Genomic DNA, 207,554 nt, shown 5'->3' on the forward strand with positions numbered 1-207,554 from the left:
CGGCGTTCGCCAACATGTTCCTGCTGCTGGGGCTGAACATGCTGGCGGTGAAGGCGTTTGGCGAGGTGGAGTTCTGGTTCGGCCTTATCAAGATTGTGGCCATCGTGCTGCTGGTTGTGGCCGGCCTGGTCATGGTCGCCACGTCCTACACTTCGCCGACCGGGGTCACCGCCTCGTTCAGCCATCTGGTGGCGCCGGGCGTGGTCATGCCGCATGGCATTCTCGGCTTCCTCGCCGGGTTCCAGATCGCGATCTTCTCCTTCGTCGGCACTGAACTGATCGGCACTGCAGCGGCAGAGGCGAAAGACCCGGAAAAGACCTTGCCCAAGGCCATCAACACCATCCCTGTGCGCATCCTGCTGTTCTATATCTGTTCGCTGGTGTGCATCATCAGTGTCATTTCCTGGGCCAATGTTCCGGCCAACCGCAGCCCGTTCGTTGAGTTGTTCCTGCTGGGCGGGCTGCCCGCTGCTGCTGGCATCATCAACTTCGTGGTACTGACCTCTGCAGCCTCGTCGGCCAACAGTGGTGTGTATTCCGGGTCGCGCATGCTCTACGGCCTGTCGCATCAGCAGCAGGCGCCCGTGGCGTTCGGGCGCTTGTCCGGCTCGGGCACACCGGTGCGTGCGTTGGTGTTTTCGGGGGTGTGCATGGCGATTGCACTGACGCTGCTGTTCGTCATTCCGGAAGTGATGACGGTGTTTACCCTGGTGTCGACCATTTCTGCGGTGATGATCATCGTTACCTGGTCGCTGATCCTGCTGTCCTACTTCGCCTACCGTCGGCAAAACCCGCAGGCGCATGCGCAATCGACGTTCAAGCTGCCGGGTGGCAAGGTCACCGCCGCGCTGTCCCAGCTATTCCTGATCTTCGTGTTGTGCCTGCTGGCACTGGAGCCGGACACCCGTACCGCCCTGTACATCATGCCGCTGTGGTACGCGGGCCTGTTGCTGGCTTACCGGCGCAGGGCCAAGGCCTGTGCTGCACCACAGGCCGTTAGCGCCACTTAGCGTTTCGGGGGCACTTGTTCAGGTGGCTGGCGGATTGTCACGCAGCCAGTCCACCAGCCCCAGGATGGTCGGGGTCGTGGTGCGCCCATGAGGCACGACCAGGTAATAGGCCTCGCGCGGCCGCACCACCAGGTCGGTCAGGCGCACCAGCTCGCCGGAGGCCAGCAGGTGGTCGAGCATCCGCCCCCAGCCCAATGCCACCCCATGCCCGTGCAAGGCCCCCTGGATGGTGTCGGTGTACAGTTGGCAGCGCAGGTTGTAATGCAGCTTCGGTGGGTTGCCACCCAGCGCGCGGAACCACGTGGGCCAGGTCATCCAGCCTTCGGTGGTGGCATCGGCATCCAGCAGGTCGGCACGGTACAACGCTTCCAGCGACTCCGGTTGCGGGTTGCGCGCCAGCCAGGCCGGGGCGCACACCGGGAAAATCTCTTCATCGAACAGGTGCAGGGCGCTGCCGTCTTCCCAGCGGCCATTGCCAAAACGCACCAGCAGGTCGACATCGTGGTTGCGCAGATCGCCGGTAAACATCTGCGTGGCCAGGCGCAGGCGCACCTGGGGCAGGGCGCTGCGCAAGCTGCCCAGGCGCGGCATCACGCGTAACTGGGAGAAGGTTGCGGTGGAGCTGAGCACCAGCTCCTGCTCGCTGTCGCCTTCGCTGAGGCGGTCGAACACCGAAGCGATCTTTTGCATGGAATCGGAAATCACCGCATACAGCGCCTGGCCTTCACTGGTCAGGCGGATGCCGCGGTGCAGGCGCTGGAACAGTTGGCTACCGAGGTTTTCTTCCAGTTGCCTGACCTGCTTGCTGACCGCTGCCTGGGTGACCCCCAGTTCCTGGGCGGCCAGGGTGAAACTGTTGTGGCGGGCTACCGCCTCGAATTCGAGCAGCGCTGTCATTGACGCAATGATGCGCCGATAGCCTTTGTGCGTGTTGCCGTTTTCTTGTGTGTTCATGCGACGTCCTGGCAAGCGCGACGCGCTGGTCCGCACCGCGCGGGCACAGTGGCAGAAATTGACTCAGGGCGATAGGGCCTGCACGCGATCAATCAGCGCTCGACGGCACTGTCTGCTGCAATGATGTTTCCCACGCGGCAACAGTGGGCTTCCCAGTGATCTGGAGGCAATTGCCTAAAGCCCGATGGGTTGGGTGGCGCATAGGATCTTTCGGGCAAGTCCCTTAATGTTGTTACAGGAAACCAAAATGAAAAAAATTGCATTCATTACACTGCTGGCCGCCGCAGGCCTGGTTCAGGTTGCCCATGCCAACGATGCCGTCTTCAGCGAGCAGCCTCAAGCTGACCGTGGGGGTGTCAACAGTATAGGCGTGCCAGAAATACCGTGCCCTGAGGGTACTTTCTTGACCCCGATCGGCACTTGCGAGCCAGGTTTCGATTTTGACTGATACCCAGGCGATCTGGTGGATAGCCCTCAAGGCTGACGCTCGGCGACAGCCCTCAGGGTTCTGAGGGTTACCACCGGCGCATCCACCACGAACCGATTGGCAAGCCAGCCCGGCACATCTCCGGCCGGGTCGGCTTGCAACTGGTACGTCACTTCGGTCAACCGCTCACCCAACGGTTTCATTCGCCACTCACCACTCAGGTGCTGCACCCGGATCAACCCGTCAACCTGGGGAATCCTGTCGGGCTCAGCGCTCAGGTGCCGCAGCAGCGTGCCGTCATCCAGGCGTTCGCTGCTCACCTTCAACACAATGTCCCGTGGCATGGTCGGCCAGGGCAGGTTGGTGGTCAGGTACACCCAGGTATTGGCACCGTCCACGTCCAGCAGGCGCATCTGGTCACAGGCATACAGCCACTTGCAGGCCACCCGCAGGTTCTCCTGCAGGTCGGTGAGCGTGCGCACGCTGGCTTTCATGGTGCTCACACCACGAAACTGCTGGTAGGGCGAGTCGGGTACGCCACTGAGGTACACGCGGATGCCTTCGCGGTCGTAGGCGAGGTTCCAGGCATCGGCGGCCAGGGCAGGGGTGCACAGCAGCAGGAGGGTAAGCAGCAGGCAGCGGGGCATGGCCGGTACCGTGCGGGGGATGGGTGTTTCAGTATGCGCGGCAAATGGAAAGCCCGCCAGATTGGCGGGCTTAGGGCATCAGCCTGAGCTTAGCGCTTAGGATTCAGCGTCAAATGCACATGGCGGTTCACGTCCTTGTACAGCAGGTAGCTGAACTTGCCTGGGCCGCCGGCGTAGCAGGCTTGCGGGCAGAAGGCGCGCAGCCACATGAAGTCGCCGGCTTCCACTTCGACCCAGTCCTGGTTCAGGCGGTACACCGCCTTGCCTTCAAGCACGTACAGGCCGTGTTCCATCACGTGGGTTTCCGCGAACGGGATCACGCCGCCCGGCTGGAAGGTGACGATGTTCACGTGCATGTCGTGGCGCATGTCGGCCATGTCGACGAAGCGGGTGGTGACCCAGCGGCCTTCGGTGCCCGGCATTTCGATGACGGTGGCGTTGTCGCGGTGGGTAACGAACGACTCGGGTACGTCCAGGCCTTCAACTTTCTGGTAGTGCTTGCGCAGCCAGTGGAAGGTGACATTGGACTTGCTGTTGTTGCGCAGGCTCCACTCGGCGCCCGGGGCCAGGAAGGCGTAGCCGCCCGGTACCAGGGTGTGATGCTTGCCTTCGACGGTGATGTCCAGCTCGCCTTCGACGATGAACACCACGGCTTCGGCGTTCGGGTCCAGCTCTGGGCGCTCGCTGCCGCCTTCCGGGGCCACTTCGACGATGTACTGGGAGAAGGTTTCGGCAAAACCGGTCAGTGGGCGGGCAATGACCCACATGCGCATCTTGTCCCAGAACGGCAGGTGGCTGGTGACGATGTCACGCATCACGCCTTTAGGGATAACGGCATAGGCTTCGGTGAACATGGCACGGTCAGTCAGCAGCTCGGTTTGAGCCGGGTGCCCACCGTGGGGGGCGAAGTACGAATGGTTCGACATGGACGATCTCGACTTGTTGTTCTCTCCCCATGCCGTGAACCGCACCGGCCGGTGCGGCGCAGGGGATGTGGCGACAGAATAGGGTCGAGCGCGTGGCATCCACAAATTAAATGTTGGAATACCCGGTATTTGATCGCTGAATGTCAACCTGACGCCCAATGTGCTGTGCCGGCAGCTGGTCGCCTTGGCCGAACAGCTTGTGGCGCAAGGTGCCCTCGGTGTAGCGCGAAGGGTAGCGGCCACGGCGTTGCAGTTCGGGCACCAGCAAATCGACGACATGGGTCAGGTCGTCCGGCTGCACGGCATAGGTCAGGTTGAAGCCATCGATGCCGGTCTGGTCCAGCCAGTTTTCCAACTGGTCGGCGACCTCGCTGGCTGAGCCGACCAGCACCGGCCCGCGACCACCCAGGCCAACGAATTCGGCGGCCTCGCGCACGGTCCAGCGGCGCTTGGGGTCGGCGGCGGTGAACGCGGCCAGGGCGGCGCGACCGGCATCGTTTTCGACATATTCGATCGGCGCGTCGGGGTCGAGGCCGGCAAAGTCGATGCCGGTCCAGCCCGACAGCAGTGCCAGGGCAGCGTCCAGGTCGACGTAGCGACGGTATTCGGCGAAGCGGGCCTCGGCTTCTTCCCGGGTGGGGGCGACGATCAGCAACGCCTGCGCATAGATCAGCACCTCGTCACGCCCCCGCCCGGCGGCCTCGCTGGCCTGGCGGATGCCGTCGGCGTAGCGGCGCAACACCGTGGGCGTCGGGCCGCTGATGAACACACATTCAGCATGCTGCGCGGCAAATTGCTGGCCACGTGCTGAAGCACCGGCCTGGAACAGCACCGGCGTGCGTTGTGGCGACGGCTGGCACAAGTGCATGCCGGGCACCTGGAAGTGCTCGCCCACATGGTTGATAGCGTGCACCCGCGAAGGTTCGATATAGCGCCCACTGTCACGCTCCAGCAGCACGGCATCGTCGTCCCAGCTTTTCTCCCATAGCTTGTACAGCACCTGCAGGTACTCTTCGGCAAGGTCGTAGCGCTGGTCGTGGCCCAGCTGGCGCGCCAGGCCGAGGTTGCGTGCGGCGCTGTCGAGGTAGCCGGTGACGATGTTCCAGCCAACCCGGCCATTGCTCAAGTGGTCGAGCGTGGACATACGCCGGGCGAAGGGGTAGGGGTGTTCGTAGGTCAGCGAAAAGGTAACGCCGAAACCGAGGTGCTCGGTGACCCCGGCCATGGCCGGTACCAGCAGCAGCGGGTCGTTGACCGGCACCTGCACACCGCCGCGCAAGGCGGCTTCGGGCCCGCCTTGGTAGACATCGTAGATGCCCAGCACATCGGCGATGAACACGGCGTCGAACAGGCCGCGCTCCAGCAGGCGAGCCAGGTCGGTCCAGTAGCTCAGGCGGTTGAATGCCACGCTGGTGTTGCGCGGGTGGCGCCACAGGCCGGGGGACTGGTGGCTGGCGGCGTTCATGCTGAAGGCGTTGAAGCGGATCGGGCGGGGCATGGTGGCTGCGCTCCGCTCAAGGCAACACGGAAGCCGGGTAGACCGCGTCGGCCACCTGCAGCTTGCGTGGAATCAGGCCCAGGCCCTGGAAGGTATCGGCCAGTTTCTGTTGTTCGGCAACGATTTGCGGGGTGATGGCCACGGCATTGTAGTTACGCCGTTCGCTGGCCACTTCCAGCACGTTGGCGCTGATGCCCAGTTGCGGCGCCAATAGCGCGGCAACCTCGGCAGGCTTGGCGTTGGCCCACTGGCTGACCTTGCCCAGTTCGCTGAAGAAGGTTTTCAGCAGCGCACGGTGCTGGTCGGCATAGCTGGCGGTGGACAGGTAGAACGTCCGGTTGTTGGACAGGCCGCTGCCGTCACGCAGGTTCTTCAGGCCAGGCTGGCTTTCTGCTGCGGCGAGGAACGGGTCCCACAGGGTGACGGCCTGGACACTGCCGGACTGCAGGGCAGCCACGGCATCGGCGGCGTTGTTGACGTAGGCGGGGGTGATGTCCTTGTAGGTAAGGCCAGCTTGCTCCAGCGCTACGGCCAGCAGGTACTGGGCGTTCCAGCCGCGGCCGGTGGCCACGCGCTTGCCTTTCAGGTCTTGCACGCTGGCCAGGTGGTCCTGCTCGCGCACCACCAGGCCGATGCCGCGTGGGTAGGGTTGTTCGGCGGCCAGGTACACCACCGGTTTACCGGCGGCCTGGGCGAACACGGACGGCGCATCGGCGGCATGACCCAGGTCGATGGCACCCGTGCTCAAGGCTTCGAGCAACTGCGGGCCGGCGGCAAATTCGTGCCAGCTTACGGTTACACCTTGTGGTGCCAGCGCTTTTTCCAGGGCGCCGCTGCCTTTGAGGATGTTGATGCTGTTGAACTTCTGGTAGCCGATGCGCAGGGTCTTGGCGTCGTCGGCCAGGGCTTCGGACCAAGGCAGCAGGGCGCTGGCGACACTGGCCAGCAGGCCGCCGATCAACAGCCGGCGCAGGGGAGAGAAAGCACGGGTTGGCATGGGTTTGCTCCTTGAAACCGAGTGGGAAACGATGTGCCCAGCCTAAGGAGATGGCGTTTGGCTTTCAATTTTTATATTCCTGTTTGTTAGAATGTTTAGTTATTTTTATATCCTTTTGTTTTTTGTAATGTTCTGCATTTTTCGACATTTTTTTCACATTCGCTTGCTAGCATCGCGGCAATCCCGAGGAGCCCCTACATGCCGCACATCCTGCGCAAGCGCAGCACCCGCATCGCCCTGACTGCCACTACCGGCCTGCTTGCCGCCACCTTGGGTTTTTTCGCCTGGCAGAGCTTCTACCCGGTTCAGGCTGCCTCCGGCTGGGATGTCGAGGTACTGCACCGCGATGTGACCAAAGCCGCCTCGCTGCTGCCGCAAGCCGATGGCAGCCTGCTGGTCAGCCGCGAGCTGGATGATGGCCGTGGCAGCATCCTCAAGATCACCGCGACCGGCGACCGGGTCGTGGTCATCGACAACCTGTCCAAGCCCGACGGCATGGTGGCGGCTCAAGGGGGGTGGGTGTTCAGTCAGGAAGGCGGCCGGGCACCTGTCAGCCTGGCCCGCGATGGCCAGGTGACCCCCCTGTTCGACGGCGATAGCGTGCAAGGCCTGTGGAATGACGGCGACCACCTGTATGCCATCGAAGACCGCAAAGGCAATGGTCGCTTGATGCGTTACGACTGGAATAGCCGCCAGCTCGATGTGCTGCGTTCCGGCCTGACCGAAACCGAAGGGCTCACCCGCTGCGAGGGCCGTTTGCTGTACACCGAAAAGGCCAATGGCAAGGTCCGCGCCTTGTCCGACGATGGCAGCGACCCGGTGGTGGTCGAAGGCCTGCGCAACCCGACGTTCCTGTACTGTGACCAGCGCGGCCTGTGGATCAGCGAAGACAACACCCACCGTGCCCGGCTGCTGCGTGTTGACGCCGATGGCGTTCAGCACACGGTGCTGACCTTCCTCAAGGCGCCACAGTCGATCGTGGCGGATGGCAAAGGTGGTTACTTGCTGGCCGAAGGCGGGCGTAACCGCGTGCTCCACCTGACTCCGCCGCTGGAGCGCAACACTGCCCAGCGGGAGTGATGCCCGCGGCGTGCCGTGAATGATTTCACGGCCAGCCACCCGTGAGGCTTTATGGCTACCCGACCAACAGCGCGCTTCCCTGCATGGCCGCGCTCACGGATAATCCCCCTCATTCCAATAAATAGCCTGTGAGTGGGTATGAGTGATTCCGTAGTTGGCCTCGGCCAGCCTGAAACCGAAGGGGGGCGCAGAACGCGCAAGAACAACCCCGAGAAAACGCGCGAGGATATCCTCCAGGCGGCCATCAACGAGTTCGTCCAGCAAGGGCTGGCCGGCGCCCGCGTCGACGCTATCGCCGAACGCACTGCCACCTCCAAGCGCATGATCTACTACTACTTCGGCAGCAAGGAGCAGTTGTACTGCGAGTGCCTGATCAAGCTGTATGGCGACATCCGCAAGACCGAGCAAAGCCTGGACCTGGAGTCGCTGCCGGCCGAGCAGGCGATTCGTCGTCTGGTGGAATTCACCTTCGATCACCACGACCGCAACGTCGATTTCGTGCGCATCATCTGCACTGAAAACATCCACTATGGCGAGTACGTCAAGCAGTCGCCGGCCATTCGTGAAATGAGCAGCCTGGTGCTCGAAGCGTTGGGTAACACCCTGCGCCGTGGTGTGCAGGAAGGGGTTTTCCGTGGCGGCATCGAAGTGATCGACCTGCACATGCTGATGAGCTCGTTCTGCTTCTACCGGGTGTCGAACCGCCATACCTTTGGCGAGATCTTCCAGATCGACCTGTTGGATGACGAGATCAAGCTGCGCCACAAAGCCATGATCTGCGACGCCGTGCTGCGTTACATACGCGCCTGAACGGCGCTCACTCGCCCAGCCGCTGCTCCCGCGACGGCGGGTAGCCGAAGTAGGCCGCATAGCACTTGCTGAAATGCGACACCGAAACAAACCCGCAGGCCACTGCCACTTCCATCACCGACAGGTCGGAATACTGCAGCAGGCGGCGGCTTTTGGTGATGCGCAGCTCCATGTAGTAGCGCCGCGGCGACGTGCCCAGCTGGGCCTGGAACAGCCGGTCGATCTGCCGTCGCGAGCGCCCGCTGTAGGCGGCCAGCTGGTCGAGGCTGAGGGTTTCCTCCAGGTTGTTTTCCATCAGTTCGACGATGGTGCGCAGGTGCAGGCTCATCGACTTCTTCGCCCCCGGCCCAACCTGACGGTAACGCGCTCCGGAGAATGACAGGATTTCTTCCACGCCTTCGGCCAGGCCATCACCATACAGCCGGCGCACCAGGCCCAGCATCAGCTCCATGGCACCGTTGGGGCTGGCGGCGCTGAGGCGGTCGCGGTCGAGGGTAAAGCTGGCCGGGGTGATGCGTGTTTGCGGGCTGCGTTCGGACAGGCTGGCGCGCTGTTCGGGGTGGATGCTGCAACCGTAGTCGTCCAGCACCCCGGCGCGGCCAAGGAACCAGGCGCCGTTCCACAGGCCACCCAGGGCCATGCCGTGGGCCGCGCAGTCGTCCAGCAGGCGGTCGAGTTCCGGGTATTTCAGGGGCGTGCGCAGGCCGCCGCAGATCACCAGCAAGTCCAGCTCCTTCAGCGCCTCGGCGGACAGCTCGGTGGCTACCAGCTCGAGCCCCAGGTCGCTGAGCACCCGGTCGCCATCCATCGACAGCGGGGTGAACCGGAAGCTGTCCGCACGCAGCAGGTTGGCGGTGACCAGCACATCCATGGCGACGGTAAAGCTGGCCATCGAGAAATGTTCGAGCAAGACGAAGTCGACCCTGTACGGGGCCTGGGCATTGGCGCTGGTGGATTTCAGCCGCAGCATGTTGCTGGTACTGGTCTTCTTGCTGAACTGACGTGGCGTGGGCACTCTGGTCTCCGCTTCCTGGTTGGCCCGCAGAGTGTGGCGGCTGGCTGGGGGAAAGACAATCACCCGGGTGGGCGTGTCGTATTTCAGGTCGTGTTCAGGCAACCTGCCTGGCTTGGCCCTTCGCCGCCATGCCGCCCCCTGTTACCGAGGACACCCTTCATGAAGTACGCCATTGCCCTGCTGTGCAGCCTGTTGCCGTTGCTGGCCAATGCCTTGGAGCCGGGCGACAAGCTGGCACCGTTCACGCTGCTTGACCAGTATGACCAGGCCTACAGCCTTGATGCTGGCACGCAGATCCTGCTGGTGGCGCGCGACATGGACGGAGCAAAGATGGTAAAGGCTGCGCTGGCCGAGCAGCCCAAGGGCTACCTTGAGGCGCGTCATGCCGTGTTTGTTGCCGACATCCAGCGCATGCCGGCGATCATCCGCAAGCTGTTCGCCATCCCCGCCATGCGCGCATACAACTACCGTGTGCTGCTTGACCGTGAAGGGCGCGTGGCCAGCCGCTATTCCGGGCAGAATGGCCAGGTACAGTGGTTGCAACTGGAGCAGGGGGCGCTGGTGGGCCAGCGGGCGTTTACCGATGCGGCGGCGCTGAAGTCGGCGCTGGAACAAGCACCGCACTGAATGGGCTGCCCTGGCGCCAGACAAAACAATCTGAACCCTCGGCGCTTGCTGAAACCCAACCCATTACATGCCAAATGGGAGAGCGCTCATGGAAATCGGAACGATCTGGATCATCATCGCGGCCTTCGTCATCCTGCTGGAGGTCTGGGCGATCTGGCACATCATTGGCAGTGATCGGCGCGCCGAACGCAAGATGCTGTGGGTCGTCTTCGTGGTGTATGCGCCATTCCCCGGGTTGTTGTTCTGGGCATGGCGCGGGCCCAGGGCGGTGAAGGGCAGGGCGGTACTGCAGGAAAAGTGACGGTGTCCGGCATCAGGCGCGGGGGCGCCTGATGCCTGTGAGGCTCACTTGGGCAGGATGTCGAAGCGTATGGCGGGGCCTAGCCCGTTCACCATCAGGCAGCCGTAGAATTTCACGGTAGACAGCACACGCAGCTGCTTGAGCGCATTATGAATATATTCGTGAATCAGTTTCTCAGCCTCGCGCTTGCGCTCTGCAAGAGTGGAGCCCTTGAGTTCGACCGTCCCAAGCAAGGTGGTTTCAATGTGCTCAACGGTGCCCAGGCCGAGATTTTCCCGTAGATGCACCCGTGCCTGGGCGGCATCGGCGTCATCGCGTGCGGTGTGCGGCTTGATGGTATAGGCCAGCTGGAAATCAAAATTACTCATGCGCTTTTCCTTGTTGGATTCAGGCCTCCGTGCCGGGTCTGGCAATCTAGCGCGTGATGGTCGCCGCGCAAACAGACGCGTGGTTCACATCAGTTCGCCTTCTGTGCGAAACGTCCTACGCTGCGCTTGACCTCGAGTTAACTTAAGGTCCGATACTCCGCCACTCTTCCATCCGATCGAGGGCATGTCGTGACCCATCCAGCCGTATTCCAGCTGAGCAACCCTGAGGGCCTTTACGATCCCAGTGGCAATGCCTATTCCCACGTCGCCGAGGTACGCGCCGGCAGCCGGCTGTTGTTCATCGCCGGCCAAGGCGGGGAGGACAGCGATGGCCAGCTGTCGCCCCTGTTTGCCGAACAGGCCCGCCAGGCGCTGGCCAACCTGGAGCTGGCGTTGGCATCCAAAGGCGCCAGCCTGGCCCAGGTGTTCAGGCTGACCTTGCTGATTGTCGAGCATTCCGAAGCGCGCCTGCGCCAATGGGTAACGGAGGCGGACAGGGCGTGGGGGCCGCATATGAAACCGACCTGCACCCTGATCCCGGTGCCACGGCTGGCGCTGGACGGCATGCTGGTGGAAATCGAGGCTGTGGCAGCACTGCAATGACGCGTTAACAGTCGCTGAGCGAACCTTGGCGTGGCCGGTGCCAGTCAATGCCTGGGGAAGTATCTTGTCTATCGGCACTGGTCGTGACTACATTGCCGCTATAACAACAAGCTTCCCTCAGAGGTGACCACACCATGAGCACCGGCAGCACTGCGCTTACCGACCGCAAGGCTCGCGCCTGGGTCTGGCCTGCCCTCTTCAGCCTGGTGGCCTTCGCCGCCAATTCGGTGTTCTGCCGGCTGGCGTTGAAGGATGGGGCTATCGACCCGGCTTCTTTCACCGTGGTGCGTCTGGCCAGTGGTGCATTGTTCCTGCTGCTGCTCATCCGCCTGCGCAGACCTGCGTTGGCCATGGGCGGCAGCTGGCGTGGCGGCCTGGCGCTGTTCCTGTACGCGTTCCTGTTCTCTGCCGCCTACCTGCAACTGGGTGCAGGAGCCGGTGCGCTGCTGCTGTTCGGTGCCGTGCAAATCACCATGTTCGGCTTTGCCTGGTACAAGGGCGAACACATCACGGCGCGTATGCTGCTGGGCATGCTGATCGCGTTTGCCGGCCTGCTGGTGCTGCTGTTGCCCGGCGCCGCTGCGCCGCCGTTGGCCAGTGCCTTGCTGATGGCGTTGTCTGGCGTGGCCTGGGGTGTTTACACGCTGCTGGGCAAAGGCTCCCCCAGGCCGCTGGCCGATACCGCCGGCAATTTTACCCGCAGCCTGCCTTGCCTGGTGCTGCTGTTACCGATGCTGTTGCTGGGGGCCGGCCCGCATCTCACACCGCTTGGCTTGTGGTATGCGCTGGGTTCAGGGGTGCTGGCTTCTGGCGCGGGTTACGCCGTGTGGTATGGCGTGGTCAGGCAAGTCAGTGCGCAACAGGCTGCAACCCTGCAACTCAGTGTGCCAGTGATTGCCGCTCTGGGCGGTGTTGCTCTGATTGGTGAGCCGCTATCGCTGCGCTTGCTGATTGCGTGCGTGGTGGTGCTGGGTGGCATTGCGCTTGCTCTGGCACCGCGACGTTAGCGTGCGAGATGAAGAGCAGGTGGGTAAGGGCCGCTTAGCCTTTGGTCGAACGGTCTGCGTCGGTCGCTTCCGTTACTACAGGCAGGTTGCCAGCGCGCTGGATGACCCGCCGTTGCTGCTCGTAGTCGTCGAGGGAAAGACCGCGACGCTGTAGCGCTTCCAATTGCAACTGGCGGGTTTCTTCGGCTGTGTACGGGCGCAGTTCCGGGTGGCTGGCACAGCCGCTCATGATGGCGATGGCAAAAACGGCGAAGGTGGCGAAAAGCAGGCGGGCCAGGGTGTTCATCGGGGTAGCTCCAAGGGCCGGGGTCGTGGGCGGCGAGTCGATGGAGCAAGGTTATTAGGCCAAGGCGCCCGGTAGAAATTGCCCTGCTCGATAGTGACTATCGATGAACCGGGCGGGCTTTCGACACCTGGCCAAAACCGCCAGCATGGCTACGCTTAACCCACGCGGTCAGACCTCATGGGGAAAAGCGATGCGCATGCCATTGTTTGCTTTCCTGTCGGCGCTCCTGTGCCTGCACGCCGCGCCCGGCCTGGCGTTGGCGCAAGACGTACCGGCGCCTGATCCGGCCCCGCAAAGCGAAACGGTCGTGACCAAAGACCCGGTCTTCACCCAGGAGCAACTGGACCAGATGCTGGCGCCGGTTGCCTTGTACCCCGATGCGCTGCTGGCCCAGGTACTGATGGCGGCCACTTACCCGGGGCAGGTGAGTGAAGCCGTGACCTGGTCCAAGGCCAACCCCAAAGCCTCGGGTGACGACGCGGTCAAACAAGTGGCGAAGCAGCCCTGGGACCCAAGCGTGCAAGCGCTGGTGGCTTTCCCGCAGCTGCTGGCGACCCTCGGCCAGGACCCGGTGTGGGTGCAGCGCCTCGGTGATGCCTTCCTGGCGCAACCCGACGATGTCATGGGCGCCGTGCAGCGCTTGCGCCATCAGGCACAGGCTGCCGGCAACCTGCAAAGCAACCAGTACCAGAACGTGACTGTGCAGGCTGCCCCGTCGACACAGGCGGCCAGCAGCGCGCCGTCCACCATCGTCATCCAGCCGGCCGACCCGCAGGTGGTGTACGTGCCCAGCTACAACCCGACCACGGTGTATGGCACCTGGGCCTATCCGGCCTCGCCGCCGGTATACTACCCGCCACCGCCGATGTACTACCCCGGCTCCGCGCTGGTGGCCGGCCTGGCCTTCGGGACCGGCGTGGCGATTGTGGCTTCGCTCTGGGGCGACTGTGACTGGGGCAACAACGACATCGATATCGACGTCAACCGTTACAACAACATCAACGCCAACAACCGCATCACCAACAACCAGAACAAATGGCAGCACAACGCAGCCAACCGCGATGGCGTGCCTTACCGTGATGCCCGCAGCCGCCAGCAGTATGGCCGCCAGCTGGACGGTGCCACCCAGCGCACGGCCTTCCGTGGCGACGACGTACAGCGCGCCCAGGCACGGGACAAGGCCAGGGCCTCGATGGACCGGGCCGGTATTGAACGGCACGCCACCAGCAACCGCCAGGCGCGTCAGCAAATGCGTGAGGCGCAGACGGGCAACGCGGTGGGTAACCGTATGCAATCGCGTGCCGACAACCCGAGGGTCGCCGAGCGTCGGCAGGAACCCCGCACAGCCCAAGGCCGGCAAGTGGCCCAGAACCGACCCGCCAATACCGCCGGCCGGGCACGTAACAATGCGTTTGACGGCGTACGCTCGCCTTCGCGTACCAACCTGCAGGCTAACCGTGGTCGCACCAGCCAGTCCTTCGCTCAGCGCCCGAACACCTCACGTGCCGCCGGACACCCGATCTCCCGACCCAGTGCGCCTATGCGTCGCGGCGGAGGTGGCCGTCGATGAACCGTCCAGCATTTGCAGGGTTGCTGTTCATTGCGAGCCTGGCCTGGTCCTGCCTGGCGGCTGCTCAAGAAACCTTTCCAACGCCGGAGAAGGCTGTGGAGTCCTTCGTTGCGGCACTGGGCACGGAAAAACCGGATGAAGCCCGCCTGGCGCAATTGCTGGGCGATGACTGGCGTACCTACATACCGCGTGGTGGTGTGCAACGCAGCGACGTGGACACCTTCCTCGCGCAGTACGGTGCGCAGCACACCATCGACAGGACGGGCGAGGGCAAGGCCATTCTGGCGGTGGGCAGTGATCACTGGACCTTGCCTATTCCTTTGACCAAAAGCAGCCAGGGTTGGCGGTTCGACCTCAAGGCCGGCAGTGCCGAAATCCGCGCCCGGCGCATCGGTCGCAACGAACTGGGGGTGTTGCAGTCGCTGCTGGCTTATCACGATGCGCAAATGGACTACGCCACCGAGGACCACAACGGCAACGGTGCGCTGGAGTACGCGCAGAAAATCTTCAGCGAGCCCGGCAAACATGACGGGCTGTACTGGGACGAGGATGGCGACGGCGAGGTAAGCCCGTTGGGCCCGCTGTTCGGCCAGGATGTGGTTGGTGATGACTGGTACGGCTACCACTTCCGCATCCTCGATGCACAAGGCCCCTCTGCCCCTGGCGGCGCCTACAGCTACCTGATAGGCAACCAGATGAGCCGTGGTTTCGCCATGGTCGCCTGGCCGGCCAGGTACGACGATACCGGGGTGATGAGCTTCATGATCAGCCATGACGGCCAGGTATTCGAGAAAGACCTGGGGCCGCAGGGGGACAGGCAGGCCAAGGCGATGAAGCGCTTTGACCCCGATGACAGCTGGAAGGTGGTGGATGTGGCGGCGGGTGACTAACGCCTCCTTGTCACTGCACCGCACCCGCGAGTAATGCCATCAGGGCATCAGCATCCAGCTTCGCGCTCACTTCCCCCCCTTCAAGCAGGCTTTCGGCCAAATCTCGCTTGCGCGAGTGCAAGCCGACGATCTGCTCTTCGATGCTGTTTTCGGCGACCAGTCGGTAAATGGTCACCGGACGCTGCTGACCCATGCGGTAGGCCCGGTCACTGGCCTGGTCCTCCACCGCCGGGTTCCACCAAGGGTCGAGGTGGATTACATAGTCGGCAGCGGTAAGGTTGAGGCCAGTGCCGCCAGCTTTCAGGCTGATGAGGAAAATCTCACCCGTGCCAGCCTGGAAGGCGTTCACGCGGCGCTCCCGCTCTTTGGCGGGTACGCTGCCGTCGAGGTACTGGTAGGCGATGTGCTTTTCATCGAGCAACCGGCGGACGATGCTCAACTGGTCGACGTACTGGCTGAACACCAAGGCCTTGTGGCCGTTTTCCAAAAGCTCCTCGACCAAGGCCGTGAAGGCCTGGAGTTTGCTCCCTGGCAGAACCGAGTCCGGCACCACTAGGCTTGGGTGGCAGCAAAAGCGCCGCAGGCGGGTGATTTCTGTCAATATCTGAAAAGACCGGCCTGCGCCGGGAGCCGAATCAGAGACGTTGACGAGTGCCTGCTGACGAAGGGCTTCGTAGAGGTGAGCCTCCTCATCGGACAGCGGTACTTTGTAAGTAATCTCTGTGCGTGCGGGCAACTCGTCGAGTACCTGGCTTTTGAGGCGGCGCAGGATAAAGGGTTGAATAAGGGCTTTCAAAGCCCGTCGGGCGGCTGCATCGCCCTGTTCGATTGGGGTAGCGAAGCGGCTGCTGAAGCTCTCCTGGCTGCCGAGCAAAGAGGGGTTGATGAACCGGAACAGGCTCCACAGCTCGCCCAGATGGTTTTCCATGGGAGTGCCAGTGGCGACCACGCGGAAGTTTGCCTGCAAACCCATGACGGCCTGGGAGCGCTTGGTCTGGGCATTCTTGATGGCTTGGGCTTCGTCCAGCACCACGCTGTTCCAGCTGCAAGCGGCAAAGGCTGCACTGTCCTGTTGCAGCAGGCCATAGCTGGTGATGACCAGATCGCCGGGGCCGAGGTCGGCCAGGCTCCGCTCTTGCTGATACAGATGCAGCTTCAGCTGCGGGGTGAACCGCCTGCTCTCCGCCAGCCAGTTGAGTGTTACAGAGGTCGGGGCCACAACCAGTTGCGGGCCGTCGGCAGCGCGCTGAAGCAGGAGGGCCAGAATCTGTACCGTCTTGCCCAGGCCCATGTCGTCCGCCAGGCAAGCACCGACGCCCCATTCAGCCAAGCGTGCCAACCAGATGAAACCCTCATGCTGGTAGGCGCGCAGATCAGCCTGCAAGGTGCGCGGTAGCTGAGGCTGGTAGTCGCGCAGCGACTGCAGTTTTTGCAGGTGTGCCTGCCAGCTGTTATCGGCAGTGAACTCGCCAACCTCACCGGACAACCCGGCCAGTATCGGTGTGGTCAACGGGGTAAGGCGAAGGCCTTGGTCCGTGACCCGATTGGCTAGGTGCGTCAGCTCATCCAGACGTTTGCGCAACGTATCGTCCAGGGCCAGCCAGTCGCGTTCGTCGAGCTTGATAAAACGTCCGGGGTTGGTCTTCATGATCTCCAGAAGCTGGCGCAGGCGCAGTACCTTGCCGTCATCGAATGCAATCTCGCCTTGCAACAGGAACCAGTCCCCCTGTTTGCGCAGGCCCAGCTTGAGTTCGTTCAGCTTCAGGCGGCCTTTCAGGCGCATGCGTTCGCCTTCTGGCCATACGCACTGCACTTGCTTGCCGTCCAGCGCGTGCAGTTCGCTGAGTACCTGCAAGGCATCCTGAGGTTGGTCCAGTTGCCATTCCTGGCCATCGCTGGTGGCGTTGGCCAGGCCGGGGCAGGCCTGCAGTACCTGTTGCAGTACCTGGCGTTCACCTGCCAGGTCACGGCTGACCTGCAGCGGTTTGCCATCGCGTTCGCCCAGCACGTTCTGTGCTCCTTGGCCGGGGCGGAACCAGCTGCTCTCGGCCAGGGGGCGCACCAGCAGTTGCAGGCGCAATCCCTCGGCAAGTGGCAGTAAATGTGCGTACAGGCACGTATCTGCCCGAGCGTGGTCGATCTGTGCAGCGAGCTCGGGAAGGTCCGAATGGATCGGTAGCAGCGGGGTGATGGCACTGATTGCGTCGATCAGTTGCGCCTTGCCGGATTGCGGTACGCTGAGGCCATCACCGATGATCTTGCCGATCTGGCGCAGGTCGCTACTGAGCGAATAAACCTGCAGGCGGGTAGGTGTTTGCCGATGCAGGTAATAGGTGTCGTCGGTGACGATACCCTCCGGCTCGAGGCGCAGATGAATCTGCCCCTCGCCAGTCGCCTGCAGGCGCAGACTGGCATGGCCTGCCTCCAGCTCGACCCGCACGTCCGGGGCGTCGTACCAGAACAGTGCCGGATGGCCGACCAACCTGGGCAGGGCTACGCCGAGCGGCAGTTCGTACTCGACGTGGGAGTAGTAGGGCTGGCTGGCCTGGATCACGCTGATCGCCTGGCGATCCTGCTCGCAAAGAAAGTCCATGCGATCTGCTTCATCCATAAGGCGTTTAAGCGCCACTGGACGGCCTTTGCTCCACTGTCCCTTGCTGCCAAGCTTCTGCTCGCGCGGTTCAAGCTGGCTGGAGTATCGACCGGAGTTGATCAACCACGCCAGGCGAGTGGTTTTCTTGGCTGCGGCACTAGCAGGAGCGTTGGTGGGTTTGAGCTGACTCAGTGCACTGAGTGCGTGCTGCCAGGCTTCCTGGCGTTGGAGCAGCGATGCCAGTGGCTTCAGCGCTGCCTCGTGATGCAGGTCGCGAAGCGTGCGTGGAACGCCGAATTGCAGTGCGATCAACGCGTCGAATTCTGCCGCCAGCCAGGCGTAACCCCATTGATCGAGCTCATCTCGGTAAGCTTGCAGCGTTGTGCACCAACCCTGCTCGCGCGCGCTTGGCGCATCCAGCCAGTACAGGGCAAGTGCGAGCATCAGGCCATCCAGGCCATTGAGCGTACTTAAGCGCAGGTACGACAGGTCTGGCTTGTCACCTTGCAATTGCTCAAGCAGCTTACGGAGCACTGGGTAAGCCCGGCCGTAATTCTCCTTTTCGCCTAGCGCCAGTGCCTGCTTGAGCGCGGCGTGGTGCTGGCTGTCGTTCTCCGCGATAAGCGCCAGGCAATACAGGGCGTTAAGCAGCGGCGGCAGGTCAATCTTGCGTTTTTTCGTCTGCCTGCGCTGATCGGTGAGCCAGGCCCGCAACAGTAGCAAGGCTTCGCTGACCTGGCCGCGCAGCATTAAATTCAGGCTCTGGTATGTCAGCGGGAAGTCCTGCCCGCCACATTGCTGCAGGGTTTCCCAGTCACCTCGCCATACGGCTTGCTGAATCAACTGCAGCCCTAGCGCTCGGGACGGGTGGAGTGCCATTTCGTGCCGGGCCAAGGCATAGCTCTCACTGACGGGCCCTGGCAGGATGTTGTTCAGGCAAAGATGATCCTGCAGCAGCACCTCGCGCACGACCTGGTCCAGCTGGCCAAATACTTCCCGGCCGGCCGGATCGGCCTGCAGAAGCTGCATAGGGTGCTGGGCAGCCCATTCAGCCATGTTGAACAGCCGGTCCGACAGATACAGTGACTGCTGCAACAACTTGCCGTTACCACTTAGCAGGTTCAGCCAGAGCTCTTGCAATGCCCGGGGCTTGCCAGGGACTTGCCACTGCCCAAGTGCAGGCAAGCTGGCGCTGATCTGTTGCAACCGCAGCGTACCGTCGGCGGCGCCCAGCAGGCTGAGCAGTACACTGTTTCGCCGCTGTGCAGGCACGACAAAATACTGCCCCTCGTTACGCTGCTCCACTTCGACCCAGCCTTGGTCCTGAAGCCATTGCAGCAGGCCGGGGAACGACGTGGCATCAAGCAGCTTGCCGTCCGGATCAGCGATACCCATGGTGCGCAACAATTTGAGTAGCGAGGTTTTCCCTTTGCCAGGAAACGCGGTCGCCAGGGCATAGAGCAGGGCCCTGCAGTTGTCGGGCAGCGTGTCGGGGCTGAGCGGTTTGGAGTGCATCCTGGGCCTCACTGGAGCGGTTGTACAAAGAGCCTGCGCACTATACAGCGACGCTTGCTCCGCAGGGTGTGAAGCGGCCCCGGAATCGTGAAGGTGTAAAGTGGGCTACCGCCCCAGCATCTGCCGCACCAGCCACTGCCCCGCCGGCCCCAACGCCCGCCGGCTGGACCAGGCCACATCCATATCCACCCGGCGCGGGTAACCCGCTAGCTGCAACTCCACCAACCCAGTGCCAAACCTTGCCACCAAGGCCCTGGGCAGCTCGGCCCAGCCAAACCCGCGCACGGCGAACTCCAGCAACGTGAGGTAATCCGGTGCCGACCAAGCCTGACCACGGCCGTGATGCAGGCTGGGGGCGTAGGTCTTGATGTACAGCTGCCGCGCGTTTTCGAGGTGGTGCGTTTGCACCTGCCCAAGGCCCGCCAGCGGGTGCCCGCTGGCCACGTACACACCAAACTCCGCCTGTTCGGGCAAGCGGGCAACGGCAACGTCGGCGGGGTAGCCGGGTTGCGTGGCAAGGATGCCGACATGCGCCAGGCCCTGCTGGATCATGTCGATCACATCAGCGTCCTCCGCCGGGCCGCAGCGCAATTCGGTATGCGGGTAGTGCTCGGCGAAACGGGCCATTACCGCGCCCTGGAAGGTGACGCTGTAGCTGTCCGACATCACCACCGACACCAGCGGCTCCACGTTTTCCGCCAGCCGCACCGCCAAGGCATCGAGCTGGGCGCTGGCATCAAGAATGGCCTCCACATGGCTCAGCACCTGTCGGCCTGCCTCATTCAGCGTGGGGTGGCGGCCACCCCGGTCGAACAGCGGGCAACCGACATCCGCCTCGAAATTGGCAATGGCAATGCTGACGGTGGACTGGCTTTTGCGCAGTTTGCGCGCCGCAGCGGAGAACGAACCGAGCGATGCGGCTTCGACAAAGGCAACCAGAGCTTCGGGTGAGTAGCGCATGGTATTGATAAAACCGATGGTAGCTATGTCGCGAGTATCAGTTTTACCAAAGAAAATGGAAAGCACGACTTACGCAATGGATGGATTTTGCAATGAAAAACGTGTCTTTCACCGAACGCGTGGTTCACGCCGTGGGTTACGAAGTGTTCGCGGTGTTGTTGTGTGCGCCGTTGTTGTCCTGGGTAATGGGCAAATCGCTGGCGACGGCGGGGGCCTTGGCGGTCACCCTGTCGGTGATCGCCATGCTGTGGAACATGGTCTACAACGCGCTGGTCGATCGCTGGGTACAAACCGAGCGTATCCACTGGAAGGCCAGTGCGCGTTTTGTGCACGGTCTGGGCTTCGAGGCCGGGCTGGTGGTGTGGTGCTTGCCGGTGGCGGCGTGGATGCTGGATATCTCGCTGCTGCAGGCGTTCATGGTGGAACTGGGCTTCTTCGTGATCATCCTGCCCTACACCGTGCTGTACAACTGGGCCTTTGACAAAGCCCGGCATTTGCTGATGCAGCGGCGCCTTGCATAAGCCCTTCCCTGTGGGAGATTCCCAGCCCTTTTGGCTGCGCTGTCGCACAGGGCACAATGTCGAAATCAGTCACATTCCCTTGTTGTGCGGGCGTGCCCGCGAAGCAGGCGACGCGGTGTATGGCACCGGCTTCGCCAGTGTTCGCGGCGGTTCGACGCCTCGACACGCACGCTCCCATAGGGTACGCATGCGGCCTGCGATCTCAGTTGCGTGGCGCTCGTGCGGCGAAATTGGACTTGTGCGGTTCAGTGGTACCCGCCCCCTGTCATTTCTGACAGTTGCTTGATCTGATTCAACGCGGGAGCATAGCTACCTCGTCCACGGGAGCCAGATATGACCTCCTCAATGAAGTACACGCGCTTTTTCATGCAGCACGATAGGGTTTATAACGCTTTGTTAGAAAACTCAGCCGTGGTTTACATGAGAGCCCAGTCAGGCATTCTGGCAGAAACCAGACTAGAGCAAGAAACAACCAATCCAGTATTATTGGCTGCAGATAGCGGCGATTCAGTGATAGGCGTCAAGTCGCAGGCACAGCCGGAGTCGGTTGCCTACAATGCCTATGGCTATCACAACCCCAATGATATTCCCTTGCAGCGACCAGCATTCAATGGTCACCTGCTGCTGTGCCATCTATATTTACTCGGTAATGGTTATCGTGGATACAACTCTGTCTTGATGCGTTCTCAAAGTCCGGACAGCCTCAGCCCCTTTGATGCAGGTGGTTTGAACTGTTATGCCTACTGTGCAGGTGATCCGGTCAATTTCAGTGACCCCAGTGGGCATTCCCCAAGACCGAGGTCGGTGAGCCTATCCGGACGTATGTCGGAATCGCAGATGAAACGCATCGTATCGGGAGTATTCAAAAACCCATCAAAGCGGCCGAGACGTTACAGCGAAGGTGGAACCATGTCGTCATTGCTTTTGGATCACACAGTGCAGGATGTATTGAATGCTCAGCGGGGCTGGAATACCTCTGGCGCACTTGTACAAAGTGGCCCGCAGCGCAGTTTGGCATCAAGCTCTGTTCAAGCACAAGGGGACTTTGTTGCGGGTTCTGCTGCTACCCGGTTAGCACACCCATCTGCATCGTCAGGAACAGGGTTGCAACGAGGTCGACCCATTAGACGGATGGGTGAACCAGACGCTGCCATTCTTGTAGCATTAAATAAAAAAATGGATTCGGTGATTTGGGGGATGGATGTAGTACGGTCCAGAGAAGCACGTGAAATAATTATCATGGCCCTTAAGGATGGGGTTAGTCCGCGACTCGCTATTGAGTCTGCGGGGTATAGAGTTAGACCAAAGCAGGTCTATGACGTCACCAGTAATCTGAAAGTCGCTTTAAAAATCAGGAAGGGTGGGTAATCGCTGTCTGATGTTCTAGATGTTTGCTCGTAAGTATCTATGGCTATTGTTATTTGCGTGCGCCCGATTAAGGTGAAAATTGGTACGTGGCCTTGCGGTTCGTTAAACTCGAGTCTGAGCTTTCTTTCATATTCCCCGACCTCTTCTGTTTTGGCTTTGCACAAACGCCAGTAATCTTCGTTTTAGCCTGGGGGGAGAGCCACTGCGGTCAAACAGCGGGTAGGCGCTGCATCTGTGGGGCATGCCCGCGAACACCGGCGGAGCCGGTGCCACCCACCGAGTTGCCTGATTCGCGGGCGTGCCCACACAGGGACATGCTTTCGAGCATAAAAGGTAAAAAACGGGGCATGCCATTGCTGGCATGCCCCGCTTTTCATACCGCTCAAGCGCCTCAGGCGACTTTGACGATCCAGCCTGCCGGTGCTTCAACATCACCGCTCTGGATACCGGTCAGCTCGTTGTAGAGCTTTTGGGTAACCGGGCCAACCTTTTCCAGGTCGTGGAACACGTGCAGCTTGCCGTTGTACTCGATACCGCCGATCGGGGTGATCACCGCCGCAGTGCCGCAAGCGCCGGCTTCAATGAAGCGGTCCAGCTTGTTGATTTCGACATCACCTTCGATCACGGTCAGGCCCAGGCGCGATTGCGCCAGTTCCATCAGCGACAGGCGGGTGATGCCTGGCAGCACCGAGGCCGATTTCGGGGTCACGAACTCGTTGTTGGCGGTGATGCCGAAGAAGTTGGCCGAACCGACTTCTTCGATCTTGGTGTGGGTCAGCGGGTCGAGGTAGATGGCGTCGGCGAAGTTGGCCTTCTTGGCTTCAGCGCCTGGCTGCAGGCTGGCGGCGTAGTTGCCACCGACCTTGGCCGCACCGGTGCCTTGTGGGGCGGCGCGGTCGAAGCTGGAGATCTGGAAGTTGTGCGGCTTCATGCCGCCCTTGAAGTACGAGCCAACCGGGATGGCGAATACCGAGAAGATGAACTCGGGGGCGGTGCGCACGCCAATGTTGTCGCCGGTGCCGATCACGAACGGGCGCAGGTAGAGGGCGCCTTTGCCGTGCGGTGGCACGAACTTCTCGTTGGCCTTGACCACTTGCTTGCACGCTTCGATGAACACATCGGTGGGCACGTGCGGCATCAGCAGGCGGGCGCAGCTGCGCTGCATGCGGGCGGCGTTCTGGTCCGGGCGGAACAGGTTGATCGAGCCGTCTTTGCAACGGTAGGCCTTCAGGCCCTCGAAGCACTGCTGGCCGTAGTGCAGGGCAGTGGAGCCCTCACTGATGTGCAGTACGTTGTCTTCGGTCAGGGTGCCTTTGTCCCACTCGCCATTGCGCCATACGGACAGGTAGCGTTTGTCGGTCTTGATGTAGTCGAAACCCAGCTTGTCCCAATTAATGCTTTCGTTGCTCATGACACCCTCATTGTCTTGCAAGTGCCCGATCGCTCGGGCTGCTGTTATATGCGCACCACGCCACCATAATACATCCGTGGCGGATCGGGAACGGCCAGTCACGAATTGATAGCCTGCGATGCATTTTTTTCGGTATCTACAACTGCAGGTACTCATCCAGCGCCAGGTTTTGCAGCAGTACCGCATCATGGGATGCCACCATGAGCGCCCCGCCAAACTGCCCCAGCATGCGCTCCAGTGCGGCCAATGACGGCAGGTCCAGGTGGTTGCCGGGTTCGTCCAGCAGTAACAGGTCGAGCGGCCGTTCGCGATACAGCACGGCGGCCAGTGCCGCCTTCATCCGTTCTCCGCCGCTGAGCAGGCTGCTGGGTAGTTCGATACGGGCCGCATCCAGCCCGAGCTGCGCCAGGCGGCTGCGTAATTCGCCTTGGGCCATTGCCGGGTTGGCCTTGCCCAGGTGGTCGAGCACACTGCTGTGGCCGCATAGCGTGCTGCAATGCTGGTCGAGCAGGGCCGTCTCGCCCGTGAGGCGCACGTTGTCAGGCGATGCCGGTAATTCCCCGTTCAGCAGCCTGAGCAGGGTGGACTTGCCGCTGCCATTGGCCCCGACCAAACCCACCCGCTGGCCCAGGCATACGCGCAGGTCGAGCGGTTTGCGGGTGCCACGGGGCAGGCGAAGCGCCTGGAGGGCCAGCACTTCGCGGCCTGCATGGCGCTGAGGTGTGGGGGCATGCAAGGTAATGGCGGTGTCCTGCTCGACCTTGCGGGCGGCATCGCGCACTTGGTCATGCAGGGCCTGCCGGGCTTCGCCGTGGTCGCGGCGCTGCTTGCCCGCCGTGGCCTGGCTGCGCTCGTGCTGGCGATCGACCAGAATTTTGGCCTGATTGGCGTGCCTGGCCTGGCGCCCGGCCCGGGCCTGATGGCGCTCCAGGTCTTCGCGCTGGCATTGCAGTTCACGGGCCTGGCGTTGCTGCGCCTGCTTCAACCGGGCGAGTTGCTGCTGGGCCTGGGTTGTCTGGCTGGCCTTTTGTTCTGTATAGAAGCTGTAATTGCCGCCATAGGCCTGCAACCCCAGGCTGGACAGCTCGACGATACGCACCATGTGCCCCAGCAGGCTGCGGTCGTGGCTGATCACCAGCAGGCCCCGGTCCCAGGCTTCGATCATGCCCAGCAGCCGGGCGCGGGCTTCGCTGTCCAGGTGATTGCTGGGTTCGTCGAGAATCAGGTAGTCGGCATTGCTCAGCCATGCGCCAATCAGCGCCACGCGCATGGCCTGGCCGCCGCTCAGGCTCCTGGCGGGCTGGCGCCAGTCCAGGTGCCCCAGGCCGTGGCGTTGCAGGTGTATCTGCAATTGTTCGCGGATATCCCAGCGCTCGCCTACGGTGTCAAAATCCTGGGGCTCGATGCTGCCTTGCTCGATACGCGTCAGCGCTGCGATCAGCGTGCCGGCCTGGGCCAGGTCGGCAACCGTGGCGCTCTGCTCGATTACCTGCTGGTTCAGCAAGTGAATACGGCCAAGGCGTCGACAATGGCCGCCGCTCGGTTCGCGCTGGCCGGCCAGAATCTGCCCGAGCAAGCTCTTGCCCACACCATTGCGCCCGACCAGGCCAGTGCGGCGGTGGTCAAAGGTTTCGTTAAGGTCGGTAAACAGCTGCCTGCCATCCGGCAAGGTCAGGGAGACGCTGTCCAGCGTCAGGATTGACGTGTTTGTCATGCACAACTCCACAAATGCCGCGACATCTCCGGAGCGAACCGGAGGCTGAAGACTGGCCGTCGAAGGGGACGGCGGCATCAGTGGCGCATTGGACGAACACCTCGTAGTAGGGGAACGTGAAGCCTAACGGACCTATGAGGACGGGTAAAGCACCGCCCGACGTATATGTGTTGCCTGCACTGGCCTCATCGCCGGCAAGCCAGCTCCCACAGGTATGGCACCAGGCTTGAGAATGGTTTCAGGCCTGCGCGGTCGAGGTGGGAGCTGGCTTGCCGGCGATGCGCCGCGCGAGCGGCGCCAGATCTTGCCGGCGCTAGTTTCAGCGTCTGTTCAATCGCTTGATCCAGTCGCCTGCGTGGCTCTGCTTGCAGGCCTCTTCGCTGTCAAATCGCACATGCCAGGCCGGATGGTCTAACTGAATGCCAGCCTGCTCCAGCGCCAAGCGGGTCAGCGTCAGCATGCGCGCCTTCGCCTCGCCTGCTACGGCAGCCGCTTTCTCGGCCTCTTGCTCGAACACCCAGGTAACGCGCAGGCTGCCCGGAAAATCCTCGGGGTCGAGCCGGTGGGTAAGCCAGCTGAAACCGACGATTTCCGCCTTGGCGGTTTCGCAGGCTTCGGTCAGGCACGCCACCAGCTCCCGCTCCAGTCGGGCCATTTCCCGTTTGCCCAATACCTTCACGGGTTGGCCTCGTCATCGATCTGCTGGCAAAAGCGCAGGCGGTTGCCAAACGGGTCATACACCTGCATCTGCAGGCCCCAGTCCAGGCGTTCGGCTTCGGGGCGCGCGTAGCCGTATTGTTTATCCTGCAGCTCACGCTCCAGCGCGCGCAGGTCGTCGATGCGGGCGAACACGGTGGAGCCTGGGCAGGCGTCACCGTGGTGCTCGGAAAGGTGCAAAACCAGCCCGTCGCGGTGAATTTGCACATACAGGGGCAGGTCCGGGCTGAAGCGGTGCTCCCAGTCCACGCTGAAACCGAGGAAATCAAGGTAGAACTCCTTGGCCTTGTCGACCGAGAAGATGCGCAGTACCGGTATGGCGGGGGCGAGGTGCATGGGGCGTCCTTGACCGTAGTTGAAGGCGCCACTGTAACGCAGTTGGGTGCCTTGTGGTCAGCCAGCGCTGCGCAACGGTTGACCACCCGCCAGCCACTGCGTAGCCTTGCCACTTCGAGGTTCTTCGGCCAGGCCGAAGCTAAGACGGGAACGCGGTACAAGCCGCGGCTGCCCCCGCAACTGTAAGCACCGATAACGGATCGACACAGCCACTGCGCCCGCGCGCGGGAAGGCGTCATCCCGCCACAGCCTGCTTTATACAAGGCAAATGGAACGGTGCAAGCCAGGAGACCTGCCTCGTCACGTTTTCGACTTTAAACCGGGCGGGGTGATCCGGTGGCGAACAAGCCCGGCCGGCCTGGCCCGTGGCTGTCGTCCTGCATGCCCGCGCCACACTGCCAAGGGCACTGCGACATGAAAACACTGGCCAAGCTCCCCGTCACCATCGTCACCGGCTTCCTCGGCTCGGGCAAGACCACCTTGCTGCGCCATATGCTCGACAACGCCCAGGGCCGTCGCATTGCGGTCATCGTCAACGAATTCGGCGAACTGGGCATCGACGGCGAAATCCTCAAGCAGTGCAGCATCGGCTGCACCGAAGAAGAAGCCAGTGGCCGCGTCTACGAGCTGGCCAACGGCTGCCTGTGCTGCACCGTGCAGGAAGAGTTCTTCCCGGTGATGCGTGAGCTGGTGGCACGCCGTGGTGACCTGGACCATATCCTGATCGAAACCAGCGGCCTGGCCCTGCCCAAGCCGCTGGTGCAAGCCTTCCAGTGGCCAGAAATCCGCAATGCCTGCACCGTCGATGCGGTCATCACCGTAGTCGACAGCCCGGCCGTGGCCGCCGGCACGTTCGCTGCCTACCCGGACCAGGTCGATGCCCAGCGCAAGCTCGACCCTAACCTGGACCACGAATCGCCCCTGCACGAACTGTTCGCCGACCAGCTGGCCAGCGCCGACCTGGTGGTACTGAACAAGGCTGACCTGATCGACGCCGAAGGCCTGGCCAAGGTCCGTGCCGAAGTGGCCGAAGAGCTGCCGCCAGCCGTCAAGGTGATCGAAGCCAGCAGCGGCAAGCTGCCGCTGGACGTGCTACTGGGCGTGGGCGCCGAGTCCGAGGCGCACATCGATGGCCGCCGTACCCACCATGACTCGCACCACGACGGTGACGACCATGATGATCATGACCACGATGCCTTCGACTCCATCTCCATCGACCTGCCAGAAGCCGACGAAAGCCTGCTGCTCGACGCCCTGACCCAGCTGGTGGTGGAGTTCGGCATCCTGCGCGCCAAAGGCTTCGCCGCCATCCCGGGCAAGCCGATGCGCCTGCTGGTGCAAGGTGTGGGTACCCGTTTCGACAAACACTTCGACCGCGCCTGGCGTGCTGACGAGCCGCGCATCACCCGCCTGGTGCTGATTGGCCAGGACCTTGACGCAGCCCAGCTGGAAGCGCGCCTGCGCCAGGCCCTGGGCGCCTGACCCATGCACCTGCTGCGGACCCAGCCCGGCGGCTTCGTGCCGGATGACAGCATTGCCGACCTCGGCCAGACACCCGCCGAGCTGGTGATTCTCTGCAGCGGCGATTCACACCTGGCATTGCTCGCCGATACCGCCGAGCAATTGCCAGACGATTTCCCCAGCCTGCGTCTGGCTAACCCGATGCAGGTGCAAAACCACGCTTCGGTCGACCTGTATATCGACCAGGTGCTGCGCCATGCCAAAGTCATCCTGGTGTCGCTGCACGGTGGTGTCGGTTACTGGCGCTATGGCGTCGAGCAACTGGTCGAGCTGGCCGCCCGTGGCGTGCAGCTGATTCTGGTGCCGGGCGATGACCGCCCGGACCCGGAGCTGACCTCCCTGGGCACTGTCGCTGGCGAGCAGGCCGAGCGCCTCTGGCACTACTTGCGCCAGGGCGGCAAGGCCAACGCCATCAACCTGTTCAACTGCCTGGCCAGCCAGTGGCTGGGCCGTGACTATGCCTGGGAGGAGCCGCAGCCCTTGCCGCGCACGGCGGTGTATCACCCGGCCAAGGGCAGCACCACGCTGGAAGACTGGTACCCGCATTGGCACCCCGAGCACCCGGTAGCGCCGCTGCTGTTTTATCGCTCGCACCTGCAGGCCGCCAACACCGCATTTGTCGACGTGTTCTGCCAGCGCCTGCAGGCTGCCGGGCTGAACCCGTTGCCGATCGCGGTGGCCAGCCTCAAGGAAAGCGCCTGCCTGGAGCAGGTCGAAGCCTGGCTGGACGAGGTCGGCGCCGAAGTGCTGGTCAATACCACAGGCTTTGCCCTGTCCAGCCCCGAACGCCCCAACCTGCGCCCGTTCCGCCGCGACATCCCGGTATTGCAGGCCATCTGCGCACAGGACAACCAGCCCGGCTGGGAAGCCAGCGAACAGGGGCTGGGCGCGCGCGATCTGGCCATGCACATTGCCTTGCCTGAGCTGGACGGGCGCATTATCACCCGGCCGGTCAGTTTCAAGGACATGGCCTGGCGCAGCGAGCGCAGCCAGTCCGATGTGGTGTGCTACCGCGCCCACCCCGAACGCATGGACTTCGTTGCCGAGCTGGCCCGCCGCTGGGTTGAGCTGGCGCGCCTGCCCAATGCGCAGAAGCGCGTGGCCCTGGTGCTGGCCAACTACCCAACCCGCGATGGCCGCATTGGCAATGGCGTCGGCCTGGACACACCTGCCGCCGCCTTGAACATTCTCAAGGCACTGCAGGCCGAGGGCTATCCGCTGGCCGAATTGCCGGGCAGCGGCACACAACTGATCCACCAACTGCTTGGCGGCGTAACCAACGACCTCGACCACCTGGACCTGCGCCCCTGCGCCCAAAGCCTGAGCCTGGCCGACTACCAGGCCGCCTTCGAGCGCCTGCCCGAGGCCAACCGCCAGGCTGTGTTGGAGCGCTGGGGGCCGCCCGAGCAGGACCCGATGTACCGCAGTGGGCGGCTGATGGTGGCCGGCCTGCGTTATGGCCTGACCTTTGTCGGCATTCAGCCGGCCCGGGGCTACCAGGTAGACCCGAGCGCGGTCTACCACGACCCCGACCTGGTGCCGCCGCATGGCTACCTGGCGTTTCACTTCTGGCTACGCCATGCCTTCGCCGCCGATGCAGTGATCCACGTCGGCAAGCACGGCAACCTCGAATGGCTGCCCGGCAAGGGCGTCGGTTTGTCGGCGCAGTGCTGGCCAGACGCCTTGCTCGGCCCGTTGCCGAACATCTACCCGTTCATCGTCAACGACCCCGGCGAGGGCGCCCAGGCCAAGCGCCGTACCCAGGCGGTGATCATCGACCACCTGATGCCGCCGCTGACCCGCGCCGAAACCTATGGCCCGTTGCGCCACCTGGAGCAGCTGGCCGACGAGTTCTATGAAGCGCAGATGCTCGACCCACGACGTGCCCGCGAGTTGCAGCGCGACATCCTGGAGTTGGTCAAGGCCAACCACATCGACCGCGAGCTGCAGCTGGAAGGGCAGCTGGACGATGCCGCCATATGGCTGCCGCGCCTGGACACCTACCTGTGCGACCTGAAGGAATCGCAGATTCGCGACGGCCTGCACGTGTTCGGCCAGTCGCCCGAGGGCCGCTTGCGGCTGGATACCTTGCTGGCGCTGTTGCGGGTTGAGCGGGGCGACGGGCGCGGCGGCAATGCCAGCCTGTTGCGTGCCCTGGCCAAAGCCCTGGTGCCGGGCTTCGATCCGCTCGATTGCGAGCTTGGGCAGCCGTGGCAGGGCGCACGCCCGGCGCACTTGCAGGCCATGAGCAGCGAACCGTGGCGCACCTGCGGAGATACCCGCGAGCGCCTTGAGCTGTTGGCACTTCAGGTGATCGGTCAGGCCTTGGCCGGCACGGTACCGCTACCCGAGCAGAACGAATGGCAGCCTGTGCACGACGTGGTGCAGGCCTTGCGCGAAGCGGTAGCCCCCAGCCTGGACGCTTGCGGCGCAGCCGAAATGAATGGTCTGCTGGCAGCGCTGGCCGGGCGCTTCGTGCCCGCCGGCCCTAGCGGTGCGCCGAGCCGTGGGCGCCTCGACGTGCTGCCCACCGGCCGCAACTTCTACACCGTGGACGTGCGCAACCTGCCCACCACCACAGCCTGGCGCCTGGGCTTCGCCTCGGCCAACCTGATCCTTGAGCGGCACTTGCAGGACCACGGCGACCACCTGCGCCAGCTCGGCCTGTCGGTGTGGGGCACGGCGACCATGCGTACAGGCGGCGACGACATCGCCCAGGCCATGGCATTGATGGGCGTGCGGCCGGTGTGGGCCACTGGCAGCCAGCGTGTCGACGACTTCGAAATCCTGCCGTTGAGCCTGCTCGACCGCCCACGGGTGGATGTGACTCTGCGCGTTTCGGGCTTTTTCCGCGATGCCTTCGGTAACCTTATCCGCCTGTTCGATGCGGCGGTGCAGGCCGTCGCTGCGCTGGATGAACCCGACGACCTCAACCCTTTGGCCGCCCGTGTACGCAGCGAGCGTGCCGCGCTGCAAGGGCAAGGCGTGGATGCCGAGCAGGCCGCGCGCCAGGCCGGCTGGCGGGTGTTCGGGGCCAAACCTGGGGCCTATGGCGCTGGCGTACAGAACGCCATCGACGGGCGCTTGTGGCACAGCCGCGACGACCTGGCCGAGGTCTACCTCAACCACGGCGGCTACGCCTATGGTGGGAGCGACGACGGTACCCCGGCCCGCGCCCAGTTTGCCCAGCGCCTGGCCAAGGTACAGGCGGTGCTGCAGAACCAGGACAACCACGAGCACGACCTGCTCGATTCCAACGACTACTACCAGTTTCAGGGCGGCATGCTGGCCGCATCGGAAACCCTGTCCGGTGCTACCGTGGCCAGCTACCACGGCGACCACAGCCAGGCCGACCGGCCGCGCATCCGTACCCTCAAGGAAGAGTTGAACCGGGTTATCCGCGCCCGTGCGCTGAACCCCAAGTGGATCGACGGGGTGAAGCGCCACGGTTACAAAGGCGCCTTCGAGATGGCGGCGACGGTCGACAACCTGTTCGCCTTCGACGCCACCACGCACCTGATCGACGACCATCATTACCAGGGGCTCGCCGATGCCTACGTGCTCGACCCGGCGACCCGCGACTTCATGCGCGAGCACAACCCCGATGCCCTGCGCGACCTGACCGAGCGCCTGCTGGAGGCCCAGCAGCGCGGGCTGTGGCAGGCGCCAGGCGACTACCGCGAGGCCCTTGAGGCGCAATTGCTCGACGGCGAGGAACAGGCTTGAAATGAGTGAACCCGTACAATTCCCGCTGGCCGCGGTGGTCGGTGCCGACGACCTGAAGCTGGCGCTGTGCCTGACGGCCATCGACCCGAAAATCGGCGGTGTGCTGATCGAAGGGCCGCGCGGCATGGCCAAGAGTACGCTGGCCCGTGGCCTGGCCGACCTGCTGGGCGAGGGGCCATTCGTCACCCTGCCGCTGGGTGCCAGCGAGGAACGGCTGGTCGGCACCCTGGACCTGGGCGCCGCGCTGGGGCAGGGCAAGGCGCAGTTCTCCCCGGGCGTGCTGGCCCAGGCTGACGGTGGCGTGCTGTATGTCGATGAAGTCAACCTGCTGCCCGACACCCTGGTCGACCTGTTGCTCGACGTGGCGGCCAGCGGCACCAACCGCATCGAGCGTGATGGCATCTCGCACCGGCACAGTGCCCGTTTCGTACTGATCGGCACCATGAACCCGGAGGAGGGCGAGCTGCGCCCGCAGCTGCTCGACCGTTTTGGCCTGAACGTGGCCCTGGAAGGCTCGCCTGAGCCTGAGGCGCGTCAGCAGATCATTCGGCGTCGTCTGGCCTTCGACAGCGATCCGCACGCCTTCTGTGCCCACTGGGCTGAGGCCCAGGCGCAGTTGCGCGAACGCTGCCAGGCGGCGCGCCGGGCCTTGACCGGCATAGCGCTGGATGACCAGGCGCTTTCGTGGATCACCGAGCGCTGCTATGCCGCTGGCGTCGACGGCCTGCGCGCCGACCTGGTGTGGCTGCGCGCTGCGCGCGCCCACTGCGCCTGGCGCGGGGGGGCGGCTATTGAAGAAGCGGATGTCGACGCGGTGGCCGAGTTTGCCTTGCGCCATCGTCGCCAAGTGGCGCCCCAGGCCCCTTCGCCGTCGGCGCCGTCGCAGCCCGATCAGCAGGGTGCCAGTCACCCTGGCGAACAGGGCGGGCAGGGTGACTGGGGGGCGTTGCCGACGCAGCCGGTGGCCAGCGGTGCCCGCCGCGAGGTGCCGAACTGGGCAAAAAAGCCCTGAGCATTCGCCAGCCACCTGCCAAAGGGGCGGATGCCAGACCTGGCGTGGGCAAGCAGGGTGGGGCCAGCCGTGGCCGGGCACGCAGTGCGGCGACCGGTCGGGTGGCCTGGCTGCCGACCTTGCTCAAGGGGCGGCCACGGTTACCCCGGGACCTGTGCTGGCAACAGCGCCAGGCCAGGCCCGCAGAACTGTGGTTGGTGATTGTCGATGCCTCGGCCTCCACCCGTCGCCATCAGGCGCTGGCGCAAACCAAAGGGCTGTTGGCAGCCCTGTTCGACCAGGCTTACCGCCAGCGCGCCCGGTTGGCCCTGCTCACCGCCAGCGGGCAAACGCCACAATGGCAACGCCACGGCCTGAAGGCTTCGGCGGCCTTGCAGCCCTGGCTGCAGGCCTTGGGTGCCGGTGGCGGTACGCCGCTGATCGCCGCGTTGGAACAGGCTCGGCACTGGCTTCTGGCGCGTCAGCGCGCCCATCCGGCTGAAGCCATGCGCTGCCTGGTGTTTACCGACGGTCGCCTGCAACATTGGAATGCCGTGCAGCCCATGCCCTGTGCAACATTGTTGGTGGATATGGAACTTGCCCCCGTTCGTCTCGGGCGCGCACAGCGTCTGGCTGAGCAATTGCAGGCCGATTACCAGCACTTGCAGCACTTCAAAGTCTTGGACTGAACCGTATTGGCGCGACACTATGTCGCAATAGAAAAGTTGCCAGAACAGCAACTTTGCATGCAAACAAGTGCGTGACGTTGCACGCACTTGAATTGCCGGGCGTTATTACTTCGGCATCGACCACGGTTGCAGGTCGTACCCTTTTTCGCACAGTTCGGCGCGCACTTCCTCGATCAGGCTGGCCCACTGGGCCGGGTCTGAATAGATACGCGAAGACACTTGTTTGCTGCCGATGCGGGTGCTGGTCCGGTCGATCACTGCCAGGCTCAGTTCACCAGTACCGTTGGGTGCATCCCAGGCTACGCACTGGAAAGGTTCGAAGGCGTGGTCGGCAATCAGCAGTGCTTCGTTGACACGGAGCGGGGCATTCATGGTTCGGTCTCTCTATGGTCCCAAACAGCGAAGTTAAGTCCGCGTTGCTTCAAAGTCGCCTCAATCATCGCGAAGTGCAGCGCGGGGTTATGTGTACTGATGCTCGTTGTCCGGGGGCAAGTCACACAATGGATGTAAAATTTTTTGTCAGGGTCGAATCCGTTCTCGCCTGCGCCGCCATGTGATGTCGATAAAACGCGAAAATTCCCGTGACGCTTTGTAAAAAAATGCGTCGGCAGACAGACGGTACTGGGAACCGTCAACTTCGTTGCTACTGTTAAACGGGCGCCACAACTTGCTGTTTTACTTCATAAAACCAAAAACTGGCGCCAAGGATCGGTCATGCAACAGCTTGCCGCTCAACGCCGTTTGCTTATCGTCGACCCCTGCGACGACTGCCACCGATTGTTACCTGGCCTGCGCAGCGCAGGCTGGGATGTGGACAGCTGCGTGCTCGGCGGGGCGCTGGACCATCCTTGTGATGTAGGCCTGTTGCGCTTGCAGGCTTCGCACCTCAGGCACCCTGATGCGGTCAAGGACATGATCAAACGCAGCAATACCGAATGGATTGCCGTGCTCAGTGCCGAACAACTGCGCATGCCGGCCGTCGGCGATTTTGTCTGCGAATGGTTCTTTGACTTCCACACCCTGCCATTCGACGTCTCCCGCGTGCAGGTCACCCTTGGCCGGGCGTTCGGCATGGCACGCCTGCGTGGCAAAGGGGCGGTGAAGGTGGATGAAGCCACCCACGAACTGCTCGGCGAAAGCCGGCCGATCCGCGAGCTACGCAAATTGCTGGGCAAACTGGCGCCCACCGAGTCGCCGGTGCTGATCCGAGGTGAAAGCGGTACCGGCAAGGAACTGGTGGCGCGCACCCTGCACCGCCAGTCGCAACGCAGCGAGCAGCCCTTCGTTGCCATCAACTGCGGGGCTATTCCCGAGCACCTGATCCAGTCTGAACTGTTCGGCCATGAGAAGGGCGCCTTCACCGGTGCGCACCAGCGCAAGGCCGGGCGCATCGAAGCGGCCCATGGGGGCACGTTGTTTCTTGATGAAATCGGTGACTTACCGCTGGAGTTGCAGGCCAACCTGCTGCGCTTTCTGCAGGAAAAGCACATCGAGCGGGTGGGGGGTAGCCAGCCGATTCCGGTGGATGTGCGCGTGCTGGCCGCCACCCATGTGGACCTGGAACGGGCCATCGAGCAAGGGCGCTTTCGCGAAGACCTGTATTACCGCCTGAACGTGTTGCAGGTGGTGACCGCGCCGTTGCGCGACCGGCATGGCGACCTCTCGATGCTGGCCAGCCACTTTGCTCATTTCTACAGCCTGGAAACCGGGCGCCGGCCGCGCTCGTTCAGCGACCACGCCCTGGCGGCGATGGGCCGGCATGACTGGCCGGGCAATGTGCGCGAGCTGGCCAACCGCGTGCGCCGTGGCTTGGTGCTGGCCGAAGGGCGGCAGATCGAGGCGCAAGACCTGGGGCTGCAGCTGCTCGACCAGGAGCAACAGCCGCTGGGTACGTTGGAAGAGTACAAGCACCGGGCCGAACGCCAGGCACTGTGCGATGTGCTGAACCGGCACAGTGACAACCTGAGTGTGGCGGCCAAGGTGCTGGGGATTTCACGGCCGACGTTTTACCGGCTGCTGCACAAGCATCAGATTCGCTGACTGAAGCCAGGATCTTCAGCGCCTTGCGTGGATTCCAAGCTTCACAATTATTAACAAAGTATCAAATGAGACAAAATTGACTCATTTGATTATCCCTCCTATCATCCGGGCCGTTTTTCCATCTCAAGCTCGGGTGAATCATGAGCAACTTGCGTGCAATAGGAATGGCCAGCTGCCTGGCGGCGGCAGTCGTCCTGGCCGGCTGCGGCGATGCAGAAGCGCCGCCGTCTGCGGCCCAAACGGCCTTTCCGGTGCAGACCGTTACGGTCGCCAGCGAACCACTGACCCTGGCGGCAACCCTGCCGGGCCGGGTCGAACCCATGCGGGTGGCCGAGGTGCGCGCCCGGGTAGCCGGCATCGTTCTGCACAAGCGCTTCGAGGAGGGCACCGACGTCAAGGCTGGCGACGTGCTGTTCCAGATCGATCCGGCGCCATTCAAGGCCGCACTGGCCCGCGCCGAAGCTGATCTGGCACGGGCCCGGTCGGTGATGCTCGAAGCCCAGGCACGGGTGCGCCGCTATGAGCCGCTGGTAAAGATCGAGGCCGTCAGCCAGCAGGACTTCGACACCGCCAGTGCCGACCTGCGCAGTGGCCAGGCCGCCGTGCGTTCGGCCCAGGCCGATGTCGAGACTGCGCGCCTGAACCTGGGCTACGCCACGGTCAAGGCGCCGATCTCTGGCCGTATCGGCCGGGCGCTGGTCACCGAAGGGGCACTGGTCGGGCAGGGCGACGCCACGCTGATGGCGCGCGTACAGCAACTGCACCCGATCTACGTCGATTTCACCCAGTCCGCTGCCGATGCCCTGCGCCTGCGCCAGGCGCTGAAGGACGGTGCGCTGGCCGCCGGTGACCGGCAGGCCCTGACGGCCCGGGTGGAAGGCACCGACTACGAGCGCCAGGGCGCGCTGATGTTCACCGACATCGCCGTGGACCGCGGCACTGGCCAGGTCACCCTGCGCGGTCGCTTCGACAATGCCGACGGCATCCTGCTGCCGGGCATGTATGTGCGCGTGCGCACCCCCCAAGGCACCGACAACCAGGCCATTCTGGTGCCGCAGCGCGCCATCCAGCGCGGTAACGACGGCGAGGCGCGGGTAATGCTGGTGGGCATTGGTGGGGTTGCCGAAGCACGCAGTGTGCGCACCGGCGCCATGCACGGCGCCCGCTGGCAGGTTACCGAGGGCCTGCGCCCAGGTGACCAGGTGATCGTAGGCAGCCCTGCCGGCCTGGCCCCGGGCATGCCGGTAACACCGGCCCCGGCGCAACAAGCCGCAGTGCGTTGAGGCGAGGGTAACGCGATGTCCAAGTTCTTCATCAAACGGCCGAACTTCGCCTGGGTCGTGGCGCTGTTCATTTCGCTGGCCGGGCTGTTGGTTATCCCAACGCTGCCGGTGGCCCAGTACCCCAACGTGGCGCCGCCACAAATCACCATTACCGCCACCTACCCGGGGGCCTCGGCCAAGGTGCTGGTGGATTCGGTCACCAGCATCATCGAAGAGTCGCTGAACGGCGCCAGGAACCTGCTGTATTTCGAGTCCACCAACAACTCCAACGGCATGGCCGAAGTGGTGGTCACTTTTGAGCCGGGTACCGACCCGGAGCTGGCTCAGGTCGATGTGCAGAACCGTCTAAAAAAGGCCGAAGCGCGCATGCCGCAGGCGGTGATCACCCAAGGCATCCAGGTGGAGCAGACCAGCGCCGGCTTTTTGCTGATCTATGCCCTCAGCTACAAGGATGGCGCAGGCCAGGCCGACACCACGGCGCTGGGTGACTACGCTGCGCGCAATATCAACAACGAGCTGCGCCGGGTACCGGGCGTGGGCAAGTTGCAGTTCTTCTCGTCAGAAGCGGCCATGCGCGTGTGGGTCGACCCACAGAAACTGGTGGGCTACGGGCTGTCTATCGACGACGTGAGCAATGCCATCCGCGGCCAGAACGTGCAGGTGCCGGCCGGCAGCTTTGGCAGCGCGCCGGGCAGCAGCCAGCAGGAACTGACCGCCACCCTGGCGGTGCAAGGCACGCTGGACGACCCGCAGGCATTCGGCCGCGTGGTGCTGCGCGCCAACCCGGACGGTTCGCTGGTGCGCCTGGCCGATGTCGCCCGCCTGGAAGTGGGCATGGAAAGCTACAACTTTTCCTCGCGCCTGAATGGCAAACCGGCGGTGGCTGGCGCCGTGCAGCTGGCACCGGGTGCCAATGCCCTGAAAACCGCCGAGCGGGTCAAGGAGCGCCTGGCCGAGCTAAGCGCGTTCTTCCCCGAAGGTGTCGAGTATTCGGTGCCCTATGACACCTCGCGGTTTGTCGACGTGGCGATCGAGAAGGTCATCCACACCTTGCTCGAAGCCATGGTGCTGGTGTTCCTGGTGATGTTCCTGTTCCTGCAGAACATCCGTTACACGCTGATCCCGTCGATCGTGGTGCCGGTGTGCCTGCTGGGTACGCTGATGGTGATGAAGCTGCTGGGCTTCTCGGTGAACATGATGACCATGTTCGGCATGGTGCTGGCCATTGGCATCCTGGTCGATGACGCCATCGTGGTGGTGGAAAACGTTGAGCGGATCATGGCCGAGGAGGGGCTGTCGCCGGCCGACGCCACCGTCAAGGCCATGGGGCAGGTGTCTGGCGCGATCATCGGCATCACCCTGGTGCTGTCGGCGGTGTTCATGCCGCTGGCGTTCATGTCCGGCTCGGTGGGGGTGATCTACCAGCAGTTTTCTCTGTCGCTGGCGGTGTCGATCCTGTTCTCGGGCTTTCTCGCGCTTACCTTCACACCTGCCTTGTGCGCTACGTTGCTCAAGCCGGTGGCACCCGGGCACCATGAAAAGGGTGGCTTCTTCGGTGCCTTCAACCGTGGCTTTGCGCGGCTGACCGAGCGCTACTCGGTGATGAACAATGCGCTGGTGCGCCGTGCCGGCCGCTACATGCTGGTGTACGCCGGCCTATTGGCAGTGCTCGGTTACTTCTACCTGCGCCTGCCGGAATCCTTCGTGCCGGTGGAAGACCAGGGCTATGCGATTGTTGACGTGCAATTGCCGCCGGGGGCCAGCCGTGTGCGCACCGACGCGACCGGGCAAGCCCTGGAGCAGTTCCTGATGTCGCGTGAGGCGCTGGCGTCGGCGTTCATGGTCAGTGGTTTCAGTTTCTCGGGCATGGGTGAAAATGCCGCGCTGGCGTTCCCTACCTACAAGGACTGGTCTGTGCGCAGCGCCGCGCAATCGGTGGATGCCGAAACCCAGGCGATCAATGCGCAGTTCGCCGGTTACGGTGATGGCGCGATCATGGCGGTCAACCCGCCACCCATCGATGGCCTGGGTAACGCGGGTGGTTTTGCCTTGCGCCTGCTCGACCGAGGCGGCCTGGGCCGTGACGCCTTGCTGGCGGCACGTGACAAAGTGCTTGGTGAGGCCAACGACAACCCGGTCATCCTCTACGCGATGATGGAAGGCCTGGCCGAGGCCCCGCAGCTGCGGGTTGACATCGATCGGGAAAAGGCCCGCGCCTTGGGCGTCACCTTCGAAACCATCAACAACACCCTGGCCACTGCCTTTGGCTCGGCGGTGATCAACGACTTCACCAACGCCGGCCGGCAACAGCGGGTGGTGGTGCAGGCCGAGCAGGGCGAGCGCATGACGCCAGAAAGCGTGCTGCGGCTGTACGCCCCCAACACCGATGGCCAGCAGGTGCCGTTCAGCAGCTTTGTCAGCACCCACTGGGAAGAAGGGCCGGTACAGATCGTGCGGTACAACGGCTACCCGTCCATCCGTATTTCCGGCGATGCCGCACTGGGCTACAGCACCGGCCAGGCCATGGCCGAGATGGAGCGCCTGGTCAGCGAGCTGCCGCCGGGGATCGGCTACGCCTGGACGGGCCTGTCGTACCAGGAAAAGGTTTCCAGTGGCCAGGCCAGCAGCCTGTTCGCCTTGGCCATCCTGGTGGTGTTTCTGCTGCTGGTGGCACTGTACGAAAGCTGGGCGATCCCGCTGACGGTGATGCTCATCGTGCCGATCGGTGCGCTGGGGGCGGTGCTGGCAGTGATGGTCACCGGCATGCCCAACGACGTGTATTTCAAGGTCGGCTTGATCACCATCATCGGCCTTGCAGCGAAGAACGCCATCCTGATCGTCGAGTTCGCCAAAGAGCTTTGGGAGAAGGGCTACAGCCTGCGTGACGCTGCCATCGAGGCTGCACGCCTGCGTTTCCGGCCAATCGTGATGACGTCGATGGCGTTCATTCTCGGCGTGGTGCCCCTGGCCATCGCCAGTGGTGCCGGTGCCGCCAGCCAGCGGGCGATTGGCACCGGGGTGATCGGCGGCATGCTTAGCGCGACGTTGCTGGGGGTGGTGTTCGTGCCGATCTGTTTTGTCTGGGTGCTGTCGCGGCTCAAGCGCAAACCGGCGCAGCAGGCCCAACCTGCCGAGGTGCTGGAATGATGACCCTGCGTAATCTGTTAGTACCCTTCACCTTGGCGGTGCTGGCCAGCGGCTGTTCCCTGGCCCCCACCTACCAGCGGCCCGAAGCGCCGGTGGCCAACCAGTGGCGCGATGAGGCCCACTTTCCGGGGCAGCAGGTGGGCCAGCTGGACTGGCAGGCGTTTATCGTTGACCCGACGTTGCGCCAACTGGTGAGCGCGGCGCTGGACAACAACCGCTCGCTGCGCCAGTCCCTGCTGGACATTGACCAGGCGCGGGCGCAATACCGCATCCAGCGTGCTGAGCGCATGCCGGGGTTGAGCGGCGTGGCGTCAGGTAACCGCCAGCACCAGCCTGCCGCGCTGGCCAGCGAGGGCCGCGAAGGGGTTGCCAGTACGTATCAGGTCGGCCTGTCGCTGCCCGAATACGAAGTAGACCTGTTTGGCCGGGTGAAGAGCCTGAGTGATGCGGCGCTGGCGCAATACCTGGCTACCGAAGAAGCGGGCCGTGCGGCGCGCATCGCCTTGATTGCCGAGGTAAGTCAGGCCTACCTGAGCCTCGACGGCAGCGAGCGGCGCCTGGCGCTGACCCGGCAGACCCTGGCCAGCCGCGAAGACTCGCTGGCGCTGATTGGCCAGCGTCGTACCGCAGGCACCGCCACGGCCCTGGACCATCAGGAGGCGCTTGGCCTGGTCGAGCAATCCCGCGCCGAGCAGGAGAGCAATCTGCGCCAGCAACGCCAGGCCTATAACGCGCTCGTGCTGCTGGTGGGCAACAGTGAGGTGACCAAGGCTTTGCCGACCGAGCGCCAAACCGCGCCGAGCGTGCTGCAGGACATCGTCCCCGGTGCGCCCTCGGCGCTGCTTGAGCGGCGTCCGGACATTCTCGCCGCCGAGCACCGCCTGCGGGCGCGCAATGCCGACATTGGCGCGGCGCGGGCGGCGTTCTTCCCGCGTATCAGTCTTACCGGCAGCCTGGGTACGTCGAGTACCCAGGTGTCTGGGCTGTTTGACGGCGGTTCGCGCAGTTGGAGCTTCATGCCCCAGGTGTCGCTGCCCATCTTCGATGCCGGGCGCAACCGGGCGGGGTTGAGCCTGGCCGAAGCGCGCAAGGATTCAGCGGTAGCCGCGTACGAAGGGACAATTCAGCAGGCGTTTCGTGAAGTGGCAGATGCCCTGGCGGCCACCGATACCCTGCGCCGCGAGGAAGTGGCGCGGCGAACCCTGGCCGACACCAGCCGTGCCACCCTGGCCCTGGCCAAGGCGCGTTACGAGGGCGGGATCGATAGCCACCTGCGCTACCTGGATGCGCAGCGGAGTGATTTTGTGAACGAGGCGGCGTTTATCGAGGTAAGTACGCAGCGGCAGCTGGCGCTGGTGGACCTGTTCCGTGCCCTGGGCGGCGGGTGGCCTGAACGCGGCTGACAACGGCTCCTTTGGTTGGATGATCCAACCGCTTTGGCCCCTGGGACTTGTGCTCAGGGGCCTTTTTTTTTGCTTGAGGCCACTCAGGGCCCTTGCCACCTTGGCTTTCAGGGCCTGGCCAGCGCGCCTTGCAGAAACAGCTGCTCCAACGCCTGTGCCGAATTGGCACTGGCGGCGCGCCCACGCCGCTCGGCATCGACCATGCCGTAGATCTGGGTGATAAACATCTCGGTAAACACGGCCGCGCTGATGTCGATACGCAACACGCCCATCTGCTGCGCGCGCAGGAAAAACGCATCCATCGCCTGGGTGTAGGCCAGCCAGCGGCGGTCTTCGCTGTCGCCCAGCAAGGTGTCGGGGCGGTACTGGAACATCAGGAACACCAGCATTTCGCGGTGCTTGAGGTGTTCGGCAATCAGGTGCCGCACGGCAGCCAAGGGCTCGGCGGTGTGCAGGGCGGCATTGTCGATCACCTGGTTGAGCACCTGTTCGCCGTGGTTTTCGAGCATGGTCACCAGGTTGTCGCGGGTGCCGCAGAAGCGGTGCAGGGTGGCTTTACTGACACCGGCGGTTTCGGCCAGCTCCTTCAGGGTGGCGCGGGGGTGAACCACGATGGCGTGGGCGAGGGCCTTGAGCAGGCGCTCGTCGTGGGGTGTGGGATGCATCGCTATGCCTCGCGTGGGTCGCATGGCAATTATTGTGCAGAAATCAGGTGGGGGATCAAGTGGAAAGGTCTCATATGAGACCTTTTTGTATCTTTCCGGGCCCTTTCGCGGCTAAAGCCGCTCCTACAGGGATTTTCACCGCTTCGAATGCTGTGATTTCCCTGTGGGAGCGGCTTTAGCCGCGAAGAGGCCCGTACAGATCGAAGATCAATGCGGCCCGCGCGGGATGGTTTTCAGCAGGTCTTCCGGGCTGATGTGCCCCACCACCTGGGCCACCGCGCTGCCTGGGGTAGGCAGGTCGATGATGTGGCTCTTCATCTTGCCGATCACATGCATTTCGCACGGTTTGCAGTCGAACTTCAGGGTCAGCACTTCGTCACCCTGGATCAGCTGCATCGGTGCCACCTTGGTGCGCACGCCGGTCACGCCCTTGGCCTGCTTGGGGCACAGGTTGAAGGAGAAGCGCAGGCAATGCTTGGTGATCATCACCGGCACTTCGCCGTGCTCTTCATGGGCCTCGTAGGCCGCGTCGATCAGTTGCACGCCGTGGCGGTGGTAGAAGTCGCGGGCCTTCTGGTTGTACACATTGGCCAGGAACGACAGGTGCGACTCGGGGTATACCGGTGGCGGCGTGGTCTCGGCCTTGCGCCCACCACGTGGGTGCGCCTTGATACGCGCTTCGGTCAGTGCCTCGATGGCTTCACGGCGCAGGGCCTTGAGCTGCGAGTTGGGGATGAAGTACGCCTGCGGGGCGTCCAGCTGGATGCTGTCGGCGTGGTACATCGTGGTACCCAGCTGGCCCAGCAGGTCATGCAACTGGTCCAGCGCCTGCTGCGGTTTGTTGGCCGCGCCAAACGGGCCATCCAGGGCCACCTGCACGCTCACGCCTTCTTCGCTGCTCAGGGTCAGCATCAGGCGCTGCTCGCGCAGTACTGCGTGCCACTCCACGCTGACCCGGCGCTCGGACGAGGTGCGTTGCAGGGCCTGCTGCCAGTTGTGGTCGAGGTTGCGCGACAGCGGGTGGTTGGGCCGCAGCTTGTAGAGGCCCTCGGGCATTTCGTTGGGCTCGACACGGTAGCGGTAGCGCGTGTGGCCGTCTTCCACGAATTCGCCGCGCGGCTCGGCGATGTTGGCACGAAAGCCCACCACTTCGCGCTTGACCAGCACGTTGAGGCCGTCGCCGTTGGTCAGCGGTACGTCGGTAACCACTTGCATGTCACGCTTGCCCACCTTTTCCACCACGCCCACCGGCAGGCCGGTGAAGGTTGGCGAGTCGAAGGCGCCGATATCGACTTTGCGGTCGGTGACGAAGTAGTCGGTACTGCCGCGGTGGAAGGTCTTGTCCGGGTCGGGCAGGAAGAAGTGCTCGGTGCGGCCGCTGGATGCACGGGCATAAGCCGGGCGGCCTTCGAGGATGGCGTCGAGCTCTTTGCGGTAGTGGGCCGTGATGTTCTTCACATAGCCCATGTCCTTGTAGCGGCCCTCGATCTTGAACGAGCGCACGCCGGCATCGACCAGGTCGGCCAGGTTGGCGGTCTGGTTGTTGTCCTTCATCGACAGCAGGTGCTTCTCGAACGCCACCACGCGGCCTTGGTCATCTTTCAGGGTGTAGGGCAGGCGGCAGGCCTGCGAGCAATCGCCACGGTTGGCACTGCGGCCGGTTTGCGCGTGGGAAATGTTGCACTGGCCGGAGAAGGCCACACACAGCGCACCGTGGATGAAGAATTCGATGGCGGCGTCGGTTTCGGCGGCAATGGCGCGGATTTGCTGCAGGTTCAGCTCACGGGCCAGTACCAGTTGCGAGAAACCGGCCTGGTCGAGGAACTTGGCCCGTTCCAGGGTACGGATGTCGGTCTGCGTACTGGCGTGCAGCTCGATCGGCGGGATGTCCAGCTCCATCACCCCCAGGTCCTGCACGATCAGTGCGTCGACACCGGCGTCGTACAGCTGGTGGATCAGCTTGCGCGCCGGCTCCAGCTCGTTGTCGTGGAGGATGGTGTTGATGGTGGTGAACACGCGTGCGTGGTAGCGACGGGCGAACTCGACCAGTTCGGCGATATCGCTGACTTCGTTGCAGGCGTTATGGCGCGCGCCAAAGCTCGGGCCGCCAATGTAGATGGCATCAGCGCCGTGCAGGATCGCTTCACGGGCGATGGCCACGTCACGGGCAGGGCTGAGCAGTTCCAGGTGATTCTTTGGAAGGGACATGTCGTTATATTTTCGGGCTGTCACGGTAGGCGGGCATTGTAGCGGCGAAACGGGCTGGCGGCATCATCGGGGTGCCGGGAGGTGCAAGGTGGGAGCGCAGGCGGCTCCCACAAAGAGCAGGTCAGCGCTTGGCGGCCATTGCGGTCACTTCAACGCGCATACCTTCGAACGCCAGGGAGGCGACACCCACGGCGGCACGCACCGGCCAGGGCTTGCTGAAGAAACGCTGATACACCTCGTTGAACGCGGCACGGTCGGCCATGTCGGTCAGGTAGATGGTCAGGTGCAGCACGCGGTCCATGCCGCTGCCGGCTTTCTCCAGCGCCACTTTCAGCGCCTGCAGGGTGCATTCGCTTTGTTCGACGATGCCGCCCAGTTCCAGGCTGCCATCGGCGTGGGTCGGGATCTGGGTGGTGACCAGCACGCCGTTGTATTCGGCGACGTCGGACGAAATCGACTCGGCGTCCGGGTCCGGGGTGTAGATGATGTCTGCGTTTGCCATGGTGTGTCTTGCCTTGCAACGGAAGGAAAGCGGCAAGCCTACGCGAGCGGGGCGGGCGGGTCGAGGGTGCCCCGGTGTTTGAAATGCGCGGCGTTCACCGTCAGAATCGCGCCCCATTGCAAAACCGGGGGTTTACGGTGAACGAACAGACTTTGTCCAGGCGCCTGGAGCGCGTGGCCGCCCATGTACCACAGGGCGCGCGCCTGGCCGACATTGGCTCGGACCACGGCTACCTGCCGGTGGCCTTGATGCTGCGGGGTGTGATCGAGGCCGGGGTAGCGGGGGAGGTGGCGCAGACGCCATTCGCCTCGGCCCAGCGTAATGTCCGCAGGAATGGCCTGGAAGGCCGTATCACCGTGCGCCTGGCCGATGGCCTGGCTGCAGTGGAGGCAGACGACCGCATTTCGGTGATCAGCATCTGCGGCATGGGGGGCGACACCATGTGCGACATTCTGCAGGCCGGCAAGCAGCGCCTTGCTGGCGTCATGCGCCTGGTGTTGCAGCCCAATGGCGCTGAGCGCGAGCTGCGCGAGTGGCTGGCGGGTAACGGTTACCGCATCGTCAACGAAGAACTGCTGCGGGAAAACCGCTTCGACTACGAAATCATCGTTGCCGAGCCCGGCGAGGCTGCGTACACCGCTGAACAGCTGTACTTCGGCCCGGTGCTGTTGCAGGAAAAAAGCGAGGCGTTTCGGGTGAAATGGCGGCGCATGCTGAAACAGAAGCAGCAAACCCTGGCCAACTTCGAACGTGCCCGTGATGCGGTGCCTCAGGTAAAGATTGACGACTTCAATCGGCAGGTGGGCTGGATCACCCAGGTGCTGGCCTGACTTACTGCTGTGAGCAGTTGCCCATTTCGCGGTAGTCCACTTCGCGTTTCTGGCCTTGATGGTCGACGTACACCATGTGCGCCGTGCCAACCTGGCAGTCGGCGGCATTGCTGGCCGGGGTAATGGAGATCACTTTGGCCACATCCAGCGGCATGCCGTACTCGTAATTGCTGCTCACAGGCTGGTTTTTGGCGGTATCGGCGAAGGCACCGAACGTGCTGAGGGCAGCGGCAACGGCAATTACAGCGATCGAACGTTTCATGGCAGGCTCCTTGTGTTCAATGTATGGCTAATGATGTATTCATTGGTGATCCACAATAAATGGGCTAAGCCGTGATAGATTCCTGCCTGTAACGCAAGAATAAGACTGAACAAGGAGCACACTGTCATGGACATGCTGCATGCCATGCGTACCTTCGCCCGTGTGGTGGAATGCGGCAGCTTCGCTGCAGCCGCCAATGCCCTGGACATCTCTGCAGCGCAGGTTTCGCGCATTGTCGCCGAGCTGGAAAACCAGCTGCAGACCCGCCTGCTGCACCGCACCACCCGGCGCCTGCGCATGAGCGAGGCCGGTGAGCGGTTTCTGGAGCGGGCGCGGCAGATCATGCTGTTGACCGAAGAAGCGGTGGGTGAGGCGCGTGGCGCGCACCTCACGCCTCGCGGCCACCTGCGTTTGCATTGCCCGCACGGGCTGGGCCTGCTGTTGATGCCGCTGGTGGCGGGCTACAACGCGTTGTGCCCGGAAGTGGTAATCGAGCTGACGCTGTCCCAGCGCAACCCCGACCCGTTGGCCGAAGGTCATGACGTGGTGATCACCGTGGACGGTGCGCTGCCGGACTCACAGCTGATCGCTGTGCCGCTTGGCGATATTTTCAGTATCCCCTGCGCAGCACCCAGCTATCTGGAGCGGCATGGCGTGCCTGAACGCCCCGAGGACCTGCATGCGCATCGTTGCCTGCGCATGGCTTATCCCATGTATGAAGGCGACTGGGTATTCCCCCAGGGTGTGGATCAGTGCGTGATCGCACCGCGTGACAATTTTTCCACCAACGTGGCCGATGCCATGCTGGTGGCCAGTGAGCTGGGCATGGGGATCGGCCTGCTGCCGTTCTATACCGCCAGCCAGGCCATCGAGCAGGGGCGCTTGTGCCGGCTGCTGGCGCCGTACCGCCTGCGCGAAAGTGCGCTGTACGCGATGTACCCGTCACGGCATTACCTGGATGCCAAGGTGCGGACCTGGATCGACTACCTCAAGGAGCAACTGCCGGCGCTGTTCGAGGGGCATGCGAAGGTGGTGGATGATGCGCGGTATTGGCGTTGAAACACTGATTTGCTGGTCTGAGTCGATTTCTTGTACCGCCTGCACTGGCCCTATCGCCGGCAAGCCAGCTCCCACAAGGTCTCCACTGGTCTTAAAGGAAGTGCAATTCCTGTGGGAGCTGGCTTGCCGGCGATGGGCCGCGCAGCGGCCCCAGTGTTCCAGCTAATTACAGGGGATAGTGCTTCAACTCCCGCGCAATCAGCATGCGCTGGATCTCGCTCGACCCTTCATAAATCTGCGTAATCCGCGCATCCCGGTAGTACCGCTCCACAGGGTAGTCCTCCAGGTAGCCATACCCGCCATGCACCTGGATCGCCATCGAGCAGACCCGCTCAGCCATTTCCGAAGCGAACAGCTTGGCCTGTGACGCCTCCGACAGGCACGGCTTGCCGGCGCTGCGCAGGCGGGCGGCATGCAGGATCAGCAACCGTGCGGCATTCACCTGCACCTGCATGTCGGCCAGCAGGTTGGCGATGCTCTGGTGCTCGTTGATCGGCTTGCCGAACTGCACGCGGTCACGTGAGTACACCAGTGCCGCCTCGAACGCGGCGCGGGCGATGCCCAAGGCCTGGGCGGCGATACCGATACGGCCACCTTCCAGGTTGGACAGGGCGATGGCCAGGCCCTTGCCACGCTCGCCGAGGATATTGGCGGCAGGAATGCGGCAGTTGTCGAAGGTAACTGCGCAGGTATCCGAGGCACGGATGCCCATCTTGTGCTCGCTGCGGTCAACCTTGAACCCCGGGTTGTCGGTGGGCACCAGGAATGCCGACAAACCCTTCTTGCCCAGCTCCGGGTCGGTGACCGCGAAAACGATGGCCAGGCCGGCGCGGCGGGCATTGCTGACGAACTGTTTGGCGCCATTGATGACCCACTCGCCATCGACCCGTTCGGCACGGGTGCGCAGGTTGTGCGCTTCGGAGCCGGCCTGCGGCTCGGTCAGGCAGAAGCAGCCGATCACTTCACCACTGGCCAGGCGCGGCAGCCATTGCTGTTGCTGGTCGGCAGTACCGTAAGCCAGCAACGGGCCGCAGCCTACCGAGTTGTGAATGCTCATCATCGCCCCGGTGGCGCCGCAGCCCGCGGCAATTTCTTCCACGGCCAGGGCGTAGGCCACGTAGTCGGTGTAACTGCCGCCGAAGTCCTCTGGCACCACCATGCCCAGCAGGCCCAGTTCGCCCATTTTGCGCACCACGCCATCATCGATCCAGCCGGCCTTTTCCCAGGCCTGGGCATGCGGGGCGATCTCGCCACGGGCAAAGTCCCGGGCCATGTCGCGGATCATGATTTGTTCTTCGCTCAGTTCCAGGTCTTGCATCTGTGTACTCCCGGGCTCACAGGCCTTCGAAGAATTGGTCGACCCGCTGTTGCTGCAGCGCGGCCAGGGTCGGCGGGTTCCAGCGGGGCTGCTTGTCTTTGTCGATGATCAGCGCGCGCACGCCTTCGATGATGTCGCCGTGCCGGAACCACTGGCGGTCCAGGTGCAGTTCCATGGCGAAGCAGTCGTCCAGGCCCAGGTGGCGGCCACGGCGCAACATCTCCAGCGTAACCGCCATGGCCAGCGGCGAGCGGCTTTCCAGCTGGTCGGCAGTGGCGACGGCCCAGGCATGGCTGTCGCCGATGCTCACCGCACGCAGCTGCTCGACGATGGCCTGCACGGTCGGCAGGGCGAAGAAGTGGTCGATGGCCGGGCGCAGTTTTTCCAGTGGCGCATCGCCCAGCGCCTGCGTGCCCAGCCTGGCCAGCAGGTTCTGCAGGTCTTTGAGCGGGTTGTCGCCAAAGCTCAACTGGTCCAGGCCTTGGTCAAGGGCGGCGAGTTGGTCGCTGGCCAGGTACCAGTCGGCCAGGCCGCAGTACAACGCGTCGGCCGCCTGGATTTGTGCGCCGCTGACGCCCAGGTAGGTGCCCAGCTCGCCAGGGATACGCGACAGGAAGTAGCTGCCACCCACATCCGGGAAATAACCGATGCCGACTTCGGGCATGCCGAGGCGGCTGCGCTCTGTAACCACGCGCAGGTCGCAGCCCTGGGCCAGGCCCATGCCGCCACCCAGGGTAAAGCCGTCCATCAGCACCAGCACCGGCTTGCGGTAGCGGTGGATGAGCAGGTCGAGGGCGTATTCTTCGACGAAGAAGGTTTCATGCAGCGTGTCGCCAGCTTTGAAGCTGTCGTGCAGCGAGCGGATGTCACCACCGGCACAGAAGCCCTTTGGGCCTTCGCCGCGCAGCACCACCGCGCGCACGTGCGGGTCTTCGGCCCACTGGTCCAGATGCTGGCGCAGGCTACGGACCATATCCAGGGTCAGGGCATTGAGGCCGGCGGGGCGGTTCAGGGTCAGGTGGCCGATCTGGTTGCGGACCTCGGCCAGTACATGCTCGGTTACCGAGGCTTGAGCGTGCGCAGTCATTGCGTTCTCCCTGCTTTGTTATTGATTTTCCAAGTGAAGTCTGGAGTTCGCTGGAGGATCGCAGGATCCTGTCATGCGAATTTGCCTTGCACAATCGACAATTATGCAGGGGCATCGTGCATTTTTGCTGTTGGCCAGTCGCCCAGCCCGGCAAATCATTAATCTGAGCGTAACGAACCCACCGGTAGCTTGATTGATCCGTCAGGCAACACAGCCCTAAGGTGACCCCACGACAGCGAACCCGTGGAGTCACCATGACAATAACGCAGAATCCACCGCCGCAATGGTCGCGGCGGCGTGCCGAAAAGCAGCGCCGCCTTGATCGGGTACGCCACCTCGCCGACGGCGTGGTGCTGCCCACCGAACGTATGGTCGAAGCCCTGGAGCTGTTGCTGGCCCCCGGCGACCGGGTGGTGCTGGAAGGCAACAACCAGAAGCAGGCAGACTTCCTCTCACGCTCGCTGGCCAAGGTCGACCCCGGGCGCCTGCACGACCTGCACATGATCATGCCCAGCGTTAGCCGCGCCGAGCACCTGGACCTGTTCGAACGCGGTATCGCCCGCAAGCTCGACTTTTCCTTTGCCGGCCCGCAGAGCCTGCGCATCGGCCAACTGCTGGAAGATGGCCTGCTCGAAGTCGGCGCCATCCACACCTACATCGAGCTTTACTCGCGGCTGCTGGTCGACCTGATTCCCAACGTCACCCTGGTGGCCGGCTTCATGGCCGACCGCGACGGTAACCTGTACACCGGCCCCAGCACCGAAGACACGCCGGCACTGGTAGAGCCGGCCGCCTTCAGCGACGGCATCGTCATTGCCCAGGTCAACCAGCTGGTGGACCGCGTGGACGACCTGCCACGGGTGGATATCCCGGCCTCCTGGGTCGATTTCGTGGTGGTCGCCGACCAGCCCTTCTACATAGAACCGCTGTTCACCCGCGACCCGCGCCATATCAAACCGGTGCATGTGCTGATGGCGATGATGGCCATTCGTGGCATCTACGAAAAACACCAGGTGCAGTCGCTGAACCATGGCATTGGCTTCAACACCGCCGCCATCGAACTGATCCTGCCCACCTACGGCGAGTCGCTGGGCCTGAAGGGCAAGATCTGCCGCAACTGGACGCTCAACCCGCACCCAACCTTGATTCCGGCTATCGAGACCGGCTGGGTGCAAAGCGTGCATTGCTTCGGCACCGAGCTGGGCATGGAGGACTACATCGCCCAGCGCCCGGATGTGTTCTTCACCGGGCGGGATGGCTCGATGCGCTCCAACCGCATGATGTGCCAGCTGGCGGGGCAGTACGCGGTCGACCTGTTCATCGGCGCCACGTTGCAGGTGGATGGCGATGGCCATTCCTCCACCGTCACCCGCGGCCGCCTGGCCGGTTTTGGCGGTGCACCGAACATGGGCCACGACCCGCGCGGCCGACGCCACGCCACCCCGGCCTGGCTCGACATGACGGTGCCGGACACAATGCTCGAACGCGGCCGCAAGCTGGTGGTGCAAATGGTCGAGACCTATCAGGAAGGCGGCAAGCCCACCTTCGTGGAAACCCTCGATGCCGTGGAAGTGGCCAAGAAGGCCGGGATGCCGTTGGCACCGGTAATGATCTATGGCGACGACGTCACCCACTTGCTGACCGAGGAGGGCATTGCCTACCTGTACAAGGCCCACAGCCTGGAAGAACGCCAGCAGATGATTGCCGCCGTGGCCGGGGTCACCGCCATCGGCCTGCGGCATGACCCGAAAGACACCTTGCGCATGCGCCAACAGGGCCTGATCGCCTTGCCCGAAGACCTCGGCATCCGCCGCACCGACGCCAACCGCGAACTGCTGGCCGCGCGCAGCATTGCCGACCTGGTCGAGTGGTCCGGCGGCCTCTACAACCCGCCTGCACGGTTCAGGAGCTGGTGATGAACGCACACGACTTGCAACCGCATGTGCAGCTTCGCGAGCACGCTCGCTCCCACAGGGTCACTGCTGAGCTTGATACTGGTGCGATCCCTGTGGGAGCGGGCATGCCCGCGAAGAGGCCAGCCCAGGCAACCCAAATCCCGCTGCATGACCACCTGGCCGACCTTGCCGTAGAAGCCCTGATCGACGAAGCCGACCTGTCCCCCAAACCCGGCCTGGTCGACCGCCGCAGCAACGGCACCCACCCCGACATGTCGCTGCCCCTGATGCACGCCTCGGCGCTGTCACTGTGGCCCTGCCTGCGGCAAATGGCCGAAGCTGCCCAAACCTTCGGCGAAATCAGCCAACCTCTGCGCGCCTCGCTCGGTCAGCTCGGCCGCGAAGGCGAGGCCGCCATGCTCGCCACCACTGGCGGGGTAAACACCCACCGCGGCGCCATCTGGGCACTGGGCCTGCTGGTAGCGGCCACAGCCCTTGATACCCAGGCCGACGCCAGCACCCTGGCCGCCCGCGCCGGGCGCATCGCTTTGCTGGACGACCCGGCCTTGGTCCCGCAAGACAGCCACGGCCAGCAGGTCCGCCGCCGCTACGGCACCGGCGGCGCCCGCGAGCAGGCGCAACAAGGCTTCCCCGCCGTCATCGGCCACGGCCTGCCACAACTGCAACGCAGCCGCGCCGCCGGTGCCAGCGAGCAACATGCCCGGCTTGACGCGCTGCTGGCGATCATGGCCGTGCTCAGCGACACCTGCGTGCTCTGGCGCAGCGGCCCAGCCGGCCTGGCCACCGTGCAGCAAGGCGCGCTGGCCGTACTGGCCGAAGGCGGCAGCGTCACCCTGGCCGGGCGCCGGCAACTGCGCCAGCTGGACCAGCACCTGCTGCACCTGAACGCCTCACCGGGCGGCGCCGCCGACTTGCTGGCCGCCTGCCTGTTCCTCGACAAAGCCGGGAGCCTGTGACATGGAAACCCTGAATTTTCAATTTCCCGCCGCCGAACCGGGGCGTGGTCGCACGCTGGTGGGCTGCGTCAGCTCTGGCGACCTGGAAGTACTGATCGAGCCTGGCACTGCCGGCAGCCTGAACATCCAGGTAGTCACCTCGGTCAACGGCAGCGCTGCCCGCTGGGCGCAACTGTTCCAGCGCCTGTTCGAGGGCCGCGCCTGGCCGGCCGTGAACATCGATATCCATGACTTCGGCGCTACCCCTGGCGTGGTGCGCCTGCGCCTTGAGCAAGGCTTCGAGGAGATTGCCCATGACTGACACTGAACGCTTGCTGCAAAGCCGTAGCTTTGTCGAACTGGGTGCCCGTCAACGGGCGCGTGCCGTGCTCGACCCGGGCAGCTTCCGTGAATTGCTGGGGCCGTTCGATCGGCTGATGTCACCCTGGTTGCCGCGCCAGGGCATCGTGCCCCAGGCCGATGATGGCGTGGTGATCGCCAAGGGCCGGCTGAACGGGCGCCAAACGGTGGTAGCCGCCATCGAAGGCGGCTTCCAGGGCGGCAGCATGGGTGAGGTGGGCGGTGCCAAGATCGCCGGCGCATTGGAGCTGGCCATCGAAGACAACCGCAACGGCATCCCCACGTGCGCCGTGCTGCTGCTGGAAACGGGCGGGGTGCGCCTGCAAGAGGCCAACCTGGGCCTGGCAGCCATTGCCGAGATTCAGGCCGCCATTGTCGAACTGCGGGCCTGGCAACCTGTGATCGGCTTGATCGCAGGTTCGGTCGGCTGCTTTGGCGGCATGTCCATCGCGGCAGGCCTGTGCAGCCATTTGCTGGTCACCCGCGAAGCCCGCCTGGGCCTCAACGGCCCGCAAGTGATCGAGCAGGAAGCCGGCATTGGCGAGTACGACGCCAAGGACCGCCCCTTCATCTGGAGCCTGACCGGTGGCGAGCAGCGCCATGCCAGCGGATTGGTGGACGGCTATGTGGCCGACGACATCGATGCACTGCGCGAACGCTTGCTGCAATTGCTGGACGCACCTTCCAGAGATCGCGCCCGCCAGCATGTCTGGTTCCTGGACAGGCTGGCCCGGCTGGGCGATGACTGCCCGCAACTGGATGCCGCTGCCGTACGCGCCCTTTATCAAGGAGAAGCCCAATGAACCGTGCCCTGAACTGGCTGCCGGGCCTGGCCGGCGGGCAAGCGTTGCCCGGTTACCCCGCATCGTTGCGGGTGATCGATGGCGAACTGGACAACCGCCTGGCGCGCTTCATCGCCGTGGTGCCTGATGCTGAAAACCCGTTCCCCCGCGCACGCTCGGGCGAGGTCGGCCTGCTGGAAGGCTGGGGCCTGGCCAAGGCCGTGAGCGAGGCGGTGGCGGCTGACCGCAACGGGCAGAAGCGGGCCATTGTCGCGGTGATCGATGTACCCAGCCAGGCCTATGGCCGCCGTGAGGAGGCCTTGGGTATCCATCAGGCCTTGGCCGGTGCCGTGCAGGCCTATGCCCAGGCGCGGCTGGCCGGGCATCCGGTGATCGGCTTGCTGGTTGGCAAGGCCATGTCGGGTGCCTTCCTGGCCCACGGCTATCAGGCCCAGCGCCTGATCGCCCTGGACGATGAAGGCGTGATGGTGCATGCAATGGGCAAGGCGGCTGCGGCGCGGATTACCCTGCGCAGCGTCGAGCAACTGGAGGCCCTGGCCGCCGAAGTGCCGCCCATGGCCTACGACCTGGATAGTTACGCCTCGCTGGGCCTGCTGTGGCGCCGCCTGACCGTGGACAACGCCGAGGCACCGAGCAGCGCCGACATTGTGCAGGTGCGTGCCTGCCTGGCCGAAGCGGTACGCGATATTGGTAGCTCGACTGACCTGTCGTCGCGGCTGGCGGGGGAAAACCGCAGTGCCTCGCGCCAGGTGCGCGAACAGCTGCGCCGCCAGTGGCAGGGCGCTTGAGATGAACGCGCCAAGGCCGCACGACCTGCTGTGGGGGATGCCCGTGTCGGGCTTGCCCACGGACGCGCCGCAGTGGGCGCTGGAGGTGTTGGCAAGCGGTCAGCCGGTGGTGGTGCGCCGTGCCACCTGTGAAGCGGGCTGGGTGGCGGTGGGGCTTCGCGGTCACGGCCGGGCGCAGCGGTTGGGTGCCTTGATGCGCCTGACCGATATCCAGCGTCAGCAAGGCCCTGAAGCGCTGCGCGTGCATGAGCAAAGCCCATGGCCTGCATTGCAGGCACTGGCTTCGGTCACACCGGTATTGCAGGCCCGTGGCTTGGCCTGGGGGCCGACGGGTGGGGTGGGGTACCAGCTTGCGACCGGCATTGAAGTGGTACACGCCGACAGTGACCTGGACCTGCTGTTGCGCACGCCACGACCGCTGGCCCGCGCCCAGGCGCGGGAGCTGCTGGATATCCTCGACTGCGCGCCGTGCAGTATCGATGTGCAACTGGAAACCCCGGCGGGTGCGGTCGCCCTGCGCGAGTGGGCCAGCTTTGCCCCCCGCGTGCTGCTCAAGTCGCCCCATGGCCCGCGCCTGGTCAGCGACCCTTGGGCCTTGATGGAGCATGTCGCATGAGCAGCCTGTTCGCCTTCCCCGGCCAGGGTGCCCAGCAGGTGGGCATGCTGCAACGCCTGCCTGAAGGTTGTGGGCAACTGCTGGAAGAGGCCAGCGATGTCCTCGGCCAGCAGGTGCTGGGCATGGATAGCCAGCAAGCCTTGCACAATACCCGCGCCGTGCAGCTGTGCCTGCTGCTGAGCGGCGTGGCCTGGGCGCGTTGGCTGATACAACGCAGCCCGGCACCGGATTATGTGGCGGGCTTGTCGATTGGTGCTTATCCGGCAGCGGTCGTGGCGGGTGCCTTGGGCTTTGCCGATGCCGTGCGCCTGGTCGCCTTGCGTGGCGAGCTGATGCAAGGTGCCTATCCGCAAGGTTACGGCATGACCGCGCTCAGTGGCCTGGACCTGGCCAGTGTCGAGCGCCTGCTGATTGAGGTGGGCGGTGAGGTATACGTCGCCAACCTCAACAGTGATAACCAGATTGTGATTGCCGGTAGCGATACGGCGATGGCTGAGGTGGCGACCAGGGCTCGTCGCCTGGGCCAAGGTGTGGCAAGGCGCTTGGCGGTCAGCGTGCCGTCGCATTGCCGGTTGCTCGACGGCCCGGCTGCGGAATTGGCCCGTGCATTCGCGACGGTCGAGCTCCAGCGGCCACGCATTACCTACCTCAGCGGCAGCAGCGCACGGCCGGTGTCCGACCCACAGCGCCTGCGCGACGACCTGGCCTGCAACATGGCGCGGGTGGTCGACTGGCGTGCTACGTTGCGCAACGCCTATGAACGCGGCGTGCGCCTGCACCTTGAAATACCGCCTGGCAGCGTACTCAGCGGGCTTGCCCGGCCCGTGTTTGAGCAGGGCAGGGTGGTGGCGGTGGAAGGTACCCGTTGGGACACCCTGGATGCGCTGCTGCGCCAGGAGGTGGCCGGCGACCGATGATGGCGGGTTTGCGGATGGCGAAGAACAACAACAAGCAACTTCGACACTACCTGAGGACAACAACAATGATCATCTATGGTGTGGCACTGCTGGCGGTCTGCACGCTGGCCGGCGTTATCGTCGGCGATTTCCTGGGCGTGCTGCTGGGCGTCAAATCCAATGTGGGCGGGGTCGGCATTGCCATGATCCTGCTGATCTGTGCACGGCTGTACATGCACCGCAACGGCGGCATGAGCAAGGAATGTGAATTCGGGGTGGGCTTCTGGGGAGCCATGTACATCCCGGTCGTGGTCGCCATGGCGGCCCAGCAGAACGTGGTCACCGCCCTGCACGGCGGGCCTGTGGCACTGCTGGCAGCGGTAGGTGCGGTGCTGGTGTGCGGCGCGACCATTGCCCTGATCAGCCGCAGCCACCGGGGTGAGCCATTGCCCGCGCTTGAACCCAGCCCCGAAACCCACGCGCAGGTTGCCCCTGCAGGAGGTCGTTGAAGATGTGGCCGATCATTGACAATGCCTTGGAACACAACGGCCTGATCACCGCTTTTGCCGTGGTGGGCGCCATCATGTGGCTGTCGGTCGTGCTGTCGAAGTACCTCACCTTCGGCCGGGTGCATGGCTCGGCCATCGCCATCGTCATCGGCCTGGTGCTGGCCTGGGTAGGCGGCACCGTCACCGGGGGGCAGAAGGGCCTGGCCGACATGGCGCTGTTCTCCGGTATCGGCCTGATGGGCGGAGCCATGCTGCGCGACTTCGCCATCGTTGCCACGGCCTTCGAAGTGCAGGCCACCGAAGCGCGCAAAGCCGGCATGATTGGCGCAGTCGCGCTGCTGTTGGGCACAGTGCTGCCGTTCATTGTCGGTGCGGCGGTGGCCTATGCCTTCGGCTACCGCGATGCCGTGAGCATGACCACCATCGGCGCGGGCGCGGTGACCTACATCGTCGGGCCGGTGACCGGGGCGGCGCTGGGGGCGAGCTCGGATGTGATGGCGCTTTCGATTGCTACCGGGCTGATCAAGGCGATCCTGGTGATGGTGTTCACACCGGTGTCGGCGCGCCTGTTGGCGCTGGATAACCCGCGTTCGGCGATGGTGTTTGGTGGTTTGGCGGGGACCGTGTCGGGGGTGACGGCGGGGCTGGCGGCGACGGACCGGCGGTTGGTGCCGTATGGGGCGTTGACGGCTACCTTCCATACCGGGTTGGGGTGCTTGATGGGGCCGTCGATTCTGTACTTCTGCGTACGCGGTCTGGTCGGCTGAAGGGAAGCTGGCGCGATCGCTGTGGAAGCGGGTACGACCCTCCCACAGCGATCGCGCCAGCTTTCAGGTTTTGTGCAATACAGTTGCTCTCAAAGGGGATGTAACTTGCTGACGACCACTGCATGAGGCCAGCATTTATCAAGATGTTGCCCAGGAAATGTCTGGTAATTTTTCGAAGAGACAGATCCTACAGCTGTTTAGGAAGCCCCAGACTCCTTGAAGAATTGATTCCCCGATAGTGTTCGTGTCTTCAGCCCGCTGGAAGACAAGGACCCCTTCATGCCCGGCCCAACTGATACCCCTCTGTTGCTTGCTCGCTATTTCGAAGCGCACTGGTGCTGCCTGATCGATTCCCTTCGAAAAATCGGGAGGCGCTTATGACCCTCAGTCAACGTATCGCCATTGCGACAGCCGAAGCCGGGCTCCCTTCTGACCAGTGCATGGCCTGCGAACGGCAAGGCCTGCCGATCCTGCCCCTGCGCCGTGCTCTGGTGCCGGACACACGCCCGCAGGGCCTCACCACCGTGGCCGGCAGCCTGCATGTCTCGGCGAAGCTGGGCGTGCGCACCTTGCGCATGGGCTACCTGTACGTGCTGCTCGACCAGCAGGTCTGGCATGCCTACGAAGTGAGCGAGCAGGGCCATCTGCGCCGCTTCAACCCCTACGAGCCGTCAGAGGGCCTGCCTGCATCGCTGCCCGAGAAGTGCGTGAATGAAAACCACGACATTCCCTCGTCCTTCCTGAACATCGACACCGACCGCTATGGCAGCGCCTGGCTGGCCTTCTCCAGCGACCCTTGGCCGGTGAGTGTGCTGAATGCCTACAAGAAGGGCCAGGCGCCTGCCCATCGCTTCGAGGGGGTAGACCTGACCCAGGCGCGTCACAACCCCGAGTTGCTGGGCATCGCCATGACGCCGGACAACCTGCGGGTCGACAAGGACGTGTTCGAGTACGCGCAGCATGGGTGTTCGCCATTCGACAGTGCGCATGGCTTTCACACGCGCTGGCTGCGAAGGTTTGCCCTGAAGGGGTATCTGGTCAACGCGATGAACCGGCACACGCTGGAGAAGGGCGTGCTGGCGGTGGTGCTGGACGATACCGTGGGTTTGATTCAGGAGTTCAACCATCAGCGGCTGAGCTGGGTGGTGAAGCGTCAGGTCTGGCGCGAGGACCCCATGCGGGCCTACCAGTTGCAGACCTCGCAAATCCTGCAAGTCATTCGCGCCACGCACCGGGAGTGGGCGGCGCAGAAGGTGCCGTCGCTGGAGCCCGTGACCGGCGACGGACCACCGGTGTTCACCGACCCGACGGTGGAGCGCCAACGGTTGGTGGAGCGGGCACAGTTGGAGAGTGACGAGCGGCTTGAGGAACGCTACGACGAAGCGAAACGGGCAGCGTTCCAGGCCGAGTATGACCAGCAGGAAATCGAGTTTCAGGGTTACATCGACAAGAACGCGCGTGCTTATGTTGCGCTGTTCGACATGCCCATGTTCAAGGTGGCCGAGCAGTACGACTACGATGGCGATCATCGTGAGTCTGGCGTGGCGTATGCCAAGACCATGGCGCTGTGCCTGGGCGGTGGTATTACCGAAGCCGTGGCACCCGATGCGTCTCCCGCAGCCGGCACCAGCGAAACGCTCTGGCTGAAATGGCTGCAGGACCCTGACAGTCCCCCTTACCGCGCGTTGCTGATGCGCGACCGTGCGTTGTTGGCCGGGCTGCTGCCCAGCTTTTCCGCCAACAACGTGATCAACTGGAATGACAGCGACAAATTCTACGGCATGCTGAGCAAGGTCATCGGCAGCGATGACGCCGGTCTGCGCATGCGCAACACCCTCAAGCAGGCCATTGCCGAAACCCAGGGTGCCCTTAACGCCGCCAGCCAACGCCTGGCACCCTGCATGTCGCCCGGTATTCAGAACGCTGTGCGGCACCTGAACAGCGCGACGCAGTATCTCTACAACGGCGTGCACCTGATCGAGCTGGAAGTGAAGATGAAGCTGGGCGAGTACTACGCCCTGCAGAGTGCCCACTTGCGCGAGTTGCAGCACAAGGCCAATGCCTCGATTGCCGAGGCCAGGGACCGGATGCATCGCAATATCGATGACTTCGACCTCCATTCAACCAAGGCCTGGAACAAGGTGCGGCCGATCATGCAGCACGGGCTGATGAGCCTGGCCGTGCTCGACCCACGGTTTACCCACACCATGATCAGCGTAACGGTATGGGTGGAGGGTACGGCTGAAGAAGTGCGTGGTCGGTTGCTTGAGGAAGCCAACATGAAGGTGACCCAGGCGAGCAGTGCGGCACAGATTGCCTTGGTGGATATCTCGGTGGCGGCGGGGACGCTGGAGGCGAATGCGCGCAAGGTGTTGAAGGACTTGCGCATTACTTCGCAGCAAGCGGCGCAGTTGGTACGGACTGGCTTTAGCGGCTTGCGGGGTGTGGCAGGCAGTTGGGAAGTATTGCTCGCGATAGGCGGATTGTATTTGCAACACGACAGCTTGAGCAGAAACCAGGAAAAGGTGGAGGTAGAGATTGGGCCAAAGGCGCATGAGGCCAAGCTGGCGTTGCAAGGTTCGCTGCTGGGGATATTGGGCGGGCAGATTGAGTTGATTGGGCTCGTAATGCGCTCCAGCACCAGCAACATAAACAGGCCATGGGCTCGGGGGGCTGCTGTCACTGGAAAAGCCATCATAAAAATAGGCGCTGTATTGAGTGCAGTTGCAGGTGTTTTTGACACGGTACAAGCGATTTTGGCGAGAAAACGCACTTTGGCCACTGGTGATACTACAGCTGCTCAGCAATATAAATATGCATATATTGTGTCTGGGGCGAGTGCGGTGGCGTTTGTGGTTGCAGTTTTCAGACCTTTCGTGTTTGGCCCTCTGGGCGTTGCAATCACACTGTCTCTAGTCGCCTATGAGTTGAGCAAGCGAGCGGAAAATAATGACTCAACGGCTCTCGAACGCTGGGCACGTCGATGCTATTTCGGGCTCGCCAACGAAACACCCTCCATACACTGGAATGCTCCGGAGTTTTCAGACATTGCATTCGCCGAGCTTAATGCAGCGACGTTGGGTGTTCAGGTGAAGCTACACTTTGAGTCGAGTTTGGCTACGGACCCTACACTCCCCAAGGTAGGAGGCTTGGTCAGCTTGAACACGGTGCAACAGCTCAAGTTTCTCGTCACATTACCCAGGTTTAGTAAGGCGAAATCCGCCTATCGCTGGAAACTGATAGCGCATCGTTTCGGTGACGGAACGTTTCCGGATTTCGTAGGTGGAGAGACTATTGCCTCGGGCGATTACCTGGCACACGCAACGAAATCACTTTCTCCTTCATCTTCATTTTCTAAATTTTCGCCCCCGCGCCACCCGGACTATGCAAGTGTTTTTCCCATTGATGAAAACCAGAGACCCTATGCTGTCGAAGATGGCAGTGTTCAGCTTGAGATTTCTGGGGTTGTACCTCTGGTTCCTATGATTGGGACCCACAGCTTGCTCGCCGCCACCCTGCTGATTATGTATTGGCCCGACCGCAATTTACCGGACGCCTATATTGAAGTTTGCTCTCGGGAGATGAATGAATGACGCTTAAGCCCAAGGTTTTGTGGGAGCGTGCTATAGGTTGGAGCTATGATCTGCCTTCAACGGGAGAGGAGCCAGATGGCCGCTGCTGGGTAGAGGCTGTAGATCCCTCGCCTAATTATTTTGATGATGTCTACCTTGAGCTGCCGAGGAAAACAATAAGCCTTCGAGGGGTTTCAGCATTAATCGGTATTCCTGGTTTGCTTTTTTGCGCTGGTTCGATACTTTCTTTGTACTGGGATTTATTCGTGTACGGATTGCAGCGTGACTGGTTAGTGAATGTATTATTTCTGATTGGCTCGCCAATCATTCTATGGGCACTCATCCCTTACGCGATAGAGGACCTCGTCTTGCCCAGAGACGAACCCATCCGCTTCAATCGCCGGCGTCGAAAAATCTACATCTACGAGTACAAGATCGACCGCATTTTCATTTTCAGCCGCAAACGTCGCGGTGTCCGACCCGTCGCCCATAACTGGGACGACGTCACCGCCGAGGTCTACCGCATTTACGCCCCCGGCCACGGGGGCCTGATCGAAAACGTCATGCTGTCAGTCCGTAACCCCGAAACCAATGAAGTCATTGACCGTGTCTTCTTCACGCATACCTTGGATCAAGGCAAGGCCTACTGGGCTATCGCCCGGCTCTTCATGCAACAAGGCCCTGAAGCCCTGCCCAAGTTCGTGCATCCCCCCCGCGACTGGAATGATGACGATGGCTTGAGCCATATGCATTGCCTGGCACCAAAGGTTCAGTGGCCAGCGGACATCGACCGTGAATCCCGTACTGCACCGTCTGACGCAGAGGCCCAATGAGCGGGGACAACCTGTGGCGCAGAGATAGAGAGCGGGTTAAGCATTTCCTGGTCGAAGGTGCGGCGGTTTGGGAACTCGGGCATGCCCGTTCCCACAGTGATCACGTCGTCTTCAAGAAATTCAGCGAGGTACCCCCACTTCGGGGGAATGCTGCCGGGTGATCCTCCCCAATCTGTTTCGGTTACCACCATAACTAACTGAAAAAAATAGAAATATTCTTCTGGCACACACCTTGCTCCACACCTCCGCAGAGTCCCCGTGCCCCGGAGGTGCAGCATGTCTACGCCACGCAAAGGCCCCCTTCTGTCATCACTCGTTCTGGCCCTGCTCGGCTGGGAAACGACCAGCGAGGCGGCCGTGCAATGCCAGCGCACCTTGGTCGCCAACGTGGTGGCGCTGGACCAGCCCCTGATGTTCAACCGCCTTGGCGCGCAAAACGCCAACGGCATGATGTTCGCCCTTCGTGAAGATGTGGTGGACGACAAGCAGGTCCCCCTCAGCAAGGGTGGGGCCGCTGTCCCGGGCAAGGTCACCTTGCGCCCGGACAAGCGCCCACGGCCGATCGTGCTGCGGGTGGCCGCCGGTGACTGCCTCACGGTCAACCTGACCAACCTGCTGGCGTACCAGGCCAACCCCAACAAGCACGGTATCGACCCCGAAGAAAACGAGGTCGAAGGTGAAGAGGAAGGCCCGGAAACCGAGGTCGAAAACGAAGGTGGTGAACATTTCGTTGCCGACGAGCAAGTCAATGACCGACATGTCGGCTTCCAGGTAAACGGCATGCAGGCGGTCAACAGCATTGGCGACATCGCCGCCAACACTGGCCGCAATGGCAACTTCCTGGTGTCGCCCGGCAACACCCGCAGCTACACCCTGTACGCCGAGCGCGAGGGGGCCTTTGCGGCCACCAGCCAGGGCGCGACCTTTGGTGGCCAGGGCGGGGCGGGTAACGTTGCCAACGGCCTGTTCGGCCAGGTGGTGGTTGTACCCAAAGGTGGGCGAACCTACCGCAATACCCTGACCGAAGAAGAAATGCGCCTGGCCACCACCGGCCGTACCGCCACCGGCCAGCCGGTGATCGATTACCAGGCCCGCTACCCGCAGGCCGAACCGTGGCTCACCGAGGGCAAGGCCGGCAAGCCGATCATTGCCATGGTCGACGGCAATGAAATTCTCAACAGCGAAACCGACGCCATCGTCATGGGGCCGAACCCCGATGGCAGCTTCCCGCGTTCGACCTACCCGCTGGAAAGCGTCAACAAGCGCAACCCGGCACTGCCCAACCGGCTGGAAGCGTTCCGCGACTTCGCCTCGCAGTTTGCCGATGAGGTGGCCGCCACCCAAGCCTTCCCGGGCTACTGGGCGGACCCGGTGATGGGCCATGTGCTGGAGCCGACCCGCGATTCGTTCATGATCAACTACGGTTCTGGCGGCATGGGCGCTGAAGTGGTCGCCAACCGCCTGGGCGTGGGGCCGATGCACGACTGCCTGTCGTGCGCGTACGAGGAGTTCTTCCTCAGTGCCCACACCGTAGGCGATATCGGCACCCTCGTGGACGTGCCAGCCAACGTCGGCCTGGAAAACATTCGCCCAGGCGAAACGCCGCCGGCCAGCGCCGTGGGCGTCAAGGCCAACATGGCCCTGTACCCGGCAGAACCCGCCAACGTGCACCACAGCTACATTGGCGACTTCACCAAGTTCCGCAACACCCACAATGGCCACGAACAGCACATCTTCCACCTGCATGGCCACCAGTGGCTGTTCAACCCCAACGACGACAACTCCGACTACATCGACGCCCAAGGCATCGGCCCGGGCATTGGTTACACCTACGAAATCGCCAACGGCGGTTCGGGTAACCGCAACCGGGTGGCGGGCGACGCGATTTACCACTGCCACTTCTACCCGCACTTCGCCCAGGGCATGTGGGCCATGTGGCGGGTACATGACGTGTTCGAGGAAGGCACCCGGCTGGAAGTGAGCGGGCAGGGCGAAAATGGATTCCACAGCACGCCGTTCGCCCTGCGCAGCGGCAAACCGGCCGTTGGCGCCCGGGCGTTGCCTGATGGCGAGATCGTTGCCGGTACGCCGATTCCTGCCATCGTGCCGCTGCCTGGCAAGGCCATGGCGCCGATGCCGGGCAAGGTGGTGGTGGTGCCCAAGCTGTCCGAAGAACTGGTCGCTGCCAATGACGATGACGATGAAGAAGAGGGCGACGACGATCACGCCAACGAAACACCAGCGCGCAAGGCCGTGGGTTCGCTGGCACTGGTCGACCGCACCGATGCCAACCGCAACGCCGATGGCACGCTGAAAAACCCAGGCTACCCGTTCTGGATCGGCGGCATGGAAAGCAGCGTGGGCAATCGCCCGCCAACCCCGCCACTGGACATGCTCGACCCGGCCCTGGCCCGGCAGCTGAAAGACAGCGGCAAAGCCCTGTGGGCAAACCTGGACCCCAACCAGGTCGATGGCTGGGATGGCGGCCTGGGCCGGCACGCGCTAGACGGCGTGTCTGCAGGCGGCGAAGCGGTGACCACCACTACCAAGCTGGACTTCTCCAAGGTGGTGCACAAGGCCAAGCCCATCTACCTGCCGGAAGAAGGCACCGATGTCGAACAGGCCGCCATGCAGTTCCACGCCAAGGCCGAGCACCCAAGCTTTGCCCTGGTGCCCGGCAGCCAACCCGTTGCCAAGGCGTTCCGCACCAACGGCGCCTTGCCCACGGCCGGCGCGCCGTTCTACGAACCGTGCATGGATGACCGTGGCAAACGCCTGACCCAAACCTCGGGGGTAGGCGAGTACGTCAGTGGTGAGAGCCTTACCGGCATGAACTTCCGGGGTTCGTCCACCTTCACCGCCGACCGCCCGCGTATCTACAAGGGCGCCAACATCCAGTTCGACGCGGTGTACAACAAGGTCGGCTACCACTTCCCGCAGGCGCGCATCCTGGCGCTGTGGGAAGACGCCTGGCCAGTCATCACCAAGCAGCGCCCGCCAGAGCCGCTGGTGATGCGCATGAACACCTTCGACTGCACCATGTACACCCACACCAACCTGATCCCGTCGTACTACGAAATGGACGACTACCAGGTGCGTACCCCCACCGACGTGATCGGCCAGCACATCCACCTGCCCAAGTGGGACCTGACCGCCGCTGACGGCTCGGCCAACGGCTGGAACTATGAAGACGGCATTCTCTCGCCCGGCAGCGTGGTAGAACGTGTGCATGCCATTCGTGCCTACAACGGCTGCACCGAAGGCGACAGCCGCGACGGCACTGCTGCCTGCCCGAAAGCCAAGCAGCACCCATACTTCGGCCGCTTTGGCCGGGCTGACTGGCTGGGCGCACGCACGGCCATGCAGCGCTGGTTTGCCGACCCGCTGGTAAACGTGAACAACGTCGACCGTGGCCTGGGCACCATCTTTACCCACGACCACCTCGGCCCATCGACCCACCAGCAGCTCGGGCTGTATGCCACCGTGCTGGCCGAGCCTGCCGGCTCCACCTGGTACCATGCCGAAACGGGCGAGCAACTGTACAACCCGGCCACGCGCCAGGACGGCGGGCCGACTTCGTGGCAGGCGGTGATCAAGACCGGTGACCACGATGGCGACGGCAAGAACGACAGCTACCGTGAGTTCTTCCTGGAGTACAGCGACTTCCAGCATGCCTATGAAGCCGGTGTGTATGTGGGTGCAGGCCCGGACGGCATCCCCAATGGCCAGTCCTACCCGGCCACGGCCGACAGCTTCCGCTATGCCATCAACCCGCCAGTCCGGCAGAAGGCATCCAACCTGCTGGAATCGGTGGTCGAGTCGCGCGGTGGCCTGGCCCCTGGTTGCCCAAGCCGGCCTTGCCCACAGGCGATTTCGGTGGATGACCCGGGCATGTTCGTCGTCAACTACCGCAACGAGCCGCTGGCCCTGCGCGTGTTCGACCCGAACAAGGTCGGCCCCGACGGCAAACGTGGCATGCAGGCGGACGGCCTGGCCGGCGACCTGAGCTACGCCTTGCAAAGCCGCACCGACCGTGCGATCCCGGCCATGAACATGGCGCCGTCGGCGATCACCTCGGCGGTTGGCCCTACCGGTGGCACCACGCTGTTCCCACCGCACATCAACAAGGCCGGCAGCGAGCCGGGCGACCCGTTCACGCCCATGCTGCGCACCTACTCTGGCGACAACGTGCGCCTGCGCCTGCATGCCGGTGGCCACGAAGAGGAACACAACGTCACTCTGCACGGTGTGAAGTGGCTGCAGAATGGCTCGGGCTTCGGCAACAGTTCCAACTCGGGCTGGAAGGCCTCGCAGATGATCGGTATTTCCGAGCAGATGGGCTTCATGGCACCGGTGTCGATGATTTCCAGCTCCGCCGCTACCAACGGTGATTACCTGTACTCCATGGACGCGGCGCTGGAAGGCTACTGGAACGGTATCTGGGGGGTGATGCGCAACTACACCGCTCAACGCGCCGACCTGTTCCCGCTGCCGAACAACACCCAGCCGGTGGCCATGCGCAACACCGTGAACTTTGACGGCATCTGCCCGAAAACCACCGCCAACCCCAACGGCATCGGTACCCGTACCACGGTCAAGCGCAGCTACGAGATTGTCGCGGCGCTGGCCAACGACATTCTCGAAAACCGCAACGTTGTCAGCATCAACGACCCGGCCGGAGCGGGCCAGCATGTCGGCGGCCCCCTGAAGGCCAATGGCGGCACGCTGGTGTTCAACAGCCGCAAGACCAGCATCCCGCAGGTTACGGTGGTGGACGAAGAAGACGGCACCACCTTCACCGTGGGTGGCCACAGCGCGCCACTGCATGACCCGACCGCCGTGCTGTACGTGCGCAAGGCCGACCTGGACACCACCACCGGCAAGCTCAAGGCCGGTGTACCGGTGGAGCCGCTGGTGCTGCGCGCCAACGCCGGGGACTGCATCAGCATCACCCTGGAAAACCGCCTGCCACAGGTCATGCCAGACCTGCCAAGCACCGCCGTGATGCAGAACGTGGTCAAGCGTGACCGCTTCGACAGCGAAGGCTCCACCGCCTTCAACAACAACCTGATGCGGCCTTCCAGCCATGTGGGCCTGCATGCCCAGTTGCTGGCCTACGACATCACCAAGTCCGACGGTGCCAACGTGGGCGCCAACCCGGTGCAAACCGTGCCACCCCGGGCGGGCAACAGTGGGGCCTATCCAAGCCGGGTGTACCAGTACTACGCCGGGCACCTGGAGCGCGAAGGCAAGCCGGTGCTGCAACTGGGCCGCACGGTGGACAACATCAACACCACCGCCATCGAGTTCGGTGGCCTGAACCTGGCGCCGTCGGACTTCATCAAGCAGCCGCAGAAAGGCCTGGTGGGTGCCATGAGCATCCTGCCGCAAACCGCGACCTGGACCGAAGACACCGCCAGCCGGGCCCAGGCCACGGTCAAGGTCACCGGCCAGCCCGACTACCGCGACCTGGTCACGGTGTGGCAACGCTCGATGAACATGCGCTGGGCTGATGGCCGCCCGGTCGAAGGCATCGCCACCGAAGGCAATGGCGTGCCGGGCGACCCGAAAGACAACGGCAACATGGCCATGAACTACAAGACCGAACCGCTGTGGCTGCGCTTTGGCCTGGCACCGGATGCCCCCTTCGGCCATGCCGATGGCTTCGGCTTCGCCGATGTGCCGAACGCGCACATGGCCTACAGCAACGCCCTGGTCGGCGGTGACCCGCAAACCCCGGTGCTGTATGCCAAGCCCGGCCAGCCTGTGCGCAGCCATGTGCTGATGCCCAGTGGTGGCAGCCGCGGTATCACCTACCAGCTCGATGGGCACCTGTGGCCGTTGCACAACTACCAGGCCGAGAAGAGCGACGCGGATGGCTACCCGATGAGCCTGCCCGGCATCGGCTCGGTGCGCTTCGGCTACAACCCGATGGCCATGTACATCGGCGCCCAGGAAAGCGTACTGCCAGCGGCACACTTCAGCTTCATGCTGCCCAGTGCCGGCGGTGCCAACGCGGTGGCGGGTGACTACCTGTTCCGCGACTACGCCGCCTACGGCAACCTTTCGGGGCTGTGGGGGATTTTGCGGGTGACCAACGAAGCGCCGCCGGCAACGGCCCCGGCGCAGTGACGGAAGGGGAGCGCGAGCATGAACAAGAAGACTCGCCCTGCTTACTTGGGGGTAGTACTGGGAGTGGCACTGATCGGCCTGGGCGTGGCGTATGAAAAGCTCTGGTGCGATCCCCGCGAGCTGTTGCAGGAAACGGCCGAACCGCAGGCCCCGCACCGGCTCATCCGGGATGGCGTAACCGTGGAGTTCGAGGCCCGGCCGCTGGCCGGGGGCGAGCTGAAGGAAGGCGGTTTCGCCAACATCCGCTTCAAACTCAGCGACCAGACCAGTGGCCAGCCGCTATCGGGTATGGCGCCGGGGGCGTGGATCGACCCGGCGCAGTCGGCCCCGGTGGGCGACCGTGACCAGAGCTGCAAGGCGCGGGTTGCGCTGTTTCTCAAGAGCAGCATCGGTGCCCGACCGCTGCTCGACCTGAACAGCTACTTCCTGTTGATGCTGAACAACGACGCCAGCCTGACGGTGATCGACCCCACCGTCTCGGTGGGCGGCGTGACCAGCACCATGGCGCGCATCGACCTGCCCGGGCGGCCCATGGACTGGGCGGCCACCAGCGACGACAAGCAGGTATTCGTGTCGATCCCCGAGCGCGGCAAGGTGGCGGTGATCGATACCGAGACCTTTACCCGCGTGGCTGACCTGGACGCTGGCGACCAGCCGTTGCGTGTGGCCCTGCAACCCGATCAGCACCGGCTGTGGGTGGGCAACAACAGCCGTGACCCGGCCAAGGGTGGGGTCACGGTGATCGACGTGCCGGGGCGCACCACCCTGAAAAGCTTCAACACCGGCACCGGGCACCACGAAATCGCCTTCAGCGCCGACTCGCGCTTTGCCTACGTCAGCAACCGTGACAGTGGCACCCTGAGCGTGATCGACATCCCGGAAATGCGCCTGGCCAAAACCATCAAGGTGGGCCCGCACCCGCTGTCGGTCAGCTATTCGGCGCTGTCCCAGGCGGTGTATGTGGTCGATGGCGAGGAAGGCAGCGTGCGGGTGTTCGATGCCCGCAGCCACCAGCTGCGCCATACGGTCAAGGCCGAGCAGGGCCTGGGGCCCATGCGCTTCAGCAGTGACGGCCGTTACGGCATCGTGCTCAACACCCTGGAAAACCAGGCGCTGGTGATCGACGCCAGTACCGACAAGCTGATCCACCACATCCCGGTGGCGGCCGAACCGTACCAGCTCACCTTCACCAAGGGCTATGCCTACGTGCGTGGCCTGGCTTCGCCGAAGGTGACCATGATCAACCTGTCCAGCCTCGGTGAGGGGCGCTCGCCCATTGTCCAGGGCTTCGAGGCCGGCCCGGCGGCGCCGCGCCAGGCCGGTGACCTGCCGCTGGCCCAGGGGTTGTCGGTATCGCGTGACGACAATTCGGTGTTCGTGGTCAACCCGGTGGACAACACCACCTACTTCTACGCCGAAGGCATGAACGCGCCGATGTCCGGTTACAACAACCGTGGCCACCAGGCCCGCGCCGCCCTCGTCGTCGACCGCAGCCTGCGCGAGGTGGCGCCTGGGGTGTACGGCTCGACAGTGAAGCTGCCCGCCGCCGGCAAGTTCGACGTGGCCTTCCTGCTCAACCAGCCGCAAATCATCCACTGCTTCAGCACCGACGTGGCCGAAGCCCCCAATACCGGCAAGCGCAAGGGCGCGCATGCCGAGTTCATTGGCCTGGACCAGCCGATGTCGCAGCACAGCGCCATCAACGCGCGCGTGCGCATCGTCGGCGACGACGGCCAGCCACGCCTGGGCCTGAACGACCTGAGCTTGCGCTACTTCCTGGCGCCGTCGTCGATGCCACGCAACCTGCAACTGCAGGAGGTGGGCGAGGGCGTGTACCAGGCGGCCCTGACCCTGCCCGAGGCTGGCGCTTGGTACCTGCATGTGCAGTCGCCTTCGCTGGGGCGCAAGTTTGCCGAAGAGAACTACACCAGCCTGCGCGTCCTGCCGGCTGCAGCGACCAACGCTTCCCAGACTGACGTGAGGAATGTGCGATGAACTCCCAGCATGCTTTCACACTGTTGGCCCTGAGCCTGGCACTGGCCAGCAACCTGGCCCTGGCCCACGCCGGACACGATCACAAAGGCCACGCCGAGCAGCCTCCGGCGGCGAGCCAGGAAAAGACCAGCGTGCGCTTTGCCGACGTTTCGCTGCTGAACCAGGACGGCATGCCGGTGCGGCTGGAGAGAGACCTGGTAGGTGATCATCTGGTCGTCATGGGTTTTATCTACACCAGCTGCACCACGGTGTGCCCGGTGGTGTCGTCGATCATGGGCAAGGTCCAGCAACAACTGGGTGGCCGGGTAGGCGAGGAAATCCACATGGTGTCGATCAGCGTGGACCCGCAGCGTGACGACGCCAAGCGCCTGCAAGATTACGCCAAGGCCTTCCAGAAGGGGCCAGGCTGGAGCTGGCTGACCGGCACCCCGTACGCCATCACCGAAACCCTCAAGGGCCTGGGCAGTTTCAGCGCCGACCTCAGTCAGCACCCGCCGCTGATTCTGGTCGGTGACGGGCGCAGCGGGCACTGGACGCGTTATTACGGCTTCACCGACCCGGCGGTACTGATCGAAGAAATCAACCGCCTCAGCGCCCGCCGGGTGCATGCCAAGAGCACAGCCATCGCCGACCATCACGAGGTGCAACCATGAGCATTGTCACTTCCCGCCGCGCTGGCATGCGCGCGTTCGACTGGCTGGTACTGGGCGGCTGCCTGTGGATCCTCGCCTCGGTGGCGTTCGCCCACGAAGGCCATGCGCCGCAGGCGCCAGCGCCACAGCCGGCGCCCCAGGCGATGACCAGCGGCGGCGGCACCCGCGATGCCCAGACCTGGTTCACCGACACCGTGCTGAAGGACCAGAACGGCCGCGAACTGCGCTTTTACAGCGATGTGCTCAAGGACAAGGTGGTGATGCTCAACGTGATCTTCACCCACTGCACCGACGCCTGCCCGCTAATCACCCGCAAACTGCGTGAAGTGCGCGAAGCCATGGGGCCGCAGCTGGCCAGCCAGGTGACCTTCGTCTCGATCAGCAGCGACCCGCTCAACGATACCCCGCAGGCGCTCAAGGCGTTTGCCGAGAAACAGGGGGTGGATGGGCCGAACTGGTTGTTCCTGACCGGGGACAAGGCCAATGTCGACCTGGTGCTTGGGCGTATCGGCCAGTTTCTGCCAAGCCCCGAGCAGCATTCGACGCAGTTGATTGCCGGTGATGTGGCGGGCAAACGCTGGAGCAAGATCCGCCCGGATGCGCCAGCCATGGCCATTGCCCAGCGCATGCAGCTGCTGACCCAGCCTTTGGCTGGCCGGTGATTGCCATGACACGGATCCTGTGGGATCAGCCACTGTGGGCGCGGCTTTTGTGGGAGCGGCCTTGTGTCGCGAAAGGGCTGCGCAGCAGCCCCGGCAACAGCAGCCTTAGCCCAAAAAGCGGGGAGCGCTGCGCGCTCCTTTCGCGACGCAAGGCCGCTCCCACAGTGATCCGAGCAGGGCTTTCGATCTGTTTTGCATATTTGCTGGGTATGGCATCTTTGGCCTCAGCCATGGACCTCACCGACCACGAAAAAGCCGGCAAACGCCTCTACCGCGAGGGCGTCTCCAGCAGTGACGCCCAACTGCAAGCCCGGGTTGGTGCCAGCGACATGACGGTGCCCGCCAGCGTGTTGCCCTGTGCCAGCTGCCACGGTAACGACGGCCGTGGCCGTGCCGAAGGTGGTGTACGCCCGCCCAGCCTCGACTGGCAACGCCTGGCACTTGGCCAAGGCACGCGCGAGGCCAACGGCCGCAGCTACCCGGCTTATACCGACAGCAGCCTGGCCCGGGCCATTCAGCATGGCGTGGACCCGGCCGGCAACCGCCTGGACCCAGCCATGCCACGCTTCGAGCTGACCCTGGCCGACCAGCGCAACCTCACCGCCTACCTCAAGCGCCTGGCCGAGGAACGAGACCCCGGTGTAGAGGAGGGCGTGCTGCGCCTGGGCACCTTGTTACCCGCGAACGGCCCGCTGGCGGAAGCTGGGCAGGTGGTACGTGCGGTGCTGGAAGACGGCGTGGCACAACTCAATCAGCAAGGTGGCATACACGGGCGGCGCCTGGAGCTGGTCGTGCTTGATCCGGGCTTCGACCCTGCCAGCGCCGAGCAAGCCTTGCAGCGGTTGCTGGAGCAGGAGCGCGTGTTCGCTTTGATCTCGCCCTTGGCACCCATGCTTGACCAACGCCTGGCAACCTTGCTGGCGCCACAGAATGTGCCCCTGATCGGCAGCACGCCACGTAGCGGCGGCAGCCCACAGATCTTCGACCCGCTGCCCGGCCTGCCCGTGCAGTTGCTTAGCCTGGCCGCCCATGCCCGTGCTGCGCTGGGCCTGGCCCCCGGTGAGCTACGTGTGGTGTATGCCGGCAACGAGCAGGCCGCATTGGCTGAACAGGTTCGCGAGCGCCTGCAGCAGCAAGGCTGGGCGCCCGCCATCCAGGCCTTCGACGGCCAGGCCGTGGACGGGCAGGGCATCGTCTTCCTTGGCCGTGCCCAGGCCTTTGCCGAATTGGCGGCCGCGTTGCAGGCGGCAGGCCGTCAGCCCTACCTGTTCGCTGCCTCCAGCCAGGTGGCCGGTGCGGTGGCACGCTTGCCCGAGCAGTGGTCGCAACGCGTGTTCCTGGCCTATCCCTATGTGCCGGAAGACTGGACCGAGCAGGGGCTGGCGACCTTGGCCGGTCTGCAGCAGCGCCAGGGCCTCGACCCACGCCAGGCATCGTTGCAGGTCAACACCCTGTGCGCGCTACGGTTGCTGAGCGAAGCGCTGAAGCAGATAGGCCGTGACGCCAGTCGCGAGCAACTGATTGCCGCGTTGGAGGGCCTGCACGATGTGGCCACCGGCCTGACCCCGGCCTTGGGCTTTGGCCCAGGTCGCCGCCAGGGCATGGCGGGCGCCCATGTGGTGGCAGTGGCGCTACCTGGGCCGCGTTTCACCTCGGTTACCCCGTACCGGCCAGTGCCGGATACCCCTTGAGCGGAGGCTGCCATGCGTATCGTGTTGCTGTGCCTGCTGTTGGTGCTGGCCAAGGCGAGTTGGGCCGATGTGCCTGCGGCGCGGGTCAATGGCGTGGAAATCGGCGTGACGCGCCTGGAGCGTTATTTCAGCGAATACCTGAGCGCCCAGGGCCGCGCGTTGACCAGCATTCGCAACCCAGGCCTGTACAAGCGCCTGCGCGATCAAGCGCTGGACGAGCTGATCGACAAGGAGCTGCTATGGCAGGAAGCCCGGCGCCAAGGCATCGCCATCAGTGACGCGCAGGTGTCGGCGCATGTGGGCGAGGTCGAAGCGGCGTTCGGCAGCCCGGCAATTTTCGAGCGGCGTCTGGCGGAGGCGGGTTTCGATAGGGCACAGTACACTGAGTACACCCGGCAAGACATGGCGGCCCAGCAGGTGTATGCCCAGCTCAGTGCAGTCGACGCGCCGAGCCAGGCCGAAGTGGAGGCTTTCTATGCTGCCAACCGGGAAACACTGCAAGGAGCGCAGAACCAAAGTGATAACCCTTCGGTCATACGTGAGCAGGGCCTGGTCTTGGCCAGGGCGGCGCTTATCGGCAAGCGAGAGGCCGATGCGCGCAGGTCCGTACGCCAACGTTTGCGCGACGCCGCTAACGTGGAGGTGGCAGACTGAGGCCCCTGATGGCGTTTCCCCCAATGCTGGGGAATTAAGGTTTGGCAATGTGCCATCAGTTTCCCCGCTTGTGGGGAACCGGGCGGGTGCGCCTGCCCGGTGCGTTTCGGGTGTTGGCCGGCACCCTTGGCAAATCAGACACTTACAGCGGTGCAACATGACTATTCACGCCTGGCACGAAGCCTGCTCAAGCCTGTACAAGGGCGCACTTCGCAGACCGGGTAACCGGGCAGTACTTGGGAGTCGACCTTGGTGAACAGAGTATTGGTAGTCGATGACGAACAGACCCTTGCGCAAAACCTGCAAGCGTACCTGCAGGCGCAAGGCCTGGAAGTTCATGTTGCCCACGACGGTGCCAGTGGTATCGAACAGGCTGCAAGCCTGGCACCGCAAGTGATCGTGCTGGATTACCGCTTGCCCGATATGGAGGGTTTTCAGGTTCTGGAGGCCGTACGCAAGAACAGGCAGTGCCACTTCGTGCTGATCACCGCCCACCCCACTGTCGAAGTGCGTGAGCGGGCCGCCGAACTCGGTGTGAGCCATGTCCTGTTCAAGCCGTTCCCGTTGGTGGAACTGGCACGTGCGATCTTCGACCTGATGGGCATCGAGCGCCGGCGCAGGGCCACGGACAACCCGGCTGAAGGGTTCGTCGAACGACGCCAGAACAGGAACGAATCGTTCCCCCTGCAGTTGTACGATGGAAGCTGGGTGTTGGCCGACCGCCGCCGTAATGGCGCCAAGCCCCCAGGGCCCGACGACGATCAACTGCTCACAGGGGAATAGCGGCGCCCGCACTCCTGGCCGAGCCAGCCTGCGACGCGCCCCTGAGCGGAGTCGCAGGCCATGCCGCAAGCACTTGATGCAACAGTCTCAGCCTACTCCCGCGACCTGCTGGCCCAGGCCCGCCTGCAAGCCAGCGACGAGCGCCTGCTCAATTGCCTGGAACGCCTGGCCTGCGACAGCCCGGACACCTTCACCCGCCGCCTCGGCCTGACCCTGCACTACCCGGTGCTGGACAGCCACAGCCTGCTGGCCAGCACCCCGCGCTTCGACAAGGTGGCCCTGGCCCAGTGCCTGAAACGCGAATTTGTGCTGATCGAGCAGGGCGGCCAACTGCTGGGCGTGTTCGCCGACCCCTTCGACCCCGCCCGCCTGGCCTGGATCGACGATGTGCTGCAAGGCGCGCCACTTTACCTGGCCCACGCCGCCGAGCTGGCCACCTTCCTGGCCCGCCACGAAGAAAGCTTCCACGCCGTCGATGCCCTTGACCATGACGCCGAGGCCAGCAGCGAAGGTGACCCGCTGCAACGCCTGTCGCTGGCCAGTATCAGCGAAGACCAGAGCCGCGTGGTCAAGCTGGTCAACTCCACCCTGTACGACGCCCTCAAGCTGCACGCCAGTGACATCCACCTGGGCATGACCGGCCAGGGCCTGACCATCAAGTACCGCATCGACGGTGTGCTCAACGGTGCTGGCAAGGCCAGTGGCAGCGCGTTTGCCGACCAGGTGATCTCGCGCATCAAGGTCATGGCCGAACTGGACATCGGTGAAAAGCGCGTCCCCCAGGACGGCCGCTTCAAGGTCGCCGTGGGTGACCGGCAAATCGACTTCCGCGTATCGATCATGCCCAGCATCTTTGGCGAAGACGCCGTGCTGCGGGTGCTCGACAAGCAGGACTTGTCTGACCGGGTCAGCGGCGTGCAGTTGCAGGCCCTGGGTTTTGCCGACGAAACCCTGCGCGCCCTGCGCCGACTGGCCGCCGAACCCTACGGCATGATCCTGGTTACCGGCCCCACCGGCAGCGGCAAGACCACCACCCTGTACGCCATGATCAGCGAGATCAACCACGGCGTGGACAAGATCATCACCATCGAAGACCCGGTCGAGTACCAGTTGCCCGGCGTGCTGCAGATTCCGGTGAACGAGAAGAAGGGCCTGACCTTCGCCCGTGGCCTGCGCTCGATCCTGCGCCACGACCCGGACAAGATCCTGGTGGGTGAAATCCGCGACCCGGACACCGCGCAAATCGCCGTGCAGTCGGCACTCACCGGCCACCTGGTGTTCACCACCATCCACGCCAACAACGTATTCGATGTGATCGGCCGCTTCAGCCAGATGCAGGTCGACCCCTACAGCTTCGTTTCCGCACTCAACGCGGTGCTGGCCCAGCGCCTGATCCGCCTGGCCTGCCCGCACTGCGCCACGCCCTGCGAACACGATGACGACACCCTGTATGGCTCGGGCCTGACCCGCGAGGGCGTGGCCGGCTGGAAGTTCGTCCGCGTGCAGGGCTGCGGCCAGTGCCGTGGCAGTGGCTATCGCGGCCGCAGCGCCATCGCCGAACTGCTGCACCTGGACGACGACCTGCGCCAGATGATCGTCGAGCGCCGCCCCCTGTCGCAAATCAAGACACTCGCCTGCCAGCGCGGCCTGCGCCTGCTGCGCGCCTCGGCCCTGGACCTGGTCCGTGATGGCCGCACCACCCTTGAGGAGATCAACCGTGTCACATTCATCTGATCGTTTCTGCGCCGTGCTCGGCGCCGAGGGTGTCGGCTTGGGTTGCTGGCACAAACACCAACACCAGTGGCTGGGCAGCCGCGAGTTCAGCTGCGACGCCGCCCAACCGGCCTGGGAAGCTGCCGTCGACGCACTGGCCGCGCTGCTGGCCGAGCATGCTGTACGTGGCGCCCAGTTGCGGGTGCTGCTGTCGGCCCGCTACAGCCGCTTCTGCCTGGTGCCCTGGAGTGATGCCATTGGCCACCCACGCGAGCTGGACGCTTATGCCCGGGCCTGCTTCGAAAACCTCTACGGGCAGCCGCTGGACGACTGGCGCATCGTGCTGTCGCCCGAGCCTGCCGGTGTCGCCCGTATCGCCACGGCACTGCCCGAAGCCCTGTTGCAACGCTTGCAGGGGCTGGGCCGGGAAAGCCGCCTGAGCCTGCGCTCGGTGCAGCCGTACCTGATGGCCGCCTACAACCGCTGCTCGTCACAGCTGGCGCAGGGTGACTTCCTGTTCGTGCTGGCCGAGCCGCGCCGTAGCGTGCTGCTGCTGGCTGCGGGTGGCGCCTGGCAGCAAGTGCTGGCGCAAGGTTGCGCCGACAGTGACCAGGCCCTGCAAGCGCTGATCGAGCGCACCTGCGAACTGTATGGCGAGCACCTGCCCCGGGTGTACCTGCATGCCCCAGGCCGGGGCGACGTGCCGCAACTGGCGGCGGTGCAGCTGTGCCAGCCGGCCAGCGAAGCCGACCCGTTGTGCGCCATGTGGCGGGCGGTGGCCTGACATGCGCCGCCTCGAACTGGAATTCCAACCCCGGCGCAGCGGCCCGTTGGCCTGGTCGCTGCTGGCCTTGGGCAGTGCCCTGGTCGCAGGCCTGGTATTGCTTCAGTACACCTTGCAGAACGAGCAGGTGGAGCTGGAAGACAGCGTGCACAGCCTGGAGCTGCAACTGGGCCGCCGTCCGGCCACTGCCGCCCCGCAAAGCACGGTCGCCAGCCGTGAGCAGGCCGAGCGCCTGGCGCAGATGCGCAGTGTGTCGCAGCAACTGCAACGCCCATGGCAGCAGTTGTTCAGCATGCTCGAAGCCATGCCGCAGGACGACGTGGCGTTGCTTGGCCTGACCCCGGACGCGCGCAAGGGCCAGGTACGCATCGCCGCCGAGGCACGCAACCTGGAAGCGATGCTGCAGTACCACCAGCGCCTGGAAGCCAGCGACGAGCTCAGCGATGTGTCGCTGCTCAACCACGAGGTGTTGGCCGCGCAGCCTGAGCACCCGGTGCGCTTCACCCTCACCGCCACCTGGGAGACCGGCCATGCGCGCCCTTGAGCTGAACAGCCTGATCCTCCAGGAGCGCCTGCGCCGCGTTGGCCCGGTTGGTCTGGCGGCGGTGGCGGTAGGCCTGCTGGCCGTGGGCGTGGTGTGCGCCGGGGTGCTGCCGCAGTGGCAGAGCGTGCGCGAGCTGCGTGCCACCGAGGCGGATGCCAGCGTACAGGTGGAGCGGGTCAAGCGTGGCGAGCTGAAAATCGCCGTCAAACCCGAGCAGCAGGCGCTCGACAGCCTGCGCCAGCAGCTGCCGGGCCAGCCCCAGGCCAGCGAACTGATCGAGCGCCTTTACCACCTGGCCAGTGCCGAGCACATCAGCCTGGCCCGTGGCGAGTATGCCCTGGGCGTCGACCCCAAGACCCAGCTGGCGCGCTACCAGATCGTGCTGCCGGTGCGTGGTAGCTACCCGCAGATTCGCGGCTTCCTCAAGGGCCTGCTCAAGCAACTGCCGACCCTGGTGCTGGAAGACCTCGAGCTGCAACGCAAACGCATCGGCGATAGCGAGCTGAATGCTCGCCTGCGCATGACCCTTTACCTGTCGAGGTCGTGATGAACACACAACGTGCAGTCATCTGGGCCGGCTTCCTCGGGGTGAGCGCGGCGTTGGCCTGGGCACCGGGGCACTGGTTTGGCCAGGACGACGGCGTCGCGGCCTTCGCGGGTAAACCCACTCCCACAGGGACTGTGGGCGCCGCCGAACCTGTGGGAGCGGCTTTAGCCGCGAAAGGGCCGGAACAGGCCTCCAGAGACCTGTTCCCCAAGCAGCAGTGGACCAGACCCCAGGCCCTGGCCACCGTCACCGAACAACCCGTCGTCGCCGCGCCAGTCGTAGCCGCTGCACCGACCGCCCCTGAGCTTCCGTTCCAGTTCATCGGCCGCATGGGTACCAACGACGACCTGCAAATCTTTTTGCAGAGCGGCGAAAAACTCTACGTCGTGCGCCAGGGCGACGTGATCGAAGACACCTACCGCCTCGATCGGGTATCGGCCGAAGAGCTGAGCCTGGTCTACCTGCCTTTGCATCAGTCGCAGACTTTGTCTGTAGGGAGCGCACCATGAAGTCGTCAAAGCTGTGCAAACCTGCCCCGTTCCTGCTGGTGGCGCTGTGCGTGGCCATTGCCGGCTGCGGCTCCAGTGCGGTTCGCAAGGACAGTGACCAGCTGATGAAAGAGGGCCAGTACGAAGCCGGGATCGCCCGGCTGGAAGAGGCCTTGCGCGACGACCCGCGCGATACCGAGCTGAACATCGCCCTGGCCCATAGCCGTCAGGCCGCTGTCGAGGCGCTGATCACCCAGGCCGATGCCGACCGTATCCGCCATGACTTCGCCAATGCCCGCATGGGCTACGGTCGGGTGCTGACCCTGGAGCCGAACAACCGCCGTGCCCAGGAAGGCATCCGCCAACTGGAGCTGATTCGCACCCTCGACGAGCGTGTAGCGCTGGGCCAGGCCGCGCTGCGCCAGGGCGACCTGTTCGGCGCCGAGCGCTATATGCGCGAAGTGCTGCGCCTGGACCCGCAGAACCAGAAAGGCATGGCGCTGCGCAGCGACATCGAAAACGTCCAGGCGCGCACCGCGCAGCCCTACCCACAGCTGCGCAGCAAGCTGGAGCGGCCGGTCACCCTGGAGTTTCGCGATGCCAACCTGAAGACCATCTTCGAAGTGCTGTCCCAGGTTGCCGGCATCAACTTCATCTTCGACAAGGACATGCGCCCGGACATGAAGGCCACCATCTTCGTGCGCGAGGTGCGCATCGAGGACGCCGTGGCGCTGCTGCTGGAGCAGAACCAGCTGCGCCAGAAGATCGTCAACGATAACACCGTGATGGTGTACCCCGACTCGCCGCAGAAGACCAAGGACTATCAGGAACTGGTCATGCGCACCTTCTACCTCACCAGCATCGATGCCAACACCGCGCTGAACATGGTCAAGACCATGCTCAAGACCCGCGACGTGTTCGTTGACGAGCGCCTCAACACCCTGACCATGCGCGACACCCCGGACGCCGTGCGCATGGCCGAGAAGCTGCTGCAGTCGCAGGACCAGTCCAACCCCGAGGTGGTGCTGGAAGTGGAGGTGATGGAAGTGGCCACCTCGCGCATCCTCGACCTTGGCCTGCAATGGCCCAACACTTTCGGCGTGTTGAGCAACGACGGCAAGCCGGTAAGCGTGCTCGACCAGTTGCGTGGCATCGATTCCAGCCGCATCAGCATTGCGCCAGCACCGCAGGCCAAGATCAACGCCCAGGACAAGGACATCAACACCCTGGCCAGCCCGGTGATCCGCGTCAGCAACCGCGAGCAGGCACGCATTCACATCGGTCAGCGGGTACCGATCATCAGCGCCACCTCGGTGCCGTCCACTCAGGGCCCGGTGATCACCGAAAGCGTCACCTACCTGGACGTCGGTTTGAAGCTTGAAGTGCAGCCTACCGTGCACCTGAACAACGAGGTGGCGATCAAGGTGGCGCTGGAAGTGAGTAACGCCACCCCGCTGGAGGCCACCCGCCAGGGCACCATTCCGGTCCAGGTCGACACCCGCAACGCGCAGACCAGCCTGCGCCTGCACGATGGCGAAACCCAGGTGCTGGCCGGGCTTGTGCGCAACGACCACAACGCCAGCGGCAACAAGATTCCGGGGCTCGGCGATATTCCTGGCCTGGGCCGGCTGTTCGGCAGCAACAAGGACGACATGAGCAAAAGCGAACTGGTGCTGGCGATTACCCCGCGCATCGTGCGCAACCTGCCGTACCAGAGCCCGTCGGACATGGAGTTTTCCACCGGTACCGAGTCGGCCATGCAGGTACGCCAGATGGCACCGCTGCCACCCATGGACGTACCCGGCAATGCGCCGACCACCGACGCGCCGGTGGTGGACAGCCAGATGGCAGTCGCCCCGGTCAACGGGAGCCCTCGGCCATGAAAGCGCAGCGCCGCATGCAGGGCTTCAGCCTGATCGAGGTGGTGCTGACCCTGGCACTGCTCGGGCTGCTGGCCAGCATGGCCGCGCCGCTGACCGAAACCGTGGTGCGCCGCGGCAAGGAGCAGCAACTGCGTGAGGCGCTGTACCAGATTCGCGACGCCATCGACGCCTACAAGCGGGCTTTCGATGCCGGCTACATCGAGAAGCGCCTGGACGCCAGCGGTTACCCGCCAAACCTGCAGGTGCTGGTGGAGGGCGTGCGCGACGTGCGCAGTGCCAAGGGCGCGAAGTTCTACTTCCTGCGGCGCATCCCGCATGACCCGCTGGTGGCGGCCAAGGACAGGGACGAAGGCGGCTGGGGCCTGCGCGCTTACGACAGCAGCCCCGACAACCCGCGCGAAGGCGAAGACGTGTTCGACGTGTACTCCAAGGCCCGCGGCAAAGGCCTCAACAACATCCCTTACGGGCAATGGTGACAGCCATGAAACGCAGCAAAGGCTTCACCCTGATCGAGCTGCTGGTGGTGATGGCGATCATCGCCACGCTGCTGACCATCGCCATGCCGCGCTATTTCAACAGCCTGGAAAGCTCCCGCGAGGCCACCCTGCGCCAGAGCCTGGCGGTGCTGCGCGAGGCGCTGGACCACTACTACGGCGACACCGGCCATTACCCGGATTCGCTGGAGCAGTTGGTAGAACAGCGCTACCTGCGCAACACACCGGTCGACCCGATCACCGAGCGCAGCGACGCCTGGCAGCTGGTGCCACCGCCTGAAGGCGTGGCTGGCGGCGTGGCCGATATCAAGAGCGGTGCCACAGGGAGGGCGCGTGATGGCAGCCTCTTCGCTGAATGGTAAGGCCAACGGCGGCTTCACCTACCTGGGCGTGCTCTTGCTGATTGCTGTCAGCAGCGTGGCCTTGGCCGCCACCGGCACGATCTGGGCCAGTGCCGCCCAGCGCGACCGCGAACGCCAACTGCTGTGGGTGGGCAGCCAGTACGCCCAGGCCTTGCGCAGCTACTACCGTGCCTCGCCGGGCCTGGCCCAGTACCCGCAAGACCTGGCCGACCTGCTGCAGGACAACCGCTTTCCGCAGGCCAAACGGCACATTCGCAGGCTCTACCCCGACCCCATTACCAACAGCGACGAGTGGGGCCTGCTGCGCTCGATCGACGGCCGCATCACAGGTGTGCACAGCCGCTCGGACGCCACCCCGTTCAAGCGCAGTGGCTTCAGCGCCGAGTGGACCGGTTTCGAAGGGCTGGAACACTACAGCGACTGGCAGTTCGTCGCCGAGCAGGCCTTCAACGAAGGCGCCGATGGTGTGCAAACCCACAGCGGCCCGGGAGACACGCCATGAATACCCTGGCCGCACTCTGCCTGAGCATGCTGCTGGTGTTGGCCACGTCGGCCAAGGCCTCGAGCGAGGACGAGATGCAGGGCTTCATCGTCGACAACACCATCTCGCACATCGGCCACGACTTTTACTACTACTTCGCCGACCGCCTGCGGGCCACCAGCCGCCTGGATTTCAACCTGGTGGTACGCGAACGCCCGGATGCGCGCTGGGGCAGCCTGGTTACCGTGGAGTTCGAACGTGAGGTCATGTACCGCCGCTTCCTGCCCCCGAACACCACCGAGCTCAAAGACGAGGCCGTTGCAGCCGCCGACCTGGTCAAGCAGCAGATCATTCAACGCAAGCTGCAACGCCTGCTACAGGACACCACCGACTTGGAGAGGGACGAGCTATGAACCACCGCATACCCCGTTGCATTGCCGCCTGCCTGCTGGTCAGCGCCTGTGCTGCCCAGGCCACCGAGCTGGTGTACACCCCGGTCAACCCGGCCTTTGGCGGCAACCCGCTCAACGGCACCTGGCTGCTGAACAACGCCCAGGCGCAGAACGACTACGACGACCCCGACCTCAAGGACCGTGCCTCGGCCTTTACCGGCACCACGGCCCTGGAGCGCTTCAGCAACCAGCTGGAGTCGCGGATGTTGTCGCAGTTGCTGGACAACATCAGTAATGGCAGCACCGGCAGCATGGCGACCGATGCGTTTCTCATCGACGTCATCGACGATTCCGGGGCCTTGAGCATCAAGGTCACCGATCGCGCCACAGGAGAAATTTCGATCATTGAGGTCAGCGGCCTGAACCCCTGAGAGGGAAGGGCTTTTCTGTTGGGGAGAGAACACCATGAAACGTCTGCTGAGCACGCTGCTGATCCTCACCGCCCTGGGCCTGCAAAGTGGTTGCAGCCTGCGCGAACCCATGTCGGCCGAACAGGACTCGGAAACCCCGACCCTGACCCCGCGCGCCTCGACCTACTACGACCTGATCAACATGCCACGGCCCAAAGGCCGGTTGATGGCGGTGGTGTACGGCTTCCGCGACCAGACCGGCCAGTACAAGCCCACCCCGGCCAGCTCGTTCTCCACCAGCGTCACCCAGGGCGCAGCCAGCATGCTGATGGACGCCCTGAGCGCCAGCGGCTGGTTCGTGGTGCTGGAGCGTGAAGGCCTGCAGAACCTGCTGACCGAGCGCAAGATCATCCGTGCTTCGCAGAAAAAACCGGATGTACCGGAAAACATCATGGGCGAGCTGCCACCGTTGCAGGCCGCCAACCTGATGCTGGAGGGCGGCATCATTGCCTACGACACCAACGTGCGCAGCGGCGGGGAGGGGGCGCGTTACCTGGGGATAGACATCTCCCGCGAGTACCGGGTGGACCAGGTGACCGTGAACCTGCGTGCGGTGGACGTGCGTACCGGGCAGGTGCTGGCCAACGTGATGACCAGCAAGACCATCTACTCGGTCGGGCGCAGTGCCGGGGTGTTCAAGTTCATCGAGTTCAAGAAGCTGCTGGAAGCTGAAGTGGGCTACACCACCAACGAACCGGCGCAGCTGTGCGTGCTGTCGGCGATTGAAGCGGCGGTGGGGCATTTGCTGGCGCAGGGGATCGAGCGGCGGTTGTGGCAGGTGGCGGGGGATCCAGCGGATGGCAAGGCGACCGTGGACAAGTACCTGAGTCAGAATCAGCAGCCGTGAAGCAGATTAACGGCACCTGCGCGGTCGATGTGGGAGCGGCCTTGTGTCGCGAAAGGGCTGCAAAGCAGCCCCGGCGATATGTGCATCTTGGTTGGTATCCTGGGGCCGCTTTGCGGCCCTTTCGCGACACAAGGCCGCTCCCACATCGACCGCGCAGTTAGCCAGGAGTACGAGTCGGCAGCAGAAGTGTTACGGCAAATGCCCTCAGCTCGAATCCCTTCCCTGACCTCGGTAGTCTTTGCCCGCTGCTGTCAATCCAGCAGCCGGGTTTGGTCACCCGCAATCATCAAGGCGCACAAGCGCCCGCTCTGCGATACAGTTGGCGCTTTTTTGTGCCCGGCTGTTTCGTTTTATGGCGGCTGTGCGTGGGGCGCCTCCGTGCGCGCCGGTTTCCTTGATTCCCGGTTGACCAACCCGCGTACAGTCGCCACCCATTCGTTTGGTCACGTTGTGTGGCGGCTCCAGTGAATCAAGGAGCGACACAATGACAAAAGGCTTACCTGATCCTCCCGCACGCGCCACCACGGCGGCCTCCAGTTTCTCGACTTGTGAATGCAGCCATCCACCGTTGTTTGCCGTGCGTTCGGGGGTGGACTACGAAGATGCGCTGGTGCACCTGTCCACGCTGCTCAAGGGGGCGTTTGCAACCAACCTCAAGGCGTTGGAGCTGGCCAAGGGGACTTGCCGCGATCTGCTGTTGAGCAATGACCATGGGCTGGATTCGGCCAAAGCGGTGGTGGAAGCGTTGCTGGATGGGGTGGAGAGGCAGCAACTGGCCCGGCAGAAGGGCGTGGCCGCAAGCTGAGTGATAGCCGACGGCAGTTGTGATTTGCCTTGAGGGCCTCTTCGCGGGCACGCCCGCTCCCACAGGTACTGCGTAGCCTTTGGGATCACGCTATCCCTGTGGGAGCGGGCTTGCCCGCGAAGGGGCCGGTATAGGCTACGCCGCTGCCCACGGCGGCACTGTCCCTTTACGTTAACGTCACCATATGCCACCTTCTACCCCAGCCTGATGACGGCCAGGGATTTCTCCCGCACACTGCGGAAAATTCCCAAGCCCGTTCCCCGCCACCTTCGCGGGGTACAGCCGGAGTAGAAAATGGCGCGACAACTAATAACAAACGCCCAAGACCCGCTGCACGAATCCCGCCAGGCCCGCCTGAAGCTGGCCAGCGAGGGCGAGCTGCCGTTGGGCATGCTGCGCGACGAAATCGACGCCTCCTGGCGGCGCAGCCTGGGCCATGGCCTGGATTGCCTGCAAGGCGAGCAGGTCGGCCTGGGCCTGGAGCAGGGTCATGACCTGCGCATGTTGCTGGAACGCAACCGCCTGCTGGTCGACGCCGTTACCCCCGAACTGGACTACCTGGTCGCTCGTCAGGGCAAGTCGGGCATCGTCATCCTTGGCGATGCCAAGGCCAATGTGCTGGCCATCGAAGGCCAGACCCACGTGCTCGGCCGCGAGGGCCTGCGCGACCTGCACCCGGGCAGTTGCTGGAGCGAGTCGCTGCGCGGCACCAATGCCATCGGCACGGCCGTGGTTGAAGGCCGGCCGACGTTGATCAACTGCGGTGAACACTACCTCGACCGCCTCAGCCCGTTCTCCTGCACCTCTGTGCCCCTGCGCGACCCGCGTGGCGAGGTGATCGGTGTGCTCGATATCACCCGTGAAGGGGTGATGGCGCAGCCACAGGACAGCCTCTCGACGCTGATGCTGGCCGCCGGCAACATCGAAAGCCGAATGTTCGGCCTGTGCCACCCAGAGCAACTGGTGCTGGCCTTCCACAGCCGACCGCAATACCTCAACAGCGCCTGGCACGGCTTGCTGGCGCTGAGCCTGGATGGTGAAGTGCTGGCCGCCAACGACAGTGCCTGCCAACTGCTTCAGGTGCCGCGCCATGAGCTGATTGGCCGGCGCAGCACAGACCTGCTCGGCGAACGTTCACCTGCGTTTATTGCACGCCTGTGGCAGGGCGGGGTGAGCAGCGTTCAAACGGCCAAGGGCGAGTTCTACTTCCGCGCTTTGCAGTTGCCGCGCCATGGCCGGGTAAATGGTGGTACGCCAGCCAGCAAACCGACGCTCGGCAAGCAGTCTCCCGCGCTCGATGCATTGGCCGGCGGCGATCCACGCCTGGCGCGCAACCTGCGCATGGCCCGTCAAGGGCTGGGCAATGGCCTGCCAGTGCTGCTGCTGGGTGAGACCGGTACCGGCAAGGAAGTGGTCGCCCGGGCCTTGCACCAGGCCAGCCCGCGTGCCGACAAAGCGTTCGTGGCCGTCAACTGCGCAGCCATACCTGAAGGTTTGATCGAGTCCGAACTGTTTGGCTACCGCGAGGGCGCCTTCACCGGTTCCCGCCGGGGCGGCATGGTCGGGCGGTTGATGCAGGCCCATGGTGGCACACTGTTCCTGGACGAAATCGGCGACATGCCGCTGGCCTTGCAAGCGCGCCTGCTGCGGGTATTGCAGGAGCGCCGCGTGGCACCGCTGGGTGCGGGTGACGAGCAGGACATCGATGTGGCGCTGATCTGCGCCACTCACCGTGACCTTAAACGCCTGGTGCAGGAGCAGCACTTTCGCGAAGACCTGTACTACCGGGTCAACGGCGTGTCGCTGCGCTTGCCGGCGCTGCGCGAGCGTGATGACCTGGCCGCGATCATTCAGGGGTTGCTGGACAAGTCCGATGCCCGCGGCGTTACGCTAGACCCGGCATTGGCCGCCTTGCTGGAAGGCTTCGACTGGCCGGGCAACATCCGCCAGCTGGAGATGGTGGTACGCACGGCGCTGGCCATGCGCGAGGACGGTGAGCAGGTGCTGACACTCGACCACCTGACGGATTGCCTGCTGGACGAACTGGCCAGCGGCACGGCGCCCTCTGGCAGCCTCAAGGACAACGAACTGGAATTGATTCGCGGTGCGCTGGCGCGCCATCAGGGTAACGTGTCGGCCGCCGCCGAGGCCCTGGGCATCAGCCGGGCAACGTTGTACCGCAAGCTCAAACAGTTGCGCGGCTGAACCATGGGCCCATTGTTCGCAAGGCTGGTGGAGTCCAGCGACCCTGTACTCATGCGCCAGGCATTGGCCTGGCTGTATGGTTTCGTGCGCCCGCACCGGCGCGCCATCGGCCTGTTGCTGGGCCTGTCGCTGGGCGCCTCGCTGCTGGCGTTGGCGCAGCCCTGGCTGGTCAAGACGCTGATCGACGAGGGGCTGCTGGCCAAGAATTACCAGACCCTCTGGCACATGGCGGCGATCATGATCGGCGCAGGCCTGCTGGGTACGGTGCTGGCCGGGGTCAACCGCTACCTGCACACGCGCCTGTCGGGGCGCATCCTGTTTGCCCTGCGCGATGACCTCTACCGCCACCTGCAGCAGTTGTCGCCAACGTTCTATGGGCGGCGGCGCATGGGCGACATTCTTTCGCGGCTGGACGGCGACGTGGCGGAGATCCAGCGCTTTGCCGTGGACTCACTGTTCTCGGCGGTGTCGGCGGTGATCGGCCTGGTGGGGGCGGTGGCGCTGATGCTGATGCTGTCGTGGCAACTGTCGTTGCTGTTGGCGCTGTTGGTACCGATCGAAGTGCTGTGGCTGCGCTGGATGCGGCGCAAGGTGGAGCGCGAAGTGCGCAACCTGCGCGAACGTTCGGCGGATGTGTCGTCGTTCCTGGTTGAGACTTTGCCGGCGATGAAGTTCATTCAGGCGTCCGGGCAGCAAGGCCGCGAGGCTGGGCGCCTGGACCAGCTTGGGCAAGGCTACATGCGCCAGTTGCTTAAAGTGCAGGTGACCGAGTTCTTCACCCAGGCCATCCCCGGCACGCTCACCTCCTGGTGCCGCGCTTGCGCGTTTCTGGTCGGCGGCTGGTGGGTGATCCAGGGCACTTGGCAGTTGGGCGCGCTGATCGCTTTTTCCACCTACATGGGCATGGCAGTAGGCCCGGTGCAGAGCCTGCTGGGCCTGTATGTAGCGGTACAGCGCATGGCCGTGAGCCTGGGACGGGTGATGGAGCTGAAGCAGGAGGCTGTGGCCGTGCGCCCGGCGAACAACCCGAAGCCGATACCCGATGGCCCCGGTGAGCTGCGCCTTGAAGGCCTGGGTTTTGCCCATGAAGGGCGCCAAGGTGCCGTACTGAACAACGTGCAGGTGTGTGTGCCGGGTGGCCTGAAGGTGGCCATCAACGGTGCCTCGGGGGTGGGCAAGTCGACCCTGATCGACCTGTTGCAGCGCTTCTACGACCCGGACGCCGGGCGCATCCTGCTGGATGGCACCGACCTGCGTGACCTGGACCTGGCCGCGTTGCGCCGGCGTATTGCGGTGGTCAGCCAGGACATCGTGCTGTTCCGTGGCACCCTGGCGCAGAACCTTGCCTATGGTGTGCCTGAAGCCAGCCGTGCAGAGCTGGAACGGGTAGTGCGCCTGGCGCGGCTGGACAGCCTGGTCGAAAGCCTGCCATTGGGCCTGGATGGCTTGCTGGGCGAACGTGGCCAGCAGTTGTCCGGCGGGCAGAAACAACGCATCGCCATCGCCCGTGCAGTGTTGCAGGCCCCGGCGATATTGGTACTGGACGAAGCAACGTCCGCAGTGGACGAAGCCACCGAGCGCGAAGTGATCGCGGCCATCGACCAGCTTTTCGCTGGCCGCACACGCATCCTGATCAGCCACCGAGCTTCGACACTGGCCGATGCCGACCTGCACTTGCAACTGCATGATGGCCAGTTGCAGGTGCTGCCGCAGGAGGCAATCAAACATGGGCACTGACGTGCGTGTTGGCATCATCGACAGCGGCTGCTCGCCGGAGCAGGCCAACGGTTTGCTGGCTGCCCGCCGTTTCTGGCTGGAAGACGGCCAGTTGCGTGAAGGAGGGCTGCAGCCCGACCAGCTGGGGCATGGCGGCGCGGTGCTTGCCGGCGTGCAGCGTGAGGCTGGGCCGGTGCCGCTGCTGGTGGCCCAGGTGTTCAGCGCCCAGGCCAGCACCAGCGCTTTGCAGGTGGCTGCCGCGCTGCTGTGGCTGGTGGAGGCGGGGGCTACCTTGGTCAACCTTAGCCTTGGCCTGCAGCAGGACCGCCCTGTGCTGCACCAGGCTTGCGCCGAAGCGTTGGCAGCGGGTGTGCTGTTGTGCGCATCCAGCCCGGCGCAAGGCGGGGCGGTGTACCCGGCCAGCTACAGCGGGGTGATCCGGGTGACCGGCGATGCCCGCTGCGCCCCGGGCGAGTGGTCGTGGCTGGGTACGCGGCAGGCGGACTTTGGCGGCTACGTGGGCACGGGCGGCAGGGCGGGCGCGAGCCTGGGCTGCGCGGCCTTGAGCGGAAGGATTGCAGCGTTGTTGCGCGACGAGCCGGGCATGGATCGCCAGCAGGTTTACGACTGGCTGCGCAGCAATGCGGCGTATGCCGGCCCCGAGCGACGAGGTGTTGGCCATGCCTGAACCGCGCATTGTGGTGCTGGGTGCTGGCCCTGCGGGTGCTGCCACGGCCATCGGCCTGCGCCGGCTGGGCTACTCGGTGACGGTGGTGTCGGAGTGGCGCCGTTTCGCGGCAGTCGAAGGGGTTTCGCAGCGGGTGCTGGAGGGCTTGCGACATGCAGGCCTTGGCGGGGCCTTGAGCCAGGCGGCCATGCCGGCTACCCGACAGGTGCACTGGAATGGCCAGCACTTGCAAATGAACCAGGAGTTCTTGCTGGATCGACAGCGTTTTGACCGGGCGCTGCGCGACGATCTTCAGCGTGCCGGCGTGAGTGTGGTCGAGGGGCGGGTGCGCGAGGTTGTGCACGAGGGCGGTCATCATGTTCGCCTGGACGATGGGCAGGTGTTGATCGCTGATTTCCTCGTCGAGGCCAGAGGCCGTCAGGCACCGCTGGCCCCGGATCGCCTGCGTGGGCCGGAAACGGTTAGCCTGCTTAACGTGTGGCAGGGTAGCCCGGGGGCGCCTGCGTCGGCGGTGGAAAGCCTGGAGGATGGCTGGGCGTGGATGGCGCGGTTGGAGGATGGCCGCTGTTACTGGCAAGTCACCCTTGACGCAGCCGGGCTGCCGGGTAAGGCCGGGTTGGCGGATTACTGCGTGGTGCGGCGAGCCTGCAGCGCGCTGGTTGCCGAGTTGTTTGATGCCCAGGCGCTGGTTCCGGCACAGGTGCATGCACGCAGCAGCACTGCAATTCTGGCCGGCGAGTGTGTAGGGCAGGACTGGATACGGGTCGGCGATGCGGCGATGGCCGTTGATCCGCTGTCGGGCAACGGGATTTTCCAGTCACTGTCTTCGGCGTTGCAGGCGCCGGTGGTGATCAATACGTTGTTGCGCAAACCCGAGCGCGCGGGGCTGGCGCGGCAGTTTCACCAGCAGCGGGTCGAACAACTGTTCTTGCGCTTTGCCCGGATCGGGCGGGATTTCTATGGACAGGAGCAGGGGCGCGCAGGGCAGCCGTTCTGGGGGCGGCGGCAAAGCTGGCCGGATGCGCAGCCGCTGCATATGGCTGCGGATTGGAACGCGGTGCGGGTCGAGCGGCGGCCTGTACTGCGTGATGGGTGGGTGGATGAGGCTGAGGTGGTGGTGACGGCGGATCAGCCGTTGGGGGTTTGGCATTTGCAGGGGGTGGAGTTGGCGCCTGTGGTGCAGAGGCTACAGGGCGGGCAAGCACTTGAGGTCGTGCTGCCAGGTCTTCTGGATGAACAGCAAGTGATGGTGCGGCGCTGGCTGCGAGAGCAAGGTTTTGCTTGAAATCGCCGGGGCTGCGTAACAGCCCCAGGATTTTGAATCAGAAGAAGGTCCCGACAATCAACTGCATGTAGGCCCCGGTATCCCGCCCGCCCAGTTGTGTGCCGCCATTATCCGCACTACGCTCCGGCTTGTAGAACCCCACCAGCGGGCTGATCAGCAAGTGGTCGTTGACCATCCATTCCACATACAGGTCCAGCTCCCGTCCGCCGAGGTTGCCCTGGTCCGTGTCCAGCGTGTCGAAGTCGAAGTACAGTGCGCCCACGGTCAGGTTGTCCCGTGGCTTGCCCTTCAGCGCTACGTGGTGTACCTGGCTGTTCTTGTTGAACGGCCCGGCATAGTTGGCCGCCACCTCACCCTGGAACCAGGTGCCATAACCCCGGCTCAGGCCATAGAACAGGGGGTCGAAACCTTCGGAAAAGCGGCTGTAGCGGTAGGTCGCGGTGGGCGACCAGGGTAGCTCGGAGAACGTCCAGTTGCCCTCCAGATACCAGGCATTCTCACGCCCACCGGTCTTGTCCTGGGTCACGTATTCGGCGGCCAGCTCCAGGTCTTTCACGCCCAGGTTACCGCGCCCGCGCAGGCTGGCGGTGTCCATGCCGTCGCGGTGTTCCAGGCCCATGATCTGCGCATAGCGCTGGTCAAGGTCCAGCCCGCGTATCCAGCTGACGCCCACGGTGCCGGCGTCGGCGACGTGTTCCAGGTTGGCTACTGCCAGCGACGTGTCGGCCTGGTAGTGGTTGTCGGACTTCAGCCACATCAGGTCACCGCGCCAGCCTTGTTTGCCGCCCAGGCGCAGGACTGCGGTGCGGTCGAAGGCCTTCCGGGCGGCCAGGTAGTAGGCGCCGCCACGGTCGAAGTTGGCGCCCAGGTCGACCTTGCCCAGGTTCACCGGGTCGCCCTGAATGAGGAAGCCGTCACCCAGTGTCACCACCTGGCGGCCGCCAGAAATGTCCACGCCGTCTTCGCCCAAAGCCGGGAACAGGTTGGCCGAGCGCCAGCCCAGGTAGAGGTCTTCGATGGCGGTGCGGCGTTCGTCGCCCAGGGTCAGGCCGGCGGCATCGCCGTCGCCCCAGGTGGCGGAGCTGAGCAGGTTGAACGCGCCGTAGAGTGCGCCGGCATCGGGCAGGGCCTGGCTGCCGCTGAGGCCGTATTTGATGTAGCCCTCCTGCCAGGCGGTGCTGCCGGGCTGGCGGTTGCCGGCCTGGTTGAAGCTTTCGTCGCTGTGGAAGACGCCAAACAGGGCTTCAAGGTCGGCGTTGAGGATGGTGCCGTTCTGGTTGTACAGCTCGTAGGCTTGGCTGGCGGGTGCGGTTAACAGCAGGGCCAATGTGCAGGCAAGTGTGTGCCTCATGGTTTTGCTCCATGGTTTTTATTGTTGTTTTTGTATTGCCTGTACCGGCCCTATCGCCGGCAAGCCAGCTCCCACAAGTACGGCACAGGACCTGAGGGCAGTGGATACCTGTGGGAGCTGGCTTGCCGGCGATAGGGCCGGTACAGGAAACAAGATCAGAGCTTGATCAACACCGATTTGAGCTCGGTGTAATGTTCGATGGCAGCTGCGCCCATCTCACGGCCAACGCCAGACATCTTGTAGCCACCAAATGGCAATGCCGGGTCCAGCGCGCTGTGGCAGTTGACCCAGACCGACCCCGACTTGATACGCGGGATCATCCGGTGCACCGCTGCCAGGTCGTTGGACCAGATGCTCGCGCCCAGGCCGTAGGGGTTGTCGTTGGCCATGCCGATCACTTCGTCGATATCATCGAACGGCATCGCCACCAGTACCGGCCCGAAGATTTCTTCCTGCACCAAGCGGTGGCGCTGGTCGACATCGACAATCACTGTCGGCTTGACGAAGTAGCCTGGGCCAAAGCTTTCGCCACCGCAGGCGATGGTCGCGCCCAATTCGCGACCCAGCTCGATGTAGCCGGTGACGCGGTCCTGCTGTTTGGCTGAAATCAGCGGCCCCATTTGCACGGCCGGGTCCAGGCCGCTGCCCAGTTTCATGCCATTGGCGATGCCCGCGATGTCGGCCACCACGTTGTCGAAGTGCTTGCGGTGTACATACAGGCGCGAGCCGGCGCAGCACACCTGGCCCTGGTTGAAGAAGATCGCCGTGGCGGCGCCGGCAGCCGCTTCCTGCAGGTTGGCGTCGGGCATGACGATGGTTGGCGATTTGCCGCCGAGCTCCAGGGTGACGCGGGTCATGTTGTCCATGGCCGCCTTGCCGATCAGCTTGCCGACTTCGGTAGAGCCGGTGAAGGTCAGCTTGTCCACGCCGGGGTGCCGGCTGAGCGCGGCACCGGCATTAAGGCCGGTACCGGTGATCACGTTGAACACGCCCGCCGGGTAACCGGCTTCGTCGACCAGTTCGGCCAGTTTGAGCACGCTCAACGGGGTTTCATCGGCGGGCTTGAGCACCACGGTGCAGCCGGTGGCCAAGGCCGGGCCGAGCTTCCAGCAGGCCAGCAGTAGCGGGAAGTTCCAGGCGACGATGGCGCCGACCACGCCGACGGCCTCACGGCGCACGAAGCCGTGGAACTGGTCGTTGGGCATCAACGGCATGGAGGCTTCGACGGTGCTACCCTCGATCTTGGTGGCCCAGCCGGCCATGTAACGCAAAAAGTCGATGGCCAACTGCACGTCCATCACCTGGGCCACGGCGGCGCTCTTGCCGTTGTTCAGGCATTCCAGCTCGGCCAGCTGGCGGGCGTCGCGCTCCATCAGGTCGGCCAGGCGCCACAGCAGGTTTTGCCGTTCACGCGGGCGCAGGCGGCTCCACGGCGAATCGTCGAAGGCCTGGCGCGCAGCGCGTACGGCGCGGTCGACGTCTTCGGCCTCGGCGGCGGGCACTTCACCCAGTACCTCGCCAGTGGCCGGATTACGGAACGACAGGGTGCGACCGCTGGCGGCGTCCTGCCAGTCGGCGCCGATGCGCATCTTCAGCTTGCGTTCGAGAAAGGCGCGGGTGGCGGGCAGGATGGGCAGTTCGGAAAGCATGGGGCTGTGCCTCTTGTCATTGGATGTGACGGGCACAGGCGCAATGGCCGTGCCAAGGTGGGCAAGTGGCCGCAAGGTGTTGAAGGCATTGGGTTTTGCCTGGATGCAAGGTTGTGATTGCCGGTGTGCGCTGTTGCACATTGAGACGGTGTGAGACGGTGATGAAACAGTGGCTGTGCTGGCCTCTTCGCGGGCTTGCCCGCTCCCACAGGTACAGCGTTGGGCTCAGGCATTTCGCAATTCCTGTGGGAGCGGGCGAGCCCGCGAAGGCCTGCACAGCAGGCCCTGTCTCAGGATGAAACACCTTGTCGCGAAATGGCACGCTGCAATTGGCCATCTTTGCTTCCGGTTACGCCCGGAAAACGGCCTAAAAGCCTGAAAGAAAACGCTTTTACAGCAACTGGCACAGTTCCTGTATCACAACTGTCACATGCACACCTGCTGTACCAAAGCGTGCGAAAAACGATAAGAACAACAACCGTGGAGGTCTGACCTTGAAGACGACTCGACTCCGGCGGCATGCGGGCAAACTGGCGCTGGTCGCCGCCGCGCTGCTGAGCACCCAGGCCATGGCGGCCGAGCAGGGCCCGAGCCTGTTGCAGAACAAGTGCATGGGGTGCCATATCCCCGAAGGCAACGATACCTACAGCCGTATCAGCCACCAGCGAAAAACGCCGGAAGGCTGGCTGATGAGCATCGCCCGCATGCAGGTGATGCACGGCCTGCAGATCAGCGACGACGACCGTCGCACGCTGGTCAAGTACCTGGCCGACAAGCAGGGCCTGGCGCCCAGCGAAACCGATGGTGTGCGCTACGCCATGGAACGCCGGCTGAACACCGTCGAGCACTTCGATACCCAGCTCAGCGAAACCTGTGGCCGTTGCCACTCCGGTGCCCGCGTTGCCTTGCAGCGCCGCCCGGCCAAGGAATGGGAGCACCTGGTCAACTTCCACCTCGGCCAATGGCCGTCCCTCGAATACCAGGCCCAGGCGCGTGACCGCGACTGGCTGCCGATTGCCCTGCAACAGGTGGTGCCGGAACTTGCCAAGCGTTACCCGCTGGACAACCCGGCCTGGGCCGAGTGGCAGAAGGCCAAACCGAACGCCGATGTGCTGCCGGGGCAATGGGCCTTCAGCGGGCACATGCTGGCCAAGGGCGATGTGCGCGGGGTGATGAGCGTTACGGCTGACCAGGGCGATGCCTTCAAGGTGGAGGTCAAGGGCGCTTATGCCGATGGCACGCCGTTCAACGGCAGTGGCACGGCAATCCTGTACAACGGCTATGAGTGGCGCGGTAACGTCAAGGTGGGCGATGCCAACCTGCGTCAGGTGTTCGCGGCACTGGATGGCGAAATGAAAGGCCGCATGTTCGAGGCCGAGCACGATGAACGTGGCCTGGACTTCACTGCGGTGAAGGAAGGCAAGGCACGCCTGCTGGCGGTACAGCCGGCATTCATCAAGGCAGGCGGCGAAAGCGAGATCACCTTGGTAGGCAGCGGCCTGGACGGCAAGCCCGACCTGGGCGCCGGGGTGGAAGTGACCGAAGTGTTGGAGCAAACCCCCACTCTGGTGCGGGTCAAGGCCCGCGCAGCCGCCAATGCCAAGCCTGGCCAGCGCGAGGTTGCAGTGGGCGCGCTCAAAGGTGCAAACCTGGCGGTATACGACAAGGTCGAGGAAGTGAAGGTCGTGCCGGCATTCTCCATTGCCCGCATTGGCGAGAACGGTGCTTCGGTACCGAAAGTGCAGGGCCGTTTCGAAGCCGAGGCCTGGGGTAAAGACGCCAGCGGCCAACCGCTGCGCATCGGTTACCTGCCGGCCACCTGGAAAGTCGAGCCGTTCAACGAACGTGCGGTCGAGGATGAGGACGTCAAGTTTGCCGGCAAGATGCAGGCCGATGGCGTGTTCGTGCCAGGCGGTGCCGGCCCCAACCCTGAGCGCAAGATGATGACCAACAACGCCGGTAACCTGAAGGTCATCGCCACCCTGGCCGACGGTGGCCAGACTGGCGAAGGGCACATGATCGTCACCGTTCAGCGCTGGAACAACCCGCCGCTGCCGTAACGGCAGGGCGCAACGGTTTTCCAACGGATCGATTATCGGGAGGTCGCCATGGGCGCACTACTGAACCTGGTCGAACGCAACCTGCATGAAGTGCAGGTCGATGCCGACCGCATGCTGTTCCATATACCCAGCAGTTCGCTGTTTGCCACAGATGCCGTGACCGGCAGCATCATCGACGCCTTGCGCCAGCAAGGTTGTTCGGCCGAGGAGCTGATGCAGCGCCTGGGCCAACAGTTTGCCGGCGACGATATCCAGGACACCCTGCGCGAGCTGATCGCGCTGGAACTGGTCAGCGACGGCTCGCCGCTGACCCCGGAAATCGCCCTCAGGCAGGTCGAGCGCACCGCGCTGAATACCGTGGTGCTCAACGTCAACACCGGCTGCAACCTCAGCTGCACCTATTGCTACAAGGAAGACCTGGACAAGCCGTCCGCCGGCAAGAAGATGAGCACCGCCACCGCCGAAGCCTCGGTGGAGATGCTGCTCAAGGAATCGCCCAACGAGGAGCGCTACAGCGTGGTGTTCTTCGGTGGCGAACCGCTGTCCAACCGGCCGTTGATCGAGCATATGGTGGCTTACTGCGAGCGGCGTTTCGCCGAGGCGGGCAAGGCGGTGGAGTTCATCATGACCACCAACGCCACGTTGCTGACCGAAGAAATCATCGACTGGCTCAATGCCCACCGCTTCGGCTTGTCGATCAGCATCGATGGCCCCAAGACCGTGCACGACCGCAACCGTATCACCGTGGGCGGGCAGGGCACCTATGACGTGGTGCGGCGCAAGGCCGACCTGCTGCTGTCGCGCTACACCAGCCGCCCGGTAGGGGCGCGGGTGACCTTGACCCGCGGCATTACCGATGTCGAAACCATCTGGAACCACCTGTTCAACGAAATGGGTTTTGCCGAGGTTGGCTTTGCCCCGGTCACCTCCGGCGACATGGCCGACTTCAACCTCACCGGCGACGAACTGATCGAGGTGTTCGCCAACATGAAGGCGCTGGGCCGCCGTTACCTGGAAGCCGCGCTGGAACACCGCAACATCGGGTTCTCCAACCTGCACCAGCTGATTACCGACATCCACGAAGGCCACAAGAAGGCGCTGCCGTGCGGTGCCGGGCTGAAGATGCTGGCGGTGGATCATGAAGGCGAACTGAACCTGTGCCACCGCTTCACCGGCTCCAGCCTGCCGACCTTCGGCAACGTGCACCAGGGCGTGAAGCAGGCGCAGCTCAACGACTTCCTGTCGCAGCGCCTGGACCGGAGCAACACCGGCTGCGAGAGCTGCCGTATCCGCAACCTGTGCTCTGGCGGCTGCTACCACGAAAGCTATGCGCGCTACGGCGACCCGCAGCACCCGACGTATCACTACTGCGAACTGATGCGCGACTGGGTCGACTTCGGCATCGAAGTCTACAGCCGCATCATGGCCGCCAACCCGGCCTTCATCGATCGCTACATCACCCCGCGGAAGGCGCACTGACATGAAGCACTTGAAGCCCCTGAACAACAAGGCGCGCATCCTCGAACAGGCCGCTGCCGAAGACCGCGTCGAAGAAGTCATGGCCATGAGTGCAGTGGCCGGCTGTACGGCCACCACCGACCCGGGTTGGGAAGTGGACGCCTTTGGTGGCGTGAGCTCGCTGTGCCAGCCGATGGAAGCCGACCTGTATGGCTGCTCCGACCCTTGCTGGTGGCCGGCCCAGGTGCCGGACATGATGAGCACCTATCAGGACTGGAACGCCCAGGCCACCAACTCGGCGGATGACTGGCGCAACCTCGGCACTGTGTTCCCGAAAGACAAGTGACCGGCCCAACAAGAATGACAAGGGGAAACCGCATGAAAGCTGGACGCTGCGCGCCACTCGCGCTCACCATCGCCGCCATGGCGTGTACCGGCCTGGCACAGGCCGACGATACCGGGCCGGCACTGAAGGCTGGCCACGAATACATGATCGTGACCAACTACCCGAACAACCTGCATGTAGTCGATGTGGCCACTGATACGGTGTACAAGAGCTGCGTCATGCCCGACAAGTTCGGCCCCGGCACCGCAATGATGGCGCCGGACAACCGCACCGCCTACGTGTTGAACAACCACTACGGCGACATCTACGGCATCGACCTGGACACCTGCAAGAACACCTTCCACGCCAACCTGTCCAGTGTGGCGGGTGAAGTGGGCCGGTCGATGTACTCGTTCGCCATCAGCCCCGACGGCAAGGAAGTGTACGCCACGGTCAACCCGACCCAGATGCTGAACGACCACTACGTGGTCAAGCCGCCACGGCTTGAGGTGTTCAGTACCGGCGATGGCCTGCAGGCCAAGCCGATACGTACCTTCCCGATGCCGCGCCAGGTATACCTGATGCGCGCCGCCGACGATGGCACCTTGTATTTTGCCGGGCCGGATATTTACAAGATGGACGTGAAGACCGGCAAGCATTCGGTGGCCTTGCCGCTGCGCAACTGGAACCGCAAAGGCTACAGCGCCCCGGACGTGCTGTACTTCTGGCCGCACCAGAACCCGCGCCACGAGTTCTCGATGTTGTACACCATTGCCAAGTTCAAGGATGCCAAGCAGGACCCGAACGAGGCCGAGCTGTTGTATGGCTACCTGAGCGTCGACCTGAAGACCGGCAAGACCCACACCCAGGAGTTTGCCGACCTGACCGAGTTGTATTTCACCGGCTTGCGTTCGCCCAAGGACCCGAACCAGATCTACGGCGTGCTCAACCGCCTGGCCAAGTACGACATCAAGCAGCGCAAGCTGATCAAGGCGGCTAATCTGGAGCACACCTATTACTGCGTCACGTTCGACAAGAAGGGCGACAAGCTGTACCTGGGCGGCACCTTCAACGACCTGGCGGTGTTCAACCCCGAGACGCTGGAGAAGGTGAAGAACATTAAGTTGCCGGGTGGTGACATGTCGACCACGACGCCGCAGGTGTTCATCCGTTAAACCAGTGTTGGCTTCATCGCCGGCAAGCCAGCTCCCACAAGGTCACCACAGTCAGTGAGACTTGCGCAGTACCTGTGGGAGCTGGCTTGCCGGCGATAGGGCCGGCCCAGACAATACAAAAACAACAAGAGAACGCCCATGCCCCAGCCAAGCTACTCCCAGGGCAACCAGGACAAAGCCCTGCTCAGCCAATGCATCGGTGATGCCTTCGACACCACCGTCGCCCGCTTCCCCGACCGCGAAGCCCTTGTGGTCCGCCACCAGGCCCTGCGCTACACCTGGCAGCAACTGGCTGAGGCCGTCGACCAGCACGCCCGAGCCCTGATGGCCTTGGGCGTGCAACCCGGCGACCGCCTGGGCATCTGGGCACCCAACTGCGCCGAGTGGTGCATCACCCAGTTCGCCAGTGCCAAGGTCGGCGCGATCCTGGTCAATATCAACCCGGCCTACCGCTCCAGCGAGCTGGATTACGCCCTCGGCCAGTCCGGCTGCCGCTGGGTGATCTGCGCCGACGCGTTCAAGACCTCCGACTACCACGCCATGCTGCTGGGCCTGGTGCCTGGCCTGAGCACAGGCCAGCCGGGGGCGCTGATCTGCGAGCGCTTCCCGGAGCTGCGCGGCGTGGTCAGCCTGGCGGCCGCACCACCACCAGGCTTTCTGGCCTGGCATGAATTGCAGGCCCGTGCCGATGCAATCAGCCGTGAGGCCCTGGCCGAGCGCCAGGCGCAACTGCACTGCGACGACCCGATCAACATCCAGTACACCTCGGGTACCACCGGTTTCCCCAAGGGCGCGACCCTCAGCCACAGCAACATCCTCAACAACGGGTACATGGTCGGCGAAAGCCTGGGCCTGACCGAACACGACCGGCTGGTGGTGCCGGTGCCGCTTTACCACTGTTTCGGCATGGTCATGGCCAACCTTGGCTGCATGACCCACGGCAGCACCCTGATCTACCCCAACGATGCCTTCGACCCACTGGCCACGCTACGCGCTGTGGCAGAGGAAAAGGCGACCGCGCTGTATGGCGTGCCGACCATGTTCATCGCCGAACTGGACCACCCGCAACGCGCGGAATTCGACCTGTCGAGCCTGCGCACCGGGATCATGGCCGGTGCCACCTGCCCGATCGAGGTGATGCGCCGGGTGATCGGCGAAATGCACATGGCCGAGGTGCAGATTGCCTACGGCATGACCGAGACCAGCCCGGTGTCATTGCAGACCGGGCCGGACGATGACCTGGAGCGCCGTGTGACCAGTGTCGGCCGCACCCAGCCACGGCTGGAGAACAAGGTGGTCGACGTTGACGGCAACACCGTGCCGCGTGGCGAGATAGGCGAGCTGTGTACCCGTGGCTACAGCGTGATGCTCGGTTACTGGAACAACCCCAAGGCCACCGCAGAAAGCATTGATGGTGAAGGCTGGATGCACACCGGCGACCTGGCGGTGATGGACGAGCAGGGCTATGTGCGCATTGTCGGGCGCAGCAAGGACATGATCATTCGTGGCGGCGAAAACATCTACCCGCGTGAGCTGGAAGAGTTCTTCTTTACCCACCCGGCGGTGGCCGATGTGCAGGTGATTGGCGTGCCGTGCAGCAAGTATGGTGAGGAGATCGTGGCTTGGGTGCGGCTGCACCCGGAGCATACCGCCAGTGAGGATGAGCTGCGTGAGTGGGCGAGGGCGCGGATTGCGCACTTCAAGGTGCCCCGGTATTTCCGCTTTGTCGACGAGTTTCCGATGACGGTGACGGGCAAGGTGCAGAAGTTCAGGATGCGAGAGATCAGTGTCGAGGAGTTGTCCTCCCGATAACCGTTGCCCCTCAGCTACGCGGACCCTTGTAGGAGCGGCCTTGTGTCGCGAAAGGGCTGCAAAGCAGCCCCGGCAATTTATGCATCGATTCTGAAATCCTGGGGCCGCTCTGCGGCCCTTTCGCGACACAAGGCCGCTCCTACAATGACCGCGCCATGTGCTTAGTTTTGCAACAGTTCCGGGTTGTTGAAGTTGCTTAGCCGGGGATCATTTTCGGCACATTCCAGCCCCTGAACCGCCTCGCGCAGCAGTGCCTTTTGCAAACTCCGCTCACCCGTCATCCAGGCCTGCTCCAGCACTGGCAGCACCCGCCGTGGCAGCACGCTGAACATCGGCTGCCAATACCCGCCTTGGCGCACCATCGCCGCGCTGTCATTCGCCACCGCCAACCGCAGCAGATCCTCGATCAACGCACGGTCAACCTTCGGCGCATCGCATGCCAGCACCACCACCCACTCATGCCGCGCCACCTTGAGCCCGGTAATCACCCCCGCCAGCGGCCCGGGGAAGTCCGCCTCGGCATCGCCCACCAACTGGTCGGCATACGCCCGGTAGGCCTCCTGGTTGCGGTTGCAGGAAATCACCAGGTCGTCGCTCAATGGCCGCACCACCCGCTGCACATGCGCCACCAACGGCTCGCCCTTCCAGTCGATCAGCCCCTTGTCACGGCCGCCCATGCGCTGGCCACGGCCGCCGGCAAGGATGAGGGTGGAGCAGGGGGGGAGTGAGCGATAGCCACGATACAACGCTTGTACCTCTGGGTCGTCCAGGCTTTCATACCTGATGTTCTCTTTATCCAGTCCATCCAGCCCTTTGATAGCGCCCAGGACGTCTGGCCATTGCTTTCTGTCAGAGAGCTTCACCAAAAACGGTTTCAGATACTGATCAAGATGGCCCTTCGAAGGCTGATTGATTTCAGCACTCAGGGCTGCGAGGTAGTCGTCCTTGGTGGTACGAGACCAATCGATGGCAAAGCCGGCCCGATGACATAGCTCCATGAAAACCAGCAGTATCGTTCGGCCGTTACCATCCAGAAAGGGGTGAGCATCTGCCAGCAACCCAAGTACCTCACCCGGGTGCTGCTTGAGCCTTTGCTGGTCTTGGCCTAATTTCAGTGCGTGGGATGTCCAGTGCCGGATCTGGTCGGGTGGACAGAAAACAGTATGGCGAGGATCGCTATCCGTTCCCTTGAATACCGCAAGCCTCGGTGCCAGCTCGGCGCGGTCCTTACCAGCCCAGGGGTAGAAATCCGCAAACAGGAGATGATGCAGCTCAAGCAGGGTTTGGTAGGTAATGTGCCGACAGCTCGACAGCAGGGAAATGGCGTCTTCCAGGCTGGATTCAAACGCCAGATGCTCCATTTTCTTGATTTGAGCGGGGTCTTTCAGCTTGAAGACATTGCGCAAGTAGCCTGCGGTTTCAAAATCGTCGAATGGATCGAACATCATGCGCTGATCTTTTGCCCAGCGTCATGGCCAGACAACTCGTTCAGATAGCATGCTTCCAGCTCAAGTATCTGTCGCTTGGTGAGAATGCCTTTCTTCTTGAGCGCAACCAGCATTCTCTCGATGTCATCAAGATTGACGACATCACCCGCCAGGTTGGTAATGGTCGTTGCCAGATCACTGAAACGATCCTTCTCGCTGGTTACACCATGCTGTTTGGCAAGTTCCAGGACCTGGCATTTGATGCTGGCATCGCGGGCTTGTGTCATTTCAGCTCCTCCACCGATGCCAGCAATATTAACATACCCACTTTTACCCGTGCGGCTGCTCGGCTTGGCCGGCGCTTGCCACGCCTTCATGTTCAATAGCAGCGTTGCCACGCCCCGCCAGCCGCATCACCACCACAAAGAACACCGGCACAAACACCACCGCCAAGGTGGCGCTGAGCATGCCGCCGATCACCCCGGTACCGATGGCCTGCTGGCTGGCCGAGCTGGCGCCGCTGGCGATGGCCAGCGGTACCACGCCGAGGATGAATGCCAGCGAGGTCATCACGATGGGGCGCAGGCGCAGGCGGGCGGCCTGCACCGCAGCGTCGACGGCATCCACGCCCTGGTCGACCAGGTGCTTGGCGAACTCGATGATCAGGATGGCGTTTTTCGCCGACAGACCGATCAGGGTAATCAGGCCAACCTTGAAGAACACGTCATTGGGCATGCCGCGCAGGGTAACGGCCAGCACCGCACCCAGTACGCCGAGGGGCACCACCAGCAGCACGGCGGTGGGAATCGACCAGCTTTCGTACAGCGCTGCCAGGCACAGGAACACCACCAGCAACGACAGCGCCATCAGCATCGGTGCCTGGCTGCCGGACAAGCGTTCCTGCAGCGACAGCCCCGTCCATTCCAGGCCGGCTCCAGGCGGCAACTGGGCGACCAGGCGCTCGACTTCCGCCATCGCCTCGCCCGAGCTGTAGCCTGCTGCCGGTTCGCCGGAAATCGACACCGCCGGGTAGCCGTTGTAACGGGTCAGCTGCACCGGCCCGCTGACCCACTTGGCCTGGACGAACGCGCTCAGTGGCACCATCTTGCCGCTGCTATTGCGCACGTGGATTTTCAGCAAGTCTTCGACCTGGCTACGCTGGTCGCCTTCGGCCTGCACCACCACCCGCTGCATGCGGCCCTGGTTGGGGAAGTCGTTGACATAGCTGGAGCCCACCGCCACGTCCAGCACCGAGCCGATATCGGCAAACGAAACGCCCAGGGCATTGGCCTGGCGGCGGTCGATTTCCAGTTGCACCTGCGGGCTTTCGGCCAGCGATGCTTCACGCACGTTGGTCAATACCTTGCTTTTGCCGGCATTGGCCAGCAGCGTGTCGCGGGCAGCCATCAACTCGGCGTGCCCCATGCCGCCACGGTCCTGCAGGCGGAATTCGAAGCCGGTAGACTCGCCCAGGCCGTCGATAGGCGGCGGCAGCACGGCATAGGCCACAGCGTCCTTGAGCTGGGTGAAGGCCATGGTCGCGCGGTCGGCAATCGACTGGGCGCTGTCGTCGGCACCACGCTCGGACCAGTCCTTGAGCGTGGTGAATGCCAGTGCTGCGTTCTGCCCGCTACCCGAGAAGCTGAAACCCAGGATCAGCGTGGTGTTGCCTACGCCCGCTTCGTCGGCGTTATGCGCCTCGATCTGCGCGGCCACCTGTTCGGTGCGCATGCGGCTGGCGCCGGGTGGCAGCTGAATGTCGGTAATGGTGTAGCCCTGGTCTTCGGTGGGCAGGAACGCCGTGGGCAACTGGCTGAAACCGTAGCCCAGCACCGCCAGCAGCACCGCGTACACCAGCAGGTAGCGGCCGCTGCGCTTGAGCGCCTGCATCACCCAGCGTTGGTAGCCATTGCTCAGGCTTTCGAAGCGGCGGTTGAACCAGCCGAAGAAGCCTTTGCGCTCATGGAGCTCACCCTTGGCGACCGGTTTTAGCAAGGTGGCGCACAGCGCCGGGGTGAGGCTGAGGGCCAGGAATGCCGAGAACAGGATCGACACCGCCATCGACACCGAGAACTGCTGGTAGATCACCCCCACCGAACCTTGCATGAAAGCCATGGGCAGGAACACCGCCACCAGCACCAGGGTGATGCCGACGATCGCGCCGCTGATCTGGCCCATGGCCTTGCGCGTGGCCTCTTTGGGCGGCAGGCCTTCTTCGGCCATGATGCGTTCGACGTTTTCCACCACCACGATGGCGTCGTCGACCAAGATGCCGATGGCCAGCACCATGCCGAACAGGGTCAGCACGTTGACGGAGAAACCCATGGCCAGCATGACCGCGAAGGTGCCCATTAGCGCCACCGGCACCACCAGAGTCGGGATCAACGTATAGCGCAGGTTCTGCAGGAACAGGAACATCACTGCGAACACCAGCAGCATGGCTTCGAACAGGGTGTTGATGACCTGCTCGATCGACACCTTGACGAACGGCGAGGTGTCGTAGGGGATGTCGTACTTGACGCCTTCCGGGAAGTAGCGCGCCAGGTCCTGCATTTTCGCCCGCACCAGGGTGGCGGTTTCCATGGCGTTGGCCCCCGGCGACAGCTGCACACTGAACGCGGTGGCCGGCTTGCCGTTCAGGCGGGTGCCGTACTGGTATTCCTGGGCGCCGATCTCGACCCGGGCGACGTCACCGACAGTGACCGTGGAACCGTCCGGGTTGGCGCGCAGGACGATGGCGCTGAACTCTTCCGGTGTGCTGAGCTGGCCTTTGACCACCACGTTGGCGGTGATTTCCTGGGTGCCGCGGGTGGGCAGGTCGCCAATGCTGCCGGGCGCGACCTGGGCGTTCTGCGCGGCGATGGCCTCGGCCACGTCGTTAGGCGTGAGGTTGAAGCCGATCAGCTTGCGCGGGTCGATCCAGATGCGCATGGCGCGTTCCGAACCGTACAGCTGGGCTTTACCGACGCCCTTGAGGCGGCGGATTTCGTCCATCACGTTGCGCGCGAGAATGTCCGACAGCGCGGTTTCGTCGAGTTTGCCATCTTCGGAGGTGAGGGTGGCCAGCAGCAGGAAACCGGTAGACACCTTTTCTACCTGCAGACCCTGCTGGGTGACCGGGCGCGGCAGGCGCGACTCGACCACCTTCAGGCGGTTCTGCACGTCAACCTGGGCCAGGTCCGGGTTGGTGCCCGGGGCGAAGGTGGCGGTGATGGTGGCGCTGCCCAGGCTGCTTTGCGACTCGAAGTACAGCAGGTTGTCGGCGCCGTTGAGCTCCTGCTCGATCAGGCTGACCACGCTTTCGTCCATGGTCGCGGCGGAGGCGCCTGGGTACACGGCGTAGATTTCCACCTGCGGCGGGGCCACGTTCGGGTACTGGGCCACCGGCAGCTGCGGGATGGCCAGCGCGCCGGCCAACAGGATGAACAGTGCGACCACCCAGGCGAACACCGGGCGGTCGATGAAGAATTGCGGCATGAATCAGGCCCTCACTGGCCGGTGTGCTGTGCGATGGGCGCTGTGCCCGTTGCGTTGTCGACCTGCACCTGGTCACCGGCCTTGACGTGTTGCAGGCCTTCGACCACCACCTGCTCGCCTGGCGTCAGGCCTTCGCTGACGACCCAGCGATCACCCTGGGCGCTGCCGAGCACCACCTGGCGGTCGCTGACCCGGGCCTGCGCGTCGACCACCAGCACCTTGGGCACGCCGGCACTGTCGCGCAGAATGGCCCGCTGCGGCACGCTCAGGCCTTTGGGCTGTACGGCCTGCTCCAGGCGCACACGCACATAGCTGCCGGGCAGCAGGTCAAGGTCCGGGTTGGGGAACTCGCTGCGCAGGGTGATCTGGTTGGTGCTGGGGTCGACGCTGATATCGGAGAACAGCAGCTTGCCTGGCAGCGGGTAGGCACTGCCATCGTCCTGGATCAGCGTGGCGCGGGCCTGGCCGTCGCCCACCTGCTGCAGCTCGCCTGCGCGCAAGGCGCGGCGCAAGGCGTTGAGCTCGCGGGTGGACTGGGTGACGTCGGCATGGATCGGGTCCAGCTGCTGGATGGTCGCCAGCGGCGTACTTTCGTTTTGCCCGACCAGGGCGCCTTCGGTGACCTGGGCACGGCCGATACGGCCGGAAATCGGCGCGGTTACCGTGGCGTAGCCGAGGTTCAGGCGGGTGCGCTCCAGGGCGGCCTTGGCGGCAGCCACGTCGGCGTCGGCCTGCAGGAAGCTGGCCTTGGCGTTGTCGTATTCCTGGCGGCTGACGGCCTTGTCGTCGACCAGCTCGCGGTAGCGCTGCTCTTGCAGGCGTGCCTGGTACAGGGTGGCCTCGGCCTTGGCCAGGGTGGCCCGGGCACTGTCGTGGTCGGCCTTGAATGGCGCCGGGTCGATCAGGAACAGCACATCGCCTTGCTTGACGTCACTGCCTTCGCGGTAGACGCGTTTGAGTACCACGCCCGCGACCCGTGCGCGCACTTCGGCGGTGCGCGGTGCCAGGATGCGGCCGCTGAGTTCGCTGCTTATTGCCAACGGCTGCAATTGCAGGGTTTCCACCCGCACCTGCGGGGTAGGGGCCTTTTCGTCTTGCTCGGCGCTGTCGCCACAGCCAGCCAGGGACAAGCTCAGAAACGCCAGAAGCGCCACTGGGCGCAGGCGAGGGGGGAAGGTAGTAGGCATGCGGATCTTCCGATGATGACCGGGTATATGCTACGGCAGCTGTTGCACTGACGGCTGTTAATACCTGTAGGGTGAGTGTGAAAAAGTGTGAAGATCAATCCTCCGGGCCGGTAGGGTTATATATTCTGCGTACACCTGTACCCAGATTCCCAAGCACCTATGCCGAATATTTTCCTGGTCGAAGACGACAGCGCCCTGTCCGAACTGATCGCCAGCTACCTGCAACGCAACGACTTTCATGTCCAGGTGATCGCCCGGGGCGACCATGTGCTGGACGAGTACCGCCGACAAAAGCCGGACCTGGTCATCCTCGACCTGATGCTGCCGGGCATCGACGGCCTGCAACTGTGCCGCTTGCTGCGCCAGGAGTCGCAGAGCCTGCCCATCCTGATGCTGACGGCCCGTGATGACAGCCATGACCAGGTATTGGGCCTGGAAATGGGGGCCGATGATTACGTGACCAAACCCTGTGAACCACGCGTGCTGCTGGCCCGGGTGCGTACGCTGCTGCGTCGTAGCAGCATCAATGAGCCGCGCCTGGACAACGACCTGATCCTGATCGGGGGGCTGCGCATCGACCTGGCCGAGCGCACGGTCAGCTGGCGCGGCGAAGAAGTGGAGCTGTCCAGCGGTGAGTACAACCTGCTGGTGGTGCTGGCGCGTAATGCGGGCGAGGTGATGAACCGCGACCGTATCCTGCAACAACTGCGGGGTATCGAGTTCAATGGCACCGATCGCTCCGTGGACGTGGCCATCTCCAAACTGAGGCGCAAGTTCGACGATAACGCCGGCGAAGCGCGCAAGATCAAGACCGTGTGGGGCAAGGGTTACCTGTTCAGCCGTGTCGAGTGGGAGTGCTGATCGACCATGCTCAAGATCCTGGTGCGGCTGTACCTGGTGATCATCGTTGCCTACGCCGGTGCGTTGCTGTTCATCCCCGACACCATTGTCGGCCTGTTCCGCGACCGCTTCATGGCCTACAACCTGGACCAGGCCAAGGGCGTGCAGGCGTTGATCGTGCGCCAGTTCCGCCAGGCCCCGCGCGAGCAGTGGCCAGCCGTGGAGCAAGAACTGGCCAGTGATTTCGCGCCGCTGGAATTGCAACTGCTGCGCATGGACCAGGCCGGTCTGAGCGATGAAGAACAGGCGCGCCTGGAGCATGGTTTGTACGCGGTGCGGATTGCCGAGTGGGGCTACTACGAAACAGTGCTGGCACCGCTGGACAAGGAATGGCTGGTGCGCCTGCACTCACCGCCAGACCCGCTGGACATCAACGTGTTGTCGTGGGGGGTGACCGTGCTGATCGGTGCGGCCATGCTGGGGTGCCTGCTGCTTTGGGTATGGCCGCACTGGCGCGACTTGGAGCGCCTGAAGGAGACCGCTCGGCGCCTGGGCCAGGGTCAGATGGCCGAACGTACGCATATTTCGCCGCATTCCAACATTGGTGAGTTGGCTGGTGTGTTCGACACCATGGCCAGCGACCTGGAGCGCCACGTCAACCAGCAGCGCGAGCTGCTAAATGCAGTGTCGCACGAATTGCGCACACCCCTGACCCGGCTGGATTTCGGCCTGGTATTGCTGTTCGACGAAGTGCCGCCGGCCAGCCGCAAACGCCTGCTGGAACTGGTGGGGCATGTGCGTGAGCTGGATGAACTGGTGCTGGAACTGCTGTCCTACAGCCGGCTGTACAATGCCGACCAGGCCCGCGAGCGGGTCGAAGTATCGTTGCTGGAGCTGGTCGACAGCGTGCTCGGTGGTTTTGCCGAGGAACTCGATGGCCGGGGTATCCGGTGGGAAGTGCAGGCCGAGGGTAATCTGCCCCGGTTCGTGCTGGACCCGCGCTTGACGGCGCGTGCGGTGCAGAACCTGGTGCGCAATGCCATGCGTTATTGCGATGAAAGCCTGTTGTTGCGCCTGCGGCTGGAGGGCGATGGCGCCTGCCTGCTGACCGTGGAGGATGACGGCATTGGCATACCGGTTGAGGAGCGCGAGCGGATTTTCCAACCGTTCTACCGCCTGGACCGCAGCCGCGATCGCAACACCGGCGGGTTTGGCCTTGGGTTGGCGATCAGCCGGCGAGCAATCGAGGGGCAGGGCGGGACCTTGACGGTGGCGCAATCGGCGCTGGGTGGTGCGCAGTTCAGGATTCGGCTGCCAGCCGGGTAGTCCACAACACAAACCGGTCCTTGCCCGTGTGCTTGGCTTCATACAGCGCCTGGTCAGCCTTGATAAGCGCCATGGTCAACGTATCGCCCGCGTTCACCTGCGCCAGGCCAATACTGATGGTTACCGGGTGTGTGCCTGCATCTTCACGTACTCTGCGTACCAATGCCTCTACCTGCTGTTCAGCACTTTGCTGGTCCAGCCCCTCAAGAAAAATGGCAAATTCCTCACCGCCCAATCGGGCAAACCCGGAATCGGCCATGGCAGCCTTGATGTGCAGTGCCACGCGTCTGAGCACTTCATCACCCACGTCGTGGCCAAAACGGTCATTGACCTTCTTGAAGTTGTCGATGTCGACCATCGCCAGATACTGCCCGGGCGTCGCCAGTTTCAATTGCTGCTCTGTTTTGGCCATGAACGAGCGGCGGTTGGGGATTTCGGTCAGGGCGTCGACATAAGCCTGCTCAAGCAGCACCTTCGACAGGTAGAAGTTGTGCAGTTTGGCCTTGCGGATTTGCAGGTAGCTGTAGCTCACCAGGCCGCTGAGGAAAATGGCGTAGCTGATGAGCATGGCGCCTTCGAGGGCGTCCGGTTCAATGCGCGTGTGGTAGAAGGGGTTGAGCATCACCCAGGTGATGACCATGGCGCAGAAGAACGACCAGCGCCGCACCGGCTGCACCGACACGGCATACAGCACGGTGGAGACGCCGAGCACCAGCCACACCGGGCGCAGGGCTACCGGGATGCCTTCGATCACCAGGCGCATGCCCAAGGTGATGACGGCAATGAACAGCAGGTTGAGCACGTCGAAGTGATGGCTGCGGCGTGTGAAGTGCAGCACGATGGTCAGGCAGCCCAGCAGGGCGATGAACAGGTAGGACAGCCAGGTGAAACCCTGGCCGCCGAGGAAGCTGACGATCAGGTCGAAGACCAGCCAGATCAGGATACTGATGCAGAACACCAGCAGGCAGAACGGGCGCATGGACTCGAATTCGTGCTGGCGGAATTCGGCGCGCAGGGCGGCGGGGGCGACCTGCTGGCGTACGTGTGCTTCGATGGTCTTGAACATCGGGGGCTCCTGGGAGTACTGCTTTGCCAGGCCCGGCCCTATCGCCGGCAGGCCAGCTCCCACAGGGACCCTACAGTGCCTGAAATCTGTGCGGTCCTGTGGGAGCTGGCTTGCCGGCGATAGGGCCGGGCCTGGTGACTCAATTCTGTGGCAACACGCCTCGGGCCCAGGGCCGGTAGCGCAAGGCAAACACCGCCTCGGCATGGCACCCGCTACTCAGCTTCGGCTCAGCCGGTTCAGCTAGAAACGCCTGCCCCGGTGCGCTCACCTGGCGGAACGCCTCACGCACCACACCCACCCGGCACGGCAAGGCCTGTTCATAGCCCTGGCGCACCAACGCAGGCAGACGCCCGGTCCCGGCGCCGTCCTGCCACCACACTGTCAAGCCCAGCCCCGCCAGTTGATTCAGCCAGGCAGCATTGACCCGCGGCGACAGCTTGCCCGCGCTAAAAGCACTGATATGCAACGGTTTGTCCAGCTGGCGGTTGAAGGCCTGCAACTGGCTGTACAGCGCATCGCGCCGTTCAGCCTCACGAAAATGCTGGTCGTCCAGCTCCATGGGCAGGTACCAGCCATCCACCGGCAACTGCCAAGTGTTGCGCAGTTGCTGGTATTGGCTGAGCGAGCGACCCAGCTGCGCTTTCCAGTAGCTGTTCATCCCTTCGCCGTCCAGTTCGTCGAGGCGCTGGTAGTAGGCCGGGTCCATGTACAACCCCACGATCAGTTGCAGGCCTTGGGCACGTGCGCTACGCAGGCTGTTTGCCAGCCAGCCCTGGGCACCGCCAAAATCGCTGTCACCATACGCGCTCCACTGCACGATCAGGGTCTTGCCACCCTGCGCCACGGTGGCGTGCCACAGCTGTTGCCACTGGGCAGGGGTGATACTGGCGTCGCGGTTCAGGGGTTGGTAGAACAGGCGCTGGTCAGCTGTGGCCGGCAGGCACAGGGCAAGCAGGCAGAGGGCGAGGATCGTACGCATCAGAAGGTCATCTCCGCACCGACCAGCACGCCGTTGGCGCGCTCGTAAAGATTGCCGCCCAGCGACTGCTGGTATTCGGCACGCACTTTCAGCGAGCCGCGGTAGGCGTTGTAGCGGTCGTCATCGAACCACCACTGCCAACGCACACCCACCCCCGCACGGGCGTCCTGGCGCCAGTCGTTGCTCGGGTCCTGGCTGGAGAACTCGACAAAACCGTAGGGCATCAGGGTTTGCGGTGAGCTACCCGGTAGCTTCCAGGCATGCCCCTGCTGGTAGCGCGACAGCCAGGCATGGTCGCCGGCGCGTGTCCACCAGGCGGCGTCGAGGTAGAGGAAGCGCTCGTTCCAGTCGTCTTCATCCACCCGCCAGTCGTTGCGCCAGTCACCCTGATCGAGGAACGAGGCAGTGGCACGCAGCAGCAGGTCGTTGCTCGACTCGGCGTTGTGGCGCAGGTCGCCCCAGTTACCGCCGACCTTGGCCGGGCTCAACAACTGCCCCAGGCTCAGGCCGCGATAATGTTCTTCGTCGATCTGCCGCTGGTGATACAGCTCGGCGTACAGGTTGAGGTTGGCCTGGCCGAGCGGCTTGTAGCGCAGGCCAACGCCGGTACCCATGCTTTGCGCGTAATCGGTACGGCTCTGACCACCGAACAGTACCCGGCCATAAACCGAGAGGGTGCTGCCGTTGCGGCTGGGCTCTTCACCCAGGGCGTGGTCCCACATGGCCAGCTGCACGTTCTGCGATTGTGCGCGGCGCGAGCTGCCGCTGCGCTGGCCGTTGTCGAGGAACTTGTCGTTGGTCGAGGTGCCGGCGGGCGACCAGGTGCTGGCCAGGGTGATGGTGTCACGCCGTGACAGGGCTTCGTGGGCCCTGCGCTGGCGGTATTTGCGGGCTTCCAGGCTGCCGTACTCGTCGTCACCGTCGACCAGGTTCTGCTCCACATCGAGGATGCGGCGCAGTTCGCGGCGTGCCGAGGCGCTGTCTTCGGCTTCGTCGTAGCGCAAGGCCAGCGTTTCGCCGAGGCGGTAGTCCTCGGGGAAGTCGTGGGTCGCCCGCTCCAGGTACGGGATCGACTGGCGGCGCTGGGCCTTGTCTGTGGCGCCGGCCAGGCGCATGCCGTAATCGGCGCGGTAGCGTGGCTGATCGGGGGCCAGGCGCACCGCTTCGGCCAGCCAGGCCATGCTCTGCGCGCTGTCGCCGGCCAGCTGCGCGGTGCTTGCGGCCGCGTAGTAGTGGTCGGCGCGTGGGTTGCTGGCCAAGGCCTGGCGTTGCAAGCCCAAGGCGGACGGGTAATCGCCCTGGCGCTGGGCAATGGCGGCGCCCAGCGCCCAGTCATCAGCGCTGTGGTGCGCGGCGGCGTCCCAGTAGCGTCGAGCAGCTTCTGCATCGCCGGCATTCAGCGCGCCACGGGCGGCAGTGAGGCGGGCGTTGTCGGTCCAGGCGCTGTCCGGGACGTTGCGCCAGATGGGCAGGGCAGCCTCGGAGTCGCCCGCCGCTTCAAGGGCATAGGCCAAGGGCAGGCGATCGCCGCCGCCGCCCAAGCGTTCGGCGGCCTGGTAGTAGACCACTGCTTCGCCGGGCTGGTCAGGCATGGCGCAGCGGCCCAGTGCGCGGTACTGGCCGGGTTCGCTCGGGGTGGCCGGTATCGCCTGATGCACGGCATCGCACTGGCCGGCTTCGGCCAGGCGGCCGAGCAACTGGGCGCGGGTGTTGGCATCCACCCGTGGTATCAGGCCAAGCATGCGGCGGCTGTCCAACGGCCCGTCAGTACGTGCATACAGGTTGCCCAGGCGCTGCAGCAACGACGGGCTGAGGCGGCCTTGGCGGTGGTCGTAGGCGTGCTCCAGCAGTTCCCGGGCGTGTACCACCTGGCCTTGTTCCACCAACAGGAAGGTGGCTTGCTCCAGCGCGGCCAGGTCGCCGCTTTGTCGGTAGCGCTTTTCCCATTCGCTGGCGGTACGCGGTTGCGGCGGCTGTGGCGGGTCGCCGTACAGGCGTTGCTTGAGCACGGCGTAGGCGCGAGCATCGGCCGTGGTCGTGCAGCCTTTGAACTGCTCGCGGGCCAGATCCGGATCATGGCGCGACAGCCAGTCGACGGTCTCCAGGCAGGGGCGCTGCAGGTCGTTGCTCAAGCGCATTACCATTGCCGCATCATCGCCTTCGCGGGCCAGCTCCCACAGCTGCTGGCGCTGGTCGGGCTGATTCAGCTGATCGGGCGGCAGCGACTGCAACCAGCGTTGGGCCTGTTGGTTGTGGCCGACGGCAATGGCGCGGTTGGCCATGGCCAGGCGTGCCTGGCTGGCTGCCTGGGGGGAGGGTGCGCTGGCCAGCAGCGTGTTCAGCCCTTTTTCGTCCACCTGCTGGATATACGCATTGGCCAGGCGTCGCCAGTCTTCGGCGGGTAACTGGCCCTTGTCGGCGAGCGGCTGCAGTTGCTCGATGGTTTCCTTCCAGTTGCGCAGCTGTTCGGCAAAGTTGGCGCGGGCCAGGCGCAGTACCTGACCATCATCGCGCGGTGGCAGCTGGTTGAGCCACTCCAGCGCTTTGCCAGCACCCCCGAACTTGGCCAGGCTCAGGCTGTAAGCCTGCCACAGGCGCACCCGGTGCATGGCATCGCTGGTGGCCAGCCATTGCTCGACCTGGCTGGCTGGCGGTGGGTCCTGCTCGATCCACGTCAGGCGTAGTTCGAGCAGCGCGTCGGCGTATTCTGGGCTGCCGTCCAGTTGTCCGGCCAGCGCTTCGGCGTCCTTGTAGCGGCGTTGGTGAGCCAGGGCTTCTACCAGCAGTGCGCGGGCTTCGTCGTTGTTCGGCACGCGGCCCAGCACGTGACGGGTCAGGCGCTCGACCTCGGCCCAGTTGTCTTTCTTGGCCTCACGATAACTGCGGTCCATGAACGGAAAGCTGGTGAACCGCTGGAAATCGGTCATCGGTGCCGAGGCGGCGACGGGCAGTGCGGCGGAGCACAGCAACAGGCCGGTGAAGGTGAGAGTAAAACGCGGCTTCATGCCACCTCCCGGGTCAGGTCAAGGGCAGCCTGCTGTTCGCTGGCCTGTTCGTCGAGTGCTTGCTGCAACACCTGCTCGGTGATGATGCCGCGCGCGATCAGGTGCTCGCCCAGGCTCTGGTGTTCGGGGTCGAAGTCGATCAGTGCCTGGTTGAACAAGGTGACGGGCACCATACCGCGCACCTGCAGCAGGGTACCGAGCATGACCTGATGGTGGCTGACCCGTTCCAGCAGCGCCTCGTCGTCCTGATGGCGTGCGAGCGTGGCCAGCATGTCGCGGGTTTCCGGCTTCTGCCAGGGGCTTGGGTAGTGGTAGCGCAGGCCCAGGGTTACCCGGCCTTGTGGTGCCAGGCGCACGCGTACCGGGCGCTTGAGGTGACGGCTGATTACCCCCAGTGACACTTGGCTGACCGGGCTTTCGCTGGCCAGGATCAGCGTCTCGCCATCCTCGTCCACCGGCAGCACGCCATAGTGCGTGGCCAGTTTACGCGGCAGTTTGGCGATCAGTTGCGGTTCGAGCTTGAACGGGTTCAGCGGAGCCCATGGTATGTCTAGCTGCTCGGCCAGGGTGGCCACCAACTGTTCGCTGTTTACCCAGCCACGCAGCAGCAGTTCGCGGCCCAAGCGCCGGCGTACAGGGCTGTTGATTGCCTGCTGCAACTGCTCGTCGCTGATCAACCCTTTGGCCACCAGTCGCTGGCCCAGTGGCGTGCGGGCAGGGGCGGCGATGGCGGGGAACTCGTGTGTGGTCTTGTCCCAGGCCACGCGCCGCGAGTCGCCCATCTCCATGACCTGGCGCAGGGCACGCAGGTTGGCGAAGAAGTTGACGAAGTTGCTCCACATCATGCGCGGTGCCGACAGCAGGCCTTCGCCAATGCCGTAGAAGCGGGTAACGAACCAGCCGCGCTGGAACAGGCGGTTGAACAGCATCAGGCCGTTGAGCCACAGCAGGGTCGAGAGCAGCCAGCTGTCGCTAAGGATCGACATGAAGCGCCACGAATCCGGCGCAATCACCGTGACCAGCCACATGGCCAGCAACACCAGCAGCAACAGGTTGACCAGAAAACTCAGCAGGTAGGCGAACAGCCCGCGGCGGTCACGCCAGAGGAAGTAGTTGAGCGCGCCCTTGCGGCTCCAGCCCAGGTTGCTGGTGCCCTGGAACACGATGCCGACGATCCACCGCGACTTTTGCCGAATGGCATGCTGCCAGTCGCGCGGGAAGTGCTCGCGTACGCAGATTACCTGGGAAAACTCACGGCTCATGCCCGGGCGCCATTCCTGTTTCAGGGTCAGCGCCGGGTCGCTGATGGAGTAGCGGGCGAAAATGCACTTCATGCCTTTTTGCTTCAGGCGAAAACCAATGTCGTAGTCTTCGGTCAGGCTCTGTACGTCGAAGGCGATACCGTCGCCGTCCTCCAGCAGCGCACTGATGGCGCGACGGCTGAAACAGGTGCCGACCCCGGCACTGGGCACCTGGCCGGTGAGTGCTTCGCGAACGATAACGTCCTTGCCGTGGTTTTCGGCGAACTCGTCGACATAGTGGCCGGCGGTAAAGCCCTTCCATTCGGGTGCGTAGGGGTACACCGGGATCTGGATCATGTCCTTGTTCGGCAGCAGGTAATTGAACAGGCGCAGTTCCATGGGCGAAATCACGTCTTCGGCGTCGTGCAGAATAAAACCGGCGAACTCGATACCGGCGTCCTGCTGAAAGCGCAGCAGCGCGTCGATGATGTTGTTCAGGCAGTCGGCCTTGCTGGTGGGGCCGGGGCGGGCGCACACCACCTTGTGCACGTTGGGGTAGTGCAGGCACACCGCGTCGACGTCGGCCTGGGTTTGCGGGTCGTTCGGGTAGGTGCCGACAAAGATCTGGTAGTTCTCGTAGTCGATGGTGGAGGCCGCCAGGCGCGCCATTTCACCGACCACGCCCACTTCGTTCCAGGCCGGGACCATGATGGCCAAAGGTTTTTCCGGGACTTCGTACAGGCGTTTCTCGTCGGCCTTCTCGAACTTGTCGTAGATGCGAAAACGCCGGATCAGCTTTCGCCCCCAGTAGCACAGGTCGATGAACAGGTCGTCCAGGCCGAGCAGGAACATCAACGAGGCGAGGGTGATTGCCAGGATCTTCAGGCCGAACAGCACATAGGTGAGAAAATCGATGAATGCCAGGCTCATGCGGCAGTCACCGGCAGGGTGGAGTATGCCATCGTCTTTATCCTCGCTCGGTTCCCTCGACGAAGTTGTACGACATGTCGCCGTTTGTACGGGATAGATACAAGCAGCCGAATGCGAGGTTGTCCAAATTTCGGGCTTTTTCTTGTGGGCCACATCTTGTAGTTTTACAGGTCGTTTACCCAGGGAGCTGAACATGCAAGGCAAGGCGCGCAAGATCGTCCAGGCCATTCTTTACGAGGCCATCGCTGTGGCCTGCGTGGCGCCTGCGCTGGAGCTGGCGTTCGGTGCCGGCATGGCGCAGTCGACCGTGCTGTCGGTGCTGATGTCGGGCATCGCGATGAGCTGGAACATGGGCTACAACTGGGTGTTCGAACGTTGGGAGGCGCGCCAGCATCAGCGGGAGCGCACTTTCATGCGGCGCTTGCTGCATGCGCTGGGTTTCGAGGGGGGGCTGGTGGTGATTTTGCTGCCGCTGGTGGCGTACTGGCTGGACGTCAGCCTGTGGGCGGCGCTGCTGACCAACCTGGCGTTGTTCGTGTTCTTCTTCGTTTACGCTTTTGTCTTCCAGTGGGGGTTCGACAAGGTGTTCGATGTGCCGCTTTCGGCGCAGCAAGCCAAGTGTTGACTTTGTGCCGCGCTACCGGCTAAGTTCCTACCCCATGAATACATTCCCGCACGTGAACGCCATTATTATTACCGCCATTATCAGCTTGGCGGGCTAGCGCGTACGTGCACCGAACCCGCCCTGGAGGCGGGTTTCTTCTCTCTGACTCCTGGGCAAACTGAAAAAGCCAAGGAGTCATCGATGACCAGCTTCAGCGTCCCGCGTACTGCCGTCACCCCCCAGCAACTGCTGTCGGAGCAGGTGCGGCGCATTCTTGCCGCCCCGGTGTACGACCTGGCCATCGAAACGCCCCTGCAAGCTGCGCCTGCCTTGTCTGCCAGCCTGGGTAACCAGGTATTGCTCAAGCGCGAAGACCTGCAGCCGACCTTCTCGTTCAAGATCCGTGGTGCCTACACCCGGCTGTCGCGCCTGACCCGTGTGCAGCGTGAGCGCGGGGTCATTACCGCTTCGGCCGGCAACCATGCCCAAGGCGTCGCCCTGGCAGCCTCGCATCTGGGCATGAAGGCTACCATCGTCATGCCCACCACCACGCCATCGCTGAAGGTGGAAGGGGTGCGTTCGCGTGGCGGCCATGTGGTGCTGCACGGTGAAAGCTTCCCGCACGCCCTGGCACACGCGTTGAAACTGGCCGACAGCGAAGGCGCTACCTTTGTGCCGCCGTTCGATGACCCGGACGTGATCGCCGGGCAGGGCACGGTGGCCATGGAAATCCTGCGCCAGCGCCCGGGTGCGCTGGATGCCATCTTCGTACCGGTCGGTGGTGGCGGTTTGATCGCCGGCATTGCTGCCTATGTGAAGTACCTGCGCCCGGAGGTGAAGGTGATCGGCGTGGAGCCGGAAGACTCCAACTGCCTGCAGGCTGCCATGGCCGCTGGCGAGCGGGTGATCCTGCCGCAGGTCGGCACATTCGCCGATGGTGTAGCGGTGGCGCAGATCGGTGCCCATTGCTTCGAGCTGTGCCGGCACTTTGTCGACGAGGTGGTGACCGTGAGCAGCGATGAGTTGTGTGCGGCGATCAAGGACATCTACGACGATACCCGTTCGATCACCGAGCCGTCCGGCGCCTTGGCGGTGGCCGGGATCAAGAAATACGTGGCACGCGACGGCGTACAGGGGCAGACGCTGGTAGCCATCGATTCCGGGGCGAACGTCAACTTCGACCGCCTGCGCCATGTGGCCGAGCGGGCCGAGCTGGGGGAACAGCGCGAGGCGATCATCGCTGTGACCATTCCGGAACAGCCGGGCAGCTTCCGCGCGTTTTGCCAGGCGCTGGGCAAGCGGCAGATCACCGAGTTCAACTATCGCTACTACCCCGGCAAAGAGGCGCGTTTGTTTGTCGGGGTGCAGACCCACCCTGTTCACGACCCGCGTGAGCAGTTGCTGGCCAACCTGCGCGAGCAGGGGTACAGCGTGCTGGATCTGACCGAAAACGAGCTGGCCAAGCTGCATGTGCGCCATACCGTGGGTGGCCATGCTGCACCGGGTGCGGATGAGCGGGTCATGCGCTTCGAGTTCCCCGAGCGGCCTGGGGCGTTGTTGGGCTTTCTGGAGCGGCTGGGCAAGCGCTGGAACATCAGCCTGTTCCATTACCGCAACCATGGCGCGGCAGAGGCCCGGGTTTTCGCGGCGCTGGAGGTGCCGGGGGACGAGGTAGCGGGGTTGCCGTTGGCGCTGGATGAGATGGGGTATCGGTATTGGGATGAGACGGATAACCCGGCTTACAAGCTGTTCCTAGGGTGACCTTGAGGCTGCCTGTACTGGCTTCATCGCCAGCAAGCCAGGTCTCACAAGTACTGCGCAGCTATTCAGCATTGCGCGGTCCCTGTGGGAGCTGGCTTGCCGGCGATGGGCCGCGAAGCGGCCCTGGGATTTCAGCGCTCGCGCATGAAGAAACCGGCAACGAACTTGCGGAAGGTTTCCAGGCTCTTGAAGTCGGCATAACGCTTGAAATTCTCGGCATCCGGCTCAGGCCCGATCGGCTGTTCCAGCAACGACACGGACAACACCCGGTCCTGGTCGGAGGTCAGCACCAGTTCATCCATGACCTGCCCGCCGATCACCGGCCGGCGCATTTGCACTTTCACACCTTTGCTGGCCATCCAGTCAATCAACGACACCAGCGCCTTGAGCGGCTCGCGCTCTTCGTCGCGGTACACCGGGAACAGGTGGGCGCGGGACAGTACCGGTACGCTGGCCACATGGATCAGCTCATAGAAATGGCTGCCGGCGCTGGTCGGTGAGTAGATCATCAGCGCCAGTAGCGGCCCGGTGGTACGGCTACCGCCCCAATATAGGTGATGCCCCTGGAAGTCGAAGCCGTCTTCATTACGGTTGTTGAACAGCTTGCGCCCTTTGATCTGGTCGACACAGTCCAGCAGCAAGCCGTGGCGGCGGTGGTTGCCGAACACCGAAGCTTCGCGCAGGCGGGACTTGAGCATCATCATGTGCTTCATGTCCAGGCGGGTTTCCAGGTAGTTGCTGGCGGGCACCCGCTCCAGCAGCGGGTACCGGCTGGCCACGCTGCGCAGTTCGGCAAACTGGGTGGTCAGGTCCTTTTTCAGGTGGGTGGCATACAGGTTGAGGCCGCTGGTTTCGATCCAGGTCAGCAGGAGCGACAGCAGGCGCTGTTGTTCCCGGCGGTCGTTGCCTTCGCCGCTGGCACTGCTGGTGGCGCTTCGGAAGTCGCCGATCAGGCGCAGCGGCGTGTCGGGTGGCAGCCAGGCCGCAGGTGGGGCAGGGTCGTTTTCACGCTCGGCTGCCTCCCGCTCGTCCTTGGTGAACGGGCAGCCCGGCGCGTGTTCTGCCGTGCCCGGGTTGTTCTTGAGAAACAGCGTGCCGGTACTGCCGTTAAGGGTGACATTGAGCACCGGCAAGGCGTCGTTGCGGCAGTCACAGGCCAGCCACTGGTTTGCGTTGCGCACTTTCATCAGCAGCTGGTTGGCCTGCAGCAGGCGCGGGCCGCCAAGGCTGCCGGTGGCAAAGCCGACCAGCAGCTCTTCTTCGGCGGGGGTCAGGCTGCGCACCTGGGCGGCGGATTTGTCGATGATTCGCATGAAGCAGCTCCAAGCTACGAGCCTCAAGCTTCAAGCAAAGTCGCGCCGCTTTCAACTTGCCGCTCAGTTGCCGCCAAACATCTTCGCCGCACGGGCACGAATTTCGTCCGGGGTGAGGTCCTCCTTGTGGGTGGAGACGAACCAGATGTTGCCGAACGGGTCTTTCAGTGTGCCGCTGCGGTCGCCGTAGAACTGGTCGGTCAACGGATGCAACTGGGTGCCGCCAGCCGCCAATGCTTGGGCGTAGACCTTGTCGCAGTCCTCGACATACAGGTGCAGGCCCACGCCTGCGCCGCTGAGTTTCTGGCTGGCGGTAAGGCCGCCCTCCATGTCGCAGGGGTCGCCCAGCATCAGCGACGAATCACCGATTTTCAGCTCGGCATGGCCCACACGGCCACCTGGTGCATCGAGGCGGAACATTTCGATGGCACCAAAGGCCTGCTTGTAGAACTCGATGGCCTTGGCGGCATCGTTGATGGCCAGGTACGGGGTAAGGCTGTGCTGGCCTTCGGGGATGGGTTTGGCTGCCATGTTCGACTCTCCTTCGCAGTGGGCGCCGGAGGGCGCCCTGTTGCTTAGAGTCGTTTGCACAGAGGGAAAATCGACAATGGCGCTAGATCGATTTCCTATAAGCGCGGCCGTCAGAAGATGTAGTCGGTGGTCAGGAAGCTCGACTGGCGGTTGCGGATGATTTCGCTGATCAGTTCCTTGTTGGCCTCCTGGAAGCGGGTGGCGACCAGGGTGCGGATGGAGAACACACGCAAGGCATCATGCACCGACAGGGTGCCTTCGGCGCTGTTCTTGCGGCCGTTGAACGGGTAAGTGTCCGGGCCACGCTGGCACTGCGCATTGATGTTGATGCGCCCGACCTGGTTGGCGAAGGTGTCGACCAGGCTGCCGATGGTAGCCGGGTCGTTGCCGAACAGGCTCAGTTGCTGGCCGTAATCGGAGTCCAGCACGTAGTCGATCACGGTTTGCAGGTCGCGGTAGGGCACTACCGGCACCAGGGGGCCGAATTGCTCTTCGTGGTACACGCGCATTTCGTGGTTAACCGGGTACAGCAAGGCCGGGTAGAAGAATGAGCCGCGGCTCTGCCCGCCACCTTCGTTGAGCACGCGTGCGCCCTTGGCCGTGGCATCGGCGACCAGGCCGTCGAGGTAGTCGACCTTGCCAGGCTCGGGCAGCGGTGTCAGTGCTACACCGGGCTCCCACGGCATGCCGGGTTTGAGCGCGGCCAGTTTGCGCTGGAACTTGTCGAGGAAGGCGTCGACCACATCCTCGTGGACGAACAGGATTTTCAGTGCCGTGCAACGCTGGCCGTTGAACGACAGCGCACCGGTGACCGCTTCTTCTACGGCGTTGTCGAGGTCGACCTGGGGCAGCACGATACCCGGGTTCTTGGCATCCAGCCCCAGCGCGGCGCGCAGGCGGTGAGGGCGTGGGTGCAGCTTTTTCAGGTCGCTGGCGGCCTTGTGCGTACCGATGAAGGCGAACACATCGACGTTGCCGCTGGCCATCAGCGCGCTCACGGTTTCCCGGCCTCGACCATAGATGACGTTGATCACCCCGGGCGGGAAGCTGTCACGGAAGGCTTCGAGCAGCGGGCGGATCAACAGCACACCGAACTTGGCGGGCTTGAACACCACGGTATTGCCCATGATCAGCGCGGGGATCAGCGTGGTGAAGGTTTCGTTGAGCGGGTAGTTGTAGGGCCCCATACACAGGGCGACACCCAGCGGCGCCCGGCGGATCTGGCCCAGCGTGCCTTGTTCAAGCTCGAAGCGGCTGGAGCGGCGGTCGAGGTCCTTGAGGGCGTTGATGGTGTCGACGATGTAGTCGCAGGTGCGGTCGAATTCCTTTTCAGAGTCCTTGAGGTTTTTGCCGATCTCCCACATCAGCAACTTGACCACGGCCTGGCGCTGTTCGCGCATGCGTGCCAGAAAGGTTTCGACGTGCTGGATACGCTCGGCCACACGCATGTTCGGCCAGGCACCGCGGCCTTTGTCGTAGGCCTGAACGGCAGCGTCGAGGGCGGTAAGGGCGGTGTCGGCATCAAGCAGTGGGGCGCTGCCCAGCACCACTTGGCGTTCTTCGCCGCCTTCCTTGAGCCAGACCGGGCTGCGAACCGTGGCCAGGGGGCCGTCCCAGCGTCTGAGCTCGCCGTTCACCAGGTAATCACGTTGTTCCAGGGGGGCTTCCAGGCGCCAGATTTGCGGAATGCTATCGGCGTTGGGGAAGAGTGAATCGAGCAGACGGTCCATGGGTACTGCACCTCACTTGGCGGGGCGGATTTCAAGCCGGGTGAATCGCTTCAGCTACGAGCATGCACCGGCTGCCGAAAAAACACCAGTCTGGCTCAACATGGCCCCTCGTGCTTGTCGACAGGCCGCCTTCGGATTCAAGGGCAGTTATGCAAAGACGGCATCAAGGGTTATCAATTGATAGCGAAGTGATAATTGCATCGGCGCGCACCGGGCACGGTTATAGCAAAGTGCTTGTCGGGTATGGACTTCATGCAGGAATTTTGACGCCATGAAACTTGATCTAAAGTTAGCGGGGAGCCGCTTGCCAAAGCGTTTGCAGGCATCTTAAATTGTTACTGAATGTGATAAAGAAGTTTAAGTTCATACTATAAAAATCAAGACGTTAGGTATTTTTGCTGATTTTTTCTCTTTTTCCGATAGACCATAGAGCACTTCAAAGGACGTCGAAGAAGAAATGAAAGAGACCTTGACGGCTGTGGCGCGAAAATTCCTGTCGCCCTCCATGCGCTACGAAATGAGGCTGCTGGCCAGCAAGGTGCGTGAAGTGTTGGCGCGTGCCTGTTTCTGGCGTTGGGAAGTTGCCAGGTTCCGGATGCAGCAGGAAAGCCCGTACGAAATCCTCTACATAGGGCGCAAGCAGCAACGGGAAATGGCCAAACTGCTGATTGGCGGAAAGGGCCAGGGCAGTGCGTCGATCGTGGAGGGTGCAAGCGCGACTGCGGCGGCCAACCATGTTGTGGTGATCAGCGAAATGCCCACCTCAGGCGCGTTGTCGGTGCCGCATTACCTGAGTGCCGTGGTGCCGCTGGGGCGCCCGCTGGAAGACATCACGGCCCGGTACGACAGCGAACTGCGCCGCAGCATCCGCAAGAACCGCCCGCTTTACCAGATGCGCCAAACCCTCTCGGACGACGAGATCGCCATGGCTGACCGGGACCTGCTTCGCCCCTATGCCACGGCCAGGCAAGGCATTCATGCGGCACAGTTCCCCACCGACGAAGTGTTCCGGATTGCCAAGAGCGTTGGCCGGCTCGACCTGATTACCTTGGGCGATGAGGTAATCGGCTGCCATTTGGGATGTGAAGTGGTGCGCGGCGGCAAGCGCTACTGGAGCACCTTGCGCTTTGGTTATTGCGAAGCGGTGTTTTCCGATGCCAAAAAATTGCGTGAAGTGAACTCCATTACCACGTTCATGGCCCTTGAGTGGGCGCTGGAACAGGGCTTCGATTATTACGACATTGGCCTGTGCCTGGCGCGGCCAGATGACGGGCTGTTGAAGTGGAAGCGCCGGCGTGGCGGCGATATCGACTCGTTGGGCAACCATGCCTACCTCTTCGTTCGCTTGCCCAAGGCCGGCACGGCGAAGTTTTTGTGGGACACGCCGATGTTCGCGGTCGAAGGCGACAAGCTCACGTTGCACCTGGGGTTGCCCGAGGGGCCGAGTGAAGAAGAATTTGCCAGCCGCTACCACGAAATGGTGTTTGGCGGGCTGCACAAGATTTACCTGTATGGCGGCAACGGTGCGGGCGAACCGTTTGTGGAAGCATTGCGCAGCCGGTATGCCAACCTGCAATCCCCTCCCGCGATGGAAAGGGTGATGTCCAACTGAGTGTTAGCCAGGGATGCGTAGAGAGGGCGCGCTGCGCCCGGTTTCTGATTTCGTTACCAAGGGAGGACGCTTCATGGGAAGCGACATCTCGCAGTTCAGTCCATCGCCCGCAGCCAAGCAGCACACCTGGACACTGGCGGCCTACCGCTACATGGCGCGCAAACGCCTGGGCAAGAACACGGCCATTGACCTCAAGAGTGTGGCTACCAGGAGCTGGGACATTGCGCCGGGCGAGACCACGGTGTCGCCACCGGCCATCTACCTGCCCGGCCAGCTGGAGCGGGTGACGGGCTGGGAGGGCAAGCGTTTTTACCCCTACGTACACCCTGCGCGCACCATGGAGGGCGGCATCAGTACGCTGCAAGGGCCAACCCGGGGCTACCTGATCAAGAATGTGTGGTTGGTCGATGGTGCGTTGTACAAGGGCAAGGCCAGCCATTGGCTGTCACTGAAACCCAGCACCTTTCCGGCCATCATCGTGGACAACGAAATTGACCGTGCAGCCATTTATTGCACGCAAAACGGCAATTCCTGGTTCGGCACCTGGCTGATGGAAGATTGCCCGACCTATGCGCTGGCCTGTAACGAAGGCATCCCCGTGACCACTGCCCCCTCGGCCAAATATCCGTTGTTTACCCAGGCCCCCGCCTATGAAGACTGGCTGGACATGAAGCCGCTGCGCCTGCGCAGTGCGTTTTTCCGTGAGCTGGTGCTGTTCGACGACCAGAGCAACAACCGTAGCCGTCACGCCCGCTACCGGGCCATGGGGGACAAGCTGCTGTCGCATGTGCCGCACGCCCCGCACCCGGGCGTGTTCCTGCTGCGGGGCGGCGACGGCGACCTGCGCCTGCTGCGCAATGAGCTGGAGCTTGCCGAGCATCTTCGGGTTACCCGTGGTTTTCGCGTGGTCAACCCGCTGAAGTCTGATGTCCCGAGTATTGTCGCAGCCTGTGCCGGGGCAAACGTGGTCATTGGCGTGGAGGGTAGCCAGCTGGTGCATGGCGTGAATGTGTTGCAGCCTGGCGGTAGCCTGCTGACCTTGCAGCCGCCCAACCGGTTTGTCAGCTACTACAAATACCTGACGGACCGCGACCACCAGCAGTTCGGCTTTGTGGTGGGGATACCGGAGGGCGACGGTTTCAGGATCGATATCGGTGAAGTGGAACGCACGCTCGATCTGTTTGCGCGATAACCGTGTAGTATCGGGGCATCTGAGCAACACGTGGGCGAGGGGATGATCGAGGTATCACGGTTCTGGCGTGACCCTGCGTTGCCCTTTGTCGAAGCCCGGCGGGTAGGGGACGGGCGGCAGGTGTGTTATGCCGCACATTCCCACGAGAGCTTTTCCATCGGTGTGATCACCGGTGGGCGCAGCACTTACCTGAACGGGGGCCTGCGCATTGAGGTGGGGGCCGGCACCACGGTGCTGATGAACCCGGGCGTGGTGCATACCTGCAACCCCATCGATGGCGAGCCTTGGTCCTACCTGATGCTGTTCGTCGACGTGCCCTGGTTACAGGCGCTGGGTTTCACCTTGCCGACGCAAACCTGGAGTAGTTCGCCTGCGTTGTACCAACGTTTGATGCAGGCCTTTGCCGACCTGTTCGACGCCAGCGTGCCTGACAGGGAGGCGCGCCTGGCGACCCTGTTTTGCGCATTGCCGGGTTTTCTCTCGGGTGAAAGTGGCGCGGGTGAAGCAGGTAACCCACGGCTGGACGCGGCGGCAGCCTTCATACGTGCCCATCGTAGCGATCCGCTGAGCCTGGAAGACATCTGCACCGCCTGCGGCCTGTCACGCTCCTACCTGATTCGTGCATTTGGCCTGCGCTTCGGGCTGACGCCGCATGGCTACCTGCTCGATCAGCGCGTACAGTTGGCCCGGGCGCAGTTGCGCCAGGGGCGGGCAATTGCCGAGGTGGCTCAAGAGGCCGGGTTTGCCGACCAGGCGCACCTGCAGCGGGCCTTCAAGCAGCATCTGGCGGCAACGCCGGGGCATTACCGCAATGCCACTGGCGTCAGATAACCAGGTAGACAGCGCTGCCCACCAGCAACACCGCCAACCCTCGATTGAGCAAGCGCACGTGCCGTGGGTTGCCCAGATACTGGCGAATCATGCTCCCGGCCCATGCCCAACACGCAACCGAAACAAAACAGATCGGGCCATAAATCCAGGCAAAGAGCCACAGCAGGTGCTGTTCACCCCCCGTGTAAGCGCCGACCCCGGCCACTGCCGCCAGCCAAGCCTTGGGGTTTGACCATTGCATCGCCGCGCCGTGCCAGGCTGAAGGCGCTGTTGTCGAGTGTGTGCCGGTCAGCCGGCCGTTGTCGCGGGCCAGCTTCCACGCCATGTACAGCAGAAACGCAACCCCGCCCCAGTGCAACAGCAGGCCCAGTAGCGGCCAGCGCAGCAACAGTTGATGCAGGCCCAGCCCGACCAGCACCAGCAACAGGCAGAAGCCCAGCGTGGCGCCGGCCACATGCGCCAGGCTGGCGCGTAAGCCATGGTTGGCGCCGCTGCTCAGGGCAATGATGTTGACCGGGCCGGGGGAAATCGAAGCCGCCAGTGCGAAGGCGGCCATGGACAGGGACAGGCTCATGAGAAAGATCCGGTGGCTGGAAGGAGCCGTGATTTTCAGCCCTTGGCTGTCGAGGGTATTGAAGAAAAGTACCCCCTAAATGCCGCCCCACACCTGATACAGGTTTTGTAATAGTTTTGCGCTATCACAGAAACCAGTGCTGCTTGTAGGATCATTTTCCCAATTTGTTAACAAGGTCTATATGAGCACCTTCGCGGAGCCCCCCGGTTTTCGGCCTTTCTGGCCATCCTTCCCCCGTCCTCGTGACGCTTCCCCTGTGAGTACCCGCTAATGGAATGGCTAGCCGATCCCACGGCCTGGCTAGGCCTGTTGACGCTTATCGTCCTTGAGCTGGTGCTGGGTATCGACAACCTGGTGTTCATCGCCATCCTGGCAGACAAACTGCCGCCGCATCAGCGTGACCGCGCGCGGGTGATTGGCCTGAGCCTGGCATTGATCATGCGTCTGGGCCTGTTGGCCAGTATCTCGTGGATGGTCACCCTCACCGCGCCGCTGTTCGAGGTGTTCGACAAGAGCTTCTCCGGTCGGGACCTGATCATGCTGTTCGGTGGTGTGTTCCTGCTGTTCAAGGCCACCATGGAACTGCATGAACGCCTTGAGGGCCATGTAACCCAGGCCAGTGGCGCGGTACGTCATGCTGCGTTCTGGCCGATCGTGGCGCAGATCGTGGTGCTTGACGCGGTGTTCTCCCTGGACGCGGTCATTACCGCGGTGGGCATGGTCGAGCATCTGTCGGTAATGATGATCGCCGTGATCTTCTCGATCGGTATCATGATCGTTGCCAGCAAACCGCTGACCCGCTTTGTCAACGCCCACCCCACAGTCATCATGCTGTGCCTGGGCTTCCTGATGATGATCGGTTTCAGCCTGACCGCCGAAGGCCTGGGCTTCCATATCCCGAAAGGCTACCTGTACGCAGCCATCGGCTTCTCGATCCTTATCGAGCTGTTCAACCAGTTGGCCCGTGCCCGCCGCAAGCGCAGCTTGCAGCAGCACCGGCCGTTGCGTGAACGCACTGCCCATGCCGTGCTGCGCCTGCTGGGTGGCCGCCGTGTCGAGGCTGACGAAGTGGGTGAGGAAATCGCCGACCTGGTCGAGGGTGGTGAGGAGCAGGTGCTGTTCGACCGCCGTGAGCGGGTGATGATCAGTGGCGTGCTGAACCTGGCCGAGCGGCCTATCCGTACGGTGATGACCGCCCGTGCCGAGGTCGACATGATCGACCTGGCGCAACCCGCCGATGCCATTACCCAGGCCCTGGCCAACTCGCCGTACTCGCGCCTGCCGCTGATCCGCAATGGCCGTGTCGACGAGCCTCTGGGCTTCGTGCACAAGAAGGAACTGCTCAAGGAGCTGCTGTCGGGCAGCCAGCCGGACCTGGAAGGCATGGCGCGTGTGCCGCTGAATTTGCTGGAGAGCTTCAGCATTCTCAACGCCCTGGAGCAGATGCGTGGCCAGTCGACCCACATCGCCTTCGTGGTCAACGAGTTCGGTGACTTCACCGGCCTGCTGACCATGACCGACATCCTTGAGTCGATTGCCGGTGAACTGCCGGATGCCAGCGAGGTTGAAGGCCCCGGCATCGTCCAGGAGGGCGAGGGCTTCGTGGTCAGTGGTGCACTGAACCTGAGCCAGGTCCAGGCGCGTACCGGCTTCAGTGCCCGTGCTACCGAGGACTACCAGACCCTCGCGGGCCTGGTGATGAGCCTGCTCGACCGCCTGCCGATGGTGGGTGACCGCCTGGCCTGGAATGGCTGGACGCTGACCGTGGAGGCGGTGGAAGAGCGGCGGGTGCGCCAGGTTCGGCTTACACCGAACGGCGACGTTGACGCAGCAGGTGCTTGAAACCCTCAAGCACCAGCACCAGCACCGCGGCCCAGATCGGCAGGTAGGTCAGCCACTGATCCGGGCCGATGGTTTCGCCCAACAGCAACGCCACGCCTACCAGCAGTACGGGCTCGACGTAGCTGAGCAGGCCGAACAGGCTGAATGGCAGCATCCGGCTGGCCAGCACGTAGGCGATCAGGGCCGAGGCGCTGATCGCCCCAAGGATCGGGATCAACGCATACAGCCCAGGATGGGCTTGCAGGTCAGCGCTGGAAAGCGGGCCCTGGATAACGAAGTACAACGCCCACGGTAGCAGCAGGCACATGTCGCACCACAGGCCGCCCAGGTGGTCGGTGCGGCAGCGTCGGCGCAGCACGAAATAGATCGGGTAGCCGATCGTCACCAACAGGGTTTCCCAGGCAAAACTGCCGTTTTGGTACAGCTCGTGGCCCACGCCCAGTGCGGCACAGGCAACGGCCACCTTTTGCAGGCGTGACAGACGCTCGCCGTACACCAGCCGCCCGGTCAGGACCATGGCCAGTGGCAGCAGGAAATAGCCCATCGACACTTCCAGGCTGCGCCCATGCAAGGGTGCCCAGAGGAACAGCCACAACTGTACGCCCATCAGCCACGAGGTACCGACCATGCCCAGCAACAGCACAGGCGTGCGCTTTACCCGGGCCAGCAGCTCGCCCACGCGTTTCCAGTCTTTCGAGACCAGCATGAACAAGGTGAGGCAGGGCAGCGTCAGCAGGGTGCGCCAGCCAAAGATCTCTTCGCCATCCAGGGGCGTGAGCAGCGAGGTATAGAAGTACATCACAGCGAACAGACAGGACGCCATGACCGATGAAACGATGCCTTTTGACACGAGTGCCTCGAATAGGGGAGTTGAGCGGGTGGATCAGCCGCGCATGATCTCAGGGGCCGCGCCTTGCGGCAACTGCGCAGCGCCCGGGCGTGTGGCCAGTGCCTCCAGGAACTGGGCGGCCGGCATGGGCCTGGCAAACAGGTAGCCCTGCTGGAAGTCCACCCCATGGTGGGCCAGGTAGTCGCGCTGGGTGTTCGTTTCCACACCTTCGGCCACGATACCCAGGCCCAGCTTGGCCGACAGGTCGATGATGCTTTCCAGAATGTGCACAGACAGCGCATCGCCGCCGATCATGGCGACAAAGCTCTGGTCGATCTTCAGGTAGTCGACCTGGAACTGGCGCAGGTAGTTGAGGCTCGACTGGCCGGTGCCGAAGTCGTCGAGGGCAATCATCACACCCATGGCGTGGAGCTTTTCGAACAGTTCCAGGGTCACCGGGGTAGGCTCGATGAGTTTGCGCTCGGTCAGTTCCAGGGTCAGCACCACCCGGCCCGGCGGAAAGTGCTGCAGGAAGGTGCGGCAGTCGTCCAGCAGGCTGAGGTCGCGGCAATGATCGGCGGTGATGTTGACACCGATATGGAAACCGTCCTCCAGCAACCCCGCATAGGGCGCCAGGCTTTGCGCGGTATGCATCATCAGCGCCCGGGTCATGGCGACGATCTGTCCGCTGTGCTCGGCATAAGGGATGAACAGGTCGGGCCTTACCAGGCCCTCGCGCGGGTGGTTCCAGCGCATCAGCACTTCGGCACCGGCCCAGCGGTAGTCACCCTTGCGCACCACAGGCTGGAAATACGGCAGAAACTCGTCGGCCTGCAGCGCCCGGTCCAGCTCGGCGCGGGGTGAGGTGGCCCGGCGAATCTGCCAGCGGCATACCAGCGCCGCCACGGCACCCAGCACCAGCAGCAAGCTGATGAGGGCAGGGTAGTGGCTGCGTAACAGCTGGCCCTGTTTGCCGGTGCTGTAGCCACCCTGCACGCTGAAGGGGTAACGGGTCGAACCCAGCAGCACGTTGGCGCTGGCGGCGGCAGGTGGTACGCCTTTGTGCACGACACCGTCCTTGCCCATCCAGGCATCGCCCACGCGGATTTGCAAGTCTTCGTCAGGGCCGATCAGGCGCAGTGCCGTTAGCAGGTGGTCGCCATCCACCGTGGTGATTGCCCCTTTGTCGCCCTCGCTGGCACGGTACACCAGCAGCGCGTGCCCCGGGGTGACCGAGTTGCCGTCCATCAGCCACAGTTTGCCGTCGATATAGTCACTGGCGTTGACCGGTTCGTCGAACTCGCCGAACAGCGAGGTGCAATACAGGTTGTTGTGCCTGAACAGGTTGGTCGAGCGCACGAAGGCGTTGCGGGTAACCTGGGCACGCAGCGTGAGCTGGGCCTGATCGCAGGGGCTGCCAGCCAGGGGCAGCAATGCATTGGCAGCGCTGGACAGGTTGTCGAGGATGCGCTCGACGTGCTCCACCGCCTGGCGGGTGGTGGCCTGGCTGCTGGCATGCATCTCGCGCTCGACCTGCCAGTTCATGACGGCCAGGCCGCACACCACTGGCAGCACACCGACGCCCCAGGGCAACAGGGTACGCCAGCTGAATGCGGCGCGGCGTTTTACGGTAAGGGGCATGCTGACCTGGCTACGATGAGAGATAACGAGAGAATAGCCGTTTGTCGGCGCTCACGACCAACTAAAACGCGACAAACCATTTTACGCAATGTAGAATCCGTTTACGAATACAACAATAAGGTCCTTCAACTCCGAAGGATCAAGCCCGCCGAGAATGGGTCCATATGACATACCATGGGTTCAAGCTGATCATAGGTGACTTCCTCGCCCGCAGCGTGCGGGGCATCCCGTGCTCACCGCCGTTTCTGTTCCACATCCCACGCAATCAATAATTTTTCGCTGCAGATGAGGACACGAACATGGCTGATATCTTCGACAATCCAATGGGCCTGATGGGCTTCGAGTTCATTGAGCTGGCTTCGCCTACGCCAGGCGTACTCGAGCCGGTCTTCCAGATACTGGGTTTCACCAAGGTGGCTACCCACCGCTCCAAGGATGTGCACCTGTATCGCCAGGGTGGCATCAACCTGATCCTGAACAACGAACCCAAGAGCATCGCCTCGTACTTCGCGGCTGAACACGGCCCTTCGGTGTGCGGCATGGCGTTCCGCGTGCGCAATGCCCATGAAGCCTATGCCCGCGCCCTGGAGCTGGGTGCCCAGCCGGTAGAAATCGAAACCGGCCCGATGGAGTTGCGCCTGCCGGCAATCAAAGGCATTGGTGGTGCGCCGTTGTACCTGATCGACCGCTTCGACGAAGGCAGTTCGATCTACGACATCGACTTCAACTTTATCGAAGGCGTGGATCGCAATCCGGTAGGTGCCGGCCTTAAAATCATCGACCATCTCACCCATAACGTTTACCGCGGGCGCATGGCTTACTGGGCCGGCTTCTACGAGAAACTGTTCAACTTCCGTGAGATCCGCTACTTCGATATCAAGGGTGAGTACACCGGCTTGACGTCCAAGGCCATGACTGCGCCCGATGGCATGATCCGCATCCCGCTCAACGAAGAGTCGTCCAAGGGTGCCGGGCAGATCGAAGAGTTCCTGATGCAGTTCAACGGTGAAGGCATCCAGCACGTCGCCTTCCTCACCGACGACCTGCTCAAGACCTGGGACGCCCTGAAGGGCTTCGGCATGCGCTTCATGACGGCGCCACCGCAAACCTATTACGAAATGCTCGAAGAGCGCCTGCCTGGCCACGGCGAGCCGGTGGATCAGCTGCAAGCGCGTGGCATCCTGCTCGATGGCGCTTCGCAGCCCGAAGACAAGCGCCTGCTGCTGCAGATCTTCTCGGAAACCCTGCTTGGTCCGGTGTTCTTCGAGTTCATCCAGCGCAAGGGTGACGATGGCTTTGGTGAAGGCAACTTCAAGGCGTTGTTCGAATCCATCGAACGTGACCAGGTACGCCGTGGTGTGCTGAGCACCGATTGATGCGTCCGGGGCGCCGCCGCCGTCATGCACGCGCGGCGGCGCTTTTACGCCCGTGGGCGCGTGCCCTGAGCAAGGCCAGATAAACGATCGACCCCGTCACGATCCCTACCAGCACCAGCGACGGCAGGATCTGCAGCATGGACTGGCGGATTTCCTGAGCGGTGAATCCCTGCGCATAACCGCCTTTAACCCGGTACCCGTACCTGGCCGAGAAGGCATGCGCCAGGAACTCGGACTGCGATGGGCGTTGTGCGTCACGGCTATCGCCATTGCTCCAGATATAGCGGTCATCGAACTCCAGTAGCAGTGTCAGCCCATCCTGGAAACCATCCAGTTCGTTGCGCAACTGAATGGCATACGCGGTCACGATTACGCCTACCCCTTTGCCTTGCAGGTAGAAATTGACCAGCAGTTTGGGGCGGCTATCGGGTTGCCCATGAGACAGTTCGACCTGTTGGCCGGACAACGCGAAAGATGACAAGTACTCCAGTGAGTCCGAGGCGCTGCTGCAGTAGGCTTCGCTGTCATCTACCAGGGTCAGCGACCTGAGCACGGAGCGGCTCACAACCTGGTCCTGTAAAATGCCTTTGACCTTTTCGCAGGGCTTGCCTGCAAGCGGCAGGGCGCGCTGGGCAGCTTCATGCATCCGGTTCAGCGCCTGGTCAATGCTGAACACTGCCTCCTGAACGGAGATGGCGGCGTTTTCCGAAAGCTTCATCTCCAGCTGAACAATCATCACCAGCAAACCGGAAATCACAGGTACAAGGCCCACCGTGATGAGCAGCAGCAGCTCCCGCAGGCGGTATCCTGCGTTCAGGATTTTCAACATAGGGCAATCGCTCTCCGGGCCGAAGCTGTTCGGGGTGAACAACTGAACCCTGAGCCTATGCATTCAATGGCCGATCGGCTGTAGTCCTTGTGCAGTGTGCGGCAGAGGAAAACTACAAGGTTGATGTCAGGCTTTAGCTCGCATTGAGTTTCGCCAGTACGTGCTCGGCGAGCAGGGCGGTCGAGGCCGGGTTCTGCCCTGTGATCAATCGACCATCCTCGACCACGTATGGCATCCACGGATCATCATGCTTGCTGTAATCGCCGCCGCGGCCAATCATCTCGTTTTCCGTCAGGAAAGGCACCACGGTGTCCAGCTCAACGATTTTTTCCTCGATATTGGAGAAACCGGTTACTTTACGGCCTTTGAGCAACAGGCAGTTGTCGCTGAGCTTGATGTTCAGCAGGCCAACCACGCCGTGGCAGACCGCCGCTACAATGCCGCCTTTTTCGTAGACCTTGCGTGCCAGCTCCTGCAGTGGCGGGTTATCGACAAAGTCGTACATCACGCCATGCCCACCGGTGTAGTAGATGACGCCGTATTCGTCGGCCTTTACCTGACCGGGGCTCAAGGTGGTGCCCAGGCGCGTCATGAAGCGCTTGTCGTCATACCATTGCCAGTCCAGCTCCGGGGCCATCTGCAGGCTGTGCGGGTCGATGGGCACGTAGCCGCCCTGTGGGCTGACATAATCGACCGTGTAGCCGGCCTTTTCGACCTTCTCGACAAAGTGCACGGCCTCTCCCAGCCACAACCCGGTCGCCCGCTTGAGGGTTGGGTATTTGGCTGTATTGGTCAGCACTACCAGCATTTTCTTGCTCATGACCGTGCTCCTGTCGGCAACCTGGATAGGCCGGTGCTCCCTGGCCCAAGGGAAAACCTAATCAGCATAGCTGCCCCCTGCAAGTGCGCCATGGTACGTGGTGCGTGCTGTGCTAACGTGAACAGATTCCACGGGTGACCCTGTCTGTTCAGGTAGCACCGTGGCCAACCCGGAGCATTGCTGGAGTCACGATATTGGTCGCAAACAGTACGCCACGCGGGCCTTCGCAGCCGGTCATGCTGCAGCCGCCTGTTTCGCAGCCGGTCGAGTTGATGGCGCAGCGGATTGCACGGTTCGACTGGGGGCGTACTTCGCTCGGGCCATTGCCGCGCTGGCCGGCTTCGTTGCGTATTGCCGTCGACATGATGCATTTGTCACCGTTCCCTTGTGCCGTGGTCTGGGGGGCTGACCTTTGTGTGGTGCACAACGAAGGTTACAGGATGCTGCGGGCAGTTCCGGACGCCTTGGGTATAGCGTTCGATAGGCTGTGGCACGATGTCTGGCCGGCAGTGGGATCCCAGGTGTTCCAGGCGCTGGAGGGGCGCTCGAGTTTTGTCGAGGATCCCCCCCTGCGTGTTCCCGGCATCGCAGGCGAGGAGCCGATATGGTGCGCGTTCGGTTTTGCACCCTTGCATGATGAGCTGGGCAATGTGGCGGGTTTTCTGCATACGGTGATCGAAACGACGGCCAGTGTCGAGGCGCACCACCATTGGCGCGCTCAGGCGCTGGGGTTTGAGCAGCAGGTCGAGCGCCATGTGGCTGAGCGCGAACAGTTGTGGCAACTGTCGCGCGACGCGATGATGACGGTGACTGCGGAACTGCAACTGCATGCCGTCAACCCGGCCTGGTACCGCATTCTGGGCTGGACCCAAGAGCAGGTGCAGGATATGCCGGTGCTGGAGCTGGTGCACCCGGCTGATCGCGCCGACGTGCAGCTGGCAGTGTCCGGGCTGCTGCAAGACAGCAACACGGAACAGATCGAGACCCGCCTGCGGCACCGTGATGGTCATTACCACTGGTTTCGCTGGAGCGCGCGGTTTGATGGCAGGCTGCTGACCGCGGTTGGCCGGGACATCACCGCAGACCGTGAAGAGGCTGTACGGCAGTCCAAGGCGCTGATGCGCAACAGCGAGCGTATGCAGGTGGTCGGCCAGTTGGCGGGGGGTATGGGCCACGAAATGAATAACCTGCTGTCCGGGGTCGGCGGCAGCCTTGAGTTGTTGCAACGGCGCCTGCGGGAGGGACGCCTGGAGCGGGTGGATGCCTACGTGGAAGTAGCGCGCGAGTCGGTGCAACGCGCCATGGAACTGACTCACCGCCTGCTGGCGCTCTCTCGCCTTCAACCCTTGGCCACCCGGCCGCTGGACTTCAATCGGCAACTACGCCTTTGCGAGCCATTGCTGCTGAAGACGTTGGGCGCGGAGGTTGGCTTGCACTGGCAGCTGGATGTAGTGCCGTGGGCGGTGAACCTGGACGTTCGTGAGCTTGAAAATGCCTTGATCAACCTATGCACCAACGCCCGGGAAGCGTGCCAGACGCAGGGCAGTGTCACGTTGCGTACGGTCAACAAGCGGTTGACCAGTGCTTTTCCGGATGCGCGGGGCCTGCCACCTGGCGACTACGTAGCCTTGTATGTCGAGGATGACGGCCATGGCATGTCGGCAGCGGACATCGCCAGGGCCTTTGAACCGTTCTTCACCACCAAACCCGTCGGGCGTGGGGCCGGGCTGGGGTTGTCGATGGTGTATGGTTTTGTCAGCCAATCGGGCGGGTATGTCTGGATCGAGTCTGTCCCGGAGCAGGGCACCAAGGTTTCCATGCTTTTCCCAAGGTGCCATGAGCGCGTTCCGGAAGAGCCAAAGCCCGCGCCGCCTTCGCAGCGCGTGGCCCGGGGCGAACGCCTGCTGCTGGTGGATGACGAGGTGAATTTGCGCGCGGTCATGCATGAGTACCTGGCCGAGCGTGGTTTCGACGTGACGGTAGCAGGCGATGCGAATACTGCCCTGGAACGCTTCCGCCATGCTGGCCCCTTCGACCTGGTGATCACCGATATCGGCTTGCCTGGCGGTTTCAGTGGCCGGCAAGTGGCCAGGGCCATGCGCATGCAGATTGCGCAACAGAAAATCCTGTTCATTACCGGTTATGCGGACCAGCCCATCGAAGCGCAATTGCTCGATCAACCGGGCACCGCGTTGATGAACAAGCCGTTCCTGTTGGCAGAGCTTGCTGACAAGGCACTGTGCATGCTTGATGCGTAGTGCGCATCACGGCTTGCCAAGAATTTGCGACACTTGAGCCTGCAGTTGCTTCAGTTCGAACGGCTTGCAGATCAAATGCATGCCCGCCCCCAGGAAACCCTCGCGGGCCATGGCCGTTTCCGCGTACCCGGTGATGAACAGCACCGGCAAGTGTGGGTGCAGGCTGCGGGCAATCTCGGCCAGTTGCCGGCCGTTCATGCCGGGTAAGCCGACATCGCTGATCAGTAAATTTACCGTTTGTGCCGAGCGCAGCACCTTCAGTCCCTCGTTGGCGTTGGCGGCGCTGTGGCAGGTGAGCCCCTCATCGCGCAGCGTTTGGCACAGCAACTGGCGCACATGTGGGTCGTCCTCGACGACCAGTACATGTCGGCCGCCGTCAGGGTGCACAGGTTGTGCCGGCTGACGCGATTGTCTGGCCGGGCCGGTATGACGCGGCAGGTAAAGGTCTACCTGAGTACCTTGGCCGATCTGGCTATGCAGGGTCACATGCCCATGAGACTGCTTGCTGAACCCGTACACCATCGATAGGCCAAGGCCGATGCCTTGGCCGATTGCCTTGGTACTGAAGAACGGTTCAAAGGCATGTTCCAGTGTGCTTTGCGCCATGCCTTGGCCGTCGTCGATGATGCGCAGCCGCACGTAATCGCCATTGGCCAGGGCGCCGCTGGCGAACTGGCCAGAGGTGACGTGCAGGTTGCTTGCTTCGATGCGCAACAGGCCGCCGCTGGGCATGGCCTCGCAGGCATTGAGCGTCAGGTTGTCCAGGGCTTCGTGCAGCTGCTGGTCATCAGCCTCCACGGCCCAAAGGCCTTTGGTCATGTGTACTTGCAGGGATACTGAGGGAGTCAGGCGGGCTCTAAGGTGTTCTGCCTGTAGCAGGGCATGCAGGTCTATGCGTTGGCTGTGCAGCGACTGCCGGGAAGAAAAGGCCAGCAGTCGATGGGTCAGACGCGCGGCGCGTGATACAGCCTCGTGACCCATGCGCAGCACCCCGTCCAGCCCGTCGCTGCGCCCCTGTCGCAGGCGTCGGTCGATCAGTTCAAAGCTGCCGCCAATGCTGGTGAGCAGGTTGTTGAAATCGTGGGCAACGCCCCCGGCCAGTTGGCCGATGGCTTCCATCTTGCGTGCCTGGTAGCGGGCGAACTCGCCGTGTTCCGGTTCGTCGTCTGGCGGCGAACTTCGGGTGTCCAGGCGTTGCTGCAGGCCGTGCAACTGGTCGCGTGTGAGGTACTGCCTGCGCCGATTGCGCAGGGCGGACTGGGTCATGTGCAACAGCTGGGCGTTTTCAAAGGGTGCCACCAGCAATACCAGGTTGCCCACCGGATGGTTGCTAACGCCGGTGGACGACCAGGCGCCCTGGGTGACCAGTACGATAGGCAAATCCGACCAGCTCGGTTGTTGGTCGATGAAGGCCTGCAGCGATGCGCTCGGGCCTTGGCTGAACGCCTGTTCGGCGATGATTGCCAACCCTGCACCTTCGGCCAGGCGCGCCTGCAGGTTGGCCAGGTCGACCGCGCACAGGCTATCGATGCCGGCGGAGGCGAGTAGCCGCGAGGTATCCGCCGCCAGCGTCGGGGGTGCCAGGATCAAGGCCCGTTCGTCCAGCGCCAATGAATTGGCCAACACGACTCTCCTGTAGGGTGACCTGATATCCACTGGACCCTGGGCACAGGCCCGGGGTTCAACAAAAGTCAGTCGTTTACCTACAAGCCCTGTTGCAGCACGGGGTCGTCAGGGTTTTGCCGCTCCAGCTCGGCCAGCAGCACCTGCACGTTCTGCAACTGGCCGGACTCCTTCCAGTACTGAATCAGCAGCACCCGCGCCCGGCGGTTGGCTGGCTGGCGATTGAGCACGGTTTCCAGTTGCTTCTGTGCGGCGTCGAGTTGCCCCAGCTCATGCAGGGTAACGGCCAGGGTATAGCGGTAGTCGGCGTTGTCCGGCTCCAGCTCGACGGCGCGGGACAGGGCCAGCAAGGCATATTCGCGCTGTTCGTGGCGGTTCAGCCAAAGCCCTAGCTCGTACTGCAGAAAGGACGAGTCGGGGCTTAGCGCCAAGGCTTGGCCCAGCACCTGGCGGGAGGCATCGTGATGCCCCTGGCGCTCGAGCAGGCGTACCTGAGTGGCCAAGGCGTCAAGGTTGCCGGGGGCGACCGCCAGCGCTCGTTGCAGGGCTGTGGCGGCCTGGGTGTAGTCGTTTTCGTGCAGATAAAGGCGCGCCAGGTGCACTTGGGCATCGGCATCCTCGGGCTGTTGCTCCAGCGCTTGCTGGTATTGCTCGAGGGCTGCTTGCAGCGGGCCGAAGTACAGGCCAATGGCGTCGGGGTCGAGGCCCAGCAGGGCATCCACGGCAGCAAAACGCACGCTTTGTTCGTCATCGTCCAGCAGCGGGCCGAGCACCAGGCTACGCTGCGCCGCCGGTAACAGGCGGCGGATACCGGCAATGGCCGCTCGGCGCACCAGCGGGTCGGCATGTTCCAGGTCCTGGCGGGCGAGCTTCAATGCCTGGGGCGAGGGGTAATTGGGCAGTTCGGCGTACAGTGCCGCACGCCGGATGGCGGGCAAGTCGTTACGTTGCAATTGCTGATACAGCACCCGTGCCGCACCGGGCTGGCCGTCGTGGGCCTGGCGCAACGCCTTGACGTAGCTGTGTGCCGGCAGGGTCGGTGCGGCTGGCGGGGTGTCGCGCCACAGGTAGCCGAACAGGGCCGATACCAGGATCAACAACAGCAGGGCGATCAGGTAGCGGTTGCGTCTGGGCATCGGACGGTCCGTGGCGGCGGGAAGGGCAGAGCTTGGGCCAGCTGGGGGGTAAATGCAACCGAGCCACCGTAGTTTGGGGCTGCTGCGCAGCCCATCGCCGGCAAGCCAGCTCCCACAGGAATTGCGCATGGCTTGAAATCAACGCTGTCGAGGTGGGAGCTGGCTTGCCGGCGATGGGCCGCAAAGCGGCCCCGCTTTCGTTTGCCATAAAAAAGCCCCGCGGACCAAGGCCTGCGGGGCAAACGGTTGGGGGAGGAGCCAACCAAAGGAGTCGTTCAAGCGGGGTGTATCAGTGTGCGCTGGCCACGGTTTCCGGTTGCCAGCCGCCGCCCAGGGCCTTGTAGATCGAGACAATGCCGCGGTACAGCTCGACTTCGCCCAGGGCCTGCGCATCTTCTGCGCTCAGCCGCTCACGCTCGGCATCGAGCAGCACCAGGTAGTCGACCGTCCCTTCGCGATAGCGGATCGAGGCCAGCTCTGCCGCCTTGCGGCTGGCATCGCTCTGACGCATCAGCGACAGCAGCCGCTGCTGGGTCTTGTCGTAATCGCTGAAGGCATTGGCCGACTCTTCCAGGGCCAGCAATACCTGCTGCTCGTAATTGGCCAGCGCCCCTTCGGCATCGGCCTTGGCGCCGCGAAGGCGGGCCCGCACGCTGCCCAGGTCGAAGGCCGCCCAGGTAATGCTTGGGCCCAGTGCCCAGGCATTGGCGGCCGAAGAGCCGATTTGGGAGCCACGCGCGGCGGTAAAGCCCAGGAAGCCGCTGAGGCTGACGCGGGGGAACAGGTCTGCCGTGGCTACGCCAACGTTGGCGGTGGCCGCCGCCAGTTGGCGTTCAGCGCTGCGGATATCCGGGCGGCGGCGCAACAGTTCGCCCGGATCGCCTACCGGCAACGCCTTGGCGATGGCCGGCAGGGCCTTGGGCGACAGGTCTACGCTGAGTGCCTCTGGACGCTGGCCGAGCAGGGTGGCAATGCGATGACGCGCCCGTGCCTGTTCAGCTTGCAGTTGCGGCACAGTGGCCTCGACCCCGGCCAGGCGTGCATCGGCACGCACCACGTCCAGGTCGTTGCCCACACCGGCATCGCGCAGGGTTTCGGTAATGGTCCGCGATTCCTGCTGGGTCTTGAGGTTGGCCAGGGCGATCTTCTCGCGCAACTGGGCACCGCGTAGCTGCCCGTAGGCATCGACCAGCTCGGCGATCAGGCTGACCTGCAACTGCTGCAAGTCGGCGGCGGCCGCCGCTTCCTGGGCTTCGCTGGCCTCGATCTGGCGCTGGATGCGGCCGAACAGGTCAAGCTCCCAGGCCATGTCCAGGCCCAGGTCGTAGCGCTCGCTGTTCACCCGCTGCGTGGTCTGGCCGGGGATCTGGCCCTTGCCAATGTCGCTGCTGGCGCGGCTGGTGACCACCGGGAACTGATCGTTCTCGGCGTCTTCACGGATCGAGCGGGCCGATTTCAAACGGGCGAAGGCCACGCGCAAATCACGGTTGCCGTCGAGCGAGGCCTGCACCAGCTGGTTCAGCACCGGGTCATCGAACTGCTTCCACCACAGGCTTTCGAAGCGGCTACGGTCGTAGGCCTTGGCCTGTACGTCGCTGCTCAACTGCGCAGGTTCGGTGGCCGGGGCCTGGTAGTCCGGGCCTACCGCACAGGCCGCGAGGGCCAGTGCCAGCAGGCTTGGGGTCAGGGGTTTGAGCAGGTTCATGCATGGTTCTCCAGCACTTGAACGTGTTCGGCCTTGCGGGCCTGGCGACGCTCGACGAAACGGCGAATCAGGAAGAAGAACACCGGGGTCAGGAACAGGCCGAACACGGTCACGCCGATCATCCCCGAGAACACTGCCACACCCATGGCATGGCGCATTTCGGAACCTGCGCCGGAGCTGAACACCAGTGGCACCACACCCATGATGAAGGCGATCGAGGTCATCAGGATCGGCCGCAGACGCAGGCGGCAGGCTTCCAGCACCGCAGCCAGCGGGTCGAGGCCTTTGGCCTGTTCATCCTTGGCGAACTCGACGATCAGGATCGCGTTCTTGCACGCCAGGCCCACCAGTACGATCAAACCGATCTGGGTGAAGATGTTGTTGTCGCCACCCGACACGATCACACCGGTAATGGCCGACAGCAGGGTCATCGGCACGATCAGGATCACCGCCAGTGGCAGGCTCCAGCTTTCGTACTGGGCAGCCAGTACCAGAAACGCCAGCAGTACGCACAGCGGGAACACCAGCAGTGCAGTATTGCCCGAGAGGATCTGCTGGTAGGTCAGGTCGGTCCACTCGAAGGTCATGCCGTTGGGCAGTTCCTCTTTCAGCAGTTTCTCGATCGCAGCTTCGGCCTGGCCAGAGCTGTAGCCTGGGGCTGCTGCGCCGTTGATTTCCGCGGTGATGAAGCCGTTGTAGTGCATGACCCGGTCCGGCCCGGAGGTGTCGCTGACCTTGAGGAAGGTCGCCAGCGGGATCATCTCGCCCAGGTTGTTGCGCACCTTCAACTGGCCGATCTGCTCGGCATCGAGGCGGAACTGCTGCTCGGCCTGGACGTTGACCTGGTAGGTGCGGCCAAAGCGGTTGAAGTCGTTGGTGTACAGCGAGCCCAGGTAAACCTGCAGGGTGTCGAAGATGTCGGTGATCGCCACGCCGTGGGTTTTGGCCTTTTCCCGGTCGATGGCCGCATCGACTTGCGGCACGTTGACCTGGTAGCTGGTGAACAGGCCTGCCAGCTCCGGCACGTTGTGGCTTTTGGCGATGATGTTCTGGGTTTCCTTGTACAGCGCTTCGTAACCCAGGTTGCCACGGTCTTCGATTTGCAGGCGGAAACCACCAATCGTGCCCAGGCCCTGTACCGGCGGCGGTGGGAAGATGGCGATGTAGGCATCCTGAATGTCGGCGAACTGGGCATTCAGTGCAGCCGCGATGGCTGCCGCGGACTGGCTCGGGTCTTTGCGCTCATCGAACGGTTTGAGCGGGGTGAACACGATGCCGCTGTTCGGGCTGTTGGTGAACCCGTTGATCGACAGTCCCGGGAAGGCTACCGAGTCGGCAACACCGGGCTGCTTCAGGGCAATTTCGCTCATGCGCTTGATCACCGCCTCGGTGCGGTCAAGGCTGGCCGCGTCTGGCAGCTGGGCGAAGGCCACCAGGTACTGCTTGTCCTGGGCCGGCACGAAACCGGTCGGGGTGGACGAGAAGCCCAGGTAGGTCAGGCCCATCAGGCCGGCGTACACGAACAGCGCGATGCCGCTGGAGCGGATGACCCGGCGCACACCGCCGACATAGCGGTTGGAGGCGCGGTCGAAGAAGCGGTTGAACGGCGCGAACAGCCAGCTGCCCAGCAGTTTTTCCAGGATGCGCGAGAAACGGTCCTTGGGTGCGTGGTGGTCCTTGAGCAGCACGGCAGCCAGGGCCGGCGACAGGGTCAGCGAGTTGAAGGCCGAAATCACGGTGGAAATGGCAATGGTCAGGGCGAACTGCTTGTAGAACTGCCCGGTAAGGCCAGAGATGAAAGCCGCTGGCACGAACACCGCGCAGAGCACCAGTGCCGTGGCGATGATCGGCCCGGTCACTTCGCTCATGGCCTTTTGCGTGGCTTCCAGCGGTTTCAGGCCCAGCCCGATATTACGCTCGACGTTTTCCACCACGACGATGGCGTCGTCCACCACGATACCGATGGCCAGCACCAGGCCGAAGAGTGACAAGGCGTTGAGCGAGAAGCCGAACAGGTGCATGACTGCAAAGGTACCGATCAGCGACACCGGCACAGCCAGCAGCGGGATGATCGAGGCACGCCAGGTTTGCAGGAACAGGATCACCACCAGTACCACCAGCACCAGTGCTTCGAACAGGGTGTGTACCACTGCTTCGATGGAACCGCGCACGAAGATGGTCGGGTCATAGACGATGCTGTAGTCCATCCCTTCCGGGAAGTCCTTCTTCAGCTCGGCCATTTTCGCCCGCACTTCGTCGGAGATCTCGATGGCGTTGGAGCCTGGGCGCTGGAAGATCGGGATGGCAACAGCCGGCTGGTTGTTCAGCAGCGAACGCAGGGCGTACTGGCTGGACCCGAGTTCGACCCGGGCGATGTCCTTCAGGCGGGTGATTTCGCCATCGGCACCGGCACGGATGATGATGTTTTCGAACTCTTCCTCGTTGACCAGACGGCCCTGGGTGTTGATCGACAGCTGGAAGCTGGTGGAGCCGGGGGCGGGCGGTGCGCCCAGCTGGCCTGCTGCCACCTGGCGGTTCTGCTCGCGGATTGCAGCGACCACATCACTGGCGGTGAGGTTGCGCGAAGCGGTCTTGTTCGGGTCCAGCCACACGCGCAGCGAGTAGTCGCCCATGCCGAACAGCTGCACATCGCCCACGCCGCCCAGGCGCGCCAGCTCGTCCTTGATGTTGAGGATGGCGTAGTTGGACAGGTAGAGCATGTCGTAGCGGTTGTCCGGCGAGGTCAGGTGCACGACCATGGTCAGGTCGGGCGAGGCCTTGTCGACGGTGATACCGATGCGGGTCACTTCCTCGGGCAGCTTGGGCTGGGTGCGGGTGACGCGGTTCTGCACCTGTACCTGGGCGTTGTCCAGGTCGGTGCCCAGGGCGAAGGTGATGGTCAGCGTCAGCTTGCCGTCAGCGGTGGACTGGGAGGACATGTACAGCATGTTCTCCACACCGGTAATGGCCTGCTCCAGCGGCGCGGCGACGGTTTCGCCGATGACCTTGGGGTTGGCACCGGGGAAGTTGGCGCGCACCACCACGGTGGGTGGCACCACTTCGGGGTATTCGCTGATCGGCAGCTGGAACAGCGAGATGGAGCCCGCGATCAGCAGCACCAGCGACAGCACCGCGGCGAAGATTGGCCGAGTAATGAAGAATTTCGAGAAGTTCATCGGTGTGGTCCCTTAACCGCGTGGCGCCTGGGCGCTGGCGACTTTCACGTTATTGCCCGCCACCTTCGGCGCCGGGTTGCTGGCCTCCAGGGCCTGGCGCTGCTGGGCGAGGGCGGCGAGGGTCTGTTCGCTGGCCATCTGGGTATCGATAGGGGTGACCGGCGAACCAGGGCGTACGCGTTGCAGGCCCTTGACCACGATGCGGTCGTCCTTGCCCAGGCCGCTGCGCACGATGCGCAGGCCTTCCAGCTTCGGCCCCAGCTCCACGGCGCGGTAGGCAGCCTTGTTGTCCTTGTCCATGACCAGCACGAACTTCTTGCCAAGGTCGGTGCCCACGGCTTCGTCGTTGATCAGCACGGCGTCGTACTGGGCGCTGCCCACCAGCTTCAGGCGTGCATACAGACCCGGGGTGAACTGGCCGTTGCTGTTGTCGAACACCGCACGGCCACGGATGGTGCCGGTGCGCGGGTTGACCTGGTTGTCGACGAAGTTCATCTGGCCCAGATGCGGGTTGCCGCTTTCGTTGGTCAGGCCCAGGTACACCGGGGTGCTCTGGCCACGCTGGCCTTCGCGTGCCAGCTGGGTGTACTTGAGGTACACGCGCTCGTCGGCGTCGAAGTAGGCGTAGACCTTGTCGGTGGACACCACGCTGGTCAGCGGGGTGACATCGGCGCTGACGATGTTGCCGGCGGTGAACTCGGCGCGGCTGACACGGCCACTGATAGGCGCGGTGACGCGGGTAAAGCTGAGGTTAAGGCGTGCCAGGTCGAGCTGGGCCTGAATGGCATCGACCCCGGCACGGGCTTCGGCGGCAGCGCTGCTGCGCGACTCGGCCAGCTCGGCGGAGATGGCGTTGCTATCACGCAGGCGTTCGCCACGGCGGGCCTCGTTGGCACTGCGAATGGCAGTGGCCTTGGCCTGTTGCAGCTGGGCTTCAAGGCGGCGGACTTCAGCCTGGAACGGGCGTGGGTCGATCTGGAACAGCAGGTCGCCTTTCTTGACCTGAGCGCCTTCGGTGAAGGCCACCTGATCGATCTGGCCGGAAACCCGTGGGCGTACTTCGACGGTTTCCGGGGCTTCGAGGCGGCCGGTGAACTCGTCCCATTCGTTGATCGGTTGCTCGATCACCTTGGCCACACTGACCTTTGGCGCGGCGGGAGCCTGCACGGCGTCTGGGGTTCGACCGCAAGCGCTGATCACCACCACTGCCAGGGCAGCGAGGGGAAAGCGCAAGGGTTTGAGTGATTGTTCCATGGAGAACTCCGCCAATGTATTAGTAGTGGGCGGAGTGTGAGTGTGTTGCGCGTGAGGCACGAATCGAACGGGGCGAAGGTTATTATCACGCTGAATGATATGTGTGGGGCATTCATCGATTTGCGGCATGGTTGGGGGCAGTGGGTGCTTGTCACGACATTTTCGGCGCCTGTGAGACCGAGCGCCAAAAATGTCGTGACAAGCGCGGCAGCCTAGCCTGGGCTTGGTGTCTCAATGAATGCTTGAAGCCAACTCGAAGATCGGCATGTACATAAGAATCACGATCAGGCCGATCAGCAGGCCGATGAACGTCATCAGCAGCGGTTCGAACAGTTTGACGAACCATTCCACCCAGCGGCCGATTTCCTGGTCGTGGAAGTCGGCGCAGCGCTCCAGCATCTCGCCCAGGTTGCCGGACTGTTCGCCGGCCCGCAGCAAGCGCAGCGACACCGGCGTAACCAGGTGCCCGGCCTCCAGCGCATCGGACAGCGGCAGCCCTTCGCCTACCCGCTGGCTGGCCTGTGCCAGGCCTTGGCCGGCGGCACTGCCGAGCAGGCCGCGCGCCATGCCCATGGCGGTGAGGATGGGAATGCCACCTTGCAGCAGGATGCCCAGCGAGCGATAGAAGCGCGCCAGTTCGTACATCATCAAACGTTGATGCAGCGCTGGCAGCCGGCGCAACTGACAGGATGCCCAGCGTCGTACCCGAGGGTGGCGGCGCAGCAGCCACAGCGCGGTGACGCCACCTGCAGTGCCCAGCGCCAGTGGCAGTTGCTGCGCGTGCAGGAACAGACCGATCTGCATCAATACCCGTGACAGCCAGGGCAACTCGGTGCCCATGCCTTCGAACACCTGGCTGAAACGCGGCACCACGTAGCCGAGCAGGAACAGCACCACGCCGCCGCCTACCAGCAACAGCAGCAAGGGGTAAACCGATGCGCCCACCAGCTTTTGCCGGACCAGGTCCAGGCGCTGGCGATAGCTGATGTAGCGGGCGAGGGCGTCGCCCAGCGCACCGGTGCGTTCGCTGGACTGCACCAGCGCCACATACAGCGGCGGGAACACCCGGGGTTGCTGGCCCAGCGCCTGGGACAGCGAGCGGCCTTCGTACAGCTGGCGCACCAGCTCGCCCAGCACCTTGCGTGTGGCCGCAGCGGGGGCTTTTTCTGCCAGGCTTTCCAGTGCGTCGATCAACGGCAGGCCGGCATTGAGCAGGGTCGACAGCTCCTGGCTGAACAGCACCAGGTCAAACGCCGCCTCGCGGCGCCAGGCCATGCCGCGCAAGGCGCCTCTGTTGCTGCGCAGGCTGAGCACGCGCAGGCCTTGGTCCTCAGCCTGGCGGCGGGCCTGGTCGGCGTCCTCGGCGTCGATCTGCAACTGCACCACACCCTGTCTGCCCAGGGCCTTGAGGCTGTAGCGCATGGCCGCTCTCCTTACTGCCAGCTGGTAATTTCGGCGTTTTCCCCGTCACCACCCGGCTGGCCGTCCTTGCCCATCGACAGCAGGTCGTATTCACCGCCGTTCTCGCCGGGCTGCCGGTAGATGTATGGGCGGCCCCATGGGTCTTGCGGCACGGCCTTTTGCAGATACGGGCCGGTCCAGCGAGCCTCGCCACTGGGGGCGACCACCAGCGCCTGCAAGCCTTGCTCACTGTTGGGGTAGTGGCCGACTTCCAGGCGGTACAGGTCCAGGGCCTTGCTCAGCCCCTCTATCTGCGCCCGTGCCACCTTGGCCTCGGAGCGGCCGAGCTGGCTGAAGTACTTGGGCGCGACGATGCCGGCCAACAGGCCGAGCACCACCAGTACCACCAGGAGTTCAAGCAGGGTGAAGCCACGTTGCGGGTTGGTTCTGCGCTGCATGGTGAAGCCCTCCACTGCATGGGAACACGCGTTGACAGGCACCATGCAACAGCCATGCACGTCTGCCTCGGGGCCTTGCGCCATGCGGCACAGGAAGCGGCACAGTGCTTGCGTCGTGGTCATTGACCTCGGGTTTTCCGGGGCATTTCCCCCACATCGGGGGCCACGACGAAGAGGCGACCGACATGCGTGGACTCATCCTCGGTTTGATCTGGCTGACGGCAGGGGCTGCCCAGGCTGATGTGTACATCTCAATCGATGCCAAGGGTGGCTACGTACTGACCAACGTTCATCGGCCCGGACGCCACTATGAAAAGGTGATCAACGAACCGCTGGCCCAGGCTGGCCCGGCCAACGCGCAGATGATCACTGGCCGCCCCTATGCCGAGGTGGTCGCCACTGCGGCACGCATCCACAATGTGCCCCCGGCGTTGTTGCACGCGCTGATCAAGGCCGAGTCCGGCTATAACCCCAAGGCCCGATCGCCGGCGGGTGCGGTGGGGTTGATGCAATTGATGCCCGATACCGCTCGCGAAATGGGCGTGGAAGACCGCCTGGACCCGGAAGACAACGTGCAGGGCGGGGCCCGCTACCTGAAGCGCATGCTGACCCTGTTTGACAACGACATCACCCTGGCCGTGGCGGCTTACAACGCGGGTCCGGATGCCGTGTTGCGGCGCGGTGCGGTGCCGCCGTATGCCGAAACCCGCCGTTATGTACCTGCGGTGCTGCGCGAATACCGCAAATTGCAAGGGTTGGCAGATGATTCACCTTTCTAGAGCTGCCTTTCAGGTCCATGCGATCTCTGTGGGAGCGGGCAAGCCCGCGAAGCAGGCGACGCGGTAGATGGCACCGGCTTCGCCGGTGTTCGCGGGCATGCCCGCTCCCACAGGGACCGCGTGTACGAAGTGAAAAAAACGTTACCCTTCGGCGGATGCCATCAATTTAACACTATGGTTTCCCCAACTCTGGGCTATAACCTTCTGAAGGTGCCCAGATGTGGAGTCCGCCATGGACATCGCCCCTCGTTCCGACGCCATCGAAGTGCCTGCCGGTAACGAGCTGGCTGCTCCACGCAAGCCGTTCAACCTTTTACGCTGGTATGCCTGGGTCAGCCTGGCCATCATCCTGTCGGTGGCTGCCGGGCTGGGGCTGATTTCCAGCCGTTTCATCATCGATGAGAGCGTGGAGCGCGATGCCTTGCTCACCGCGCAGTTCATCACCTCCATCGCCGACGCCGAAGTACGCCATGTGTCGATCCCCAACGTGCGCACCATGGGCGAGTTGCTAGACCCGCGCACCGACCGCAGCAACCTGCCCGATGTCGACCCGGATGCCCGGCGCAAGGCGCGCGGCGAGTTTCTCGACCATATCGCCCACCTGCCCGACATGCTGCTGGCCAATATCTATGCCCCGGACCGTACGGTGATCTGGTCCAGCAACCCGGCGCTGATCGGCAAGCTGATCAATGGCGACGACGACCTGGAGCGGGCCTTCGAGTACAAGATGCGGGTCTCGGCCAGCTACCATAACTTCGAACAGGCCCGCGCCGAGCAGAAATTCGTTACCCCGCCCGAGCAGTTGTTCATCGAGAACTACATTCCGCTGTTCGATGCCGATGGCGAGAACGTCACGGCGATGGTCGAAATCTACAAAGAGCCCCATGACCTGATCGTGCGCATCGAGCATGGCCTGATCCTGATATGGCTGGCTATTACCGTGGGGGCCGCGCTGGTCTACATCGGCCTGTACGGCATCATGCACCGTGCCGCGCGGTTGCTGGCAGTGCAGCAGAAGCGGCTGATCAACAACGAGACCTATGTTGCACTGGGCGAGGTGTCGTCGGCGGTGGCCCACAGCCTGCGCAACCCGCTGGCGAGTATCCGCTCAAGTGCCGAACTGGCCCAGGCGTTCGACGACGGCCCGGCGCAACGCCAGGTCAACGATATCATCAGCCAGGTCGATCGCATGTCGCAATGGATCCGCCAGATGCTGCAGTCATTGCGCCCGCTGAACGACGAGGCCGTGGCGGTGGACTTGCCACAGGCGTTGCAGGAAAGCTTGCAGACCTATGCCGTACCGTTGGCACGCAGTGGGGTAAGCCTTGACCTGCAACCGTTACCGGCAGTGCAGGTATTGGGGCACCCGGCGTTACTGCGGCAGGTGTTCAGCAGCCTGGTTGCCAATGCCCTGGAGTCGATGGAGCAGGGCGGGCGTCTGCGTATCGAGGTGGTGCGCCAGAACCGGCGCTGCCTGACACTGCGCCTGTCCGACAATGGCAAGGGCATGAGCGAAGAGCAGCAGCGCATGGCCTTCCGGCCGTTCTTCACCACCAAACAGGGTGGGCTAGGGGTGGGGCTGGTGCTGGTGAAACGCATCATGGAGCGCTTCGGCGGTTCGGTTCGGCTCAGCAGCAGCGAGGGCCATGGTACGCGGGTATCGTTGACGTTCCGCTTGGTAGCAAGCTTATAAAAAGCATTAGGTAAAATCTTTAACTTATTGATATTTAAATTTTTTATAAGGTTTGGGTGATAATTACCCAAATGTGGGGGTTTTTCCTTAGGCCGTATTTGTAAATGCGTTCTAAATTATTGATTTTTATTGATTTGTTTTTGGCTGGCTGAGTTCTTGCTACGTGATTTGCAGAGCGCAACACGCAACACAAGGCAGCTATCAGGCTGCCCAGGCGGGGTGCTTTCAATTGGCTGTTGGCCTTGAGGCATTTCTGAACGGACGCCCTGTGCGGGAACCACGCGATGCAGATGCTGGAAAACGAAGTTCGCGACAAGCCCGGTGCGACCGCCAGCGGTCTGGCTGTGCCATTGCGTGAGTTCAACCTGCTGCGGTGGTTTTCGGTCATCAGCCTGTTGATCATCACCGCCGTGGCGGGCGGGTTGGGTTATGTGTCAACGCGGTTTGTGGTTCGCGACAGCGTGCAGCGCGATGCCATGCTTACCGCGCAGTTCATTCAGGCCATGGCCCAGGCCGAGGTGCGCCATTCGCAGTTGCCGCCAGGCACCACCATGGGTGAGCTGCTTGACCCGCGTCTGGACCTGCAGCACCTGCAGTTCACCCCCGCACTGGCCGAGTCGACCCGGGTCGAGTTCCTGGACCATGTCGAGCACTTGCCAGATACCTTGCTGGCCAATGTCTACGCTCGCGACCGCACCATCGTCTGGTCCACCAACGTCGAGCTGATCGGCAAGCGGATAGAAGCCGATGGCGACCTCGACCGTGCCTTCCGGTCGCGCAAGGCAGTGTCGGCCAGCTACCACAAGGCCGAGGAAGATCGCGAAGAACAGAAGTTTCAGCGTGAACCGCGCTACCTGTTTATCGAGAACTACATTCCGCTGTTCGACAGCCAGGGCGAGCAGGTATTGGCCATGGTGGAAATCTACAAAGAGCCACAAGACCTGGTGCGGCGCATCCAGCGGGGTTATGTGCTGATCTGGGCCTCGACGCTGGTGGGCGGGGCGCTCATCTATTTCGGGCTGTTCTGGATCGTGCGCCGGGCGGCGCAGATGCTGCATCTGCAACAGGACCGGCTGGTGGCCAGCGAAACCTACGTGGCACTGGGCGAAATGTCGTCGGCGGTAGCCCACAGCTTGCGCAACCCACTGGCCAACATCCGCTCAAGCGCCGAGCTGGCCCAGGAAACCGCCAACGCTGCCGCGCAGAAGAACATCACCGATATCATCGGCCAGGTCGACCGTATGTCGCGCTGGGTACGCGACCTGCTGGTGTCGTTGCGCCCAACCAGCGACGAACCCGAAGCCGTGGACCTGGTGGCAGCCATCGAAGACACCCACCTGGCTTTCGCCCAGCAGATTGAACGAAACGGCGTGCGCTTTCATTTCGAGGGGCCTGACGTGCAGTGGGTAGTCAGCCAGCCGTTGCAGCTGACGCAAATTCTCAACAGCCTGTTTTCCAACGCCTTGGAGGCCATGCCCTGCGGCGGTATGTTGAATGCCCAGGTCAATGTGCAGGGTGGCCTGCGTGCCGAATTCGTGCTCACCGACACGGGCAAGGGCATGAGCCAACAGCAGGAACGGATGGTGTTCAAGCCGTTCTTCACGACCAAACAGGGTGGCCTCGGTGTAGGCCTGGCCCTGGTCAAACGCATCATGGAACGTTTTGGCGGCTCGGTCAGCCTGAGCAGCCGCGAAGAGGAAGGAACCCGCGTCAGCCTTACATTCAATATCGCAGCGGGAGGGGACCATGGAGCACAGCATCCTGGTAGTCGAGGATGATGAAATTCTCGCCGACAACATTCGCACCTACCTCAGCCTCAAGGGCTACGAGGTCACCGTATGCCATAGCGCGGAGCTGGCGCTGGAGCAGATCAAGCGGGCCCAGCCCGACGCGGTGCTGACCGACAACTCGCTGCCTGGCATGAGCGGGCACGACCTGCTGCGGACCTTGGTGGCACAGGTGCCGGACCTGAAAGTGATCATGATGACCGGCTATGGCAATGTCGAAGATGCCGTGCAGGCGATGAAGGAGGGCGCCTTCCATTACCTGAGCAAGCCCGTGGTGCTGGCCGAACTCAAACTGACCCTGGACAAGGCCCTGGCTGCCGAGCGCATGGAGCGCACGCTGTCGTTCTACCAGGAGCGAGAGGCGCAGAAGTCCGGGTTGCAGGCGTTGATCGGCGAGTCGCCAACGATGCTGACCCTCAAGCACACCCTGCGCCAGGTGCTGGATGCCGAACGGCGGATGGCCAGTGACGACCTGCCACCAGTGCTGGTCGAAGGCGAAACCGGCACCGGCAAGGAACTGGTGGCCCGCGCCCTGCATTTCGATGGCACGCGCAGCAAGGGGCCGTTCATCGAGTTCAACTGCGCCTCGATCCCGGCCAACCTGCTGGAGGCCGAACTGTTCGGCCACGAGAAGGGTGCATTCACCGACGCCAAGGAGCGCCGGGTAGGCTTGGTGGAGGCGGCCGATGGCGGCACCTTGTTCCTCGACGAGATTGGCGAGATGGACCTGGTGCTGCAGGCCAAGCTGCTCAAGCTGCTGGAAGACCGCAGCATCCGCCGGATTGGTGCGGTGAAGGAGCGCAAGGTTGACCTGCGGGTGATCAGTGCCACCAACTGCAACCTGGAGCAGATGGTGCAGCAGGGCAAGTTCCGCCGCGACCTGTTCTTCCGCCTGCGCATCATTGCCCTGAAGGTGCCGCGCCTGTATGCCCGTGGGCAGGACATTCTGCTGCTGGCCCGGCATTTCCTGGCCCACCATGGCCGGCGTTATGGCAAACCGAACCTGCGTTTTTCAGCCGAAGCCGAGAGCCTGATGTTGGGCTACAGCTGGCCAGGCAATGTGCGCGAACTGCGTAACATGCTGGAGCAGACCGTGCTGCTGGCACCGAACGAAGTGGTGCAGGCGCACCAGCTGAACCTGTGCATGACGTTGATCGACGAGCCATTGGCCGCTCAGCAGGCGCCGGCAATGTTCGAGATGCCACGGCACGAGCCGGAGCCGGGCACCAGCCTGCCCGACATGGAGCGCGACCTGGTGTGCAAGACCCTGGACCGTACCGACTGGAACGTGACCAAGTCGGCGCGGATGCTGGGGCTGTCGCGGGACATGCTGCGGTACCGCATCGAAAAGCTGGGGCTGACGCGGCCAGACAAGCGCCAGTGGTGACCTTCGGCCATATGGGCGTGAGCCGGTCAGGGTTGCCAATGCGGGTTTCGCGTTGGCAACCCACGCCCACGGCAGTTACACCACCAGCGACAACAACATGATGAAGATGATGCCGACCACCGAGAGAATGGTCTCCATCATGCTCCAGGTCTTGAAGGTTTCTGCCACGGTCATGTTGAAGTATTGCTTCACCAGCCAGAAGCCGGCGTCGTTCACATGCGACAGGATCAGCGAGCCGGCACCGGTGGCCAGTACCAACAGCTCACGGTTCACCCCCGGCACCAGGTCGATCACCGGCGCAACGATGCCCGCACCGGTAATGGTGGCCACCGTGGCGGACCCGGTAGCGATGCGGATCACCGCAGCCACCAGCCAGGCCAGCATGATGGGTGAAATTTCCGCCTGCACGGCCATCTGCCCGATCACGTTGCCCACGCCGGTATCCACCAGCATCTGCTTGAAGCCACCGCCGGCACCGACGATCAGCACGATGGCTGCGGTGGGGGCCAGGCTCTGGTCGAGCATCTTCATGATCTGCTGGCGGTTGAAGCCGCGAGCCGAACCAAAGGTGTAGAAGGCCAGCAGCAGGGCGGCGAGCAGGGCGGTGATCGGGTGGCCGATCAGGTCCATCCACTGGCGCACGATGTGCTCGGCCGGCAGCACCACGTCGGCGAAGGTTTTCAGCAGCATCAACGCGACTGGCAGCAGTACGGTGATGAGGGTGATGCTGAAACTGGGCAGGTTGCCCTGGTCGGACTCCTTGGCGATCTGGTCCATCAGTTCCTGCGACGGGTTGCCCGGGATGTAGCGGGAAATGAAGTTACCAAACAGAGGGCCAGCGATGATTGCGGTGGGCAGTGCGACGATCAGGCCGTAGAAGATGGTCTTGCCGATGTCAGCGTGGAAAATGCCGATCGCCAGCAGCGGGCCCGGGTGTGGCGGGACCAGGCCGTGCACCACGGAAAGGCCGGCCAGCAGCGGAATGCCGATCTTCACCAGCGACACCCCGGAGCGGCGGGCAACGATGAACACCAGCGGAATCAGCAACACGAAGCCGATTTCGAAGAACAGCGGTATGCCCACCAGGAACGCGGCGAACATCATGGCCCAGTGCACGTTCTTCTTGCCGAAGGCGCGGATGAGGGTTTGCGCGATCTGGTCGGCGCCCCCGGAGTCGGCCATCAGCTTGCCGAGCATGGTGCCCAGGGCAAGCACGATACCGACAAAGCCCAGCACGCCGCCAAAACCGTCCTGGAACGATTTCATGACCTTGGCCACCGGCATGCCGGAGGTCAGGCCCAGGAAGCCGGCCGCGAGGGTAAGGGCGACGAAGGGGTGCACTTTGAAGTGGGTGATCAGCAGGATCAGCCCGACGATGGTAACCAGCGCGTCGAGCAGCAGGAAGGTATCAGTAGCCAGTCCGAACATGGTTTGAAGGCCTCGGTCTTATCGTTGTTTTGGGCGTAGCTTTTTGGAACTTTTCCCGCGTTTGCGGGTTGGGGTAGCGCTGTCTTTGGTGAGCCGGAAAACCGCCAGGGTCAGGCGGTTTGCGCCAGCCCCTGCTCACCGCAGCGCTTTAGCCAGCGGTCCACCGCTTCGGCCAGCGCTTCGACGGGTTGGGTCGCATCCAGTGGCAGGGTCAGTGGCTCGCCGCGTGGCGACTCCAGGGCAGCGAACTGGCTGTCGATCAGGCTGGCCGGCATGAAGTGACCGGGGCGGGCCCGCACGCGTTTTTCCGCTTCGGCAGGTGACAGTTCGAGGAACACGAACACCAGCCCGGGCATGGCATCGCGCAGGGTGTCGCGGTAGCGGCGCTTGAGTGCCGAGCAGGTCAGGATCGGGCGCTCCCCAGCCTGGGTGGTGGCCTGCAGCTCCTGACCGAGGCGTACCAGCCAGCCGGCGCGGTCGCCATCGTCCAGCGGGATGCCAGCGCTCATCTTGCGGATGTTTTCGGCAGGGTGGAAAGCGTCGCCTTCGATCAGGCGGCCGCCGCTTCTGGCAGCGATGGCGGCGCCGATGCAGCTTTTGCCGCAACCGGCCACGCCCATCACCACGATGGCGGACAGGGGAGAATTCATCAGTACCTCCTGCGGGGTGAGATAGCGCTGTCTCGTCATCGACGAACAGCCACCTCCCCGGTGTTATTGGTCTTGTCCCTACGCAGTATGGACGCCTGGTGGCGAGCGCGTGATGGCTGCTACCAAAGATTACATTGCCTGCGTCCTGAGACAGCGCTACCTTAGTGGCCGTTCCCTCTCCTTGCAAGTAGTAAAATTACAACATCCATGTCCCGCACCGGCTCCCGCACTACAGGTCGTCCCACCCTGGCAGAAGTTGCCAGGCTTTCCGGGGTTTCCCCGATTACCGCTTCGCGTGCCTTGCGCGGGGTCAGCACGGTTGCGCCGGAGCTGGTGGAAAAGGTTGTCGCCGCAGCGGCAACCCTTGGCTATGTCGCCAACCCGGCGGCCCGGGCGCTGGCCTCGGCGCGTAGCCAGTCGGTGGTGGTGTTGATCCCGTCACTGTCCAACCAGCTGTTCATCGATACCCTGGAAGCCATCCACGAGGTCATGCGCCCGCGTGGGCTTGAGGTGTTGATCGGCAACTATCACTACGACCTTGCCGAAGAAGAGAACCTGATCCGCAACTATCTGGCCTATCAGCCTTGCGGCATGCTGCTGACCGGCTTCGAGCGCAGCGATGCGGCGCGCCAGATGCTGGCCGCCAGTGGTGTGCCTTGTGTGCACATGATGGAGCTCAATGGCGAGCCTGGGGCATTGTCGGTTGGTTTCTCGCAACAGCAGGCCGGGCGTGCTGCTGCCCGGCACCTGATCGAGCGCGGGCGCAAGCGCCTGGCATTCATTGCCGCGCAGCTTGACCCACGGGTGATGCAGCGGGCCGAAGGTTTCCGCCAGGCGCTGGCCGAGGCCGGTTTGCAGGCGACCGAGCTGGAGGTACTGGCACCGGAACCTTCATCGATTGCACTGGGCAGTGCACTGTTCAGCCAACTGATGCAACAGGCGCCGGATGTCGACGGTATTTTCTTCTGCAACGACGACCTGGCTCAGGGGGCGGTGCTGCAGGCCTTGCGCCAGGGGGTGGAGGTACCTCGCCAGGTGGCAATGGTCGGGTTCAACGATTTGCCAGCCTCGGCGCACATGGTGCCGCGGCTGACATCGATTCGCACGCCCCGGGCTGCCGTGGGGCGTGGGGCGGCGCAGGCGTTGCTGGCGTTGCTCGATGGCAAGCGGGTGCCGAACGCGCAGCAGGACTTGGGCTTCGAGTTGATGGTGCGGGAGAGCTCCTGAGTTTCACGCCAGGGCGGTAGGCGTGTCAGGGCGCTTGGTAATGAAAATGCAGTAATTACAAAGTGATAGCATTGTGCTTGCATGCTAATGATGGCGATCTATGCTCATGAAACCGCGCATAAAGGAGCCCGGCGTCATGTTCGATTTCCACCGCAAGTCCGATTTGGTCGAGATCCAGCGCAGCCAACAGGCTTTGGCCACCGCACAGGCCAAACTCGCCGCTATCAGCCGCTCCATGGCGATGATCGAATTCGCTCCCGATGGCACCATTCTCGATGCCAATGAGCGTTTCTGCCAGGCCATGGGTTACAGCGTTGACGAGTTGCGTGGCAAGCACCACCGGTTGTTCTGCGAGCCAGACTACGCAAAAAGTGCCGAATACCAACAGCTGTGGCGTGAACTGGGGCAGGGCAAGGCTATCAGCGGTACCTTCGAGCGCCTCGACAAGGCCGGGCGCGAGGTGTGGCTGGAGGCCAGCTACATGCCGGTGCTGGACGAGCAGCGTCAGGTCACCAGCGTGATCAAGGTGGCCGCCGACATCAGCCAGCGGGTGGTGCAGGAGCATGAAAGCGAAAACCTGCTCAAGGCCATCAGCCGCTCCATGGCGGTGATCGAATTCACCCCCCAGGGCCGGGTGATCAAAGCCAACCAGAATTTCCTCGACACCATGGGCTATCGCCTCGACGAGGTGGTTGGCCGGCATCATGGCCTGTTCTGCCTGCCGCATGAGCGCGAGTCGGCCGAGTACCGCGAGTTCTGGGCGTCGCTTAACCGTGGCGAATACCATTCGCACCGTTTCGAGCGTATCAACAAGCAGGGGCAAATGGTCTATCTGGAAGCCTCCTACAACCCCATTTTCGACAGCAAGGGGCGCTTGAACAAGGTCGTTAAGTTCGCCAGTGACATTACCCGCCAGGTCTGCACCCAGCAGAACGCCGCCGATGCCGCCCATGCCAGTTCCATGCAGACCGACGCCTGCGCGCGCAAGGGCACAGAAGTGGTGCAGCAGACGGTGCAGGTGATCGAACAGATTTCCCAGGAGCTTAACGACGCCGCACGCAGCATCGATGCGGTCAGCAAGCAATCGGATGTGATCGGGCAGATCGTGCTGACCATTCGTGGCATCGCCGACCAGACCAACCTGCTGGCCCTGAATGCCGCGATCGAAGCCGCCCGTGCCGGCGAGCACGGGCGAGGCTTTGCGGTGGTGGCCGATGAGGTGCGTAACCTGGCGGCGCGAACCAGCAAGGCCACCCTGGAGATTGTCGATGTGGTGCGGCAAAACCACGACCTGTCGCTACTGGCGGTAGCCAGCATGCAGTCGAGCCTGAACCGCACCGGTCACGGCGTGGCGCTGGCCAACGAAGCGGGTACGGTGATCATGGAAATCCAGCAAGGCTCACGGCATGTGGTGGATGCCATCAGCCAGATCAGCTCGACGCTGCAATTGCATTGAGCGCATCGCGCATTTCGTCAAGCAGGGCTTGCAGGCTGGTTTGCAGCAGCGCGCGCTGCTCGACCGTCGGCAGCCCCTGTGTGTGAGCCAGCTCGATGGCTTCGCAGTCCTTGACCACGGTGCGCACCCTGATCATCTTGGCGCCACCCTTGATGCGATGGGCCAGGGCCCGCACGGCCTCGTCGGTGGCGTCTGGTGCCAGGGCACGCAAGGCGGCCAGGTCTTCGGCGACGCTTACCGACAGTTGTTCGAGCAAATGCCGCGTCAGCTGTTCGTCGTCCTGGGTCAGGTGGCGCAGTTCAGCCAGGTCGAACCCGCTATGGCGTGTTGTCGGTGTTTTCTGTTGCTGAGGGCGGACCTGGGGCAGATGGGCCTTTAGCGAACGTAGGCCAATCGGCTTGAACAGGCATTCGTCCATGCCGCTGGCCAGGCAGCGGGCGCGTTCCTCCGCCTGGGCATTGGCGGTCACGCCGAGAATCCTGCACGCTGGCAGGCCGCGCTCACTCTCCAGGCTGCGAATGCGCCGGGTCAGTTCGTGGCCGTCCATGACGGGCATGCTGCAATCGGTAATCACCAGGTCGAAGCGCGCTGTCTGCCAGCGTGCCAGGGCGATTTCGCCATTTTCCGCCAGGGTCACGCGGTGCCCCAGGGTATGCAGTTGCCGCTCCAGCAACAACAGGTTGGCGGGGTAGTCGTCGACCACCAGAATGTTGAGCGGGCCGCTAGTGCTTTCATGTGCTGGCGGGTCTTGCTCGGCCTGTACCGGTGCCGCACAGGTGGGCAGCTGCAGGCAGACTTGCACCCGGGTGCCGACGCCTTCCACGCTCTGCAGGCTCAAGGCGCCGCCCATCAATTCGGCGAGGGTACGGCTGATGACCAACCCCAGGCCTGCGCCTTGGCGGGCCCTTGGGCCATCGGCCTGAACAAACGCATTGAACAGCCGGGCCTGATCGGCAGGGCTGATGCCGATACCGGTGTCGCGCACATTCAGCTCGATTGCCAAAATGCCCTGGCCGGCAACCTTGGGCAGCAGCAGGCTCGCCTGCACTTCACCACGGTCGGTGAACTTGATGGCGTTGCTGACCAGGTTGGACAGAATTTGCTTGCATCGCAGCGGGTCAGCCTGCACCCAGACCGGTTCTGCCGGCAGTTCGCCGTGCAGGTGCAGGCCTTTGGCCCGTGCATTGCCCTCGAATACCCGCAGAGTGGCGCGCACCAGCTCTACCAGGTCGGTGGGCACTGGCTGCAGGCTGATGTGGCCGGATTCTATGCGGGAAATGTCGAGAATGTCGCCAATCAGCTCAAGCAGGCCGATTGCCGAGTCGTAAGCGGTCTGCAGGGTCTGGGTGTCGCAGCGGCCACCACGGCTGTCCTCCAGTGCCAGTTCCAGCAGGCCGATCACGGCATTCATCGGGGTACGGATTTCGTGGCTCATGGTGGCCAGGAACGTGCTTTTGGTCTGGCTGGCCTGTTCGGCGTCGTCCTTGGCCTGGCGCAATTGCTCAAGCAGCCCACGGCTCAACGCCAACTGTGCCTGCAGCGCGTGCTGCGCCTCTGTACGCTGGTTGATCAGCTTGCGCAGGTAGCTGTTCCAGAAAATGACGCCAGCCAGCAGCAGGGCCGACAGCACCAGCACCTGCAAGGCCAAGGTGCGGTAGTCGCGCCAGGGGCTGTCGCTGACCAGCGTGCTGGTACGCCAGCGGTTGATCAGTTGATCGAGCTCTTCGGGCGGAATGCTCAGTAGCGCCTTGTCGAGAATGGCCTGTAGCTGGGGCAGGTCGGCGGCGACGGCGAAGGCGGCAACGGCCGGTTCGTTGTCGAGCACGCTGGCGATGCGCAAGCGGTCCTTGAACACATGGCTGATGTAGTAGGCGGCATTGATATGGCTGCTAAGGGCAACGTCGGCGGTACCGTTGGCCACGGCCTCCATCTGACCGAGCGGGTTGTCCACTTCGACTATCTTCGCCTGCGGGTAGCGCTGTTGCAGCATGGCCCGTTGCGGTGAACCACGCACCAGGGCGATGCGCTTGCCGTTCATGGCCTTGGCTTGTGCGGGAGATTCGACGTCGCTGCGAGTGACAAACACGCGCGGGCTGACCAGATAGGGGCGGGTGAAGCGCAGTTGCTTCAAACGGTCAGCGCCATAGCCCAGCGCCCCGATCATTTGCGCCTCGCCTCGGGCCAGGCGGTCCACCATGGCCTGTGCTGAGGCACTTTCGACGGGGGTGAACTGCAGCCCCGTGCGCAGCGAGATCTGCTTGAGCAGGTCGAGGGTAATGCCACTGGGGCGATGCTGAGCGTCGTTGAAGGTCAAGGGGGCCAGCGAGGTATTGACCAACACACGGATGGTGGGGTTGGCGGCGATCCAGGCCTCTTCTTCTGCGCTCAAGGCAGTGAGATGGCGCTGCAGCAGCAGGCTGGTGTTACCACTGCTCCAGCGGCGCAGGATGTTCAGGCGTTCGCTTTCGCTGATGCGCGCCAGCGCTTTGTCGACCAGCCGATGCATCCGTGGGTTGTCATCGGCCAGGGCAAAGGCGAAAGCCCCAGGGGCTACCTGGCAGAAGTGGTCAATCTTGAGCGTGCCCTGGTAACTCCTGCCAATCAGGAAGTCAGTGCTGATGGCATCGCCCAGGTACGCATCCGCCTCACCCAGCTCGACGGCTGCCAGCCCGGCTTGGGTCGAGCGGTACAGGCTCAGTTGCGCTTTGGGGTACAGCGTTCGAACGGCAGCGGCGGGCAGATAATGATCGACCATGGCCAGGCGCAGGCCGGCGAGGTCAGGTGTGCCTTTCAGGCTGTGCCCCTTGCGGGTGACGATGACCGGGAGGTCGTCGGCATAGGGGGTGCTAAGGCTAAGCTGAGCGTCAGCCGCCTCGAAGGCATTGGAACTGCCCAGCAGGTCGATGCTGCCTTCACGCAAGGCGGTGATCGCCTCGTGGCGGCTGTCGTAGCGCCGTACCTCGACGGGAATGCCCAATTGCTCGGCGATAATCCCGGCGTAATCTGCGCTAAGGCCTTCGTATTCGTGCTGACTGACGTTGATTTCAAACGGTGGATAGTCGGGCCGAGAGCTGCCCAGTACCAGGTGCTGGCGGCGCTGCAGCCATTGCCGGTCTTCGCTGGACAACGCCAGGGGGGCGGCGGCACTGGCCGAGCGCGCCAGCAACTGGCGGGGTTCGCTGCTGGCCAACAGACCGGCCGAGGCGAGTAAGCCGGTAGCCAGAAAGACGCTCGCCAGCAGGCGCTTCATGGTGTGCAAACGCTCAATACACGCTGTTGCGTTTGGCCAGGTCGACCATTTCCACCAGTGATTCAGTCTTGAGTTTTTCCATGATACGGCCCCGGTAGGTGCTGATGGTCTTGGCGCTGAGGTTCATGCAAGTGCCGATATTCTTGTTGTTCTCGCCGCGCGCCAGGCGCCGCAGTACCTCCATCTCCCGGTTGGAGAGGCTGGCCAGGCGCACGGGCTCGCTTTCCAGCGAATTGCTGTTGACCGACATCTGCGGAAAGGTCGAATAACCTTTGGTCAGGGCCTTGAGGGCAAACAGCAGCGCCTCGTGGTCTTCTTCTTTGGTGACGAAAGCGCCGATACCGGCATCCAGGCAGCGACGCACGTACAGGTCGGTGGCCTGGCCGGTCAATACCATGATCTTCGGCACCGGTTCCAGGCACTGCAGGCGCTTGATGACTTCCATGCCGTCCAGCCCCGGCAGGCCGATGTCGAGTATGACCACGTCCGGGCGCAGGTCGCGGGCCACCTGCGCCACTTCACTGCCATTGCCGACTTCGCCGACGACGTGGAAGCGCTCGCGTTCGAGCAGCATGCGCAAGGACAGCCGGACGATAGGGTGGTCGTCGACGATCAGCACGGTTGTCATGAGAAAAACTCCTGTCAGGATGTGGTCCGCTTCCTGGATCACTCAGGAATACGTCTGCAAGTGGGTTAATCGGAAGCGCTGCAAGATACGACCAATCCCGAAGTTTGGTAATGGCGAGTATAGAAGTGTTGAAAGTCCCTGCTCTTGTTGTTGAAAAATCCTACAAAAAACAGGAAAGACATCACCCTGTCCAAGCGGTGATGCCGGTTTTCTCCGGTCGGTCAGGCGCAGGCAGTGTGCGCTTTGTTCACGCGCTTGGCCGAGGCGGGGTTGTTGGCCAATGCCTTGCCGACCCGCGTCGGGCGGGCTACCAGCTGGCCCGAGCAGTTCGGGCAAAGGCCCTGCAAGCGGGTTTCGGCACAGGCGCGGCAGAAGGTGCATTCAAAGGAGCAGATCAGCGCATCGGGGCTGTCGCCGGGCAGGTCGGTATCGCAGCACTCGCAGTTGGGGCGTAATTCCAGCATGGGCGTAACTCCTGTTCGCAGGCGGGAACCTGGAGTCTGCTACGCCCACGGCAAGGCTGGCAATGCTCAGTCGGCAGGGCGATACAGGTGGGCGTGCCCAGCACGGTACAAGGCCGACTCGGCGAATGGCGTATCCCCCAGCACATGACCCACCAGGATCAGTGCCGTGCGCCGGAAATCCTTGGCCGCGACGCGTTCGACAATGTTGCCGAGGTTGCCACGTACCCAGTCCTGGTCAGGCCAGGTGGCCCGGTGTACCACCGCTACCGGGCAGTGCGCGCCGTAGTGCGGCAGCAGCTCTTCGACAATGCGCGAGAGGTGCTTGACCCCCAGGTGAATCGCCAAGGTGCTGCCATGGCGCGCCAGGTCACCCAGTTGCTCGCCGGGCGGCATGGGCGAGCTGTCGCCGTAACGGGTGAGGATCACCGTTTGCGCCACCTGCGGCAGGGTCAGTTCGCAGCCGAGCAGGGCGGCGCTGGCTGCTGTGGCGGTGACCCCAGGGATGATCTGGTAATCGATGCCCAGCGCCTGCAGGTGGCGAATCTGCTCGCCGATGGCGCCGTACAGGCCAGGGTCGCCGCTGTGTACACGGGCTACATCCTTACCTTGTTCGTGGGCGGTGCGCATGACGCTGACAATCTGTTCCAGATGCAGTTCGGCGCTGTTGATCACGGTCTCGGCCTGGTGGCCTTCGAGTACGGCGGCGGGTACCAGTGAGCCGGCATAGATAATCACCGGGCACTGGCGAATCAGCCGTTGGCCCTTGACCGTGATCAGTTCCGGGTCGCCGGGACCGGCGCCGATGAAATAGACCGTCATGGAAAGTCCTTGCAGGAAAGAGGGGGAAGCGCTCAGCCGGCCAGGGCGAGGGTCGCCGGGCCCAGTACCTGGCGGGCCAGCAGCAACCTGGCCGTGCCAAGGTGCTGGCTGGCCATGGCCAGTGCCGCGCTCTCGGCCACGCCCCAGCAGCCGCTGTGGGCATGGGCGGCGGCGGAGCGGTGGCTGAGCAGGGGTTCGTATGGTTGCAGTTGCACGCTATGGTACAGCACCAAGGGCAAACCAAGGTGTTCGGCCAGCTGTAGCAAGCCAGGTTCGTCGGCCTTCAGGCTGATGCTGGCGATACCGCGCAGGTCGGCCAATGCCAGGCCCTGGTTGTCCAGGGCCTGGTCCAGCAAGCGTTGCAGGGTATCCGCCGGGCAACCCCGGCGGCAGCCGAAGCCGGCGTAGAAGGGCGGCATCAGGCCCGGCTGGAACGGCGGAACAGCCAGGCGCTGAGCAGGCCCAAGGCCAGCCAGAAGGCGGCGTTGGTCAGCCAGGAGGCCACTTTGAACTGGGTTTCCAGTGCTTCGGGGGCCAGGCTTTCATGCACGTCGGGTTGTGGTGCGCCAATCACATGGGGGATTACCAGCAGCACGGCGCCCAGCGCTTTCAGCAGCCAGTGACGAGCGAACACCAGCAAGGCCAGGCCCAGTGCGGTGGCACTGGCTGTGCCGATCCACCAGGCCTGGCGTTGCCCCAGGTCGGCGGCTGCCGTACCGGGCAGTTCGGGTGGCAGGCCCAAGGTCGGGGCAAGGCAGAACACGGCGAAGCCGGCCAGCCCCCACCATGCACCCGTGCCGGCGCGCGTCGGCTCGCGCAGGCTGTACAGGGCGGCGAGGATCAGGGCGAAGCCGACCGCGACCACCAGGTTGCCGCCCGTAGTGGACAGCACACGTTGCCAGCCGTCTTCCGGTGACCAGGCTTCGGCGCTGTGCTCATGGGCGGGCACATCGCTGCCATGCTCGTGGTGGGCGGCAGGGGCCGAGGACTCGTAGGTTTCCGCCTCAAGAATCAGCGGGGCGACCCAGAAACTTTGCAGCAAAGTCAGCAACAGGGCCGCAAGCAGCCCGCTGAAGCCCGCGGTACGGGCAATGCGCGTGATCATCAGGCGTACTCAGTGGCAGGGGAAGGCGGCGCTGTGGCGGGTGTCGTGGGCGGCGTTATGCACGGCCTCGATGTGCGAGAAGCCGGCAAAGTACACCAGGCACAGGCCCAGCAGGCTGGCGCCGACGGCGGTGACGATACGTTGGCTGAGGGTGACAGGAGTGGCAAGGCTGTGTTGCTTGGCGCTGGTGACGGGCATGACGCGTTCCTCTGCTTTTTGTGGGCAATGGGCAAGCGCGGCAGCCCCGAGCGTAGTCGCCCAGGGGAATGCAACAGCGCCCGCCCACCGCGGGGTGTTCATGAACGCCAGGCCGGTCTCCGGGCTTGCGAGGAAGAGCAGGGCTCCTGGAAAGCGTCACCTTCCCATGCCGCATTACAAGGGCACAGTGGTACAGACGCTTCGCTCGCTTACCGTTGCGGGGGCAGCACCGGGATTATCCGGCCCTGTTGGAGGGCCTGCGACGCACCGGTTTCCCGTTTCACCCCCAAGGGGGCACCTGAACGTGAGGCATAAGGAGAGCATGGGGCGGGCGTTGCGTCAATTGCCTGGCTTTATTTACAGGATGTTTCAGGGGGGGGAGGGACCATTTACGGTCCTGGAATCAGAAACCATACGTCAGCTTGGTATACCAGTACCCGCCACCCGGGTGGAACGGCGGATTAGCATAACAGCCGTGCTCCACCAGGTCCGAAGGGGCAGATGAGGCAAGGGTTCGGGAGATAGGGGCATGTGCGCAAAGCTCCTGACGTGGTCGTGGTAGACGGCTTCCGTCAGGAAATGGGGGCAGTCTGGAGTGACTCTGGCGGGTGTGTTTTGCCTTAATCTTTGCTGTTGTGTTTTTTTGTAGATGTTAGCTACGCCCCCTAAGGTCTTGGTTTTTTTGAGGGAAAAAATGTTCTGCAGAGTAAACGCGGGGAAATTTTGTGAAATTGGGGTGGGGGTCTGGGAACAACCCTGGGAACGGCTTAGAGAGTACGCCTAGGATAAATCTCCCTGGTTTTGGGTGCTCAGTAATTGATGTGTATATAATTCCAGGGTAAGCGTTGGTTTTTATCTTGTTAAGGCTCGAGAACTCTTGTGCAAATATGGGTTTTCCAGTCGATGGCAAACCGCTCATGCAAGTGGCAAAGATAGCTTTTCGATAGTTGGTTACCTTGATGTTATTGCTTTTAAGCCAGTCTGTGAAACCTTTTGCAGTCAACTGTTCTGTGCCGACCTGTATTGCATCGGTACTGGCGTGGCTGTGAATAACCAATGCCGGCTTCTTAAAAAGGCCTCCTTTGGATTTGTATATCCCATATTCCTGATCGAAGGCTTTAAGTCTTTTCAGATTTTTTATGTAGTTGAATTTCTTCCCAAAAAACACACTCGGCAGTTGTGCGTTTTTCCCATCCGGGTCAATCAAGTTCACTGGATCATTGTGTACGTAAGCGTAGGCGCTGATGCCGCCTTCGCCAAAGGGACTGAAGCTGTCGGGGTTCAAAAATCGCATCAGTACAGTCGAGTACCAACGATATCCTGCACCTAGGCCATACAAGCCTGTAATGGCATCGCGGTGCTCACCCTTGAAACCAACCAGCAGATCTGTTGTTGGTTGATAAAAGCCAAAAGCGGAGTGAGACAGCAATTTAACGACATGGCAGCTTAACGTCACGGCAGGAGAAAGCATGCTGTCTGAGGCAATTAGACCAACGGAGGAACGTGCTCCGTGTTGAATGGCTAGCGCTTGACGGCCTTCATTGAATATGCGGTTGGTTGCGGCTGGAGAATTCAATGAAACTGGACGATCAGACTGATAAAAGATCAACACGATAAATACTCCTGCTTTTACTCCACCCTGAGGTGTTTTCCGCTGCCCCGCAACTGGTAAAAATAGTAGGCCGTGGGTCTGCAAAGCAGCCCTGCGAACCGCAACAGCAGGCAGGCGGTCGGAATAGCGGCAATGAACTCTCGCCTGAAATCACTGGTCAGGGTGTCAAACACCTGTGCCACTATCCCATGTACCACCACCTGCCCCTCACGCGCTCTCGCGGGCAATCAGCTCGCACGCCAACAGGTTCAGCCGCTGGACCTCACCGTCACACGCCAGCACACCCAGGTGCTGCAGCACCCGCAGCGCCGCCACTTCGCCAATCTCCCGGGAGGGCGGGCGCAGGGTGGTGAGGCTGGGCAGCAGCATGTTGGCAAAGGGGTAGTCGCCAAAGCCGACAATGGCCATGTCTTCAGGCAGGCGCAAGCCGGCGCGCTGGCCGGCCAACAGGGCGCCGGCCGCCAGGTTGTCATTGGCGAAGATGATCGCCTCGGGCCGTGGATTGCGGCGGATCAACGCTTCCATCGCCTGCTTGCCCGCCTCGAACGGCGCGCAGTCTGCCGAGGGCACGAACACCCAAGGCTCCAGCCCGGCTTCACCCAGTGCCTCGACATAGCCGTCGCGCCGCTCCAGCGCACTCAGGTCGCCAGCTGCACTGTTTTGCACGAACGCGATGCGCCGATGGCCCTTGTCCAGCAGGTATCGGCAGGCCTGTACACCCACTTGGTGATGAAGGAAGCCCACCTGCAAGGGCGCCCGCTCCGGGCGGTAGTCCCAGATTTCCACCACGGGTACATCTGCGTCGGCCAGCATCTTTTCCGTGGCCGGGCTGTGGAAATGGCTGGTCACCACCAACGCCGCCGGCGACCAGCCAAGAAACGCCCGCACCGCGCTTTCTTCCTGCGCTTCGCTGAAGTAGCTGGACGCCAGCAGCAACTGGTAACCATGCCGGTTGAGGGTATCGCTGAAGGCCTGGATGGTCTGGGCAAAGATCGGCCCGGAAATGTTCGGGATCACCATGCCCACGATGCGCCCGCGCGCTGAGGCCAGCCCCCCGGCGACCAGATTGGGCACATAGCCCAGCGCCTGCACGGCCGCTTCGATACGTTCACGCAACGGTGGTGAAACCTGGTCTGGCTGGTTGAAGTAGCGCGACACGCTGATGGCTGAAACCTCAGCAGCCCGCGCCACCTCGGCGAGGGTGACACGGCCTGCGCCGCGTCGCTTGCGGGGGGGATCCTTGGCCTGGCTCACCGGGCTGCCTCCTGTGGAAATGGCGCGATGGTAGCGCTAACGGATGAGCGATTGGCAAATAGCTTTATTGCATATAAATCTGACTTTTAAGTATTTGACGTGCTAAGCGATGGCCGCAGATACTTGCTCATGTTAGCGCTAACAAGCGCTGCTGTTGGCAAGCGCCTGCCACTCGCACGAGCGAGACCAGACAACCACAGCAACTTCGTGTCGGCCCCGTCAAATGGGGGCCTGGTCTGGTTTCCCGAGGCAGTGAGCACCATGCAGAAAAACCGTACACCTTTTCCCGCTACGCAACGTCGGCCGCTGGCCGCAGCCATCCTGTTGGCCGCTTTTGGCCAGGGCGCCCAAGCAGCCGAGCCTGCTGAAACAGGAGCTGCGCAGGCCACTGCACTGGGGGCGGTTACCGTGACAGCCACACGCCGCGAAGCCACATTGCAGGAAGTGCCGGTGGCAGTGTCGGTGATCGATGGCGAGCAGCTGGAGCGAGACAACCGCAACAACGTGGCCAGCATCGTCCAGCAGGTGCCTACCCTCAATTACCGCGCCGGGGCCTCGAACAAGGACACCTCGCTGTTCATCCGTGGCGTGGGCACCATTTCCACCTCGCCGGGCGTCGAGCCAACCGTGGCCACGGTGGTCGATGGCGTGGTATTCGGCCGCCCGGGCCAGTCGACCCTCGACCTGCTCGACCTGGAACGTATCGAGGTGCTGCGCGGGCCGCAGGGCACACTGTTCGGCAAAAACGCCTCGGCCGGCGTACTGAACGTGGTCAGCAAGGCCATCCCTGAACAGACCCAGGGCTATGTGGACTATTCGCACTTTGGTGGTGGCGACGAGAACCGCCTGCGCTTTGGCATTGGCGGGCGCCTGAGCGAGCAGTTCAAGGGGTCGTTAAGCACCCTGTGGGGCGACTATGACGGCAATGTCGAGAACGTTGCCAATGGCCACGACGTCAATGGCTACGAGCGCAAAGGCGCCCGCGGCAAACTGGAGTTCGAGCCCAACGAAGACCTGCGCCTGACCCTGATCGCCGACTACATGAAAGGCGAAGACACACTGCCCAGCGGTGTGATCACCAGCGCCAGCAGTGCCTTCGCCAGCCAGTTGCGTCCGGTGACGCCAAGCGCCCACAACCGCGACATCAACAGCGACTTCAAGACCCACGTCGAGGACGAGAACCAAGGGCTGTCGGCGCAACTGGACTGGCAGCTGGGCGACTTCACCCTGACGTCGATCAGCGCCTGGCGCGGCTGGGACAACACCCAGTACCAGGACGGCGACCGCCGCGCCGTGCTGCCACTGACCGCGTCCCACGACAAAGGCACGGTGGACTATGACCAGTACAGCCAGGAGTTTCGCCTGACCTCGCCCAAAGGGCAGTTCAACGAATATGTGCTGGGTGCCTTCTACATGCATGGCACGTCCAAAGAGACCTACCAGCGCCTGTCGGTCAACGGCGGTGTGGCCAACAGTGGCCGTGCCGACTATTCCACCACCAACGACAGTGTCGCGCTGTTCGGCGAGAACACTTTCAATTTCACTGACGACTTGCGTGCCATTTTTGGCCTGCGCTGGACCCACGACGACCTCGAATACGACCACCGCCGCGCCTCCACCTCGGCCACTGCTGTGACCGGTATTCAGCCCTCTACCGCCAGCTCGGGTTCGGTGGATGAGGACGGCTGGAGCGGGCGGACCGGCCTGCAATACGACTTCAACGACAACCTGACCGGTTACGTCACCTATTCGCGCGGTTACAAAGGCCCGGCCTACAACGTGTTCTTCAACATGCAGCCGCGCGATACCGAGGCGCTCAAGCCCGAGACCTCCGATGCCTATGAAATCGGTTTGAAAAGCACGGCGCTGGACAATCGCCTGACCGCCAACCTGGCCGTATTCCACACCGACTACGACAACTATCAGGCCAACTTCTACGACACCGTGGCCAACCAGGTGGTGACCCGCCTGGTCAACGCCGGCAAGGTCAAGACCCAGGGGGTGGAGCTGGATGCCAGCTTCCAGGCCACCTCGCGTCTGAAGCTGTCGACCGCCGTGGCTTACACCAAGGCTCGCGTCGATCACTTCAACTGCCCGGCGGGTGCGGCGGCCAGTTGCAACATCGATGGCGGCCGTTTGCCGTTCACGCCGGACTGGAAAACCTACCTGCGCGCCGACTACGTGATCCCGCTGGACAACGGCCTGGATGTGGAACTGAGCAGCGATTACAGCTGGCAGGACGCGGTGCAATTCAGCCTCGACCAGAACCCGGACACCGTGCAGGGCGCCTACGGCATCTGGAACGCCAGCATCGCCCTGGCCGACTACAACGACGGCTGGCGCGTGGCGCTGCTGGGCAAGAACCTGGGCGACAAGTCGTATGCGCAGATGCTGGCCAGTGGCGGTGACTACATCTACCGCTCGGTACCACGGGATGACGGGCGCTACTTCGGCGTGCAGCTGCGCAAGGACTTTTGAAACGGCGCAGCTTTTTTTGTGGGAGCGGCCTTGTGTCGCGAAAGGGCCGCAAAGCGGCCCCAGCAATATTTGCACCGACGCTGAAACTCTGGGGCTGCTACGCAGCCCTTTCGCGACACAAGGCCGCTCCCACAGGGATCGCGGCCTTTTCAGACAAGGAGAACAACATGCCCCGCCAAATGAACCTGGGTGCCTTCCTCATGGCCACCGGTCACCATGTGGCTGCCTGGCGCCACCCGGACGTACCCGCCGACCCGCTGGATTTCGCCACCTACAAGCGCACCGCACAAATCGCCGAAGCGGCCTGCTTCGATGCCTTGTTCGTCGCCGACAGCGTTGCCGCGCCCAGTGACCCGCTGGCCAGCCACAGCGCCCGCTCGGTGTACTTCGAGCCACTGACCCTGCTGTCGGCGCTGAGCGCGGTCACAGAACGCATCGGCCTGATCGCCACTGCCACCACCAGCTACAACGAGCCGTATCACGTGGCACGCAAATTCGCCTCGCTGGATCACCTGTCCGCAGGCCGTGCCGGTTGGAACATGGTTACCTCCGACGCCGCCGCCGAAGCCGGCAACTTCGGCCGCCAGGCGCATATCCCGCATGCCGAACGCTATGCCCGTGCCGGGGAATTCCAGCAAGTGGTGCAAGGCCTGTGGGACAGCTGGGCCGATGATGCGTTTGTGCGTGACAAGGCCAGTGGCCTGTTCCACCACCCGCAAGCCGTACGGGCCATCGACCATGTCGGCGAACACTTTCGTGTCAAAGGCCCGCTCAATGTCGCCCGCTCGCCACAGGGGCGACCGGTGCTGGTGCAGGCCGGTTCGTCCGAAACCGGCCGCGAGCTGGCGGCCCAAAGCGCCGAAGTGGTGTTCACCGCCCAGCCCAGCCTGGCACGCGCACAGGCCTTTTACGCCGACCTCAAGGGCCGCCTGGCCCGCCATGGACGGGATGAGCAATCGCTGAAGATCATGCCCGGCGTGTTCGTGGTAGTGGGGCAAAGCCAGGCGCAGGCCGAGGACAAGTACGAACAGTTCCAGGCGCTGGTCGACCCGCGTGTCGGGGTTGGCCTGCTTGGGCGCATGCTCGGCAACTTCGACCTTTCCGGCTACCCGCTGGATGGCCCGTTGCCCGAGTTGCCGCCGACCGAAGACGGCCAGCGCAGCCGCCAGCAGTTGCTCACCGAACTGGCCGGCAACGAGCAGCTGACCCTGGCCCAACTGGGGCGGCGCATTGCCGGTGGGCGAGGGCACTACAGCCTGGTCGGTACCCCGGTGCAGATTGCCGATGAGCTGCAAGCCTGGTTCGAAGGCAGCGCCGCCGATGGCTTCAACGTGCTCGTGCCGCACCTGCCCCTGGGCCTGGAAGACTTCGCCCGCCATGTGGTGCCCGAGCTGCAGCAGCGTGGGCTGTTCCGCCGCCAGTACCAGGGCCACACCCTGCGCGAACACCTGGGCTTGCAGCGCCCAGGCAACCCTTACTTTGCCGAACGAGGCCAACCATGAGCTACACCGCCAACCCCGAGCGCTATGCGCGCATGCCTTACCGACGTGTAGGCCGCAGCGGCCTGGTGCTGCCGGCCCTGTCCCTGGGCTTGTGGCACAACTTTGGCGATGCCACGCCTATCACCACGCAGCGTGCCTTGTTGCACACCGCCTTCGATGCCGGCATCAACCACTTCGACCTGGCCAACAACTATGGCCCGCCCTATGGCAGCGCCGAGATCAACTTCGGCCGGCTGCTGCGTGAAGACCTGCGCAGCTACCGCGACGAACTGATCATTTCCAGCAAGGCCGGCTGGGACATGTGGCCGGGGCCATACGGGCAGGGCGGCAGCTCGCGCAAATACCTGATATCCAGCCTGGACCAGAGCCTGGCGAGGCTGGGGCTGGAGTACGTCGACATCTTCTATTCGCACCGTTTCGATGCCGACACGCCGCTGGAAGAAACGGCCATCGCGCTGGCCGACATCGTGCGCCAGGGCAAGGCGCTGTACATCGGCATCTCGTCCTATTCAGCCGGCAAAACCGCAGAAATTGCCGCATTGCTCGATGAGCTGAAGGTGCCGCTGCTGATCCACCAGCCGTCGTACAACCTGTTCAACCGCTGGATCGAGCGCGACCTGCTCGACACCACGGATGCCTTGGGTGCCGGGGTGATCGTATTCACAGCGCTGGCGCAGGGCCTGCTCAGCGACAAATACCTGAATGGCATCCCGGCTGACGCCCGGGTGAACCGCGCGGGCGGCGGCTCTTTGCTACCCCAGCATTTGTCGCAAGCCAACATCGCCCGTGCACGCGCCCTGAACGACATCGCCCGTCAGCGTGGCCAGAGCCTGGCCCAACTGGCCTTGGCCTGGACACTGCGTGACCCACGGGTGACCTCTGCCTTGATCGGAGCCAGCCGGCCCGAGCAGATCACCGAGAACGTTGCGGCGCTCGACAACCTGGCGTTCACCGCCGAAGAGTTGGCTGCCATCGACCAGTACGCCGTGGAAGGCGGGATCAACCTGTGGGAAAAACCCTCGACCGACTGGAAGGAGTGACCGATGCGCGTGCTACGCCTTGCCATGCTGTTGTGGGTGGCCCTGGCCGGAGCGGCCCAGGCTGCAGACCCGGCGACCTTGCGAATTGGCTACCAGAAGGGCTCGATCAGCCTGGTGCTGGCCAAGCAGCACCGTCTGCTGGAGCAGCGATTTGCCAATACCCGCGTTGAGTGGATCGAGTTCCCGGCCGGCCCGCAGATGCTGGAGGCATTGAACATCGGCAGCCTCGACATCGGCTCGACCGGTGATATCCCGCCGATCTTCGCCCAGGCTGCCGGTGCCGACCTGTTGTACATCGGTGCCGAGCCGGCCAAGCCCCAGGCCGAGGTGATCCTGGTGCCGAAGGACAGCCCGATCAGCGCAGTGGGCGAACTCAAGGGCAAGCGCATTGCCCTGCAGAAGGGTTCCAGTGCGCACAACCTGCTGTTGCGTGCCTTGGCCAAGGCGGGGCTTGGAATTCGCGATGTTCAGCCGGTGTACCTGGCACCCGCCGATGCCCGGGCGGCGTTCGAGCGGGGCAGTGTGGATGCCTGGGCGATCTGGGACCCGTTCTACTCGGCCATCGACCTGGAGGGTAAGGCGCGGCTGTTGGCCGACGGCCAAGGGTTGGGGCTGATCGGGCCGTTCATGCTGGGCTCACGGGCCTATGTTGAAGCCCATGGCGCCTTTGTCGGCCAGTTGCTCGATGAAATCAGCCGGGCCGAGGCGCTGACCCGCAGCGATGAGGCTGGAAGCATCCGCTTGCTGGCGCAGTTCATGGGCTTGCCAGAGGCGGTGGTGCAGCGCAGTTTCAGCCACCGGCCGCCATCACCGGTGCTACCGGTGAGTGATGAAATCGTGGCGGCGCAGCAGCGCACTGCAGCGTTGTTCTTCGACAACAAGATCCTGCCCAAACGGGTCGACATTGCCGGGGCAGTGTGGCAACGGGAGTAACTTGCCTGATTTGCACTGGCCACTATGGGAGCGGCCTTGCGTCGCGAAGGGGCTGCAAAGCAGCCCCCGACAACCTCACAGGCTACCTTTCCGCCTGCGTTCTTCCCGATCTACCCCTCTATCTTCAGCACTCATTTCTCACTTCAGAGATTCACAAATGAGTGTATTCACCGCCTATTTCTGCGGCACCGGCTCCCACCGCTTCGACGACGCCAACCCCGATTTCTGGAACGGCGAACTGGTCTCGACCCTGGCCAGCAACGATCAGGGCCGCGAATTCGCCCACTGGATCGCCGTCGACGGTCCCGGCAGCGGTAACCTTCAGGATGACAACCTGTTCGTCGAACCCGGCGGCTATTTCAACTGGACCGGCCAGTTGTTTGGCCGTGGTTGGGAAGAAAACGTCAACCATGTGTTGCAGGTGATCAAAGGCGAAAGTAACTGGCAGCGCACCCGATTGAGCGAAGAAGGGTACGAGCGACTGAAAGACGCTGGCGTACCTATCCCGGATGCTTGCGCCACGGCCTCCTGGTTCTGGCGTACCTACGAGTACGGTGACCGCCATCCGACACCGCAGGAACTGCAAGCGCGCATCATCAGCATGTTCCGCAAACCGCGCCTTCCGCTTCAGGTCAACCTGGTGGGCTGGAGCCGGGGAGGGATCAGTTGCCACATGCTGGCCAACGCCATGGCGCAAGACCCGGTGCTGCGGGACATACCGGTGAACATATTTGCCATCGACCCGGTACCCGGGATTGGCAATGTGCAAACCGAACGCACCACACTGGCGGCAAACGTGCGTGAATATATCGGCTTCTATTCGCGGGATGAGCGTTCCAAAGGGTTTGCCTGCGTGATCCCGTCCGTGGACAGCAGTACGCAGATCTGCATTTATCCGATGCCGGGTCGCCATGCCACGCTGGTGGGCAACGCGTCGGCCGATGGTGCGAGCGGCGGCGAGGCGCTCAAGGAACCCGGGCTGGTCGTTCGTCATTTCGCTGAAGTCTGCCTTTCCCGCTGGGGTGTTGCGCTGGACAAGCGACTGGCCTTGAGCGATAGGCAGCTCATGGAGTATCACCGGGCGATGACCGCTGCCGAAAGGCAGTACCACGCCATGCGCAGCGAGTCTTACACGGTGCTGACCGAGGGTGAGCGAGATGATCGGCTGGTGCATTGCGGCGAGGCTTGCACGCACTTCAGCAAGGTGTGCGGTGATGACTATGATCCGACCGAAGGCCTGGCTTTGACGCGTTGGGACGCGACTACCTACAAGGCGCTGCGGTAGCCGATGCGGGCGGCCGGATCAGCGGAAAAATATTTTGCATGGCCCCTCTATCCAACCGCCCCGGGTTCGATTGAAAATGGCGCCGCGGGCCAGCCCCGATAACAACAACCTTCCCTCCGTGACATCATGTCTGAATATAACCCTTGCCTTGACTGCGGCGCCTGCTGCGGGTACTTCCGTGTGTCCTTCTTCTGGGGCGAATGCCAGTCTGCCGGGGGCCTCGTGCCAGACGACCTGGTGGTGCAGATCAACCCCACCCGCGTTGCCATGATCGGCACCGATGCCAAGCCATGCCGCTGTGTCAGCCTTGAAGGCGAGATCGGCAAAGAGGTGGCTTGTACCATTTATGCCAACCGTTCCAGCCCTTGTCGCGAGTTCGAGGCGTCGTGGGAGGGTGGGGTGCACAACCCCAGCTGTGACGACGCGCGGGCGGCGTATGGGCTGCCGCCGCTAACGCCGCCAGGGGCGAATGAACCGCATTGGCCGGATGATGGGGCTGAGGTGGCCTGATCGGCTGCATCGGCCCCCTGACAGCGTTCGGGGCCGCTTTGCGGCCCATCGCGACACAAGACTGCTGCTGCAATTGACCGCGTAAACCCGAGGGATCACCCTTGGGCAAACGCCGTCAGCTTCTCGCCATCCAGCCGGTAGCGCACCCACTCATCCTGCGCCTCGGCACCGAGCTTCTCATAGAAGCCTATCGCCGGCTCGTTCCAGTCCAGCACGCTCCATTCCAGGCGGCCACAGTTGTTTGCCACCGCTTCGCGGGCAATGTGCCGCAGCAGTTGCCGCCCGGCACCGTCGCCTCGCTGCTCAGGCGTCACGTACAGGTCTTCCAGGTAAATGCCGTTGCGCCCGAGCCAGGTCGAATAGCTGTAGAAGTACACGGCAAAGCCGACTGCCTGGCCATCGCGCTCGCACATGAGGCTGTGCACCGTGCTGCCCTCGCCAAACAGGCTGTGCTCGATGTCGGCGAGGGTGGCAACCACCTCGTGGCGGGCGCGTTCGTATTCGGCCAGCTCGGTGATAAAGGCCAGAATCTGCCCGGCATCGGAACGAACGGCAGGGCGAATGGTGAGGCTCATGGTAACGGCTTCCTTGATCCGGGTTTGCAGTACAGTGATGTGTATTCACAAAATTTAATGCAACTGTACAGGTCGCAGGGAAGGGCGACTCCGCTAGTGTGACAGCACCTATAACGAAAGTGGAATGCCCGCCATGCTTGCCTCTGCCGACCTGCTGACCGCCTTCGTGCTGTTTGCCTTCGTGTCTTCCATCACCCCTGGCCCCAACAACACCATGTTGCTGGCCTCGGGGGTGAATTTTGGTGTGCGCCGCTCTATCCCTCACGCCTTGGGCATAAGCGTCGGCTTCATGGTGATGGTGCTGGCAGTCGGCCTGGGCCTGGGTGAGGTGTTCAAGGCCTGGCCGCCGCTGTACACGGTGCTGCGCTACACCGGCGCCGCCTACCTGCTTTACCTTGCCTGGAAAATCGCCACCTCCGGGCCGGTCGGCACGGCCTCGTCCAGCGCCCGGAAACCGCTGGGTTTCTGGGGGGCGGCGGCGTTCCAGTGGGTCAACCCCAAGGCCTGGGTAATGGCAGTGGGGGCGATCACCACCTACACACCTGCGCAAGGCTATGTGACGAACGTGATTGTGATCGCGGCGTTGTTCGCCTTGGTCAACCTGCCCAGCGTCGGCGTGTGGGTGATGTTTGGCAGCGCCTTGCGCACTCTGTTGCAGAACCCCCGCTGGCTGATGCTGTTCAATGTCCTGATGGCCTTGTTGCTGGTGATTTCACTGTACCCGCTGCTGTTTGTAGAATCAGCGTTTTCGTAGCCCCGCGAGTACAGCAAACCGATGCAGTTGATTCCCTGGTCCCACGAATGCTCCGAAGGTTTCACCCTGCGTGGCTGGCGAACCCCGGCCAGTGGCAAGCCGCTGCTGCATTTCTTGCACGGCAACGGTTTTTGTTGCCTGGCCTACCAGCCATTGCTGATGGGCCTTGGCGAGCATTTCGACCTGTGGCTTTGCGACGTTCAGGGGCATGGCGACAGCGATCACGGCGGGGTGTTTCGGGGGTGGAACCGTACAGCCGAGCTGGCAGTGGAAGCTTTTCAGGCCGGGCGTGGGGAGTATGGCGATATTCCCCGGTTTGCCGTGGGCCACAGCTTTGGTGGCGTGCTCACCGGGCTGATCCTGGCCAGTGAGCCGCAACTGTTTGCCCGTGCGGTGCTGCTTGACCCGGTACTGTTCAGCCGACGCATGATCGGTGTGATGGGGGCGGCTGCTCTGGTTGGCCTGCACCAACGCCATGCCCTGGCGCGCAAGGCTGCCAGCCGCCGTAGCCACTGGCCCGATCGCGAGGCAGCTATGGCCTCGCTGAAAGGGCGGGGCATTTTCAAGGGCTGGGCCGATGCGGCGCTGCTGGCCTATGTCGAACATGCCATCGGCGATTGCGGTGATGCCGTGGTACTCAAGTGCCGGCCTAGCCGGGAAGTGGAAATTTTCAGTTCGTTCCCCAAGCGCATGTGGGCAAACCTGGCCGCAATCAGCACGCCGACGCGGGTGTTGTATGGCGAGCAGACTTATCCCTTCGTGCCGCACTCAGTGAACCGTCTGGCGGCGCTCAACCGCAGCGTGACTGCACAGCAAGTTGCGGGTGGGCATTGTTTCATGCAGGAAGATCCGGCTGCGGCGGCTCAGCAGGTGCTCGCCTTCTTGCAGGGCTAACTGTTCCATGCATGGAACGATGCATGCCAATTCAGCTGGCTACCGCCTGATTGTCATCATTGATAAGGTTAACTCAGCCAAGAGAGGAGCCTTCTCATGAAACAGATTCTGGGTATCCACCGCAGCCCGCACGCCCATTGGGTGGGTGACGGCTTCCCGGTGCGCAGCCTGTTCACCTACGACAACCTGGCCAGTCGAATCAGCCCATTCCTGCTGCTGGACTACGCCGGTCCCCATGACTTCCCCCCCACCAACGCACGGCGCGGCGTTGGCCAGCACCCGCACCGCGGCTTCGAGACGGTCACCATCGTCTACCAGGGCGAGCTGGAGCACCGTGACTCCACGGGCGCTGGCGGCCTGATCGGCCCTGGCGACGTGCAGTGGATGACCGCAGCCAACGGCATCATCCATGAAGAGTTCCATTCCCCGGGCTTTGCCCGCAGTGGCGGTACGCTGGAGATGGTGCAGCTGTGGGTCAACCTGCCGGCGCGAGACAAGCGTGCAGCGGCCGGTTACCAGACGTTGCTGGCGCAGGACATCCCTGAAGTCACGCTGGACGGCGAGGGCGGTAGCTTACGGGTAATTGCCGGTAGCTACCGTGGGCATGCCGGCCCTGCGCGGACGTTTACCCGCATGGATGTATGGGACCTGCGGCTGAACGCCGGTGTAGCCCTGCAACTGCCGGTGGCCGCCGGGTGCAACGCGGCGCTGGTGGTGTTGCGCGGTAGCGTGCAGGTCAACGGTGAGCGCGAAGCCGGGCCATCAAGCCTGGTGCTGCTGGACCGGGGTGGCGAGGATGTAACGGTTGAAGCGCTGGAAGGTGCCAGCGTGCTGCTGCTCAGTGGCGAGCCTATCGATGAGCCGATCGTCGGTTATGGCCCGTTCGTGATGAACAGCCAGGCGGAAATCGCCGAGTCGTTCGACGATTTCCATGCCGGGCGGTTTGGGCAGATGCAGGATGAACGTGGTGGTGCGGCGCACTGAGCGGTAGCCCGCCATACTGAACGCTGCCAAGACCACTCGTCGCCAAGTGTGCGATTGCGACCGAACACACGGCCCCTGCTGGCAATCTTCCACTAAGGTGCTAAAGGATTCCCCGCATCATCATTGCCCCGGCGCATGGACGCCTGTCTGGGCATGCGCAATATCAATTGGCGCCCCGCCTCACAAAGGCGTAATTCCACACAACAGGCCATCCCACAGAGAGGGTCGTACCATGTCGTTGATTGGAGTTTCGATGCTAGAGATGCGGCAGTTGATCGAGCAGGCCTGCTTGCCTGATCGCTGTGAAGTCAGCTGCCTGGATGGCACCAACCTGACCATCCGCCTGGGTCAGGGTCAGAGTCTCGACGAGGGCGTGACCCTGAGCGGGGTCCCGCTGCAAAGCCTCAACAGCTGCCGTGACCTGGTCCACCTGGTGGGGCAGCTGCACGCGCTGCGTGACAGCCACCCGGTGCCACTCAAGGCCATTGCCTGAGTGAGCCAATGTTATACCCGGCCGGCTTGAGCTGGCCGGGTGTATTTGCGTTATCCGGCCTATTGCAGTTCCAGCAACAGGTTCAAACCACCATCCCCGCACTTGCCTTGGTCACGTACGACACCGTGGTAACTGCGCCCGTCCCAAACGAACGCCACGCTGTGGGCTCGGTCGACCTTGTCGGGCAGTGGCGGACAAATGTGCAAACGCAACGCTGGCCGGCCCTGCAGGTTGAGCGCGGCGAGTTGGCACTGGCACTCCACGCTTTGCGCCACCGGGCCAAACAGGGTGTCGCGCACGTAATCGAGTTGCAGCGAGGCATTGGGCGCACGACCGGGCATTTTCATGAGCGCGCGGCTGATGAGTCGTGTGTGGGCATCGGGCAAGGTAAGTACGGCATGGCAGGCTCCTGGGTGTGAGAACGCGGCTTATCGTTTGAAGCTTGCCAGACCAAGATGTTCAACGTGTTTCATGCACGTTCATCGTGTTTGTGTCAGCCACCGGCCTTGCGCAAGGTGAGGTTGATCCGCCGCTCGCCCATGCGCGGATGCACGCCGGGCTTGATGGGTTGCACCCCGTGAAAGCGCAAGCGGTCTTCGCCGCCCCAGATCAACACATCGCCATGGCTCAGTGGTATGCGCTGGGTCTTGTCGGCGCGTTGCAAGCCCCCAAGCAGGAACACGGCCGGTAACCCCAGCGACAACGACACGATCGGCTGGCCGAAGTCCTGCTCGTTACGGTCCTGGTGCAGGCTCAGGCGGGTGCCGGGCAGATAATGGTTGACCAGGCAGGCGTCGGGGACAAAACCCTCGAAACCGGCCATTGCCGCAGCGCGGGCGGCCAGGTTCAGTATCACCGGGGGCAAGGCGGGCCAGGGCTTGCCGCTGAGCGGGTCGGTGGCGCTGTAGCGATAGCCGTGTTCATCACTTACCCAACCCAGTGCGCCGCAATTGGTCAAGGCGACGGCCATGTGCAGGCCTCCCGGTGTGCGCATGTGCCGGAACGGCGCGGCGCGCAGTACCGGGCGCAAAGCGTCCAGCAGGGGTTCGATTTCGCCCAGCGCGAAGCCGGGCAGCAGCACGGTATGGCTGGCCAGGCGTTGTGGCTGAGGGCCGAACAGGTCGAGGTCGGACTGGATCATGGCACTGCACAGGTTCAAGGGTTACGGCATTGTATCCCGGCATGTGCAATCGAGAAAAAGGAACCGCGGCACCAGGGAGAGGAGCACCGCGGTTCAAGGGGGGGAGTCGTTTACTTCTGGGTCACGGTGGCCAGGTTCGCGCTGCCCAGTTGGGTGATGGTGGCGGTTTGGGCGATACCGCTCTGGTCGACGTACGCCTTGTTGCCCTGGCCTCCCTGGGTCACGTAGGCGACGTTGATGCTGTCAGTCTGCTTGATGGTGGCTTCGTTGCCGCTACCGTACAGCTGGTTGGTGTAGCTCTGGTTGCTGTACCCGGACTGGTCCAGCGTGATGGTGTTGCCAGTACCCTGGCTGTTGCCGTAGGCGTAGTTGTCGGTACCGCGCTGGTCGGCGATCAGGATGTTGTCCGTGCCGTTCTGCTCGAAATACAGCTCGTTGTTGCTGTCGGCCTGCTTGGTCTGCATCTGGTTGCCTTTACCCGTCTGGGACAGCGTGGCCAGCTGGTCAGATCCGTTCTGGGTCAGGTTGACGCCGTTGCCGTTACCGTTCTGGTTGATGGTGGCGTTCTGATTGGTGCCGAACTGGCCGCCCATCTTGGCGCCTTTCCAGTTGCTGGCGGTGATGCTGTTGCCATTGCCTTTGGTATTGATGGTGAGGTTGAGGTTTTCACCATTCTGATAGGTGAAATGCAGGTTGTTGTTGCCCGTCTGGGTGATGGTGGTGGTCGAGTTGTTGGTCTCGAACTGGTCCGACCAACTGGCGTTGGCGTTGCCTTGCTGCGACAGGCTGACCTTGTTGTTCATGCCAAAGCTCTGGTCGATATAGCCTTCGTTGGACTGGCCGGTCTGGACCACGGAAGCCTGGCTGCCAATCTGGGTGTCCTGCCACACTTCAACCGAGTTGCCGCCACCGTACTGGCCAATGCCAATGGTGCCTCCGGTACCTTCGCGTTGGTCGCCGTAAGCCCAGTTGTCGTGGCCATCCTGGTAGACCTGGATGTCGCCGTCCACATGGTTCAGGTGCTCGGCGGCGGCGTAGTTGTCCTGGCCGGTCTGGTTGACGGTACTGCGGTTGTTGCTGCCACCGAAGGTCTGTTCGATGAAGGCCTCGTTGCGCTGGCCGGATTGCCAGGTGGTGGCTTTGCTGCCTTCCTGGCTGTCCTGCCACACGGTGGATTTGTTACCGACACCTTGCTGGGTTTGCAGCGATTCGTTGTTCAGCCCTACAGACTGGCTGGCGAACGCATCGTTATAGCTGCCTGCGGCTTGCTGTTTGATCTGGCTGCCATTTTCGAACAACTGCTCGGCATAGCCCGCGTTGTACTGGCCGGTAGCACTCTGCTGGATATCACTGGTGCTTTCGGTTTGCACGGCCAGGTGATTGTGGCCCTTGCCGGTCTGGTTCTGGGTGGCCGAAGCGAAGGACGCCTGGGTCTGGCTGACTTCGGCGATGTTTTCCTTGCCGTCCTGGGTCTGGGACGAGGTGCTGTCAGCAGCCATGGCCTGACCAGCGAGGGCCAGGACGATAGCGGCACTTAACGGAGCGAGCTTGTACATGGTGGTGCCTCCAGGTCTATCGGTATTGGGTGATCTGAACATGCTGGCCATTGCCGGTCTGGGTCACGGAGCTGTTGAGGCCCGAGCCGGACTGCACGATGCTGGCGCTGTTGTCGTTGCCGATCTGCTCGATGGCTGCGCTGTTGCTGCTGCCGCTCTGGCGGATCGATGCGCTGTTGCCATTTCCCTGTTGGCTGATGCTGGCCATCAGGTCACTGCCTTCCTGCAAGATGTACGCTTCCTGCGCACCGCCGGCCTGGACGATGCGGCCCAGCAGGGCCTGGCCGTTCTGGTCGAGGGCGGCGCGGTTGCCCGACCCTTGCTGCTCGATCACCGCAGCCTGACCGGCACCGACCGGTAGCAGGCGGATGATCACCGGGTCGCCGAGGTCGTTGCCGGGCGCAAGGTCGGCATTGTCCATCAGGTCGTCGGCCCAGCTGGCCTGGCCCACGAGGGCCAGGCTGAGCAGCAGTGGATACAGGCGTTTCATGGCGTTTCCCCGCCTTTACTGCACAACCACGTTGACGGTGCGGGTAGTACCCGGGCTGGTGGTGATGGTTGCCGTCGGCGCGGCGGTCGGGACTATCGTGGTGCTGTTGCTGACGGCCAGGCGCCAGCGGCCATTAACCGGCACTGTGGCGGTACCCAGCGTCTGCACCCCGGTGGTGGTGGTGACCCGGACCGTGACAACGTTGCCCGTGGTAACCGATGAGGTACCGCTGATATCCCAGTTGTAACGGTTGTTGGAGCGTGCCGTGACGGTGGCTGCCGTGACCGTGAAGGTTTCGGCGGCTGGCCGTGGCGACACGTTGACGGTGACCGTACCCGGGGTGGACAGCGCCCCCAGCGAGTCACGTGCCTGGTAGGTGAAGGTGGTGGTGAAGGCTGCGGTTACCGTGGCGGGTGGGGTGTAGGTCACCGTGGTGCCATCGGTGCTGACGGTGCCTCGGCCTGCCGCCGGTTGGGTGACGGCCGCAACAGCCAACGGCACGTTGCCTTCCGGATCGGTGTCGTTGGCCAGCACGTTGATGGTCAAAGGCACGCCCAGGGTGGCGACGGTTTCCGGGTTGGCGGTTGGTGCCCGGTTCGGTGCAACGTTGATGGTGACCGTGGCCGGTTCCGACTTCAGGCCCTTGGCGTCCACCGCGCGGTAGCTGAAGGTGGCCACCAGTGGTTGCGTAGCCCCGGCTGGCGGGGTGTAGGTGACCGAGGTGGTACCGTTGAGCACCACGCCGCCAAGGCCGGTGCCTGGTTGGGTGAGGTCGCTGATGGTCAGCGGCACGTTGCCGTCCGGGTCGCTGTCGTTTTGCAGCAGGTTAAGGGTGATGGGCACACCGACACTGGTGCTGCCGACATCGGCCTGGGCCAGCGGCGGCTGGTTGGCCGCTTCAACCGGTGCGTTGCCGACCACGATCACCGGTTCTACATCGCTGCCCCCGTGGGCGGACTTGACCGTAACGGTGGCCGGCGGTTGCGCCACGTCGTTGACCGTGATGCTTTGCAGCGTGCCTGCTTTCGACATGCGGCCGTAGCCTTGGGCGAGCATGTCGGGGATGACGACCTCGTCACTGGACCTGGCCTCGATCAGCAGGCGTTTGTTGGCCCAGTCATAGCGTGCAGTGCTGACCTTGACCACGTCGGTCAGCTTGCTCGACAGCGCGGTCGGCTGGGTGCCGCCAGCACTGTTGCTGGCGGTAACCACCACCACCGCAGGCGGTACGGCCTGGCTAAGTTGCTGGCTGAAGAACAGGCCGTTGTTGTCCGCCGTCAGGTTGAACTGGCAAGGCGAAGGGGGCGTGCCGATCAAGGCCAGGCCATTGCGCATGCACAGGCTGGCCTCTCTCGGGGCCTTGGCGAACACTTCTACCCGGGTGCCGCCACCGTTGCGCGAGTAGGTGGCTCGCTCCAGCGTGACCGGCGTTTGCGCGCGTTGGTCCAGCACCTTGCCCGAAACGGTGAACAGTGCGGTCTCGATGCGCCCGGGCGGGCCGTCGATGCGGATGAAGTTGGTGTTGAACGGGCTGCCGACCACGGCTTCCGGGCGATTCGGATCGCCGATGAACGTTTCAGTGGCGCCGGTATCCGGGTTGACCTCGGTATAAGGCCCGCCAACCCCGCGCAACCATGGCCCGAGTGCACCGTTGAGTGCCCCGGTGAAGTTGCCCGGTGCGCCGATGCCGATGTCGCGGGTGATGTTGATCGCCCGCCGGCCTGGCGTGGTGACGTTGACCGTTTCCACACCATAGGGGTGGGTAATGGTGTAGGTACCGGCGCGTGGCACCGAGACGCGGATACGAATGCGGGCGAAGCTCTGCTGGTCGCCGTCTACCGGGTTTTCGGCGGCAAAGGCCGCTTCCAGGCCGGCAACGTAGGCATCCAGTTCATAGCCGCTGTTGCCGACTGCCGGGATGGTGGCCTCGGCCAGGAACCAGAACATCTCTGGCGGCCAGTTGTCGGGGAACACCAACGGCAATGCATCGTCGTAGATGCCAGGCTCTGGCAGCAGGGTACACATGTAGGACGGCGCGGCGGGGGTGCCGGGTACCCGGGTGCTGGTGGCACGCGACTGGCACAGCTCCAGCGACTGGTTGAGGCTGTCCTTGTACCACATGGGGTAGCCGCCCGTGGCAAAAGTGTAGGGCCCCGGGTCGACTTCAGACAGCGCAGCGAAGGCGGCGCTGGTAACGGTGAGGGAAAAACCGGCGGCGAACAGCGCACGGCGCGACCAAGTGTTCATGCGGCCTCCTTGAAGGCTGAGCCTTTGTCTGTTCATGGCACCAGCACCACGTCTTCGGTGTCGCTACCGCCATTGGCACTGGTGACCTGCACCTTGGCCGGCGGGATGGGCGAGAGGGTCATGCTCAACGTTTTCACGGCGCCGGTGCCGCCAAGGTTGCCGATCAACGTGCCGTTGCCGGTGTGTGCGGTAAGCACTGGCGGGGTGGTTTCGTCGCTGGTACTGGCCACCAGGGTCAGTTCGCCCGTGGACAGGCGGTATTGGGCCTGGGTAATGGTTACCAGGTCGGTCAGCGGCACGTTGCGGGTGGTCAGGCTGCTGGTCGGGATCGCCACGCTGTTGTCGGCGGTCAGCGTCAGGATGCTGCCTGCCGCCGGGTTGAGGGCCGACTGCGCATACCAGGCGCCGGTGCCGTTGGCCTCGGTGAGGTTCAGGCTGGGTGTTTGACTGGTCAGGGTGACGCTGGCCGGTGGTGGCGGGGCCATCACGAAGATGTCTTGCTGGGCGCGCAGGTTGCCGTTTTCGGTGTGCCGCGAATAGGTACTGCGCTGTGGCATCAGCGGGGTTGGCAGGGCGACGGTCGAGAGCTTGCCGGATATCGAGAACAGCTCGGTACGCAGGTCGATGCCACCGGGGCCTTCGATGCGTACGAAGTTGGTGTTGAACGGGCTGCCGGTTACCCGTTCATCCAGGTTCGGGTCACCGATGAAGCGCTCGCTGCCTTCGGTGTAGGGGCCGTTGACACTGCGCAGGAACGGCCCGACATCGCCCTTGAGCGCGCCGGTAAAATCGCCTGCGCCGGCAATGCCGATGTCGCGGGTCATGTTGATCGCCCGGCGCCCGGCGGCGGGCACGTCGAACACTTCGACGCCGTAGGGGTGGGTGACCACGTAGGTGCCAGCGGTAGGTACATCGACCCGGATGCGCACCCGGGCGAAGCTGACCTGGTCACCCTCGACCGGCTCTTCGGCGGCGAATGCCGCTTCGATCGCGGTACCGTAGCTGAGGTCGATGCCGCGGGCGGCGTCGACGATGGCGGCGTCTGCAGTGAACCAGAACGCTTCGTCAGGGAAGTTGGTGGGGAAGACGATGGGTTGCGTATCGTCGAACACGCCCGGCGTGGGCAGCAGCGTACACATGTACGCCGGTGCGCCGGGCGCGCCGGCAACCCTGGAGCTGACCGCCTTGGTCAGGCACAGGTCGAGGGTACGACCGTGACTGTCCTGGTACCAGGCAGGGAAGCCGCCGTTGGCGGGGACGTAGGCGCCTGGATCGACAGCGTTCAGGGCAGCCTGTGCCGGGAGCTGGAGCATGCCGGCGAAAATCGCCACTGCCAGCGGGTGGGGTATCGGTCGGTGCATGAGTCTATTCCTCCTGCAAACGGGCCCATGGACTTGGGGCGTCTGGGAGGAGATCGGCAAGAGCTGTGCCAAAAGCTGGAAAGTGCCTTGCAGGCCTTGCGGCACAAGGGATCCAGTTTTAAACCAGGGCCTTTCACACATCGTTGATGGTGGGCACCGTTCCCCCAGAGTTGGGGATTGGGGCAGGCCCTCGCGACCCAACAGTTGTGCCAGGCTCCAGATACTCCTAATATTGATAACAATTCTTATTTGATGCATGCGTCATGCTTGTCCGCAATGGAGTGCCGTGCCCCGATGCCCCCATCACCCCCACCTTCAGACGTCGGCAGCCTCTACCACCTGCACCACGGCTGGGTCCGCAACCTGTTCCGTCACAAGCTAGGCAATGCGCACGACGCCGCTGAACTGGCTCATGACGTTTTCCTACGCTTGCTCAGCAAACCCCGCACCTTTGCCAGTGACGCTGACGCCAAGGCCTTTCTGGGTGCGATGTCACGCAACATGTGCGTCGACTTCTGGCGCCGCCGTCGGGTGGAGCAGGCGTGGCTGGAAGTAATGGCTGAGCGCCCCGAAGCCTTCCAGCCCAGTGAGGAGCACCGGGCCTTGATGCTGGAAACCCTGTTACAGGTGCAGGCCATGCTCGAACGACTGCCCGCGACCGTGGCCGAGGCGTTCGTCCTGGCCCAGGTGCATGGCCTGGGTTACCGCGCCATTGCCGAACAATTAGGGGTAAGCGAGCGGACCGTGACCAGTTACATGGCGAAGGCCATGTTCCACTGTGCAGTGCTTGAGGCTGAGCTGGCCGGGTTGAAGGTGCTGTGAGTATTCAGGCCTTGGACCACCGCGTGTTGCAGCAGGCCGCCGACTGGTATGCGCGCCTGGCCGGGCACCCAGGCGACCTGGCGCTGCGAATGGCTTTGGAGCAATGGCTGGTGACGGATGAGGCACATCGTCAGGCCTGGGCTTTCGTCGAGCGGGTCAGCGAGCGTTTTGCACCGTTGCAGCCAGAAGCTGACAGCGCCAGTAACGTGCTGAAGCAGATACGCCATGGTGATCAATCGCGGCGAGCCATGCTGCGCGGCGTATTGACCGTAAGCGGTGTCGGTGTGCTTGGCTGGCTAGGCTGGCAAGGTGGGCTGCGTCAATCCTGGCTGGCCTCGCAGGCCAACCTGCACACTGCCATCGGCCAGGTCGAGGAGCGCCTGCTTTCCGATGGGACGCGCCTGTGGCTGAACAGTGGCAGTGCCGTCGATGTGCGTTTCGATGCCCGGCACCGCGCGCTTTACCTGTACCGTGGCGAAGTACTGATCGTTACCGCTGCCGATGCGCGGCCGTTGCAGGTGCATACCCGCCAAGGCAGCCTGCAGCCTTTGGGCACGCGCTTCAGTGTGTTGCAGGATGACGGCCGCACGCAGCTGTCGGTATTTGCCGGCGAAGTTCTGGCACGCTGCGCCGAATCCGGCTTACAGCAGCGCGTAATAGCGGGCCGGGCGGTCAGCTTCGACAGCCAGCGCTTTACCGACCAGCACGAGGCCGCAGCAATGCGCGAAAGCTGGCGGGAAGGTGTACTGCTGGCGCGTGATACCGACCTGCGCAGCCTGGTGGCCGAGCTGGCACGTTACCGCCCCGGCTACATGGGCGTCGCACCCGAGGTGGCTGATTTGCGCATCATGGGTTCCTACCCGCTGCACGACACCGACCAAGCCCTGGAAATGCTGGCGCACACGCTCCCGGTACGCATCGAGCGGCGCCTGCCGTGGTGGGTGAGTGTGGAGCCTGTCGACTGAGCCCTGAAAAAAGTTTTTCTGGCAGCTTCCGGATTTTCTGCGTCATCCGATTACTCCCGGAACCCACTGCCCAGTGATCCTTCAAGGACTTCTCGATGCTGCCTGTTCACCGTATTCAACCCCTTGCCCTGGCCCTGGCGCTCAGCACGCCGTTCACTGTCACGCTTACCCGTGTTGCCCAGGCCAGCCAGACCGACCAGGCGCAAGCCTTCAACCTGGCCGCCGGCCCACTGGACATGCGCCTGACCGAATTTGCCGCGCAGTCCGGGCTTTATCTGAGTGCCGAGCCGCATCTGCTCAGCGGCAAGCGCAGCCAGGCGCTGCAAGGCCGGTATTCTGCCGAGCAGGCCTTGCAGGTTTTGCTGGCCGGCAGTGGCCTTAACGCTGTGGCCATGGGCAATGGCCGCTACCTGGTACAGCCAGCGGCGGCGGCGGGCACGCTTGAACTGGGTGCTACCACCATTGGCGCCAGCCTGAATGAGCCGGCTACCGAAGGCAGTGGCTCGTACACGACGCCTGTTGCCACCATTGGCAAAGGTGTCAAGCGCATCAAGGACATCCCGCAAGCGGTCAGTGTGCTTACCCGCCAGCGCATGGACGAGCAGGACATCACCAGCGTGACCGATGCGCTGGCCAACTCGCCGGGCATTACCGTGGTGCCTTCCTTTACCGGCAGCCAGTTCTATTCCCGAGGGTTTTTCATCAACAGCTTCCAGTACGACGGTGTGCCACTGGAGCGCCAGCTCTATGCCCGAGGTTCCAGTTTTACCGGGCAGACCGCAATCCTGGACCGCGTGGAGATACTGCGTGGCCCGCAAGGCCTGCTGGAAGGTGGCGGCGACCCGTCAGGTGCAGTGAACCTGGTGCGCAAGCGTCCGACGACCGAGGCGCAAACGCACCTCAGTGCCAAGGCCGGCTCGTGGGATCACTACGCCATGCAGGTTGACACCAGCGCGCCGCTGGATGCGCAAGGGCGCCTGCGTGGCCGGCTGGTGATGGACTACGACACCACCCAGTCGTTCGTCGATTACGTGCAGAGCGACAACCAGACCCTGTATGCCGCCCTGGACTACGACCTCACAGACAGTACGCTGCTGGGTCTGGGCTATAGTCACGAACGGGTCGATGCCACGCCGTACATGATGGGTATCCCCAACTACAGCAACGGCAGCATGCCCCATGTAGGCCGTTCCACCTATTTGGGCGCGCGCTGGGACAACTGGGACAAGACCCAGGACACCTACTACCTCGACCTGACCCAGCGCCTGCCCGGTGACTGGACCCTCAAGGGCAGCCTGGTGACCATTCGCGAGTTCAACGACTTCAAGTACCTGCAGCGTCGGGGGCGCATGGGGCCTGGTTATACCCTGGCGGGCGACGCCTATGCCTTCGACTATTTCTCCGAACACTGGGGCGGTGACCTGAATGCCAGTGGTGATGTAACACTGTTCGGCCGACGCCTTGGCCTCACTGTTGGTGGCAATTACTCGCGACTCAAGAGCAATGACATCTGGGGTGCCCGCTACAACTACGTCACGCCGATCAATATCTTTGATTACACCCCGAGCGCAGTCGAGCCCAGAGACGACTCGATCTATGCCGCCAACCAGTGGCTCGACGGCTACACCTCCACGCAGAAGGGGCTGTATGGCGTTGCCGACTACCAGCTGACCGACCGTTTGCAGTTGATTGTGGGCGGGCGGGTATCCACCTTCCGCACCGTCTTCGATTCCGACGGGCCATGGGGTGTCACCCGAAGCACAGCACAAACGCATGGCAAGGTCACACCCTATGCCGGGTTGGTCTATGCCCTGGATGAGCAGTGGAATGCCTACGCCAGCTATACCGAAATTTTCAAGCCGCAGACGCAACGCACTGCCCAGGGGAACCTGCTGGATGCCCGCACTGGGCACAGCTACGAAATCGGCCTGAAAGGCGAACTGGCCGATGGCCGTGTCAACACCACGCTGGCGCTGTACCGCATGGAGCAGGACAACATCCCGCTGCCAGATGCCAGCGTCGGTTCGGACATTGCCGCACGCTGCGGTGGCACCTGCTACAGGCCGGCGGGCACCGTGCGTAGCCAGGGCCTTGAGGCCGAGATCAGCGGCGAGGTACTGACTGGCCTGCAACTGTCTGCCGCCTACACCCTCAACCTGCTCAAATACCTGGATGAAGAGCCTGCCGTAGCCGGCAACATCACGGGCAACACCGAAACGCCCAAACACATCTTCCGGGCCTGGGCCAACTACCGGTTGCCTGCCGCTTGGCGACAGGTCACGGTGGGCACTGGGGTGAATGCCCAGAGCCACGCGGCAGGGTACGGTTATTACGGGCGCGAGCAGGGCGGTTATGCGGTATGGGATGCCCGCCTGGGCTACGACGTGGATGAGCATTTGAGCGTGGCGGTCAACTTCAATAACCTGTTTGACCGGCGCTACTACCGGGCAATCGACTACGACCACAACTTCTTTGGTGACCCGCGCAATGTGTTGCTGAGTGTTGATTACCGGTTGTAAACGGTGGTCCATTCAAGTAGTTGGGGCCGCTTTGCGACCCATCGCCGGCAAGCCAGGCTCCCACAGGTACAGCGCAGTGTTTGAGGTTGCACAGGTCCTGTGGGAGCCTGGCTTGCCGGCGATGGGCTGCAAAGCAGCCCCAAAATCCTTGATTGACAGGCATTATTGCTCAAGCCTTTCCACCTTTTCACGCCGAGCCAAGCCATGCAGCCCCTCGACCACCTGTCCCTGAACCTGTTCATCGTCGTTTGCGAGGAAGGCACCATCGCCCGCGCCGGCGAGCGTGCTTTCATGGCGCCGTCCGCCGTCAGCAAACGCATTTCGGACATCGAGGCGCGCTTTGGCACCGCCTTGCTCAAACGCAGCAAACGCGGCGTAGAGCCCACCCCGGCGGGGCTGGCCCTGTTGCGACATGCCCGGGAAATGACCCGCGCCATGGAGCGCCTGGACAGCGAACTTAGCGAATACGCCGAAGGTGCACGTGGCCATGTGCGGGTACTGGCAAACGTGTCCTCGATCATGGAGTTCCTGCCCGAAGAACTCTCGGCGTTCATGCTGGAAAACCCGCTGATCCAGGCTGACATCGAAGAGCGCTTCAGCCCCGACGTGGTGCGCGGTGTGGCGGAGGGCAATGCGGACCTGGGGATTTGCCGCAAGTCCATGGCGGTGGGGGACCTGGAGTTCGTGCCTTACCGACAGGACCACCTGGCGGTGGTGGTGGGCGCCGAACACCCCTTGGCCGGGCGCAGCCAGGTTGCCTTCGAAGAGACGCTGGCCTACGAACACCTGGGCCTGTCGGCGTTCGCCACCTTGAACAGCTTCATGCGCAAGAGTGCAGAACAGGCCGGCCGGGAGCTGCGCTTTCGTTCGTATGTGTCTTCGTTCGACGCTGCGTATCGCTTGGTGCAATTCGGCCTGGGCCTGGCGGTGTTCCCGCAGGAGGCCGTGGCCCGCTATGCAGCGCTGTTCGACCTGCGGGTGATTCCGCTGACCGACGACTGGGCGCTGGGCGAATTCGTCATCTGCATGCGCGACAGGCACACGCTGTCGCTGTCTGCGCGGCGCCTGCTCGACCACCTGTTACTGCGCGCACCGGCCTTGATCCATCGTGGCTGACGATGGATCAGCCCGTGAAACACGTCTTTTCTGCTTGTCATGCAGCTCTTAGTCTGGCGCAACGCTTCAGACAGAGAGACCGTGATGACAACAATAACAATCAACGAAGTCGGCATGCGCGATGGCTTGCAGAGCCTGAAGACAATCATGCCGACGGCCGCCAAGCGCCGCTGGATCGACGCCGCCTACGCCGCTGGCGTGCGCCACATGGAAGTCGCCTCGTTTGTGCCGGCGCGCTTGCTGCCACAAATGGCCGATGCCCGCGAAGTGGTGGCCCATGCCCTCACATACCCGGGCTTGCACGTCACCGTGCTGGCCCCGAACCTGCGTGGTGCCCGGGACGCGCTTGAGTCCGGCGCCCACCGAATCGTCGCCCCGGTATCGGTCAGCAAGGCGCACAGCCTGGCCAACGTGCGGCGCACACCCATGGAAATGGTCGAGGAACTGCGGCGCATGTGCCAGCTGCGTACCGAAATGGGCCTGCATGAGGTGCAGGTCATGGCGGGCATGTCAGTGGCCTTTGGCTGCACCCGCCAGGGTGAAGTGCCGCTGGCCGACCTCTGCGCACTGACCCGCCACGTGCTCGAAGCCGGTAGTGACCTGGTCTCGTTAGGTGACACCACGGGCTACGCCAACCCGGGCCAGGTGACAACGGTGCTGCAGGCTGTGCGTGCGCTTGCCGGTGATCGTCTAAAGGCTGCGCATTTCCATGACACCCGTGGCCTGGCCCTGGCCAACAGTCTGGTTGCGGTGCAACAGGGCATCCGCGAGCTGGACGCCTCGCTGGCTGGCCTGGGGGGCTGCCCGTTTGCCCCTGGCGCGTCTGGTAATACCGTCACCGAAGACCTGGTGTTCATGCTGCAGAGCATGGGCTACGACACGGGTATCGACCTGTCTGCGCTGATCGAGTCGCGCCGGGTACTGAGTGAAGCGCTGCCGGACGAGCCACTTTACGGTTGTATTGCCCGCGCCGGATTGCCGCTCGACTTCGCCAATGCAGCCCACCACGCCTGACCCGCACACACGAGGAATATCACGATGTCCAGACTTCCCTTGGACGGCATTCGTGTCGTCGAGATTTCGCACATGGTCATGGGCCCGACCTGCGGCATGATCCTCGGTGACCTTGGCGCCGAAGTGATCAAGATCGAACCGGTGCGTGGTGACGGCACGCGCCGGCTGCTGGGTGCAGGGGCGGGTTTTTTCCGCACGTTCAACCGCAACAAGCAATGCATCGCCGTCGACGTCGAAACGCGTGAGGGCCGTGAGGCCGTGCTGCAGCTGATCGACACCGCCGATGTGTTCATCGAGAACTTCAAGCCCGGGCGCATGCGCAAGCTGGGCCTGGACTACGCCGCGCTTCGCCAGCGTAACCCTCGGTTGATCTACGCCTCGCACAAGGGCTTCCTCAGCGGGCCCTATGACAACCGCCTGGCGCTGGACGAGGTGGTGCAGATGATGGCCGGCCTGGCCTACATGACCGGGCCAGTGGGCCGCCCGCTGCGCGCGGGCAGCTCGGTGAACGACATCATGGGCGGCATGTTCGGTGCCATCGGCGTGCTGGCCGCGCTCAACGAGCGCCACACCACCGGCACCGGCCGCGAAGTACAAAGCGCCCTGTACGAGAACTGCGTGCTGCTGGCCGCCCAGCATATGCAGCAGTACGTGGTCACTGGCGAGGCAGCGGCGCCGATGCCCAATCGTATCAGTGCCTGGGCCATCTATGACGTGTTCACGTTCGCCGGTGGCGAGCAGATGTTTGTCGCCGCCACCGGTGAAGGGCAGTGGCATGCGCTGTGCCAGCTGCTGGGGCAGACGGCCTTGCTGGATGACCCTGCGCTGGCCAGCAATAACGACCGCGTGTTGCAACGGCCGCGCTTGCTCGCACACCTGGCCGAGTTATTCGCACCGCTGAACGCCGGGCAATTGGCACTGCAGCTGGAAGCCAATGGCATTCCCTTCGCCCCCATCCGCCGCCCGGAAGAATTGTTCGATGACCCACACCTGCAACAGAGCGGCGGCATGGCCGACTTGCAACTGGAAGACGGCAGCCACACGCCGATGCCGTTGCTGCCGCTGTCGCTGGACGGCCAGCGCCTGCAACCGCGCCGAGCAATTGCGCGGATTGGCGAGCATACCCGGCAGGTGATGCGCGACCTGGGCTATAGCGATGCACACATTGCCGAGCTGTGCGCGGCGGGTGTGTTGAAAACCGACGACGCGGCGTGAGGAGGGCTTGAGATGGCGATCTATCAATACGACACCCTTGCGCCCAGCCTGCACCCGGAAACCTACGTTGCCGAGGATGCCAGCGTGATCGGGGACGTTACCCTCGAACAAGGTGTCAGCATATGGCCACAGGCCGTGCTGCGCGGAGACAACGAACCCATCCGGATTGGCCAGCACAGCAATGTACAGGAAGGCGCGGTGCTGCATGCCGACCCGGGCTTTGCGCTGACCGTGGGGCAGGGCGTCACCATCGGCCACCAGGCCATGCTGCATGGCTGCACCATTGGTGATGGGGCGCTGATTGGCATCCAGGCGGTAGTGCTCAACGGCGCGGTCATCGGCAATAACTGCCTGGTCGGTGCTGGCGCAATCGTCACCGAGGGCAAGGTGTTTCCGGACAACTCGTTGATCCTGGGGGCGCCGGCCAAGCTGGTGCGCGAACTGACACCGGACGCCATCGCCGCCATGCGGCGCAACGCCACCGAATACGTCGGCAAAGGCCAGGCCTTCAAGGAAAAACTGATCCGCATCCGCTGAAAACCTGCAAGTGGCGCCCGCCGAGGCGCTGCTGCTCTCCAATAATTACAAGAATGGAGATCCACCATGGTTGCCATGACCGGCGAACTGGCGCGTGAGCGCACCGACAGCCACATCAACGAACTGCTGCTTTACCGCCGTGTGGCCTGGCGCATCATGCCGCTGGCCATCATCTGCTTCCTGTTCTCGTACTTCGACCGTATCAACATCAGTTTCGCCAAAGCCCAGATGCAGCAGGAACTGGGCCTGAGCGATGCAGCCTATGGCCTGGCCGCGAGCATGTTCTTCGTCGGCTATGTATTGTTCGAGGTGCCCAGCAGCCTGGGCCTGAAACGCTACGGTGCGCCGGCCTGGATCTGCCGGATCATGGTGTCGTGGGGCCTGGCCACGGCTGCACTGGTGTTTGCCTATACCCAATACACCCTGTACTTCCTGCGCTTTCTGATCGGGGTGATGGAGGCCGGTTTCGGCCCGGCGATCCTGTTCTACCTGGCGTGTTGGTTCCCCCGCAAACACCTGGCAAAGATGAATGGCTTGTGGTTCCTTGCCGTGCCGCTGGCCGGCGCAGTGGGTGGCCCGGCAGCGGGCTTTTTGCTGGGGACAATGGACGGCGTGCTGGGCCTGGCCGGTTGGCACTGGCTGTTCCTGATGTCTGGCCTGCCGTGCGTGGTGCTGGGCCTGCTGGTGTTGTGGAAGCTGGACCGCGACATCGACGCGGCGAAATGGTTGAGCCGTGAAGAAAAAGACGTGTTGAAGGAAAACCTGGCTCAGGACAAACGCACCGAAAAACCCATCCTCGGCTCGATCTGGCGGGTACTGCTGACCCGTGAAGTCGCGATCATGGCGTTCATCTACTACGTGGTCAAAACCGCGTCCTATGGCCTTAACTTCTGGATGCCACACCTGATCAAGTCATCGGGCGTGCAGGACATGCTCTGGGTCGGTGTGTTGTCGGCGTTACCCTATGCGGTGGCCTGTATCGGTATGGTGCTGCTGACCCGGCGCTCCGACCGTACCGGTGAACGCAAGCGCTATCTGGTGTACTGCCTGCTTGCAGCGGCCATCGGCTATCTGCTGGCGTGCCTGTTTTCCGACTCGTCATTGGCGATGATGGCTGCACTGGTGCTGGCCACCGCAGGCACCTTTATCGCCATCCCGATCTTCTGGACCATTCCCCAGTCGACCTTCTCGGGGCTTGCGATCGCTACAGGCACCGCTGCGATCAACTCGGTGGGGCAACTGAGCGGCATTGTCGCACCGGTGATGGTGGGCAAGATCAATGACCTTACCGGCAGCACCTACATGGGCATGCTGTCGATCGCCCCGCTGATCCTGATCGCCTGCCTGGTGGTGATGCGCTATGTGCGCAACCCCAAAAGCTGATTGGCGCTGAGTCTTCGAACAACAACAAGAACAAGGCACACCCATGATCATTCTTTTCCGGCGAGCATCGCTGATGCTCGCGGCGCTTTGCTGCGCCTGCCAAACCGCCCAGGCTGCCTTCATCGATGACGGCAGCGGTAACCTGGAACTGCGCAATTTCTACTTCGACCGCGACTTTCACGGTGACAGCGCCACGCAATCGCGGCGTGCCGAATGGGCTCAGGGCTTCATGCTGCGCTTGCAGTCCGGCTATACCGACGGCGTGGTTGGCGTCGGCCTGGATGCGGCAGGCATGCTTGGATTCAAGCTCGACTCCTCGCCAGACCGCAGCGGAACGGGGCTGCTGCCCCGAGGCAGTGACAAGCGTGCTGCGGGTGACTACGCCAAGGCTGTGGCCACGTTCAAGGCCAGGCTGGCGCAGACCGAGTTGAAAGCCGGTGGCCTGAGCCCGCAGTTGCCGCTGTTGGCGTCCAACACCAGTCGACTGTTCCCGCAATGGTTCAACGGCGCGCAACTGGTGAGCAAGGATCTGGACCGGTTGGTGTTCACCCTGTTGCAGGTAGATGCCACCAAATTGCGCGACTCCACCGACTTTGAGGACCTGACGGCCATGGCGCAGCAAGGGGCCTATTCGGCAACGGTCACCACTGACCGGCTGTACTACGCCGCTGTCGACTACCTGCCATCGAACAACCTGACCCTCAGCCTGCACACCAGCACGCTCGAAGACCTGTTCCGGCGTGATTTTGCCGGGTTCAAATTCAAGACCCGCCTAGGGCCGGGGGATGTCTTCACCGAGTGGCGCTGGTTCAATGCTCGCCAGCAAGGCCGGGCATTGCTGGGTGAAGTCGACAACCACACCCTCAGCACCAACGTCGGCTACAGCATTCAGGGCCACACGTTCAGCGGTGGTAATCAGAAGGTGAGCGGTGACACGGCGTACGCCTATGTGGGCGGTACCGATACCTACCTGTTCAGTGAGCAGCAGGTCAGCACCTTTGCCCTGGCCAACGAGCGTGCGTGGATGCTGCGCTACGACTACAACTTCGCCGCCTTGGGTATCCCGGGGCTTACGTTCAATGTGCGCTATGTGAAGGGTGACCAGGTGGAGCCGCAGCGTATAACCAGCGCGAAGGGCAGGGCGCTGGCGGCAGGCGATGGAGAAGGGCGGGAGTGGGAGCGCACCACGGATATCACCTACGTGGTGCAGTCGGGGCCACTCAGGAATGTGTCGCTACGTTGGCGAAATGCGAGCATGCGCTCGAACTTTGCCGATGCGGCGGATGAGAACCGGGTGCTTGTGGGGTACACGGTCGATTTCTGATGCTATACACGAGGTACTACGCGAAGTCTGGAGCCCGCGCACTAGCTGTTGCCGGGCTGTGTTCTGGCGCCTGCAACGCGATGCGGCCATAGAAGAACAACGCCGTTACCCAGGTTGTCAGCCAGACAAAAATCCCCGCCCAGAATGTATGGGACATATAGTGCCAGCCCTGCAGTACCCGTGTTGTGCCGTACACGAACCCGATCAGCAGAATGACCGCCAGCAACTTGCGCGCCTGTGCCCAGCGATGACGCAATGCTACGAAATACAGCGCCAGCAAGGTAAACCCGCTGGAGGCATGGCCACCCGGCCAGCAGCGGCCATCGCCGGCCTTGTTCCACCAGGAGAAGTTTTCGAACCATTCAACGCGGGCCTGCGTACCGCCATACAGTGTGGTTTCCACCGGGCAATACACACTGGTGTGGCTTTTCAGGTAATGAATCACGGTCGTGCTCAGTGCAAACGCCACGACCACGAACAGCAAGTCGCGCCGGTGTTGGGTGGTGAAGCGCAGCACGGGTGCGATACGGGCTTTTTCCAGTACCCGGGTCAGGCCCCGTTGGGGACGGTTGGCCAGGCGCGGCCAGATGAACGACAGCAAGCTGCCGATGACTGCCAGTTCACCCGTCCAGTCCGGCAGGATGCGCGGCCACTTGTGGGTGACCTTCTCGAACCATTGATGGTGCAGCAGCGGGAACTGACCGGTGGTGGGGTCGAGCAGCAGGTTGCTGATCCAGCGATCGAGCTCGGTCAGGTCGAATGCCATGAACACAATGGCGGCCAGCAACAGCGGCAGTATCAGGTTGTTGCGGTAGAACGCGGCGCGGGAGGGCATGTTCACAGCTCCTTGGCATCAACGAGTTTGCGCCATTCACTGGCAGCCATCTGGCCCAGCAGCGTTGCCTTGCCATCGCTGCCCTGGGTGATGAACAGGGCACTGGCATAGCTGTTCGACGTCGCGCTGGCGGGTACCTGGAGCGCTTGCTCCAGCTGTTCCATGCAACCGCTGTGGCTGACCAGCACGAGGTTGTGGCCGGCCCGCTTGTGGCCAAAGGCGTTATCGGCAAAGTGCCCGTCACACTGGTTAAGCCAGCCTTGCGTGGCAACGGTTTTACCAAACATGGCTTGTGCGGTTTGTCGGGTGCGCACCTCCGGGCTGCTCCACACGTCGGATGACGCCAAGCCAAGGTGTTGCAGGCCTTGGCCTACAGTAGCGGCCACCTGGCTGCCCGCAACCGTAATGCCGGTGGGGTCGCCCAGGCAGGCACCTCTGGACCGGTCGCAGCGTTCGGCATGGCGCAGTACCACAATCACCGAGCCTTTTGCCCAAGCGGCTTCCAGCCCACTGCGTTGCAGGTGGTGCGGGTTGCCCAGGTTGGGGACGGCCGTGCGGGCATGCGCCCAGGCTGCTGCCACGCACAGGACGAACAGCAGGCACAAGACTGCGAATAGCGCTGTGCCCCAAGGTAACCGGTGTACCTGCACACGGCGTGAGGCGGGGAATTTGTCGATAACGCCTTGCAGCATGTTTGCCACTCCAGTCAGCTCGCTCCATTACGAGAGCGTCGGCACTGTAGGTAGCAGGATGTCGGTAGAGAGTGAGGCAGATGTGAAAAAAGCCTTGGCCCCACAGAGCTCTGGCCTTGCTGCAGAGATGAAAAGTCAATCATGAAACCGGTTTCAAAACATTTCTGAACGCGCTAGATTATTCGGCTGTCTTCTTGATGGCCTATCAAGATCACCTCTCCATTGAAAACCAGATGGCGCTTATCAAGGCCGCCCCAGAGCCGATGAGGATTCCCAATGCCTGAGCATGCCCCAGACAACCCGCGCAGGGATTTTCTGCGCAAGACCTTGACCCTGATCCCTGTCGTTACCGTGGCCAGCACAGGGCTGGGCGTGGGTGCCAGCCAACTGCTTGCGGCCCCGCAACCGCAGCAACAGCCAGCGAACGTGCCGGCCACGCCACCGGCGGGTAACTATCAGCCGACATTTTTCAGCGCCGAAGAGTGGGCGTTTCTGCAAGCCGCCGTGTCCCGCATCATTCCGGCCGACGAGCTTGGCCCCGGCGCGCTTGAAGCCGGCGCTGCCGAATTCATCGACCGGCAGATGAACACGCCGTACGCCACTGGCGCTCAGTGGTACATGCAAGGCCCTTTCAACGCCGACGCAGCGCCAGAGCTGGGCTATCAGTTGCAGCTCAGCCCGCAGCAAATCTACCGCCTGGGCATCGCTGCCGTGGACGGCTGGTGCAAGGCCAATTCCGGGCAAGTTTTTGCTGAGCAAGATAGCGCTACCCGGGACCGCATTCTCGGCAAGATCGAGGCCGGAGAGCTGGTTTTCGACACCGTGCCGGCCAAGGTGTTTTTCAGCTTGCTGGTGCAGAACACCCGCGAAGGGTTTTTCTGCGACCCGATCCATGGCGGCAACAAAGGCATGGTCGGCTGGACCCAGATCGGCTTCCCCGGCGCCCGCGCCGACTTCATGGACTGGGTTGAGCGCAACGAGCCTTACCCGTTCCCGGCTGTATCGATCCGCGGCGAGAGGGCCTGAGGCATGGCGACTGTGTTGAATAAAGTGGATGCGGTGATTGTCGGCTTCGGCTGGGCCGGTGCGATCATGGCCAAGGAGCTGACCGAGGCCGGGTTGCAGGTGGTGGCGCTGGAACGTGGGCCGATGCAGGACACCTACCCGGAAGGCAGCTACCCGCAGGTGATCGACGAGTTGACCTACAGCGTGCGCAAGAAGCTGTTCGTCGACGTGTCTAAAGAAACCGTCACTGTCCGCCACAGCATGAACGATGTGGCACTGCCCAATCGTCAGCTCGGCGCTTTCTTGCCGGGCAAGGGCGTGGGCGGCGCGGGCTTGCATTGGTCGGGTGTGCACTTTCGGGTAGACCCGGTCGAGTTGCGCATGCGCAGCCACTACGAAGAGCGATACGGGCGAAAGTTCATCCCCGACGACATGACCATCCAGGACTTTGGCGTCACTTACGAGGAGCTGGAGCCGTATTTCGACTTCGCTGAGAAGGTGTTCGGCACCTCTGGCCAGGCCTGGACCGTTAACGGCCAGGTCGTGGGCGAAGGGAAGGGCGGCAACCCCTATGCGCCGGACCGATCGAGCCCGTTCCCGCTGCCTGCGCAGAAGAACGTGGTGTCGGCCAGGTTGTTCGAAAAGGCCGCCACCAGCCTGGGCTACAAGCCTTACAACCTGCCATCGGCCAACACCTCCGGGCCATACACCAACCCCTACGGGGCACAGATGGGGCCGTGCAACTTCTGTGGCTTCTGCAGCGGGTACGTGTGCTACATGTACTCCAAGGCCTCGCCCAACGTGAACATTTTGCCGGCGCTGCGCCAAGTGCCCAACTTCGAGCTGCGGCCCAATGCCCATGTGCTGCGGGTGAACCTGGACGACAGCAAGCGCAAGGCCACCGGCGTCACCTACATCGATGCCCAGGGGCGCGAGGTAGAGCAGCCGGCGGAGTTGGTGATCCTGGCGGCGTTCCAGTTCAATAACGTGCGCCTGATGCTGCTTTCCGGCATTGGCAAGCCTTACGACCCGGTGAAGAACGAAGGCGTGGTGGGGCGTAACTTTGCCTATCAGAACATGGGCACGGTCAAGGCGTTCTTCGACAAGGACACCTACACCAACAACTTCATCGGCGCGGGTGGCAACGGCATCGCCATCGACGATTTCAACGCCGACAACTTCGACCATGGCCCGCACGGCTTCGTCGGCGGCTCACCGATGTGGGTGAACCAGGCTGGCAGCCGGCCGATTGCCGGCACCGCCAACCCGCCGGGCACGCCGGCCTGGGGCAGCGCCTGGAAGAAAGCCACAGCCGACTACTACACCCATCAGGTATCGATGGACGCCCATGGCGCCCACCAGTCGTACCGTGGCAATTACCTGGACCTGGACCCGACTTACCGCGATGCCTATGGCCAACCGCTGCTGCGCATGACCTTTGACTGGCAGGAAAACGACATCAGGATGAACCAGTTCATGGTCGACAAGCTGAGCAAGATCGCCCAGGCGATGAACCCCAAGTCCATTGCGGTACTGGGCAAGAAGGTCAAAGACCACTTCAACACCGCCAGCTACCAGACCACCCACCTGAACGGCGGCGCGATCATGGGCACCGACCCCAAGACCAGCGCACTGAACCGTTACCTGCAAAGCTGGGACGTGCATAACGTGTTTGTCCCGGGCGCTTCGGCGTTCCCTCAGGGCCTGGGGTACAACCCGACCGGGCTGGTGGCCGCGTTGACCTACTGGTCGGCCCGCGCCATCCGCGAGCAGTACCTGAAAAACCCCGGCCCGCTGGTCCAGGCTTGAGGAGCGATGAGCATGAAGACAATGTTGATCGCAACCCTGCTGCTGGGGGCCGCGACGGCTGTGCAAGCCACCGCGAATGATGATGCCCGGGTGCGCCAGGGCGAGTACCTGGCCCGTGCCGGTGACTGTGTGGCCTGCCATACCGCCAAGGGCGGCCAGCCCTTTGCCGGCGGGCTGCCGATGGAAACGCCGATCGGCACGGTGTACTCCACCAACATCACCCCGGCGGCCAGCGGCATTGGCCAGTACAGCTTCGAAGACTTCGACCAGGCCGTGCGCAAGGGCATCCGCAAGGACGGCAGCACCCTGTACCCTGCCATGCCATACCCGTCTTATGCGCGCGTCAGCGAGCAGGACATGCAGGCGCTGTACGCCTACTTCATGAAGGGCGTGGCGCCCGTCGAACAGGCGAACAAGGCCAGCGACATCCCCTGGCCGCTGAGCATGCGTTGGCCGCTGGCTGCCTGGCGCGGCCTTTTCGCGCCCGAGGCCAAGCCGTGGCAGGCAACGGCTGCTGCCGACCCGGTGGTGAACCGTGGTGCGTATCTGGTCGAGGGCCTTGGCCATTGTGGTGCCTGCCATACGCCGCGGGCGCTGACCATGCAGGAAAAGGCGCTGAGCCCGGCAGAGGGCGAGCAGTTTCTGGCCGGCAGCGCTCCGCTGGAAGGCTGGATTGCCAAGAACCTGCGTGGCGACCACAAGGACGGCCTGGGCAGCTGGAGCGAAGCGCAGCTGGTGCAGTTTCTCAAGACCGGGCGCAGTGATCGCAGCGCCGTGTTCGGTGGCATGAGCGACGTGGTCGAGCACAGCATGCAGCACCTGAGCGATGCCGACCTGACCGCGATCGCCCGTTACCTGAAGACCCTGCCGCGGAGCAACCCAGAAGATCGGCCGCACGTCTATGACAAGCAGGTGGCAGATGCGCTGTGGAAGGGCGATGACAGCAAGCCAGGGGCGGCGGTGTACATCGACAATTGCGCAGCCTGCCACCGAACCGATGGCCAGGGTTACACCCGCGTGTTCCCGGCTTTGGCCGGCAACCCGGTGGTGCAGACTGCGAATGCCACGTCGCTGATTCATGTGGTGCTGGCAGGGGGCACGGTACCGGCGACGCACACGGCGCCTTCGAATTTCACCATGCCGGCGTTTGGCTGGCGCCTGAGCGACCAGGAGGTTGCCGAGGTGGTGAATTTCATCAGGAGCAGCTGGGGCAACCAGGGAAGCGCCGTCACGACCGGTGATGTGAAGTCGCTTCGCTGACTTCTCCAGCTGCACCCTGATCCACTGTGGGAGCGGGTGAACCCGTTCCCACAGTTTTTTGGTTGAAACTGTATTTGCATCAATCAGTTAATTTGCTTATCTAACCTCGAATATCATGTTTGTTTCAACATTGCCGACCAACGGAAGGTTGACGAACTGCCGCAGTTTTGCTGTATTGAAACCGGTTTCATCGCAATCACAACAATCATAAGGACTGCCCATGACCGACGCGCCTGCCCATGCCCGCGAACGGGTCACCATCAGCGAAGTAGCGCGTGTCGCTGGCGTTTCCAAAGCCACCGTTTCCCGTTACATCGGTGGTGACCGCCAGTTGCTGGCCGAAGCCACGGCCAAGCGCCTGGAAGAAGTCATCGAGCGGCTTGGCTATCGCCCCAACCAGATGGCCCGCGGCCTCAAGCGCGGCCAGACGCGACTGATCGGCATGCTGGTAGCCGATATTCTCAACCCCTATTCAGTGGCCGTGATGCATGGCGTGGAAACCGCCTGCCGTCAGCACGGTTACAGCCTGGTGGTGTGCAACACCAACCGCGACGACGAGCAGGAGCGTCATCACCTGGTGGCCCTGCAGAGCTACAACGTCGAAGGGCTGATCGTGAACACCCTTGGCCATCACCCCGGCGAACTGCTCAACCTGCAGCGTGACATCCCCATGGTGCTGGTCGATCGCCAATTGCCCGAGCTGAATGTCGACCTGGTTGGCCTGGACAATGCCGACGCGGTCGAGCAGGCCCTCGACCACCTGCAGGCACAGGGCTACCGCGATATCCTCGCGGTCAGCGAACCCCTCGATGGCACCAGCTCACGCCTGGAGCGGGTGCAGGCATTCGGCACGTCGGTCAGCCGTCGTGCCGGCATGCGCCAGCAGGTGCTGGAAATCGGCGCCGGGCTGGAGGGGCAGCTGGCGTCATTCCTGGCCAGCCGTGGCCATGGCCCGCAAGCCATCTTCACCTTCAACGGCGTTGCAACCTTGGCAGTGACCCGGACCTTGCACGAAGCCGGGCGCAACCTGTTTGCCGACGTCGGGCTGATCGCCCTCGACGACCTTGACTGGTACCCCTTGGTCGGTAATGGCATCACTGCACTGGCGCAACCCACCGAGCGTATCGGTGTGGCGGCTTTCGAAAGCCTGCTTGGCCGCCTGCGTGGCGACAGCGGGGCGGCTCGGCGCATCGACTTCAAGGCCGAGCTGATCATCCGAGGTTCAACCCAACCCCAATAAGCAACGGCAGGCTGGTGCCTGCTGCTGTCGACTAAAAATGAAACCGGTTTCATAAGGACAAGAACAATGCACACGAACCCCGTTTCCATCAGCCTCTCCAGCTACGGCGCCGACTTTGTGCGGCAACGTGGTCAGGAGCAGTTCCTTGACCTGCTGGCAGCCGCTGGCGTTAGCCGTGTGGAGTTGCGCGAAGAACTGTTTGCCAGTGCGCCGGACGCGACAGAGCTGGGTGCTGTCATTGCCGCATTGCGCCTGGAATGCCTGTACTCGACACCCCTGGAGTTGTGGACCGCGCAGGGTGTACCCGACCCACTTGTGGTGCAGAAGCTGGAGCTCGCCCGCGCGTTTGGCGCGGTAGCGCTCAAGGTGTCCCTGGGGCACTTCAACGCGCGTTGCGATGTCGCCGCCCTGGCAGCGCTACTGCCCGCACAGGGGCCGCTGTTGCTGGTGGAAAACGACCAGACGGAACACGGTGGCAGGATCGAACCGCTGCTGCAGTTCTTCCGGCACGCCGACCCGCTTGGGCTGCGCCTGGGCATGACCTTCGATATTGGCAACTGGCAATGGCAAGACGAGTCTGCGAGGCAAGCCGCGCGTCAACTGGGCCGCTGGGTGCGCTATGTGCATTGCAAGGCTGTGGAGCGCCGGGCCGATGGCCGACGGGTTGCCATACCGCCGCAAGCCGCTGACCTGCAAGCGTGGGCAACGCTGATGGCCGAGTTCACCCCCGGCGTGGTGCGCGCTGTCGAATACCCCCTGGTTGGCGAAGACCTGCTGGCGCTGACCCGTGCCCAGGTGCGTAGCCTGTCTGCGCTGGGGGCGGAGGTGGCCCATGCATGAGCATGACGTACTGTGTTTTGGTGAAACCATGGCCATGTTCGTTGCCGAGCAAACCGGCGACCTGGCCAGTGTCGGCCAGTTTAGCAAGCGCATTGCCGGCGCAGACAGCAATGTGGCGATCGGCCTGGCGCGGCTGGGGTTCAAGGTGCGCTGGTTGAGCCGGGTCGGTGACGATTCACTGGGCCGTTTCGTGCTCGACAGCCTGCAACGTGAAGGCCTGGACTGCTCCGGCGTGGAAGTGGATAGCCACTGCCCCACGGGCTTTCAGCTCAAGGCCCGCTGCGATGACGGCAGCGACCCGGCTGTGGAGTACTTCCGCCGTGGTTCGGCGGCCAGCAAGTTGTCACCCGAACTGCTGCGTGCAGAACTGTTGCAAGCGCGTCACCTGCACGCCACTGGCATCCCGTTGGCGCTGTCGGACAGCTGCCGGGCCCTGTCCCACGCGTTGGTCGACGCCATGCGTGCAGCCGGTCGCAGCATCTCGTTCGACCCCAACCTGCGCCCCTCGTTATGGCCTGATCAAAACACCATGGTGCGCGAAATCAATGCCCTGGCGGTCAAGGCCGACTGGGTTTTACCGGGCCTGGAAGAGGGCCGGTTGCTGACCGGCCGGCACACCCCGGCAGACATCGCCGCGTTCTACCTCGACCAAGGGGTTGAGCTGGTGGTGATCAAGCTGGGCGACGCCGGTGCCTACCTGCGCAGTACCAAGGGGGAAGGCCAGGTAGCAGCCGTGCCCGTCAGCCGTGTTGTGGACACCGTCGGCGCCGGTGATGCCTTTGCCGTCGGCGTGCTCAGCGCGCTGCTGGAGGGCCGTGCAGTGGCCGAGGCGGTGGCGCGTGGCAACTGGTGCGGCAGCCGTGCCGTGCAGTCACGAGGCGACATGGAAGGGCTGCCGCTGCGCCACGAGCTGGAGGCCTTCGACCTGCGCAGAAGCGCGTGACCCCTTAACCCCGAATCACCTGTTGCAACAAAAACAACAAGCTCAGGAGAAACAAACCATGCAAAGCCAAAGCCTGGCACCTCGCCGCTGGTGGTACATCATCCCGATTGTGTTCGTCACTTACAGCCTGGCGTATCTGGACCGCGCCAATTACGGTTTCGCTGCAGCGTCCGGCATGGCCGAAGACCTGCACATCACCCCGGTGCTGTCTTCGCTGCTGGGCGCACTGTTCTTCCTCGGTTACTTCTTCTTCCAGGTGCCTGGCGCCATCTACGCCGAAAAGCGCAGTGTGAAGAAGCTGATTTTCGTCTGCCTGATCCTCTGGGGTGGCCTTGCCACACTCACGGGCATGGTCAGCAACGTCTACATGCTGATTGGCATCCGCTTCCTGCTCGGGGTGGTGGAGGCCGCCGTCATGCCAGCGATGCTGGTGTACCTGTGCCATTGGTTCACCCGTGCCGAGCGTTCGCGTGCCAATACCTTCCTGATGCTGGGCAACCCGGTGACCATTCTGTGGATGTCGGTGGTGTCGGGTTACCTCATCAAGCATTACGACTGGCGCTGGATGTTCATCATCGAAGGCTTGCCAGCCGTGATCTGGGCGTTCTTCTGGTGGCGCTTGGTCGACGACCGCCCGGCCCAGGTGAACTGGCTGAGCGAGCAGGAAAAGGAAGCCTTGCAGCAGGCGCTGGCTGCCGAGCAGCAGGGCATCAAGCCTGTGAAGAACTACCGCGAGGCGTTCCGTTCGCCGCAGGTGATCATCCTGGCGCTGCAGTACTTCTGCTGGAGCATCGGCGTTTATGGCTTTGTGCTGTGGCTGCCGTCGATCCTCAAGCAGGCAGCCAATGTCGATATCGTGCAGGCCGGCTGGCTGGCCTCGGTACCGTACCTGGCGGCGGTACTGGCAATGGTGGGCGTGTCCTGGGCGTCGGACCGCCTGCAAAAGCGCAAGCGCTTTGTCTGGCCGCCGCTGTTGGTGGCCGCGGTGGCGTTCTATGGCTCGTACGCCTTGGGTAGCGAGCATTTCTGGCTGTCGTATGCGTTGCTGGTGCTGGCCGGCGCCTGCATGTATGCACCCTATGGCCCGTTCTTCGCAATCGTGCCCGAGATCCTGCCGGCCAACGTCGCAGGCGGGGCCATGGCGCTGATCAACAGCATGGGCGCGTTGGGTTCGTTCGGCGGCTCGTGGCTGGTGGGCTACCTCAATGGCGCCACCGGCGGGCCGGGCGCTTCTTACCTGTTCATGTGCGGCGCGTTGCTGACCGCCGTGGCGCTTACCGCCGCACTCAACACGTCACAGACATCTGGCCGCGCCAAGCGCAACAGCACGCGGCTGGCCATGAACCCTTAGGAAACCTGCAATGAAGAAGCGAATCGTCCTTTATAAACGCCTGTCTGACGACTTGATGACCCGCCTGCAAGATCGCGTCGAGGTCGCCTGGGTGGATACCGCCCGGCCCGACGGCCTGGCCCGCCTGCGCGACGCGTTGCCGGGCGCGCACGGCTTGCTGGGTGCCAGCCTGCGCCTGGATGCCAGCCTGCTCGACCTAGCGCCACAGCTGGAAGTGGTGTCCAGCGTTTCGGTCGGCGTGGACAACTATGACATTGCCGAGCTCAGCCGGCGCGGCGTGATGCTGACCAACACGCCCGACGTGCTGACCGAAACCACTGCCGATACGGGGTTTGCCTTGATCCTGGCCACCGCCAGGCGGGTGGTGGAATTGGCGAACTGGGTACGCGACGGCCACTGGCAGGCCAACCTGGGCCCGGCGCATTTTGGCTGTGACGTGCATGGCAAGACGCTGGGCATCGTCGGCATGGGCCGCATCGGCGAGGCCTTGGCCCGGCGAGCGGCTGCCGGCTTCGGGATGCGCGTGCTTTACCACAGCCAGCGGCCCAAGCCCGAGGTGGAGGCGCGCTACGCCGCGCGCCAGTGCAGCCTGGATGAGTTGTTGCAGCAGGCGGACTTCGTGTGCCTGACCGTGCCGCTGAGTGCCAGCACCGAAGGCCTGATTGGCGCCCGGGAGCTGGCGCTGATGAAGCCTGAGGCGATCCTGGTGAACATCTCGCGTGGGCGCGTGGTGGATGAGCCGGCGCTGGTCGATGCGCTGCGGGCCAAGCGCATACGGGGTGCGGGGCTGGATGTATTCGTGCAGGAGCCGCTGTCCACAGATTCGCCGCTGCTGCAGCTGGATAACGTGGTAGCGACTCCCCACATCGGCTCGGCAACCCAGGAGACACGCCAGGCCATGGCGCGTTGCGCGGTAGACAACCTGCTCAGCGCGCTGGCCGGCGAACGGCCGGCGAACCTGGTGAATGAGGTGTGCAGGTCGTGAGAGCAAGGGGCCGCCATACGGCCCCGTTGCTGTGCAGCTGAGCGGGCACTTATCGGCAGTTACCGGCTTTGCGATAGCCCGCAGCCTGCGCCTCACCCTCGGTGGCGAAGGTCACCTGGTTCTTCGCGGCTACCTGGTTGTAGCCCGGGCAGCCAACAGACAGGTGATACACATGGCTGTTGCGGTTGCCAAGCACAGCCCCGACCGACGCGGCACTGGCCAGGCTCGGCTTCGCCTCAGCCTTGGCGGCTTTCGCTGGTACTGCCTGAGCAACGCCACTGCCAGCCGGCTTGTAGTCGGCAGTCCATTTGCGTTCGCCACTCACGAACGGGTTGGCATGGCCCATGATCGCGGCAATACGGCGGTCGCGTTCTTTTTCCCAGGCCGACACCGGGTGCTGCTTGTCCCAGGCCATCAACAGCTGTTGCTGCTGGCGCGACATGCTCAGTTGGTAGCGGTCGAACATGTAGAACGTGGTACGCGCCACCAGGCCTTTCACTTCATCACGCGGCTCTGCAGCGCGCTGGACGAAATCGACCTTGGTGGTGCACTGGCCGTATTCGCCGGCATTGCCGGCAACCATGCCGTAGTTGAAGTTGCTGCGGTCACCATTCACCTCGCCCACTGCCGGGTACAGGTTGAACAGGTCGGCTTCCATGGCACGGAACACCGGGTCGTTGTCCACGCAGTGCTCGCGGCCGCCGTTTTTCCAGCACTGACGCTGGTTGCCGAAGGTGTAGGCGGGCACGATGTGTTCCCACTCGGTACGCTCGGCGCGGTTCTGCTGCTTGCGGGTCTGGTAACCACACGAGGCCGCATCGATGCGCCCACCGGACTTGCCCACCCAGGTCCACTTGCAACCGCAGTACAGGTCGCCCATGGCGCTGCTGGCCTGGTCCAGGTACACCTTCTGCTTGGCCACCACCTTGGCTTCGGTGAAGGTTGCCGGCGGGTTGGCCAAGGCGGGCAGGGTAAAGGAAAACAGTAAGGTTACGGCGTAAAGCAGTGATTTCATGAGGAAAACATATTTCAGGATGGGGCGCGCATTGTAATGGTTTCCCCGTGGCTGGCCAGCTCGCGGAGCCACACCAAGGGTCGGCCTGGGTCGTCGCTGGCCATACGGTTGAACGTGGCTGAGTCGAGCATGTCCCTGACCTGGGTGCCCATGCGCAGCAGGCGCTCGATGAAACCGGCGCCGACGTCGCCATAGTCTTCCAGTGAAACACCGCTCTGATTGTGCTGGATGGCCAGGTGGTAGTGGCTGACCCCCGCACCGTCGCCACTGCCGCCCAGTATCACCGTGAAGCGCGGGCCGAGCAGGCTGGCCAGGCGCTGCTGGACTAGGTCCAGTAGCGCGAGCGGGACTTCATCGTGTCGCAGTGCGTTGGGAAAGCAAGGTGTTAAAGGTGGCATGGGCGTGTCCTGCTGGGCAGCGTTCGAATGCTGGCCAGCTTAGGCAAGGTGACTGTCAACTTGGGTTAAGCAGGGGTAAAAGCAGGTAATGTGCACCGTCGGTGATCAGAAGGTCTGCCCCAGCGAGAACTGGAAGATCTGCGTTTCTGCGTTGTCCGGCTTTTTCAGCGGTGCCGCCAGGCTGAAGCTCAGCGGCCCCATCGGGCTGTACCAGGTCACGCCAACCCCCAGCGACACGGCCATCTGCGCCAGGTCCACGCTGCCGCAGCCCTGGGTGGTCGACAGATAGCAGGTGTCGGCATACACGTTGCCGGCGTCGACGAACACCGAACTGCGCAGTTGGCTCTGGTCCTTCACGAACGGCAACGGGAAGATGTACTCGGCGCCACCGGTAATCAGGATATTGCCCCCCAGCACATCGGTATCGCGGTCGGAGTAATAGGCTTGGCCGGCGCTGGCATAGGTGCCGGTGGCCGGCGTGTTGCGCGGGCCGAGGCCACCGTCCTTGAAACCGCGCACCGAACCCAGCCCACCTGCGGTGTAGCTTTCGTAGAACGGCAGGCCGTCGGTGGAGCCGTAACCGTTGCCGTAGCCCAGGCTGGTGTGCAAGCGCAGCGAGGTTTTGCTGGTCACCGGCAGGTAGGTCTGGCCGTTATAGTCCAGTTTGTAGAACGACAGGTCGCTACCAGGGGTGGTGGCCATCAGCGTCAGGCTTTGCGAGTGGCCACGGGTGGCCAGCACGCCTTTGTTGAGGGTGGATTCAGACCAGCCGATCGACGCTTTGAGGTTGTTGAAGCTCTTGCCTTCCCGGGCGATGAAGTCGTAGATCTCGTCGGCGCTGTAGGTGCCGGGCGAGATGTCGTCGTGTTGCAGGGTCAGGCCATAGGTCAGGCGCGATGTTTCGTTGATCGGGTAGCCAAAGCTGACCCCGGCGCCGTAGCTGTTGATTGCATAGTACGAAACGCCATCGTCGTAGTAGTCGCTGTAGTCGGTGCTGCTGTAGAAGGCGTTGTAGCCCAGGCTGACGCCGTCAGCGGTGAAGTAGGGGTCGGTGAAGCCAAAGTTGTACTTGGTCTGGTATTCGCTGCGGGTCAGGCCGATCGACACCTTGTTACCGGTACCGAGGAAGTTGCTCTGGCTGATCGAACCACCGAGGATCAGGCCGGCGCTCTGGGCGAAACCGACACTGGCCGTGATCGAACCGGAGGCCTGCTCTTCGACGCTGTAGTTGACGTCGACCTGGTCGTCGGTGCCCGGCACCGGCGGGGTCTCTACGTTGACTTCCTTGAAGAAGCCCAGGCGCTCCAGACGGGTCTTGGACTGGTCGATCAGGTAGGTCGAAGCCCAGCCG

The 207,554-nt window shown here is 63.3% G+C and carries 173 protein-coding genes, 3 pseudogenes and 2 riboswitches (1 of these 178 only partly in view); of the genes and pseudogenes, 106 read left to right on the forward strand and 70 right to left on the reverse strand.

The features are described 5' to 3' along the window. Positions 1–1,010: the 3' portion of an amino acid permease gene (locus A0O30_RS19020; protein WP_105947529.1), read on the forward strand. Its footprint begins 409 nt before the window's first position; the window shows 1,010 of its 1,419 coding nt (coding positions 410–1,419); its start codon lies off the left edge, out of view; it ends in the stop codon at positions 1,008–1,010. Between the two features lie 18 nt (positions 1,011–1,028). On the opposite strand, the gene A0O30_RS19025 is transcribed toward A0O30_RS19020, so the two are convergent. Continuing rightward, positions 1,029–1,964, reverse strand: coding sequence for a LysR substrate-binding domain-containing protein (locus A0O30_RS19025; protein ID WP_105947530.1), 936 nt, complete (start codon positions 1,962–1,964; stop codon positions 1,029–1,031). A gap of 247 nt (positions 1,965–2,211) precedes the next feature. Between A0O30_RS19025 and A0O30_RS19030 the strand changes: the two genes are divergently transcribed. Beyond that, a complete protein-coding gene (locus A0O30_RS19030) occupies positions 2,212–2,412 on the forward strand; it encodes a hypothetical protein (protein ID WP_104834623.1) in 201 nt (66 codons plus the stop codon). Positions 2,413–2,438: 26 nt separating this feature from the next. Here A0O30_RS19030 and A0O30_RS19035 read toward each other — a convergent pair whose 3' ends face one another. The 4 genes from A0O30_RS19035 to A0O30_RS19050 all read right to left on the reverse strand — a co-directional run bounded on the left by A0O30_RS19035 (position 2,439) and on the right by A0O30_RS19050 (position 6,459). Next, the gene (locus tag A0O30_RS19035; protein ID WP_104834624.1) at positions 2,439–3,038 is read right to left on the reverse strand and encodes an START domain-containing protein; all 600 of its coding nucleotides are present in this window, start codon (positions 3,036–3,038) and stop codon (positions 2,439–2,441) included. Between the two features lie 89 nt (positions 3,039–3,127). Then, the gene (locus tag A0O30_RS19040) at positions 3,128–3,964 is read right to left on the reverse strand and encodes a bifunctional allantoicase/(S)-ureidoglycine aminohydrolase (RefSeq protein ID WP_013972924.1); all 837 of its coding nucleotides are present in this window, start codon (positions 3,962–3,964) and stop codon (positions 3,128–3,130) included. 106 nt (positions 3,965–4,070) lie between these two features. Then, complete coding sequence (locus tag A0O30_RS19045; RefSeq protein ID WP_105947531.1) at positions 4,071–5,462, reverse strand: LLM class flavin-dependent oxidoreductase; 1,392 nt, start codon at positions 5,460–5,462, stop codon at positions 4,071–4,073. Positions 5,463–5,478: 16 nt separating this feature from the next. Next, on the reverse strand, positions 5,479–6,459 hold the full coding sequence (locus A0O30_RS19050; RefSeq protein ID WP_105947532.1) for an aliphatic sulfonate ABC transporter substrate-binding protein: 981 nt from the start codon (positions 6,457–6,459) through the stop codon (positions 5,479–5,481). A gap of 198 nt (positions 6,460–6,657) precedes the next feature. Here A0O30_RS19050 and A0O30_RS19055 point away from each other — a divergent pair, with 198 nt between their 5' ends. Next, the gene (locus tag A0O30_RS19055) at positions 6,658–7,539 is read left to right on the forward strand and encodes a hypothetical protein (RefSeq protein ID WP_105947533.1); all 882 of its coding nucleotides are present in this window, start codon (positions 6,658–6,660) and stop codon (positions 7,537–7,539) included. Between the two features lie 138 nt (positions 7,540–7,677). Continuing rightward, positions 7,678–8,349, forward strand: coding sequence for a TetR/AcrR family transcriptional regulator (locus A0O30_RS19060; protein ID WP_019096306.1), 672 nt, complete (start codon positions 7,678–7,680; stop codon positions 8,347–8,349). 7 nt (positions 8,350–8,356) lie between these two features. Here the strand turns inward: A0O30_RS19060 and A0O30_RS19065 are convergent, their stop codons facing one another. Further along, the gene (locus tag A0O30_RS19065) at positions 8,357–9,364 is read right to left on the reverse strand and encodes a GlxA family transcriptional regulator (protein ID WP_016713912.1); all 1,008 of its coding nucleotides are present in this window, start codon (positions 9,362–9,364) and stop codon (positions 8,357–8,359) included. Between the two features lie 159 nt (positions 9,365–9,523). Between A0O30_RS19065 and A0O30_RS19070 the strand changes: the two genes are divergently transcribed. Beyond that, positions 9,524–9,991 carry an FAD/FMN-containing dehydrogenase gene (locus tag A0O30_RS19070; RefSeq protein WP_105947534.1) on the forward strand — a complete coding sequence of 156 codons (468 nt, stop codon included), beginning with the start codon at positions 9,524–9,526 and terminating at the stop codon, positions 9,989–9,991. An 88-nt stretch (positions 9,992–10,079) separates the two neighbouring features. Continuing rightward, complete coding sequence (locus A0O30_RS19075; RefSeq protein ID WP_105947535.1) at positions 10,080–10,292, forward strand: PLDc N-terminal domain-containing protein; 213 nt, start codon at positions 10,080–10,082, stop codon at positions 10,290–10,292. 44 nt (positions 10,293–10,336) lie between these two features. Here A0O30_RS19075 and A0O30_RS19080 read toward each other — a convergent pair whose 3' ends face one another. Further along, complete coding sequence (locus A0O30_RS19080; protein WP_105947536.1) at positions 10,337–10,660, reverse strand: hypothetical protein; 324 nt, start codon at positions 10,658–10,660, stop codon at positions 10,337–10,339. 189 nt (positions 10,661–10,849) lie between these two features. Here A0O30_RS19080 and A0O30_RS19085 point away from each other — a divergent pair, with 189 nt between their 5' ends. Both A0O30_RS19085 and A0O30_RS19090 read left to right on the forward strand, forming a co-directional pair. After that, a complete protein-coding gene (locus A0O30_RS19085) occupies positions 10,850–11,263 on the forward strand; it encodes a RidA family protein (RefSeq protein ID WP_105947537.1) in 414 nt (137 codons plus the stop codon). A 134-nt stretch (positions 11,264–11,397) separates the two neighbouring features. Further along, entirely contained in the window at positions 11,398–12,270 is an 873-nt protein-coding gene (locus tag A0O30_RS19090; RefSeq protein WP_105947538.1) for a DMT family transporter, read from the forward strand. Between the two features lie 34 nt (positions 12,271–12,304). Here A0O30_RS19090 and A0O30_RS19095 read toward each other — a convergent pair whose 3' ends face one another. After that, positions 12,305–12,556 carry a hypothetical protein gene (locus A0O30_RS19095; protein WP_105947539.1) on the reverse strand — a complete coding sequence of 84 codons (252 nt, stop codon included), beginning with the start codon at positions 12,554–12,556 and terminating at the stop codon, positions 12,305–12,307. Positions 12,557–12,746: 190 nt separating this feature from the next. Between A0O30_RS19095 and A0O30_RS19100 the strand changes: the two genes are divergently transcribed. Then, complete coding sequence (locus A0O30_RS19100) at positions 12,747–14,126, forward strand: DUF3300 domain-containing protein (RefSeq protein WP_105947540.1); 1,380 nt, start codon at positions 12,747–12,749, stop codon at positions 14,124–14,126. After that, entirely contained in the window at positions 14,123–15,016 is an 894-nt protein-coding gene (locus A0O30_RS19105; RefSeq protein ID WP_105947541.1) for a DUF2950 domain-containing protein, read from the forward strand. The genes A0O30_RS19100 and A0O30_RS19105 overlap by 4 nt, the downstream gene beginning before the upstream one ends. A gap of 10 nt (positions 15,017–15,026) precedes the next feature. On the opposite strand, the gene A0O30_RS19110 is transcribed toward A0O30_RS19105, so the two are convergent. Together A0O30_RS19110 and A0O30_RS19115 are read right to left on the reverse strand one after the other, a co-directional pair. Beyond that, entirely contained in the window at positions 15,027–19,124 is a 4,098-nt protein-coding gene (locus tag A0O30_RS19110) for a DEAD/DEAH box helicase (RefSeq protein WP_105947542.1), read from the reverse strand. Positions 19,125–19,229: 105 nt separating this feature from the next. After that, positions 19,230–20,084, reverse strand: a complete 855-nt coding sequence (locus tag A0O30_RS19115) for a LysR family transcriptional regulator (protein ID WP_105947668.1) — start codon at positions 20,082–20,084, stop codon at positions 19,230–19,232. A gap of 92 nt (positions 20,085–20,176) precedes the next feature. Here A0O30_RS19115 and A0O30_RS19120 point away from each other — a divergent pair, with 92 nt between their 5' ends. Further along, positions 20,177–20,605: a multidrug/biocide efflux PACE transporter gene (locus tag A0O30_RS19120; RefSeq protein WP_105947543.1), complete on the forward strand. Its 429-nt coding sequence runs from the start codon at positions 20,177–20,179 to the stop codon at positions 20,603–20,605. Between the two features lie 333 nt (positions 20,606–20,938). Further along, complete coding sequence (locus A0O30_RS28040; protein ID WP_105947544.1) at positions 20,939–21,973, forward strand: RHS repeat-associated core domain-containing protein; 1,035 nt, start codon at positions 20,939–20,941, stop codon at positions 21,971–21,973. 391 nt (positions 21,974–22,364) lie between these two features. On the opposite strand, the gene A0O30_RS19130 is transcribed toward A0O30_RS28040, so the two are convergent. The 4 genes from A0O30_RS19130 to A0O30_RS19145 form a co-directional block, all read right to left on the reverse strand. Further along, positions 22,365–23,384: a branched-chain amino acid aminotransferase gene (locus A0O30_RS19130; protein ID WP_012272061.1), complete on the reverse strand. Its 1,020-nt coding sequence runs from the start codon at positions 23,382–23,384 to the stop codon at positions 22,365–22,367. A 136-nt stretch (positions 23,385–23,520) separates the two neighbouring features. Then, positions 23,521–25,098 (reverse strand): ATP-binding cassette domain-containing protein, encoded by a 1,578-nt coding sequence (locus A0O30_RS19135; protein WP_105947545.1) that lies wholly within the window; start codon positions 25,096–25,098, stop codon positions 23,521–23,523. Between the two features lie 319 nt (positions 25,099–25,417). Next, positions 25,418–25,777 (reverse strand): hypothetical protein, encoded by a 360-nt coding sequence (locus A0O30_RS19140; RefSeq protein ID WP_105947546.1) that lies wholly within the window; start codon positions 25,775–25,777, stop codon positions 25,418–25,420. Next, complete coding sequence (locus A0O30_RS19145) at positions 25,774–26,151, reverse strand: glyoxalase superfamily protein (protein WP_105947547.1); 378 nt, start codon at positions 26,149–26,151, stop codon at positions 25,774–25,776. Before A0O30_RS19145 ends, A0O30_RS19140 begins: the two co-directional genes overlap by 4 nt. A gap of 100 nt (positions 26,152–26,251) precedes the next feature. Continuing rightward, positions 26,252–26,466: riboswitch (cobalamin riboswitch) on the forward strand. Positions 26,467–26,565: 99 nt separating this feature from the next. Between A0O30_RS19145 and cobW the strand changes: the two genes are divergently transcribed. From cobW to A0O30_RS19165, 4 genes are all read left to right on the forward strand, one after another. After that, positions 26,566–27,633, forward strand: coding sequence for a cobalamin biosynthesis protein CobW (gene cobW / locus A0O30_RS19150; protein WP_105947548.1), 1,068 nt, complete (start codon positions 26,566–26,568; stop codon positions 27,631–27,633). 3 nt (positions 27,634–27,636) lie between these two features. Then, complete coding sequence (gene cobN / locus A0O30_RS19155; RefSeq protein ID WP_105947549.1) at positions 27,637–31,398, forward strand: cobaltochelatase subunit CobN; 3,762 nt, start codon at positions 27,637–27,639, stop codon at positions 31,396–31,398. 1 nt (position 31,399) lies between these two features. Further along, positions 31,400–32,410 (forward strand): ATP-binding protein, encoded by a 1,011-nt coding sequence (locus tag A0O30_RS19160; protein ID WP_105947550.1) that lies wholly within the window; start codon positions 31,400–31,402, stop codon positions 32,408–32,410. 101 nt (positions 32,411–32,511) lie between these two features. After that, the gene (locus tag A0O30_RS19165) at positions 32,512–33,078 is read left to right on the forward strand and encodes a VWA domain-containing protein (RefSeq protein ID WP_105947669.1); all 567 of its coding nucleotides are present in this window, start codon (positions 32,512–32,514) and stop codon (positions 33,076–33,078) included. Positions 33,079–33,183: 105 nt separating this feature from the next. On the opposite strand, the gene A0O30_RS19170 is transcribed toward A0O30_RS19165, so the two are convergent. After that, positions 33,184–33,450 (reverse strand): hypothetical protein, encoded by a 267-nt coding sequence (locus A0O30_RS19170; protein WP_013972506.1) that lies wholly within the window; start codon positions 33,448–33,450, stop codon positions 33,184–33,186. A gap of 342 nt (positions 33,451–33,792) precedes the next feature. On the opposite strand from A0O30_RS19170, the gene A0O30_RS19175 reads away from it, so the two are divergent. From A0O30_RS19175 to A0O30_RS19190, 4 genes are all read left to right on the forward strand, one after another. Continuing rightward, positions 33,793–35,118 carry a sigma-54 dependent transcriptional regulator gene (locus A0O30_RS19175; RefSeq protein WP_060496949.1) on the forward strand — a complete coding sequence of 442 codons (1,326 nt, stop codon included), beginning with the start codon at positions 33,793–33,795 and terminating at the stop codon, positions 35,116–35,118. A 140-nt stretch (positions 35,119–35,258) separates the two neighbouring features. Further along, entirely contained in the window at positions 35,259–36,401 is a 1,143-nt protein-coding gene (locus A0O30_RS19180) for a MexC family multidrug efflux RND transporter periplasmic adaptor subunit (protein WP_105947551.1), read from the forward strand. A 15-nt stretch (positions 36,402–36,416) separates the two neighbouring features. Continuing rightward, entirely contained in the window at positions 36,417–39,548 is a 3,132-nt protein-coding gene (locus tag A0O30_RS19185) for an efflux RND transporter permease subunit (protein ID WP_105947552.1), read from the forward strand. Next, positions 39,548–40,951, forward strand: a complete 1,404-nt coding sequence (locus A0O30_RS19190) for an efflux transporter outer membrane subunit (RefSeq protein WP_105947553.1) — start codon at positions 39,548–39,550, stop codon at positions 40,949–40,951. The genes A0O30_RS19185 and A0O30_RS19190 overlap by 1 nt, the downstream gene beginning before the upstream one ends. Before the next feature lie 107 nt (positions 40,952–41,058). Here the strand turns inward: A0O30_RS19190 and A0O30_RS19195 are convergent, their stop codons facing one another. The 3 genes from A0O30_RS19195 to A0O30_RS19205 all read right to left on the reverse strand — a co-directional run bounded on the left by A0O30_RS19195 (position 41,059) and on the right by A0O30_RS19205 (position 44,326). Further along, positions 41,059–41,616, reverse strand: coding sequence for a TetR/AcrR family transcriptional regulator (locus tag A0O30_RS19195; protein WP_105947554.1), 558 nt, complete (start codon positions 41,614–41,616; stop codon positions 41,059–41,061). Between the two features lie 207 nt (positions 41,617–41,823). Further along, positions 41,824–43,824 (reverse strand): U32 family peptidase, encoded by a 2,001-nt coding sequence (locus A0O30_RS19200; protein WP_105947555.1) that lies wholly within the window; start codon positions 43,822–43,824, stop codon positions 41,824–41,826. 121 nt (positions 43,825–43,945) lie between these two features. Continuing rightward, complete coding sequence (locus tag A0O30_RS19205) at positions 43,946–44,326, reverse strand: RidA family protein (RefSeq protein ID WP_003247927.1); 381 nt, start codon at positions 44,324–44,326, stop codon at positions 43,946–43,948. 137 nt (positions 44,327–44,463) lie between these two features. On the opposite strand from A0O30_RS19205, the gene A0O30_RS19210 reads away from it, so the two are divergent. Beyond that, positions 44,464–45,156, forward strand: a complete 693-nt coding sequence (locus tag A0O30_RS19210; RefSeq protein ID WP_105947670.1) for a tRNA (adenine(22)-N(1))-methyltransferase TrmK — start codon at positions 44,464–44,466, stop codon at positions 45,154–45,156. Between the two features lies 1 nt (position 45,157). Here A0O30_RS19210 and A0O30_RS19215 read toward each other — a convergent pair whose 3' ends face one another. After that, positions 45,158–45,418 carry a DUF2790 domain-containing protein gene (locus tag A0O30_RS19215; protein WP_105947556.1) on the reverse strand — a complete coding sequence of 87 codons (261 nt, stop codon included), beginning with the start codon at positions 45,416–45,418 and terminating at the stop codon, positions 45,158–45,160. 126 nt (positions 45,419–45,544) lie between these two features. Between A0O30_RS19215 and A0O30_RS19220 the strand changes: the two genes are divergently transcribed. Continuing rightward, positions 45,545–46,477 (forward strand): LysR family transcriptional regulator, encoded by a 933-nt coding sequence (locus A0O30_RS19220; protein WP_016713940.1) that lies wholly within the window; start codon positions 45,545–45,547, stop codon positions 46,475–46,477. Between the two features lie 166 nt (positions 46,478–46,643). Here the strand turns inward: A0O30_RS19220 and A0O30_RS19230 are convergent, their stop codons facing one another. Both A0O30_RS19230 and A0O30_RS19235 read right to left on the reverse strand, forming a co-directional pair. Beyond that, positions 46,644–47,795 (reverse strand): acyl-CoA dehydrogenase family protein, encoded by a 1,152-nt coding sequence (locus A0O30_RS19230; protein ID WP_060496945.1) that lies wholly within the window; start codon positions 47,793–47,795, stop codon positions 46,644–46,646. Positions 47,796–47,811: 16 nt separating this feature from the next. Then, positions 47,812–48,882, reverse strand: coding sequence for an enoyl-CoA hydratase/isomerase family protein (locus A0O30_RS19235; RefSeq protein WP_105947558.1), 1,071 nt, complete (start codon positions 48,880–48,882; stop codon positions 47,812–47,814). 254 nt (positions 48,883–49,136) lie between these two features. On the opposite strand from A0O30_RS19235, the gene mdcA reads away from it, so the two are divergent. The 35 genes from mdcA (at position 49,137) to A0O30_RS19415 (ending at position 89,151) form a co-directional block, all read left to right on the forward strand. Then, positions 49,137–50,798 carry a malonate decarboxylase subunit alpha gene (gene mdcA / locus A0O30_RS19240; protein ID WP_105947559.1) on the forward strand — a complete coding sequence of 554 codons (1,662 nt, stop codon included), beginning with the start codon at positions 49,137–49,139 and terminating at the stop codon, positions 50,796–50,798. Next, entirely contained in the window at positions 50,798–51,754 is a 957-nt protein-coding gene (locus A0O30_RS19245; protein WP_105947560.1) for a triphosphoribosyl-dephospho-CoA synthase, read from the forward strand. Before mdcA ends, A0O30_RS19245 begins: the two co-directional genes overlap by 1 nt. Before the next feature lies 1 nt (position 51,755). Beyond that, entirely contained in the window at positions 51,756–52,055 is a 300-nt protein-coding gene (locus A0O30_RS19250) for a malonate decarboxylase subunit delta (RefSeq protein WP_105947561.1), read from the forward strand. After that, on the forward strand, positions 52,048–52,896 hold the full coding sequence (locus tag A0O30_RS19255) for a biotin-independent malonate decarboxylase subunit beta (RefSeq protein WP_105947562.1): 849 nt from the start codon (positions 52,048–52,050) through the stop codon (positions 52,894–52,896). Before A0O30_RS19250 ends, A0O30_RS19255 begins: the two co-directional genes overlap by 8 nt. Then, positions 52,893–53,684 carry a biotin-independent malonate decarboxylase subunit gamma gene (gene mdcE, locus A0O30_RS19260; protein WP_105947563.1) on the forward strand — a complete coding sequence of 264 codons (792 nt, stop codon included), beginning with the start codon at positions 52,893–52,895 and terminating at the stop codon, positions 53,682–53,684. The genes A0O30_RS19255 and mdcE overlap by 4 nt, the downstream gene beginning before the upstream one ends. Position 53,685: 1 nt before the next feature. Then, positions 53,686–54,300, forward strand: a complete 615-nt coding sequence (locus A0O30_RS19265; RefSeq protein WP_105947564.1) for a malonate decarboxylase holo-ACP synthase — start codon at positions 53,686–53,688, stop codon at positions 54,298–54,300. After that, positions 54,297–55,217, forward strand: a complete 921-nt coding sequence (mdcH, locus tag A0O30_RS19270; protein ID WP_105947565.1) for a malonate decarboxylase subunit epsilon — start codon at positions 54,297–54,299, stop codon at positions 55,215–55,217. The genes A0O30_RS19265 and mdcH overlap by 4 nt, the downstream gene beginning before the upstream one ends. 65 nt (positions 55,218–55,282) lie before the next feature. Beyond that, entirely contained in the window at positions 55,283–55,705 is a 423-nt protein-coding gene (gene madL / locus A0O30_RS19275) for a malonate transporter subunit MadL (protein WP_105947566.1), read from the forward strand. Between the two features lie 2 nt (positions 55,706–55,707). Then, positions 55,708–56,472, forward strand: coding sequence for a malonate transporter subunit MadM (gene madM, locus A0O30_RS19280; RefSeq protein ID WP_105947567.1), 765 nt, complete (start codon positions 55,708–55,710; stop codon positions 56,470–56,472). 377 nt (positions 56,473–56,849) lie between these two features. Next, on the forward strand, positions 56,850–60,065 hold the full coding sequence (locus A0O30_RS19285; RefSeq protein ID WP_105947568.1) for a T6SS effector BTH_I2691 family protein: 3,216 nt from the start codon (positions 56,850–56,852) through the stop codon (positions 60,063–60,065). After that, a complete protein-coding gene (locus A0O30_RS28045) occupies positions 60,062–60,877 on the forward strand; it encodes a DUF6708 domain-containing protein (RefSeq protein WP_256589722.1) in 816 nt (271 codons plus the stop codon). Before A0O30_RS19285 ends, A0O30_RS28045 begins: the two co-directional genes overlap by 4 nt. Positions 60,878–61,153: 276 nt before the next feature. After that, a complete protein-coding gene (mnxG, locus tag A0O30_RS19295; RefSeq protein WP_105947570.1) occupies positions 61,154–67,009 on the forward strand; it encodes a manganese-oxidizing multicopper oxidase MnxG in 5,856 nt (1,951 codons plus the stop codon). Positions 67,010–67,027: 18 nt separating this feature from the next. Next, positions 67,028–69,004: a cytochrome D1 domain-containing protein gene (locus A0O30_RS19300; protein WP_105947571.1), complete on the forward strand. Its 1,977-nt coding sequence runs from the start codon at positions 67,028–67,030 to the stop codon at positions 69,002–69,004. Beyond that, on the forward strand, positions 69,001–69,657 hold the full coding sequence (locus A0O30_RS19305) for an SCO family protein (protein ID WP_105947572.1): 657 nt from the start codon (positions 69,001–69,003) through the stop codon (positions 69,655–69,657). Before A0O30_RS19300 ends, A0O30_RS19305 begins: the two co-directional genes overlap by 4 nt. Beyond that, positions 69,654–70,319, forward strand: a complete 666-nt coding sequence (locus A0O30_RS19310; protein ID WP_105947573.1) for an SCO family protein — start codon at positions 69,654–69,656, stop codon at positions 70,317–70,319. Before A0O30_RS19305 ends, A0O30_RS19310 begins: the two co-directional genes overlap by 4 nt. A 209-nt stretch (positions 70,320–70,528) precedes the next feature. After that, complete coding sequence (locus A0O30_RS19315; protein ID WP_371921631.1) at positions 70,529–72,010, forward strand: ABC transporter substrate-binding protein; 1,482 nt, start codon at positions 70,529–70,531, stop codon at positions 72,008–72,010. 12 nt (positions 72,011–72,022) lie between these two features. After that, positions 72,023–72,664, forward strand: a complete 642-nt coding sequence (locus tag A0O30_RS19320; RefSeq protein WP_105947575.1) for a SurA N-terminal domain-containing protein — start codon at positions 72,023–72,025, stop codon at positions 72,662–72,664. Between the two features lie 249 nt (positions 72,665–72,913). Beyond that, positions 72,914–73,447: a response regulator gene (locus A0O30_RS19325; RefSeq protein ID WP_177410296.1), complete on the forward strand. Its 534-nt coding sequence runs from the start codon at positions 72,914–72,916 to the stop codon at positions 73,445–73,447. A 60-nt stretch (positions 73,448–73,507) separates the two neighbouring features. Beyond that, positions 73,508–75,181, forward strand: a complete 1,674-nt coding sequence (locus tag A0O30_RS19330; protein ID WP_105947576.1) for a GspE/PulE family protein — start codon at positions 73,508–73,510, stop codon at positions 75,179–75,181. Continuing rightward, entirely contained in the window at positions 75,165–75,944 is a 780-nt protein-coding gene (locus A0O30_RS19335; protein ID WP_105947577.1) for a hypothetical protein, read from the forward strand. Before A0O30_RS19330 ends, A0O30_RS19335 begins: the two co-directional genes overlap by 17 nt. Position 75,945: 1 nt before the next feature. Then, a complete protein-coding gene (locus A0O30_RS19340) occupies positions 75,946–76,488 on the forward strand; it encodes a pilus assembly protein (protein WP_105947578.1) in 543 nt (180 codons plus the stop codon). Continuing rightward, positions 76,475–77,035, forward strand: coding sequence for a type 4a pilus biogenesis protein PilO (pilO, locus tag A0O30_RS19345; protein WP_105947579.1), 561 nt, complete (start codon positions 76,475–76,477; stop codon positions 77,033–77,035). Before A0O30_RS19340 ends, pilO begins: the two co-directional genes overlap by 14 nt. Further along, positions 77,035–77,544, forward strand: a complete 510-nt coding sequence (locus tag A0O30_RS19350) for a hypothetical protein (protein ID WP_105947580.1) — start codon at positions 77,035–77,037, stop codon at positions 77,542–77,544. The genes pilO and A0O30_RS19350 overlap by 1 nt, the downstream gene beginning before the upstream one ends. Further along, a complete protein-coding gene (locus A0O30_RS19355) occupies positions 77,541–79,406 on the forward strand; it encodes a secretin N-terminal domain-containing protein (RefSeq protein WP_105947581.1) in 1,866 nt (621 codons plus the stop codon). The genes A0O30_RS19350 and A0O30_RS19355 overlap by 4 nt, the downstream gene beginning before the upstream one ends. After that, the gene (locus tag A0O30_RS19360; RefSeq protein WP_105947582.1) at positions 79,403–79,882 is read left to right on the forward strand and encodes a type II secretion system protein; all 480 of its coding nucleotides are present in this window, start codon (positions 79,403–79,405) and stop codon (positions 79,880–79,882) included. The genes A0O30_RS19355 and A0O30_RS19360 overlap by 4 nt, the downstream gene beginning before the upstream one ends. 5 nt (positions 79,883–79,887) lie before the next feature. After that, positions 79,888–80,262, forward strand: coding sequence for a type II secretion system protein (locus A0O30_RS19365; RefSeq protein WP_016713967.1), 375 nt, complete (start codon positions 79,888–79,890; stop codon positions 80,260–80,262). Continuing rightward, positions 80,237–80,764, forward strand: coding sequence for a type II secretion system protein (locus tag A0O30_RS19370; RefSeq protein ID WP_105947583.1), 528 nt, complete (start codon positions 80,237–80,239; stop codon positions 80,762–80,764). Before A0O30_RS19365 ends, A0O30_RS19370 begins: the two co-directional genes overlap by 26 nt. Continuing rightward, positions 80,761–81,156: a curli production assembly/transport protein CsgE gene (gene csgE / locus A0O30_RS19375; protein WP_019097062.1), complete on the forward strand. Its 396-nt coding sequence runs from the start codon at positions 80,761–80,763 to the stop codon at positions 81,154–81,156. Before A0O30_RS19370 ends, csgE begins: the two co-directional genes overlap by 4 nt. After that, a complete protein-coding gene (locus tag A0O30_RS19380; RefSeq protein ID WP_105947584.1) occupies positions 81,153–81,566 on the forward strand; it encodes a curli assembly protein CsgF in 414 nt (137 codons plus the stop codon). Before csgE ends, A0O30_RS19380 begins: the two co-directional genes overlap by 4 nt. A 34-nt stretch (positions 81,567–81,600) precedes the next feature. Beyond that, positions 81,601–82,452: a CsgG/HfaB family protein gene (locus A0O30_RS19385; protein ID WP_105947585.1), complete on the forward strand. Its 852-nt coding sequence runs from the start codon at positions 81,601–81,603 to the stop codon at positions 82,450–82,452. Between the two features lie 568 nt (positions 82,453–83,020). After that, entirely contained in the window at positions 83,021–83,257 is a 237-nt protein-coding gene (locus tag A0O30_RS19395; RefSeq protein ID WP_105947587.1) for a hypothetical protein, read from the forward strand. A gap of 294 nt (positions 83,258–83,551) precedes the next feature. After that, complete coding sequence (locus A0O30_RS19400) at positions 83,552–85,462, forward strand: sigma-54-dependent Fis family transcriptional regulator (protein ID WP_105947588.1); 1,911 nt, start codon at positions 83,552–83,554, stop codon at positions 85,460–85,462. Between the two features lie 3 nt (positions 85,463–85,465). Next, positions 85,466–87,199 carry an ABC transporter ATP-binding protein gene (locus tag A0O30_RS19405; RefSeq protein ID WP_105947589.1) on the forward strand — a complete coding sequence of 578 codons (1,734 nt, stop codon included), beginning with the start codon at positions 85,466–85,468 and terminating at the stop codon, positions 87,197–87,199. Beyond that, on the forward strand, positions 87,189–87,866 hold the full coding sequence (locus A0O30_RS19410) for a peptidase S8 and S53 subtilisin kexin sedolisin (RefSeq protein ID WP_105947590.1): 678 nt from the start codon (positions 87,189–87,191) through the stop codon (positions 87,864–87,866). The genes A0O30_RS19405 and A0O30_RS19410 overlap by 11 nt, the downstream gene beginning before the upstream one ends. Next, positions 87,859–89,151: an NAD(P)/FAD-dependent oxidoreductase gene (locus tag A0O30_RS19415; RefSeq protein WP_105947672.1), complete on the forward strand. Its 1,293-nt coding sequence runs from the start codon at positions 87,859–87,861 to the stop codon at positions 89,149–89,151. The genes A0O30_RS19410 and A0O30_RS19415 overlap by 8 nt, the downstream gene beginning before the upstream one ends. 37 nt (positions 89,152–89,188) lie before the next feature. On the opposite strand, the gene A0O30_RS19420 is transcribed toward A0O30_RS19415, so the two are convergent. Beyond that, entirely contained in the window at positions 89,189–90,502 is a 1,314-nt protein-coding gene (locus tag A0O30_RS19420) for a hypothetical protein (protein ID WP_105947591.1), read from the reverse strand. A gap of 155 nt (positions 90,503–90,657) precedes the next feature. After that, positions 90,658–92,151: an aldehyde dehydrogenase gene (locus A0O30_RS19425; protein WP_105947592.1), complete on the reverse strand. Its 1,494-nt coding sequence runs from the start codon at positions 92,149–92,151 to the stop codon at positions 90,658–90,660. 494 nt (positions 92,152–92,645) lie between these two features. Here A0O30_RS19425 and peaA point away from each other — a divergent pair, with 494 nt between their 5' ends. From peaA to A0O30_RS19460, 5 genes are all read left to right on the forward strand, one after another. Then, positions 92,646–94,211, forward strand: a complete 1,566-nt coding sequence (gene peaA, locus A0O30_RS19435; protein ID WP_105947593.1) for a quinohemoprotein amine dehydrogenase subunit alpha — start codon at positions 92,646–92,648, stop codon at positions 94,209–94,211. A 48-nt stretch (positions 94,212–94,259) separates the two neighbouring features. Beyond that, positions 94,260–95,690, forward strand: coding sequence for a quinohemoprotein amine dehydrogenase maturation protein (peaB, locus tag A0O30_RS19440; protein ID WP_016713979.1), 1,431 nt, complete (start codon positions 94,260–94,262; stop codon positions 95,688–95,690). A gap of 1 nt (position 95,691) precedes the next feature. Beyond that, complete coding sequence (qhpC, locus tag A0O30_RS19445; protein WP_012272119.1) at positions 95,692–96,015, forward strand: quinohemoprotein amine dehydrogenase subunit gamma; 324 nt, start codon at positions 95,692–95,694, stop codon at positions 96,013–96,015. Between the two features lie 32 nt (positions 96,016–96,047). Then, positions 96,048–97,169: a quinohemoprotein amine dehydrogenase subunit beta gene (gene peaD, locus A0O30_RS19450; protein WP_105947594.1), complete on the forward strand. Its 1,122-nt coding sequence runs from the start codon at positions 96,048–96,050 to the stop codon at positions 97,167–97,169. A 138-nt stretch (positions 97,170–97,307) separates the two neighbouring features. Continuing rightward, complete coding sequence (locus A0O30_RS19460) at positions 97,308–98,981, forward strand: fatty acid CoA ligase family protein (RefSeq protein WP_105947595.1); 1,674 nt, start codon at positions 97,308–97,310, stop codon at positions 98,979–98,981. A gap of 161 nt (positions 98,982–99,142) precedes the next feature. Here A0O30_RS19460 and mobA read toward each other — a convergent pair whose 3' ends face one another. From mobA to A0O30_RS19480, 5 genes and pseudogenes are all read right to left on the reverse strand, one after another. Further along, positions 99,143–99,727, reverse strand: coding sequence for a molybdenum cofactor guanylyltransferase MobA (gene mobA, locus A0O30_RS27880; protein WP_177410298.1), 585 nt, complete (start codon positions 99,725–99,727; stop codon positions 99,143–99,145). 261 nt (positions 99,728–99,988) lie between these two features. Continuing rightward, positions 99,989–100,429 (reverse strand): annotated as a pseudogene (locus tag A0O30_RS28240) (Fic family protein); the annotation flags it as partial. Further along, positions 100,426–100,695 carry a hypothetical protein gene (locus tag A0O30_RS19470; protein ID WP_105947597.1) on the reverse strand — a complete coding sequence of 90 codons (270 nt, stop codon included), beginning with the start codon at positions 100,693–100,695 and terminating at the stop codon, positions 100,426–100,428. The gene A0O30_RS19470 and the pseudogene A0O30_RS28240, both read right to left, overlap by 4 nt. 43 nt (positions 100,696–100,738) lie before the next feature. Next, positions 100,739–103,885: an efflux RND transporter permease subunit gene (locus tag A0O30_RS19475; protein WP_105947598.1), complete on the reverse strand. Its 3,147-nt coding sequence runs from the start codon at positions 103,883–103,885 to the stop codon at positions 100,739–100,741. A gap of 11 nt (positions 103,886–103,896) precedes the next feature. Next, entirely contained in the window at positions 103,897–105,072 is a 1,176-nt protein-coding gene (locus A0O30_RS19480; protein WP_105947599.1) for an efflux RND transporter periplasmic adaptor subunit, read from the reverse strand. Positions 105,073–105,231: 159 nt separating this feature from the next. Here A0O30_RS19480 and A0O30_RS19485 point away from each other — a divergent pair, with 159 nt between their 5' ends. Together A0O30_RS19485 and A0O30_RS19490 are read left to right on the forward strand one after the other, a co-directional pair. After that, positions 105,232–105,933 (forward strand): response regulator transcription factor, encoded by a 702-nt coding sequence (locus A0O30_RS19485; RefSeq protein WP_060710034.1) that lies wholly within the window; start codon positions 105,232–105,234, stop codon positions 105,931–105,933. 6 nt (positions 105,934–105,939) lie between these two features. Further along, positions 105,940–107,238 (forward strand): ATP-binding protein, encoded by a 1,299-nt coding sequence (locus A0O30_RS19490; RefSeq protein ID WP_104834661.1) that lies wholly within the window; start codon positions 105,940–105,942, stop codon positions 107,236–107,238. Here the strand turns inward: A0O30_RS19490 and A0O30_RS19495 are convergent. The 4 genes from A0O30_RS19495 to nrfB form a co-directional block, all read right to left on the reverse strand. After that, a complete protein-coding gene (locus A0O30_RS19495; RefSeq protein ID WP_105947600.1) occupies positions 107,213–108,304 on the reverse strand; it encodes a diguanylate cyclase in 1,092 nt (363 codons plus the stop codon). The genes A0O30_RS19490 and A0O30_RS19495 overlap by 26 nt on opposite strands. Positions 108,305–108,443: 139 nt before the next feature. Beyond that, positions 108,444–109,283, reverse strand: a complete 840-nt coding sequence (locus tag A0O30_RS19500; RefSeq protein WP_105947601.1) for a DUF4434 family protein — start codon at positions 109,281–109,283, stop codon at positions 108,444–108,446. Beyond that, complete coding sequence (locus tag A0O30_RS19505; protein WP_105947602.1) at positions 109,283–112,288, reverse strand: phage receptor; 3,006 nt, start codon at positions 112,286–112,288, stop codon at positions 109,283–109,285. The genes A0O30_RS19500 and A0O30_RS19505 overlap by 1 nt, the downstream gene beginning before the upstream one ends. Then, positions 112,285–114,459: a cyclic di-3',5'-guanylate-activated glycosyltransferase NrfB gene (nrfB, locus tag A0O30_RS19510; RefSeq protein WP_105947603.1), complete on the reverse strand. Its 2,175-nt coding sequence runs from the start codon at positions 114,457–114,459 to the stop codon at positions 112,285–112,287. The genes A0O30_RS19505 and nrfB overlap by 4 nt, the downstream gene beginning before the upstream one ends. A gap of 193 nt (positions 114,460–114,652) precedes the next feature. On the opposite strand from nrfB, the gene A0O30_RS19515 reads away from it, so the two are divergent. Both A0O30_RS19515 and ilvA read left to right on the forward strand, forming a co-directional pair. Beyond that, positions 114,653–115,084: a PACE efflux transporter gene (locus A0O30_RS19515; RefSeq protein ID WP_016713990.1), complete on the forward strand. Its 432-nt coding sequence runs from the start codon at positions 114,653–114,655 to the stop codon at positions 115,082–115,084. 180 nt (positions 115,085–115,264) lie between these two features. Next, the gene (gene ilvA, locus A0O30_RS19520) at positions 115,265–116,824 is read left to right on the forward strand and encodes a threonine ammonia-lyase, biosynthetic (RefSeq protein WP_105947604.1); all 1,560 of its coding nucleotides are present in this window, start codon (positions 115,265–115,267) and stop codon (positions 116,822–116,824) included. 131 nt (positions 116,825–116,955) lie between these two features. Here the strand turns inward: ilvA and A0O30_RS19525 are convergent, their stop codons facing one another. The 3 genes from A0O30_RS19525 to A0O30_RS19535 form a co-directional block, all read right to left on the reverse strand. Further along, positions 116,956–118,137: a hypothetical protein gene (locus A0O30_RS19525; protein WP_105947605.1), complete on the reverse strand. Its 1,182-nt coding sequence runs from the start codon at positions 118,135–118,137 to the stop codon at positions 116,956–116,958. Between the two features lie 63 nt (positions 118,138–118,200). Further along, entirely contained in the window at positions 118,201–118,668 is a 468-nt protein-coding gene (locus tag A0O30_RS19530; RefSeq protein ID WP_105947606.1) for a VOC family protein, read from the reverse strand. A gap of 110 nt (positions 118,669–118,778) precedes the next feature. Beyond that, positions 118,779–120,398 (reverse strand): NADP-dependent glyceraldehyde-3-phosphate dehydrogenase, encoded by a 1,620-nt coding sequence (locus tag A0O30_RS19535; protein ID WP_105947607.1) that lies wholly within the window; start codon positions 120,396–120,398, stop codon positions 118,779–118,781. A gap of 457 nt (positions 120,399–120,855) precedes the next feature. On the opposite strand from A0O30_RS19535, the gene A0O30_RS19545 reads away from it, so the two are divergent. The 3 genes from A0O30_RS19545 to A0O30_RS19555 all read left to right on the forward strand — a co-directional run bounded on the left by A0O30_RS19545 (position 120,856) and on the right by A0O30_RS19555 (position 124,033). Beyond that, positions 120,856–122,010 (forward strand): hypothetical protein, encoded by a 1,155-nt coding sequence (locus A0O30_RS19545; protein WP_105947609.1) that lies wholly within the window; start codon positions 120,856–120,858, stop codon positions 122,008–122,010. A 73-nt stretch (positions 122,011–122,083) separates the two neighbouring features. After that, positions 122,084–123,202, forward strand: coding sequence for a glycosyltransferase 61 family protein (locus A0O30_RS19550; RefSeq protein ID WP_105947610.1), 1,119 nt, complete (start codon positions 122,084–122,086; stop codon positions 123,200–123,202). Positions 123,203–123,244: 42 nt separating this feature from the next. Further along, positions 123,245–124,033: an AraC family transcriptional regulator gene (locus A0O30_RS19555; protein ID WP_105947611.1), complete on the forward strand. Its 789-nt coding sequence runs from the start codon at positions 123,245–123,247 to the stop codon at positions 124,031–124,033. On the opposite strand, the gene A0O30_RS19560 is transcribed toward A0O30_RS19555, so the two are convergent. Next, positions 124,026–124,607 (reverse strand): LysE family translocator, encoded by a 582-nt coding sequence (locus tag A0O30_RS19560; RefSeq protein ID WP_105947612.1) that lies wholly within the window; start codon positions 124,605–124,607, stop codon positions 124,026–124,028. The two genes, A0O30_RS19555 and A0O30_RS19560, sit on opposite strands and share 8 nt — an antisense overlap. Before the next feature lie 270 nt (positions 124,608–124,877). Between A0O30_RS19560 and A0O30_RS19565 the strand changes: the two genes are divergently transcribed. Continuing rightward, the gene (locus A0O30_RS19565) at positions 124,878–126,449 is read left to right on the forward strand and encodes a TerC family protein (protein ID WP_105947613.1); all 1,572 of its coding nucleotides are present in this window, start codon (positions 124,878–124,880) and stop codon (positions 126,447–126,449) included. Here the strand turns inward: A0O30_RS19565 and rarD are convergent. Next, entirely contained in the window at positions 126,412–127,299 is an 888-nt protein-coding gene (gene rarD / locus A0O30_RS19570) for an EamA family transporter RarD (RefSeq protein WP_060500918.1), read from the reverse strand. The two genes, A0O30_RS19565 and rarD, sit on opposite strands and share 38 nt — an antisense overlap. A gap of 33 nt (positions 127,300–127,332) precedes the next feature. Beyond that, complete coding sequence (locus A0O30_RS19575; RefSeq protein ID WP_105947614.1) at positions 127,333–128,919, reverse strand: EAL domain-containing protein; 1,587 nt, start codon at positions 128,917–128,919, stop codon at positions 127,333–127,335. Positions 128,920–129,218: 299 nt separating this feature from the next. On the opposite strand from A0O30_RS19575, the gene hppD reads away from it, so the two are divergent. Then, positions 129,219–130,295: a 4-hydroxyphenylpyruvate dioxygenase gene (gene hppD / locus A0O30_RS19580; protein WP_016714000.1), complete on the forward strand. Its 1,077-nt coding sequence runs from the start codon at positions 129,219–129,221 to the stop codon at positions 130,293–130,295. Positions 130,296–130,317: 22 nt separating this feature from the next. Here hppD and A0O30_RS19585 read toward each other — a convergent pair whose 3' ends face one another. Together A0O30_RS19585 and A0O30_RS19590 are read right to left on the reverse strand one after the other, a co-directional pair. Further along, positions 130,318–131,124 (reverse strand): CSS-motif domain-containing protein, encoded by an 807-nt coding sequence (locus A0O30_RS19585; protein ID WP_105947615.1) that lies wholly within the window; start codon positions 131,122–131,124, stop codon positions 130,318–130,320. A 133-nt stretch (positions 131,125–131,257) separates the two neighbouring features. Continuing rightward, positions 131,258–131,944, reverse strand: coding sequence for a type 1 glutamine amidotransferase domain-containing protein (locus A0O30_RS19590; RefSeq protein ID WP_105947616.1), 687 nt, complete (start codon positions 131,942–131,944; stop codon positions 131,258–131,260). 194 nt (positions 131,945–132,138) lie between these two features. Between A0O30_RS19590 and A0O30_RS19595 the strand changes: the two genes are divergently transcribed. Next, complete coding sequence (locus tag A0O30_RS19595) at positions 132,139–134,202, forward strand: ATP-binding protein (protein ID WP_105947617.1); 2,064 nt, start codon at positions 132,139–132,141, stop codon at positions 134,200–134,202. A gap of 6 nt (positions 134,203–134,208) precedes the next feature. Here the strand turns inward: A0O30_RS19595 and A0O30_RS19600 are convergent, their stop codons facing one another. The 7 genes from A0O30_RS19600 to gspG all read right to left on the reverse strand — a co-directional run bounded on the left by A0O30_RS19600 (position 134,209) and on the right by gspG (position 144,955). Further along, complete coding sequence (locus A0O30_RS19600; protein ID WP_105947618.1) at positions 134,209–135,825, reverse strand: response regulator; 1,617 nt, start codon at positions 135,823–135,825, stop codon at positions 134,209–134,211. A gap of 80 nt (positions 135,826–135,905) precedes the next feature. Further along, positions 135,906–136,961, reverse strand: coding sequence for a tetratricopeptide repeat protein (locus A0O30_RS19605; RefSeq protein WP_105947619.1), 1,056 nt, complete (start codon positions 136,959–136,961; stop codon positions 135,906–135,908). 289 nt (positions 136,962–137,250) lie between these two features. Continuing rightward, entirely contained in the window at positions 137,251–138,666 is a 1,416-nt protein-coding gene (locus A0O30_RS19610; protein ID WP_105947620.1) for an efflux transporter outer membrane subunit, read from the reverse strand. Then, a complete protein-coding gene (locus A0O30_RS19615) occupies positions 138,663–141,842 on the reverse strand; it encodes an efflux RND transporter permease subunit (RefSeq protein ID WP_105947621.1) in 3,180 nt (1,059 codons plus the stop codon). Before A0O30_RS19615 ends, A0O30_RS19610 begins: the two co-directional genes overlap by 4 nt. Before the next feature lie 12 nt (positions 141,843–141,854). Further along, the gene (gene mexE, locus A0O30_RS19620; RefSeq protein WP_105947622.1) at positions 141,855–143,096 is read right to left on the reverse strand and encodes a multidrug efflux RND transporter periplasmic adaptor subunit MexE; all 1,242 of its coding nucleotides are present in this window, start codon (positions 143,094–143,096) and stop codon (positions 141,855–141,857) included. 231 nt (positions 143,097–143,327) lie between these two features. Beyond that, a complete protein-coding gene (locus A0O30_RS19625; protein WP_105947623.1) occupies positions 143,328–144,518 on the reverse strand; it encodes a type II secretion system F family protein in 1,191 nt (396 codons plus the stop codon). An 11-nt stretch (positions 144,519–144,529) separates the two neighbouring features. Next, positions 144,530–144,955, reverse strand: a complete 426-nt coding sequence (gspG, locus tag A0O30_RS19630; RefSeq protein WP_003253843.1) for a type II secretion system major pseudopilin GspG — start codon at positions 144,953–144,955, stop codon at positions 144,530–144,532. A gap of 185 nt (positions 144,956–145,140) precedes the next feature. Between gspG and A0O30_RS19635 the strand changes: the two genes are divergently transcribed. The 4 genes from A0O30_RS19635 (at position 145,141) to A0O30_RS19655 (ending at position 150,601) form a co-directional block, all read left to right on the forward strand. Continuing rightward, positions 145,141–145,734 carry a lytic transglycosylase domain-containing protein gene (locus A0O30_RS19635; protein ID WP_105947673.1) on the forward strand — a complete coding sequence of 198 codons (594 nt, stop codon included), beginning with the start codon at positions 145,141–145,143 and terminating at the stop codon, positions 145,732–145,734. A gap of 232 nt (positions 145,735–145,966) precedes the next feature. Continuing rightward, on the forward strand, positions 145,967–147,427 hold the full coding sequence (locus A0O30_RS19645; protein ID WP_105947625.1) for a HAMP domain-containing sensor histidine kinase: 1,461 nt from the start codon (positions 145,967–145,969) through the stop codon (positions 147,425–147,427). A 284-nt stretch (positions 147,428–147,711) separates the two neighbouring features. Then, positions 147,712–149,205 carry a HAMP domain-containing sensor histidine kinase gene (locus tag A0O30_RS19650; RefSeq protein WP_105947674.1) on the forward strand — a complete coding sequence of 498 codons (1,494 nt, stop codon included), beginning with the start codon at positions 147,712–147,714 and terminating at the stop codon, positions 149,203–149,205. Beyond that, positions 149,174–150,601, forward strand: coding sequence for a sigma-54 dependent transcriptional regulator (locus A0O30_RS19655; RefSeq protein ID WP_105947626.1), 1,428 nt, complete (start codon positions 149,174–149,176; stop codon positions 150,599–150,601). The genes A0O30_RS19650 and A0O30_RS19655 overlap by 32 nt, the downstream gene beginning before the upstream one ends. A 75-nt stretch (positions 150,602–150,676) precedes the next feature. Here A0O30_RS19655 and A0O30_RS19660 read toward each other — a convergent pair whose 3' ends face one another. Further along, positions 150,677–152,029: a GntP family permease gene (locus tag A0O30_RS19660; RefSeq protein WP_028698893.1), complete on the reverse strand. Its 1,353-nt coding sequence runs from the start codon at positions 152,027–152,029 to the stop codon at positions 150,677–150,679. Between the two features lie 110 nt (positions 152,030–152,139). Further along, on the reverse strand, positions 152,140–152,679 hold the full coding sequence (locus tag A0O30_RS19665; protein ID WP_060499881.1) for a gluconokinase: 540 nt from the start codon (positions 152,677–152,679) through the stop codon (positions 152,140–152,142). A 207-nt stretch (positions 152,680–152,886) separates the two neighbouring features. Between A0O30_RS19665 and A0O30_RS19670 the strand changes: the two genes are divergently transcribed. The 3 genes and pseudogenes from A0O30_RS19670 to A0O30_RS28250 all read left to right on the forward strand — a co-directional run. Next, the gene (locus A0O30_RS19670; protein ID WP_105947627.1) at positions 152,887–153,906 is read left to right on the forward strand and encodes a LacI family DNA-binding transcriptional regulator; all 1,020 of its coding nucleotides are present in this window, start codon (positions 152,887–152,889) and stop codon (positions 153,904–153,906) included. Positions 153,907–154,042: 136 nt separating this feature from the next. Then, a pseudogene (locus A0O30_RS28245) lies at positions 154,043–154,828 on the forward strand (PAS domain-containing protein); the annotation flags it as partial. Between the two features lie 102 nt (positions 154,829–154,930). After that, positions 154,931–155,362: pseudogene (locus A0O30_RS28250) on the forward strand (methyl-accepting chemotaxis protein); the annotation flags it as partial. Here the strand turns inward: A0O30_RS28250 and A0O30_RS19680 are convergent. From A0O30_RS19680 to A0O30_RS19725, 9 genes are all read right to left on the reverse strand, one after another. Then, complete coding sequence (locus A0O30_RS19680) at positions 155,337–158,612, reverse strand: transporter substrate-binding domain-containing protein (protein ID WP_105947628.1); 3,276 nt, start codon at positions 158,610–158,612, stop codon at positions 155,337–155,339. The pseudogene A0O30_RS28250 and the gene A0O30_RS19680 overlap by 26 nt on opposite strands. Positions 158,613–158,625: 13 nt before the next feature. After that, positions 158,626–159,240, reverse strand: a complete 615-nt coding sequence (locus A0O30_RS19685) for a response regulator transcription factor (RefSeq protein ID WP_060499885.1) — start codon at positions 159,238–159,240, stop codon at positions 158,626–158,628. Between the two features lie 221 nt (positions 159,241–159,461). Continuing rightward, positions 159,462–159,704 (reverse strand): DUF1272 domain-containing protein, encoded by a 243-nt coding sequence (locus tag A0O30_RS19690; RefSeq protein WP_105947629.1) that lies wholly within the window; start codon positions 159,702–159,704, stop codon positions 159,462–159,464. 66 nt (positions 159,705–159,770) lie between these two features. Then, entirely contained in the window at positions 159,771–160,523 is a 753-nt protein-coding gene (gene cobM, locus A0O30_RS19695) for a precorrin-4 C(11)-methyltransferase (RefSeq protein ID WP_105947630.1), read from the reverse strand. 32 nt (positions 160,524–160,555) lie between these two features. After that, positions 160,556–160,942 (reverse strand): cobalamin biosynthesis protein, encoded by a 387-nt coding sequence (locus A0O30_RS19700; protein ID WP_105947631.1) that lies wholly within the window; start codon positions 160,940–160,942, stop codon positions 160,556–160,558. After that, positions 160,942–161,628 (reverse strand): CbtA family protein, encoded by a 687-nt coding sequence (locus A0O30_RS19705; RefSeq protein WP_060499889.1) that lies wholly within the window; start codon positions 161,626–161,628, stop codon positions 160,942–160,944. Before A0O30_RS19705 ends, A0O30_RS19700 begins: the two co-directional genes overlap by 1 nt. Positions 161,629–161,637: 9 nt before the next feature. Beyond that, positions 161,638–161,826 (reverse strand): CbtB domain-containing protein, encoded by a 189-nt coding sequence (locus A0O30_RS19710; RefSeq protein WP_105947632.1) that lies wholly within the window; start codon positions 161,824–161,826, stop codon positions 161,638–161,640. 92 nt (positions 161,827–161,918) lie between these two features. Beyond that, positions 161,919–162,143, reverse strand: a riboswitch (cobalamin riboswitch). A 335-nt stretch (positions 162,144–162,478) separates the two neighbouring features. Continuing rightward, positions 162,479–163,438 (reverse strand): RHS repeat-associated core domain-containing protein, encoded by a 960-nt coding sequence (locus A0O30_RS19715; protein WP_146256319.1) that lies wholly within the window; start codon positions 163,436–163,438, stop codon positions 162,479–162,481. A gap of 207 nt (positions 163,439–163,645) precedes the next feature. Further along, positions 163,646–164,692, reverse strand: a complete 1,047-nt coding sequence (locus A0O30_RS19725; RefSeq protein ID WP_105947635.1) for a LacI family DNA-binding transcriptional regulator — start codon at positions 164,690–164,692, stop codon at positions 163,646–163,648. A 261-nt stretch (positions 164,693–164,953) separates the two neighbouring features. Between A0O30_RS19725 and A0O30_RS19730 the strand changes: the two genes are divergently transcribed. The 6 genes from A0O30_RS19730 (at position 164,954) to A0O30_RS19755 (ending at position 172,440) form a co-directional block, all read left to right on the forward strand. After that, positions 164,954–167,170, forward strand: coding sequence for a TonB-dependent receptor (locus A0O30_RS19730; protein WP_105947636.1), 2,217 nt, complete (start codon positions 164,954–164,956; stop codon positions 167,168–167,170). 167 nt (positions 167,171–167,337) lie between these two features. Then, positions 167,338–168,672, forward strand: a complete 1,335-nt coding sequence (locus A0O30_RS19735; RefSeq protein WP_105947637.1) for an LLM class flavin-dependent oxidoreductase — start codon at positions 167,338–167,340, stop codon at positions 168,670–168,672. Next, a complete protein-coding gene (mgrA, locus tag A0O30_RS19740) occupies positions 168,669–169,712 on the forward strand; it encodes an L-glyceraldehyde 3-phosphate reductase (protein WP_105947638.1) in 1,044 nt (347 codons plus the stop codon). The genes A0O30_RS19735 and mgrA overlap by 4 nt, the downstream gene beginning before the upstream one ends. A gap of 3 nt (positions 169,713–169,715) precedes the next feature. Beyond that, on the forward strand, positions 169,716–170,645 hold the full coding sequence (locus A0O30_RS19745; protein ID WP_105947639.1) for an aliphatic sulfonate ABC transporter substrate-binding protein: 930 nt from the start codon (positions 169,716–169,718) through the stop codon (positions 170,643–170,645). Between the two features lie 157 nt (positions 170,646–170,802). Further along, positions 170,803–171,930 carry a hypothetical protein gene (locus A0O30_RS19750; RefSeq protein ID WP_105947640.1) on the forward strand — a complete coding sequence of 376 codons (1,128 nt, stop codon included), beginning with the start codon at positions 170,803–170,805 and terminating at the stop codon, positions 171,928–171,930. Between the two features lie 126 nt (positions 171,931–172,056). Continuing rightward, positions 172,057–172,440 (forward strand): YkgJ family cysteine cluster protein, encoded by a 384-nt coding sequence (locus A0O30_RS19755; protein ID WP_025753817.1) that lies wholly within the window; start codon positions 172,057–172,059, stop codon positions 172,438–172,440. A gap of 95 nt (positions 172,441–172,535) precedes the next feature. Here A0O30_RS19755 and A0O30_RS19760 read toward each other — a convergent pair whose 3' ends face one another. Further along, the gene (locus tag A0O30_RS19760; RefSeq protein ID WP_105947641.1) at positions 172,536–173,015 is read right to left on the reverse strand and encodes a GNAT family N-acetyltransferase; all 480 of its coding nucleotides are present in this window, start codon (positions 173,013–173,015) and stop codon (positions 172,536–172,538) included. A 124-nt stretch (positions 173,016–173,139) separates the two neighbouring features. Between A0O30_RS19760 and A0O30_RS19765 the strand changes: the two genes are divergently transcribed. The 4 genes from A0O30_RS19765 to A0O30_RS19780 all read left to right on the forward strand — a co-directional run bounded on the left by A0O30_RS19765 (position 173,140) and on the right by A0O30_RS19780 (position 176,140). Continuing rightward, on the forward strand, positions 173,140–173,769 hold the full coding sequence (locus tag A0O30_RS19765) for a LysE family translocator (RefSeq protein WP_177410297.1): 630 nt from the start codon (positions 173,140–173,142) through the stop codon (positions 173,767–173,769). A gap of 21 nt (positions 173,770–173,790) precedes the next feature. After that, positions 173,791–174,663 carry an alpha/beta fold hydrolase gene (locus A0O30_RS19770; protein ID WP_105947642.1) on the forward strand — a complete coding sequence of 291 codons (873 nt, stop codon included), beginning with the start codon at positions 173,791–173,793 and terminating at the stop codon, positions 174,661–174,663. 96 nt (positions 174,664–174,759) lie between these two features. Beyond that, positions 174,760–175,647 (forward strand): pirin family protein, encoded by an 888-nt coding sequence (locus A0O30_RS19775; protein WP_105947643.1) that lies wholly within the window; start codon positions 174,760–174,762, stop codon positions 175,645–175,647. A 232-nt stretch (positions 175,648–175,879) separates the two neighbouring features. Further along, a complete protein-coding gene (locus A0O30_RS19780; protein ID WP_016714039.1) occupies positions 175,880–176,140 on the forward strand; it encodes a DUF1652 domain-containing protein in 261 nt (86 codons plus the stop codon). 59 nt (positions 176,141–176,199) lie between these two features. Here A0O30_RS19780 and A0O30_RS19785 read toward each other — a convergent pair whose 3' ends face one another. The 6 genes from A0O30_RS19785 to A0O30_RS19810 all read right to left on the reverse strand — a co-directional run bounded on the left by A0O30_RS19785 (position 176,200) and on the right by A0O30_RS19810 (position 182,935). Beyond that, positions 176,200–176,487 (reverse strand): hypothetical protein, encoded by a 288-nt coding sequence (locus A0O30_RS19785; RefSeq protein ID WP_016714040.1) that lies wholly within the window; start codon positions 176,485–176,487, stop codon positions 176,200–176,202. Positions 176,488–176,633: 146 nt separating this feature from the next. Continuing rightward, a complete protein-coding gene (gene alkB, locus A0O30_RS19790) occupies positions 176,634–177,281 on the reverse strand; it encodes a DNA oxidative demethylase AlkB (protein ID WP_105947676.1) in 648 nt (215 codons plus the stop codon). Positions 177,282–177,391: 110 nt separating this feature from the next. After that, positions 177,392–178,837 carry a curlin gene (locus tag A0O30_RS19795; RefSeq protein ID WP_105947644.1) on the reverse strand — a complete coding sequence of 482 codons (1,446 nt, stop codon included), beginning with the start codon at positions 178,835–178,837 and terminating at the stop codon, positions 177,392–177,394. 16 nt (positions 178,838–178,853) lie between these two features. After that, on the reverse strand, positions 178,854–179,327 hold the full coding sequence (locus tag A0O30_RS19800) for a curlin (protein WP_105947645.1): 474 nt from the start codon (positions 179,325–179,327) through the stop codon (positions 178,854–178,856). Positions 179,328–179,342: 15 nt separating this feature from the next. Then, entirely contained in the window at positions 179,343–181,574 is a 2,232-nt protein-coding gene (locus A0O30_RS19805) for an Ig-like domain-containing protein (protein ID WP_105947646.1), read from the reverse strand. A gap of 32 nt (positions 181,575–181,606) precedes the next feature. Continuing rightward, positions 181,607–182,935: a hypothetical protein gene (locus tag A0O30_RS19810; protein WP_105947647.1), complete on the reverse strand. Its 1,329-nt coding sequence runs from the start codon at positions 182,933–182,935 to the stop codon at positions 181,607–181,609. Positions 182,936–183,229: 294 nt separating this feature from the next. On the opposite strand from A0O30_RS19810, the gene A0O30_RS19815 reads away from it, so the two are divergent. The 9 genes from A0O30_RS19815 to A0O30_RS19855 all read left to right on the forward strand — a co-directional run bounded on the left by A0O30_RS19815 (position 183,230) and on the right by A0O30_RS19855 (position 193,830). Continuing rightward, a complete protein-coding gene (locus A0O30_RS19815) occupies positions 183,230–183,757 on the forward strand; it encodes a sigma-70 family RNA polymerase sigma factor (RefSeq protein WP_105947648.1) in 528 nt (175 codons plus the stop codon). Then, on the forward strand, positions 183,754–184,722 hold the full coding sequence (locus tag A0O30_RS19820) for a FecR domain-containing protein (protein WP_256589726.1): 969 nt from the start codon (positions 183,754–183,756) through the stop codon (positions 184,720–184,722). The genes A0O30_RS19815 and A0O30_RS19820 overlap by 4 nt, the downstream gene beginning before the upstream one ends. A 95-nt stretch (positions 184,723–184,817) precedes the next feature. Continuing rightward, positions 184,818–187,241: a TonB-dependent siderophore receptor gene (locus A0O30_RS19825; protein ID WP_105947649.1), complete on the forward strand. Its 2,424-nt coding sequence runs from the start codon at positions 184,818–184,820 to the stop codon at positions 187,239–187,241. Positions 187,242–187,445: 204 nt separating this feature from the next. After that, positions 187,446–188,357: a LysR family transcriptional regulator gene (locus tag A0O30_RS19830; protein WP_105947677.1), complete on the forward strand. Its 912-nt coding sequence runs from the start codon at positions 187,446–187,448 to the stop codon at positions 188,355–188,357. Between the two features lie 84 nt (positions 188,358–188,441). Next, positions 188,442–189,371: a hydroxymethylglutaryl-CoA lyase gene (locus A0O30_RS19835; protein WP_105947650.1), complete on the forward strand. Its 930-nt coding sequence runs from the start codon at positions 188,442–188,444 to the stop codon at positions 189,369–189,371. A gap of 24 nt (positions 189,372–189,395) precedes the next feature. Continuing rightward, positions 189,396–190,586, forward strand: coding sequence for a CaiB/BaiF CoA-transferase family protein (locus A0O30_RS19840; protein ID WP_105947651.1), 1,191 nt, complete (start codon positions 189,396–189,398; stop codon positions 190,584–190,586). 12 nt (positions 190,587–190,598) lie between these two features. Beyond that, a complete protein-coding gene (locus A0O30_RS19845; protein WP_105947652.1) occupies positions 190,599–191,123 on the forward strand; it encodes a gamma carbonic anhydrase family protein in 525 nt (174 codons plus the stop codon). Between the two features lie 66 nt (positions 191,124–191,189). Next, positions 191,190–192,506 carry an MFS transporter gene (locus tag A0O30_RS19850; RefSeq protein WP_105947653.1) on the forward strand — a complete coding sequence of 439 codons (1,317 nt, stop codon included), beginning with the start codon at positions 191,190–191,192 and terminating at the stop codon, positions 192,504–192,506. Between the two features lie 43 nt (positions 192,507–192,549). Beyond that, positions 192,550–193,830: an OprD family porin gene (locus A0O30_RS19855; protein WP_105947654.1), complete on the forward strand. Its 1,281-nt coding sequence runs from the start codon at positions 192,550–192,552 to the stop codon at positions 193,828–193,830. Between the two features lie 16 nt (positions 193,831–193,846). On the opposite strand, the gene A0O30_RS19860 is transcribed toward A0O30_RS19855, so the two are convergent. Together A0O30_RS19860 and A0O30_RS19865 are read right to left on the reverse strand one after the other, a co-directional pair. Then, the gene (locus A0O30_RS19860; RefSeq protein ID WP_105947655.1) at positions 193,847–194,665 is read right to left on the reverse strand and encodes a phosphatase PAP2 family protein; all 819 of its coding nucleotides are present in this window, start codon (positions 194,663–194,665) and stop codon (positions 193,847–193,849) included. 2 nt (positions 194,666–194,667) lie between these two features. Further along, on the reverse strand, positions 194,668–195,357 hold the full coding sequence (locus A0O30_RS19865; RefSeq protein ID WP_105947656.1) for a histidine phosphatase family protein: 690 nt from the start codon (positions 195,355–195,357) through the stop codon (positions 194,668–194,670). Between the two features lie 276 nt (positions 195,358–195,633). Between A0O30_RS19865 and A0O30_RS19870 the strand changes: the two genes are divergently transcribed. From A0O30_RS19870 to A0O30_RS19905, 8 genes are all read left to right on the forward strand, one after another. Next, a complete protein-coding gene (locus tag A0O30_RS19870) occupies positions 195,634–196,383 on the forward strand; it encodes a gluconate 2-dehydrogenase subunit 3 family protein (RefSeq protein ID WP_105947657.1) in 750 nt (249 codons plus the stop codon). A gap of 3 nt (positions 196,384–196,386) precedes the next feature. Then, entirely contained in the window at positions 196,387–198,171 is a 1,785-nt protein-coding gene (locus tag A0O30_RS19875; RefSeq protein WP_060499914.1) for a GMC family oxidoreductase, read from the forward strand. A gap of 12 nt (positions 198,172–198,183) precedes the next feature. Beyond that, the gene (locus A0O30_RS19880) at positions 198,184–199,431 is read left to right on the forward strand and encodes a cytochrome c (protein WP_105947658.1); all 1,248 of its coding nucleotides are present in this window, start codon (positions 198,184–198,186) and stop codon (positions 199,429–199,431) included. Positions 199,432–199,651: 220 nt separating this feature from the next. Further along, entirely contained in the window at positions 199,652–200,671 is a 1,020-nt protein-coding gene (gene ptxS / locus A0O30_RS19885) for a transcriptional regulator PtxS (RefSeq protein WP_105947659.1), read from the forward strand. 66 nt (positions 200,672–200,737) lie between these two features. Beyond that, positions 200,738–201,511 (forward strand): sugar phosphate isomerase/epimerase, encoded by a 774-nt coding sequence (locus tag A0O30_RS19890; protein ID WP_105947660.1) that lies wholly within the window; start codon positions 200,738–200,740, stop codon positions 201,509–201,511. Continuing rightward, positions 201,504–202,454 carry a sugar kinase gene (locus A0O30_RS19895; RefSeq protein WP_105947661.1) on the forward strand — a complete coding sequence of 317 codons (951 nt, stop codon included), beginning with the start codon at positions 201,504–201,506 and terminating at the stop codon, positions 202,452–202,454. The genes A0O30_RS19890 and A0O30_RS19895 overlap by 8 nt, the downstream gene beginning before the upstream one ends. Before the next feature lie 58 nt (positions 202,455–202,512). Next, entirely contained in the window at positions 202,513–203,805 is a 1,293-nt protein-coding gene (locus A0O30_RS19900; protein WP_016714062.1) for an MFS transporter, read from the forward strand. A 10-nt stretch (positions 203,806–203,815) separates the two neighbouring features. Continuing rightward, on the forward strand, positions 203,816–204,790 hold the full coding sequence (locus A0O30_RS19905) for a D-glycerate dehydrogenase (protein WP_105947662.1): 975 nt from the start codon (positions 203,816–203,818) through the stop codon (positions 204,788–204,790). Positions 204,791–204,839: 49 nt separating this feature from the next. Here A0O30_RS19905 and A0O30_RS19910 read toward each other — a convergent pair whose 3' ends face one another. From A0O30_RS19910 to bamA, 3 genes are all read right to left on the reverse strand, one after another. Then, a complete protein-coding gene (locus tag A0O30_RS19910) occupies positions 204,840–205,805 on the reverse strand; it encodes an endonuclease (protein WP_105947663.1) in 966 nt (321 codons plus the stop codon). Positions 205,806–205,819: 14 nt separating this feature from the next. Then, positions 205,820–206,203 (reverse strand): hypothetical protein, encoded by a 384-nt coding sequence (locus A0O30_RS19915; RefSeq protein WP_105947664.1) that lies wholly within the window; start codon positions 206,201–206,203, stop codon positions 205,820–205,822. 105 nt (positions 206,204–206,308) lie between these two features. Continuing rightward, positions 206,309–207,554, reverse strand: a 1,246-nt coding sequence (gene bamA, locus A0O30_RS19920; protein ID WP_105947665.1) for an outer membrane protein assembly factor BamA, incomplete at its 5' end; no start/stop codon positions are given.

This window comes from Pseudomonas sp. LLC-1 (assembly GCF_002992185.1).
GTDB classification, from domain to species: domain Bacteria; phylum Pseudomonadota; class Gammaproteobacteria; order Pseudomonadales; family Pseudomonadaceae; genus Aquipseudomonas; species Aquipseudomonas monteilii.

What these genes read in the sequence shown, in the direction of transcription:
- A0O30_RS19025 (WP_105947530.1), bottom strand. Translation starts at nt 1,964, where the DNA reads ATGAACACACAAGAAAACGGCAACACGCACAAAGGCTATCGGCGCATC.
- A0O30_RS19030 (WP_104834623.1), top strand. Translation starts at nt 2,212, where the DNA reads ATGAAAAAAATTGCATTCATTACACTGCTGGCCGCCGCAGGCCTGGTT.
- A0O30_RS19035 (WP_104834624.1), bottom strand. Translation starts at nt 3,038, where the DNA reads ATGCCCCGCTGCCTGCTGCTTACCCTCCTGCTGCTGTGCACCCCTGCC.
- A0O30_RS19040 (WP_013972924.1), bottom strand. Translation starts at nt 3,964, where the DNA reads ATGTCGAACCATTCGTACTTCGCCCCCCACGGTGGGCACCCGGCTCAA.
- A0O30_RS19045 (WP_105947531.1), bottom strand. Translation starts at nt 5,462, where the DNA reads ATGCCCCGCCCGATCCGCTTCAACGCCTTCAGCATGAACGCCGCCAGC.
- A0O30_RS19050 (WP_105947532.1), bottom strand. Translation starts at nt 6,459, where the DNA reads ATGCCAACCCGTGCTTTCTCTCCCCTGCGCCGGCTGTTGATCGGCGGC.
- A0O30_RS19055 (WP_105947533.1), top strand. Translation starts at nt 6,658, where the DNA reads ATGCCGCACATCCTGCGCAAGCGCAGCACCCGCATCGCCCTGACTGCC.
- A0O30_RS19060 (WP_019096306.1), top strand. Translation starts at nt 7,678, where the DNA reads ATGAGTGATTCCGTAGTTGGCCTCGGCCAGCCTGAAACCGAAGGGGGG.
- A0O30_RS19070 (WP_105947534.1), top strand. Translation starts at nt 9,524, where the DNA reads ATGAAGTACGCCATTGCCCTGCTGTGCAGCCTGTTGCCGTTGCTGGCC.
- A0O30_RS19075 (WP_105947535.1), top strand. Translation starts at nt 10,080, where the DNA reads ATGGAAATCGGAACGATCTGGATCATCATCGCGGCCTTCGTCATCCTG.
- A0O30_RS19080 (WP_105947536.1), bottom strand. Translation starts at nt 10,660, where the DNA reads ATGAGTAATTTTGATTTCCAGCTGGCCTATACCATCAAGCCGCACACC.
- A0O30_RS19090 (WP_105947538.1), top strand. Translation starts at nt 11,398, where the DNA reads ATGAGCACCGGCAGCACTGCGCTTACCGACCGCAAGGCTCGCGCCTGG.
- A0O30_RS19095 (WP_105947539.1), bottom strand. Translation starts at nt 12,556, where the DNA reads ATGAACACCCTGGCCCGCCTGCTTTTCGCCACCTTCGCCGTTTTTGCC.
- A0O30_RS19100 (WP_105947540.1), top strand. Translation starts at nt 12,747, where the DNA reads ATGCGCATGCCATTGTTTGCTTTCCTGTCGGCGCTCCTGTGCCTGCAC.
- A0O30_RS19105 (WP_105947541.1), top strand. Translation starts at nt 14,123, where the DNA reads ATGAACCGTCCAGCATTTGCAGGGTTGCTGTTCATTGCGAGCCTGGCC.
- A0O30_RS19110 (WP_105947542.1), bottom strand. Translation starts at nt 19,124, where the DNA reads ATGCACTCCAAACCGCTCAGCCCCGACACGCTGCCCGACAACTGCAGG.
- A0O30_RS19115 (WP_105947668.1), bottom strand. Translation starts at nt 20,084, where the DNA reads ATGCGCTACTCACCCGAAGCTCTGGTTGCCTTTGTCGAAGCCGCATCG.
- A0O30_RS19120 (WP_105947543.1), top strand. Translation starts at nt 20,177, where the DNA reads ATGAAAAACGTGTCTTTCACCGAACGCGTGGTTCACGCCGTGGGTTAC.
- A0O30_RS28040 (WP_105947544.1), top strand. Translation starts at nt 20,939, where the DNA reads ATGACCTCCTCAATGAAGTACACGCGCTTTTTCATGCAGCACGATAGG.
- A0O30_RS19130 (WP_012272061.1), bottom strand. Translation starts at nt 23,384, where the DNA reads ATGAGCAACGAAAGCATTAATTGGGACAAGCTGGGTTTCGACTACATC.
- A0O30_RS19135 (WP_105947545.1), bottom strand. Translation starts at nt 25,098, where the DNA reads ATGACAAACACGTCAATCCTGACGCTGGACAGCGTCTCCCTGACCTTG.
- A0O30_RS19145 (WP_105947547.1), bottom strand. Translation starts at nt 26,151, where the DNA reads ATGCACCTCGCCCCCGCCATACCGGTACTGCGCATCTTCTCGGTCGAC.
- cobW (WP_105947548.1), top strand. Translation starts at nt 26,566, where the DNA reads ATGAAAACACTGGCCAAGCTCCCCGTCACCATCGTCACCGGCTTCCTC.
- cobN (WP_105947549.1), top strand. Translation starts at nt 27,637, where the DNA reads ATGCACCTGCTGCGGACCCAGCCCGGCGGCTTCGTGCCGGATGACAGC.
- A0O30_RS19160 (WP_105947550.1), top strand. Translation starts at nt 31,400, where the DNA reads ATGAGTGAACCCGTACAATTCCCGCTGGCCGCGGTGGTCGGTGCCGAC.
- A0O30_RS19170 (WP_013972506.1), bottom strand. Translation starts at nt 33,450, where the DNA reads ATGAATGCCCCGCTCCGTGTCAACGAAGCACTGCTGATTGCCGACCAC.
- A0O30_RS19175 (WP_060496949.1), top strand. Translation starts at nt 33,793, where the DNA reads ATGCAACAGCTTGCCGCTCAACGCCGTTTGCTTATCGTCGACCCCTGC.
- A0O30_RS19180 (WP_105947551.1), top strand. Translation starts at nt 35,259, where the DNA reads ATGAGCAACTTGCGTGCAATAGGAATGGCCAGCTGCCTGGCGGCGGCA.
- A0O30_RS19185 (WP_105947552.1), top strand. Translation starts at nt 36,417, where the DNA reads ATGTCCAAGTTCTTCATCAAACGGCCGAACTTCGCCTGGGTCGTGGCG.
- A0O30_RS19190 (WP_105947553.1), top strand. Translation starts at nt 39,548, where the DNA reads ATGACCCTGCGTAATCTGTTAGTACCCTTCACCTTGGCGGTGCTGGCC.
- A0O30_RS19195 (WP_105947554.1), bottom strand. Translation starts at nt 41,616, where the DNA reads ATGCATCCCACACCCCACGACGAGCGCCTGCTCAAGGCCCTCGCCCAC.
- A0O30_RS19200 (WP_105947555.1), bottom strand. Translation starts at nt 43,824, where the DNA reads ATGTCCCTTCCAAAGAATCACCTGGAACTGCTCAGCCCTGCCCGTGAC.
- A0O30_RS19205 (WP_003247927.1), bottom strand. Translation starts at nt 44,326, where the DNA reads ATGGCAAACGCAGACATCATCTACACCCCGGACCCGGACGCCGAGTCG.
- A0O30_RS19215 (WP_105947556.1), bottom strand. Translation starts at nt 45,418, where the DNA reads ATGAAACGTTCGATCGCTGTAATTGCCGTTGCCGCTGCCCTCAGCACG.
- A0O30_RS19220 (WP_016713940.1), top strand. Translation starts at nt 45,545, where the DNA reads ATGGACATGCTGCATGCCATGCGTACCTTCGCCCGTGTGGTGGAATGC.
- A0O30_RS19230 (WP_060496945.1), bottom strand. Translation starts at nt 47,795, where the DNA reads ATGCAAGACCTGGAACTGAGCGAAGAACAAATCATGATCCGCGACATG.
- A0O30_RS19235 (WP_105947558.1), bottom strand. Translation starts at nt 48,882, where the DNA reads ATGACTGCGCACGCTCAAGCCTCGGTAACCGAGCATGTACTGGCCGAG.
- mdcA (WP_105947559.1), top strand. Translation starts at nt 49,137, where the DNA reads ATGACAATAACGCAGAATCCACCGCCGCAATGGTCGCGGCGGCGTGCC.
- A0O30_RS19245 (WP_105947560.1), top strand. Translation starts at nt 50,798, where the DNA reads ATGAACGCACACGACTTGCAACCGCATGTGCAGCTTCGCGAGCACGCT.
- A0O30_RS19250 (WP_105947561.1), top strand. Translation starts at nt 51,756, where the DNA reads ATGGAAACCCTGAATTTTCAATTTCCCGCCGCCGAACCGGGGCGTGGT.
- A0O30_RS19255 (WP_105947562.1), top strand. Translation starts at nt 52,048, where the DNA reads ATGACTGACACTGAACGCTTGCTGCAAAGCCGTAGCTTTGTCGAACTG.
- mdcE (WP_105947563.1), top strand. Translation starts at nt 52,893, where the DNA reads ATGAACCGTGCCCTGAACTGGCTGCCGGGCCTGGCCGGCGGGCAAGCG.
- A0O30_RS19265 (WP_105947564.1), top strand. Translation starts at nt 53,686, where the DNA reads ATGAACGCGCCAAGGCCGCACGACCTGCTGTGGGGGATGCCCGTGTCG.
- mdcH (WP_105947565.1), top strand. Translation starts at nt 54,297, where the DNA reads ATGAGCAGCCTGTTCGCCTTCCCCGGCCAGGGTGCCCAGCAGGTGGGC.
- madL (WP_105947566.1), top strand. Translation starts at nt 55,283, where the DNA reads ATGATCATCTATGGTGTGGCACTGCTGGCGGTCTGCACGCTGGCCGGC.
- madM (WP_105947567.1), top strand. Translation starts at nt 55,708, where the DNA reads ATGTGGCCGATCATTGACAATGCCTTGGAACACAACGGCCTGATCACC.
- A0O30_RS19285 (WP_105947568.1), top strand. Translation starts at nt 56,850, where the DNA reads ATGACCCTCAGTCAACGTATCGCCATTGCGACAGCCGAAGCCGGGCTC.
- A0O30_RS28045 (WP_256589722.1), top strand. Translation starts at nt 60,062, where the DNA reads ATGACGCTTAAGCCCAAGGTTTTGTGGGAGCGTGCTATAGGTTGGAGC.
- mnxG (WP_105947570.1), top strand. Translation starts at nt 61,154, where the DNA reads ATGTCTACGCCACGCAAAGGCCCCCTTCTGTCATCACTCGTTCTGGCC.
- A0O30_RS19300 (WP_105947571.1), top strand. Translation starts at nt 67,028, where the DNA reads ATGAACAAGAAGACTCGCCCTGCTTACTTGGGGGTAGTACTGGGAGTG.
- A0O30_RS19305 (WP_105947572.1), top strand. Translation starts at nt 69,001, where the DNA reads ATGAACTCCCAGCATGCTTTCACACTGTTGGCCCTGAGCCTGGCACTG.
- A0O30_RS19310 (WP_105947573.1), top strand. Translation starts at nt 69,654, where the DNA reads ATGAGCATTGTCACTTCCCGCCGCGCTGGCATGCGCGCGTTCGACTGG.
- A0O30_RS19315 (WP_371921631.1), top strand. Translation starts at nt 70,529, where the DNA reads ATGGCATCTTTGGCCTCAGCCATGGACCTCACCGACCACGAAAAAGCC.
- A0O30_RS19320 (WP_105947575.1), top strand. Translation starts at nt 72,023, where the DNA reads ATGCGTATCGTGTTGCTGTGCCTGCTGTTGGTGCTGGCCAAGGCGAGT.
- A0O30_RS19330 (WP_105947576.1), top strand. Translation starts at nt 73,508, where the DNA reads ATGCCGCAAGCACTTGATGCAACAGTCTCAGCCTACTCCCGCGACCTG.
- A0O30_RS19340 (WP_105947578.1), top strand. Translation starts at nt 75,946, where the DNA reads ATGCGCCGCCTCGAACTGGAATTCCAACCCCGGCGCAGCGGCCCGTTG.
- pilO (WP_105947579.1), top strand. Translation starts at nt 76,475, where the DNA reads ATGCGCGCCCTTGAGCTGAACAGCCTGATCCTCCAGGAGCGCCTGCGC.
- A0O30_RS19350 (WP_105947580.1), top strand. Translation starts at nt 77,035, where the DNA reads ATGAACACACAACGTGCAGTCATCTGGGCCGGCTTCCTCGGGGTGAGC.
- A0O30_RS19355 (WP_105947581.1), top strand. Translation starts at nt 77,541, where the DNA reads ATGAAGTCGTCAAAGCTGTGCAAACCTGCCCCGTTCCTGCTGGTGGCG.
- A0O30_RS19360 (WP_105947582.1), top strand. Translation starts at nt 79,403, where the DNA reads ATGAAAGCGCAGCGCCGCATGCAGGGCTTCAGCCTGATCGAGGTGGTG.
- A0O30_RS19365 (WP_016713967.1), top strand. Translation starts at nt 79,888, where the DNA reads ATGAAACGCAGCAAAGGCTTCACCCTGATCGAGCTGCTGGTGGTGATG.
- A0O30_RS19370 (WP_105947583.1), top strand. Translation starts at nt 80,237, where the DNA reads ATGGCAGCCTCTTCGCTGAATGGTAAGGCCAACGGCGGCTTCACCTAC.
- csgE (WP_019097062.1), top strand. Translation starts at nt 80,761, where the DNA reads ATGAATACCCTGGCCGCACTCTGCCTGAGCATGCTGCTGGTGTTGGCC.
- A0O30_RS19380 (WP_105947584.1), top strand. Translation starts at nt 81,153, where the DNA reads ATGAACCACCGCATACCCCGTTGCATTGCCGCCTGCCTGCTGGTCAGC.
- A0O30_RS19385 (WP_105947585.1), top strand. Translation starts at nt 81,601, where the DNA reads ATGAAACGTCTGCTGAGCACGCTGCTGATCCTCACCGCCCTGGGCCTG.
- A0O30_RS19400 (WP_105947588.1), top strand. Translation starts at nt 83,552, where the DNA reads ATGGCGCGACAACTAATAACAAACGCCCAAGACCCGCTGCACGAATCC.
- A0O30_RS19405 (WP_105947589.1), top strand. Translation starts at nt 85,466, where the DNA reads ATGGGCCCATTGTTCGCAAGGCTGGTGGAGTCCAGCGACCCTGTACTC.
- A0O30_RS19410 (WP_105947590.1), top strand. Translation starts at nt 87,189, where the DNA reads ATGGGCACTGACGTGCGTGTTGGCATCATCGACAGCGGCTGCTCGCCG.
- A0O30_RS19415 (WP_105947672.1), top strand. Translation starts at nt 87,859, where the DNA reads ATGCCTGAACCGCGCATTGTGGTGCTGGGTGCTGGCCCTGCGGGTGCT.
- A0O30_RS19420 (WP_105947591.1), bottom strand. Translation starts at nt 90,502, where the DNA reads ATGAGGCACACACTTGCCTGCACATTGGCCCTGCTGTTAACCGCACCC.
- A0O30_RS19425 (WP_105947592.1), bottom strand. Translation starts at nt 92,151, where the DNA reads ATGCTTTCCGAACTGCCCATCCTGCCCGCCACCCGCGCCTTTCTCGAA.
- peaB (WP_016713979.1), top strand. Translation starts at nt 94,260, where the DNA reads ATGGGCGCACTACTGAACCTGGTCGAACGCAACCTGCATGAAGTGCAG.
- qhpC (WP_012272119.1), top strand. Translation starts at nt 95,692, where the DNA reads ATGAAGCACTTGAAGCCCCTGAACAACAAGGCGCGCATCCTCGAACAG.
- peaD (WP_105947594.1), top strand. Translation starts at nt 96,048, where the DNA reads ATGAAAGCTGGACGCTGCGCGCCACTCGCGCTCACCATCGCCGCCATG.
- A0O30_RS19460 (WP_105947595.1), top strand. Translation starts at nt 97,308, where the DNA reads ATGCCCCAGCCAAGCTACTCCCAGGGCAACCAGGACAAAGCCCTGCTC.
- A0O30_RS19470 (WP_105947597.1), bottom strand. Translation starts at nt 100,695, where the DNA reads ATGACACAAGCCCGCGATGCCAGCATCAAATGCCAGGTCCTGGAACTT.
- A0O30_RS19475 (WP_105947598.1), bottom strand. Translation starts at nt 103,885, where the DNA reads ATGCCGCAATTCTTCATCGACCGCCCGGTGTTCGCCTGGGTGGTCGCA.
- A0O30_RS19480 (WP_105947599.1), bottom strand. Translation starts at nt 105,072, where the DNA reads ATGCCTACTACCTTCCCCCCTCGCCTGCGCCCAGTGGCGCTTCTGGCG.
- A0O30_RS19485 (WP_060710034.1), top strand. Translation starts at nt 105,232, where the DNA reads ATGCCGAATATTTTCCTGGTCGAAGACGACAGCGCCCTGTCCGAACTG.
- A0O30_RS19490 (WP_104834661.1), top strand. Translation starts at nt 105,940, where the DNA reads ATGCTCAAGATCCTGGTGCGGCTGTACCTGGTGATCATCGTTGCCTAC.
- A0O30_RS19495 (WP_105947600.1), bottom strand. Translation starts at nt 108,304, where the DNA reads ATGTTCAAGACCATCGAAGCACACGTACGCCAGCAGGTCGCCCCCGCC.
- A0O30_RS19500 (WP_105947601.1), bottom strand. Translation starts at nt 109,283, where the DNA reads ATGCGTACGATCCTCGCCCTCTGCCTGCTTGCCCTGTGCCTGCCGGCC.
- A0O30_RS19505 (WP_105947602.1), bottom strand. Translation starts at nt 112,288, where the DNA reads ATGAAGCCGCGTTTTACTCTCACCTTCACCGGCCTGTTGCTGTGCTCC.
- nrfB (WP_105947603.1), bottom strand. Translation starts at nt 114,459, where the DNA reads ATGAGCCTGGCATTCATCGATTTTCTCACCTATGTGCTGTTCGGCCTG.
- A0O30_RS19515 (WP_016713990.1), top strand. Translation starts at nt 114,653, where the DNA reads ATGCAAGGCAAGGCGCGCAAGATCGTCCAGGCCATTCTTTACGAGGCC.
- ilvA (WP_105947604.1), top strand. Translation starts at nt 115,265, where the DNA reads ATGACCAGCTTCAGCGTCCCGCGTACTGCCGTCACCCCCCAGCAACTG.
- A0O30_RS19525 (WP_105947605.1), bottom strand. Translation starts at nt 118,137, where the DNA reads ATGCGAATCATCGACAAATCCGCCGCCCAGGTGCGCAGCCTGACCCCC.
- A0O30_RS19530 (WP_105947606.1), bottom strand. Translation starts at nt 118,668, where the DNA reads ATGGCAGCCAAACCCATCCCCGAAGGCCAGCACAGCCTTACCCCGTAC.
- A0O30_RS19535 (WP_105947607.1), bottom strand. Translation starts at nt 120,398, where the DNA reads ATGGACCGTCTGCTCGATTCACTCTTCCCCAACGCCGATAGCATTCCG.
- A0O30_RS19545 (WP_105947609.1), top strand. Translation starts at nt 120,856, where the DNA reads ATGAAAGAGACCTTGACGGCTGTGGCGCGAAAATTCCTGTCGCCCTCC.
- A0O30_RS19550 (WP_105947610.1), top strand. Translation starts at nt 122,084, where the DNA reads ATGGGAAGCGACATCTCGCAGTTCAGTCCATCGCCCGCAGCCAAGCAG.
- A0O30_RS19555 (WP_105947611.1), top strand. Translation starts at nt 123,245, where the DNA reads ATGATCGAGGTATCACGGTTCTGGCGTGACCCTGCGTTGCCCTTTGTC.
- A0O30_RS19560 (WP_105947612.1), bottom strand. Translation starts at nt 124,607, where the DNA reads ATGAGCCTGTCCCTGTCCATGGCCGCCTTCGCACTGGCGGCTTCGATT.
- A0O30_RS19565 (WP_105947613.1), top strand. Translation starts at nt 124,878, where the DNA reads ATGGAATGGCTAGCCGATCCCACGGCCTGGCTAGGCCTGTTGACGCTT.
- A0O30_RS19575 (WP_105947614.1), bottom strand. Translation starts at nt 128,919, where the DNA reads ATGCCCCTTACCGTAAAACGCCGCGCCGCATTCAGCTGGCGTACCCTG.
- hppD (WP_016714000.1), top strand. Translation starts at nt 129,219, where the DNA reads ATGGCTGATATCTTCGACAATCCAATGGGCCTGATGGGCTTCGAGTTC.
- A0O30_RS19585 (WP_105947615.1), bottom strand. Translation starts at nt 131,124, where the DNA reads ATGTTGAAAATCCTGAACGCAGGATACCGCCTGCGGGAGCTGCTGCTG.
- A0O30_RS19590 (WP_105947616.1), bottom strand. Translation starts at nt 131,944, where the DNA reads ATGAGCAAGAAAATGCTGGTAGTGCTGACCAATACAGCCAAATACCCA.
- A0O30_RS19605 (WP_105947619.1), bottom strand. Translation starts at nt 136,961, where the DNA reads ATGCCCAGACGCAACCGCTACCTGATCGCCCTGCTGTTGTTGATCCTG.
- A0O30_RS19610 (WP_105947620.1), bottom strand. Translation starts at nt 138,666, where the DNA reads ATGAACCTGCTCAAACCCCTGACCCCAAGCCTGCTGGCACTGGCCCTC.
- A0O30_RS19615 (WP_105947621.1), bottom strand. Translation starts at nt 141,842, where the DNA reads ATGAACTTCTCGAAATTCTTCATTACTCGGCCAATCTTCGCCGCGGTG.
- mexE (WP_105947622.1), bottom strand. Translation starts at nt 143,096, where the DNA reads ATGGAACAATCACTCAAACCCTTGCGCTTTCCCCTCGCTGCCCTGGCA.
- A0O30_RS19625 (WP_105947623.1), bottom strand. Translation starts at nt 144,518, where the DNA reads ATGCGCTACAGCCTCAAGGCCCTGGGCAGACAGGGTGTGGTGCAGTTG.
- gspG (WP_003253843.1), bottom strand. Translation starts at nt 144,955, where the DNA reads ATGCAGCGCAGAACCAACCCGCAACGTGGCTTCACCCTGCTTGAACTC.
- A0O30_RS19635 (WP_105947673.1), top strand. Translation starts at nt 145,141, where the DNA reads ATGCGTGGACTCATCCTCGGTTTGATCTGGCTGACGGCAGGGGCTGCC.
- A0O30_RS19645 (WP_105947625.1), top strand. Translation starts at nt 145,967, where the DNA reads ATGGACATCGCCCCTCGTTCCGACGCCATCGAAGTGCCTGCCGGTAAC.
- A0O30_RS19650 (WP_105947674.1), top strand. Translation starts at nt 147,712, where the DNA reads ATGCAGATGCTGGAAAACGAAGTTCGCGACAAGCCCGGTGCGACCGCC.
- A0O30_RS19655 (WP_105947626.1), top strand. Translation starts at nt 149,174, where the DNA reads ATGGAGCACAGCATCCTGGTAGTCGAGGATGATGAAATTCTCGCCGAC.
- A0O30_RS19660 (WP_028698893.1), bottom strand. Translation starts at nt 152,029, where the DNA reads ATGTTCGGACTGGCTACTGATACCTTCCTGCTGCTCGACGCGCTGGTT.
- A0O30_RS19665 (WP_060499881.1), bottom strand. Translation starts at nt 152,679, where the DNA reads ATGAATTCTCCCCTGTCCGCCATCGTGGTGATGGGCGTGGCCGGTTGC.
- A0O30_RS19670 (WP_105947627.1), top strand. Translation starts at nt 152,887, where the DNA reads ATGTCCCGCACCGGCTCCCGCACTACAGGTCGTCCCACCCTGGCAGAA.
- A0O30_RS19680 (WP_105947628.1), bottom strand. Translation starts at nt 158,612, where the DNA reads ATGAAGCGCCTGCTGGCGAGCGTCTTTCTGGCTACCGGCTTACTCGCC.
- A0O30_RS19685 (WP_060499885.1), bottom strand. Translation starts at nt 159,240, where the DNA reads ATGACAACCGTGCTGATCGTCGACGACCACCCTATCGTCCGGCTGTCC.
- A0O30_RS19690 (WP_105947629.1), bottom strand. Translation starts at nt 159,704, where the DNA reads ATGCTGGAATTACGCCCCAACTGCGAGTGCTGCGATACCGACCTGCCC.
- cobM (WP_105947630.1), bottom strand. Translation starts at nt 160,523, where the DNA reads ATGACGGTCTATTTCATCGGCGCCGGTCCCGGCGACCCGGAACTGATC.
- A0O30_RS19700 (WP_105947631.1), bottom strand. Translation starts at nt 160,942, where the DNA reads ATGCCGCCCTTCTACGCCGGCTTCGGCTGCCGCCGGGGTTGCCCGGCG.
- A0O30_RS19705 (WP_060499889.1), bottom strand. Translation starts at nt 161,628, where the DNA reads ATGATCACGCGCATTGCCCGTACCGCGGGCTTCAGCGGGCTGCTTGCG.
- A0O30_RS19710 (WP_105947632.1), bottom strand. Translation starts at nt 161,826, where the DNA reads ATGCCCGTCACCAGCGCCAAGCAACACAGCCTTGCCACTCCTGTCACC.
- A0O30_RS19730 (WP_105947636.1), top strand. Translation starts at nt 164,954, where the DNA reads ATGCAGAAAAACCGTACACCTTTTCCCGCTACGCAACGTCGGCCGCTG.
- A0O30_RS19735 (WP_105947637.1), top strand. Translation starts at nt 167,338, where the DNA reads ATGCCCCGCCAAATGAACCTGGGTGCCTTCCTCATGGCCACCGGTCAC.
- mgrA (WP_105947638.1), top strand. Translation starts at nt 168,669, where the DNA reads ATGAGCTACACCGCCAACCCCGAGCGCTATGCGCGCATGCCTTACCGA.
- A0O30_RS19745 (WP_105947639.1), top strand. Translation starts at nt 169,716, where the DNA reads ATGCGCGTGCTACGCCTTGCCATGCTGTTGTGGGTGGCCCTGGCCGGA.
- A0O30_RS19750 (WP_105947640.1), top strand. Translation starts at nt 170,803, where the DNA reads ATGAGTGTATTCACCGCCTATTTCTGCGGCACCGGCTCCCACCGCTTC.
- A0O30_RS19755 (WP_025753817.1), top strand. Translation starts at nt 172,057, where the DNA reads ATGTCTGAATATAACCCTTGCCTTGACTGCGGCGCCTGCTGCGGGTAC.
- A0O30_RS19760 (WP_105947641.1), bottom strand. Translation starts at nt 173,015, where the DNA reads ATGAGCCTCACCATTCGCCCTGCCGTTCGTTCCGATGCCGGGCAGATT.
- A0O30_RS19765 (WP_177410297.1), top strand. Translation starts at nt 173,140, where the DNA reads ATGCCCGCCATGCTTGCCTCTGCCGACCTGCTGACCGCCTTCGTGCTG.
- A0O30_RS19770 (WP_105947642.1), top strand. Translation starts at nt 173,791, where the DNA reads ATGCAGTTGATTCCCTGGTCCCACGAATGCTCCGAAGGTTTCACCCTG.
- A0O30_RS19775 (WP_105947643.1), top strand. Translation starts at nt 174,760, where the DNA reads ATGAAACAGATTCTGGGTATCCACCGCAGCCCGCACGCCCATTGGGTG.
- A0O30_RS19780 (WP_016714039.1), top strand. Translation starts at nt 175,880, where the DNA reads ATGTCGTTGATTGGAGTTTCGATGCTAGAGATGCGGCAGTTGATCGAG.
- A0O30_RS19785 (WP_016714040.1), bottom strand. Translation starts at nt 176,487, where the DNA reads ATGAAAATGCCCGGTCGTGCGCCCAATGCCTCGCTGCAACTCGATTAC.
- alkB (WP_105947676.1), bottom strand. Translation starts at nt 177,281, where the DNA reads ATGATCCAGTCCGACCTCGACCTGTTCGGCCCTCAGCCACAACGCCTG.
- A0O30_RS19795 (WP_105947644.1), bottom strand. Translation starts at nt 178,837, where the DNA reads ATGTACAAGCTCGCTCCGTTAAGTGCCGCTATCGTCCTGGCCCTCGCT.
- A0O30_RS19800 (WP_105947645.1), bottom strand. Translation starts at nt 179,327, where the DNA reads ATGAAACGCCTGTATCCACTGCTGCTCAGCCTGGCCCTCGTGGGCCAG.
- A0O30_RS19805 (WP_105947646.1), bottom strand. Translation starts at nt 181,574, where the DNA reads ATGAACACTTGGTCGCGCCGTGCGCTGTTCGCCGCCGGTTTTTCCCTC.
- A0O30_RS19810 (WP_105947647.1), bottom strand. Translation starts at nt 182,935, where the DNA reads ATGCACCGACCGATACCCCACCCGCTGGCAGTGGCGATTTTCGCCGGC.
- A0O30_RS19815 (WP_105947648.1), top strand. Translation starts at nt 183,230, where the DNA reads ATGCCCCCATCACCCCCACCTTCAGACGTCGGCAGCCTCTACCACCTG.
- A0O30_RS19825 (WP_105947649.1), top strand. Translation starts at nt 184,818, where the DNA reads ATGCTGCCTGTTCACCGTATTCAACCCCTTGCCCTGGCCCTGGCGCTC.
- A0O30_RS19830 (WP_105947677.1), top strand. Translation starts at nt 187,446, where the DNA reads ATGCAGCCCCTCGACCACCTGTCCCTGAACCTGTTCATCGTCGTTTGC.
- A0O30_RS19835 (WP_105947650.1), top strand. Translation starts at nt 188,442, where the DNA reads ATGACAACAATAACAATCAACGAAGTCGGCATGCGCGATGGCTTGCAG.
- A0O30_RS19840 (WP_105947651.1), top strand. Translation starts at nt 189,396, where the DNA reads ATGTCCAGACTTCCCTTGGACGGCATTCGTGTCGTCGAGATTTCGCAC.
- A0O30_RS19845 (WP_105947652.1), top strand. Translation starts at nt 190,599, where the DNA reads ATGGCGATCTATCAATACGACACCCTTGCGCCCAGCCTGCACCCGGAA.
- A0O30_RS19850 (WP_105947653.1), top strand. Translation starts at nt 191,190, where the DNA reads ATGGTTGCCATGACCGGCGAACTGGCGCGTGAGCGCACCGACAGCCAC.
- A0O30_RS19855 (WP_105947654.1), top strand. Translation starts at nt 192,550, where the DNA reads ATGATCATTCTTTTCCGGCGAGCATCGCTGATGCTCGCGGCGCTTTGC.
- A0O30_RS19860 (WP_105947655.1), bottom strand. Translation starts at nt 194,665, where the DNA reads ATGCCCTCCCGCGCCGCGTTCTACCGCAACAACCTGATACTGCCGCTG.
- A0O30_RS19865 (WP_105947656.1), bottom strand. Translation starts at nt 195,357, where the DNA reads ATGCTGCAAGGCGTTATCGACAAATTCCCCGCCTCACGCCGTGTGCAG.
- A0O30_RS19870 (WP_105947657.1), top strand. Translation starts at nt 195,634, where the DNA reads ATGCCTGAGCATGCCCCAGACAACCCGCGCAGGGATTTTCTGCGCAAG.
- A0O30_RS19875 (WP_060499914.1), top strand. Translation starts at nt 196,387, where the DNA reads ATGGCGACTGTGTTGAATAAAGTGGATGCGGTGATTGTCGGCTTCGGC.
- A0O30_RS19880 (WP_105947658.1), top strand. Translation starts at nt 198,184, where the DNA reads ATGAAGACAATGTTGATCGCAACCCTGCTGCTGGGGGCCGCGACGGCT.
- ptxS (WP_105947659.1), top strand. Translation starts at nt 199,652, where the DNA reads ATGACCGACGCGCCTGCCCATGCCCGCGAACGGGTCACCATCAGCGAA.
- A0O30_RS19890 (WP_105947660.1), top strand. Translation starts at nt 200,738, where the DNA reads ATGCACACGAACCCCGTTTCCATCAGCCTCTCCAGCTACGGCGCCGAC.
- A0O30_RS19895 (WP_105947661.1), top strand. Translation starts at nt 201,504, where the DNA reads ATGCATGAGCATGACGTACTGTGTTTTGGTGAAACCATGGCCATGTTC.
- A0O30_RS19900 (WP_016714062.1), top strand. Translation starts at nt 202,513, where the DNA reads ATGCAAAGCCAAAGCCTGGCACCTCGCCGCTGGTGGTACATCATCCCG.
- A0O30_RS19905 (WP_105947662.1), top strand. Translation starts at nt 203,816, where the DNA reads ATGAAGAAGCGAATCGTCCTTTATAAACGCCTGTCTGACGACTTGATG.
- A0O30_RS19910 (WP_105947663.1), bottom strand. Translation starts at nt 205,805, where the DNA reads ATGAAATCACTGCTTTACGCCGTAACCTTACTGTTTTCCTTTACCCTG.
- A0O30_RS19915 (WP_105947664.1), bottom strand. Translation starts at nt 206,203, where the DNA reads ATGCCACCTTTAACACCTTGCTTTCCCAACGCACTGCGACACGATGAA.